Source organism: Variovorax sp. J2L1-78 (genome assembly GCF_030317205.1).
Taxonomy (GTDB): domain Bacteria; phylum Pseudomonadota; class Gammaproteobacteria; order Burkholderiales; family Burkholderiaceae_C; genus Variovorax; species Variovorax arabinosiphilus.
The window spans coordinates 1622694-1852043 of the sequence record NZ_JASZYB010000001.1 but is presented as its reverse complement, the minus strand read 5'-3'; the positions used below and the strand labels follow the sequence as shown (position 1 = coordinate 1852043).

Below are 229350 nucleotides of genomic sequence, written 5' to 3'. Positions count from 1 at the left end.
GCGCATGTTCTGGGCGTGCAGCCAGGCGTTGGTGGCAGCCAGTACGCGCTGCGCGGCGCGCCGGACCGACCACGCATCGGAGGTCGCGTAGTAGTCCTCCAGGAAGGCGCGCACGGCGGTCTGGGCCGCCACCTGGCTCACCGGGCTGGAGCTGATGCCGTCGGCGAGTGCCAGCGCGATGCCCTTGCTCGCGAGGACATGCCCCGACGGCAGGCAGGCGCCGTGGAAATCCTGGTTGGCGTGCTGCGTACTGGCCAGCGAATGCTGGCCCAGCGTGACCCGCAGGCCCCGGCTCATGCGATCTTGCGCTTGGGCCCGGTCTTGTAGTGCGTGGCGTACAGCGTCGCGCCGACGAAGGTCAGGCCGCCCACGAGGTTGCCCAGCACGGTCGGGATCTCGTTCCAGATCAGGTAGTCCATCAGCGTGAACTTGCCGCCGAGCATCAACCCGGTGGGGAACAGGAACATGTTGACGATCGAATGCTCGAAGCCCATGTAGAAGAAGATCATGACCGGCATCCACATGCCGATGGCCTTGCCCGACACCGTGGTCGACATCATGGCCGCGACCACGCCGGTGGAGACCATCCAGTTGCACATCACGCCGCGGATGAACAGCGTCAGCATGCCGGCGGCGCCGTGCGCGGCATAGCCCACGGTGCGGCCTTCGCCGATGTGGCCAAGCTTCTCGCCGACGGCGTTGGGCGCTTCGCTGAAGCCGAAGGTGAAGATGATCGCCATGAAGACGGCCACCGTCAGCGCGCCGGCGAAGTTGCCGCAGAACACCAGGCTCCAGTTGCGCATCACGCCGCCCCAGGTGGCGCCTGGGCGCTTGTCGAACACGGCCAGCGGCGCGAGGGTGAACACGCCGGTCAGCAGGTCGAAGCCCATGAGGTACAGCATGATGAAGCCGACCGGGAACAGCATCGCGCCGACCAGCGCGTTGCCCGTGTTGACCGTCACGGTGACGGCGAAGGCGGCCGCCAGCGCGAGGATGGCGCCGGCCATGTAGGAGCGGATCAGCGTGTCGCGCGTCGACATCAGCAGCTTGGATTCGCCGGCGTCGACCATCTTGGTCACGAATTCGGCAGGTGCGAGATAGGCCATGTGAATACCTAAAGAGAGAAATAAGAAAGGGAAGGGCGTTCAGCCGTGGGCGACCAGCACGCGGCCGCCGTCCACACGCACGGCGTGGGGGCGCACCGAGTTCTGTGGCGCCTCGAGGCATTCGCCGGTGCGCAGGTCGAAGTGGTTCTTGTAGAGCGGCGAGGCGACCACGACACGGTCGCCCAGGCTGCCGACCAGCCCGCGCGAGAGCACGCTGGCGCCGGATTGCGGGTCGATGTTGTCGATGGCGTGGAACTGGTCGTCGCCGATGCGGAAGACCGCGACATGGCGCCCCTGCACCAGCGCGCAGACGCCGGTGTTCGGGAGGATGTCGTCGGCCGCGCAGACGGCGGTCCATTGCAGGGTATCGGTGGGCATGTGCATGGTTCTCGTGGGGTCAGGCTGGCGTGGCCTCGGGCGGCGCCGCAGCGGTTTCGTCAGGCCGGGCCGGACGGATCTGCCCGCGCTCCTGGATGAAGACGATGCGTTCGTCTGCCTTGTCGCTGTTGACGAAGGTGCGGAAACGCTGGCGCACCGTCGGGTCGGTCACGGCGGTCTTCCATTCGCACTGGTAGGTGTCGACCACGTGCTGCATCTGGGCTTCCAGCTCGGCGCCGAGGCCCAGGCTGTCGGCGATCAGCACGTCCTTGAGGTAGTCGAGGCCGCCTTCGAGGTTGTCGCGCCAGGTGCTGGTGCGCTGCAGGCGGTCGGCCGTGCGCACGTAGAACATCAGGAAGCGGTCGATCAGCGCGATGAGCGCGTCCTTGCTCAGGTCGCTGGCGATGAGTTCGGCGTGGCGCGGCTTCATGCCGCCGTTGCCGCAGACGTAGAGGTTCCAGCCCTTCTCGGTGGCGATGATGCCCACGTCCTTGCCCTGCGCTTCGGCGCATTCGCGGGTGCAGCCCGAGACGCCGAACTTGATCTTGTGCGGTGCGCGCAGGCCCTTGTAGCGGTTCTCCAGCTGCACGGCCAGGCCGACCGAGTCGTCCACGCCGTAGCGGCACCAGGTCGAGCCCACGCAGCTCTTCACGGTGCGCAGCGACTTGCCGTACGCATGGCCGCTCTCGAAGCCGGCCGCGATCAGCTCTTCCCAGATCAGCGGCAACTGGTCGACGCGCGCGCCGAACATGTCCACGCGCGCACCGCCCGTGACCTTGGTGTACAGGCCGTACTTCTTGGCCACCTGGCCCACGGCGATCAGGCCGTCGGGCGTGACCTCGCCGCCGGGCATGCGCGGCACGACGGAGTAGGTGCCGTCCTTCTGGATGTTGCCCAGAAAGTAGTCGTTGCTGTCCTGCAGGCTGGCCAGCTGGGGCTTGAGCACGAACTCGTTCCAGACCGAGGCCAGCACGCTCGCGGCCACCGGCTTGCAGATGTCGCAGCCCAGGCCCTTGCCGTGCTTGTGCAGCAGGTCGTCGAAGGTCTTGATCTGCCCGACGCGCACCAGGTGGTAGAGCTCCTGGCGCGAATAGGCGAAGTGCTCGCACAGGTGGTTGTTGACCGCCATGCCGCGCTTGGCCATCTCGAACTTCATGACCTGCGTGACCAGCGGCACGCAACCGCCGCAGGTGGCGCCGGCCTTGGTGCAGGCCTTGATCTCGGCGACGGTGCAGGCGCCGTCGCCGACGGCCGCGCCGATCTGCGCCTTGCTCACGTTGTTGCATGAGCAGATCTGCGCGGTCTCGGGCAGCGCCTCCACGCCCAGGCCCGGCTTGGCCTTGCCGTCGCTCGACGGCAGGATCAGGAACTCCGGTTCCGCCGGCAGCGCGATGCCGTTGAGCGCCATCTGCAGCAGCGTGCCGTACTCGTCGGCGTTGCCCACCAGCACGGCACCGAGCAAGGTCTTGCCGTCCTCGCTGACCACGATCTTCTTGTAGACCTGCTTGCGCTCGTCGATGTACTGGTAGTTGCGGCTGTGGGGCGTCTTGCCGTGCGCGTCACCGATGCTCGCCACGTCGACGCCCATCAGCTTGAGCTTGGTGCTCATGTCGGCCCCGGCGAAGGCCGCCTCGGCATCGCCGGCCACGTGCCGGGCCGCCACGCGCGCCATCTCGTAGCCCGGTGCCACCAGGCCGAAGGTCTGGTCGTTCCACGACGCGCATTCGCCGATCGCGTAGACGTCGCGGTCGCTGGTGCGGCAGTGGCTGTCGATGGCGATGCCGCCGCGCGCGCCGACGACCAGCGCGCTCTGCCGCGCCAGTTCGTCGCGCGGGCGGATGCCGGCGGAGAACACGATCATGTCGGTCTCCAACCAGGTGCCGTCGGCGAACACCATGCGGTGGCGGGCCGTGGCGCCGTCGGTGATGTCCACCGTGTTGCGACCGGTGTGCACCCGCACGCCCAGCTCCTCGATCTTGGTGCGCAGCACGCGCCCGCCGCCGTCGTCGACCTGCACGGCCATCAGGCGCGGCGCGAACTCGACGACGTGGGTCTCCAGGCCCAGGTCGCGCAGCGCCTTGGCGCATTCGAGCCCGAGCAGGCCGCCGCCGATCACGACGCCGGTCTTGGAGTGGGCGCCGCTGGCCTTCATGCCCTCCAGGTCTTCGATGGTGCGGTAGACGAAGGTGTGCGGCCTGTCGCGGCCCGGCACCGGCGGCACGAAGGGGACCGACCCCGTGGCCAGCACCAGCTTGTCGTAGTGAAGCACCTCGCCGTCGACGGTCGTCACGGTGTTGTCGCGGCGCTCGATGGCGGCGGCCCGTGCCGCCAGACGCAGCGAGAAGCCGCTGCGCGCGAAGAAGTCCGGCGCGACCAGCGACAGGTCGTCGGCCGTCTTGCCGGCGAAGAATTCGGAGAGGTGCACCCGGTCGTAGGCGGCGCGAGGTTCCTCGCAGAGCACCGTGACCTCGGCATGCGAGAGGCCCTGCTGGTGAAGTTCTTCGAGGAACTTGTGGCCCACCATGCCATGACCGACGACGATGATTTTCATGTTGAATCCTGCACGTCCGGCCCCGTGGGTGCCGTGCAGTGGCGGCGTCACAGAGGGTGCGACACAGCCAGGGGCCCCCGCGAGATGCGGAACGAAATCGGGTTGGAACGACCGAGTGCCGGGCGGATGAACGCGTCGGGAGGCTCGGGTTCCGCCGTCGTTGGCGGAGGCGAAGACCATCGCAGCGGCACTGCGGCGGTGGTCACTGCAGTTCATGCACGATTCGTGCCTGGTGAATCGGGCCGATTGGCGGGGGAATCGGTGAAATGCGGGCATGCCGCGCACCATGTCGGCCCCAGGTCGGGCGCCCAGCCCCAATAATGGGGCAGAACGGCGCAGCGCTCAGGCCGCCGCTTCGAGTCCGTTGCGGAAGTGCTCGCGCATCCGGGCCATGGCGGCGGCAGGGTCCCGGGCCACGATCGCGGCCATCAGCGCGCGGTGCTCCCGCAGCGACTCGTCGATGCGCCCCGACTTGAGCAGCGAGTTGTGACGGTTGAGCTTCATCACCTTGCGCAGGTCGGCCACCATCTGGTCGCGCCAGCGGTTGTTGGCGATGGCGAGCAACTGCATGTGAAAGCGCTCGTTGAGGGCGAAGAAATGCTCGCGGTCGACCTGGCCCGGGATGGCAGCGGCTTCCAGTTCGGCATGCAGCACCTGCAGGGTGTGCAGCTGTGCCTCGGTCGCGCGCTCGGCCGCCACGCCGGCGGCGTCGGACTCCAGCAGCGAGAGCAGGTGGTACACGTCCGCCAGGTCCTGCTGCGACACCTCGGTCACATAGGCGCCGCGGCGCACCTTCATCGTCACCAGGCCTTCGGCGGCCAGCACCTTCAACGCCTCGCGCAGGGGGGTGCGGCTGATGCCGTATTCCTCCGCGATCTTCAGCTCGTCGATCCAGCTGCCCGGCTCGAGCTCGCGACTGAAGATGCGCTGGCGCAGCAGTTCGGCCACCTCTTCATAGAGGGCGCGGGGCGTGAGGGTGGCGGCGGACATGCCGCGAATGTACCGCAGAAATTTCGTTTGAATTAATAATTACGGATGGTTAGACTTGGCTAAACCAACACCGAGACGAGCGCGAACCACCGCGTCCGCCAAGCCATGAGCACTCCCGAACCCACCTTCAAGCCCGCCGATCTGGCGGCATGGACGAAGGCCGCGGCCAAGTCCGCACCCGGCGGCAACCTCGAGGCGCTGAACTGGCGCACGCCCGACGGCATCACGGTCAAGCCGCTCTACACCGCGGCCGACCTCGAAGGCCTGAAGTACACCGACACGCTGCCCGGCTTCGAGCCCTACCTGCGCGGCCCGCAGGCCACCATGTACGCGGTGCGGCCGTGGACCATCCGCCAGTACGCCGGCTTCTCGACCGCCGAGGAGTCCAACGCCTTCTATCGCAAGGCGCTGGCTGCGGGCGGGCAGGGCGTGAGCGTGGCCTTCGACCTGGCCACCCACCGCGGCTACGACAGCGACCATCCGCGCGTGACCGGCGACGTCGGCAAGGCCGGCGTGGCGATCGATTCGGTGGAGGACATGAAGATCCTGTTCGACCAGATCCCGCTCGACAAGGTCTCGGTGTCGATGACGATGAACGGCGCCGTGCTGCCGGTGTTGGCCGGCTACGTGGTGGCCGCCGAAGAGCAGGGCGTGGCGCAGGACCAGCTGAGCGGAACCATCCAGAACGACATCCTCAAGGAGTTCATGGTCCGCAACACCTACATCTTTCCGCCCGCGCCGAGCATGCGGATCATCGGCGACATCATCGAGTACACGGCAGAGAAGATGCCGAAGTTCAACTCGATCAGCATCAGCGGCTACCACATGCAGGAAGCCGGCGCCAACCAGGCGCTGGAGCTGGCCTTCACGCTGGCCGACGGCAAGGAATACGTGAAGACCGCGCTGGCCAAGGGCCTCGACGTGGACGTGTTCGCCGGGCGCCTCTCCTTCTTCTGGGCCATCGGCATGAACTTCTACCTGGAAGTCGCCAAGATGCGCGCCGCGCGCCTGCTGTGGTGCCGGATCATGAAGGAGTTCGAGCCGAAGAACCCCAAGAGCCTGATGCTGCGCACGCACTGCCAGACCTCGGGCTGGTCGCTGACCGAGCAGGACCCGTACAACAACGTGGTGCGCACCACCATCGAGGCGATGGCCGCGGTGTTTGGTGGCACGCAGTCGCTGCACACCAACGCGCTCGACGAGGCCATCGCGCTGCCGACCGAGTTCAGCGCGCGCATTGCGCGCAACACACAGCTCATCATTCAGGAAGAGACCCACATCACCAGCGTGATCGACCCCTGGGCAGGCAGCTACATGATGGAGAAGCTCACGCAGGACATGGCCGATGCGGCGTGGACGATCATCGAAGAGGTCGAGGCGATGGGCGGCATGACCAAGGCCGTCGACAGCGGCTGGGCCAAGCTCAAGATCGAGGCCGCGGCGGCCGACAAGCAGGCGCGCATCGACTCGGGCCGCGACGTGATCGTCGGCGTCAACAAGTACAAGCTCAAGACGGAGGACGCGATCGAGAGTCTGTCGATCGACAACGTGAAGGTGCGTGACGGACAGATTGCCAAGCTCAAGGCGATCCGCGCCAGCCGCGACAGTGCGAAGACGCAAGCCGCACTCGATGCACTGACCGCCGCCGCGGAGAGCGGCGAAGGCAACCTGCTGGCGCTGAGCATCGACGCGGTGCGTCTGCGCGCGACGGTCGGCGAAATCAGCGACGCCCTGGAGAAGGTGTACGGCCGCCACCGCGCCGACACGCAGAAGGTGACCGGCGTCTACGCCGCCGCCTACGACTCGGCCGAGGGTTGGGAGGCGCTGCAGCACGAGATCGCCGTATTCGCCGAAGAACAGGGCCGCCGTCCGCGCGTGATGATCTCCAAGCTGGGCCAGGACGGGCACGACCGCGGCGCCAAGGTCGTGGCCACGGCGTTCGCCGACCTAGGCTTCGACGTCGACATGGGGCCGCTGTTCCAGACGCCGGAGGAATGCGCCCGCCAGGCCATCGAGAACGACGTGCATGCGGTCGGCGTCTCGACGCTCGCCGCCGGCCACAAGACGCTGGTGCCCGCGATCATCGAAGAGCTCAAGAAGCAGGGCGCCGATGACATCATCGTGTTCGTCGGCGGCGTGATCCCACGCGGCGACTACGAGATGCTGTACGAGGCTGGCGTGAAGGGCATCTACGGCCCCGGCACGCCGATCCCGGCGAGCGCCAAGGACGTGCTCGAACAGATCCGCGCATCGGTCGCAGCCAAAGACGCAGCGTGAGCGATCTCCTGTCGCGGCTGTCGCTGCAGCCGGTGGATTCCGGCGATTTCGAGGACATGCTGGCGGTGCGCATCGACGCGATGCGCCCGAGCCTGGAGCGCGTCGGTCGTTTCGACCTGGTGCGTTCGCGCGAGCGCCTCAGTGCCGGCTTCGTGGTGCCCTTCATGCATCACATCGTCATCGATGGGGAACAGCGCGTCGGCTTCGTCACGCTCAAGCCCGAAGGCCCGGATGCCCTGCGTCTCGATCACCTGTACCTGCGCACCGGCTTCCAGGGCCGCGGCATCGGCGAGTGGGTCATGCGCTGGGCGAAGGCGCAAGCGCGCGAGCAGAAACGCGACATCACGCTCACCGCCCTCGTGCAGAGCGATGCCAACCGCTTCTACCTGCGGCACGGCTTCGTGCTCGAAGGCGAGGAGGGCGTGGACCTGCACTACCGCTGGCACGTCCCGACGGAGGCGACGTGCTGAATTCGGCGAACGCGATCGAAGCGGCGATCGTCGGCTCGAGCGGCATGGCCCAGCGCCGCGCGATCGCCAAGGCGATCACGCTGCTCGAATCGACGCGCACCGACCATCGCACGCAGGCCGATGCCTTGCTGACGGCGCTGCTGCCGCACACGGGCCGGTCCTTCCGCCTTGGAATTTCCGGCGTGCCCGGTGTCGGCAAGTCCACCTTCATCGAGGCGCTCGGCCTGTACCTGATCGCGCAGGGGCACCGCGTGGCGGTACTCACCATCGACCCGTCATCGACCGTCTCCGGCGGCTCCATCCTCGGCGACAAGACCCGCATGGAGCGGCTGTCGGTACACGAGAAGGCGTACATCCGCCCCAGCCCGTCGAGCGGCACGCTGGGCGGCGTGGCGGAGAAGACGCGCGAGGCGATGCTGGTGTGCGAGGCGGCCGGCTACGACGTCGTCATCGTCGAGACGGTGGGCGTCGGCCAGAGCGAAACCGCGGTGGCCGGCATGACCGACATGTTCGTGCTGATGCAGCTGCCGAATGCCGGCGACGACCTGCAGGCCATCAAGAAGGGCGTGATGGAAATCGCCGACCTGGTGGTCATCAACAAGGCCGACCTGGACCGCGATGCCGCCACGCGCGCGCAGGCGCAGATCACGTCGGCGCTGCGCCTCTTCGGCCACCACGGCAACCCGGCACATGCCGAGATGCTGAGGGCCGCGCATGCCGAACCCGGCTCGCCCGAGGCCGAAGTGCGCTTCTGGCAGCCGCAGGTGATGCAACTGAGTGCGCTGCTCGGCACGGGCGTCGATGCCTTCTGGGCCTCCGTCCTGCGCTTCAAGCAGCTGCAGGACGCCAACGGCAAGCGCGCCACCCGCCGCGAGAAGCAGGCGCTGTCGTGGATGTGGGAGCGCATCGACGCCGGCCTGAAGCAGGCCTTCCGCCAGCACCCGGCGGTGCGCGAGCTGCTGCCCGACACGATCGCGCAGGTGGCAGCGGGCCGCTTGCCTGCATCGACCGCCGCACGCCAACTACTCGCCGCGCAAGCATCGCAGGCTTCCTGATCACACTCTCTTCCGATTCATCTTCCAGACTGAATGCCATGAAAGAAATCCTCGAACAACTCGAACAACGACGCGCCCAGGCGCGCCTCGGCGGTGGACAGAAGCGCATCGACGCGCAGCACAAGAAGGGCAAGCTGACGGCGCGCGAGCGCATCGAGCTGCTGCTGGACGACGGCACCTTCGAGGAATGGGACATGTTCGTCGAGCACCGCTCGGTCGACTTCGGCATGGCCGACAACAAGATTCCGGGCGACGGCGTGGTCACCGGCTACGGGATGATCAACGGCCGCCTGGTCTTCATCTTCAGCCAGGACTTCACCGTGTTCGGCGGTGCGCTGAGCGAAGCGCATGCCGAGAAGATCTGCAAGGTGATGGACCAGGCCATGAAGGTCGGCGCGCCGGTCATCGGCCTCAACGACTCGGGCGGCGCCCGCATCCAGGAAGGCGTGGCCTCGCTTGGCGGCTATGCCGACGTGTTCCAGCGCAACGTGATGGCCTCGGGCGTCGTGCCGCAGATCAGCATGATCATGGGCCCGTGCGCTGGCGGCGCGGTGTATTCGCCGGCCATGACCGACTTCATCTTCATGGTGCGCGATTCGAGCTACATGTTCGTCACCGGCCCCGAGGTCGTGAAGACCGTGACGCACGAGGACGTGACGGCCGAGGAACTGGGCGGCGCGATCACGCACACGACCAAGAGCGGCGTGGCGGACATGGCCTTCGAGAACGACGTGGAGGCGCTGATGATGCTGCGCCGCCTCTACAACTACCTGCCGCTCAACAACCGCGAGAAGCCGCCCGTGCGCCCGAGCGGCGACCCGGCCGACCGCGCCGACCTGTCGCTCGACACGCTGGTGCCCGAGAACGCCAACAAGCCCTACGACATGAAGGAGCTGATCACCAAGGTGGTCGACGACGGCGACTTCTTCGAGCTGCAGCCCGACTATGCGAAGAACATCGTGATCGGCTTCGCGCGCATGGAGGGCCAGAGCGTGGGCATCGTGGCCAACCAGCCGCTGGTGCTGGCCGGTTGCCTGGACATCAAGAGCTCGATCAAGGCCGCGCGCTTCGTGCGTTTCTGCGACGCGTTCAACATCCCCGTCGTCACCTTCGTCGACGTGCCCGGCTTCATGCCCGGCACGTCTCAGGAATACGGCGGCATCATCAAGCACGGCGCCAAGCTGCTCTATGCCTACGCCGAGTGCACCGTGCCGAAGATCACCGTCATCACGCGCAAGGCCTACGGCGGTGCCTACGACGTGATGGCGTCCAAGCACCTGCGCGGCGACGTCAACCTGGCCTGGCCCCGCGCCGAGATCGCGGTGATGGGCGCCAAGGGCGCGGTCGAGATCATCTTTCGCGAAGACAAGAACGACCCCGAGAAGCTGGCGGCCCGCGAGGCCGAATACAAGGCCCGCTTCGCGAACCCGTACGTGGCCAGCACGCGCGGCTACATCGACGACGTGATCCTGCCGAGCGAGACGCGCAAGCGCATCTGCCGCTCGCTCGTCATGCTGCGCGAGAAGAAGCTCGAGAACCCGTGGCGCAAGCACGGGAACATTCCGCTGTGAAAATTCGCAAGTTAAACCAATTCTTTAGCTTTGGTTACTCGGTCGCTGTTTTGCATCGTGCGCGCCGAGGCGATTCCAAGGAATTTCTAATTGAGTCGGCTGAATCGTGTCGTGAAGGCTTAGTCGAAGAAGGGTTCAGGGTATCTCTTCGTGTGTTCGAGAAAACTGTAGGAGTTTCTATCGAATCAATTAAGAAGGGAAAGGAAAAAGAAATTACTGAGCATCAGGCGAGAGACTTAAGCGACAACGTAGAAAAAGTTGTGCTAACAATCAACGCCGAGTTGGAGGATATTCCCGCATTTAGCGTGGCCGAGAAGCGGTACGATTTCAGGAAGCTCTTTGAAGAAATTCCGAAACTTTTTAAGTCCAATGCCTTTAAGAAGCTCCCGGAGCTTGCGAGATTTGACTTCTCGGAGGCAGGAAAATGCATTCTTTTTGAGCGAAGTACTGCGTCTGCTTTTCATGCGCTTCGTGCAACTGAGGCAGTCCTTGGCGCCTTTCACGTCAAATTGATAGGTCCAGTTCCGGATAAGTCTACTTGGGGTAGTCTAGAAACGGCATTGAAGAATCACACCCCGGCTGTCGATCTCGCGATCACTGGTCAGATTGAACACATCCGGAAGAGATTTCGCAATAAGACTCAGCACCCTGATCTCCGTTTCGATATTGACGAAGCGCAAGATCTTTTGAACGTTTGTATTGATCTTTGTAACCGGCTCTCAGACGAACTATGACCATGTTCAAGAAAATCGTGATCGCTAACCGCGGCGAGATCGCCTGCCGCGTCATCAAGACCGCCAAGAAAATGGGCATCCTCACGGTCGCCGTCTACTCCGACGCCGACAAGGACGCGCGCCATGTCGAGCTGGCCGACGAGGCCGTGCACATCGGCGGCTCGGCCAGCCGCGACAGCTACCTGCAGGCCGACCGCATCATCGCCGCGTGCAAGAAAACCGGCGCCGAAGCGGTGCACCCGGGCTATGGCTTCCTGTCGGAGAACGAGGCCTTCGCGCGCAAGGTCGAGGAAGAGGGCATCGTCTTCATCGGCCCGAAGCACTACTCGATCGCGGCGATGGGCGACAAGATCGCGTCCAAGAAGCTCGCGAACGACGCCAAGGTCAACACCATCCCCGGCTGGAACGAGGCCATCGAATCGGCCGAGCGAGCGGTGCAGATCGCCAAGGACATCGGCTACCCGGTGATGATCAAAGCCTCGGCCGGCGGCGGCGGTAAGGGCCTGCGTGTGGCCTTCAACGACAAGGAGGCGCTCGAAGGGTTCACGGCCTGCCAGAACGAAGCGCGCAACTCCTTCGGAGACGACCGCATCTTCATCGAGAAGTTCGTCGAGCAGCCCCGCCACATCGAGATCCAGGTGCTGGGCGACTCGCAGGGCAACGTGATCTACCTGAACGAGCGCGAGTGCTCTATCCAGCGCCGGCACCAGAAGGTCATCGAGGAGGCGCCGTCCCCCTTCATCAGCGACGCGACGCGCAAGGCGATGGGCGAGCAGGCCGTGGCGCTGGCGAAGGCCGTGCAATACCAGTCGGCCGGCACCGTCGAGTTCGTCGTGGGCAAGGACCAGGACTTCTATTTCCTGGAGATGAACACGCGGCTGCAGGTGGAACACCCGGTCACCGAGTGCATCACCGGCCTCGATCTCGTCGAGCTGATGATCCGCGTGGCGGCCGGCGAGCCGTTGCCGCTCAAGCAGGCGGACGTGAAGCGCAACGGCTGGGCCATCGAGTGCCGCATCAATGCCGAAGACCCGTTCCGCAACTTCCTGCCGTCGACCGGCCGCCTGGTGAAGTTCCAGCCGCCCAAGGAGACGATGTTCTCGGCCGACACCGAGCACCTGTATGGCGTTCGCGTCGACACCGGCGTGTACGACGGCGGCGAGATCCCGATGTTCTACGACTCGATGATCGCCAAGCTGATCGTGCACGGCAAGGACCGCGCCCATGCGATCGCGCTGATGCGCGAGGCGCTCAACGGCTTCGTGATCCGCGGCATCAGCAGCAACATCCCGTTCCAGGCCGCGCTGCTCGCGCACCCGAAGTTCGTCAGCGGCGACTTCAACACGGGCTTCATCGCCGAGCACTACAGCCAGGGCTTCCACGCCGAAGACGTGCCGCACGACGACCCGCGCTTCCTGGTCGCGCTCGCGGCCTTCATGCACCGCCGCTACCGCGCACGTGCCTCGGGCATCAGCGGCCAGCTCGAAGGGCATGGCGTGAAGATCGCCGAGCAGTTCGTCGTGGTCACGCTCGATGCCAAGGGCGAGCATGTGCACACACCGGTGTCGGTGACGGATTTCAAGGGGGCCAACGGGTCGAGCGCGGTGCAGGTCGGCGACAGGATCTACCAGATCGGCAGCAGCGTCTCGCTCGGCGCGGTGCGGGTCGAGGGCGTGGTCAACGACAAGCCCTTCGTCGCGCAGGTCGAACGTGGCGCCGGCAAGAACCCGCTGGCGCTGCGCGTGTCGCACAACGGCACGCAGATCGAGGCGATGGTGCTGTCGCCGCTGGGCGCGCGCCTGCAGAAGCTGATGCCCTACAAGGCGCCGCCGGACCTGAGCAAGTTCCTCATGTCACCGATGCCGGGCCTGCTGGTCGAGGTGTCGGTGCAGCCGGGGCAGCAGGTGCAGGCCGGCGAGAAGCTCGCGGTGATCGAGGCGATGAAAATGGAGAACGTGCTGTTTGCCACGCAGGACGGCGTGGTCGGCACCATTTCGGCGACCAAGGGCGAGTCGCTCGCCGTCGATCAAATCATTCTGGAGTTCAACTGATGGGTGCCAACGACTTGCAGGCCGTGACGGTTCACCGGCCGACCAAGGTAGCCGCGCCGCAAGGCGACTGGACGGTCGAGGCGATCCAGGCGCTGCTCGACAAGCCGCTGATGGACCTGCTCTTCGAGGCGCAGACCGTGCATCGCCAGCACTGGCCCGAGGGCACGATCGAACTGGCCACGCTGCTGTCGGTCAAGACCGGTGGCTGCCCCGAGAACTGCGGCTACTGCCCGCAGGCGGCGGAGTTCGATACCGGTGTGAAGGCCGAGAAGCTGATGGCGGTCGACGAGGTGGTGCGCGCCGCGCAAGCCGCCAAGGACGCGGGCGCGACGCGCTTCTGCATGGGCGCGGCATGGCGCGCCCCCAAGGACCGCGACATCGAGAAAGTGGCCGAGCTGATCGGCGCCGTGAAGGGCCTGGGCCTGCAGACCTGCGCCACGCTGGGCATGCTCGAAGCGCACCAGGCCACGGCGCTCAAGGATGCCGGGCTCGACTACTACAACCACAACCTCGACACCGCGCCCGAGTACTACACCGACGTGGTGAGCACGCGCGCCTACCAGGACCGGCTCGACACCCTGCAACACGTGCGCAGCGCCGGCATCAGCGTGTGCTGCGGCGGCATCGTGGGCATGGGCGAAGCGCCGGTGCACCGTGCCGGGCTCATCGCGCAACTGGCCAACCTGCAGCCGTACCCCGAGTCGGTGCCGATCAACAGCCTGGTGCGGGTGCCCGGCACGCCGCTGGCCGACAGCGACCCCATCGATCCCTTCGACTTCGTGCGCGTGATCGCGGTGGCGCGCATCACGATGCCCAAGGCGCGGGTGCGGCTGTCGGCCGGCCGCCAGCAGATGGGCGACGCGGTGCAGGCCCTGTGCTTCATGGCCGGCGCCAACTCGATCTTCTACGGCGACAAGCTGCTGGTCACGGGCAATCCCGATGTGGAGGCCGACGTGCAACTGCTCGCCAAGCTGGGGCTCCATGGCCACCGCACCGCCAGCACCGAGCCCCACGACCTGCATGATCACGCGGCCACGGGAGCATGCGCGTGAACGCCGTCCCGCAACGCCCGTTCAAGGTCCTGGGCATCCAGCAGATCGCCATCGGCGGCCCGGACAAGCTGCGCCTGCAGAAGCTCTGGGTCGACATGTTGGGACTCGAGGTCACGGGCACCTTCAAGAGCGAGCGCGAGAACGTCGACGAGGACATCTGCGCGATGGGCGTCGGGCCGTTCAAGGTCGAGGTCGACCTGATGCAGCCGCTCGACCCGGACAAGAAGCCCGCGGTGCACACCACGCCACTCAATCACGTGGGCCTGTGGATCGACGACCTGCCGAAGGCGGTCGAATGGCTCACCGCGCAGGGGGTGCGCTTTGCGCCGGGCGGCATCCGACAGGGGGCGGCCGGCTTCGACATCTGCTTCCTGCACCCGAAAGCGAACGACGAATTTCCGATCGCGGGCGAGGGCGTGCTGATCGAGATGGTGCAGGCACCGGCCGAGGTCGTGAAGGCCTTCGCCGCGCTGGCGGCAGCGCCCGCCTGATCGGGAACGCTCGCGCGGCTTAGGCGCCGGGGCGGCGCCACAACGCGAGCGTGGCGGCCAGCGCCCACATGCCGAGCGCGCAGCCACGGTCGAGCATGCGCAGGCTGCGTCGCGAGAGCCACCGCACCGCCTGCGTGCCGGCTGCGGCATAGGCCAGCATCACCAGCGTGTCGAGCCCTACGAAGATCGCGCCGAGCACGACGTACTGCCCCCCTTGCGGCCGCGTCGTGTCGATGAACTGTGGCAGGAAGGCGGCGAAGAACAACAGCGTCTTCGGGTTCGACAGTGCCACGGCCAGGCTGCGCGCCAGGGCCAGGCGACCTGGCAATGTCGAGGCGGCCGGCGGGGCCAGCGCCTCGCGCAGGTCGGCCGGTTCGCTGCGCCACAGCTTGATGCCGAGCCAGACCAGGTAGATGACGCCGGCGGCACGCAGGGCGTTGAAGAGCCATTCGGACGCCGCCAGCAGCGACCCCAAACCGACAGCGACCGCGGCGATCATCAGGATGCTGCCCAGCGACGCCCCGGCGATGCCCCAGGCCGCGCGGCGCATGCCACCGGCAATGCCGTTCGACAGTGCCAGCAGCATGGTCGGCCCCGGTGTCACGGCCAGCAGGAGCGATGCCAGCACGTAGAGGAGCAGGGTTTGCATCGTCATGGCGGGTTGTCGGCGTTGGATCTTGTCAGCGCTTGGCGTTGCGGGCGCGGGCCAGCGCCGCGTCGACGATCGAGCGCTTGCGCGCGTCGGCGTCAGGTTCGATGGCTGCGGTCGCTGCCGCTTGTGCCGATTCGGACCGGCGTTGCCGGTGCACGGTGTAGCGCGCCAGGGCCGCATCGGCCTGCGCCTTCGACCAGGCCTGCCAGCCGCTGTGGCCGGGTGTTTCGTTCTCGAGCGAGATGCAGTCCACCGGGCAGACCGGGATGCACAGCTCGCAGCCGGTGCAATGCGCCTCGATGACGGTGTGCATGCGCTTGTGGATGCCGACGATGGCGTCGGTCGGGCAGGCATCGAGGCACAGCGTGCAGCCGATGCACCAAGCCTCGTCGATCACGGCCATGGCGCGCGGGCCTTCGTCGCCGCACCCGGCATCGAGCGGCAGCACCGGCATCCCGGTCAACGCGGCCAGGCGTGCCACACCTTCGGCACCGCCTGGCGGGCAGCGGTTGATCGCGGCCCCCTCGTGCGCGATGGCCTCGGCGTAGGCCTGGCAATCGGGATAGCCGCAGCGCGTGCACTGCGTCTGCGGCAGCGCGTCGTGCAGGCGCTGGGCGAGCACGACGGGCGGTGTCATGGCAGGACTAGCGTGCACTCCGGCGGGCCGGGGCGGCGGCCTTGCGTGCGGGGGGCTTGGCCGCGGCTTTTTTCGCAGGGGCTTTAGCGGCTGCCCGAACCACTTTTGGGGCCGGTGCGGCACTGGCGCGACGGGCCGGCTTGGCGGTCACGGTGTCCTCGGCCGTCACGGCGGTCGGTGCCGAGGCAACGGCACGCTTCTGTGGCGCGTCGTGTGCGGCAATGAAGGCCTTGAGCTGCGGATACACGAGTTCACGCCAGCGACGTCCGCTGAAGATGCCGTAGTGGCCGGCACCCTGGACCTCATAGTGCTGGCGCTGTGTCTTCGGGATGCCGGTGCAGAGATCGTGCGCGGCCTGCGTCTGGCCCGAGCCGGAGATGTCGTCGAGTTCGCCTTCGACCGTGAGCAGCGCGCTGCCGGTGATGTCCTGCGGCTTGACCCGTTCGATCGATCCGTCGGCATTGCGCACGTCCCAGGTGCCGTTGACCAGCATGAATTCCTGGAATACGGCGCGAATGGTCTCCAGGTAGTAGTCGGCGTCCATGTCGAGCACGGCGTTGTACTCGTCGTAGAACTTGCGGTGCGCCTCGACGCTGGCGTCGTCGCCCTTGATCAGGTCCTTGAAGTAGTCGTAGTGGCTGGTCGCATGGCGGTCGGGGTTCATCGCGACGAAACCCGTGTGCTGCAGGAAGCCGGGGTACACGCGCCGGCCGGCGCCCGGAAAGTTCTCGGGCACGCGGTAGATCACGTTGTTCTCGAACCACTCGAAGCTCTTGTTCATCGCGAGGTTGTTGACCGCCGTGGGCGACTTGCGCGCGTCGATCGGGCCGCCCATCATCGTCATCGACAGTGGCGTCTGTTCGCCACGGCTCGCCATGAGCGACACGGCGGCCAGCACCGGCACCGTGGGCTGACACACGCTGATCACGTGGCAATTGCCGTATTCGGCCTGGAGGTGGCGGATGAACTCCTCGACGTAGTGGATGTAGTCGTCGAGATGGAAAGCGCCTTCCGACATCGGCACCGTGCGCGCGTTCTTCCAGTCGGTGATGTAGACCTTGTGGTCCTTCAACAAGGTGCGCACCGTGTCGCGCAGCAGCGTGGCGTAGTGGCCCGACAGCGGTGCCACGACCAGCACCACGGGCTGCTTCTTGAGCAGCTGCAGCGTGGCCGGGTCGTCGGTGAAGCGTTTGAAGCGCCGCAACTGGCAGAAAGGCTTGTCGAGTTCGACGACCTCCTGGATGACCACGTTGTTGCCATCCACGTCGACCGAGCTGAGGCCGAATTCCGGCTTCTCGTAGTCCTTGCCCAGCCGATAGAGCAGGTCGTAGCCGGCCGCCATGCGCTGTGCCATCGGCGTGCTCGACAGCGGCGAGGTCCCGTTGCTGAAGAGCTTGGCGGCGGCCTGGGCGAAGTCCGTCAGCGGTTCCATCAGGGACCGCTGGGCTTCATAGAGGTGATAGAGCATCGTGATCCCTGGAGGGCTGGTTGTTGCAGTGCAATATATCGGCAGAACCAGGGTTCGGGCGTAGGGTCCGAACCCTAAGCCCTGTCACTCAAATGACTTTTGCGATGCTCTGGCAGACGTAATCGATGTTCTTGCTGTTGAGCGCGGCGACGCACATCCGGCCGGTATCGGTGCCGTATACGCCGAACTCGTTGCGCAGGCGCACCATCTGGTCCTTGGTGAGGCCCGAGTAGCTGAACATGCCGATCTGCGTGGTGATGAAGCTCATGTCCTGCTTCACGCCGGCCGCCTGCAGACCGTCGACCAGCTTCTGGCGCATCGCCTTGATGCGCACGCGCATCTCGGCCAGTTCCTTTTCCCAAACGGCGCGGCGGGCCGGGTCGTTCAGCACGGCGGCCACCACGGCGCCGCCGTGGATCGGCGGGTTGCTGTAGTTGGTGCGGATCGCGATCTTGAGCTGCGACAGCACGCGGGCGGCTTCTTCCTTGCTTTCGCACAGCACCGACAGGGCGCCGACGCGTTCGCCGTACAGGCTGAAGCTCTTGGAGAACGAGGTCGAGACGAAGAAGCTCAGGCCGGCGTCGACGAACTTGCCGACGACCGCGCCGTCTTCGGCGATGCCGTGGCCGAAGCCCTGGTAGGCCATGTCGAGGAAGGGGGTCAGGTTCTTGGCCTTGACGGCGGCGATGACCTGGTCCCACTGCGCGGCCGTAATGTCGTAGCCGGTCGGGTTGTGGCAGCAGGCGTGCAGCACGACGATGGTGCCGGCCGGTGCGGCGTTCAGCGCGGCCAGCATGCCGTCGAAGTTCACGCCGCGCTTGGCGGCGTCGTAGTAGGGGTAGCTGTCGACCACGAAGCCGGCGTTGGTGAACAGCGCGCGGTGGTTTTCCCAGCTGGGGTCGCTGATCAGCACCTTGGCGTTCGGGCTGAGCTTCTTCAGGAAGTCGGCGCCGACCTTCAGGCCACCGGTGCCGCCGATGGCCTGGATCGTGGCCACGCGGCCCGATCGGACCGGCTCGCTGTCGGCGCCGAAGACCAGGCCCTTGACGGCGTTGTCGTAGGCGACGATGCCGTCGATCGGCAGGTAGCCGCGGGCCGTCGGCGTCTTCATCATGTCTTCTTCGGCCGCCTTCACGCACGCCAGCAGCGGCAGCTTGCCGTTGTCGTCGTAGTACACGCCGACGCCGAGGTTGACCTTGTTGGGGTTGCTGTCGGCGGCGTATTGCTCGTTGAGACCAAGAATCGGGTCGCGCGGCGCCATCTCGACGGCGGTGAACATAGACATGAAGAAGTCCTCAGGATGAATCGGAGTGCCGATGGCCGGGGCGGGACGTCCGCCGCCGGGTTTCTGGCAGGGGGCCCGAAGCTGTATTACGCTTTCAGGTTGCCTTGAATTTTACCGACCGCCCGCCAACTGGTACGGACCGCCCATGCCTGATACGTCTGAAGTCATTCCCGAAGCCACCCTTTCAGACCCCGCCGGGCCTGCCAAGGAGGGCACCTTTCTCACCTTTCCGGGCTCGCCGTTCGAGCTGTTCCAACCGTATCCGCCGGCCGGCGACCAACCGACGGCCATCGAGGCCCTGGTGGAGGGCGTCGAGAACGGGGAAGTGTTCCAGACCCTGCTGGGCGTGACCGGCTCCGGCAAGACCTTCACGATGGCGAACGTCATCGCCCGGCTGGGGCGGCCGGCGATCGTGTTCGCCCCCAACAAGACGCTGGCGGCCCAGCTCTACAGCGAGTTTCGCGAGTTCTTCCCGAAGAACGCGGTCGAGTACTTCGTCAGCTACTACGACTACTACCAGCCCGAGGCCTACGTGCCGCAGCGCGATCTGTTCATCGAGAAGGACAGTTCGATCAACGAGCACATCGAGCAGATGCGTCTGTCGGCCACCAAGAGCGTGCTGGAGCGGCGCGACACGGTGATCGTCGCCACGGTGAGCGCCATCTACGGCATCGGCACGCCCGAGGACTACACGCAGATGCGCTTCATCATGCGGGTTGGCGACAAGATCGGTCAGCGCGACGTGATCGGGCGGTTGATCCGCATGCAGTACACGCGCAACGAGCAGGATTTCTCGCGCGGCACCTTTCGCGTGCGGGGCGACACCATCGACGTGTTTCCGGCCGAGCACAGCGAACTGGCCATCCGCATCGAGCTGTTCGACGACGAGATCGAGACGCTGCAGCTGTTCGACCCGCTCACCGGCCGCATCCGGCAGAAGATCCCGCGATTCACGATCTATCCGTCGAGCCACTACGTCACGCCGCGCGACAAGGTCATGACCGCGGTCGAGACCATCAAGCTGGAACTGGTCGACCGGGTGAAGGAATTCGTGGGCCAGGGCAAGCTGGTGGAGGCGCAGCGGCTGGAGCAGCGCACCCGCTTCGACCTGGAAATGCTGGCCGAGATCGGCCACTGCAAGGGCATCGAGAACTACTCGCGGCATCTCTCCGGCGCCGCGCCGGGCGATCCGCCCGCCACGCTGACCGACTACCTGCCGAAGGACGCGCTGATGTTCCTCGACGAGAGCCATCAGATGATCGGCCAGCTCAACGCCATGTACAGCGGCGACCGGGCGCGAAAGACCACGCTGGTCGAATATGGCTTCCGGCTGCCGTCGGCGATGGACAACCGGCCGCTCAAGTTCGAAGAGTTCGAGCGGCGCATGCGCCAGTGCATCTTCGTGTCGGCCACGCCGGCGCAGTACGAGATCGAGCACGCCGGCAACGTCGTCGAACAGCTGGTGCGGCCGACCGGACTGATCGACCCGATCGTCGAGGTGCGGCCGGCCACCCACCAGGTCGACGATGTGCTGGGCGAGATCCGCCTGCGGGTCGACAAGAACGAACGCGTGCTCATCACCACGCTCACCAAGCGCATGGCCGAGCAGTTGACCGACTACCTGGGCGACAACGGCGTCAAGGTGCGCTACCTGCACAGCGACGTCGACACGGTGGAGCGGGTCGAGATCCTGCGCGACCTGCGCCTGGGCACCTTCGACGTGCTGGTGGGCATCAACCTGCTGCGGGAAGGCCTGGACATTCCCGAGGTGTCACTGGTGGCCATCCTCGACGCCGACAAGGAGGGTTTCCTGCGCGCCGAGCGCAGCCTGATCCAGACCATCGGCCGGGCGGCGCGGAACATGAACGGCAAGGCGATCCTCTACGCCGACCGGATGACCGAGTCGATGAAGAAGGCGATCGGCGAGACCGAGCGGCGACGTACCAAGCAGATCGCCCACAACGAGGCCCACGGCATCACGCCGCGCAGCATTGTGAAGAAGGTGCGCGACCTGATCGACGGCGTCTACAGCGAAAAGACCGGCAAGGAAATGGCCAAGCTCGAGCTGGAGCGCGCCAAGGTCGAGGACATGAGCGAGAAGGACATCGCGCGCGAGATCAAGCGGCTCGAGAAGCAGATGCTGGAACACGCCCGCAACCTGGAATTCGAGAAGGCGGCCCGGGTGCGCGACCAGCTGGCGCACCTGCGGGAACAGGCCTTCGGCGCCGCCGGCGGCGACAACATCCCCGCGCTCTGAGGCCTCGGGCGCCGGCGCGGGTTTACCCGAGCGCGCCGAGGGGCTTTCTGTTATACTTGAGCGAAACAGTCAACAACAAAGAAACTTCGCGATGAAGGGCCGGCTCTGACCTCTGTGGTCGCGAGCCGGGCAGGGCGGAGACCACGCCACTGGAGCCATCCTGCTGCAGTGTCTATGTAACGAAGCACAAGGAGCTTGCGATGCGTCTCACTACCAAAGGTCGTTTTGCCGTGACCGCCATGATCGACCTGGCGCTTCGCCAGAACACCGGTCCGGTCACGCTGGCGGCGATCAGCCAGCGGCAGCAGATCTCGCTGTCGTACCTCGAACAGCTGTTCGGCAAGCTGCGGCGCCATGAGTTGGTGGAGTCGACGCGTGGGCCCGGCGGCGGTTACAGCCTCGGTCGCAAGGCAGCCGAGATCACGGTCGCCGACATCATCGTGTCGGTGGACGAACCCATCGATGCCACGCACTGCGGCGGCAAGGAAAACTGCCTCGGCGAAGCCGGTCGCTGCATGACGCACGAGTTGTGGGCGTCGCTGAACCAGCGCATGGTCGAGTTTCTCGATTCCGTGACGCTGCAGAAGCTGGTCGACGACCAGATCGCCAAGGGCGTGCAGATCGAGAACAAGCCGGCCGTCAAGCGCGCCATTTCGGCCCAGCCGGTGGTCAAGCCGATCCGCGTGAATGCGCCGAATTCGGTGTTTGCACTGGGCAACGCCTTCGCCAAGTCGTGATCGAGGGCGGCGCTGCGGCGCCGCGCGCTGAACATCCGACCGAAAACCACAAAACCCCACGAGTCTGAGTGAGCCATGGACGTCACCCCGCATTTCCCCATCTACCTTGATTACGGTGCGACCACGCCGGTCGATCCCCGCGTCGTCGACGCCATGATCCCGTGGTTGCGCGAGCACTTCGGCAACCCGGCGTCGCGCAGCCATGCGTGGGGCTGGGAGGCCGAGGAAGCCGTTGAGAAGGCGCGCGGCCAGGTGGCCGAGCTGATCAATGCCGACCCGCGCGAAATCGTATGGACGTCGGGTGCCACCGAGTCGATCAACCTCGCGCTCAAGGGCGCGGCGCAGTTCTACAAGGGCAAGGGCAAGCATCTGATCACCCTGAAGACCGAGCACAAGGCCGTGCTCGACACCATGCGCGAACTCGAGCGCCAGGGCTTCGAAGTGACCTACCTCGATGTCGAGGAAAACGGCCTCGTCGATCTGGAAAAGTTCAAGGCCGCGATTCGCCCCGACACCATCCTGGCCAGTGTGCTGTTCGTGAACAACGAGATCGGCGTCATTCAAGACGTGGTCGCGCTGGGCAATGTCTGCCGCGAAAAGGGCGTGATCTTCCATGTCGATTCAGCCCAAGCCACCGGCAAGGTCGAGATCGACATCACGGCGCTGCCCATCGACCTGATGAGCCTTGCCTCGCACAAGACCTACGGACCCAAGGGCATCGGCGCGCTGTACGTGCGCCGCAAGCCGCGCGTGCGACTCGAAGCCCAGATGCACGGTGGCGGTCATGAGCGCGGCATGCGCTCGGGTACCTTGCCCACGCACCAGATCGTCGGCATGGGTGAGGCGTTCCGCATCGCCAAGCTCGAGATGAAGGACGACATCGCGCATGCGCGCCGCCTGCAGCAGCGTCTGCTCAACGGTCTGAAGGATGTGGAGCAGGTGTTCATCAACGGCGACCTCGAACGCCGCGTGCCGCACAACCTGAACATGAGCTTCAACTACGTTGAAGGCGAGTCGCTGATCATGGGCATCAAGGGTCTGGCGGTGTCCAGCGGCTCGGCCTGCACGTCGGCCAGCCTGGAGCCCAGCTATGTGCTGCGTGCCCTGGGCCGCAGCGACGAACTGGCCCACAGCAGCCTGCGCATGACCATCGGCCGCTTCACGACCGAGGAAGAGATCGACTACGCGATCTCCACCATCAAGCACAACGTCGCCAAGCTGCGTGAACTGAGCCCCTTGTGGGAGATGTTCAAGGATGGCATCGACATCAGCACGATCCAGTGGTCGGCCCACTGAGCCCCGCCCGAACGCGCAACCGACACGATTGAAGAGGTAAACACCATGGCATATTCACCCAAGGTCATCGACCACTACGAAAACCCCCGCAACGTCGGCTCCTTCGAAAAGGGCGACGACTCGGTCGGCACCGGCATGGTGGGCGCGCCCGCCTGCGGCGACGTCATGAAGCTGCAGATCAAGGTCAACCCGGAAACCGGCGTGATCGAAGACGCACGCTTCAAGACCTACGGCTGCGGCTCGGCCATCGCGTCATCGTCGCTCGTGACCGAATGGGTCAAGGGCAAGACGCTGGACGAAGCGGCCGCCCTGAAGAACGCGCAGATCGCCGAAGAGCTGGCGCTGCCGCCGGTCAAGATCCATTGCTCGATCCTGGCCGAAGACGCCATCAAGGCGGCGGTCAACGACTACAAGCAGAAGCACGGCGCGGCCGTGGCATCGGCTGAAACGGCGGTCCACTGACATGGCTGTGACGCTCACCGAAGCGGCTGCGCGCCACGTCAACCGTTACCTCGGGAAGCGGGGCAAGGGCGTGGGCGTGCGGCTGGGCGTCAAGACCACCGGCTGCTCGGGCCTGGCCTACAAGCTGGAGTACGTCGACGAACTGACGCCCGAGGACGTGGTCTTCGAGGATCAGGGCGTGAAGGTGCTGGTCGACCCGAAGAGCCTGGCCTACATCGACGGCACGCAGCTCGACTTCGTGCGAGAAGGCCTCAACGAGGGCTTCAAGTTCAACAACCCGAACGAGCGCGACCGTTGCGGTTGCGGTGAGAGCTTCAGGATCTGATCGCGCGCTGACCCGCGCCACTGCCGCCACCATGTCATGTGCTGGCGGTTTTTTATTGCCATGAATCTCCAAGACACCGATTTCGAACTGTTCGGCGTGCCGGCCACGTTTGCGCAGGACCGCGTCGCGCTCGACGCGCGCTGGAAGGAACTGCAGCGCGAGGTGCACCCGGACCGCTTCGCGTCGCAGGGCACGGCGGCGCAGCGCGTTGCCATGCAGTGGTCGGTGCGCATCAACGAGGCGTACCAGCGGCTCAAGGACCCGGTGCGCCGCGCGAGCTACCTGTGCGAGCTGAAGGGTGCACCGATCGAGGCGGAGAACAACACCGCCATGCCCGGGGAGTTCCTGATGCAGCAGATGGAATGGCGGGAGTCGCTGGACGATGCGTCCGCCATTGCGGCGGTCGACGCCCTGCAGGCCGAAGTCGATGCCGCCCGTGCCCGTGCGCTGTCGTCGCTCGACTGGCTGATCGACGAGAAGGGCGACTTCCCTGCGGCGTCGCAGCAGGTGAGAGCCCTCATGTTCATCGAGCGCTTTGCGCAGGACGTCGAGGCGAAAGCCGACGCCTTGGGACAATAGCGGCATGGCACTTCTCCAGATTTCCGAACCGGGCCAGGCGCCCGATCCGCACCAGCGCCGCATCGCGGTGGGCATCGACCTGGGCACCACCCATTCCCTGGTCGCGGCCGTGCGCAACGGCGTGGCCGAGTGCCTGCCGGACGGCCAGGGCCGCGTGATCCTGCCGTCGGCCGTGCGCTACCTCGACGGCGACCGCCGCCAGATCGGCTTCGACGCGGTGGCTGCGCGCGCGCAAGACCCGGCCAACACCATCACCTCGGTCAAGCGCCTCATGGGCCGCGGGCTGGCCGACATCGCGCACCGCGATGCCATGTCCTACGGCCTGGTCGACGAGGGCGGCATGGTGAAGGTGCGCACCGTGGCCGGCATCAAGTCGCCGGTCGAGATCAGCGCCGAGATCCTGGCCACGCTGCGCTACCGCGCCGAAGACACCTTCGACGACGAGCTCCACGGCGCCGTCATCACCGTGCCGGCGTACTTCGACGAAGGCCAGCGCCAGGCCACCAAGGACGCGGCGCAACTGGCAGGGCTGAACGTGCTGCGCCTCATCAGCGAACCGACGGCCGCGGCGATTGCCTATGGCCTCGACAACGCCAGCGAAGGCGTCTACGCCGTGTACGACCTGGGCGGCGGCACCTTCGACATCTCGATCCTGCGGCTCACGCAGGGCGTCTTCGAGGTCATCGCGACCGGTGGCGACTCGGCCCTGGGCGGCGACGATTACGACCACGCACTGGCCGACGCTGTGCTGGCGCAGGCCGGTCGCCAGGCCGGCAATGACAGCGACCGCGCAGCCCTGCTGGTCGCCGCGCGTGCGGTCAAGGAAGCGCTGACCGAAGCGGATGCGGCGCCTTTCGTCGCCATGCTCGGTGGCGACGAGTTGCGCGTCGACGTGACGCGTGCGCAGTTCGATGCGGCGACGCAGCCACTGACGACCCGCACCATCGCCGCGGTGCGCAAGGCGCTGCGTGACGCCAAGCTCAAGCCCGACGACCTGCAGGGCATCGTGCTGGTCGGCGGCTCCACGCGCATGCCGCAGATCCGCGAGGCGGTGGCCGCGTTCTTCGGCCGCGCGCCGCTGACCAACCTGAACCCGGACGAGGTGGTCGCGCTCGGTGCGGCCATCCAGGCCAACCAGTTGGCCGGCAACAACGGCGCCGGCGATCTGCTGCTGCTCGACGTGATTCCGCTGTCGCTCGGCATCGAGACGATGGGTGGGCTGGTCGAGCGCATCGTGCCGCGCAACCAGACCATCCCGACGGCGATGGCGCAGGACTTCACCACCTACCAGGACGGTCAGACCGCGCTGGCGCTGCACGTGGTGCAGGGCGAGCGTGACCTGGTGGCCGACTGCCGCAGCCTCGCGCGCTTCACGCTGCGCGGCATCCCGCCGATGGCGGCCGGCGCGGCGCGCATCCGCGTGACCTTTACCGTCGATGCCGACGGCTTGCTCAGCGTCAGCGCGAAGGAGCAAGGCAGCGGCGTGGAGGCGAGCGTCACCGTGAAGCCGTCGTACGGCCTGTCGGACGACCAGATCGCGACCATGCTGCAGGAGAGCTTTTCGACCGCCCAGCAGGACATGCAGGCGCGTGCGCTGGTCGAGGCGCGCGTCGATGCAGAGCGCATGCTGATCGCCACGCAGAGCGCGCTCGATGCCGACGGCGACCTGCTGTCGGGTGACGAACGTGCCGCCATCGATGCGCTGATGGCCGGGCTGCGAAGCGCGTTGCCAGCCACCGACGCGGCCGTGGTCGAAGCGGCCACCAAGGCGCTGGCCGACGGCACCGAGGCCTTCGCCGCGCAGCGCATGAACCACGGCATTGCGCGGGCCTTGTCGGGCCGCACCGTCGAATCCTTGTAGAACACCCCCCCGATGCCCACGATCAAGATCCTTCCTCACCCGGAATACTGTCCGCAAGGTGCCGAGGTGAAAGCACCGGCCGGCACCTCCATCTGCGAGGCGCTGCTGGACAACCACATCAACATCGAACACGCCTGCGAGATGAGCGCCGCCTGCACGACCTGCCATGTGGTGGTGCGCCAGGGCTTCAATTCGCTCAACCCCTCGGACGACGTCGAGGACGACCTGCTGGACCGCGCCTGGGGTCTGGAGCCGCAGTCGCGCCTGAGTTGCCAGGCCATCCTCGCGCAGGACGATGTGACGATCGAGATCCCCAAGTACTCGATCAACCACGCCAAGGAGAACCACTGATGTCGCGATTGATCGTTCTTGACACGGAAACCACCGGCCTGTCCGCCGAGAACGGCGACCGCGTCATCGAACTGGGCTGCGTGGAACTGTTCAACCGCAAGCTGACCGGCAACGACCTGCACTTCTACTTCAACCCCGAGCGCGAAAGCCATGAGGACGCGCTGAAGGTGCACGGGCTGACCACCGATTTCCTGCGCGACAAACCGAAGTTCGCGGCGCTCGCGAACGATGTGGTGGAGTACCTGCGCGGTGCCGAACTGATCATCCACAACGCAGCGTTCGACGTCGGTTTCCTGAACAAGGAACTCGAGCTGGCGGGCCTGCCGCCGCTGCGCGAGTTCGTCGCCGAAGTCACCGACACGCTGGCCATGGCGAAGGCGGTGTACCCCGGCAAGCGCAACTCGCTCGATGCGCTGTGCGACCGTTTCGGCGTGGACCGCTCCAACCGTACCTTCCACGGCGCCAAGCTCGACGCGCAGCTGCTTGCCGACGTCTACATCAACCTGACCCGCGGCCAGGACGCGCTGCTGATCGATGTCTCCACCAACGAGCCGACCATCGGCGCCGTGGAGGCGGTCGACCTGCGCAGCTTCGTGTTGCCGGTGCTGATGGCGACGGAGCATGAACTCGCGGCCCACAGCGACCTGCTGGGGCAACTCGACAAGTCGAGCAAAGGCCAGACGCTCTTTCGCCAAATCGACGTGCAGGGCCAAAACGCTGTGGCATAATCTGAGGCTTCGCACTTCGCTGCGAAATTCTCGAAGTCTCCCGCGAAGCGGAGCAGGCATCGCAGAAACAACGATCGGCATGTTCATGCCGGCCGGGCGGTTAGCTCAGGGGTAGAGCACAGCATTCACACTGCTGGGGTCGGAGGTTCGAAACCTCCACCGCCCACCAATTTCTCCTACCGGATTTATTGCAGCCAGCGCATGCTGTCGGCTCGCACCGACGCCGATTGCGGCTGTTCACTGGCGCTTGTTGCGTTCGATGCGCGTAGAACAGCGTCGAAAGGAGTGTGTCATGGCCACCAGTCCCGATCTGCCTCCTCCCATCACCCCGGATCTGCCGGATCCTCCCGAGCCGGCCGATCTGCCGGTCGAGCCCGACGAGGGGGCATCTTCCTAAAGTCTAAAACCATTGCCGCTAAGCTTGCGGCATGGATGAATTCGATTGCGTTGTCATCGGCGCGGGTGTCGTTGGTCTGGCTGTTGCACGCGCCCTCGCGCTTCAGGGTCGGGAGGTCTTGGTGCTCGAGTCAGAGGGCGCCATCGGCACCGGCACCAGTTCTCGCAACAGCGAGGTGATTCACGCGGGTATCTACTATGCGGCGGGATCGCTGAAGGCCCGGTTGTGTGTCGAGGGCAAGGAGGCGCTGTACGCCTATGCGCAGGAGCGTGGCTTGCCGCATCGCCGTTGCGGCAAGTTGATCGTGGCGACGACCGAGGCGCAGGTCGCCCAGTTGGACGCGATTCTGGCCAAGGCGCGCGCCAATGGCGTCGACGACTTGGTGCTGGTCACGGGCGACCAAGCCCGGTCCCTCGAGCCGCAGCTGGCGTGCCTGGCCGCCCTTCACTCACCGAGTACCGGCATCGTGGACAGCCATGCGCTCATGCTGAGCCTGCAGGGCGACCTGGAGAACGCGGGCGGGATGCTCGCGCTGAAGTCGCCGGTGGCTCGTGCGGTCTGCACCGCCAACGGGATCGAACTGACGGGCGAGGACGGCACGACACTGCGCTGCGCCACCGTCGTCAATGCGGCTGGACTGGCCGCGCCGCTGCTGGCAAGGCGTTTCGAGGGACTGCCGCAGTCGTCGGTGCCGACAGCGTATTTCGCCAAAGGCAACTACTTCACCCTGGCCGGCCGGGCGCCGTTTCAGCGGCTTATCTATCCGGTGCCCGAGGCCGCCGGCCTGGGGGTGCATCTCACACTCGATCTCGGGGGGCAGGCCAAGTTCGGTCCGGACGTGCAATGGGTCGACTCGCCTGACGATCTGGTGGTCGACCCGCGTCGTGGCGATGGGTTCTACGCCGAAGTCCGGCGCTACTGGCCGGCGTTGCCGGACGGCGCGCTGATCCCCGGTTACGCCGGTATTCGTCCGAAGATCTCCGGCCCCCACGAGCCGGCCCGCGACTTCGTGATCGCCGGGCCGCAGACGCATGGCGTACCGGGGCTGGTGAACCTGTTCGGCATCGAATCTCCAGGGCTGACGAGCAGTCTGGCCATCGGACGACATGTGGCGGATTTGCTCGCGCGATGATCATCAGCCTGTAACATGGAACTGCACGCCGCGCGCCGGCGTCAGGCCGCCGGCGCGGTGCCGGTACCCATCACGGAGGAACGTTTACCCATGAGTGCATCCAACAACCTCGAAGCCGCCGCCAACGCGGTGGTCGAAGACATCGCCAGCGACGTGAAGGGGGTGCTCGGCGGCAAGGATCTCGAGTCCAATCCCCAGATCAAGGCCCTGCGCCAGCGCGTCGAAGCCAAGCTCGCCATTGCGCGCGAGCTGGCCGCGGAAAAGAGCAAGATCGCCGCCAAGAAGGCCAAGGACGCCGCCAGCACCGCGAATGCGTACGCGCACGACGAGCCCTGGCAGATCGCTGCCGGCGCGCTGGCAGCGGGCGTGCTGATCGGTCTCTTGCTGGGTCGCCGCTGAGCGCGTCCTGCTGACGAACTGACGCGCCGGCCACGACGCGCACGATCGGGAGGATCGGATGAAGAAGATTTTGTCCTTGCTGGGACTGGAGGCGCGCATACGCCGCTTGAAGATCGCCGCTGGCGAGGGAGCGATGGCGGCGGAAGACCGCGCGCAGCTGATCCGCATGGCATGGGACGCCGAGAAGCAGCGGCTGCAATCCGTGATCGTCCTCACGGTCGCCGTGCTCGCATTGACCACGGTCACCGTGGCGCTTTTGTCGGTCGCCATCGTCGTGCACTTCTGGGACAGCCCGTACCGCGCCACGGCCGCGTGGTGTGTCGCGCTGGTCTGGGTGCTGCTCTGGCTCGGCGCGGTCATCGCGTTGCTGTCGAATCTGCGCCAGGCAAATGCGGCCATCGAACCGGCGAAGCTCGAACTGGCGCGTGACTGGGCCTGGGTGCAGGACCGCCTCGGGATCGGCAACGAAGGTCAGCCGCCCGGTACGCCGCGCCCGGCGCGCCCTGAGACGCAGGAGCAGCTGTTGGCGCGCATCGCGCGTCAGCGCCAGCGCATGGCGGTGTTGCAGGCGGCCAGCGACGACGAAGCCGCGCGTGAGACCGTGCCGCCCCCTGCGAACGAAACCCCGAGCGAGGCCGCGCTCCGTCTGGCGCGCGAACATCCCGTGGTCACGGCCGCAGCGGCCGCCGTGCTGGTCGCCGTCGTCAAGCCGCGCCGCCTGCTGCGCTGGGCCGCCTTCGTCGCGCCGGTGCTCTGGCGCATGCGCTGAGCGTCGACGGCGGGGCGCTCAGGCGCTCCGCTGGCGCAGCGCCTCGGCGACTTCGCGGACCAGCGACGGGCCGCGGTAGATGATGCCGGTGTACATCTGCACCACGTCTGCACCGGCGGCGAGCTTGGCCTTGGCGTCCTCGCCGCTCATGATCCCGCCGACCCCGATGATCGGAAAGCCGGGCCCCAGGGCGGCCCGAAACTGCGCGATGACCCGGTTGCTGGCCTCCCGCACCGGCACGCCCGACAGGCCGCCCATTTCCTCCGCGTGCGGCAGCCCCGCCACGGCCTGGCGCGAGAGTGTGGTGTTGGACGCGATCACGCCGTCCATGCCGTGCCGCTGCAGGGTGGCTGCGATGACCTGGACCTGGGCCTCGTCGAGGTCGGGCGCGATCTTCAGGAACAGCGGCACGCGTCGGCCGTGCTGCGCGGCCAGCACCTCCCGGCGTTCGACGATCGTCGCCAGCAGCGCATCGAGCGCCTCGTCGCTCTGCAGCGAGCGCAGGTTGGCCGTGTTCGGGCTCGAGACATTCACCACCACGTAGTCGGCGTGCGGGTACACACCGTCCAGGCACAGCAGGTAGTCGTCGATCGCGCGCTCGATCGGCGTGCTGGCGTTCTTGCCGATGTTCAGGCCCAGCAGCATCGGCGCGCGGTTGCCCTGGCCCGTCCGGAAACGGGCGCGCTGCACGTTGGCGACGAAGGCGTCGAGCCCGTCGTTGTTGAAGCCCAGCCGGTTGATGAGCGCCTGGCGCGCCGGCAGTCGGAAGATGCGTGGCCGGGCATTGCCGGGCTGCGGCTTCGGCGTGACGGTGCCGACCTCCACGAAGCCGAAGCCCATGGCGGCGAAGGCGTCGATGCAACGGGCGTTCTTGTCCAGCCCGGCGGCCAGGCCGACGCGATTGGGGAAGCGCAGGCCGGCGAGCGTGACCGGGTCGTCGACGCGCGCGCTGGCGTAGGCGCAGGCCAGCGGTGTGTTCTGGGTACGCGCCAGCAGGCCGAGCGTCACCTCGTGCGCGTGCTCGGCATCGAGGCCGAAAAGGAAAGGGCGGGCAAGCCCGTAGAGGGACGAAAGGGACATCGGATAATTCTCGGCTTCTAAGCCCCAGGATTCTCCCCGATGACCGCTTCCTCCCCCGCTCCGCTCACCCAGGACGAACTCAAGGCCCAGGTCGGGCGCGCCGCGCTGGCCTACGTGGTGGAGGGCGAGATCGTCGGCGTGGGCACCGGCTCCACCGTCAACAAGTTCATCGAGGCGCTGGCCACCATGAAGGACCGAATCCGCGGTGCGGTGTCGAGCTCGGTGGCGTCCACCGAGCGTCTGCAGGCGCTCGGTATCGAGGTCTTCGACAGCAATGCGGTCGACGAACTGGCCGTCTACATCGACGGAGCGGACGAGATCGACGGGCACGGCTTCATGATCAAGGGCGGCGGTGCCGCACTCACGCGCGAGAAGATCGTCGCTGCGCAGTCACGGTCCTTCGTGTGCATCGCCGATGCGTCCAAGCGGGTCGACGTGCTCGGGGCCTTCCCCTTGCCGGTCGAGGTCGTTCCCATGGCCGCGCGCCGCATCATGCGGCAGTTCGAGCGGATGGGCGGTATCGCCCAGGTGCGCGAGAAAGAAGGGCTGCCGCTGGTCACCGACAACGGGCAGCACATCGTCGACGTGAGCGGCCTGCGCATCGTCGACCCGCTGGGCTTCGAGTCGGAGGTCAACCAGTGGCCGGGCGTGGTGACCGTCGGCGTGTTCGCGCACCAGCGTGCGACGGTCTGCCTGCTCGGGACGCCCGACGGCGTGCAGACGCTGCGCTACGCCTGAGCGCGCGCAGGAACGCCGGCCGTCAGAACTGGATGCCGGCCGGGTTGCTCGGCGAGCGCGGCGCCGGCGGCGGGATCGCCGGTGTCGGGCTCGTCGTCGCGGTGGCCGCAGGCGCCGTGGGGGCGGCCTGTTGCGCGACCATTGGCTGCGCCGGCGGGTTGCGGTAGCCCGCTGGGAGCCGAATGCTCTTGGGATAACCCGCCGCGTCGAGATACTGCGACCAGGTGCTGTCCGAGAAGCCCTTGAGCTGCTGTGCCCCGATGGTGAGGACCGGCAGAGAACTTTCCCCGCTCAGCCGCTGCAGCGCTTCGGCGTCTGCCGGCGTCTTCACCTGCCGCTCGTTGAAGGGCACGCCGCGCGTGCTCAGCAGCGCACGGCCGGTGTCGCAGGGCGCGCAATCGTCGCGGCTGTAGAGCGTGACGGGGTAGCGTTGCGCCACCTGCTGCAGTTCGTACGGCAGCCCGCCGATCGCACCGCCATCGCCGGTCGTCGGCACCGTGCCCCGGGACGCGGCGGGCGTGGCATTGGCCGCCGGCGGCTGGTCTGAAAAAATCACCTTGCCGTTCTTGTCGACCTGGCGATAGACCTGCTGCGCCGAGGCGGTGCTCGCGGCGAGTGCGATGCCGAGCAACAGAAGAGAAAGTCGGACGGGACGTGTCATCGGGGCTCCGTGCGTCGCGCCGGGCGACGATTCGCCCGAGTATCTCTCAGGCCGGCTGGGCTTCCGCCATGCCCTGGTGGCGCAGCAGCGCGTCCAGTTGCGGCTCGCGGCCGCGGAAGGCCTTGAACGACTCCATCGCCGTGCGGCTGCCACCGGCCTCGAGAATGGCCTGGCGGTACTTGCGGCCGGTTTCGATGCTCGGCTCACCGTTCGGTTGCGCGGTCTCCTCGAAGGCCGCATAGGCATCGGCGCTCAGCACCTCGGCCCACTTGTAGCTGTAGTAGCCGGCCGCGTAGCCGCCCGAGAAGATGTGGCTGAAGGTGTTGGGCGTGCGGCTGAAGGCGGGCGAGGGCATCACTGCCACTTCCGAGCGCACCTGCCCCAGCAGCGCCATCACGCCGCCCGGCTGCGCCTTGGCGGCATCGAACTCGGTGTGCAGCAGCATGTCGAACAGCGAGAACTCGATCTGGCGCAGCGTCTGCAGGCCGCTCTGGAAGTTCTTGGCCGCCGTCATCTTGTCGAACAGCTCGCGCGGCAGCGGCAGCCCGGTGTCGACGTGCGCGGTCATGTGCTGCAGCACGTCCCATTCCCAGCAGAAGTTCTCCATGAACTGGCTGGGCAGTTCGACCGCATCCCATTCGACGCCGCTGATGCCGGACACGTCGCGCTCGTTGATCTGCGTGAGCATGTGGTGCAGGCCGTGGCCGAACTCGTGGAAGAGGGTGGTCACGTCGTCGTGCGTGAGCAGCGGCGGCTTGCCGTCGACGCCCTCGGCGAAGTTGCAGACCAGCTGCGCGACCGGCGTTTGCAGCGTGCCGGTGTCGGGCCGCAGCCAGCGGGCACGCACGTCGTCCATCCAGGCGCCGCCGCGCTTGGCGGCGCGGGCGGAGGGGTCGAGGTAGAACTGGCCCACGCGCTGGTCGCCGCGTTCGATGCGATAGAACTCGACCGTCGGGTGCCACACCGGTGCGAAGTCGCGGCGGATGGTCACTTCGAACAGCGTCTCCACGATCTTGAAGAGGCCGGCCATCACCTTGGGCGCCGGGAAGTACTGCTTCACGTCCTGCTCACTGAAGGCGTAGCGCGCTTCCTTGAGCTTCTCGCCGACGAAGGTCCAGTCCCACGGTTGCGGGTCGGCGAGGCCGAGTTGCTCGGTGGCGAAGGCGCGCAGGTCGGCCAGGTCGCGCTCGCCGAAAGGCTTGGCGCGGGTGCCCAGGTCGCGCAGGAACTTCACGACCTGCTCGGGGGAATCGGCCATCTTCGGCACGACCGACAGTTCACCGAAGTTGCGGTAGCCCAGCAGCTTCGCCTCTTCCTGGCGCAGCGCCAGGATCTCGGTGATGAGCGCGGTGTTGTCGAAGGCCGGGTCGCCGAACTCGCTGGCGCGGGTGGCGTAGGCGCGGTAGAGCGTCTCGCGCAGCGCGCTGCTTTTGGCGAACTGCATCACCGGCAGGTAGCAGGGCATCTTCAGGGTGAGCTTGTAGCCGGGCTTGCCATCCGCCTCGGCCCCGGCGCGCGCGGCGCCGATCACGTCTTCCGGCAGGCCTTCGAGCTCACTCGCTTCGGCGTAGTAGGCGAAGGCATCGGTGGCGTCCAGGGCGTTCTCGCTGAACTTCTGGCTCAGCTCGGCCTGGCGTTCCTGGATGACCGCGAAACGCGCCTTGGCATCGCCCTGCAGCTCGGCGCCGCCCAGCACGAAGTTGCGGATCGCGTTGCGGTGCGCCTGCTTCTGCTCGGCGTTCAGCGTGGCGGGGTCGATGGCCTTGTACTTGGCATACAGCCGCTCGTCGGAACCGAGGCGGGTCCAGAAGGCGGTGACGCGCGGCATGGCGTCGTTGTAGGCCGCGCGCAGCTCGGGCGTGTCGGCCACGGCATTCAGATGGCCAACCGCGCCCCAGGCCCGGCTGAAGCGCTCGGAGGACACGTCCAGCACCTTCGAGATCGCGATCCAGTCCGCCGGGAAGTCCGGTGCGGTGACGGTCTGCAGCGCCGCCTCGGCGTCGGCCAGCAGGGTGTCGACGGCCGGCGCGACGTGCTCCGGCTTGATCTGGTCGAACAGCGGGAGATCGGTGAAGTCGAGGAGCGGATTGGTCATGGTTTCCATCTGGCGCCGTGGGGCGTAAGTTCAAGTCAGTGGGCGATGCGTTCGGCGGCTTCGAGCGTGTTGACGAGCAGCATGGTGATGGTCATCGGGCCGACGCCGCCGGGCACCGGCGTGATCCACCCGGCGACTTCCTTCACGCCGTCGAAGTCGACGTCGCCGCAGAGCTTGCCTTCGTCGTTCCGGTTCATGCCGACGTCGATGACCACCGCGCCGGGCTTGACCATGTCGGCGGTCAACACGTTGCGCTTGCCGACGGCCGCGACGATCACGTCGGCTTGCCGCGTCATGGCGCCCAGATCGGCCGTGGCGCTGTGGCAGATGGTGACGGTCGCGCTCTGGGCCAGCAGCATCAGCGCCATCGGCTTGCCGACGATGTTGCTGCGGCCGATGACCACGGCGTGCTTGCCGCGCAGCTCGTAGCCGATCGATTCGAGCATCTTCATGCAGCCGTACGGCGTGCAGGGCCAGAAGCCGGGCGCGCCGGTCATCAGCGCGCCTGCGCTCGCAACATGGAAGCCGTCGACGTCCTTCTCGGGGGAGATCGCCTCGATGACCTTCTGTGCATCGATGTGCGGCGGCAGCGGCAGCTGCACCAGGATGCCGTGGATGGCGGGGTCCTCGTTGAGGGCGTCGACGCGGGCCAGCAGCTCCGCTTCGCTCAGGTCGGCCGGGTATTTCTCGAGCAGCGAGTGCAGGCCGTTGTCTTCGCAGGCCTTGACCTTGTTGCGCACGTAGACCTGGCTGGCGGGGTTCTCGCCGACCAGCACCACGGCCAGGCCGGGCGTCACACCGCGCGCCTTGAGTGCGGCGGCACGCGCGGCGACGTCGGCGCGCAGGGTGCGGGAGAGGGCGTTGCCGTCGATCAGTTGGGCTGTCATCGTGTTTTCGATTTTCCAAGTAGAAACGCCCGCTTGCGCAGGCGTCGGGGGACTTTCTGGCTATCTGGCCGATAGCGATTCAGGAGGCCTTCGCCGTCGGCTGGGCCTGGCCGAGCGCGATCTTCAGCAGATCGGCCACGGTGTTGGCGTTGAGCTTTTCCATGATGTTGGCGCGGTGCGCCTCGACCGTCTTGATGCTGATGCCCAGGTCGTCGGCGATCTGCTTGTTGAGCCGGCCGGCGACGATGCGCTCGAGCACCTGCGCCTCGCGGCCGGTGAGCTTGGACAGCAGCGCGTCGCGGCTGGCCGACTGCTGGTGCTGCGCGAAGGCGCCACGCGCGTGCTCGAGCATGCGCTCGACCAGGGTGACGAGCTCGTCCTCGTTGAACGGCTTCTGGATGAAATCCATCGCACCCTTCTTCATCGAGTCGACCGCCATCGGCACGTCGCCGTGGCCGGTGATGACCACGATCGGCAGCGGCGAGCGGCGCTCGATCAGCCGGTCCTGCAGCTCGATGCCCGACATGCCGCCCATGCGGATGTCGACGATCAGGCAGGCGACCTCGCGGGGGTCGTAGCGGGAGAGAAAGGATTCGGCGGAATCGAAGCAGCGGACCCGGTAGTCCTTGCCTTCGAGCAGCCACTGCAGGGAGTCGCGCACGGCCTCGTCATCGTCGACGACATAGACCGTGCCCTTCTTTGGAATCAAGCTCATGCGGGTACCTTTGCCTCGTCGTTTGCTACGGAACTGCTAGCGTCCAGCACCGGAATCCAGAAGGAAAAACGGCATCCGACCACATCCGAACCATTGTAGATGTTCTCGGCCTGCATGCGGCCACGGTGCGACTCCACGATGGTGCGGCAGAGGTTCAGCCCGATGCCCATGCCTTCGGCCTTGGTGGAGAAGAAGGCTTCGTAGAGGCGGTCCATCACTTCCGGTGCCAGGCCCATGCCGGTGTCCTGCACGGAAAACTCGATGGCGTTCTGGCTTTCGATGACCTTGGGCAGCACGCGCAACTCCACGCTGCGCCGCGCCAGCGGGCGTTCGGCCAGGTCGATCGATTCGGCCGCGTTCTTCAGCAGGTTCACCAGCACCTGCTCGATGAGGATGGGGTCGACCAGCACGATGGGCAGCCGTGCCGCCACGTAGTGGTTCAGGCGCACGTTGCGTCGGCGCAGTTCGATGCCGGCCAGCTCGACCGCCTCGCCGACCATGGTCGCCACGTCGGCCGGGGTGCGGTTCGGCTCGCTGCGCTTCACGAAGGAGCGGATGCGCTGGATGATCTGGCCGGCCCGCTGCGCCTGCTTGGCAGTCTTCTCCAGGGCGGCGAGCAGGGCGTCGGAGTCGATCTGCTGGCCCTTGATGCGGGACATCATGCCGTTGCAGTAGTTGCTGATGGCGGTGAGCGGCTGGTTGAGCTCGTGCGCGACGCTCGAGGCCATCTCGCCCATCGTGATCAGCCGGCTCGCGGCCTGCGCCCGGTCGGCCTGCGCGGCGGCCTGTTCTTCGGCGTCGCGGCGCGGCGTGATGTCGGTGGCGATCACCAGCTGGGCCAGCCGACCGTCGACCCAGGTGAGGTAGCGCGAACGCACCTCCAGCCACTTGCCCAGCTCGGGCACGAAGATCTCGTTGTTGGCCGGTTGCGCCGTGGTGAGCGTGTCGATCGGCAGGCCGGCGAAGGGGTCGACGTCGTCGAGCGCATCGTCGTGTGCGGCCGAGGCCGGCACGCCGGCCTGCGCCACCATGGCCAGGTGGCCGACCGTGTCGGAGCCGAACCACAGCCGGTACAGCTTGTTGGCGAACAGCAGCTCCTCGCTGCCGATGGGCGCCACCGACACCGCGGCGTCGAGCGCCTCCAGCACGGTCGTGAAGCGCTCGTACGACGCCGACAGCTGCTCGCGGATGCGCGTGGGCTCGGTGATGTCGGTCATCGAGGTCATCCAGCCGGTCTGGTGGCCGCGCGCATCGATCAACGGCGACACATACAGCCGGGCGTTGAAGACGCTGGTGTTCTTGCGCTTGACCCGCACCTGGAAGCCGCCGGGCAGCGCACGGCCATGCAGTTCCTCTTCGAGCCGCTCGTTCATCACCTCCCGGTCGGATTCGAGCCAGTACGGGAAGGGCGGCTTCTGCCCCACGAGTTCGGATTCGCTCCAGCCGGTCATGGCGCAGAAGGCGGCGTTCACGTAGGTGATGCGTCCGTCCAGGTCGAGCACCCGCATGCCGGTGAGCATCGAGTTTTCCATCGCGCGCCGGAAGTTGGTCTCGGCGATCAGCGCCTGCTGCGCCTGCAGGCGGCGGCGGGTGTGGCGCCAGGTGCCGATCAGCATCCAGGCGGTCAAGACGCTCAGCGCGCCGACCAGCCAGAACAGGCCGTTGCCCACCAGCCCGGGCGAGGTGCGGTAGGCCTGTGCGCGCAGGATCACGGCATTGCCGATCGGCGACACCGGCACCTCGTACTCGTTCGTGTGCTCGACCCAGGGCAGCAGCCGGGTGCCGTCGGCCCGGGGGTTGACGGTGTTGCCGGCCAGCACGCCGCCCTTCGCATCCAACAGGGCGACGGCGTAGCGCGCGCTGACCTCCGGTGGCACGCCGTAGCGCAGGAGGCTGTCGATCGAGAATTCACCCAGCACTACGCCCGCGAACAGCCCCTGGTCGAAGAGGGGGATGTGCAGCTGCAGCATCGCGACCGGGTCGCCGCCCGTCACCGGCTGCGAGAAGACCGGCTGGCGCAATTCACGGGCAAGCGCGTAGTTGCTCTCGATGTCGCCCGGGCGCAGCACGTCGTCCAGCACATGCTGCTGCGCGGGGTGCACGCTGGGCGCGGCGTAGTTGGCCTTGAAGCGCCGGCGGTCGTCGATCCAGCTGATCGCCTGCAGCTCGGGGTACTGGCTCACCAGGGACTCGGCGCGGCTGCCGAATTCCGCGGCGTCGATCTCGCGGTTGGAGGCGTCGCGGGCCAGGCGCATGAGTTGCTCCTGCCGCTCGAGCAGCCGCAGCCGCAGCCGCTGCTGCGCGTATTCGACGTCGCGCTTGACGGACTCCTGCTCGCGCTCGATCTCTTCGGCCCGCAGGTACCAGAAGGCGCACACGATCGCCGCCAGGAAGAGGATGACGGCGGCCAGCGGCACCAGCATGGCCACCGAGTCCTGCAGCACCGGCGTCTGGCGGCGCCACCAGCGACGCCACCACGCCAGCGGCGAGGCTTTCACGGCGCTGCGGGCGGCAGCAAGCGGGCTGAAGAAGGGCATCGGCCGAGTGTAGGGGAACCCCTAGTTGGCCTGACGCGAAGCGGTCTCCAAAACGGTTCAGACTGCGATGGCTCCGTGTCCCTGAAGAATCTATCGATCGACGTTTTCACATTAAGAAAACGTCAGACACCATTTGAAATTTGACCTGTTCTGTGCGACATTTCCGCCCAGTCAAATCCACAGCCACGCCCTCAAGGAGACAAGCATGTCGGCAAATCCCGAGAACCATTTCGGCTCGGCCGCGAACGACGCGGATGCGCAGGAAACCCGCGAATGGATGGACGCGCTGTCCGCCGTCATCCAGAGCGAGGGCCCCGAACGGGCGCACTTTCTTCTCGAACAGCTGCTCGAGCACGCGCGCCAGAACAGCGTCGACCTGCCGTTCTCGGCGAACACCGGCTACGTGAACACGCTCGAGCCCGAACTCGAAGCGCGCAGCCCCGGCAACCTCGAGATCGAACAGCGCCTGCGCGCCTACATGCGCTGGAACGCGATGGCCATGGTGGTCAAGGCCAACCGCCTGCACCCGGCCGACGGCGGCGACCTGGGCGGCCACATCGGCTCCTTCGCGTCGCTGGCCAGCATGTTCGGCGCCGGCTTCAACCATTTCTGGCACGCCGAGAGCGAAGGCCACGGCGGCGACTGCCTGTACATCCAGGGCCACGTGTCGCCCGGCATCTACGCGCGTGCCTACCTCGAAGGCCGCTTGAGCGAAGACCAACTGCTCCACTTCCGCCAGGAAGTCGACGGCAAGGGCCTGTCGAGCTACCCGCACCCGAAGCTGATGCCCGAGTTCTGGCAGTTCCCCACGGTGTCGATGGGCCTCGGCCCGCTGATGGCGATCTACCAGGCGCGCTTCCTCAAGTACCTGCACGCCCGCGGCATCGCGAACACCGAGAACCGCAAGGTGTGGGTGTTCTGCGGCGACGGCGAAATGGACGAGGTCGAGTCGCTCGGTGCCATCGGCTTGGCCGCGCGCGAGAAGCTCGACAACCTGATCTTCGTGATCAACTGCAACCTGCAGCGCCTCGACGGGCCGGTGCGCGGCAACGGCAAGATCATCCAGGAGCTCGAGGGCGAGTTCCGCGGCGCCAACTGGAACGTGATCAAGCTGATCTGGGGCAAGGGCTGGGACGCCCTGCTCGCCGCCGACAAGGACGGCGCGCTGCGCAAGATCATGATGGAGTGCAACGACGGCGATTACCAGTCGTTCAAGGCCAACGACGGCGCCTACGTCCGCAAGAACTTCTTCGGCCGCGATCCGCGCACGCTCAAGATGGTCGAGCACCTGAGCGACGACGAGATCTGGAACCTGCAGCGCGGCGGTCATGATTCGCAGAAGGTGTACGCCGCCTTCCATGCGGCGCAGAACCACCAGGGCCAGCCCACCGTGCTGCTCGTGAAGACCGTCAAGGGCTTCGGCATGGGCAAGATCGGCGAAGGCAAGAACAACGTCCACCAGACCAAGAAGCTGGGCGACGAAGACATCAAGGCCTTCCGCGACCGCTTCAACATCCCGATCCCGGACAGCCAGCTTGCCGACATCCCGTTCTACAAGCCGGCCGACGACACGCCGGAGATGAAGTACCTGCACGAACGCCGCAAGGCGCTGGGCGGCTACCTGCCGCACCGCCGCGTGAAGGCCGACGAGAGCTTCACCGTGCCGGCACTGGAGACCTTCAAGGCCGTGCTCGAGCCGACGGCCGAGGGCCGCGAGATCTCGACCACGCAGGCCTATGTGCGTTTCCTCACGCAGCTGCTGCGCGACCAGGCGCTGGGCCCGCGCGTCGTGCCGATCCTGGTCGACGAAGCGCGCACCTTCGGCATGGAAGGGCTGTTCCGCCAGATCGGCATCTACAACCCCGCAGGGCAGCAGTACACGCCGGTCGACAAGGACCAGGTCATGTACTACAAGGAAGACAAGGCCGGCCAGATCCTGCAGGAAGGCATCAACGAGGCCGGCGGCATGTCCAGCTGGATCGCGGCGGCCACGTCGTACAGCACGAACAACCGCATCATGGTGCCGTTCTACGTGTACTACTCGATGTTCGGCTTCCAGCGCATCGGCGACCTGGCCTGGGCCGCCGGCGACATGCAGGCACGCGGCTTCCTGCTGGGTGGCACGTCGGGGCGCACCACGCTCAACGGTGAAGGCTTGCAGCACGAAGACGGCCACAGCCACATCCTGGCCAACACCATCCCGAACTGCGTGAGCTACGACCCGACCTTCGCGCATGAAGTGGGCGTGATCCTGCACCATGGCCTGAAGCGCATGGTGGAAAAGCAGGACAACGTCTACTACTACCTCACGCTGCTCAACGAGAACTACCCGATGCCCGGCCTGCAGCCCGGCACCGAAGAGCAGATCCTCAAGGGCATGTACCTGTGCAAGCAGGGTCCGGTGGTCAAGCCGGCCAAGGGCGCCAAGGACGCGCCGACCGTGCAACTGCTCGGCAGCGGCACGATCCTGCGCGAGAGCATCGCCGCGCAGGAGCTGCTCGAGAAGGAGTGGGGCGTCAGCGCGAGCGTCTGGAGCTGCCCGAGCTTCAACGAACTCACGCGCGACGGCCAGGACGCCGACCGCTGGAACCTGCTGCACCCGACCGAGACGCCGCGCGTGTCCTTCGTGGCGCAGCAGCTGTCGGCCAGCACCGGCCCGGTGGTGGCCTCGACCGACTACATGAAGGCCTACGCCGAGCAGATCCGCCCGTTCATCCCGAAGGGCCGGACCTACAAGGTGCTGGGCACCGACGGCTTCGGTCGCAGCGACTTCCGCAGCAAGCTGCGCGAGCACTTCGAGATCAACCGCCACTTCATCGTGGTGGCCACGCTCAAGGCGCTGGCCGAGGATGGCACGCTGCCGGCCTCGAAGGTCGCCGAAGCCATCAAGAAGTACGGTATCGACGCCGACAAGGTCAACCCGCTCTACGCGTAACCCACCCCGAACAACCGATGCGCCCGACGGGCGGGAGACAGAGATATGGCAGCAGTGGAAGTGAAGGTGCCGGACATCGGCGATTTCGACGAAGTCGCGGTGATCGAGGTGCTGGTGAAGGTGGGCGACACGGTGAAGGCCGAGCAGTCGCTGATCACCGTGGAGTCGGACAAGGCGTCGATGGAGATCCCGTCGTCGACCGCCGGCGTGGTGAAGGAACTCAAGGTCGCGGTGGGCGACAAGGTGAAAGAGGGTTCGGTCGTGATTGTGGTGGAGGCCGAAGGCGCCACTGCAGCGCCACCGGCCGCCGCGCCTGCCGCTGCCGCGCCTGCGCCCCAGGCCGCGCCCGCCCCGGCGCCCGTGGCGGCCGCACCGGCCGCCGCGCCGGCCGGCCCGGTCGAGGTGAAGGTGCCGGACATCGGCGATTTCAAGGACGTGTCCGTCATCGAGGTGCTGGTGAAGCCGGGCGACGCGATCAAGGCCGAGCAGTCGCTGATCACCGTGGAATCGGACAAGGCGTCGATGGAGATCCCGTCGTCGGCCGCCGGTACGCTCAAGGAAATGAAGGTCAAGGTCGGCGATGTCGTGAACATCGGTGACCTGATCGCGGTGCTCGAAGGCGCGGCGGGTGCGGCACCGGCCCCCGCAACTGCTCCGGAGCCCGCTTCGGTGCCTGCCGCTGCAGCGCCCACGGTGGCCACGGCCAGCGCACCGGCACCGGCCCCCGCCGCTGCACCGGCCGCGCACGACACCACGACCCCGCCGAGCGGCAGCCTGCCGCACGCGTCGCCGTCGGTGCGCAAGTTCGCGCGCGAACTCGGCGTGCCACTGGAAGAGGTCAAGGGTTCCGGCCTCAAGGGCCGCATCACGCAGGAAGACGTCCAGGCCTTCACCAAGGCCGTGATGAGCGGCGCCGCCAGCACCAAGGCCGCGGGTGCCAAGGCGCCGGCCGGTGGCGGCGGCGATGGCGCGGCGCTGGGCCTGATCCCCTGGCCGAAGGTCGACTTCGCAAAGTTCGGCACGGTCGAGCGCAAGGAGCTGTCGCGCATCAAGAAGCTCAGTGGCGCGAACCTGCACCGCAACTGGGTGATGATCCCGCACGTCACCAACAACGACGAGGCCGACATCACGGCGCTGGAAGCCTTCCGCGTGGCGACCAACAAGGAGAACGAGAAGTCGGGCGTCAAGGTGACGATGCTGGCCTTCGTCATCAAGGCGGTGGTCGCGGCGCTGAAGAAATTCCCCGAGTTCAACGCCAGCCTCGACGGCGACACGCTGGTCTACAAGCAGTACTACAACATCGGCTTCGCGGCGGACACGCCCAACGGGCTGGTGGTGCCGGTGCTCAAGGACGCCGACAAGAAAGGCATCCTGCAGATCAGCCAGGAGATGGGCGAACTCGCCAAGAAGGCGCGCGACGGCAAGCTCGGCGGGGCCGACATGCAGGGCGGCTGCTTCTCGATCAGCTCGCTCGGCGGCATCGGCGGCACGCACTTCACGCCCATCATCAACGCGCCCGAAGTCGCGATCCTCGGCCTGTCGAAGAGTGCGATGAAGCCGGTGTGGGACGGCAAGCAGTTCGTGCCGCAACTCACGCTGCCGCTGTCGCTGTCGTACGACCACCGCGTGATCGACGGTGCGTCGGCGGCGCGCTTCAACGCGTACCTGGGCCAGGTGCTGGCCGACTTCCGCCGCGTGCTGCTCTGAAAAGGAACCCGAGATGAGTGAACAACAGATCAAGGTTCCGGACATCGGCGATTTCGACGAAGTCGCGGTGATCGAGGTGCTGGTGAAGGTGGGTGACACGGTGAAGGCCGAGCAGTCGCTGATCACCGTGGAGTCGGACAAGGCGTCGATGGAGATCCCGTCGTCGGCTGCCGGCACGGTGAAGGCCGTGGCCGTGAAGGTCGGCGACAAGGTCAAGCAAGGCTCGGTGGTGCTGACGCTGGATGTGACTGAAGGGGCTGCTGCATCTGCGCCCGCGTCCGCGCCGGCGCCCGCTGCGGCACCGGCGGCCAAGGCGGCCCCGGCTGCGGCCGCACCGGCACCGGCACCCGTCGCATCGAGCTACAGCGGTTCCGTCGACGTCGAGTGCGACCTGCTCGTGCTCGGTGCCGGTCCCGGCGGCTATTCCGCCGCCTTCCGCGCGGCCGACCTCGGCCTGAAGGTCGTGCTGGTCGAACGCTATGCCACGCTGGGCGGCGTCTGCCTCAACGTGGGCTGCATCCCGTCGAAGGCGCTGCTGCACGTCGCGGCCGTGATGGACGAGGTCAAGCACTTCGCCGACATGGGCGTGACCTTCGGCGAGCCGAGCATCGACCGCAGCAAGCTGCTGGCGCGCAAGAACAAGGTGGTGAGCAAGCTCACCGGTGGCCTGTCCGCGATGGCCAAGATGCGCAAGGTGACGACGGTGCGCGGCGTCGGCGAATTCGTCGACCCGTACCACGTCAAGGTGCAGGAAACCTCGGGCGACGGCCGCGACACCACGGGCAAGGCGCAAACCATCAAGTTCCGCCACTGCGTGATCGCCGCCGGTTCGCAGGCGGTGCACCTGCCCTTCATGCCCAAGGACGATCCGCGCGTGGTCGACTCGACCGGCGCACTGGAACTGGGCGTCGAACCCAAGCGCATGCTCATCCTGGGCGGCGGCATCATCGGCCTGGAAATGGGCTCGGTGTATTCCTCGCTCGGCGCGCGCCTCGACGTGGTCGAGATGCTCGACGGCCTGATGCAGGGGGCCGACCGCGACCTGGTCAAGGTCTGGCAGAAGATGAACGCGCCGCGCTTCGACAACATCATGCTCAAGACCAAGACGGTCGGCGCCGAAGCGACGAAGGAAGGCATCCGCGTCACCTTCGAAGGCGAAGCCGCCCCGAAGGAGCCCCAGCTGTACGACCTGGTGCTGCAGGCCGTCGGCCGCACGCCGAACGGCAAGAAGATCGCGGCCGAGAAGGCCGGCGTGACGGTGACCGACCGCGGCTTCATCCCGGTCGACATCCAGATGCGCACCAACGTGCCGCACATCTTCGCGGTGGGCGACATCGTCGGCCAGCCGATGCTGGAGCACAAGGCGGTGCACGAGGCGCATGTGGCCGCCGAAGTCATCGCCGGCGAGCAGAAGGGCGACAAGGAACTGCTGAGCTCGGCCTTCAATGCCCGCGTGATCCCGAGCGTGGCCTACACCGACCCGGAAGTGGCGTGGGTCGGCTTGACCGAAGACCAGGCCAAGGCCACGGGCGTGAAGATCACCAAGGGCATGTTCCCATGGAACGCCTCGGGCCGCGCCATCGCCAACGGGCGGGACGAAGGCTTCACCAAGCTGCTGTTCGACGCCGAGAGCCATCGCATCGTGGGCGGCGGCATCGTCGGCACGCACGCGGGCGACATGATCGGCGAGATCGCGCTGGCCATCGAGATGGGTGCGGACGCCATCGACATCGGCAAGACGATCCACCCGCATCCGACGCTGGGCGAGAGCATCGGCCTGGCGGCCGAGGCGGCGCACGGCAGTTGCACCGACCTGCCGCCGGTCAAGCGTTGAGAATGTGCGAATGAACCTGCTGCGCGCCCCGATCTCGCCTCTGCGGTCCTTACCGCACGCGAGTGCGGCTCCGGTCCTCGCCGCAAGCTCGAGGCGCTCGCGACGGTTCCTTCACACGTTCTGAGTCCGGCACGCCGACCCCAAGAAAAAACCCGCCGTCGGCGGGTTTTTTCTTGGGTGCGACAGCTTCGATTATTTGACCGCGGCGCGCGACGCTTCGTCGTCGTCGGTGGACAGCACGCGGCGGGCGCCGTCGAAGCGACGCTTCCAGTAGCTGCCGTTCATGTCTTCCACGCGCACCTGAGCGCCGGTGCGCGGCGAGTGGATGAACTTGCCTTCGCCCACGTAGATGCCGACATGGCTGAATGCCCGGCGCATCGTGTTGAAGAACACCAGGTCGCCCGGCTTGAGGTCGCTGCGGTCGATTTTCTCGGTGGCCGCGGCCTGTTCTTCGGCGCGGCGCGGCAGGAGGTGGCCGACCGTCTGGTTGTACATGGCGCGGACAAAGCCGCTGCAGTCGAAGCCGCTTTCAGCCGTGTTGCCACCGCGACGGTAGGGAACGCCCAGGAAACCGATGGCGGTCACCACCAGATCGGACGTCCGTTCGACCACGCTTTGGCGAACTTGCTGCAACTGGCCGATCAAACCCTTGTCCACCAGCACCCGGTCTATCTCTTCCGAACGGTCCGCGACGGGGGCGGCATGCGCGGCACCGGCGACGAGAAGGGAGGCAAGGATCAGGGGAAAACGCATGGGTTCGTAGGATAGGGATGACAGCCACGAGTGTCAATTTGAAGCGAATTCTCGATTCTGCCTGCAAACACTTGTCGCAACTCATGTTTTCACTTTTTTCAATGATGTGACATGTAAAGTTGCAAAGGTGATGAAATATTTTGTGACAGCTGTGTAGCGCAAAGGTTTACTACTTGTGACCATATTTGCGCGTTCTGACCGCGCAATTGTCAAATCGGCCATTGGAAGTAGAAATGAATGTGAAATTAAAGCGGCTTCTCGGCCTGGGTTTGACGATGGGGTGCCTGGCCAGCGGGGGCGCTGCGATGGCGCAGGCTTCCGTCGAACGCGTGGCGACGGGGTTGGAGAACCCCTGGGCCGTCGCGTTCGTGCCGGATCAGCGCTTTCTGGTGACCGAGCGGGCCGGGCGGCTCCGTGTCGTCGGCCCCGATGGGCGCATCGGTGGGCCTGTGTCCGGTCTGCCGCCGATCGCGGCGGGCGGGCAGGGCGGTTTGCTGGATGTGGTGACCGACAGCGCCTTCGCCAGCAACCGCACCGTCTATGTCTGCTTCTCGGAGCCCGAGGCCGGGGGCTCGGGCAACAGCACCGCGGTGCTGCGGGCCACCTTGTCAGGCGACGCCACACGCCTCGAGAACGTTCGGGTGATCTTCAGCCAGCGGCCCAAGGTGGCCAGCCGGGCGCATTTCGGCTGCCGCATCGTCGAGGCGCGTGACGGCACGCTGTTCATCACGCTGGGGGACCGCTTCAGCCGCAAGGAAGACGCGCAGAAGCTCGACAACCACCTGGGCAAGGTCGTGCGCATCCAGAAGGACGGTGCCGTGCCGGCCGACAACCCCTTCGTGGGCCGGGCCGGCGCGCTGCCGGAAATCTGGAGCTACGGCCACCGCAACGGCCAGGGCGCGACGCTCGGCCTCGACGGCCGTGTCTGGATGCACGAGCACGGCGCCCAGGGGGGCGACGAGATCAACGTGCCTCAGCCGGGCAGGAACTACGGCTGGCCGGTCATCACCTATGGCGAGAACTACGGCGGCGGGAAGATCGGCGACGGCCTCACGGCCAAGGACGGCATGGAGCAGCCGCTGCACTACTGGGCGCCGTCGATCGCGCCGTCGGGCATGGCGTTCCTGACCAGCGACCGTTATGGCCCGGCCTGGAAGGGCAACCTCTTCGTCGGCTCGTTGAAGTTCGGGTATCTGGACCGCATCGTGCTCAAGGACGGCAAGGTCGTCGCCGAGCACAAGCTGCTCGAAGACGGCCGCGCCCGCATTCGCGACGTGCGCCAGGGACCGGACGGCCTGCTCTATGTGCTGACGGACGAGTCGGACGGCAAGCTGCTGCGGTTGCGGCCGCAGTGACTTTGCTCAGGTGGGGCAGCGGGGCAGCGGCAGGGTCGGCAGCATGGCCTTCCAGAGCCGCAGCCAGGGTGCCCAGTCGTGGCCGCCGTCGGCGGTGAAGACCCGCGATGGGGGCAGCTTTGCCGCCAGCAAGCCGTTGCTGGTCGCGAAGCGGTCGGCCTTGCCGTAGCCCAAATACAGCGGCGGATGTCCGGGCGCTGCATCGGCGTAGCCGTCCAGCCAGGGCCAGATCGCCGCTTCGCCGAGATACGGCGCCAGCGCCACGAGGCCGGCGACATCCGAGGGATGCTCCTTCGCGTAGATCAGCCCGCCCAAGCCGCCGAGCGAGATGCCTGCGATCCAGATCGCGCGATAGCCGCGCGCCTGGGCCGGCCCGATCACATCCTGGTTCAGGCGCGCGACGAAGGTCTTGCGCTCGTAGTAGTTCAGGTGCGCATCGACGCGCACTAGGTCGACAGCCAGGCGTGCGTCGTGCACGGCCTGAACGAAGCCCTCGCGCACGAACTCGTCGGGGTGCGAGTAGACGCCCGGCAGCAGCACCAGCAGCGTGTCGGCGTGCAGGGTGCAGCGGCTGGCGTCGGTCTGCGTGTACATCGGGGCATCGGCAGAGCGCCAGGAGGCGCAGCCTGCGGCCCCGAAGGCCAGCAGGCCGAGCATGACGGCCCGCAGCAAGGGCGGCCACGCGATACGGTCTAATTCCGCATCGCGCCGGGCGGCTGTGTGCCCCGACGTTTTCTCGAAGGAATTCCTCATGCTGCTCGACGTCTCCGTGTCCCAATTGGTCCTGATCGACTACCAGCCTCGCCTCATGCCTGCCATCTTCGAAGGCGAGGCTGTGCTGGCCAACGCCGTGCGTCTCGGCCAGATCGCGAAGATGCTCGACGTCCCGGCATGGGGCACCGAACAGAACCCGTCCAAGCTGGGCGAGAACGTGCCGGAGATTCGTGCACTGTGCCAGCGTTCGCTTGCCAAGATGCATTTCAGCGGCGTGGAGGAGGGGCTTGGCGAATGGTTGCGGCCACCGGCCAAGGCGCCGCAAGGCAATGCGCGCAGCCTGCCCAAGCACCTGCAGAAGCCGAGCACCGGCGGGCAGGACGAGCGCAACACGATCGTGGTGGCTGGCTGTGAAGCGCATGTCTGCCTGTTGCAGACCGCGCTCGACCTGCTGGAAGACGAGTTCGAGGTCTGGGTCGTGACCGACGCCTGCAGCTCGCGCACCGAGCGCAACCGCGACGCCGCCTTCGACCGCCTGGCCGGTGCCGGCGCTGAATTGGTGACCACCGAGATGGTCGGCTTCGAATGGCTGCGCACGGCGGAGCATCCGGCCTTTCGTGAGTACCAGTCGCTGATTCGTTGACGCAGATCAAGGCCGCGCCGCATCGCGGGGCGATCGCCCGCGTCGGGGTGGCATCGGTGTCAGCGTCCTGCAAGCGCGGGCACCAATCATGAATTCAGATCCCGCATCCGAGCGGGACGATGCCGGAGACAAGTTTCATGACCCACCCATCCGCCGCCCCTGGCGCTTCCTACGGCGACTTCTATCGCCGTTCCATTGACGACAGCGAAGCCTTCTGGGCCGAGCAGGCCGGGTTCATCGACTGGGCAACGCCGCCGCAGCAGATCCTGGACGCGAGCCATCCCCCCTTCGCGCGCTGGTTCGTCGGCGGCACCACCAACCTCTGCCACAACGCCGTCGACCGGCATCTCGCATCGCGCGGCGACCAGCCGGCGCTGATCTGCGTGTCGACCGAGACCGGCAGCGAGCGCAGCTACAGCTTCCGTGAACTGCACGCCGAGGTGCAGCGCACCGCGGCGTGCCTGCTGGCGCTGGGCGTGAAGCGCAGCGACCGCGTGCTGATCTACATGCCGATGATCGCGGAGGCCGCCTTCGCGATGCTGGCCTGCGCCCGCATCGGTGCGGTGCATTGCGTGGTGTTTGGCGGCTTCGCGAGCGGCTCGCTCGCCTCGCGCATCGAGGACGCCGAGCCGACGGTGGTGTTCAGCGCCGACGCCGGCTCGCGCGCGGGCAAGGTGATCGCGTACAAGCCCTTGCTCGACGAGGCGATCCGGCTGTCCAGGCACAAGCCGGCCGCGGTGCTGCTGGCCGATCGCGGACTGGCGCCGATGGACCTCGTCGCGGGCCGGGACCATCTCCTGCGCGACCTCGCCGCGCAGCACGCCGAGGCGGTGGTGCCCTGCACCTGGCTCGAATCCACCGAGATCAGCTACACCATCTACACCAGCGGCACCACCGGCAAGCCCAAGGGCGTGCAGCGTGACACGGGCGGCTACGCGGTCGCACTCGCCGCGAGCATGAAGCACATCTTCGACGGCCGCGCCGGCGAGACCTATTTCTCGACCAGCGACATCGGCTGGGTGGTGGGCCACAGCTACATCGTCTACGGGCCGCTGATCGCCGGCATGGCGACGATCATGTACGAAGGCCTGCCGACGCAGGGCCTGGACGGCCAGCCCGACGGCGGCATCTGGTGGCAACTGGTCGAGAAGTACCAGGTGACCGTCATGTTCAGCGCGCCCACGGCGGTGCGCGTGCTCAAGAAGCAGGATCCGGCGCTGCTCAAGAAATACGACCTGTCGAGTCTGCGGGCGCTGTTCCTGGCCGGCGAGCCGCTGGACGAGCCGACGGCCCGCTGGATCAGCGACGGGCTGGGCGTGCCCATCATCGACAACTACTGGCAGACCGAGTCGGGCTGGCCGATCATCACCATCGCCAACGGCGTGGAGAAGAAGCCCAGCAAGTTCGGCAGCCCGGGTGTGCCGATGTACGGCTGGCGCGTGAAGATCGTCCACGAGTCCACCGGCGAGGAACTGACCACGCCCGGCGAGAAGGGCGTGGTGGTGGTCGAAGGCCCGACGCCGCCGGGCTTCATGCAGACGATCTGGCGCGACGACGCGCGCTTCGTCAATACCTACTGGAAGAGCATCCCCGACCGCACGGTCTACTCGACCTTCGACTGGGGCATCCGCGACGCCGACGGCTATTTCTACATCCTTGGCCGGACCGACGATGTCATCAACGTGGCGGGCCACCGGCTCGGCACGCGCGAAATCGAGGAGAGCATTTCGGGCCACGATAACGTGGCCGAAGTCGCCGTGGTTGGCGTGGCCGATCAACTCAAAGGGCAGGTAGCAATGGCGTTCGTGGTGCCCAGAGCCGGCAACGCAGTTACCGACGGCGACGCCGCGTTGAAACTGGAAGGTGAAATCATGAAGCGGGTGGCCGACCAGTTGGGCGCGTTGGCGCGTCCTGCGCGCGTGCGCTTCGTGACGGCACTGCCCAAGACCCGGAGCGGAAAATTGCTGCGGCGTGCCATCCAGGCGGTGTGCGAGCAGCGCGACCCGGGCGATCTGACGACCATCGATGATCCCGCTTGCTTGCAGCAGATCCAGCGTCTGGTCGGCGCCTGAGCCGGCGGACTTGCCTCAGCGCTCCGTCTGCGACATGAACTGCCGCACCCGCCGCATGAAAGTGGCGCGCTGGTCCTGCATCGAGGGTGGGAAGCGCGAAGCCAGCGCGGTGGCGTATTCGGTCGCCGTGCTGGTTCTGCGGGCCACCTGTGTGATGTCGTCGAGCATGAAATAGCTCGCCGGGCCCATCGTGAGGCGCAGCGCGGCTTCGACGCCGTCCGCGGAATCCTGCTGCGCGTGCCGCGCGAGCAGTTGCTCGATCCGGGGTAGCAAGACGGCGAGCCCGAAGGCGAGGCCGGAAGCGAGCACCAGGGCGTAGAGCGCCATGAACGCACCGTAGCTCATGGTCGGAGCGATGATCCGGGCTACGCCCACGAATGCGGCGTAGACCCAGGTCACCGTACTGATCGAGCCAAGCGTGACACAGACGAGCGCCGCGCGGCGGAAATCCTGCACTGGGCGGGTGAGCATCGGGAACGCGAAGTGGTGCAGCAGCAGCCCGTTGATCGTCAACAGTGAGACGACGCTTAGTTTGGCAAGGAGTTTGGGCCGGCCAGCGAGGGCGGCGAGGTTGCTGCCGACATCCAGCAAGATGAGCGCGCCGCCGGTCAACCAGAGCAATCCCAGGAGGATCACGAGTTGGCGGCCTGTGGATTGGATCCGGGCGGCGTCGACGTAGTCGGCCGAGAGCAGCGCCAGGTCTTCCCGCGCCACGGTCACGACGGCGAAAGCGAAGGCCAAGGTATGGCAGAACACCAGCGCCTGGCTGACCCCGATGACGAGCATGTTCATGTGTAGTCCTCCCTGACCGGTGACGTCCCGGCATGCGCACGGGGTTCAAATATTAGTACTTATTGATTCATCGTCGGTGTATCGCAGACCATCTGGCGCAACTTCAGTCGCCAAACAGGCATTAGTGCAAATCTCCATGCCGCTCCAGCAGCCTCTGATGCACGTGGCACAATGCACGCGTACTCAGGCCCTTCCCTAGCCACAGTCGCATCCGCCAACCGGTCCAGCCGTGTCGCGGAAGGTTTCTTAAACCAGCTAATGCTTCCTTCAGGGAAGCGAAAGTCAGCGGAACATGAGCGATTCCTCGCCCGTCTATCAAGCCTACCAAGGCAACACCTACCTCTTCGGCGGCAACGCGCCCTATGTCGAAGAGATGTACGAGAACTACCTCGAAAACCCCGGCAGCGTGCCCGACAACTGGCGCTCGTACTTCGATGCGCTGCAGCATGTGCCGGCCGCCGACGGCAGCAATGCCCGCGACGTGGCGCACCTGCCGGTCATCAATGCCTTCGCCGAGCGCGCGAAGCAGGGCACGACCAAGGTGGTGCAGGCCAGCGGGGCCGACTCCGAACTCGGCCGCCAGCGCACGGCCGTCCAGCAACTGATCGCCGCCTACCGCAACGTCGGCGCGCGCTGGGCCGACCTCGATCCGCTCAAGCGCACCGAGCGCCCGGCGATCCCCGAACTCGAACCTTCGTTCTATGGTCTGCGCGACGCGGACCTCGAAACGGTGTTCAACACGAGCAACACCTTCTTCGGCAAGGACACGATGTCCCTGCGCGACCTGCTCAACGCCTTGCGCGAAACGTACTGCGGCACCATCGGTGTCGAGTACATGTACACGACCGACCAGAACCACAAGCGCTGGTGGCAGCAGAAGCTCGAGACGACCCGCACCAACCCGCAGCTCAATGCCGACCAGAAGAAGCATGTGCTCGAACGCCTGACGGCTGCCGAAGGCCTGGAACGCTTCCTGCACACCAAGTACGTCGGCCAGAAGCGCTTTTCGCTCGAAGGTGGCGAGAGCTTCATCGTCTCGATGGACGAGTTGATCAACGAGGCTGGCGCCAAGGGCGTGCAGGAGATCGTGATTGGCATGGCCCACCGCGGCCGCCTCAACGTGCTGGTCAATTCGCTCGGCAAGATGCCGGCCGACCTGTTCGCCGAGTTCGACCATACCGCTCCCGAAGACCTGCCCAGCGGCGACGTGAAGTACCACCAGGGCTTCAGCTCCGACGTGAGCACGCGCGGTGGCCCGGTGCACCTGAGCCTCGCGTTCAACCCGTCCCACCTCGAGATCGTGAACCCGGTGGTCGAGGGGTCGGTGCGTGCCCGCATGGACCGTCGCGGCGACCCGCTCGGCAAGCAGGTGCTGCCGATCATCGTGCACGGCGACGCCGCCTTCGCCGGGCAGGGCGTCGTGATGGAAACGCTGGCGCTGGCCGAGACGCGTGGCTATTCCACCGGCGGCACGGTGCACATCGTCATCAACAACCAGATCGGCTTCACCACCAGCGATCCGCGCGACAGCCGCTCGACGCTGTACTGCTCGGACATCGTCAAGATGATCGAAGCACCCGTGCTGCACGTGAACGGCGACGACCCTGAAGCCGTGGTGCTGGCCACCCAGCTCGCGCTGGACTTCCGCATGGAGTTCCAGAAGGACGTGGTCGTCGACATCATCTGTTTCCGCAAGCTGGGCCACAACGAGCAGGACACGCCGTCGCTCACCCAGCCGCTGATGTACAAGAAGATCGCCCAGCACCCGGGCACGCGCAAGCTGTACGCCGACAAGCTGGCCGCGCAGGGCCTGGGCGCGACGCTGGGCGACGACATGGTCAAGGCGCAACGCGCCGCCTTCGACGCCGGCAAGAACACGTCCGACCCGGTGCTCACCAACTTCAAGAGCAAGTACGCCGTCGACTGGAGCCCCTTCCTCAACAAGAAGTGGACCGATGCCGGCGACACGGCCATCCCCACGGCCGAGTGGAAGCGTCTGGCCGAGAAGATCACCATGGTGCCGGCCGGCTTCACCGTGCATCCGCTGGTCAAGAAGGTGCTGGACGACCGCGCCGCCATGGGCCGCGGCGACGTCAATGTCGACTGGGGCATGGGCGAACACATGGCCTTCGCCTCGCTGGTGGCCAGCGGCTATCCGGTGCGCCTCTCGGGTGAAGACTCGGGCCGCGGCACCTTCACGCACCGCCATGCGGTGCTGCACGACCAGAACCGCGAGAAGTTCGATGAAGGCACCTATGTGCCGCTGCAGAACGTGGCCGAGAACCAGGCCCCGTTCGTCGTGATCGACTCGATCCTGTCCGAAGAGGCCGTGCTGGCCTTCGAATACGGCTACGCTTCGAACGACCCGAACACGCTCGTGATCTGGGAAGCGCAGTTCGGCGACTTCGTCAACGGTGCGCAGGTCGTGATCGACCAGTTCATCGCGTCGGGCGAAGTCAAGTGGGGCCGCGTCAACGGCCTGACGATGATGCTGCCGCATGGCTACGAAGGCCAGGGCCCCGAGCACAGCTCGGCGCGCCTGGAGCGCTTCATGCAGCTGAGCGCCGACACCAACATGCAGGTGGTGCAGCCGACCACGGCCAGCCAGATCTTCCACATCCTGCGTCGGCAGATGGTGCGCAACCTGCGCAAGCCGCTGGTCATCCTCACGCCCAAGTCGCTGCTGCGCAACAAGGACGCGACCTCGCCGCTGTCCGAGTTCACCAAGGGTTCGTTCCAGACCGTCATCCCCGACGCGAAGGACCTCAAGGCCGACAAGGTCAAGCGCGTGATCGCCTGCTCGGGCAAGGTCTACTATGACCTGGCCAAGAAGCGCGAAGAGAGGGGCAGCGACGACGTGGCCATCATCCGCGTCGAGCAGCTCTATCCGTTCCCGCACAAGGCCTTCTCCACCGAGCTGAAGAAGTACCCGAACCTGGTCGACGTGGTGTGGTGCCAGGACGAACCGCAGAACCAGGGCGCCTGGTTCTTCGTGCAGCACTACATCCACGAGAACATGGCCGAAGGCCAGAAGCTGGGCTACTCCGGTCGCGCCGCCTCGGCATCGCCGGCGGTCGGCTATTCGCATCTGCACCAGGAGCAGCAGAAGGCGCTGGTCGACGGCGCGTTCGGCAAGCTCAAGGGTTTCGTCCTCACGAAGTGAGCCGGCTCCTACCATCCATCCCACCTATAAGTAAAAGTCGGAGCACTCTCCAAAATGTCTATCGTTGAAGTCAAAGTCCCTGAGTTGTCGGAATCGGTGGCCGAAGCCACCATGCTCACCTGGAAGAAGAAAGCCGGCGAAGCCGTCGCCGTCGATGAGATCCTGATCGAGATCGAGACCGACAAGGTCGTGCTCGAAGTGCCGGCGCCGTCGGCCGGCGTGCTGGCCGAGATCGTGCAAGGTGACGGTGCTACCGTGACGGCCGGGCAGGTCATCGCCAAGATCGACACCGAAGGCAAGGCCGGCGCCGCAGCGCCTGCGGCCGCACCGGCTGCAGCACCCGCTGCCGCCGCACCTGCACCCGCTCAGGCCGCAGCGGCCGCCACCGGCGGTTCCAAGTCCGACGTGGCAATGCCCGCTGCCGCCAAGCTGCTGGCGGACAACAACCTGTCGACCGGCGACGTGGCCGGCTCCGGCAAGGACGGCCGCGTGACCAAGGGCGACGTGCTTGGCGCCGTGGCGTCGGGCACCACCGCCAAGGCCCCGGCCGCCGCGCCGGCGCCGGCCGCCAAGCCCGCGCTGCAGCAGGTCGCTGCACCGTCGAGCCCGAAGGACCTGGGCGAGCGCCCCGAGCAGCGCGTGCCGATGAGCCGCCTGCGCGCCCGCATCGCCGAGCGCCTGCTGCAATCGCAGTCGACCAACGCCATCCTGACCACCTTCAACGAAGTCAACATGGCCCCGGTCATGGAGATGCGCAAGAAGTTCCAGGACCAGTTCACCAAGGAACACGGCGTGAAGATCGGCTTCATGAGCTTCTTCGTGAAGGCCGCGGTGCATGCGCTGAAAAAGTTCCCGGTCATCAACGCCTCGGTCGACGGCAACGACATCGTCTACCACGGCTACTTCGACATCGGCATCGCCGTCGGTTCGCCGCGCGGCCTGGTGGTGCCCATCCTGCGCAATGCCGACCAGATGAGCTTCGCCGAGATCGAAAAGAAGATCGCCGAATTCGGCAAGAAGGCGCAAGACGGGAAGCTGGGCATCGAAGACATGACCGGCGGCACCTTCTCCATCTCCAACGGCGGCACCTTCGGCTCGATGCTGTCGACGCCCATCATCAACCCGCCGCAGTCGGCCATCCTGGGCGTGCACGCGACCAAGGACCGCGCCGTGGTCGAGAACGGCCAGATCGTCATCCGCCCGATGAACTACCTGGCGATGTCGTACGACCACCGCATCATCGACGGCCGCGAAGCCGTGCTGGGCCTGGTCGCCATGAAGGAAGCGCTGGAAGACCCGTCGCGCCTGCTGTTCGACATCTGAGAACGCGATGCGCCGCTCGGCCGTCTGGTTGTCTTGCGTGATGGGTCTGGCGCCTCTGGGCGCCGGGGCCGCTGCACCGACCAGCGACCCGTGGAGCGGCGTCTACCGTCTCGAATGGGTGAAGGGCGGCGCCACGGCCGAGCGGTCCGGTGCAGCTTCGCAGACGCTGGTCGTCGCCAAGGCAGCCGATGCGGATCCTGCAAAACTGGTAGAGCGCGACTGGGCGGAACTGTCGCGCTGGACCCTGCGCGAAGCCACTGGCTCCGAGCAAGGCCGGTTGCTGCGGCGTTTCGTCGAGCGTGACTATGAGGGCCTCGGCTGGAGCGCGCTTCATGCGGCGGGCAGCATCGAGTGCCTCGACGGCGGACATCTTTTCTTCTGCCTCACGCAGCCCGGTACCACGGTCGCGTTGGGGCCCGAAGGGCCAAAGCGCGAGACGCTGATCGCACAGACAGGTGTATTTGGAATCGTCCTCCACGCGGGGGCGTTCGAACTCAAGAAACTGGATTGAAATCATGAGCAAGCAATTCGACGTCATCGTCATCGGTGGTGGCCCCGGTGGCTACATCGCCGCCATCCGCGCCGCACAACTCGGCTTCAACACCGCCTGCGTGGACGAGTGGAAGAACGACAAGGGCGGCCCTGCGCTCGGGGGCACCTGCACCAACATCGGATGCATTCCGTCGAAGGCGTTGCTGCAGTCGTCCGAGCACTACGAGCACGCGGGCAAGCACTTCGCCGAGCACGGCATCAACGTGAAGGGCCTGGAGCTCGACGTCGGCAAGATGCTGGCCCGCAAGGACCAGGTCGTGAAGCAGAACAACGACGGTGTCGCGTACCTGTTCAAGAAGAACAAGATCACGTTCTTCCACGGTCGCGCCTCGTTCGTGAAGGCGGCAGAGGGCGGCTACGAACTCAAGGTGGCGGGCGCTGCCGAGGAGTCGATCGTCGGCAAGCACATCATCGTGGCCACGGGCTCCAACGCCCGCGCACTGCCGGGTGCGCCCTTCGACGAGGAGAACATCCTCTCGAACGACGGCGCGTTGCGCGTCGGCGCGGTGCCCAAGAAGCTGGCGCTGATCGGCTCCGGTGTGATCGGCCTGGAAATGGGCTCGGTCTGGCGCCGCCTCGGTGCCGAAGTCACCGTGCTCGAAGGCCTGCCCACGTTCCTGGGGGCGGTCGACGAACAGATCGCCAAGGAAGCCAAGAAGGCCTTCGACAAGCAGGGCCTGAAGATCGAGCTGGGCGTGAAGGTCGGCGAGGTCAAGACCGGCAAGAAGGGTGTCAATGTCGCCTACACCAACGCCAAGGGCGAGGCCGTGTCGCTCGACGTCGACAAGCTGATCGTGTCGATCGGCCGTGTGCCCAACACCATCGGCCTGAACGCCGAAGCCGTGGGCCTGGCGCTTGACGAGCGTGGTGCCATCACGGTGGACGACAACTGCAAGACCAACCTGCCCAACGTCTGGGCGATCGGCGACGTGGTGCGCGGCCCGATGCTGGCGCACAAGGCCGAAGAAGAAGGCGTTGCCGTGGCCGAGCGCATCGCCGGCCAGCATGGCCACGTCAACTTCAACACGATCCCGTGGGTGATCTACACCTCGCCGGAGATCGCATGGGTCGGCCAGACCGAGCAGCAGCTCAAGGCCAGCGGCCGCGCCTACAAGGCCGGTACCTTCCCGTTCCTGGCGAACGGCCGCGCACGCGCGCTGGGCGACACGACCGGCATGGTCAAGTTCCTGGCCGATGCGACGACCGACGAGATCCTGGGCGTGCACATGGTGGGCCCGCAGGTCAGCGAGCTGATCTCCGAAGCCGTCGTGGCGATGGAGTTCAAGGCCAGCGCCGAAGACATCGCCCGCATCTGCCATGCGCACCCGTCGCTGTCCGAAGCGACGAAGGAAGCCGCGCTCGCCATCGACAAGCGCACGCTCAACTTCTGATCCTTTGAGCGTCCAACAAGCGTACGAGGCCGAACTCGCCTCGCGTGGCTTCCAGAGCGACCCCGCGCAACTGCGCGCGGTGGCCGCGCTGGATCGTTGCGCCAACGAGTGGGCGGCCTACAAGGCGCAGCGGTCCAATGCGCTGAAGAAGCTCATCAACCGCCCGGACGTGCCGCGTGGCGTCTACATGTACGGCGGTGTCGGCCGCGGCAAGAGCTTCCTGATGGACTGCTTCTTCAATGCCGTGCCGATCAAGCGCAAGACGCGCCTGCATTTCCACGAGTTCATGCGCGAAGTGCACCGCGAACTGGCGGAGCTGCAGGGCATCGTCAATCCGCTGGACGAACTCGGCAAGCGCATCTCCAAGCGCTACAAGCTGATCTGCTTCGACGAATTCCACGTCGCCGACATCACCGACGCGATGATCCTGCACCGGCTGCTGGTCGCGCTGTTCGAGAACGGCGTGGGCTTCGTCACCACCTCCAATTTCAAGCCGGACGACCTCTACCCGGACGGCCTGCACCGCGACCGCATCCTGCCGGCCATCGCGCTGCTGAACGAGAAGCTCGAAGTCCTGAGCGTCGACAACGGCACCGACTACCGGCGCCGCACGCTTGAACAGGTGCGGCTCTACCTCACGCCCAACGGGCCCGAAGCCGACCGGGAGATGACCGTGGCCTTCGACAAGCTCGCCGAGAGCGCCGACGAAGACCCGGTGCTGCACATCGAGGCACGCGAGATTCTGGCCCGTCGCAAAGCGGGCGGGCTGGTCTGGTTCGACTTCAAGACGCTCTGCGGCGGCCCGCGTTCGCAGAACGACTACCTTGAAATCGCGACCCAGTTCCATACGGTGCTGCTGTCGGACGTGCCGCAGATGACGGTGGCGCGCGCGTCGGAAGCGCGTCGATTCACCTGGCTGGTCGACGTGTTCTACGACCGCCGGGTCAAGCTCATCGTGTCGGCGGCGGTGCCGCCGGAGGCGTTGTACACCGAGGGCCCGCTGGCCCACGAGTTCCCGCGCACGGTGTCCCGCCTGACCGAAATGCAGTCGGCCGAGTTCCTGGCGTTGGAACGAAGAACGGTCGACACGCGTCTGACGTGAGATGAACCCACCCCCGGAGCGCCTGCGGCGCCTCCCCCTCGAGGGGGCGCACCCGGCGGCCTGGCAAAGCCAGTTCCGCGGGTGCCCTGGCCTCGGCCGTGCCGGTTTCGTGCGGGTGGCGCGTTGTGCAACGGATAACTGATATGAAGCAACTTCTTCTTTGCCTCGCGCTGCTTGCCGGCGGCGCATCGGCGTGGGCGCAGACCAATGCGGTGGCTGGCAACGTCGATCCGGACGCGGAGCGCGCGCGCCTGACCAGGGAGCGGGCAGAGATCGACGCGCGCGCCAAGACCGAGCAGACTGCCTGTTACCAGCGTTTTGCGGTCGAGGACTGTCTGCAGGAGAGCCGCCGCAAGCGGCGCACGGCGGAAGACAGCATCAAGCGCCAGGAAGCCGACCTGAACGACATCGAACGCAAGCGCCGGGCCGCCGCGCAACTGGAGCGCCTGGACAAGGCACCGCCGCGCGCGCAGGACGATCCGGCCGCGCAAGAGAAAGCGCGCCAGTCCCAGCAGGGGCGCGAGCAGCGCGCGGCCGACCATGCCGAGAGCCGTGCCGAGGCTGCTGCGAAGGCGGAGAGCAACCGTCGTGCCCTGGAGGACAAGCAGCGCAACCATGCCGAGCAGCAGGCCAAGGCCGCGCGCCTGCAGGCCGATGCACCGACCGAGCGGGCGCGCTTCGAGCGCAAGCAGGAACAGGCCGCGAAACACCGCGCCGATCGCGAGCGGCAAAACGCCGAGCGCACCAAGCCGCGGTCGGCACCGCTGCCCACTCCCCCTTGAGGAACCCCTGACGAGGTCCCGTCAGGCTCTGTCCTCGTCCTTCGGTAGCGGCTCGACCTTCAGCACAGCCAGCGAGAGGTTGTCGCCGGTGCCCCGCGCACGGCGACGTGCTTCGTCCACCAGAATCTGCACGGCCATCCGCGGCGGCTGCGTGGCCAGGACGCCCCCCATTTCCTGCGGGCTGAAGTAGTGCCACAGGCCATCGCTGCAGGCCATCAGCACGTCGCCCGGCTCGAGCTGCGGGATGAAATGCAGGTCAACCGGTGGCGGTGTGCTCGTCATGCCCAGGCAGCCGAGCAGGATGTTGCCCTGCGGATGGATGTTCGCCTCGTGCTCGGTGATCTCGCCGCGGTCGATCAGCACCTGCACGTACGAGTGGTCGCGGGTGCGTTCGAGCATCTGGTCCTTGCGGAAAAGATAGATGCGAGAATCTCCGGCGTGGATCCAGGCGCAGGCGCCATTCGGATTCACCAGGAAGGCGGCGATGGTGCTGTGCGGCTCCTGTTCGCTCGACACGGCAGTCAGCTTGATCACCGTATGGGCATCCTCGAGCACCTGCCGCAGCAACGCGCCGGCGTCATCGCGGTCCGGGCGGTAGCGGGCAAAGAGCTGGTTGGCGGTCATCAGCACCTGGTCGGACGCCTTGCGGCCGCCGCTGCGGCCCCCCATCCCGTCGGCGACGATGCCGAGCACGCAGCCCACCGTGCGGGGATGGCTGATCACCGCGACCTGGTCCTGCTGGTAGGCGCGGTCGCCCTTGTGCAGGCCGGTGGCGGCGGAAAGTCGGAAACCTCGTGTCATGGCGCGGATGCGCCAGGGGCGCGGTTGAGATGCATCGCAGAACAATCGTGTCGCGACGTATTATCGAACGAAGCCGTCCCGGCATCGGCTGCACCGGGCGCCGGTGCCGCCGTCGAACCCACCACCGCCTTGGACTTCAATCTTCACTCCCCGTCGCGTCAATTGATCGAGCTGCGCATGGCACACGCCGATCTGGACGCGACCATCGATCGGCTCGGCGAGGTCGTCCCGCAGGACGAGCTTCTGATGCGCCGCCTCAAGAAGCGGCGCCTGGCGTTGCGCGACCAGATCGCGCGCGTCGAGCGCTCCGTCGAGCCGCAAGAGCCCGCTTGATGGTCGTGGACTCCGGCGCCTTCGACGGCGATGACGACGAGGACGATCTGGACGCGCTGCTGGGCGCCGCACCACCGCTTCGAACGGCCACCCGCAAGCCTTCCTCGCTCACGCAGGACGTGCGCGAGGCCTTCGCGCCCCATGGCGTGCTGTCGCACGCGGCCGACCAGTTTCGCGAACGCGGCGGGCAAACGGAGATGGCACTGGCCGTGGCCCGCACGATCGAATCCGGCGGCGAGCTGGTGGTCGAAGCCGGCACCGGTGTCGGCAAGACCTTCTCGTACCTGGTGCCGGCGCTGCTGAGCGGCGAGCGCGTGCTGCTGTCGACCGCCACCAAGACCCTGCAGGACCAGCTCTTCGGCCGCGACCTGCCGCGCCTGGTCGATGCCTTGAAGCTGCCCGTGCGCACCGCGCTGCTCAAGGGCCGGGCCAGCTACCTGTGCCTGCACCGGCTGGACCTCGCGCGGCACGACACCTCGCCCGAGCGCGGCAGCCTGCGCACGCTGGCCAAGATCGAGCAGTGGTCCAAGGCCACCCGCACCGGTGACCTGGCCGAGTTGCCCGGGCTGGACGAGCGCTCGCCGTTGATCCCGCTCATCACCTCCACCCGCGACAATTGCCTGGGCGCGCAATGCCCGCAGTTCAAGCCCTGCCACGTCAACCTCGCGCGGCGCGAAGCCTTGGCGGCTGACGTGGTGGTCATCAACCACCACCTGTTCTTCGCCGACCTGGCGGTGCGCGAATCCGGCATGGCCGAACTGTTGCCGTCGGTGCGTGTCGTGGTCTTCGACGAAGCGCACCAGCTCAACGAGACCGGCGTGCAGTTCCTCGGCGTGCAGTTCGGCACCGGGCAGGCGCTCGACTTCGCGCGCGATGTGCTGGCCGCCGGCCTGCAGCATGCACGCGGCCTGGCCGACTGGACGCAGCGCGTGGCGGCGGTCGAGCGCGCCGCACGCGAGCTGCGCCTTGCGGCCGGCCAGCAATGGCCGGGCGCCAAGCTGCGCTGGGCCGGCGAGGCGCCGGAAGGCCTGGCCGCCGCGCCGTGGCAGGGTGCGCTGAACGAGCTGCAGCAGGCCTTCGAGGACGCGGGCGAGGCGCTGGCCACCGTCAGTGAAATCTCGCCCGATTTCATCCGCCTGCACGAGCGGGCCGAGCAGCTGGCCGAGCGGGCCGGGCGCTTCGCGCAGCCCTGCGCGCTGGGGTCCGTGCGCTGGGTCGACGTGGGCACGCAGTTGCGGCTGATCGAGTCGCCGCTGGACATCGCGGAGGCGGTGCGCACGCGGGTGCTCAAGAAAGGCGCGAGCGACGTGGACAGCAGCGGCCGCGCCTGGATCTTCACCTCGGCCACGCTGGGCGACGACCCGCAGTTGCGCTGGTTCACCGAGCCCTGCGGCCTCACCGATGCCGAGGTGCTGCGGGTGCAGAGCCCCTTCGACTACGCCCAGCAGGCGTCGCTCTACGTGCCGCGCGCGTTTCCCAGGCCGAACGATCCGTCGCACGGCGCGCAGGTCGCACGCCTGGCCGCGCGCGGGGCAGCGCTGCTCGGAGGGAAGACGCTGGTGCTGACCACCACGCTGCGCGCCTTGCGGACCATCGGCGATGCGCTCCGGCAGCAGCTGGACCACCTCGACGGCGCACGGCGGCCCGAGGTGCTGGTGCAGGGCGAGCTGCCCAAGCGCGTGCTGATGGACCGCTTCCGTGCCGGCGACGGGCAGGGCGAGGCCGGGTGCGTGCTCGTGGCCTCGGCGTCGTTCTGGGAAGGTTTCGATGCGCCCGGCGATGCGCTGCAGTTCGTCGTGATCGACAAGCTGCCCTTTCCGCCGCCGAACGATCCGCTGGTCGAGGCGCGTTCGCAGCGGCTGGAAGCCGAAGGTCGGAACGCCTTCGGCGATTACTCGCTGCCCGAGGCCGCCGTCGCGCTGAAGCAGGGCGCGGGCCGGCTGATCCGGCGTGAAACCGATGTGGGCGTGCTCGCGATCTGCGACACGCGGCTGGTGACCATGGGCTACGGCCGCCGGCTGATCTCGGCCTTGCCGCCGATGCGGCGACTGGAGAGCGAGGCCGACTTCGACGCCGCGCTCGAAGCGCTGATGCCCTAGCGCGTTACCAGACCTTCCACCACGGGTCGTCCTTGCCGCGGAAGCCGCGGGTGAGGTACTCGCTCTGGGGGTAGTTGGTGGTCAGCACGCGTTTGGCGTCGTCGCGCAGGTCGTTCAGGCCCAGCTTGTCGTAGGACTGGACCATGATGTACAGCGCCTCTTCGAGGGCCGGCACTTCGCGGTAGTCGGCCAGGGCCAGCTGGGCGCGGTTGATGGCCGCTAGGTAGGCGCCGCGCTGGTAGTAGTAGCGCGCCACGTGCACCTCGTACTGGGCCAGCGAATTGACCACGTAGTTCATGCGCTGGCGCGCATCGGGCGTGTAGCGCGAATCGGGAAAGCGCGTGACCAGCTCCTTGAAGGCCTGGAACGATTCCTTGGCCGCCTTCTGGTCGCGCTCGGACAGGTCCTGGCGCGTGAGGAACGCGAACATGCCCAGATCGTCGTTGAAGTTGACGATGCCCTTGAGGTACAGCGCGTAGTCCAGCGCGGGGCTGGCCGGGTGCAGCTTCATGAAGCGGTCGATGGTGGCGATGGCGGCGGGCTTCTCGCCGGCCTTGTACTGCGCGTAGGCCTTCTCCAGCTGGGCCTGCTGGGCCAGCGGGGTGCCGGCGGCGCGGCCTTCGAGCTTCTCGTACAGCGGGATGGCCTTGTCGTAGGCGCCGGAGCCGGCCTCGTCCTTGGCTTCGCTGTAGATCTTGTTGGGGCTCCAGTTGGCCGTCTCGTCGACCTTGGTGGTCGAGCAGCCGGCAACCAGCCACGCGGCTGCAGCGAGCGCCATCCACGCAGGGACAACCGATAATTTGGCGCGAAACATCACATGAAGCTTTCTTGAAACAAGTACCTTCGATTATATCGACCGACCCTTTGGACGAAGCCCTGGGCGGCCCTGACGCGAACGAGGCCGATGAAAGTGCCGATCTCGGCGAGACCAGCGAGGTGCGGGCCTTTGCCATCGGCACGGCGCAGCACGGGCAACGGCTGGACCGCGCGCTGGCCGTTCTGGTTCCCGAGTTCTCGCGCAGCTACCTGCAGCAATTGATCGATGCGGGGGCGGTCGGGCTCCAGGGACGGGTGGTGACCAAGCCCTCGCTCACGGTGCGCGTGGGGGAGGCCGGGCAGATCGAACTGCGCCCCACGCCGCAGAGCCAAGCCTTCAAGGCCGAGCCGATGGCGCTGCGGGTGGTGTACGAGGACGCGCACCTGCGGATCATCGACAAGCCGGCCGGGCTGGTGGTGCACCCGGCGCCCGGCCACTGGAGCGGCACGCTGCTCAACGGCCTGCTGGCGCTCGACCCGCAGGCGGCGCTGCTGCCGCGCGCCGGCATCGTCCACCGGCTGGACCGCGACACCAGCGGGCTGATGGTCGTGGCGCGCACGCGGGCCACGATGGATGCGCTGGTGCAGCTCATCGCTGCGCGCGAGGTGTCGCGCCAGTACCTCGCCATGGCGCACCGGCCGTGGCAGGGCGCGGCGGCCCGGCAGGTCGATGCGCCGATCGGCCGCGACCCGCGCAATCGGCTGCGCATGGCGGTCGTCGATCTGCAGCGGCATCCGGGCAAGACGGCGCGCACGCTGATCGAGCGGCTCGACGGCACGGCCGAGGGCTGCGCGGTGCGCTGCACGCTGGAGACCGGCCGGACCCACCAGATCCGCGTGCACATGGCGTCCATCGGCCATCCGCTGGTGGGTGACGCGCTGTACGGCGGGGCGCCGGCGGCCGGCATGGCGCGCCAGGCGCTGCACGCTTTTCGCCTGGCCTTCGTGCATCCGCAGACACAGGCCCCGCTGGTTTTCCTGGCGCCGCCGCCCGACGATCTGGCCCAGGGCTTCGCGGCCTGGGGCCTGGACTACAATCGCGCCTGACGGCCCGAGGGCCGCGCCGGCCTGTCGAGCCGGCCTCGCGTTCTGCCCGCCCCGTGCCGGCGACGCCGCTTCTCCATCACGAGACTCTCCATCCACCTGAACGTGCGCCGCTGGCGCCTTTTCCCGGATAACGCGAACCATGAATACGGCGGATGCCAAGCGCATTCTTGAAACCGCCTTGATCTGTTCGACGCAGCCCCTGCCGGTGCGCGAACTGCGCGTGCTGTTCGACGACGAACTGGGCGCCGACACGATCAAGTCGCTGCTGATCGAATTGCAGGAAGACTGGACCCAGCGCGGCCTCGAACTGGTGAGCGTGGGCAGCGGCTGGCGCTTTCAGAGCCGCCCGGAGATGCGCGACCACCTCGATCGCCTGCACCCCGAGAAGCCGCCGCGCTACACGCGCGCCGCGCTCGAGACGCTGGCCATCATCGCGTACCGCCAGCCGGTGACGCGTGGCGACATGGAAGACATCCGCGGCGTCACGATCAACTCGCAGATCCTGAAGCAGCTCGAGGACCGCAACTGGGTCGAGGTCATCGGCCACCGCGAAACCGTCGGCCGCCCTGCGCTCTACGCGACCACGCGCCAATTCCTCGACGACCTGGGGCTCGCCTCGCTCGATCAGTTGCCGGTGATCGAATCGCCGGCGCAGCAGAATGCGCTGCTCGACGCGATGGCCGAGGCCGTCAGCCCCGACCAGTCGGCGCTGCCCATGGATGGCCCTCCGCCGGACGAGGCTCCGGATGGCGCCCAGGACGACGGCGCCGAAGTCCCTGCCGCCGACCCAACGACAACGACCGATACCCCGATCGAGCCGACCGGCCTCGACGACCCCGACGCACTTGCCGTGCCTTCCGGAACCACACCTCCATGAGCTCCTCCGAACCCGATGACGCGGTGATCCCGCCTGCCGACAGCCCCGCCGCCGAGGCTGCGCCGGCGCCTGCCAAGCGCCGGCCCCGCAAGCCCAAGGCCGTGGTGGAACTGCCGTTGCAAGTCGAAGGTTCCGGCGAGCCCGCCGAGGCTGCCGAAGCCGCCGTCGAACCCCCCGCCGCGCCCGCGGTGGCGGCGCCCGTCGTCGAAGCGGCCGCGCCGCAGCCTGCACCTGCGGTCGCCCAAGCGCGGCCGCGTGCCGAGGATGAAGACGAAGACGATGCCGGCGACGAGGAGGAAGAAGACGAGGACGACGACGAGGACGAACTCGACCGAGCCCGCCGTGCCGCCGACCGCGAGCGCCGCAACGCGCCGGAGCCGGAGCCGATCCGCTTCGCCGACGTCATCTCCGGCCAGTTCGATGCCGACGAGGAAAGTCCGGAAGTGCCACCGCTCAAGCGCGTGCTGCTGCCCGAGGCCGACTCGCCCAAGCTGCACAAGGTGCTGGCCCAGGCCGGCCTGGGCTCGCGCCTCGAGATGGAGGCGCTCATCCTGCAAGGCCGCATCTCGGTCAACAGCGAGCCGGCCCACATCGGCCAGCGCATCCAGTACGGCGACCAGGTCAAGATCAACGGCAAGCCGATCCGCTACCGGATCGCGCCGCCGCCGGCCCGCGTCATCGCGTACCACAAGCCCGTCGGCGAGGTCGTCACGCACGACGACCCGCAGAACCGGCCGACCGTGTTCCGCAAGCTGCCGCGCCTGGTGCAGGGCAAGTGGCAATCCGTCGGTCGCCTCGACCTGAACACCGAAGGCCTGCTGCTCTTCACGAGCTCGGGCGAACTCGCCAACCAGTTGATGCACCCGCGCTTCGGCCTGGAGCGCGAGTACGCGGTGCGCGTGCTGGGCGCGCTCAACGCCGAAGAGAAGAAGAAGCTGCTCGAAGGCGTGCGTCTGGACGACGGCATGGCCCAGTTCGGCACGATCGAGGAGGGCGGCGGCGAGGGCTCCAACCATTGGTACCGCGTCACGATCTCCGAAGGCCGCAACCGCGAGGTGCGCCGGCTGTTCGAGTCGGTCGGCCATGCGGTCAGCCGACTCATTCGCATCCGCTACGGCGCCATGGTGCTGCCACGCGGCCTCAAGCGCGGCGCCTGGATGGAGCTGGACGAACGCGACATCCGCTCCCTGTTCCAGGCGGCGGGCGGCGGTGCGCCGCGGCCGGCCCCGGGTCCGCGCGAGCAGGGCGCCGACGGCGGCGGCCGCAACGGGCGCGGCAACAACAAGCGCCGCGGTGGCCGCAACGGCGGCAATGCCGGCGGCCCGCCGATGCCCAATCCGGGCGGTGGGCAGGCGGCGCGGGGCGACCGGGGCCGCGGCGGCAACGCGGGCGGGCCGCCGCAGGGGCGTCGCAACAACAAGGGCCAGGGCCAACCAGGGCCGGGCCGGGCGGGCGGTGAAGACCGGCTGCCGGGTGGCGCGCAGCCCGATCCGATGAAGACCTCGCTGGGCTACATCGGCGCCGACAGCTTCTCGCGCCAGCGCAAGGAGCAGCGCCAGGGGCCGCGCCGGGGCGGGCCGGGCGGTGGCGGCTTCGGCGGCGGCGGGCCGGGTGGTTCCGGTGGCGGCCGTCGTCGCGGTCGCTAAAACTTTCGTGGGCCGCGGTTTTCGCGGCCTTTCGGCCGGGCGCTCGCGGCGCGCCGGTTAAAATCAGAGGCTTTGTCAAGGTCGCGGGCTGCGCTGGCGGCGCCGCGGCGGACCTCATTTCGACATCAACTGCTCAGGAAGCAACTTCTCCATGGCCATCGAACGCACCCTCTCCATCATCAAGCCCGACGCCGTCGCCAAGAACGTCATCGGCAAGATCGTTTCCCGCTTTGAAGCCGCCGGCCTCAAGATCGCTGCCGCCAAGCTGGTGCACCTGTCGCGCGCCGAAGCCGAGCAGTTCTACGCCGTGCACAGCGCCCGCCCGTTCTTCAAGGACCTGGTCGAGTTCATGATCTCCGGTCCGGTGTTCGTGCAAGTGCTCGAAGGCGACAACGCCATCGCCAAGAACCGCGACCTGATGGGCGCCACCGACCCGAAGAAGGCCGCTGCCGGCACCATCCGCGCCGACTTCGCCGACAGCATCGACGCGAACGCCGTGCACGGTTCGGACGCCCCCGAAACCGCTGCCGCCGAAATCGCCTTCTTCTTCGCCGGCCTCAACGTCTACGCACGCTGAGTCCGCAGCCCGGCCGATCTCATGACGACCGTCAACCTGCTCGAGTTCGATCTGGAGGGGTTGGCCGCGTTCTGCGAAAAGCTGGGCGAAAAACGTTTTCGCGCGACGCAGCTCTTCCGCTGGATCCACCAGCGAGGTGCGAGCGATTTCGCGCAGATGACCGACCTGGCCAAGTCGCTGCGCGAGAAGCTGGCGACCACGGCGCGCATCGAGGCGTTGCCGGTCATCACCCAACACGAGTCGGCCGACGGCACCATCAAGTGGCTGTTCGACGTGGGCGACGGCAATGCCGTCGAAGCCGTTTTTATTCCCGAGGACGACAGAGGCACCTTGTGCGTGTCGTCCCAGGCCGGTTGTGCCGTCGGCTGCCGTTTCTGCTCCACGGGGCACCAGGGCTTTAGCCGCAACCTGCGCACCGGCGAGATCACGGCGCAGCTCTGGTTCGCCGAGCACTTCCTGCGCCAGCATTTGAAGCGTGACGAACGCGTCATCTCGAACGTCGTGATGATGGGCATGGGCGAGCCGCTGCAGAACTATGCGGCGCTGGTGCCCGCACTGCGCACCATGCTCGACGACAACGCCTACGGCCTGTCGCGCCGTCGCGTGACGGTGTCGACTTCGGGCGTGGTCCCGATGATCGACCGGCTCGGCGCCGATTGCCCGGTGGCCATGGCGGTGTCGCTGCATGCGCCCAACGATGCGCTGCGCGACGACCTGGTGCCGCTCAACCGCAAGTACCCGATCGCCGAGTTGCTGGAGGCGTGCAAGCGCTACCTGGCGCATGCGCCGCGCGACTTCATCACCTTCGAGTACTGCATGCTCGACGGCGTGAACGACCAGCCCGAACATGCGAAGCAATTGGTGGAGTTGGTGCGCAGCACCGGCATTTCCTGCAAGTTCAACCTGATTCCTTTCAACCCGTTCCCGGCGTCGGGTTTGCTGCGTTCGCCGCAGCCGCGGGTGGTGGCCTTCGCGCGCACCCTGAGCGAGGCCGGCATCGTGACCACCGTGCGCAAGACGCGCGGCGACGACATCGATGCCGCCTGCGGCCAGCTGGCCGGCGACGTCAAGGACCGCACGCACGCGGCCGAGCGCATGGCGCAGCGTCGCATCGTCACGCTGCATCCCGTCCGTGCGGCGGCTTCCGAGGAGCACTGAAGCGATGAGCATGGTTTTCTCGACGCCGCACGCCGGCTTGCTGCGCGGTCTGATGGGCGCGGCGCTGGTGACGTTGCTCGCCGGCTGCGTCAATACCACGACCCAGACCACCCGGCCCGTGGGAAGCGCCGACGGCAACCGTACCGAGACGGTGACCGCGTCGGACGAGCCTTCCGGCCGTCGTCGTGCCCGCATCCGCCTGGAGCTGGCCATCGGGTATTTCGAAGCGGGCCAGACCACCGTGGCGCTCGACGAGATCAAGCAGGCGCTCGCGGCCGACCCGAACTTCGCCGATGCGTACAACCTGCGCGGCCTGGCCTACATGCGGCTGGACGATGCCGGCCTGGCCGAAGACAGCTTCCGTCGGGCCATCGCGCTGAACCCGCGCGAGCCCAACACGCTGCACAACTATGGCTGGCTGCTGTGCCAGCAGAAGCGCTACGGCGATGCAGCCCAGCAGTTCAGCGCGGCGCTCGCCGCGCCGAACTACATGGATCGGGCCAAGACGCTGATGACGCAGGGCGTCTGCCAGATGCAGGCCGGCCAGCGTCCGGAGGCCGAGCGCAGCCTGACGCAGGCCTACGAGATCGATGCCGGCAACCCGGTCATCGGTTACAACCTGGCGGCCTTGCTGGCGCAGCGCGAAGACTGGTCGCGCGCGCAGTTCTACATCCGCCGGGTCAACAACAGTCCGTCGGCCAACGCGGAAACGCTGTGGCTCGGCATCAAGATCGAACGCAAGCTCAGCAACCGAGAGGCCATGGCCCAACTCGGCGGTCAATTGCAGCGCCGCTTCCCCCAGTCCCGGGAGGCAACAGCGTACGAACGCGGGAATTTCGATGATTGAACGCGCCAGCGAATTCGGCAGCTCACAGACGGCTCCTCTGAGCCATGGCGACAGCACCCACAAGACGGCCGGCGACCTGCTGCGCGAAGCCCGCGAGGGGCATGGCCTGCACATCGACGTGGTGGCCGCGGCCCTCAAGGTGCCGACACAGAAGCTTCAGGCCCTGGAAGACGACAACATCGAGGCCTTGCCCGACCCGGTCTTTGCACGTGCATTGGCCGCGAGCGTCTGCCGCGCGCTGCGCGTCGACCCGGCGCCGGTGCTGGCCAAGCTGCCGGGGGCCGTGCGCCCCAGCTTGGCGGAGGCCGATCGTCCGTTGAGCGGCAGCTTCCGCTCAGGGGCGCCGCGCACGCACGGCGGCGCGGGCGGCACGCCGTCGCGGGCGTTGCTGGTGGTCGTGGCGCTGCTGCTGGCAGGCGCCGCGGCGCTGGTGTGGCTGCCCTCGGGCGCCTTCGAGCAGCTGAGCCAGTGGGTGTCGGGCCTGACAGCGGAGCGTTCGGGGTCGAGCGCCGATACCGCGGTGCCGCCGCAGAGCGCCGATGCGCCCGCCGGCACGGTGGTCGAGTCGGTGCCGACGCTGCCGCCGCCGAACGAAGCGCCGGCGGCACCGCCCGTTCCGACCATTCCCCCAGCCCCCGGCACGGTGGCCACGAGCCCATCGGTGCCGGTGGCCTCGGCCACGCCGGCCTCCAGCGGCAGCGACGCGCTGGTGTTCGTGGCGAGTGCCGATTCGTGGATCACCGTGACCGACGCGACGGGCAAGGCGCTGCTGCGCCGCATCGTGACGCCCGGCGAAACCGTCGGCCTGAGCGGCACGCTGCCGCTGTCGGTGGTCGTCGGCCACGCTGCCGGGGTCACCGTGCAGGTCAAGGGCAAGCCCTTCGACCTGACGCCGCTGGCGCGTTCCGGCGGTGTGGCCCGTTTCGAGGTGAAGCCATGATCGATCAGCCATTGTCTGGTTGCCTGCCGATCGAGCCCGCCGCGCCGCTGGCGCGCCGCTCACGCCAGGCCAGCGTCGTCTGGGGCCCGCGCACCGTGACGGTAGGCGGCGACGCACCCGTGCGCGTGCAGTCGATGACCAACACCGACACGGTCGACGCCATCGGCACCGCGATCCAGGTGAAGGAGCTGGCCATCGCCGGCTCCGAGATGGTCCGCATCACGGTCAACACGCCCGAGGCCGCAGCCCAGGTGCCCTACATCCGCGAGCAGCTCGATCGCATGGGCATCGACGTGCCGTTGATCGGCGACTTCCATTACAACGGCCACCGGCTGCTGACCGACTATCCGGCCTGCGCCGAGGCGCTCAGCAAGTACCGCATCAACCCCGGCAACGTGGGCAAGGGCGACAAGAAGGACAAGCAGTTCGGCCAGATGATCGAGGCCGCGATGCGCTGGAACAAGCCGGTGCGCATCGGCGTCAACTGGGGCAGCCTCGACCAGGAGCTGCTGGCGCACCTGATGGACGTCAACAGCCAGCGCGCCACGCCCTGGCAAGCCAAGTCGGTGATGTACGAGGCGCTGATCACTTCCGCGATCGACTCCGCCAGGCTCGCCGAATCGATGGGCATGAACGGCGACCAGATCATCCTCAGCTGCAAGGTGAGCGGCGTGCAGGACCTGATCTCCGTCTACCGCGAACTTGCCAAGCGTTGCAGCTACCCGCTGCACCTGGGCCTGACCGAGGCCGGCATGGGCACCAAGGGCACGGTGGCCTCGGCCACCGCGCTGTCGGTCCTGCTGCAGGAAGGCATCGGCGACACCATCCGCGTGTCGCTCACGCCGCAGCCGGGCGAGGCGCGCACGCAGGAGGTGGTGATCGCCAACGAGATCCTGCAGGCGCTGGGCCTGCGCATGTTCGTGCCGAGCGTCACCGCCTGCCCGGGCTGCGGCCGCACCACCAGCACGACCTTCCAGGAGCTGGCCAAGCAGATCGACGACTACCTGCGCCTGCAGATGCCGGTCTGGCGCAAGAAGTACCCTGGCGTGGAGACGCTCAAGGTGGCCGTGATGGGCTGCATCGTCAACGGGCCGGGCGAGAGCAAGCATGCCGACATCGGCATCAGCCTGCCGGGCACCGGCGAGGCGCCGGCCGCACCGGTCTTCATCGACGGCGAGAAGGCGCTCACGCTGCGCGGCGACAACATCGCCAACGAGTTCCACCAGCTCGTCGAAACCTACATCGAGAAGCGCTTCGGCAGCGAGCACGCTGCCTCCGCCGCCTGATTTTTTCTCCCTGGATCCCATGGCCGACAAATTGAATGCCGTCAAAGGCATGAACGACATCCTGCCGCCGGAATCGGCGCGCTGGGAATGGCTCGAAGCCATCGTGCGCGACCTGATGGGCCGCTACGCCTACCGCAACGTGCGCACGCCCATCGTCGAGCACACGGCGCTGTTCGTGCGCGGCATCGGCGAGGTCACCGACATCGTCGAGAAGGAGATGTACTCCTTCGAGGACAAGCTCAACGGCGAGCAGCTCACGCTGCGCCCTGAGGGCACCGCCAGCCTGGTGCGCGCGGTCATCGAACATTCGATGCTGTACGACGGCGGCAAGCGCCTCTGGTACACCGGCCCGATGTTCCGCCACGAGCGTCCGCAGCGTGGCCGCTACCGGCAGTTCCACCAGGTCGGCGCCGAGGTGCTGGGCTTTGCCGGCCCCGAGGTGGATGCCGAGCTGATCCTGCTGGCAACGGCGCTCTGGAAGGCGATCGACCTCGTCGACGTGCGCCTCGAACTCAACAGCCTGGGCCAGCCGCCGGAGCGCGCGGCGCACCGTGCCGAGCTCATCAAGCATTTCGAAGCTCACGCCGACACGCTCGACGAAGAAGCCAAACGACGTCTGCACAGCAACCCGCTGCGCATCCTCGACACCAAGAACCCGGCCATGAAGGACGTGGTCGAGTCGGCGCCGAAGCTGATCGACTTCCTCGGTGCCGAGTCGCTCGCGCACTTCGACGGCCTGCGTGCCATCCTCGACGCCAACGGCATTGGCTACACGATCAATCCGCGCCTGGTGCGCGGCCTGGACTACTACAACCTCACGGTCTTCGAGTTCGTGACCGACCGTCTCGGCGCGCAGGGCACCGTGTGCGCCGGCGGTCGCTACGACGACCTGATCGCGCAGATCGGAGGCAAGCCGGCGCCGGCCGTCGGCTGGGCGATGGGCATCGAACGCGTGCTCGAGCTGGTGAAGGAACAGGGCACGGCGGTGCCGCTGCCGGTGGCCGACGCCTACGCCGTGATTCCCGACGCCGCCGCCATGCCGGTGGCGCTGCGCACCCTGCAGCAGCTGCGCGACGCGGGCGTGCGGGTGCAGATGCATGCCAGCACGGTCGACGGGCTGGGCAGCTTCAAGTCGCAGTTCAAGAAGGCCGACGCCAGCGGTGCGGCCTTCGCACTGGTGTTCGGTGCCGACGAGATGGCCCGCGGCGAAGTCACCGTGAAGGCGCTGCGCGACGGCAGCGGCGCCCAGACGGTGCGTTCGCTCTCCGACGTGGGCGCCTGGGCGGCCACTCTACAATCGCCGACCCTTCTCACCTGACAGCGCATGGCCACCCATCTCGACCTCGAAGAGCAGGAACAGCTCGACCAGCTGAAGCATTTCTGGAACACCTACGGCACGCTCATCACCTGGGTCGTGCTGCTGGCGGCCGGCGCCTTCATGGCGTGGAATGGCTGGCAGTACTTCCAGCGGACCAAGGCCGCGCAGGCATCGGCGCTCTACGACGAAGTCGAGCGCAGCGCCCAGGCCAATGACGCCGCACGCATCGAGCGTGCGCTCGGCGAGATGAAGAACCGCTTCGCCGGCACCGTCTACGCGCAGCAGGCCGGCCTGCTGGCGGCCAAGACGCTGAACGAGCAGGGCAAGGCCGAGGGCTCGCGCGCCGCACTCGAATGGGTCGCGCAGAACGCGGTCGACCCTGGCTACCAGGCGATCGCCCGGCTGCGCCTGTCGGCCGAACTGCTGCAGCAGAAGTCCTACGACGACGCGCTCAAGCAACTCGCGTCGCCGGTTCCCAAGGAATTCGACGCGCTGATCGCCGACCGCAAGGGCGACATCTATCTGGCACAAGGCAAGCGCGACGAGGCCAAGACCGAGTACCAGAAGGCGTGGACCGCCTTCGAGCCCGGCAACGAGTACCGTCGCCTGGTCGAGATCAAGCTCAACGCCGTCGGCGTCGACCCCAAGACACTGACCTCCGCCGCTGCGGCGCCGGCCAAGAACCCCTGATCGCTATCATGAATCTGTCTCGTCTCGTGTCCCACACGCCCGCGCTGCGCGCCGTCGCGATGACCGTGCTGGTCGCTGCGCTGGCCGCCTGTTCCGGCACGCCCAAACCCAAGCCCGTCGACCTGCCGGCCAACCCGGCGCTGTTCGGTGTGCGGCAGGCCTGGAAGGTCGCCATCCCCAAGACCGAGTTCTCGCTGCAGATCGACGTCAGCGGCGACACGGTGACGGTCGCCAGCGTCGACGGCACGGTGGTCGCCATCGATTCGCGTTCGGGTCAGGAGAACTGGCGCGCCAATGCCGGCGCACCGCTGATCGCGGGCGTGGGCAGCGACGGGGCCATCGCCGCCGTCGTCACGAAGGACAACGAGCTCGTCGCCCTGCAGGCCGGCAAGGTGCTGTGGAAGCAGCGCCTCCCGGCCCAGGCGTTCACCGCGCCGCTGGTGGCCGGCCGGCGCGTGTTCGTGCAGACCGCCGATCGCACCATGACGGCGTGGGACGGCCAGACCGGCCGCCGTCTGTGGGCGCAGCAGCGCACCGCCGAGAACCTGGTGCTGCGCAAGCCGGGCGTGCTGCTGGCCGTGGGCGACACGCTGGTCACCGGCGTCGGCGGCCGTCTGGCCGGGCTCAACCCGGCCAACGGCTCCTCGCGCTGGGAATCGCCCATCGCGGCGCCGCGCGGCACGAACGACGTCGAACGCCTGGTCGACCTGACCGGCAGCGTGAGCCGTGTGGGCGACACCGTCTGCGCACGGGCGTACTATGCCAGCGTGGGCTGCGTCGACACCAACCGCGGCGTGCTGCTCTGGAGCAAGCCGGCGTCGGGCGCCGAAGGCGTGGCCGGGGACGACCGCTTCGTCTACGGCACCGAATCGAACGGCGCCGTGGTGGCCTGGCGTCGCGCCGATGGCGAGCGCGCCTGGTCGGTGGAGCACTTCAAGTACCACACGCTGACCGCGCCCCTGGCCGTCGGCCGCTCGCTGATCATCGGCGACGAACTTGGCATGCTGCACTTGGTGTCGCGCGACGACGGCAAGCTGCTCGGCCGCGCCACGCCGGATGGTTCGCCGATCGTCGTCACGCCGGTGCTCGCCGGCAACACGGTCGTGGTCGTCACCCGCAATGGCGGTGTGTTCGGCTATCGCCCTGAATAACGCAACCAAGGGGCGCTGCTCATGAAACCGGTCATCGCGCTGGTCGGTCGCCCCAATGTTGGCAAATCGACCCTGTTCAACCGCCTCACGCAGACGCGTGACGCCATCGTGGCGGACTATGCGGGCCTGACCCGCGACCGCCACTACGGCAATGGTCGGCTGGGCCGCCACGAGTTCATCGTGATCGACACCGGCGGCTTCGAGCCCGACGCGGGCAGCGGCATCTTCAAGGAGATGGCCAAGCAGACGCGCCAGGCCGTCGCCGAGGCCGACGTGGTCGTGTTCGTGGTCGATGCGCGCGAGGGCCTGTCGGCGCAGGATCACGAGATCGGCAAGGAGCTGCGCCGGCTCGGCAAGCCTTGCGTGCTGGTGGCCAACAAGGCCGAGGGCATGCACGACGGCACCAAGCTGGTCGAGTTCTACGAGCTGGGCCTGGGCGACGTGCACGGCGTGTCCGCAGCGCACGGGCAGGGCATCCGCGACCTGGTCGAACTCGCACTGGAGCCGCTGAACCTGCCGGAGCCCGAAGACGAGCAGGACAACGGCGAGGCCAAGCCGATCAAGCTGGCCGTGGCCGGGCGGCCGAACGTCGGCAAGTCGACGCTGATCAACACCTGGCTGGGCGAAGAGCGCCTGGTCGCCTTCGACATGCCGGGCACCACGCGCGATGCGATCACCGTGCCCTTCGAGCGCAACGGCCAGCGTTTCGAGCTCATCGACACGGCCGGCCTGCGCCGCAAGGGCAAGGTGTTCGAGGCGATCGAGAAGTTCTCGGTGGTCAAGACGCTGCAGGCCATCGAGTCGGCCAATGTCGTGCTGCTGCTGCTGGACGCCACGCAGGGCGTGACCGACCAGGACGCCCACATTGCCGGTTACATCCTCGAATCCGGCCGGGCTGTGGTGATCGCGGTCAACAAGTGGGACGCGGTCGACAGCTACCAGCGCGAGCAGGTCCAGCGCCAGATCGAGACGCGGCTTCCCTTTCTGAAGTTCGCGGCCCTGCATCTGATCTCGGCGATCAAGCGGCAGGGCCTCGGCCCGGTCTGGCAGGCCATTGCCCAGGCGCACAAGTCGGCCACCCGCAAGATGTCGACGCCGGTGCTCACGCGCCTGCTGCTCGAAGCGGTGCAATTCCAGTCGCCGCAGCGCGCCGGCATGTTCCGTCCGAAGCTGCGCTATGCGCACCAGGGCGGCATGAACCCGCCGGTGATCGTGATCCACGGCAATTCGCTGGAACACGTGACCGAGGCGTACAAGCGTTTTCTCGAAGGACGCTTTCGCAAGGAATTCGATCTGGTTGGCACGCCGCTTCGCATCGAATTCAAGTCGTCGCACAATCCTTACGCGGACAAGTAAAAAGCGGTGTGGCCCTATCAAGAGGCCGCCGGCGAGCTTGGTGGAAACCCAAAGTTCCCTTAGCGGAGAGACGTTATTTTTTCAAGGCCATTGGGTCCCGTGCTGCAGCGGGGAAACCCTGTGTTAAGGTTCTCGGTCCTCTAACTCTTCCTTGAACACGGAGAATATCGTGAGCAACAAAGGGCAACTTTTGCAAGACCCGTTCCTGAACACTTTGCGTCGGGAGCATGTGCCGGTTTCCATTTATCTGGTGAACGGCATCAAGCTTCAGGGTCAGATCGAGTCTTTCGATCAATATGTCGTGCTGCTGCGGAACACTGTGACGCAAATGGTCTACAAGCACGCCATCTCCACCATCGTGCCTGGCCGCGCGGTCAACTTCTCGGCTGCCGAGAGCGACGACGCCGCTGCCTGACCGGCACAACGCGCGGCAGGCCTGCCTGCCGCGCTTTTTTCCGCCAACCCCCATTCCGCTTGTCTGAAGACATCCCCCGCCAGGATGGCGCCGTCGTTCTCGTCGGTGTCGATTTCGGGCTGCCTCATTTCGACAGCGCCCTCGAAGAACTCGGCCTGCTCGCGCAGACCGCCGGCCTCACGCCGGTCGAGCGCTTGATCTGCAAACGCAAGGCGCCCGACGCGGCGCTGTTCGTCGGCAGCGGCAAGGCCGACGAGATCCGCGAACTGGCCGAGCTGCACCGTGCCAGCGAAGTCATCTTCGACCAGGCCCTGAGCCCGGCGCAGCAACGCAACCTCGAGCGTACGCTGGGTTGCGCCGTCTACGACCGCACCTTCCTCATCCTGGAGATCTTCGCCCAGCGTGCACGCTCGCACGAAGGCAAGCTGCAGGTCGAGCTGGCGCGGCTGCAATACCTCAGCACCCGCCTCGTTCGCCGCTGGTCCCACCTGGAGCGCCAGACCGGCGGTGCCGGTGTGCGCGGCGGCCCTGGCGAAAAGCAGATCGAGCTGGATCGCCGGATGATCGACGAGTCGATCAAGCGCACCCGCGAGCGCCTGGCCAAGGTCCAGAAGCAGCGCAGCACGCAGCGGCGCCAGCGCGAGCGGCGCGACACCTTCAACATCTCGCTGGTCGGCTACACCAACGCCGGCAAGTCGTCGATCTTCAATGCGATGGTCAAGGCCCGCGCCTATGCGGCCGACCAGTTGTTCGCCACCCTCGACACGACGACGCGGAACCTCTACCTGGGCGATGCCCGGCGCCAGGTGTCGATCTCCGACACCGTCGGTTTCATCCGCGACCTGCCACACGGCTTGGTCGACGCCTTCAAGGCGACGCTGCAGGAGGCGGTCGACGCCGACCTGCTGCTGCATGTGGTCGATGCGTCCAACCCGCACCACCCCGAGCAATTGGCCGAAGTGCAGCGGGTGCTGCGAGAGATCGGCGCCGACGAAATTCCGCAGTTGCTCGTCTTCAACAAGCTCGACGCCCTTGAAAGCGCGCAGCAACCCCTGCAGATGCAGGACGAGATGGACGTCGATGGCGTGCAGGTTCCCCGCCTGTTCGTGAGCGCGCACAGCGGCGCCGGGTTGCCGGCGCTGCGCAGCGAGCTGGCGCGCCGCTCCGGTTCGGTCCCTGCGGGCATGTCCTTGGAGGCCGGGGCTGAATTGCACGATGCACCCGGCTGATTGGGCACAATCCCTCCACTGACGAGAGAACCGAACAGAATGAATGCAAAGCCAGTGTGGAGACGTTTTCAGGGCATGTTCAACCTGAACGACGGTCGATGGGGACGGGGTGACGAGCCCGCGTCGAACAGCGACCGCCCGACAGCCAACCGCCCCGACGCCGATCCGCCGCCTTCGGGCAACAACCAGCGTCCGCGAGGCCAGGGACCCAACCAGGGTCCGCCGGACCTCGACGAACTCTGGCGTGACTTCAACCGCAAGCTCGGTGGGCTCTTCGGCGGCGGCAAGGGTGGCGGCAACCGTCCGCCCAGCGGCAACGGCGGCGGCTTCAAGCCCGACATGAAGAACGCCGGCTACGGCCTGGGCCTGATCGTCGGCGTGGCGGTGCTGATCTGGCTGGGCACCGGTTTCTTCATCGTGAACGAAGGCCAGCAGGCCGTCATCACCCAGTTCGGCCGCTACAAGACCACTGTTGGCGCGGGCTTCAACTGGCGCCTGCCGTACCCGATCCAGCGCCACGAGGTGGTGGTGGTCACGCAGATCCGTTCGACCGACGTGGGCCGCGACAGCATCGTGCGCTCCACCGGTCTGCGCGAATCGGCCATGCTCACCGAAGACGAGAACATCGTCGAGATCAAGTTCGCCGTGCAGTACCGCCTGAGCGACGCTCGTGCCTACCTCTACGAGAGCAAGGCACCGGCCGACACCGTGGTGCAGGTCGCCGAAACGGCGGTGCGCGAAGTGGTCGGCAAGATGAAGATGGACGCGGCGCTGGCTGAGGAGCGCGACCAGATCGCCCCGCGCGTGCGCACGCTGATGCAGACCATCCTCGACCGCTACAAGGTCGGTGTCGAAGTCGTCAACATCAACCTGCAGCAGGGTGGCGTGCGTCCGCCCGAGCAGGTGCAGGCGGCTTTCGACGACGTGCTCAAGGCCGGCCAGGAACGCGAGCGAGCCAAGAACGAGGCGCAGGCCTATGCCAACGACGTGGTGCCGCGCGCCACGGGTACGGCGTCGCGCCTGAAGGAAGAATCCGAAGCCTACAAGGCCCGCATCGTGGCGCAGGCCCAGGGTGATGCCGGTCGCTTCGCTGCCGTGCTGGCCGAGTACCAGAAGGCGCCGCAGGTGACGCGCGACCGCATGTACACCGACGCCATGCAGCAGATCTACACCAACACCACCAAGGTGCTGGTCGATTCGAAGCAGGGCTCGAACCTGCTGTACCTGCCGCTCGACAAGCTGATGCAGGGCACCGGTGCCGGCACGGCCGGCGCGCCGGTCGATGGCGCCAGCCCGAACGTGGCCGGCACCGCACCGTCGCAGTCCTCGGTGATCCCGGTGGCGCCGACGAGCAACGATGCGCGCCTGCGCGACGGCCGCACCCGCGACCGTGACGCACGTTGAGGCGGAGAACAAGAACATGAACAGAATCGGATTCATCGCATCGACGATCCTGGTGGCGCTCGCGCTGCTGAGCTCGACGCTCTTCGTGGTCGACCAGCGCCAGTTCGGCGTGGTCTACCAGCTCGGCCAGATCAAGGACGTGATCACCGAGCCCGGCCTCAACTTCAAGATGCCGCCGCCGTTCCAGAACGTGTCGTACATCGACAAGCGCCTGCTGACGCTGTCGAGCCTCGAGACCGAGCCCATGCTCACGGCCGAGAAGCAGCGCGTGGTGATCGACTGGTACGTGCGCTGGCGCGTGACCAACCCCTCGGAATACATCCGCAACGTCGGCCTCGACGAGAACGCTGGCGCGGTGCAGCTCAACCGCGTGGTGCGCAACGCGTTCCAGGAGAACGTCAACAAGCGCACCGTGCGCGACCTGATCTCCGTGCGGCGCGAGCAGCTCATGGCCGACGTGCAGCGCGAAGTGCTGTCGGTGGTGAAGGGCGCCAAGCCCTGGGGTGTGGACATCGTCGACGTGCGCATCACCCGCGTCGACTACGTGGAAGCGATCACCGAGTCGGTCTACCGACGCATGGAGGCCGAACGCAAGCGCGTGGCCAACGAGCTGCGTTCCACCGGCTTCGCCGAAGGCGAGAAGATCCGCGCCGATGCCGATCGCCAGCGCGAAGTGACGGTCGCCAACGCCTACCGCGATGCCCAGAAGATCAAGGGCGAGGGCGACGCCCAGGCCGCCTCGGCGTACAGCGAAGCCTTCGGCCGCGACCCGCAGTTCGCCCAGTTCTACCGGAGCCTCGACGCCTACAAGCAGAGCTTCAACAAGAAGAGCGACGTGCTGGTGGTCGACCCGGCATCGTCCGATTTCTTCCGCGCGCTGCGCGGGCCCGGCAGCCCGAACGCGCCGCGCTGACCGCCTGCCGTGAGCGCCGACACGCTATGGAGCGCGTTGGCGCTCGTGCTGGTGATCGAAGGGCTGCTGCCCTTCGTATCGCCGGGCGGCTGGCGCCGCGGCTTCGGCCAGCTGATGCAGCTGCGTGACGGTCAGCTGCGCTTCTTCGGCCTGTGCAGCATCCTTGTCGGCCTGCTGCTGCTCTGGATCCTGTACTGAGCTTCCATCTGCGGGCTCGCCCTTCGTTGGGCCACACGTCCGCGCCCGGTAGAATCCCGGTTTAACCACGCCCCCGATCCCCATGTCCGCCTGGGTCCTCCCGGATCACATTGCCGATGTGCTGCCTTCCGAGGCGCGCCACATCGAAGAACTTCGACGCGAACTGCTCGACACCGCCCGTGGCTATGGCTACGAGCTGGTGATGCCGCCGCTGCTCGAACACCTCGAGTCCCTGTTGTCCGGTACGGGCGAGGCCCTCGACCTTCAAACCTTCAAGCTGGTCGATCAGCTCTCGGGCCGCACGATGGGGTTGCGCGCCGACACCACGCCGCAGGTCGCGCGCATCGATGCCCATCTGCTGAACCGCCGAGGCGTCACGCGGCTTTGCTACTGCGGCCCGGTGGTCCACACCCGGCCTGATCGTCCGCACGCCACGCGCGAGCCGCTGCAGTTCGGTGCCGAGATCTACGGTCACGTCGGGCTCGAAGCCGACACCGAGGTGCTGCTGCTGGCGCTCGATTGCCTGCGCGCGGCCGGCTTGCCCGCCGGCGTGATCGTCGACATGGCCGACGCCCGCATCGTGCGTTCGCTCTTTGCCGGCGTCATGGTGGATGCGGCCGTCATCGCCCGCGTGCATGCCGCGCTGGCTGCGAAGGACGCGAGCGAGCTGCGCACGCTGACACGCGACTTTCCTGCGGCCTCGCGCGAAGGCCTGCTGGCGCTCGTGCAGCTCTACGGCGACGCCAGCGTGCTGGACGAGGCGGCCACGGCGCTGCCCGACACGGCCGCCGTGCGCGCCGCGCTGGACGACCTGAAGCAACTGGCCGCCCGCCTCGACGGCGCGACCGTGAGCTTCGACCTGTCCGACCTGCGCGGCTACGCCTACTACAGCGGCATGCGCTTCGGCATCTACGTGAACGGCGCCGCCGACGCCTTGGTGCGCGGCGGCCGCTACGACGAGGTGGGCGCGGTGTTCGGCCGCAACCGACCGGCGGTCGGCTTCAGCGTCGACCTGCGCGAGCTGGTCGGCGTGGTGCCGAGCCGGCCACTGCGGGCGGCCATCCGCGCCCCGTGGAGCGACGCGGCCGGCCTGCGTGCCGCCATTGCCGCGTTGCGTGCGCAGGGCGAAACCGTGGTCTGCGTGCTGCCTGGCCACGACAGCGAAATCGACGAGTTCCAGTGCGACCGGGAGCTCGTCCAGAGCGCCGGCCAGTGGAACGTCCAAGCCATCTGAATCTTGAGAAGCGAACCATCATGAGCGTTACCACCGGAAGAAACGTGGTCGTCGTCGGCACCCAATGGGGCGACGAGGGCAAGGGCAAGCTGGTCGACTGGCTGACGGAGAGCGCGCAAGGCGTGGTCCGCTTCCAGGGCGGCCACAACGCGGGCCACACGCTGGTCATCAACGGCGTGAAGACCGCGCTGCACCTGATCCCCAGCGGCATCATGCGGCCGGGCGTGAAGTGCTACATCGGCAATGGCGTCGTGCTGTCGCCGGCCAAGCTCTTCGAGGAGATCGAAGGCCTGGAGAAGGCCGGCGTGGAGGTGCGTTCGCGCCTGCGCATCAGCGAGGCCTGCCCGCTGATCCTGCCTTTCCATGCCGCACTCGACATCGCCCGCGAGCTCTACCGCGAGAAGGGCGGCAGCGAGAAGATCGGCACCACCGGCCGCGGCATCGGCCCGGCCTACGAGGACAAGATCGCACGCCGCGCGCTGCGCGTGCAGGACCTGAAGCACCCGCAGCGATTCGCCGACAAGCTGCGCGTGCTGCTCGACCTGCACAACCATGTGCTCACGCAGGTGTTGGGCGCCGCCGCGATCGATTACGACATGGTCTACGACGAGGCCATGGTCCACGCCGAGCTGCTCAAGCCGATGATGGCCGACGTGTCGCGCGAGCTCAACGACGCCCACAAAGCCGGTGCCAACCTGCTGTTCGAAGGCGCGCAAGGCACGCTGCTCGACGTCGACCACGGCACCTATCCGTACGTGACCTCCAGCAACTGCGTGGCCGGCAATGCGGCCGCCGGTTCGGGCGTCGGCCCGGGCATGCTGCACTACATCCTGGGGATCACCAAGGCCTACTGCACGCGCGTCGGCGGTGGCCCGTTTCCGACCGAACTCGACTGGGAAACGCCGGGCACGCCGGGCTATCACATGAGCACCGTGGGCGCCGAGAAGGGCGTGACCACCGGCCGCAGCCGCCGGTGCGGCTGGTTCGATGCCGCATTGCTCAAGCGCTCGGCGCAGGTCAACGGCCTGTCGGGCCTGTGCATCACCAAGCTCGACGTGCTCGACGGCCTCGAGAAGCTGGAGCTGTGCACCGGCTACGAACTCGACGGCGAGCACACCGACATCCTGCCGATGGGTGCCGACGAGATCTCGCGCTGCACGCCGGTCTACGAAACGCTCGAAGGCTGGAGCGAAAGCACCGTGGGCGTCACGCAGTACGACAAGCTGCCGGTCAACGCGCGGCTCTACCTGCAGCGCATCGAGCAGGTCACCGGCGTGCCGATCCACATGGTGTCGACCAGCCCCGACCGCGACCACACCATCATGATGCGCCACCCCTATCTGGCCGACTGAACAGGAACCACGACCCATGTTGACCGAAGACGGCAAGCATCTCTACGTCAGCTACGACGAGTACCACAACCTGATCGAGAAGCTCGCGATCAAGGTGCACCAGTCGGGCTGGGAGTTCGACACGATCCTGTGCCTCGCGCGCGGCGGCATGCGTCCGGGCGACGTGCTCTCGCGCATCTTCGACAAGCCGCTGGCGATCATGTCGACCAGCTCCTACCGCGCCGACGCCGGCACGGTGCAGGGCCACCTCGACATCGCGCGCTTCATCACCACGCCCAAGGGCGAGATCGCCGGCAAGGTGCTGCTGGTCGACGACCTGGCCGATTCGGGCCACACGCTGCATGCCGTGGTCGACATGCTGCGCACGCAGTATTCGCCCATCACCGAACTGCGCAGCGCCGTGCTCTGGACCAAGGCGCTGTCGACCTTCACGCCCGACTACTCGGTCGAGTTCCTGGCGACGAATCCGTGGATCCACCAGCCCTTCGAGGGCTACGACAGCATGCGACCGGACAAGCTGATCCAGAAGTGGTCGGTCTGATCGGGGTCTTGCCGTCGATGCTCTAGCATTGGCGGCATGTCCGACCCCATCACCGACCTGATCCACCACCCCTACCAACCGCCGGCGAAATTCGCCGCACCGCAGCCCGGGGTCTTCAAGGCCTCCACGGTCTTCTTCGCCGACGTGGCTGCCATGCGCGCGCGCGACTGGAAGACCAAGGCCGGCTACACCTACGGCCTGCACGGCACGCCCACCACCTTCACGCTCGAGGAACGGCTGGCCACGCTCGAGGGTGGCACCGATTGCCTGCTGGTGCCCAGTGGCCTGGCCGCCATCTCGCTCGTGGCCTTCGCGCTGCTCAAGACCGGCGGCGAGGTGCTGATCCCCGACAACGCCTATGGCCCCAACAAGGCGCTGGCCGCCGGCGAGCTGGCGAACTTCGGTGTGAGCTACCGGCTCTACGACGCGATGGACCCGGACGATCTGGCGGCCAAGCTGTCGGATCGCACCCAGCTCGTGTGGCTGGAAGCCGCAGGCTCCGTCACCATGGAATTCCCCGACCTGCCGGCGCTGGTGGCTGTCTGCCGCGAACATGGCGTGGTCACCGCGCTCGACAACACCTGGGGCGCCGGGCTGGCCTTCCCGCCCTTCGACCTCGACGGCAGCGGGCAGGGCGTGGACATCTCGGTGCATGCGCTCACCAAGTACCCCAGCGGCGGCGGCGATGTGCTGATGGGCAGCGTGATCACGCGCGAGCCGCGGCTGCACCAGGCGCTCAAGCTCACGCACATGCGCATGGGTTGGGGCGTGGGCGTCGGGGATGTCGAGACGCTGCTGCGCGCGCTGCCGAGCATCGCGTTGCGCTATGAGGCACATGATCGCAGCGCACGCGAGATCGCGCACTGGCTGCGGGGCCGCGACGAGATCGCGCAGGTGCTGCATCCGGCGCTGGAGGGCTCGCCCGGCCATGCGAACTGGCAGCGCCTGTGCGGGTCGACCGACCGCGCTGCGGGGCTCTTTTCGGTGGTGTTCGACGAGCGCTTCAGCGCCGAGGAGGTCGACCGCTTCTGCGACGGGCTGCGCCTGTTCAAGCTGGGCTATTCGTGGGGCGGCCCCATCAGCCTCGTGGTGCCCTACGACATCGGCCTGATGCGCGACGCGAGCGTGGCGCGCTGGCCGCACCGCGGCACGCTGGTGCGCTTTTCGGTCGGGCTCGAGGCCGTGGAAGACCTTCTGGCCGACCTGGCGCAGGCGCTGGCTGCGCTCTGAATCGCGGCGGTTATCGCTTACAGTCAACCTACACGCAGTCACCCGGACTGCCTCGCTCAAGGAGAAGCAGTGGCAACACCCAACTACGGCTACGAGAAGCGCCAGAAAGAGCTGGCCAAGAAGAAAAAGAAGGAAGAGAAGCTGCGGGAAAAAGCCGACCGCAAGCTCCATCCGAGCAGCGAGGGGCTGGCCCCCGGAGACCCTGAGACGGACGTCGCGTCGCTGGAACGCGATCCGCCCACGGTGCCCGACACGCCCACCAAGAACGGCTGATCGCCGGTGCTTCCAAGGACTTGAAAAAGCCGCCCCTGCAGGAATGCAGCGGCGGCTTTTTTCTAGGGCAGTGCGCTATGGCCGTGCGGCCGTCAGCGCCCGAGCAGCTTCTTCAGCTCGGGCCAGACGTTGTCCAGCATGCGCGGCTGCGCGGCGGCTACCGGGTGGATGCGATCGGGCTGGAAGAGATTCGCCGCGTCCGGCCCATCGGCCACGCCGCGCAGCAGGAAGGGCACCACGGCCGCCTTGGTCGTCGTCGCCACCTTCTGGAAGATCGCCTCGAAGCGCTTGAGGTAGTCACCCCCGTAGTTCGGCGGCACCTGCATGCCGACGATCAGCACCTTGGCACCGGCGGCCTGCGCCGCCCTCGTCATCTGGGTCAGGTTGTCCTCGGTGTTCTGGATCGGCAGGCCGCGCAGCGCGTCGTTGCCGCCAAGTTCGAGCACCACATGGGTCGGCTGGTGCTGCTTGAGCAACGAAGCCAGCCGCGCACGGCCGCCCGAGGTGGTGTCGCCGCTGATGCTGGCGTTGACCACCGTCGCGGCGATCTTCTGGTCGGCCAGCCGCTTCTCGAGCAGCGGCACCCAGCCTTCGCCGCGCTTGAGCCCGTACTCGGCCGAGAGCGAATCGCCGACCACGAGGATGACGGGCTTCGCGCCAGGCGCCTGCGCGAAGGCCCCAGTGGAAAGCCCCGTACTGCCGAGCACGGCGCCCATCACGATAAAGTCACGTCGATTCACCACGCAAAGCCTTTCAATGTCCCCAACCCCCTCCGAAGCAATTGTTGCCGTCGATCATGTTTTCAAGTCGGTCACCGATTCGGCAGGCACGCTGGACATTCTGCAGGACATCCATTTCACCCTGGGCGCGCGGGAGACCGCAGCCATCGTCGGGGCTTCGGGCTCGGGCAAGAGCACGCTGCTGTCGATCGTCGCCGGCCTGGACACGCCGACGCGCGGCACGGTGAAGCTTGGCGGTGATGACCTCTTCGCGATCGACGAGGACGACCGCGCGGCGCTGCGCGCGCAGAAGGTCGGCTTCGTGTTCCAGAGCTTCCAGTTGCTGGCCAACCTCACGGCGCTGGAGAACGTGATGCTTCCGCTCGAACTGGCCGACCGCAAGGACGCGCGCAAGGCCGCCACCGAAATGCTGGGCCGCGTCGGCCTCGGCCAGCGCCTGAACCACTACCCGAAGGTGATGTCGGGCGGCGAGCAGCAGCGCGTGGCGCTGGCGCGTGCCTTCGTCGTGCAGCCGCAATTGCTGCTGGCCGACGAGCCGACCGGCAGCCTCGACTTCGCGACCGGCGAGCAGGTGATGAAGTTGATGTTCGACCTCAACCGGGAGCTCGGCACCACGCTCGTGCTGGTCACGCACGACCGCGCCATCGCCGCGCAGTGCGAGCGGCGCATCACGATCGAGGCCGGCCGCGTCGGCGCCGACGAAAAGAGGACCTGAGCGCGCAGGGATAATCCCCGCATGTCTTCTCCCAAAGTGATCTTCGGCTTCCATGCCGTGGGCGTGCGTCTCAAGACCGCGCCGAAGTCGGTGATCGAGGTGCTCTTCGACGCGAGCCGCCGCGACGCGCGCATGCAGCAGTTCAAGGCCCGCGCGCAGGACGCTGGCGTGCGCCTGGTCGAGGCCGATGCATTGCGCATCGCCAAGCTCGCCGGCAGCCACGGCCACCAGGGCGTCGCCGCCCGCGTGGAGCCGATCCCGCAGACCCACTCCCTCGACGAACTGCTCGAAGGCCTGGAGGCCGCAGGCACCATGCCGCTGCTGCTGGTGCTCGACGGCGTGACCGACCCGCACAACCTCGGCGCCTGCCTGCGCGTGGCCGACGGCGCCGGCGCCCACGCGGTCATCGCGCCGAAGGATCACGCGGCCGGCATCAACGCCACGGTCGCCAAGGTGGCGAGCGGCGCGGCCGAGACGGTGCCGTACTTCATGGTGACGAACCTGGCCCGCACCCTGGGCGAGCTCAAGGAACGCAGCATCTGGTGCGTCGGCACCAGCGACGACGCGCCGGGCACGCTCTACCAGAGCGACCTGAAGCGCCCGCTCGCGCTGGTGCTCGGCGCCGAGGGCGACGGCATGCGCCAGCTCACGCGCAAGAGCTGCGACGAGCTGATCAGCATCCCGATGCGGGGCGCGGTCGAGAGCCTGAACGTCTCGGTGGCCAGCGGCATCTGCCTGTACGAGGCGATGCGCCAACGCGCCCTCTGAGAGGGCGACGCCTCAGGCGTCCAGCCAGGGCGAGCCGTCGGCCGCCGTGGCGGTGAGCATGTCCTGCTCGCTGGCGCCCAGTGCGCCGGCCAGCACCTGGCGCACGATCTCCGGGCGGTTGTTCTGCTCGCTCAGGTGCGCCGCCAGCACGTGGCGCAGGCCGCCGTGGTGGACTGCACGCGCGATGTCGGCGGCGGCGGTGTTCGACAGGTGGCCGTAGTTGCCGCCGACGCGCAGCTTCAGGAAGGCCGGGTAGGCCGAGGCGGCGAGCAGGTCGCTGTCGTGGTTGCACTCCAGCAGCAGGGCGTCGAGGCCGGCCAGCTGCGCGAGCACATAGGGCGTGACGTGGCCGAGATCGGTCAGCACGCCGAGGCTGCGGGCGCCGTCGGTGCAGCGCAGCTGCAAGGGCTCGCGCGCGTCGTGCGGCACGGTGAAAGGGTGGACGGACAGGTCGCCGACCGAAAAGTCGACGCTGTCGCGGGCCAGGTTCAACCGGCCCTCGAAGTCGCGGCCGCCGGTCGCGAGCCAGGTGCCTTCGCTCATCCAGACCGGCAGGCGCTCGCGGCGCGACAGCGCATGGGCGCAGCCGATGTGGTCGCCGTGCTCGTGCGTGATGAAGACCGCGTCGATGTCGCTCGCCGCCAGCCCGACGCGGGCCAGGCGGGCATCCAGGTGACGCAGGGTGAAGCCGCAATCGACCAGCAGCCGCGAGGTGCGGCCGCCGCTGGTCGCTTCGACCAGCGTGGCGTTGCCCGTGCTGCCGCTGCCCAGACTGCGAAAGCGCAGCACGCGGGCAGCCCTTACTTCAGGTCGTCGGCGATGACCTTGACGATACGCTGTGCGTTGTCCGTGGTATCGGGCACGCCGGCTTCGTTGAGCACCGAGACCGTGCTGGCCTCGCCCTGGCTCTTGACCAAGATGCGGTACTTCAGCGGGCTCTCGTCCTTGGCAGCCTTGCCGAAGCTCAGCATCTTGGCGAACAGGCCCGGTTCCTTCTTGTCGGGATTGGGCGTCACGTAGCGCACGAAGTAGGTGCCGGCGCTGCGGTCGCGGTCTTCCACGGTGAAACCGGTGCGGTCGAGCGCGAGGCCGACCCGGCGCCAGGCGCGGTCGAAGCCTTCGGGGATCTGCACCACCGGGCGGCCGTCGACGGTGGCGACCTTGCTCACGGTGCTCACGTTGGCCGCGCTGGCGGTCAGCGCCTTCGACTGCTCCTGCGAGACGCCCAGCTTGACCATCAGGCGACGCAGGAACTCGGTCTCGAGTTCGGGGTTGCTCGCGCGCGGCTGCCAGACCGTCTGGTCCTTGGTCGCGTTGTTGGTGTAAACCTCTTCCATGCCGCGGTGGCTGACGTAGATCTCGGTGCCGTTGGGCGTGCGCTCGATGCGGGTGCGGAAGCGGTCGAGCTCGCTGGTGGAGTAGACCGAGTCGATCAGCTTGCCCAGCGTGCCGCGGATGATGTCCTGCGGCAGCTTGGCGCGGTTCTCGGCCCAGTCGGTCTCCATGATGCCCAGGTTGCGCTGCTCAGTGGTCAGCAGGAAGCCGTTCTCCTGCCAGAAGTCGCGCACGGGCTCCCACAGCTGCTCGGCCGGGCGGTTGACCACGATCCAGCGGGTGTTGCCGGCGCGTTCCATGCGCACGTCGCCCAGCGTCGCGACGGCCGTCGGGATGCTCGGCGCATCGGCCTTGCCGGCCTGGTAGCTGTTGGCCGACACGGCACCGCCGGGCACGGCGTAGCGGTTTTCACGCGACAGCTGGCTCAGGTCCGGCGGGACCTCCAACGTCGGGGCCTTGCCGGCGCTCTTGTAGTCGATCTTGTCGCCCTCGAGGACCGAGCAGGCAGTCAGGCTGGCGACCAGGGCCAGCAGTGCGAATCGCGAAAAATTCTTCAACGTCGTCTTCCTTGGTGGAATGGTTCGATCAATCGAGGCCGCATCGGCCGCCCTGTCGGAGTCGGCCGTGCGCAAAAGGTTGCGTGTGAGATGCGGTGGGCTCGGCGGACCGCTCAGTCCTTGAGCAGTCCGGTGGCGCGCAGGGCGGCTTCGACGGCCGGCCGGCTGGCTTCGCCGAGTTCGGTCAGGGGCAGGCGCAGCGCGCCGCCGCACAGGCCCATGCGCGCCATCGCCCACTTCAGCGGAATGGGGTTGGGTTCGATGAACAGGTTGCGGTGCAGCGGCATCAGTTCGAACTGGATGCGCATGGCCGTAGCGACGTCGCCTGCCAGGGCCGCCACGCACAGCTCGTGCATCTTGCGCGGCGCCACGTTGGCCGTGACGCTGATGTTGCCCTGGCCGCCGCACAGCATGAGCGCGACGGCGGTGGGGTCGTCCCCGGAATACACAGCGAAGTGCTTGGGCAGGTCGCGGATCAGCCACTGGGCCCGCTCGATGTTGCCGGTCGCTTCCTTGATGCCGATGATGCCCGGCACCTGCGCCAGGCGCAGCACGGTGTCGTGCGCCATATCGGCCACGGTGCGGCCGGGCACGTTGTACAGCACGACGGGCAGGTCGCCCACCGCTTCGGCGATGGCCTTGAAGTGCTGGTACTGGCCTTCCTGCGTGGGCTTGTTGTAGTAGGGCACGACCTGCAGTTGCGAGTCGGCACCGACGCCCTTGGCGAACTTGGCCAGCTCGATCGCTTCCTTGGTCGAATTAGCGCCGCAGCCGGCCATGACGGGCACACGGCCCTTGGCCTGCTCGACCGACACGCGGATGATTTCGCAGTGCTCCTCGACGTCGACCGTGGGGGATTCGCCGGTGGTACCGACCACGCCCAGGCAGTCGGTGCCCTCGTCGATGTGCCAGTCGATCAGCCGGCGCAGCGCGGGGTAGTCGACGCTGCCGTCTTCATGCATCGGCGTTGCGAGCGCGACGATGCTGCCTGTGAGTTGCTCCAAGGGGGGTCTCTTTGTCGGTTGGGACGAAAGGACGCATTCTACTGACCCGGCGCGGGGTCGCCGAGGGGGTGCCGTTCCGGGAAAGCACCGAGCGTCGTGGGCGGTCGAACCGCGGCGATGCGCTGCACGAAGCGGTCCGGCGACGGCAGGAAGCCGTCTTCGTAGGCCACCACCCGCAGCCCGGTGCAGGCGGCCAGCAGTTCGCCGGGCTGCAGCAGGAAGTCGGCGCGCGAAGGCTTGCCGACCGTCTCGTTGCCGGCGGCGAAGGTTTCGTAGAGCAGCACCCCGCCCGGTGCCACCGCCGCCACGGTGTCGGGCAGGCGAGGGCGCCAGAGGTAGTTCGTGACGACGACGGCCGCGAAGCGCCGCCCGTCGAAGGGCCAGGGGCCGCTTTCGATGTCGGCCTGCAGCACGCGCCCATGGCGCGAGGCGGCCTGCACCGCGTCTTCCGAACGGTCGACGCCGGTGGTCGGATGGCCGCGGTCGGCAAACCAGCGCATGTGCCGTCCCGCGCCGCAGGCCACGTCGAGCACCGCGCCGGCGGGCGGCACCAGGTGAGACCAGCGCACGATCCAGGGCGAGGGCGCCTGCAGCGCGCCGTGCGGTTCGGGGCTCAGAAGCAGCTCCAGAGCTGGTCGATCAGCGTGACCATGAAGGCCGGCTGGGTGTAGAGCATGAACACGCCCGCGAGCACTGCCAGCCCGGCGGCGACGGCAGCGGCCTGCATCCAGCGGTGGCGGGTGGGGGCGTGCATGTGTCAGGCGGTCAGGCCGATTGAGGTTGAGGCGCCGGCCGGGCGATCGCGCCCTCCTTCACCGGCAGGTTGACCAGCGCCGCCATCACGCCCAGCGCGATGGCGATGTACCAGACGATGTCGTAGCTGCCGGTGCGGTCGTACAGGAAGCCCCCGAGCCACACGCCCAGGAACGAGCCGACCTGGTGGCCCAGGAAGACGAAGCCGCTGAGCATCGACAGGTGGGCCACGCCGAAGATCTGCGCGATCAGCGCATTGGTCGCCGGCACGGTCGACAGCCAGAGGAAGCCGATCACCGCCGCGAAGACGTAGACCGACAGCGGCGAGAGCGGCACGATCAGGAACAGCGAGATGGCGATGGCGCGCCCGAAGTAGATGGACGCCAGGATCTTCCGCTTGGACAGCCGTTGCCCGAGCGTGCCGGCCGCGTACGAGCCGAACACGTTGAACAGGCCGATCAGCGCCAGCGCGTAGCTGGCCACTTCGGGCGACAGGCCCTTGTCCTTGAGGTAGCTGGGCATGTGCACGCCGATGAAGACCACCTGGAAGCCGCAGACGAAATAGCCGGCCATCAGCAGGCCGAAGCTGGGGTACCTGAAGGCCTCGATCACCGCCTGGACGATGCTCTGCTCGCGCCGGGCGCCGAGCATGGCCACGCGCGCTGGCTCGCGCAGCCCGAAGGCCAGCGGCACGATCAGCAGCACCACCGCGGCGAGCGCCAGCAGCGCGGTGTGCCAGCCCAGGCGGGCGATCAGCTGGCCCTCGATCGGCACCATCAGGAACTGGCCGAAGGAGCCGGCGGCCGCCGCCACGCCCATCGCCCACGAGCGCCGCTCCACGGGGATCTGCCGCCCGATCACGCCGTAGATCACGGCATAGGTTGTGCCCGCCTGCGCCGCGCCGATCAGCACGCCGGCCGTGAGGGCGAAGAGCAGCGGCGTCGGCGACAGCGCCATGCCGGCCAGCCCCAGCGCATAGCAGGCCGCGCCGATCAGCAGCACGCGGAAGGCGCCGAGCTTGTCGGCCAGCATGCCGGCGAACACGCCCATCACGCCCCAGGAGAGGTTCTGGATGGCGATGGCCAGCGAGAAGGTCTGGCGCGTCCAGCCCTGCTCCTGGGTGATCGGCTGCAGCCACAGGCCGAAACCGTGCCGGATGCCCATGGACAGGGTGACGATCATGGCGCCGCAGATCAGGACCTGCTTGAGCGACAGCGGTTGGGCCGGGGTGGTCGAGGACATCTGCCGACTGTAGCCAATCGGCCTTGACAGCGCCGTTACCCGGGCGACTGGCATTCTTGATATTTCGTCCGGTTCGCGATGCGGTGGGCGCATCGATCGGCAGGGTACTGTATGAGCATCCAGTCCCCCGGCGCGTTGCTCACTACAATCCGCCCCCATGGCGACTTCCCCCAAGACTCTCCCCGAATACTCCGAAGGCTCGATCCGCGTCCTCAAGGGCCTCGAGCCGGTCAAGCAGCGTCCGGGCATGTACACCCGGACCGACAACCCCCTGCACATCATCCAGGAAGTGCTCGACAACGCGGCCGACGAAGCGTTGGCGGGCTATGGCAAGAAGATCAAGGTCACGCTGCACACCGACGGTTCGGTCGGCATCGAGGACGACGGCCGCGGCATTCCCTTTGGCCTGCACCCCGAAGAAAAGGCGCCCGTCGTCGAACTCGTGTTCACCCGGCTGCATGCCGGCGGCAAGTTCGACAAGGGCTCGGGCGGCGCCTACAGCTTCTCGGGCGGCCTGCACGGCGTGGGCGTGTCGGTGACCAATGCGCTGTCGAAGCGGCTGGAGGTCGTGTCGCACCGTGAGGGTTCGGTGGCCCAGCTGGCCTTCTCGGCCGGCGACGTGATCGAGCCGCTGCAGATCCGACCGCAGACCGGCGGCGACCGCAAGCAGGGCACCACGGTGCGCGCCTGGCCCGACGCCAAGTACTTCGAGGTGGCGACGCTGCCGATGCACGAGTTGACGCACCTCTTGCGCAGCAAGGCCGTGCTGATGCCGGGCGTGAGCGTCACGCTGGTCAACGAGAAGAGCGGCGACACCCAGACCTGGCTCTACAAGGGCGGCCTGCGCGACTACCTGATGCAGACGCTCAACGGCGAGCCGGTCATCCCGCTGTTCGAAGGCGCCGGCCATGCCGACAAGAACGCCGACAACTTCGCCGAAGGCGAGGGCGCCGACTGGTGCGTGGCCTTCACCGAAGACGGCCAGCCGGTGCGCGAGAGCTACGTCAACCTGATCCCGACCAGCGCCGGCGGCACGCACGAGAGCGGTCTGCGCGACGGCCTGTTCACGGCGGTCAAGAGCTTCATCGAGTTCCACTCGCTGCTGCCCAAGGGCGTGAAGCTGCTGCCCGAAGACGTGTTTGCGCGTGCCTCGTACGTGCTGAGCGCCAAGGTGCTCGACCCGCAGTTCCAGGGCCAGATCAAGGAACGCCTGAATTCGCGCGACGCGGTGCGCCTGGTGTCGAGCTTCGTGCGCCCGGCGCTGGAGCTGTGGCTCAACCAGCACGTCGACTACGGCAAGAAGCTGGCCGAACTCGCGATCAAGGCCGCGCAGACCCGGCAGAAGGCCGGCCAGAAGGTCGAGAAGCGCAAGGGCTCGGGCGTGGCCGTGCTGCCGGGCAAGCTGACCGACTGCGAAAGCAAGGACATCAGCCACAACGAGGTCTTCCTGGTCGAGGGCGATTCCGCCGGCGGCAGCGCCAAGATGGGCCGCGACAAGGAGTCGCAGGCGGTGCTGCCGCTGCGCGGCAAGGTGCTCAACACCTGGGAGGTGGAGCGCGACCGGCTCTTCGCCAACACCGAGATCCACGACATCTCGGTGGCCATCGGCGTCGACCCGCACGGCCCCAACGACACGCCCGACATGAGCGGGTTGCGCTACGGCAAGGTCTGCATCCTGTCCGATGCCGACGTCGATGGCTCGCACATCCAGGTCCTGCTGCTCACGCTGTTCTTCCGCCACTTCCCGAAGCTGATTGAGACCGGCCACGTCTACGTCGCCAAGCCGCCGCTGTTCCGCATCGACGCACCGGCGCGCGGCAAGAAGCCAGCGTCCAAGGTGTATGCGCTGGACGAGGGCGAACTGGTCGCCACGCTCGACAAGCTGCGCAAGGATGGCGTCAAGGAAGGCGCCTGGAGCATCAGCCGCTTCAAGGGCCTGGGCGAAATGAGTGCGGAACAATTGTGGGAAACCACGCTCAATCCGGACACGCGCCGTCTGCTGCAGGTCGGCCTCGGCCGGCTGGCCTTCGGCGAAACCGAAGGCGAGATCACCAAGCTGATGGGCAAGGGCGAGGCCGCCGCGCGACGCGAACTCATGGAAATCCGGGCCGATGACATCGAGATCGATGTCTGACGGCGCTCATCGACGAATCCACCGACCGAACGAATCCTTGATGTCCGCATCCCGCTTCCGAACCCTGCTGGCGAGCCTCGTGCTGATCGCCGCGCCGGTGTTCGCGCATGCCGCCGACATCTACGGCTATGTCGACGCGCAGGGCGTGGCGCACTTCGCTGCTGAGAAGCTCGATGCGCGTTACCAGCTCTTCTTCAAGGGCGGGCAGCAGTTCGACACGGCCGACGGCATCGCGCCGCTGGGCATCGCGCGGGCACCGAAAGGCGCCGACGGCGGCAGCGTGACGCCGGCCGCCCAGACGCTGCTGGCGCTGTTCGAGGCCTCGCCCAATTACAAGGTTGCCAAGGCCGCGCTGCGCGACGCAGCGCGCACGCATTCGATCGACTACGAGCTGTTGCAGGCGCTGGTCGCCACCGAGTCGGGCTTCGACGCGCAGGCCGTGTCGCCCAAGGGCGCGCTCGGCCTGATGCAGCTGATGCCCGGCACGGCCGAGCGCTACGGCGTGCGCGGCGACAAGCGCAAGACGCAAGAGGCCAAGCTGTTCGACCCGCGCATCAACATCACCGCGGGCGCCCGCTACCTGGACCACCTGATCGAGCTGTTCGAAGGCCAGATCGAGCTGGCGCTGGCCGCTTACAACGCTGGCGAGGGGGCGGTGCAGCGCGCCGGCAACAAGATCCCGAACTACCGCGAGACGCAGAACTACGTGAAGACCGTGCTGCAGCTCTACGCGTATCTCAAGCCTGGCATGACCACCGGCCACGGCCAGGCGCCGGGCCGGGTGCGCATGGAAATCGCCGCGCCGCGCGCCGCGGCCGAAGGCATCGACACGGCCCCGCCGGCCACCGAATAGACACGACAGACAGAGTCAGAAAAGCCAACAAGACATGGACGACCAACCCACGCTCGACCTCCCGAACCCCGAAGACCCCAACGCGCTGACGCTGGCCGACTACGCGCAGACCGCCTACCTCGAATACGCGCTCAGCGTGGTCAAGGGCCGCGCGCTGCCCGACGTGAGCGACGGCCAGAAGCCGGTGCAGCGCCGCATCCTCTATTCGATGTCGCGCATGGGCCTGGGCTTCGGCGGCACCAACGGCACGGTCGGTGCCAAGCCGGTGAAGAGCGCGCGCGTGGTCGGCGATGTGCTCGGCCGCTTCCACCCGCACAGCGACCAGGCCGCGTACGACGCACTGGTGCGCATGGCGCAGGATTTCTCGCAGCGCTACCCGCTGGTCGACGGCCAGGGCAACTTCGGCAGCCGCGACGGCGACGGCGCTGCGGCCATGCGGTACACGGAAGCACGCCTCGCACGCATCACGAGCCTGCTGCTCGACGAGATCGACGAAGGCACGGTCGACTTCATTCCCAACTACGACGGCAGCACCGAGGAGCCGCGCCTCTTGCCCGCGCGCCTGCCCTTCGTGCTGCTCAACGGCGCGAGCGGCATCGCGGTCGGCCTGGCCACGGAAATCCCGAGCCACAACCTGCGCGAGATCGCCGACGCCTGCGTCGCGCTCATCAAGTCGAACGGCAAGCTGAGCGACGAAGAGCTGCTGCAGATCGTGCCCGGCCCCGACTACCCCGGCGGCGCGCAGATCATCAGCAGTGCGAGCGACATCGCCGACGCCTACCGCACCGGCCGCGGCTCGCTCAAGGTGCGCGCGCGCTGGAAGATCGAGGACCTGGCGCGAGGCCAGTGGCAGCTGGTGGTCAACGAGCTGCCGCCGGGCGTCAGCACGCAGAAGGTGCTCGAAGAGATCGAAGAGCTGACCAACCCGAAGATCAAGGCCGGCAAGAAGGCGCTGTCGACCGAGCAGGTGCAGGTCAAGGCCGCCATCCTGTCGGTGCTCGACGTGGTGCGCGACGAGTCGAGCAAGGACGCCGCGGTGCGCCTGGTGTTCGAGCCCAAGACCTCGCGCATCAGCCAGGAAGAATTCATCACCACGCTGCTGGCGCAGACCTCGCTGGAGAGCTCGTCGTCGATCAACCTCACGATGGTCGGCATCGACGGCAAGCCGGTGCAGAAGTCGATGCGGCAGATGCTCAACGAGTGGATCGCCTTCCGCGAGGTCACCGTCGAGAAGCGCTCGAAGCACCGCCTGGGCAAGGTGCTCGACCGCATCCACATCCTCGAAGGCCGGCAGCTGGTGCTGCTGAACATCGACGAGGTGATCGCGATCATCCGCGCGGCCGACGACCCGAAGGCCGCGCTCATCGCGCGCTTCAACCTGAGCGAACGCCAGGCCGAAGACATCCTCGAGATCCGCCTGCGCCAACTGGCGCGGCTGGAAGCCATCAAGATCGAGCAGGAACTCAAGGGCCTGCGCGAAGAGCAGAAGAAGCTGGAAGACATCCTCGGCAGCCCGGCCGCGCTGCGCCGCCTGCTGGTCAAGGAAATCGAGGCCGATGCCAAGACCTTCGAAGACGCACGCCGCACGCTGATCCAGGCCGAGAAGCGCGCCGTGGCCGAAGTGAAGGTGGTCGACGAACCGGTGACCGTCATCGTGTCGCAGAAGGGCTGGGTCCGCACGCAGAAGGGCTGGGCCAGCGAGAAGGCGGCGAACGGCGCGCCGGCCGAGTACAGCTTCAAGTCCGGCGACACACTCTACGGCGCCTTCGAATGCCGCAGCGTCGACACGCTGCTGGTCTTCGGCACCGCCAAGGACAAGACGGTGCGCGTCTACACCGTGCCGGTCGCGTCGCTGCCAGGCGGCCGCGGCGACGGCCAGCCGGTCACCACGCTCATCGAGCTCGACAGCGGCACGCAGCTGGCGCACTACTTTGCGGGCCCGGTGGGCGCGCAGCTGCTGCTGTCGAACAGCGGCGGCTATGGATTCATCGCTTCGGTCGAGAACATGATGTCGCGCCAGCGCGGCGGCAAGGCCTTCATCGACGTGGGCGAGGGCGAGCAGCTCTGCCGTCCGTCGCTGGTCGGCGGCGCGAGCGGCGCCGAGCCGATGCCGGCCGCGACGCACGTGGCCTGCGCATCGACCGGCGGCCGCATCCTGACCTTCGACATCACCGAACTCAAGGCGCTGCCCAAGGGCGGCCGCGGGCTCACGCTGATCGACCTGGAAGCCAAGGACACGCTGGCGGGTGCCGCGGCCTATACGCGCAGCGTGAAGATCGAAGGCATCGGCCGTGGCGGCAAGGAACGCGACGAGACGCTCGAGATCCGTTCGCTCAACAATGCCAAGGCGGCGCGCGGCCGCAAGGGCAAGGCCGCCGACCTGGGCTTCAAGCCGGCGCAGATCACGCGGGTGCAGTGACGGAGCGACACACACCATGGGCAACATCGACTTCAGCACCATCGGCCTGGTGATCGCCGTGGCCACCGGCATCGGCAGCTACTTTCTCGGTCGCCACCTGCGCAAGGGGCGCGCCGAGAAGAAGCAGATCAAGCAACGTGCGGCCGAGTTCGCCACCCAGAGCCGGCAGGTGCGGCGGGCGCGCGAACGCAGCGCGCGCAAATGAGCGGATGCGCTGCAGGTGTCGCAACTTTCTGACGCATCGCTCGGCGGGCCTTGGCAATAATGGGTGTCAGCAGGAGCACCCATGAACAACGATGACGACAACCTCGACGTGACCGCCAAGCTGGCTTTCGACCTCAACCTGGCGCTGTACCTGGACCTGGTGGCGGTGCTCGAGAAAGCGGGCGTCGTGACCTATCGCCAGATGGCCGCACGCGTGCTGAACATCGCCATGGATGCCGCGGACGACGGCGACCTGCCGCTGTCGACCGCGCTCGAGGGCATCGCGAAGGGCTTTGCGGGGCACGGCGACGGTCTGTCGATCGGGCTCATGAAGGCGGCGCGCGACGTGCGCAACGACGAGGCGCTCGGCGACATCCCGATGCGGCCCGACGAGGGCTGAACAACGCCTGCGGGCCCGGCCGCTGTGAGACACGGCCGACGCCCGAATACGCATCGCACCGGCAGGGTCGGCAGCGGCCGGAACCCCCGGCGCCGGTCTTTCATCGGCACCATGGACCATCGGACGACGCCGCCGCGCGATTCGTTCTCACCCACCCGGTCCACGGCACGCCATGAAACGACTCTGGGAACTCGACGCCGCGCGCGGTCTGATGCTGGTGCTGATGACGATCACGCATGTGCCGTCGCGCCTGACCGACCCGGTCGGCCAGCCCTTCGGCTTCGTGTCGGCCGCCGAGGGCTTCGTGTTGATGTCGGCCTTCGTGTCGGGCCTGGTCTATGGCCGCATCGGCTACACGCGCGGCGTCGACACCATGCGCAGCGGCTTCTGGCAACGCGCGCTCAAGATCTACTTCAGCCAGGCGGCGCTGCTGCTCTTCGTCTTCACCGTCATCGTGGCGCTCGGGCTGAAGCTCGACCAGCCCGCGGTCAAGGAGATGATCAAGTACTACCTCGCCAACCCCCACGAGGGCCTGCTGTTCTCGCTGTTGCTGGTCTACCAGCCGGCCTTCCTCGACATCCTGCCGATGTACATCCTTTTCATGCTGATGAGCCCGTGGGTGATCGCCTTCGCGATGCGTCACGGCTGGTCGTGGCCGATCGCCGTCAGCGCGACGCTGTGGGCGATGTCGCAGTTCGGCACCACGCACTGGATGTACGAGGTGACCAGCACGGCCCTGCACATCCCGGTGCCCTACGACGAGACCGGCTCCTTCGACACCTTCTCGTGGCAGTTCCTCTGGTTCTTCGGCATGTGGATGGGGGCGAGCCGCAGCGCACCGGACGCGCAACCCTTCGTCTTCCCGCGGTGGGTCCTCGGCGCGGCCGTGGCGATCGCTGTGGCCTGTTTCGCGTGGCGGCACTTCGGCCCGACCGGGCAGGCCCCGTTCGGCGATGATGCGGGGCTCAACCTGCTGTTCGACAAGTGGCACCTCGGGCCCTTGCGCTTGCTCAACCTCGCGGCCCTGGGCATCGTCGCGATCCGCTTCGGCCCGCCGCTGCTCGCGCGACTGCCGCGTCCGCGCTGGCTGGAGGACATGGGCTCGGCCTCGTTGCCGGTCTTCTGCGCGCATCTGGTGGCCGTGTTCGTCGTGGTGTCGCTCACGGGCGGCGGCTACGCCGCGCTGCCCTACGGCGCAGACCTGCTCATCCTCGGCGCCGTGTTCGTGGTGCTCTATGCGGTCGCGCGTGCGGTGCTGCGTTGGGAGGCCGGACGCGGCGTGGCGGGCAAGAGGCCGATTGCACGGGCAGGCGGAGCGCAGGCGCATTAGACGCGTGGCCCGCCCGGCCCGTTTCACACCACGCGAAGGCCGGCTGCGCTCTGGACCAGGCTCTGGATCAGGCGAAGGCGCGGCGACGCGCGCTGCCACAGGATGCCGAACCGCCTGGGCTCGGAGGGCAGGGGCAGCGGAATCTTCGCGACGTGCTGACGGTCGAGCAGGGGTGACGCGATGTCCGGGACCACCGACACGCCCAGGCCGCGGTCGACCATCATGGCGATCGCCAGCAACGAGCTGAGTTCGAAACGTTCCTGCGGCACGATGCCCGCGGCGCGCAGGTAGCGATCGGCCTGCTTGCCACCGCCCAGACTGCGGTCGTAGCGGATCAGCGGCGATGTGCGCAGGAGCTCGTGCGGGTCGCGCCGCGCCAGCCGGCTCGACGCCAGCAGGACCAGCGGCTCCTCGCGCAGCGGCATCCAGTCGAAGGTCTTGGCCAGGGCGAACGGTGGATAGAGGCACACCGCCGCATCGAGCTCGCCTTGCTGGACGGCCTTGTAGAGCAGGGCGGTCGTGCCCGACTGCAGGAACACCTTGACGCCGGGATTCGTCTTCACGAAGGCCGCGAGGATGTCCGGCAGCATGCCGTGCAAGGCGGTGTTGATCGTGCCGACGAGCAGTTCGCCGCCGGCTGCCTCGCTGCCCAGCACCGCCTTGAGGTCGCTGACCTCGCGCAGCAGGTTGCGCGCCCGCTGCACGAGCTGGTGCCCCGCCTCGGTCGGCTGCACCGTCCGGCCGGCGCGGGCCAGCAGCGGTACGTGCAGTTCACGCTCCAGCGCGCGGATCTGCTGCGCCACGGCGGCGGGGGTCAGGTCGAGCCGCCGGGCGGCCTCCGACATGGAGCCGGAGTCCACCACCAGAAGAAAGCTGTGCAGGTAGGCGGTTTCCATGAAGATACATTTTCTATCCTCTGATCATAGAAGGCATGTGTTTTTCTTTTCTCATGAACGGCAGAGACTGCCTGCATGAGAAGCAAGCTGTTCGTTCCGGGCACACGGCCCGAGTTGTTCGCCAAGGCCCTGGGCAGTGCCGCCGATGGCATCTGCATCGACCTCGAGGACGCCGTGTCCGAGCCGCGCAAGGACGAAGCCCGCGACATCGTCCGGCAGCTGTTGCAGGGCGGTGAAGCGGCCGCCAGCGGCAAGACGCTGATCGTTCGCGTCAACGCGATGGACACGCCGCACTTCGAGCGGGACATGGCGGCGGTGGCCCAGCCCGGCGTGCACCTGATCAATCTGCCGAAGCCGGCGAGCGCGGCGCACGTGTGCGCGGCGATCGACGCCCTGGAGCGCGCGGAGCTGGCCAACGGCGTGCGCTCGCCCATCGGCATGCTGCTGAACATCGAGACACCCTCGGCGCTGCGCCTGGCGTCGGAACTCGCGCTGGCCCATCCGCGCGTCAAGGGCCTGCAACTGGGCCTGGGGGACCTGTTCGAGCCCCTGGGCATCGCCCGACGCGAACCGGCCGCGATCCAGCAGGCGATGTTCGCCGTGCGCATCGCCGCCGGCGAGGCCGGGGTGTACGCCTACGACAGTGCCTTCGCCGACATTGCCGACGCCGCGGGCTACCGCGCCGAGGCGATGCTGGCGCGCCATCTCGGCTTTCTCGGCAAGACCTGCATCCATCCCAGCCAGGTCGCCGTCGCCAACGAGGTCTTCCGACCGACCGACGAAGAGATCGCCCATGCCCGCAAGGTGGTCGAGGCGACCCGCGAGGCCGATGCGCGGGGCCTGGGCGCCTACGTGGTGGACGGCCGAATGATCGATGTCCCCTTCGTGATCCGGGCGCGCGCCATTGTCGAGAGCGCGCGAAGCCTCGGGCTGCTGAACGACTGAAGAGGCCGGGCTCGCCGCGTACGAGCGCAGATGCCATGACTACCAAAACCAGGAGACAACACCGATGCACACACCCTTTCGCCTTCCACGCCACGCCTTGATGGCGGCTGCCGTCGTGAGCACCTGCCTGTTCGGCAGCGCCGCCCTGGCGCAGGACGCCTACCCCTCGAAGCCCGTCACGATCGTCGTGCCGTACCCGGCCGGCGGATCGAACGACACCTTTGCGCGCCAGGTCGCCAAGGAACTGGGCGAGAGCCTGAAACAGCCGGTGATCATCGACAACCGTCCGGGCGCGAGCGGCAACACCGGCACGGCGCAGGTGGCGCGCGCGGCCGCCGATGGCTACACGCTGGTGGCCGTGTCGTCGAGCATGACGACCAACGCGGCGGTGCAGTCCAAGTTGCCCTTCGACCCGGTGAAGGGCCTCGCGCCGGTGGCCATGTTCGCGAAGGGCCCGTTCATCGTCGCCGTCAACAACGACTTTCCCGCGAAGACACCCGCCGAATTGATCGCGGCCATCAAGGCCAAGCCGGGCCAGTACAACTACGCGTCGTCCGGGTCGGGCAGCGTCAACCAGTTCGGCACCGAACTGCTCAAGGCCAAGGTGGGCGACCTGCAGATCGCGCATATCCCGTACAAGGGCATGGGCCCGGCGGTGACCGACCTGGTCGGCAACCAGACGCAGTTGCTCATCTCCAGCGGGCCGTCGCTGCTCCCGATGGTGCGTGCGGGCAAGCTGCGCGCCATCGGCATCACGAGCCTGAAGCCCAGCCCGATCGCACCCGACCTCACGCCGATGGCTGTCGCCGTGCCGGGCTACGAATTCGAACTCTGGTGGGGCCTGCTGGCGCCGGCCGGCACGCCGCCCGACGTGGTCGCCAAGCTCAATGCCGCGGTCAACCAGATCCTCGCCAAGCCCGCTGTCGCCGGCAACTTCCTGCGCGAAGGCGCCATTGCCACGCCGATGTCGCCCGCACAGTTCGGCACCGTCATCGCCGAGGACGTCGAGCGCTGGAAGCGGCTGGCCAAGCAGCAGAACATCACCGCCGACTGAGAAAGAGAATCGCCATGAGCACCGACGCGAACCACGAGGGCGTGGGCCTGCCACCACGCAGCGGGCCCACCGGCCCGCTGAGCGGCCTGCGGGTGCTCGACCTGAGCGCCTACATCGCCGGCCCCTACGGTTGTTCGTTGCTTGCGGACCAGGGCGCGGAGGTCATCAAGATCGAGCCCCCGACCGGCGACAACCTGCGCAAGTACCCCTCGACGCTCGAAGCGGAGAGCCGCGCTTTCGTCGGCGTGAACCGCAGCAAGCTGGGCGTGGTGCTCGACCTGAAGAAGGCGGACGACCTCGCCGCGTTGCGGGACCTGGTGCGTACGGCCGACGTGCTGGTGCACAACTTCCGCCCCAGCGTGCCGCCGCGGCTGGGCATCGCCTACGAGCAACTGAGGCCGGTCAACCCGCGCCTCATCTACTGCGCCGTCACCGGCTACGGCGAGACCGGACCGCTGCGCGAGAAGGCGGGCTACGACCAGGTTCTGCAGACCATGACCGGCATGTGCGCGTTACAGGGCAAGCGCGGCGGGCCACCGGAGATCCTCTATGGTTCGGTGGTCGACTACTACGCCGCCGCGCTGGTGGCGGCCGGCGTGGCATCCGCGCTGTACGAGCGCGAAAAGAGCGGCGAAGGCCAGTATGTCGGCGTGTCCCTGCTGCGCTCGGCCCTGACGATGCAGTCGGCCCGCATGGTGTGGGCCGAAGGCGAGCCGAAGGAGGTGGGGCGCGACATGCGCTCCGGCGGCATCACCGGCCTGCATCCGACGCGCGAGGGCTACCTCTACATCTCGGCCAACACGCCGCACTTCTGGCAGGCGCTGTGCACGAAGGTCGGGTTGCCCGAACTCGCTGCGAACGAGCGCTATGACTCGGTGCGCAAGCGTGCGCAGCACTTCACCGAGATCGTCCCGAAGCTCCATGCCGCGCTGGCGGGGCGCAGCGCCCTGGAGTGGGAAGCGATCTTCGGGGAAGAGGTGCCCTGCGCCGCTGCGCGGACGGTCGAGGACATGTTCGACAACGAGCAGGTGCTGGCCGAGGACATGGTGGCGGAGTTCGCGCACCCCACGCTCGGCTCCTACCGCGGCTTCACCCGGCCAGTGCAGTTCGGCCGGACACCGGGCCCGACGCCTTTTGCCGCGCCGACCCTGGGCCAGCACACACACACCGTGCTGGCCGCGCGCAACGGTGCAGCCGAGACCGACGACTGAGCCATGCACCTCGCGCAGGTCGTTCCGCACAGTGCGGGCACGCACAAGCCCACTCGGGTCGCACCCGAATTCGCATGCGATTCGCACATGCATGTCTATGACCGGCGTTTCGGGGTCCAGGGCGCACCCGACACCCTGATCGACGACGCGACCGCCGACGACTACCGGTTGCTCCAGCGACGCACAGGCACCCAGCGCACGGTGGTGGTGCAGCCGCGCGTGCACGGCACCGACAACAGCGTGACACTGGCGGCCATCCGTGCGCTCGGCGCTGCGCACACACGCGGCGTGGCCGTCGTGCGGCCCGACGTGAGCGACGCCGAACTCGAGCGTCTGCATGCCGGCGGGATCCGCGGCATCCGTTTCACGCTCTACACGCCCACCCATGCGACGACGGATTTCGCCATGGTCGAGCCGCTGGCGCACCGTGTGCACGCCCTGGGCTGGCATGTGCAATTGCACTGGAGTGCGGCGCAGCTGGTCGAGCACGCCGCCTTGCTGGAACGGCTGCCGGGCACCGTCGTGCTCGACCATCTCGCACGCTTGCCGCAACCGGCTCCGCAAGCGCATCCCGCCTTCGGCCTCGTGTGCCGGCTGCTCGACAGGGGCCGCACCTGGATCAAGCTGTCCGGTGCCTACCTCGATTCGACGCTCGGCGCCGAAGGCCGCTATGCCGACACCACGGCCCTCGCGCAGACGTGGGTGCGACGGGCCCCCGAGCGCCTGGTCTGGGGCAGCGACTGGCCGCACCCCACCGAACGCCACCAGGTGCCCGACGACGCGCAGCTCTTCGACCTGCTAGGTGACTGGGTGCCCGACGACGCGACACGGCATCGCGTGCTCGTCGAGAACCCGGCCCGGCTCTATGACTTTCTTTGACCATCCACCAAGAGACATCCGAATGAAGCAACGCATCCTGAAATCGATCGCCGTCCTGGCCGCCTGCGCGCCGCTGCTCGGCTGGGCCGCCTGGCCCGAGAAGCCGATCCGCATGGTCGTGCCCTATGCGGCCGGCGGCGGGGCCGACAACACGGCGCGCATCGTGGCGCAGCAGATGAGCACCGCGCTCGGCCAGCAGATCGTCATCGACAACCGGCCCGGTGCCGGCGGCGTGATCGGTGCCGACAACGTCGCGAAGGCGGCGGCCGACGGCTATACCGTGCTCTACGACGCGTCGGCCTTCTCGGTGAACCCGTCGCTGCGCAAGCTGCCCTTCGATGCGACCAAGGACTTCATCCCGGTCTCGCTGGTGGCCACGGCGCCGCAGATCCTCGTCGTGCCGGTCACCGCGCCCTACAAGACCGTCGCGGAGTTCATTGACTATGCCCGCAAGAACCCCGGCAAGCTGACTTTCGCTTCGGCCGGCGGCGGCACCGGTTCGCACCTGGCGGGCGAGGCCCTGAACGAGCAGGCCAAGCTCAACCTCCTGCACGTGCCGTATAAGGGCGGCGCACCGGCGCTGACCGACGTGATGGGCGAGCAGGTGTCGGCCTACTTCGGCAACGTCGCCTCGACGATCGGCTATGTCAAGGGCGGCAAGCTGCGTGCGCTCGCCGTGAGCTCGCGCCAGCGCGTGCCCAGCCTGCCCGAGACGCCCACGCTCGACGAGTCCGGCTTGCCGGGCTACAACGTGGTCGAGTGGAACGGCGTCTTCCTGCCCAAGGGCACGCCGGCCGACATCGTGCAGCGCTTCGGCAAGGCCGTGCAGGACGCCGTCGCGGACGCCGAGGTCCGCAAGAAGCTGCTGCAGCTCGGGTTGAACCCTGCGGGCACGACGCCGGAGGCCTTCGGCAAATTCGTGCGTGAAGAAATGGGGCGTGTGAACACCCTCGTGCGTGCGCGGAACATCAGGATCGATTGATCCTCAGCGCAACCCCTTCCACCACAGCGCATTCGCACGCGCTTGGCCGATCGTCAGCACCTCGCCGATCTCCGGCGTGGCCAGCGGGATTTTCTCGCGCTCGGTGATCGCGGCGACGCGGTCGAGCGGGTCTTGCCAGGTGTGGAAGGCGAGGTCGAAGGTGCTGTTGTGCACCAGGTACAGCAGCTTGCCGCGCAGGTCCTGGAAGGCCTTCACCGTTTCTTCCGGCGTCATGTGCACCGACGGCCAGTAGGTGTCGTAGGCACCGTTCTCCATCAGCGCGAGGTCGAAGCCGCCGAAGCGTTGGCCGATCTGCGCGAAGCCGGGGAAGTAGCCGGAGTCGCCACTGTAGAAGATGCGCTCGCCGCCGCTCTCGATCACCCACGACGCCCACAGCGTGCTGTCGCGGTCCCACAGCGTGCGGCCCGAGAAATGCTGCGACGGCGTGGCCGTGACCTGCACGTCGCCTTGCCGGCCCTGCTGCCACCAGTCGAACTCCTGGATGCGCCCCGGCGCGACCTTGGCATCGCGCAGCCGCGCACCGACGCCCAGCGGCACGAAGTAGCGCTGCACCCGCTCCCGCAGCGCGTCGATGGCGGCGAGGTCGAGGTGGTCGTAGTGGTCGTGCGACAGGATCAGGCCTTCGATCGGTGGCAGGTCGGCCAGCGTGAGCGGCGGTGCATGGAAGCGCTTCGGCCCGGCCCATTGCACGGGTGACGCGCGCTCGCTGAACACCGGGTCGATCAGCCAGTACTTGCCACGCAGCTTGAGCAGGTGCGACGAGTGGCCCAGCCGCACCACGTGGTTGGCGCCGTTGTCGAGCGCATCGAGCGCTGCGCGGTCGAGCTGTCGCACGGGGATCGGGTCGACCGGCACCGTGCCGGTCTTGTCGGCCGTGAAGAAACGCGACCAGATCTTCCAGCCGCTCTGCGATGGTTGGGCCTGCGGGTTGGGCGGGTTGCGGAAGCGGCAATCGGTGCCGAACTGCGGGGATGCGGCCAGGCTCGCGTCGCAACTGTCGCTGGTGGCGCAACCCGCCGCGAAGAGACCGGCCAGCCCGGCGAGGAGCCAGGCGGCGAGGCGTCGGTGACGCAGTGGCATGAAGGACGTCCGCGATGGTGTGAAGGTGCGCGCGAGCTTAGCGAGCCCGCCTGCCCGGCCTATCCCGTTCGCCACATTGCCCCCTGTCGGCCCCCGTGAAATATTGCGCCCTTCACCGAGAGGAGCCGGATGGACGACACCATCAAGGAACTCGTCAACGAGCGGCGCCGCGCGCTCCATGGCGCGGATGCGGCGGACAGCGGGCGGCGGCCCTGGGGCCTGGCCCTGTCGGGCGGTGGCATCCGCAGCGCGACCTTCTGCCTGGGCCTGCTGAAGTCGCTGGCGCAGCACCGGCAACTGCTGGCCTTCGACCTGCTGTCGACCGTCTCGGGCGGCGGCTACATCGGTTCGACGCTGGGCCGGCTGTGCAGCCGCGCGACCACGCCCGACGACGTGCGCGCGGTGGAGGGCGCCTTCGCCGAGGTTGACAAGGTGCGCTTCGGCTGGTGGCTGCGCGGCAACGGCCGCTACCTGATCCCCGGCGGGATGCGCGACACCTTCTTCGCGGTCGCGCTGTTCCTGCGCAACCTGCTGGGCACGCACATCGAGATCGCCATCGCGGCCACGCTGATCGGGCTGGTGCTGGCTGCGGTCAACCTGGGTGCGTGGGGCGCGGCCGTGGCCTGGGTCGACCTGGGCAACGCAGAGGCGGCACCGCGTGCGCTGCAGATCGCCACCGGCCTGCCGACGCTCTGGCTGCTGGCGCTGGTGCCCTGGGCGCTGTCGATCGTCGCGGCCTGCGCCTACTGGTCGGTGCGCGACCGGCGCGCCTGGCGCCACCTGCTCGGCAACCTGGCGATGTGGTGTGCGCTGGGCGTGGCGGCACGGTGGTTTCAGCCGGTCTTCGAGGACCGCTTCGGCGGCCCGCTCTGGCTGGCGCCGGCCTTCATCGCGTTCTGCGCGGCCTGGGTCGTCGGCCTGGGCTGGGTGATGTGGCGCGGCCGCGACCGCGATGCCGCCACGCTGCGCAACGAGCTCACCGATGCGCTGGCCCGCATGCTGCGCGCCGTGCTGGTGATCGCGCTGCTCGGCGCGCTCGACCGCCTGGCCTGGTGGCTGGCGGCCGAGACGCGCGAGAACCGTGCGTCCTACGGCGCCGTGCTGCTCGTGGCGGCCGCGGCGTTGCGCGGCGTGCTGCCCACCTTCTTCGGCAGCAAGCGCGAGATGCCCGGTCTCGGCAAGCAGTTCCTCATGACGCTGGCCAGCGTGCTCGGCCTGCTCGTCGCCTTCTGCCTGGCCGCCTGGTGGATCGGCGTGCTCTATGCCGGCGTGCTGCTGCCGGTGTTCCGGCCCGACGTCGGGCTGGACTTCGTGCGGGGTTGGGTGTGGCTCGGCACCATCGGTGTGATCGTGGGCACCTATGCGCTGGTCACCGGGCCGCACTTCGCCTTCCTCAACCTGTCGTCGCTGCACATGTTCTACAAGGCGCGCATCGTGCGCGGCTACCTGGGCGCGGCCAACGCGCATCGGCTGGGTGGCGACCCGTTGGGCGACGTGTCGGGCTTGACGCCGCCCGAGGTGCCGGTGGGCCAGGTCGATGCCGGCGACGACCTGCCGCAGCGCGACTACGCGCCGCACCACCAGGGCGGGCCGGTGCACCTCATCAACGTGTGCATCAACCAGACGCACGACCCCAAGCAGAAGCTCTTCAACCGCGATCGCCGCAGCCTGCCGCTGACCATCGGCCCGCGCGGCTGGATGCAGGCCGTGGGCGGGCCGTGGACGCGCGCCCAGGGCGACGACGCGCTCACGCTCGGCGCGTGGGCCGCCATCTCGGGCGCGGCCTTTGCGCCGGGCCTCGGGCGGCTCACCAAGCGCGGCATCGCGGCGCTGTCGGTGTTCGCCGGTCTGCGCCTGGGCTACTGGTGGAACAGCGAGCGCGCCGGCCTGCTGCAGCCGGGCGCGGCCGCGCGCGTGAGCAAGCTGCTGATGAAGACGCGCTTCCTGCTCTACGAATGCTTCGGCGCCTTTCCCGGCAGCGGCTCGGCCAACTGGTACCTGAGCGACGGCGGCCACTTCGAGAACACCGCCGCCTATGCGCTGCTGCGGCAGGAGGCGGAACTGATCGTGGTGGCCGACTGCGGCGCCGACCCCGACTACCGCTTCACCGATCTCGAGATATTGATCCGCCGCGCACGCATCGACCTCAACGCCGACATCCTCTTCCTCAAGCCCTGCTGCGACGCCGACTGGCCCTACAGCGGGCTCTTCGGTTCGCTCAACGACCTGGCCTCGCCGACGAGCCAGGCCTGCCTGGCGCTGGCGCGTGTCGACTACGCGAGCGGGCTGCGCGGGCACATCGTGCTGGTCAAGCCGAACGTCTCGGCCACCCTGCCGGTCGACCTGGTCAACTTCAAGGCGGCCAACCCGCTGTTCCCGCAGCAGCCGACCACCGACCAGTTCTTCGACGAGGCGCAGTGGGAAAGCTATTTCCGCCTGGGCAGCGAGATCGGCCAGCGCATCGACGGCGGTCTGCTCGCGCGCATCGTGCAGGGCACGCAGGGCCTGTTCGAGGCCGACGACGGCCAGCCCATGCAGCCGCCGGCCGCTCCAGGCACGGCCAGCGCCGCCGTGACCATGAGCCGCCTGCAGGCCCGAGTGCTGAAGGCGGGCGCCGTCACCGCGTCCATCGGCCTCGGCACCGCAGTCACGTTCGGCGTCGCGGCCTGGCAGGGCATCGACAGCTGGCGCACACAGGCGGCGGAGAAGCGCGCCGCCGAAGGGCTGGCCTTCAAGGACCTGAGCGAGCGCTGGTCGCGGCTGCGCGTCGACGCACCGCCCGGCGAGGCGCCGGCCTCGCTCGCGGCCGAACTGCTGCGCACAGGCGAGCTGCTGTGCCGCCAGGGCGCCGACAACTTCATGGCCAACTTCAAGCTGTCGGTGAGCATCGTCGACGACGCCAAGGCCGCCTGCCGCCTGGCGCTGGCCAGGGCGCCCGCGACCGGTGACGCCCCGGCCCTGAGCCCGAACCCGGCGTGCACCCGACTGCTCGACGCCAACAACGGCATCGAATGCCTGCAGCCCGCCAGCGCCCCTGCCTGCACGCCGCGCTACTGGGCCCGCGACTACACCGGCACCGTGCCCTCGCTGGAGAACTGCATGGGGTCGCCGTCCGCCACCGGCACCGCGGTCGCTGCATCGACGCCGGCGCCGACCCCGCCCTACAACGCGCCCGTGCCGCCACCGCCCATGACCGGCGCTGCGCCGGGCGCATCGTCGATTGCGCCACCCACCAGCGGTGCCGCGGCACCGGCGCGGCCGACCGCCGCGAGCCGCACCGCCTGCGCCAACGCCACGGTCTACATCCAGGTCTTCGGCCCCGAATCGCTGGATGTGGCCAACGGCTTTCGCGCCCCTTGGCAAGGGCTCGGTGCCAACGTGCCGGCCGTCGAGGATGTGCTGGCGAGTTCGCGCAAGGCCGGTCGTTCGCCACCGACCGGTCACGCCACGCCGACCTTGATCTACCACGGTGAGGCCATGCGCCCCTGTGCCGAGGCGCTCGCTGCCACGGCGGCGGCACCGACCGGACCCTGGCGCCTGACACCGCTGCCGCCGCGACTGAAGGCACAGCCGGGCACGGTCGAGGTCTGGCTGCCGCGGCCGGCACCTCTTGCTGCGGCGATTAATTGAGAACGAATCGCATTCGTATAATGGCCCTGCCATCGTTCCAAGGCGCCGCCGTTTGGGCCGCCGATTCTCATCACGCCTTCAGCGACCCATGCCCAGCGCCGAATTCCTTCAGCACCGCCAGATCGGCGCGCTCTACAGCGAACACCATGGGTGGCTGAACAGCTGGTTGCGCCGGAAACTGGGCAATGCCTTCGACGCCGCGGACCTGGCGCAAGACACCTTTGTGCGCCTCCTCGCCGCACCGGACCACACGCCCGAGAAGCAGGGCGACTGGCAACTGAGCGAGCCGCGCGCCTACCTCACCGTCATCGCGAAGCGGCTGATGGCCAACCTGTACCGGCGGCGTTCGCTGGAGCAGGCCTACCTCGACGCACTGGCCGCCATGCCCGAGCCGGTTGCACCGTCGCCGGAGCAGCAGGCGATCATTCTGGAGACGCTGCAGGGCATCGACGCGATGCTCGACGGCCTGCCGGCGCCGGTGCGCACCGCCTTCCTGATGGCGCAGCTCGAGGGTCTGGGCTATGCCGAGATCGCGACGAAGCTTGCCGTCAGCGAGCGCACCGTCAAGCGCTACATGGTGCAGGCGCTGGCGCAATGCATCCTGCTGGCCGAATGACCCGGCCCCCGTCCGAGGGCCTCGACCCGCCTGTGGCGCTGCAGGCGGCGCAGGGTTTCCTGCTGCTGCAGTCGGGCAACGCGACGGAGGCCGAGCGCGCGCGATGGTCGCACTGGCGCGCTGCGCATCCGATGCACGAAGTCGCCTGGCAGCGCGCGGAGCGCGTGGCGAGCCAGTTCGATCTGTTGCCGCGCGAACTGGCGTTGACGGCACTCGGTCGTCCGTTGCGCGCCGACCGGCGGGCGGCCTTCAAGGCGCTGGCGGTTCTCCTGGGCGCCGCGCCAGCCGGATGGCTGGCATGGCGCATGACGCCCGCGGCCGAGTGGCTGGCCGACCACCGCACCGCCACCGGCGAGCGGCTGGCCCTGTCTCTGCCCGATGGCACACGGCTGCAGCTGAACACCGCGACCGCCATCGATGTCGCCTACGACGCGCACCAACGCGGGGTGCGCTTGCGCGCCGGCGAGATCGTCATCGACACGGCGCCGGATGCCGTGGCGACCGGCGCGCCCGGCTATCGGCCCTTCGTGGTCGAGACCGCGCACGGGCGCCTGCGCGCGCTTGGCACCCGTTTCGTGGTGCGGCAGCTCGACGGCGAGCGCAGCCGCATCGCCGTGCTGCATGGCGCGGTGGAGATCCGGCCGCGCGATGCTGCGGCACGCACCGTGGTGCTCGACGCCGGCACGCAGGCGTCGTTCGATGCGCGCAGCGTCGGCGACGTCGCGGCGGCGGGCGCCGATGCCGACGATTGGGCGCGCGGCATCCTGCATGCGCGCAACATGCGGCTGCAGGACTTCGCGGCCGAACTCGCGCGCTATCGGCCCGGCGTGCTGCGTTGCGACCCCGCCGTGGCGGACCTGCGCGTCTCCGGCGTGTTCCAGCTGAAAGACACCGGCCCGGTGCTCGACAGCCTGCCGCAGGCGCTGCCGGTGGACGTGCTCTACCGCACGCGCTACTGGGTGACCATCGTCGCGCCGGGCGCCTGAACGGCGGCGCGTCCGCAGGGCGCAGACACCGCACCGAAAAATCGGCTGCAGGGCCTGTCCCTTTTTCGTCTCTCGTGTGTGAAGCCTTGAGGAACAACAACTTCACCATCTTCCGGAGAGAGAACTTCATGGCCCGCTGCCGACCTTCCGCTTTCGTCCCGAGTCCTTCGCGCCTGCCGTCGCATCGCGTGCTCACGTTGTCCGTGCACGCGGCCGTGCTGGCCATGGGTTTCGCCGCCAGCGGCGCGATGGCCCAGCCGGCCTCCAGCGCCACCCCCGCGGTGTCCACGCCCGAGGCGCAGAAGGCCTACCGCATCGCAGCCGGCCCGCTGGACGAGGCGCTGGGCGGCTTCGCGGCCGCAGCCGGCGTGAGCATCACCGTGCCGCCGGCCCTGGTGCAGGGCAAGACCACGCGTGGCCTGGAAGGCGGCTACACCGTGCGCGAGGGCTTCGCCCGGCTGCTGGCCGGCTCGGGTCTCGAAGTGACGGGCGGTGCGGGTGGCGCCTTCGCGCTGCGCCGGGCCGTGGGCGGCGACACCGAGGCGACCGGCGCCACGCTCGCATCGGTCACGGTCACCGCGCAGGCCGAGCGCTCGGCGACCACCGAAGGCTCGCGTTCCTATGCAGCGCGCGCCACGACCATCGGCAAGGGCGAACAGGCGCTCAAGGACATTCCGCAGTCCGTCAGCGTGGTGACGCGCCAGCAGCTCGACGACCAGGGCATCACCGACCTGCGCGACGCTGCCAACATCGCGACCGGCATGGTCGGTGTCAAGGGCATCGGGCCGGGCATGGTGCTCTCGGCACGCGGCTTCCAGATCGATGACTGGCAGTACGACGGCGTGGCCATTCCGCGCAACGCCTACGCGCTGGGCAACTGGGGCACCGAAAGCATGGTGTTCTTCGATCGGCTGGAGGTGCTGCGCGGTGCTTCCGGCCTGCTGCAGGGCACGGGCAGCCCCGGCGGCGCGGTCAACCTGGTGCGCAAGCGGGGCCAGGCGGAGAAGACGCTCACGCTCACGACCAAGGCCGGTTCCTGGGACCGCTATGGTGTGCAGCTCGATGCCGGCGGCCCCCTCAACGCCGAAGGCACGCTGCGCGGGCGCGTCGTGCTGGACGAGGCGCGCGGCCATTCCTTCATCGACCAGGTGAACAGCCGAACGCATTCTCTCTACGGTGCGCTGGACTACGACATCAGCCCCGACACCACCGTCGGCGTGGGCATGGGCCGCTCGGACAACAAGGGGCGTCCGATGATCCGGGGCTTGCCCCGCTACCCCGACGGCAGCGACATCGGCCTGCCGCGCTCGACCTACGTCGGTGCCTGGTGGAACCGCATGGCGATCGAGCAGACCACGCTCTTCGCCGATGTGTCGCATCGCTTCAATCCGGATTGGAGGCTCAAGGTCGCGGCCGTGCGCATGAGCGAGAAGAACACCTCGCTGCACCAGCGCATGCACGGCAACGTCGCGGCTGACGGCAGCGGGCTGACGTACGCCAACTGGGTGACCGACTTCGATTCCGTCAAGACGGGGCTCGATGCGCACGTCAACGGGCGCTTCCGTGCGCTGGGCCTGGAGAACGACATCACCTTCGGCGCCAACGTCTCGAAGTACACCTCCGACGACCTGACGGCGCGCACCTTCCAGTCCGGCGGCAACATCTTCGCGATCGACAACAACCGGCCGCGGCAGAGCCTGGCGCTGATCATGGCGCAGGGCGGCTTGCGCAGCGACTCCACCTACGACGTGGAGCAGAAGGGCGTCTACGGCACATGGCGCATGAAGCTGGCCGATCCGTTGACCGCCATCGTCGGCGCCCGCGTGAGCTGGTACGACTACCGCTACACCACCACCGAGGCCTCGCGCAACTCGGCGCATGGCGAAGTCACGCCGTATTTCGGCCTGGTCTATGCGCTGAACCACCGGTGGTCGGCCTATGGCAGCGTGACGAGCGTGTTCGTGCCGCAGTCGGAGCGCACCGTCGCCGGCCAGGTGCTGGACCCGATCACGGGCACCAACTACGAACTCGGCATCAAGGGCGAGCTGGCGGACGGGCGCGTGAACACCTCGCTCGCGGTCTTCCGCTACGACCACAAGAACCGCGCCGTGAACGACATCGCATCGGGCTACGCCTGCGATGGCTGGTACTGTTCCACGCCGTCGGGCAAGGTGCGCAGCCAGGGCGTCGAGGCCGAGGTGACTGGCGAGGTGCTGCCGGGCCTGCAGGCGATGCTTGGCTACACCTACAACACGACCGAGTTCCTGCGCGACCCGACGAACCAGGGCCAGGTCTTCAGCCAATGGACGCCCAAGCACATGCTGCGCGTATGGACCGACTACCGTCTGCCAGGCGACTGGCACCGCCTCAGTGTCGGCGGCGGCGTCACGATGCAGAGCCACACGCTCGGCTACGACCGCACGTTCACCGTGCCGGGCTTCAGCGTGTGGGGCATGCGCCTGGCCTATCAGGCCACGCCGGAGATCAGCTTGGCGGTCAACTTCAACAACGTGTTCGACAAGCGCTACTGGATCCCCGGCTATGCCGAGAAGAACGGCGCCAACGAGTATGGCGACCCGCGCAACGTGATGTTCACGGTGAAGTACACGCCGAAGCTGTGAGGGGCCGTCGACGCCCGTCACCGGGCGTCGATTCGGTCCCTAGAACTTGCCGCGCAGGGTCACCACGGCGCTGCGTGGCTCGCCGTACACGTTGCCCCAGGCCGGTGCGCCGATGGTCTGGTAGTAGGTTTTGTCGAACAGGTTGGCCACGTTCAGCGCAGCCGACCAGTTGCGGTTGATCTGGTAGCCGATGCGCGCGCCCCATACCGCGTACGAGGCCTGTTCCAGCTTGATCGAGCCGGTGGTGCGTGAGCTTGCGGTCTGGAAGTTCACGCCGCCGCCCAAGGTCCATGCGTTCAGCGCCCCCGGCAGGCGGTAGTCGGTCCATACGCGCAGCATGTGCTTGGGTGAATAGGTGCTGGCGAAATCGATGCCGGCATTGGCGGTATCGTTCAAGTACTTGAAGTGGTTGAGCGTGTAGCCCGCGAACACCTGCCAGCCGCGCGCCACCTCGCCACTGATCTCCGCATCGAGCCCCTGGCTGCGCACCTTGCCGGTGGACACGGCGCAGTAGGTGCTCATCGTGCAGACGTTGACCAGATCGTCCTGTGCCCGGTTGTTCTGGTCGACGCGGAACAGCGCCAGCGAGGTGTTGACCTTGCCGTCGAACAACTCGCCCTTCACGCCTGCTTCGTAGTTGCGGCCCTTGATCGGTGGCAGCACGTCGCCGGCGGCCGTCATCGCGTTTTGCGGCTGGAAGATGTCGGCATAGCTCACGTAGGCGGACCATTGCGAGTTCAGTGCATAGACCAGACCGCCGTAGGGCGTCAGAACGCCGCTTTCACGATACGGATCGCTCGCTGCGGCACCGCTGACACGGTCGCGGTCGCTGCTCTGGTAGCGTGTGATACGGGCGCCGACGACCAGGGTCAACGGGTCGCTCAGGCTCAGTCGCGCGACGCCGTAGGCCCCCGATTGCGTCATGCGCGTTTCGGTGTCGCCGCCGCGGTAGCGGTTGGCCACGAAGGTGGCATCCGTGGGTTCGGCGATGGTCGATTCCGGGTCGAAGACGTTGTTGCGCACGCCCGCGAGCTGCATCAACGAGAAGTCGCTGTGGTTGACCATGCGCCCGGTGTTGGCGCCGAAGCTCACCGCATGCCGTCTGCCGAAGGCCTCGAACTTGCCATCGACCGCGATGTCCAGGGTCTTGTTGTCGGTCTCGAAGTCGAACAGGCCGCCGTACATCACGTTGCCGGCCAGGGTTACCGGGTTGACGGCGCCGAGGGCGAATGCGTACTTGATGTCGTGTTGTTCGCGCACGTAGGCGGCCGTGACCTTGAGCGACCAGTCGGCATCGAAGCGGTGGGCGATTTCGGCGAAGGCCGAACTCTGTTCGCTGTGCCAGCGATTCCAGTCCGCCATCAGCGAGGTCGATCGGCGCAGATGGAGGTCCGCGCCCGTGCTGTAGCGCGGCAGCCCCTGGAAGAAGGGCGTGGATTTCAGCTTCTCGTAACTCGCACCGATGGTGAGCAGGGTCTGTGGCCCGATGTCGGCCTCGAGCACGCCGTACAGCACGCCGCTGCGGCTCTTCGCGGTGTCGTAGAAATAGTCGCGGTCGTTGGCGCTCGCCACCACGCGGCCACGCAGCGTACCGGTCTCGTTCAACGGGCCGCTGGCATCGACCTCGGTGCGCAGGTTGTTCCACGAACCCGCGCTGGTCGATAGCTGCAGGTGCTTGTCCGCCGTCGGCCGCTTGCGCACCATGTTGATCGTGGCGCTGGGGGCACCGGCGCCCTGCAGCAGGCCGGTCGCGCCGCGCACGATTTCCACGCGGTCCAGCGTGGCGGCATTGCTGGTGAAGTTGTTGGCTTGCGGGTAGTAGAAGGCGCGGTTCACGCCGTCGAACTGATAGGTGTCGACGCGGAAGCCACGCGAGTACACATAGCGCCCGCCCATCGGGCTGTCGTACATCGTGATGCCAGTCGTCTGGGCCAGCACCTCGTCGATGGTGTTCAGGTTCTGGTCGTCCATCTTCTGACGCGTGACGACCGTGATCGACTGCGGGATCTCCTTCAGCGTCTGCTCGCCCTTGCCCACGGTCACGACGCGGCTGGCGTACGAGCCCGAGCCTTCGGTGATCGCGCTGCGCTCGGCCTGCGCCGTGACGCGCACCTCACTGAGCGTGTTGCCTGCGCCGCTCACCGCCGCCGCGACGCCGACGCCGGGCGTGGGCTGGCGCAGCGTGTAGCCGCCACCGGCACGCGGCACCGCTTCGAGCCCGGTGCCCGCGAGCAGCCGGGAGAACCCGTCGCCCACCGCATGGCTGCCGCGCAGTCCGGCGGTCTGGCGGCCCTCGGTCAGCGAAGGCTCGAAGGACAAGGTGACGCCCGCCTGCGCCGCAAAGCGCGAGAGCGCCGGGCCCAGTGCACCGGCCGGGATGTCGTAGCTCGCGCGGGCCGCCGCGGGTTGCGGCGCCTGTGCCATCGCGCCGCCAGCACCCGCGAGTGCGAGGGCCAGGCACACGTGGCGCGCGCCTTGGGCCACGCCGCTCAGCGGCGTGGACAGGGAGAGGGAGCTGGGCCGCATCGGCGCGGCGCGGGAGGAAAGCAATGCCATGGTTCTCTGGTCCTGTTGTTGCCGTACTCACAGCACGGCTCCATGGCTTGCCCGACGAGCGCTGAAAAAAGGACAGGGTGGCCGCGAAAAATTGTCAGGCGGGCAGCACCGTCACCCACCAGCGCGTGCGCGTGACGACCTGCACCGGCAGCGTGCTGGCCACCATCGACAGCACGTAGTCGGTGTCGCGCAGCTGGAACGCGCCCGAGATGCGCAAGCCAGCCACGTCGGGGCTGCAGTGCAGCAGGCCCAGGCGATAGCGCGACAGCTCGGCACAGAAGTCGGCCAGGCGCAAGTTATCGGCGTAGAGAACGCCTTGCGTCCAGGCCTGGCTTTCGGGCGAGACGGTGATCGGGGCCGCGGCGCCTTCGCTGCCGAGCACGGTCTGCTGGCCGGCGGGAACGACCAGCGCGGGTGACGAGGCGTCGCGCAAGGTGACTTCGACCGCGCCCTCGGTGACGGCGAGCCGGATCTTCTGTTGCGCGTCTTCGCCATCCTGCCGCACCGTGAAGCGCGTGCCCAGTGCGCGCAGCCGGCCCTGTGTCGTCTCGACGATGAAGGGCCGCGCATCGGCCGCGGTGGCGATCGAGATGGCGCCCGCGCGCAGCCGCACCGTGCGCTGCGTGCCGTCGATGCACACGTCGATCGCACTGTTCGTATCGAGCAACACGCGGGTGCCGTCGGCCAGGTGCAACTCCTTGCGTTCACCGGTCGCGCTGCGATGGTCGGAGGTCCAGTTGTCCCAGGGCGCGAGCCGCCAGCCCAGCCACGCGGCCGGCGCCGCGGTCGCCAGCAATGCCAGTGTGCGCAGCGCGGCGCGGCGGTTGCTGCGCACCTGCCGCGCCAGCACCGGCACGCCGACCTTGGCGGGCACGGCGCCGAACTTCTGCGACAGGCGCTCGGCGCGTTGCCAGGCGTGCTCGTGGGCCGGGTCCGCCTGGCGCCAGGCCTCGCAGGCTGCACGGTCGCCGGCGTCGGCATGGCCCGAGTGCAGGCGCACCAACCACTGCGCGGCTTCCCGCAGCACGGCGGTATCTGGCGCGGGTGCGACCGTACCGCTCATTCCATCAGCGCCAGGCAGCGCTCGAACCCTTGCGCCATGTAGCGCTTCACCGTGCGTTCGCTGATGTCCAGGCGCTGTGCGATGGCCGCGTAGGTCAGGCCTTCGAGTTGCGACAGCACGAACGCTTCGCGCGCCTTGGGCGCCAGGCCGTCGAGCATCACGTCGATCTCGTCCAGGGTCTGCAGCAGTTCCAGCCGGTCTTCCGGCGACAGGGCCAGCGCCTCGGGCATCTGCGCGAGCGCGTCGAGGTAGGCACGTTCCAGCGCCTGGCGGCGCCAGTGCTCGCTGACCACGCCCTTGGCCAGCGTGGTGAGGTAGGCGCGCGGCTCGCGCAGCGTCGGCAGGACTTGCGGCCGCAGCAGCACGCGCACGAAGGTGTCCTGTGCCAGGTCGGCTGCGCTGTGCGCGCAGCCCAGGCGCCGACGCAGCCAGGTGCTGAGCCAGCCATGGTGTTCCGCGTAAAGGGACTGCACGTTGCTGCTGAGGTCGGCGGAAGACATGGACAAAGCGGTGTCGAAGCGGCTTCGATGCAATTGAGAATTACTCGCATTTTATAGAATCGTGCGGCCAGGGTGGCGATTCAAGCCAAGGGGCGCCGACGGCATGACCCTTTTTTCGTTCTCGTTGGTCATAGGAAGGTGGGGCACCCATCGCGCTCCTGTTCCCTCACCTCGATGCCATCTCTGCCCGCCGTTCGTTCCCGCTTGCCTCCGCTGCCCCGTCGTGTCGAAGGTGGCGCTGGCCAGGGCCGCTTCCGCCAGACCCAGGCCTGGCTGCACACCTGGTGCGGCCTGTGGTTCTCGTGGCTGCTCTTCGCCGTGTTCCTCACCGGCACGCTGGCGGTGTTCGACGAGCCCATCACGCACTGGATGACGCCGGAGCATCACGCCGAGGAGGCCGCTGCGGCCGCGGCGCCGAAGCCTGCCACCGCCGACCGCGCCCAGCGCCTGGCCTGGGGCAAGGCCTACATGGCGGCGCATCACGCCGGCGCGCCGATGTGGGAGCTGTGGCCGTCCGACGCCGACGGCGGCGGTTCGCTCACCGCATACTGGTTCGACGAGAAGCGGCAGTACGTGTCGGCGCAGCTCAACCCGTCGACCGGCCAGCCGATGGCCGCCATCCCCGGCCGCGGGGCGCGTGCCACGTTGGGCGGCCATCACTTCGTCGACTTCCACTACGAGCTGCATGCCGGCGCGGTCGGCCTGTGGATCGTGGGCATCGCGGCCATGGCGATGCTGGTGGCGCTGGTGTCGGGTGTGATCACGCACAAGCGCATCTTCCAGGACTTCTTCACCTTCCGGCCCGGGAAGGGACAGCGCAGCTGGCTCGACGCCCACAACGTGGTGGCGGTGCTGACGCTGCCCTTCCTGTTCATGATTGCCTACACCGGCATCGCGATCTCGGGCGCGACCTTCATGCCCGCGCCCCGGCTGGTGCACTACGGCACGGGTGACGCCGCGCAGCAGCGGTTCATCGCCGACCTGAACGGCGGTCTGCCCGAGCGCAGCGGGCGCGCGATGCAGGTGCCCGATCTCGAACCCTTCGCCGCGCGCGGCCAGGCGCTCATGGGCCAGCCGGTACGCGCGGTCGTCATCGACCATCCCGGCGACGCGGCAGCGCGCATCGGTGTCTACGGCTGGAACGGCGAGGCCGATGCGTTGCGCCGGCTCAGCCCGACCTCCGGCATGGTGGCGTTCTCGGCCGCGACCGGCGAGGTGCTGCAGGTGCGCCAGCCGGGCGGGGCCGAGGGCGGCACCGCATCGCTCGCGCAATCTGCGATGGGCGGCCTGCACATGGCGAGCTTCGGCGGCTGGGCCGTGAAGTGGCTCTATTTCGTCTGCGGCCTGGCCGGTGCCGCGACGATGGCGACTGGCGCGATCCTGTTCATGGTCAAGCGCCGCGGCAAGCACCTCGGTGAATTCGGCGGCGCCACGGCGCGCGTTTATCGACTGATCGAGGCCCTCAACGTGGCGGCCATCGCCGGCCTGGCAATTGCCTGCATCGGCTACCTGTGGGCCAACCGGCTGCTGCCTGTGCTGCTGGAGCAGCGCGCCGCCTGGGAACTGCGCAGCTTTTTCGCGCTGTGGCTGCTGGCGTTGCTGCACGCCTTCGCCCGGCCGCCGGCGCGTGCTTGGCGCGAGCAACTGGGCGCATTCGCGCTCCTGTGCCTGTTGCTGCCGGTGTTGAACTTCTCGACCACCGGCGACCATCTGCCGGCGCAGCTGCGGCATGGCGATTGGGAAAGCGCGGGCGTCGAGCTTGGCGCGCTCGCCTTCGCGGCGTTCGCCTTTCACGCGTTGCGCGTGATGCGCCGACGGGACCGCGCCGCATCGGTTTCCACGCTGGCGTCCGTCGCATGAGCACGCTGCAGGCCTCCCTGATGGCGCTCACGCTGGCCTTCGGCGGCATGGCCGGGCTGGCCTTCGCGATGGACCGGCACTACGCACAACTCACGCAGCGCCGCGAGGCGCCGGCGCGCCATCGGCATGCGCTGCGTTGGGGCGGCGCCGCGCTGCTGGTGCTCGCGGCCTTGCCCTGCGTGGCGGCGTGGGGCAGCAGCGTCGGTGCGGTCGCGTGGCTGGGTTTTCTTTCTGCCGGCGCCTTGCACGTCGCCTGGGGGCTGCCTTACCGCCCCCGCTTCGTGGCGTGGGCCGCGGCGCTCGGCGGCGTGGTGGGGCTCGTCGCGCTTTTCGTTTCGTTCGCAGCGGCGATCGGGCCGCGCTGATCGCGCCTGACCGACCGTGGCGCTCATTCCTTCGGAGGTTTCTGCACATGCTTTCTTTGCTCTTCTCCAGCCGTCTCCGGTCGCTGTCGCTGGCGGCTTCTCTCGTCGCTTCGGCCGGTGCCGTCCACGCCGACTACCTCTGGCTGCAGCGCGACGGCGCCACGGCCGAGGCACGCTTCGGTGAGGTGGGCCGTCCGGACCAACCGGTGGCGACGCTGGCTGCGCCGCGTGCGTTCCTGGCCGATGGCAAGGATCTCCCGCTCACGGCGGAGGCCGAGCGCGTCGTGGTCGCCGCGAGCGCTGTTCCCGCCGGCACCGACCTGCGCGCAGCCGCACGACGCGTCGGCGACGACGGTGCGCTGTACCTCTACCAGGCGCGCTGGGGCCGCGCGGAAACCAAGGCGGTGAACGACCTGGAGCTCGTGCCCACCGCGCCGAACGGCAACACCTTCAAGCTGGTGTGGAAGGGCAACACGGTCGCGGCGACGCAGGTCAACGTCGACACCTCCGAAGGCTGGCGGCGTGTGCTGCGCCCGGCCGCCGACGGCACCATCACGCTCCCCACACCGTTCCCCGGTCTCTACGTGCTGGAGGTGATGGCGAAGGTGAACGGCGCCGCCACCATCGACGGCAAGAAGTACGACGACGTGCGCCACACCGCCACGCTGAGCTTCGAGGTGCCGCGCTGATGGCGCTGCGTCACGACGGGGCGGCGGGCCGCGGCCGATGGGTCGTCGCAGCGTTGCTGATCGCCGCGGCGGCGGCCGGCGCGGTCGGTTGGGCGGCGCGGCCGGCCACCGTCTACACGACGCAGACGGTCGCCCTCGGCGATGTCGAGAGCACCGTGACCGCCATCGGCGTGCTGCAGCCACGCCGCTACGTCGATGTCGGCGCGCAGGTGTCCGGGCTGATCCTGCGCCTGCCGGTGCAGCCGGGCAGCGTGGTGAAGAAGGGTGACCTGCTGGTGGAGATCGACCCGAGCGTGCAGCAGGCGACGGTCGATGCCGGCCGCGCCGCGCTTGCCGGGCTGCGTGCCCAGGTGGCCGACCAACAGGCGCAGCACCGGCTGGCGGCGCAGCAGCTGGCGCGGCAGAAGCAGATGGCCGCCGATGGCGCGACCCGCGACGAAGACCTGCAGACGGCCGAGGCCACGCTCGCCTCCACCGCGGCCAAGGTCGCGCACCTGCAGGCGCAGATCGCGCAGACCCAGGCCACGCAACGCGCCGAAGAGGCGCGGCTGGGCTATACGCGCATCGATGCGCCGATGGCCGGCACCGTGGTGTCGGTCGTCGCGCGCGAGGGGCAGACGCTCAACGCCACCTACCAGACGCCCGACATCCTGCGCATCGCCGACCTTTCGACGATGACGGTGTGGACCGAGGTGTCCGAGGCCGACGTGCGCCGCGTCAAGGCGGGCATGCCGGTGTACTTCACCACGCTGGGCGGCGTCGACAGCGCCACGCCGCGCCGCTGGACCAGCCGCGTGCGCCAGGTGCTCCCGGCGCCGCCCGTGCCGGAAGGGCAGGGCAGCACGAAGGCCGGCAGCACGGCCGCGGCCGGGGCCACCAAGGCCGTGGTCTACACCGTGCTCTTCGACGTCGACAACGCCGACGGCGAACTGATGCCGCAGATGACGGCGCAGGTCGGCTTCCTTGCGGCGCAGGCACAGCGCGTGGTCGCGGTGCCCTTGGCGGCGCTGACGCCGGTCGCAGGCGCACCGGGCGCCTACACCGCCCGGGTGCTGGGTGCGGACGGCCGGCCCGAGACGCGTGCGGTGCGCGTCGGCGTCCGCAGCCGTCATCTGGCCGAGGTGCAGGACGGGCTGCGCGAGGGCGACCGGCTCGTGATCGGCGAGACGCCCACCGGAGGCCTCCCGTGGATCCAGTGGTGAACGCCGCGCACGCCGATGCAGAACGCCCACCGTTGATCGCGCTGCGCGGCATCCGCAAGCGCTACGGCGGCACCAAGGGGCGGCCCGAGGTCGAGGTGCTGCACGGCATCGACCTGGACATCCGCCAGGGCGAGTTCGTCGCGATCGTCGGCACCTCGGGCTCCGGCAAGTCGACGCTGATGAACCTGCTGGGCTGCCTCGACCGGCCGAGCGACGGCACCTACCGGTTCGACGGGCGCGACGTGGCCGGCTTCGACGCCGACGAGCTGGCCTGGTTGCGGCGCGAGGCCTTCGGCTTCGTGTTCCAGGGCTACCACCTGATCGCCACCGAGTCGGCGCGCGAGAACGTCGAGGTGCCGGCCATCTACGCCGGTGCGACGGAGGCCGAGCGCGCCGAACGCGCGGCCGCGCTGCTCACGCGGCTGGGCCTGCCCGACAAGCTCGACCACCGGCCGAACCAGCTCTCCGGCGGGCAGCAGCAGCGGGTGTCGATCGCGCGGGCGCTGATGAACGGCGGCCGCATCATCCTGGCCGACGAACCCACCGGCGCGCTCGACTCGAAGAGCGGCGCTGAGGTGATGGCGCTGCTGCGCGAACTGGCCGATGCAGGCCACACCGTGATCGTCATCACGCACGACCGCGAGGTCGCGGCGCAGGCCCGGCGCGTGATCGAACTGCGCGACGGTGCCATCGTCGGCGACAGCGCGCCGGGCGGCGCGGACCGCTCGTCCGGCACGACGCTTCCGCCGCTCGACATGGCGGCGGCCGACCGTGCCGGCGGTGCGTCCTTCGGCGCCGACCTGCGCGAGGCGGCGCGCACCGCATGGCGCGGCATGCGGCTCAACCGCGCGCGCACCGGCCTCACGCTGCTGGGCATCGTCATCGGCGTGGCGTCGGTCATCGTGATGCTGGCCATCGGCGAAGGCGCGCGCCAGCGCGTGGTGGCGCAGATGGGCACCATGGGCACGGCCATCCTCTACCTCGGCAGCAGCCCGCCGAAGAGCGGAGGCCCGGCGGGGCAGCTCACCGCCGAAGACCTCGACGCGGTGGCCGAGCTGCCCGCGATCCGGCGCGTGATGCCCGTCATCGGCGATCCGATCACGGTGCGCCACGGCCGGGTCGACCGGCAGGTCTACGTGTTCGCCGCCAGCGAGCAGATGCCGCTGGTGCATCAATGGCGCGTGGCGCTGGGCCGCTACTACACCGACGCCGAGGACCGCGACCTGGCACCGCTGGTGGTGCTCGGCCACAAGGCGCACCAGCACTTCTTCCCGGACCATCCGAACCCGCTCGGTCAGCAACTGCTCATCGGCAACTCACCCTTCGAGGTGATCGGCGTGATGGCCGAACGCGGCACCGAATCGGGCGCGCAGAGCTACGACGACATGGTGTTCATTCCCTACCGTGCCGGCCGCGCCCGCGTCTACCTCGTGCAGACGCAGCCGGACTACGTGGTGGTCGAGGCGGCATCGTCGGGGCAGGTCGATGCGGCCGAGACCGCGATGAAGACCGTGCTGACTGCTCGCCACGGGCGCGAGGACTTCGCCATCAGCAACGCCGGTGCGCGCCTGCAGGCCGAGGCCGCCACGCGCCAGAGCATGACGGTGATGCTCGGCCTGATCGCCGCAGTGTCGCTGGTGGTCGGCGGCATCGGCGTGATGAACGTGATGCTGATGACGGTGCGCGAGCGCACGCGCGAGATCGGCATCCGCATGGCGACCGGCGCACGGCAGCGCGACATCCAGCGCCAGTTCATGACCGAGGCGGTGCTGCTCACCGTCACGGGCGGCGGCGTGGGCGTGACGCTCGGCATCGCGATCGGCGCGGCGCTCATCGTCGCGCAGGTGCCGGTGGTGCTGTCGGTCGGTGCGATGCTCGGCGCGTTCCTGTGTGCCGTCGCGACCGGCCTGGTCTTCGGCTACATGCCCGCGAAGACGGCGGCGCGGCTCGACCCGGTCGTGGCGCTGTCGGGCGAAGGATGAGCATGCGCAAGAACATCCTTACCTTGGCCGCCTGCCTGCTGCTCGCCGGCTGCGCGGCCCCCGGTGCCGACACGGCGCGTGCAGCCCCGGTGCTGCCGGCGACTTGGCGCGACCAACCGGCAGCGCTCGACGATGCGATCTCGGCCGATTGGTGGCGCGCCTTCGGCAGCCCCGAGCTCGACGTGCTGGTGGCGCGGGCCCGCGTGCAGAGCTTCGACGTCGAGGCCGCCGTGGCGCGCGTCGCCAGGGCCGAGGCGGCCGCAACCGCTGCCGGCGCTGCGCTGTGGCCGCGTGTCGACGCCCGGGTCGACGCGCAGCGAGAGGGCCGGCTGGGCGGCGCGGCGGATGCAGCCCGCAGCGTCGAGGCCGGGTTCGGCCTGCGCTACGACGTCGATGCCTGGGGCCGCCTGCGTTCGACGCGCGATGGCGCACAGCGCACTGCACAGGCCAGCGCCTTCGAGCGCGACGCGGTGCAGCTCGGCGTCACCGCCGCCGCGGCGGAACTCTGGCTGCAGGCCGTGGCGCTGACCGAACGCGTGGGCATCGCCGCGCTCAACCTGCAGAACGCGGAGCGCCTGCTGGCCCTGGTCGAGGCGCGCGCACGGGCGGGCGCCGCCACGCCGCTCGAGCAGGCGCAGCAGCGCGGCCTGGCGGCGGCGCAGCGCCGCAGCCTGGCGACCTTGCAGCAGCAGGCCGGCGACGCGCGCACCGCGTTGAGCCTGCTGCTGGGCGAAGCGGCGGGTGTCGACATCCGCACCGCGTCGCTCGACGGGATGTCGGTGCCGAGGGTCGGGTCGGGCCTGCCCGCGGTCCTGCTTGCGCGCCGCCCCGACATCGCCGCCGCGGAGGCGCGGCTCGCCGCGGCCGATGCCGACGTGGCCGCCGCGCGCGCCGCGATGCTGCCCGCCATCACGCTCGGCGGCGGCATCGGCCTTGCGAGCGACCGGCTCCGGACGCTGTTCGACAACCCGCTGTACACCCTGACGGCCGGCCTGGCCGCACCGATCTTCGACGCCAGCCGGCTCGCCGCCGAGGCGGACCAGGCCAGCGCGCGGCGCCGCGAACTGCTGAGCGACTACCGCAAGGCGATCGTCACCGCCTTCGGCGATGTGGAGATCGCGCTCAACGCACAGCTCGGCACCGACGCGCAAGCCGCGGCGCAGGCAGAGGAACTGCGCCAGGCCCGCAGCGCGGCGCGGCTGGCAGAGTCGCGCTACCGGGCCGGTGCCGACACGCTGCTCACGCTGCTCGACGCGCAGCGCACGCTCTATGCCGCGCAGGACGCGGCGGTGCAGGCGCAGCTGGCCCGGTTGCGGGCCCGCGTCGCGCTGTTCAAGGCGCTGGGCGGTGGGTGGCAACCGGCGGGATAGCGGCCTTACCTGTCGCCCCTGCGTCCGGCATCGGCGGCCTGGCGACCAGCGCATCCAGCGCCGCGCGAAGCCGCCGCACGGCCTGCTCATGGCCCACCGTCTGCGGCCCGCGGCCATAGGTCGCGGCCTTGCGGATCAGGCGCAGCTGCTCGCGCTGCAATTGCGTCTTCAGGCGGCGCGCGCGCCGGCCGAAGGCCTGGCCCATGGCCCGGCGGACCTGGTAGCGCAGCACCGGCGCGCCCAGGCGCAGCCACTCGTCATCGGCGATCAGGTCGCGCTCGGGAAAGAAGTAGGCCGCGAGCTCATGGAGGTAGGCGCCGTTCTCGCGCGCGGCCACGCGCCACAGGAGCCAGGCCGCCGCCATCGCCGGGATGCCCTTGACGACCAGCAGCGCCGCCAGGTCACCATAGCCGTTGCCGAAGCGGTCTTCCAGCAGCGGCGAGTTCCACACGAAATGCATGGCCCACGCCAGCGCGAAGCAGCCGACGACGGCCGCGAGCCGCACCGCCATCGGCCGCTGCGGATGCAGCAGGAACCACGCGACGCCGAAGGACGCGATGGTCGTGTAGGCCGCATGCGTCCACAGCCCGCTGAGGATGCCGCGCGTCAGCAGGTTCAGCAGCACCGGCGCGACCTGGCTCTCGCGCGGAAAGTTCAGCGAGGTGCTGACGGTGTCACTGAGGTTCTCGACCACCTGGAAGCCCAGGCCGGTCATGGCGCCGACGATCAGCACCGACAGCGTGGTCTGGAACTGGGTGCGCGCCACCAGCACCAGCAGCACCACGCCCGCGAGCTTGAGAAACTCCTCCGTGATCGGCCCCGCGATGGCCGGCCCCCAGACCGCCGCGAATTCAGGCGACACCAGCTTGGCGCACAGGTTCTGGATGGCGACGTTGGCCGGTGCCGCGAAGTACACCGCGCCGAAGCCGCCCCAGGCGAAGGCCAGAAGAAAGGCTTCCGGCGAATGCTGCTCGAGCAGGTCGAGCGCGCGGAAGGCCAGGATGAAGGCGAGCGCGTACAGCCCCCACACAGCCAGCCCGAGGAAGGCGGTGACGGGCACGACGCGAAAGCCCGTGGAGAACACCTGGACCGTGTAGAAGAGGCCGTTGACGATCAGCACCGCGAGCAGCCAGAAGGCGGCGCGCCGCGGCTGGAAGAACGAGTCGGTGCCGACGGGCCACGCGGCCTGTGCGGGGTCGAAGGCAAGCGGGGTCATGGCGGCGCTCCCAGGTCCATCGAGTCGAGCATGCGGCGCGCGTCGTCCATCGAATCGCTCAGGCCATCGTTGGCGCCGTAGAAGTCGATCCGCACGACCGACTTGCGCCGCAGGTCGACCACCTGCCACAGCCGGCCCGCCAGCTTCGGCCCGTAATAGGCGAAGGTCACGCCCTGCATGCCCCAGCCATTGATGAAGTCGGACACGTCGCCTTCGATGCGAAGACCCTGGCCGCGCTCCATCAGCCGCAGCTGCCGCGCCATCGGCCCGTTCGGCCCGCCTTCCCACGACGCCGTGGTCACCTGGAATCTCTGGCTGCCCTTGAAGAGGGTCAGCATGTTGCCCGACTTCGACCGGGCCAGGTCCATCTGCCACCCGGACTCGGGAACGAAGCGCGCCGGCCCGACCGTCAGGGTCTCGCCCGGCGCCAGCGGCCGTCCGCCGGGCGTGTGGCGATCCCACAGGACGAGGCCGCCGACATAGCCGCCGATGGCCAGGACCACCGCGAGTGCGCCAGGCCAGGTGCGGTACGGTATGCGGCGTGACGGCTCATGCATGCGCCGATCGTGCCATACGCGCCACGCACGGCAGTCCCTAGGTCACGTCGGCCGGCGTGGCCGTGCAGGCCAGTGCGTAGAGTCCGCGCACCGGGCCCGCTGCCGCGCCGTGTCGCAGGAGGGCAGCGTCGGCCAGGTCGGTGTCGCTCGCGGCTTCCAGCGCGCTGCGGTCGTAGCCACAGACGACCAGCACCCAGTCGGCCCACCGGTCGGCGTTGCCGCGGATCTTCTGCTCCGTCGTCGCCTGCATCGCGGGAGTCTCGTGCTGGAGCAGGTGCGCGCCCGTGAGGCCGGGGCGCATCGCCAGCGTGTCGATCGTCGTCCGGCAGAAGGCGCGCAAGGCCTCGTCGCCATCCGGTGCCGGCGACAGCCGCACGGTGAGCGCATGCCGCGCCACGCCGCCACCGCACGAGGCGAGGACGCGGCATTGGCTGCGGACCATGTCGCGATGGTGCGGCATCAGCCGCGTCGACCACGGTGTCGGTGCGTTCAGCCGTGCGACATAGGCGGGTGACGAGAGAACGTCGAACGCGCGCATCTCGTACATCACGAACATGCCTTCACCCTCGACGGCACTCCAGCGCGTGCCGCGGTGGAAGCCCGGGATGCCCAGCCGTTCGGGGAAGTGCTCGTGCGCATGCCAGTCCTCGAAATCGGCCCGCACCTCGGGCGCCATGTTCCACCACATCGCCAACGCGGCCTGTCCCATCAGAGCCATGCGATACCTACTTGGCAGCGCGCAGGCGCGCGAGTTCGTCGGCGACCTGCTTCGACACCGCTTCGCCGGCTTCGCGCGCGAACTTGTCGACCACCGGCTGCACCTTCTGCCGCAGGCGGGCGAGTTCGGCCGGGCTCACGTCGTTGACCTGCATCGTCTTGCGCAGGCCGTCGATGGCCTGGCCCTCCTTGGCGAGACTGACCTTGCGCTCTTCCTGCTTGGCTTCGTCCGCCGCCTCGCGGATGATCTTGCGCTCGGCCTCCGACATGCCGTCCCACGTCTTCTTGCTCATCATGAAAGGCATGCCGGTGTAGACGTGCCGGGTGAGCGAGAGGTACTTTTGCACCTCGGCGAACTTGGCCGACTCGATGACGCCCACGGGGTTGTCCTGCCCGTCAATGGCGCGGGATTCGAGCGCGCCGTACACCTCGCCGAAGGTCATCGGCACCGGGTTGGCGCCGAGTGTGCTGAACAGGTCGATGTAGACCGGCGAGGCGATCACGCGGATCTTCAGGCCCGCCACATCCTCGGCCTTGGCAATGGGCCGCTTGCTGTTGGTCATGTTGCGAAAGCCGAGGTCCCAGATGCCCAGGCCGATCACGCCGTGCTTCGACAGGTCGTCGAGCATGCGCGTGCCGACCGGCCCGTCGACGATGGCGAAGGCTTCCTGCGCGCTGTTGAACAGGAAGGGCAGGTCGAACACCCCGAACTGCTTGTCGATGGAAGCCACCAGGCCGGTCGCCATCGACGTGAAGTCAAGCGTGCCGCCGCGGATGGCCGACAGGTTCTGGGGGTCGCTGCCGAGCACGGCGTTCGGGAACAGCGTGACCTTCATCCTGCCGCCGCTCTTCTGCGCGACCGCATCGGCGAATGTCTGCGCGCCGGTGCCGAGCGGGTGGTCCTTCGCCAGGCTGAAAGCGAAGCGGAGCGTCCGCTCCTTGATGTCTTGCGCCTGTGCGTGTGCCTGCCATGCGCCGCCGAGCAGCGCGATGCCGGTGAGTGCCGCGAGCAACGTGCGTCGCCCTGTGGTGTGAAGTGCCGTTGCCATGTCTTTTGTCTCCATCGATGCTGCGTCTCCGGCTCAATCGGGAGCGTCAGCGGCCGCATGGTGACAGAAATGTGAATGCCGTTCAACTTTCTGATATCGTTCAAAAAATGAACGATCGAGACGGAGGCAGACCATGAGTGGCGCATTGGAAAAGTCCCTGGCCATCCTCGAATACCTCGCGGCCTATCCGGACGGCGTCGGGCTCGCGCAGTTGTCGACCGACCTCGGGCAATTGCGCAGCGGCTGCCACCGCACGCTGCAGGAGCTGATGCGCCACGGCTACGTGCGTCAGATGCCGCAGCGCGCCGATTACGCGCTCACCACCAAGCTCGCGTCGATGGGGTTGAGCTTCCTGAGCAAGTCCGGCGTGGTCGACATCGCGCAGCCGGTCATCAACCGCCTCGCGCAGGCCACCGAGGAACTGGTGCGGCTGGCCATCGTCGACGGCGAGCGCCTCACGCTGGTGGCCAAGGCGCAGGGTGCGAAGTCGGGTCTGCTCTACGACCCCGACATGGGCATCGACCTGCAACTGTCGTGCAGCGCGGCCGGCCAAGCCTGGCTCATGACCTTGCCCGAAGACGTGGCGATCGCGCATGTCGCGCGCCAGGGCATCGGCGACCGAACGCATTTCGGCCCCAACGCGCCGACCGGCATCAAGGGCCTGCTCAAGGTGCTCGACGAGCATCGCAAGCGCCGCTTCAGCCTGATCCAGGAGGCCTATGCGCCGGGCATGAGTTCGATGGCTGCACCGATCCAGCGCGGTGACGAGCCTGCAACGGGCGTGCTCGTCGTGGCGGGGCCGTCGGCACGGCTCACGCAGAAACGGATGCTTCAGTTCGGCCCGGCGCTGCTGGCAGCGGCCGAAGAACTGGCACTGACGGGCAGTGCATCGCCGTTGCTCAAGTCGGCAAACGTCGGCACCTGGGGCAATCGCGTGGACGGGCCTGCGGGGCCTGCGATAGGCAAGGCCGAGCGTTCCAGCGCCCGCCGCTGAGCGGGATGCGCGCGGCTGCTAGGTGGCGATGCACACCGCCTCGTCCAGCAGATGCTCTTCGAGGTTCACGCCCGCGCCGCCGCGGTCGACCACGATGAAGTCGCGCACCGCCCCGAGCGCGAGCAGCGGGTGGTGCCACACGTTCTTGGCGTAGTTCACGCCCTGCCAGCCGTTGGTGACGAAAGCGCGCAGCGCGCCGGGCCGGCCATGGTCGTCTTCGGCGACGACGACGTAGTAGGGCGCGTCGACCAACGGCAAAAAGGCCTGCGAACCCAGCGGGTGCCGTTCCATCAGGCTCAGGCGCACCGGCACGTCGCGCGGCTGCGCGCGGAACAGGTTGATCAGCGTGCGGCCGCCTTCGGCCAGCACGTCGACCTGCGCCAGGTCGTGAAAGCGGATGGTCGTGCCGGCGTTGATCGGCATCTGCCGCGCGCCGGCCAGTTCGATGACATCGCCGAAGGGCGCGAAGGCCGCGGCGGTCAGGGGCTCGGGGTGGAGGGTTCGCATGCCCTCAATTCTCGGACGTCTCGGACTTTTCGGCCGTCTCGGGGTGATCGAAAGGCGCGAAGCGCTGGCGCATGAAGTGGCTCACGTGCGGCGTGAACTCCATGAAGCCCTTCACCGCGTGGAATTCCGGCGTGTCGTACACCCAGTCGCCCGCCACCTCGTAGATGGCGGCGTACTTCGGCCCGCCTTCGAGCGAGACGAAGCGCTTGGCCGACAGCCAGCCGGGGCAGGCGAGCAGGGCGGGCACGTGCACGGCGTCGTACCAGGCGTTGAAGGCATCCTCGTGCGCGGGGTCGATGTCGACGCGCACCATGTGCAGCTGCGGCGCGGCGCTCATGCGGCCACTTTCGGCTTGACCCGCGGGAACTTGAGCGTGGCTTCGGCCTTGAGCACTTCCTTGCCGTCCGCGTTGGTGGCGCTGGCCTGCCAGATCACGCTGCGCGTCTCGGCATTCATCTGCGCGATCCACACCTTGAATTCGATCGTGTCGCCGTAGAACACCGGGCCGGTGAACCAGAAGCGGTCTTCGATCGAGATGCCCAGCGTGCCCGCGAGTTCGGCGGTCAGCACGCTGGTGCAGATGCCCGCGACCAGGATGCCGGGCGCGAGGCGCTGGCCGAAGCGCGTGGTCTGCGCGTAGCTGTCGTCCACGTGTACCGGGCCGAAGTCGCCGGTGGCCGCGATGTAGAGCGCGCCGTCGGCCTCGGTGATGGTCTTGCGCACCGACACCGTCTGGCCGAGGTGCAGGCTGTCGAAGGGCTTGAGTTCGTACATGGCGGGCTGCCTCGTCGCGTCAGCCGCGCGGATGCACGGGCACCAGCTTGGCCGTGCCCTGCGCCATCACCTCGCCGGTGGCCTTGGTGCAGCGCACGCTGCACGACACCGCGCCGTCCGCCACGTCGAGCACCTCGATGCGCGATTCCACCGTCTCGCCCACCAGCACCGGCAGCGCGAAGTCGATCTGCAGCCCGCCCAGCCGCCAGGCCGTGCCGGCGACGCGGTTGAGCGCCGTCGTTGCCAGCGCCACCGCGTTGAGCTCGAAGGCCAGCATGTGGTCGAAGCCGGCCGCCTCGGCGGCACGCTTGTCGACATAGAGCGGCGCCATGTTGCCGCTGATGCCGGTGAACATCGCCTGTTCGGCGACGGTGAGGGTCTTGCGGAACGACATGGCGTCGCCGACGTTGAGAGCGGTCATCGAGAAACTCCAGGGAAGATGGGGACGCCGTGGCTCACAGCACGAGGCCGTTCTTGATCACGGCCTTGGCGATCAGCATGCGGTGGATTTCGGAGGTGCCGTCGTACAGGCGCGTCACGCGGCTGTCGCGGTAGATGCGTTCCAGCGGCAGGTCCTTGCAGAAGCCCATGCCGCCGAAGACCTGGATGCCGCGGTCGGCCACGCGGCCGATCATCTCGGAGGCGTACAGCTTGACCATCGACACCTTGTCGCGCGGCTCGCGGCCCTGGTCGAGTTCCCAGGCGGTGTTGAGCACCATCATCCGCGTCGCGAAGATCTCGGTGGCCGAGTCCGCGATCATCTGCTGCACCATCTGGAAGTCGCCGATCGGCTGGCCGAACTGCTTCCGCTCCGATGCGTAGGTGCGCATCATCTCGAGCACGCGCGACGCCATGCCCACGGCGCGTGCGCCGATGTGCGCCAGCCGGATGCCGGCCACGCTGTTCATGATCAGCTTGAAGCCGCCGCCGACCTCGCCAAGTACCGAGTCGGCCGGGATGCTGCATTCGTCGAAGGACAGTTCGGCATGGCCGTAGCCGCGGTGGCCCATCATGGGCTGCACGCGGTTCACCGTGAAGCCCGGCGTGCCCTTGTCGACCAGGAAGAGGGTGATGCCGCCACGCGCGCGCTTCTCCTTGTCGGTGAGCGCCATCACGATCACGTAGTCGGCGATGTCGCCGTCGCTGATGAAGTGCTTGCCGCCGTTGAGCACCCAGCGGTCGCCTTCGAGCCGCGCCGTGGTCGAGATCGATGCCGCGTCGGAGCCCGCACCGGGCTCGGTGATGGCCATGGCGCAGATCTTGTCGCCCTTCACCGTGGGCAGCAGGTACTTCTCGCGCTGCGCCGCATTGCAGGGCAGCAGCATCGGGTAGACCTGGCCGAACACGCGGCGGATCAGCGCGTCGGAGGTCTTGCCGAACTCTTCCTCCACCAGGCACATGGTCACGTTGTCGAGCCCGCCGCCGCCGCAGTCCTCGGGCATGTTCATCGCGAACAGACCCAGCTCCTGCGCCTTGCCGCGCACGCGCTTCAAGGCCTCGGGCGGCACGTGGCCGAGCGCTTCGGTTTCGTTTTCGAGCGGCTGCACTTCCTGCGTGACGAAGCGGCGCACGGTGTCGACGAGCAGTTGCGCGTCGGAGGGGACGGAGAAGTCGAACATGGGTGAGCGATGGGGATCAGTTGGAGGAGGGCGCCGGCGGTGCGCCGACGGCCTTGGCGGCGAGCAGTGCATCGATCTCGTCGGCGCCGTAGCCGAGTTCACCGAGCACCTCGCGCGTCTGCATGCCGAGCTTCTGCGGCGCGAAGCGCACGGGCGGCGCCGCGCCGTCGTAGCGCAGCGGGTGGTTGAGCATCGTGATCGGCGCGCCCTCGACGCTCTCTGCATCGATGAACACGCCGAGGTGCGCGAGCTGGGCGTCGTCGCGCAGCTCGTCGTAGTCCTTCACCGGCATGTGCCAGATGCCGCGCGCCGCGAGCAGCGGCAGCCATTCGGCCGTGGTGCGCGCGGGCATGCGCTGCGCGACGATGCGGGTGATCTCCGCGCTGTTCGAGAAGCTGTCCGCGGTGTCGAAGCCGGCCAGCTCGGGCAGATCGAGCGCCACCGCCAGGTCGGCCGGTGCCGCCATCGAGATGGCGAGATGGCCGTCGGCCGTCGCGTGGATGCCCGAAGGCCCCGAGCCGCACCAGCTCGCCAGGCCGTGCGCGCCGCGCGACGTCGCCGAGCGCGCGCCGTTCATCCACGCCGTCATCGATTCGGCCTGCAGGTCGATAGCCGACTGCAGCAGGCTGCCTTCGACCAGGCGGCCCTGGCCGGTGCGCTCGCGCGACAGCAGCGCCGCGAGGATGCCCATCGCCAGCAGCGACGCGGCATGCTGGTCGACGATGACCGGGCCCGCCGGCGTCGGCGGCCCGTCGGCGCGGCCGGTGCGCGCGGCAAAGCCGGAGCGCGCCTGCAGCAGCAAGTCCTGCCCCGGCAGATCGCGGTCAGGGCCGCTGGCGCCGTAGCCGCTGACCGATGCGTAGACGATGCGCGGGTTGAAGGCCTTCACCTGCTCGTAGCCCAGGCCGAGCCGCGCCATGGCGCCGGGGCGGAAGTTCTCCATCACCACGTCGGCCCCCTCGACCAGCTTGCGGGCGACCGCCTTGCCGGCCTCGGACTTCATGTCCAGCGCTAGGCTGCGCTTGTTGCGCCCGGTGGTCAGCAGGTTCACGCTCTGCCCCGCGACGAAGTGGTTGGCCACCGCCCAGTTGCGGTGGAAGGCGCCGTCGAGCGGCTCCACCGCGATCACGTCGGCCCCCATGTCGGCCAGTAGCTGCGCGGCCATCGGCCCGGCGTGGAAGTGGTTGAAGCTGATGACCTTGAAGCCGGAGAGCATGGGGGTTCCTGAAAAACGTGAGCGTTTCAGGATATTCGCGGGGCGCCGCGCGGAGGGCGTCGCGACCTATTCAATATCTGCGCGGGACTATCAGCGTGCTGGATAGCTTTCGAAGCGACACTGCTTCGCAATGGCCGGTGGCTTTGTCCTACGCGCCGTTGGTGAGGTTGGCGGCGATGCTGTGCGCAAGGCCAAGATGTCGCATATGCATATTCGTCATCTCAAGCCACAAAGCTTGGTCGAGCCCGAACTGACCATCACGTTGGCCGATGCTGCCCTCTGGCGGCGATACTTGGATGTTTGGCACGGCGCGAGACGCCCTTTCCTGCAAGAGCGATGTTCCTCAAACCTCAGCCCGACTCTCAATTTTCCAGGGCTTCGACAGCGCCCGTGCGTGGCCCCGAAAATCTGGCGATGCTGTTCGAGCGCCAGTGCGAGGCGCATGCTGAAGCGCTGGCCTATTGTTTTCTCGCCGACTCGTCCCAGCCCTCGAAGACACTCAGCTACGGCCAGCTCCGCCAGGAGGCATGGCGAATCGCGGCGTGGCTCGCGGATCAGACCCAAGTCGGAGACCGGGTGTTGCTGGCTTTCGCACCAGGTCTGGACTTCGCCTGCGCCTTCTGGGCGTGCCTGCTGGCCGGCCGGGTGGCGGTGCCTGTGCCCGCGCCGGACCGTATGCGGCTTCATCGTTCAGGTCCGCGGCTGCGCAGCCTGATTGCCGACTCCCGGGCGACGCTGGTCTTGACCAGCGCCACGATGCTCGACGGCGCGGCCGCCGTGCTGGATCCGGAGCTGTTCGCGATGACCCGCTGGACGGCGCTGCCCGAACCAGCGGCGCCGGCCGTTTCGGCAACCGGCTTCGTGCCGCCGGCCATCGATGCAGGATCGGTGGCTTATCTTCAATACACCTCGGGCTCGACCTCCTCGCCCCGAGGCGTGAAGCTGAGCCACGCCAACGTGATCGCCAACGCACGGGCCTGGATTGACGTCAGCACCGCCGGCCCGGGCAGCAGGATCCTCTGTTGGCTGCCCCATTTCCATGACTACGGCCTGGTACTCGGCGTGTTGTCGCCGTTGCTCGCGGGCGCTTCTAGCTACCTGATGTCGCCGTTGAGCTTTCTGCGTCGACCGCTGGGATGGCTGGAGGCCGTCGAGACGTATCGCATCACCCATACCGGCGGCCCCGATTCGGCCTATGCCACCTGCCTGCAGGCGATGGCGGGCAAGCCCCAGGCCTTTCGGCTCGACAGCCTGATTTCGCTGACCTGTGGCGGCGAGCCGATCCGGGCCGAGACCGTGGAGCGCGTCCTGACTGTGTTCTGTACAGCCGGGATGGACGCGCGCGCTTTGGCGCCCGCCTACGGACTGGCCGAGGCGGTGCTGGGCGTGAGCTCGCGCGCCGCGGACGCGCCGTTGCGCGTCCTGGCGGCTGACCCGGCCGCCCTGCGTGCCGATCGCTTCGTGCCTGACACCGGCCCGGGGGCGGCCCGTCTGGTCGGTTGCGGCCGCGCGCTGGCGCAGACCGAGATCCTGATCGTCGCCGATGGGCAGGCCTCGCCCGAAGGCGGGATCGGCGAAATCTGGGTGCGTTCGCCGAGCGTGGGCCAGGGCTACTGGATGCAGCCCGAGGCCAGCGCAGCGGTGTTTGAAGGCTATCTTGCTGATGGCCGCGGACCGTTTTTGCGAACCGGGGACCTGGGTTTCCTGGACGATGGGGAGCTTTTCGTCACTGGACGTTCAAAAGACCTGGTCATCATCCACGGCGAGAACCACTATCCGCAGGATCTGGAATGGACCGCCGAGCAGGCGCATCCCGGACTGCGACGCGGTCACGGCGCGGCCTTCTCGGTTCAGACGCCGAGCGGGGAGGCGCTGGTTCTGGCGCTGGAATGCGACCGGCGCGTCGATGCCGCCGAGGCCGAGACCATCCATGCAGCGGTACGCCGCGCCATTGCGCAGGAACAGGGCCTGCCGTTGCATGCGCTCGCGCTGGTACGTGCGGGCAAGCTGCCGCGGACCTCAAGCGGCAAAGTGCAGCGGCAGCGCGCCCGCGACCTGTTCCTCTCCGGCGAGCTGCCGGCGCTGAAGCCGCCTGCCGAGCTCGCCCACAATGTCGACGACGCGGTGCCTGCGCCGAGCGGCGCCGGGCGGAGCGACTCGCCAATGCCGCGCGATCCGATTGAGCAGACGGTCTGGGACATCTGGAGCGAGGTGCTCGACACCCGGGCCTTCGGCATCCACCAGAGCTTCTTCGAGCTCGGCGGCAATTCGCTGCGACTGACGCAGGTGCTATCGCGCATCGAGGCCCGCTTCGGGATGATGCCGCCCCTGGCCGAGTTGTTCGAGCACGCCAGCGTCGCCCGGATGGCTTCCTGGCTGGCCTCGCGGCCGAATGAAGCCTCGCCGCGCCCGGTTGCCGGCATCGAGCCCGTGGCGCGCGACCGGCCGCTGCCCACCTCACTGTCGCAACGCCGGATGTGGCTGATCCAGCACTTCGATCCGGCTTCGACGGCCTACAACGTGCCGATTGCGCTGCGCCTGCACGGGGTGTTCGAGCAGGGGCTATGCCAGCAGGCACTCGACCTGATGGTGCAGCGCCATGAGGGATTGCGCACCCGCTTCGTGATGGGCGTGGACGAGCCGATGCAGTCGATCGTGCCGCAGCTGTCGGTGCCCCTCGAGTTCATCGACCTGCGCGAGTTGCCGGCTGCGCAGCGCAGCGCAGCCGCGCGCACGCTGCTGCTGGAACGCCTCGCGCAGCCTTTCGACCTGGAGCGTGCGCCGCTTCACAGGCTGACCTTGCTGCGCCTGGGCGAGCGCGAGCATGTGCTGCTATGGGTGCTGCATCATGCCATCATCGACAACTGGGGCGCGGCGTTGCTGATGCGCGAGGCCTTGTCGGCTTACGGGGCGCTGGCCAACGGCCGCGCGGTGGTGGCGACGCCGCCGGCCATCGGCTACGCCGACTATGCCGCCTGGCAGCGCCGGCCCGATTCTTTCGAGGCCCGCAAGGTGCACCTGGTGTATTGGGTCGAGCGGCTGAGGGGCCTTCCGGAGCTCGATCTTCCCGCTGACTTTCCCCGCCCCGCCCATGCCAGTCACAAGGGTGCCCGGGTTTCCGCCGTACTGCCGTTCCGCCTGCGCGAGGCGATGCAGAAGTTCAGCCAGAGCCGGGCGGTCACGCCGTTCGTGGTCTACCTGTCGGCCTTCGCGCTGATGCTGGGGCGGCAGGCGAACAGCGAGGACTTGGCGGTCGGCGTACCGATCGCGAATCGGCACCGGCTGGCCGCTGAGCATTTGGTCGGCACGCTGGTCAACACACTGGTGATGCGTACCGACCTGTCGGGAGATCCCAGCTTCACGCAGCTCGTACAGCGGGTGGGCCGGAACGCGCAGGAGGCCTATGCGCACCAGGACGCGCCCTTCGACGAACTGATCGAGGCGCTCGGCCACGACCGGACGCTGCATCCGCAGGGGCCGGTGCGGGTGCTGTTCAATGTGCTGAATGCGCCGATCGGCACGGTGGAGCTGTTCGGCCTGGATATCGAGGAGTTCGATTTCGAGCGCTGCGCGGCTCAGTTCGACCTGTCGCTGCACATCGACACCGAGTTCGGCCACCGCGTTCACTTGGAGTACGCCACCGAGCTCTACGCCGCCGCCACCGCCGAGCGCATGCTCGAGAACTATTTAGTCCTGATCGAGCGCTTGATGGACCGGCCCGAGCAAGCGCTGTCGAGGTTCGAGCTGCTGGCGGATACCCAGCTGAACCTGCTGCGCAACCAGTGGAACGGCGAGCAGGTGCCGCCGCCGGCGCTGCAGCGGGTGCATGACTACCTGGACCTGGGCGCGCCCGAGATCGCGGAACGGGTCGCGGTCATCGATGCCGAGGGCCGGACGCTGAGCTACGGGCGCATCGAGGCCCTGTCCAACCAGCTGGCCCATCTGCTGAGAAGGCATGGGATCAGCCGCGGTCGTCGGGTCGGCCTGTGCATCGAGCGTAGTCCCTGGATGCTCATCGCCCAGCTGGCGGTGCTGAAGGCCGGCGCGGCCTACGTGCCGCTGGACCCGGACTACCCGGTCGACCGGCTGCGCTTCATGGCCAGCGATGCGGACCTGTCGATGGTCCTGGCCCAAACCGCCTCGGTGCCCATTCTCGAAGGGCTTGCGTTGCCGACGTTGCTGCTCGACGACGAGCAACTGCTCGCCGACAGCCCGAGCCATGCGCCGGCGGCCCAACCCGAACTGGATGCGACACCCGCCGACGAGGCCTATCTGATCTACACCTCGGGTTCGACCGGCAGGCCCAAGGGGGTGCGCATCGCGCATCGCGGCGTGGTCAATTTCCTCGCCGGCATGGTCACAAGGCCCGGATTGGCGGCGGAGGATTGCGTGCTGGCCATCACCAGCCCCTCCTTCGACCCTTCGGTGCTCGACCTGATGCTGCCGCTGGTGGTGCGTGCGAAAGTGGTCATCGCCTCGGCGCGACAGGTGCGCGATACCCAGGCTGTGCGCGCGCTGCTTGAGCAGCATCAGGTCAGTCTGCTGCAGGCGACGCCGTCGGTCTGGCGCGCGCTCATCGACAGCGGCTGGATGGGCGGACCGGGCTTCCGGGCACTGATCGGCGGCGAGCCGCTGCCGCCGGTGCTGGCCGAACGCCTCTTGGAGCGCACGCTTGAGCTATGGAACATCTACGGCCCGACCGAGACGACCGTCTGGACCACGGCCTGGAAGGTCGAGTCCCCCCGCAAGGGAATCGCCATCGGCCGGCCGATCGCCAACACAAGCGTCTGGGTGCTGGATAGCCACGGCCACGTCTGCCCGATCGGCGTGCCTGGCGAACTCTACGTCGGCGGCGCCGGCGTTGGCCTGGGCTACCACCACCGCGACGACCTGACCGCGAAGCATTTCGCGCGAGACCCTTTCAACAGCGGGCCCGAGTCCCTGCTCTATCGCACCGGAGACCTCGGTCGCTGGCGCCATGACGGTCTGCTGGAGCATCTGGGCCGGGCCGACCACCAGGTCAAACTGCGCGGCCACCGCATCGAGCTGGGCGAGATCGAATCGGTTCTGCTCGACCATCCGGGCGTCTCCAACTGCGTGGCATTGACGCGGGCGCTGAGCGAGGAAGACGTGCGCCTGGTCATGTATTTCGTGGGCCACGAGGGTGCCGTGCCAACGGCGGAAACGCTGCGAAATCACTTGCGCGCACGCCTGCCGTTGCACATGATCCCGCAGCATTTCGTGGCGCTGGAGGCGATGCCAAGGTTGCCCAACGGCAAGATCGACCGCTCGGCGCTACCGGCGCCGGTGCTGGAGCCCCAAGCCCGCAAGGCGGCAGTCCACATCGCGCCGGAGACGCCCAACGAGCGGATGATCGCCGGCATCTGGTCGGAACTGCTGGGCGTGCAGGAGATCTACTGTGCCGACAACTTCTTCGACCTGGGTGGGCATTCCCTGTTAGCGATGCGCGCCGTGAAGGCGATCCGGGACGCCTCGGGCCTGAAGATCGAGCCCATCCGCCTGATCTACGAGTCGCTTCGCCAGTTGGCCGGGGCCGAGGACGGGGGCTGAGCCGCTCGGCCGCTGCTGCTGAGCGTCGCTCTCCCACAAGCGTCCACCCCACCGCGGCCTATTCGCCGCCCTTATAGTCCCGCCCCCAAACCGCATTGGCCGCCGCCCCGACGCGCCGCTAAGGTGGCCGCAGTCCTTCATCGCGTGCCGCCATGCCTTCCGAGTCCTTCGATCATTTCCGCGGCATCCACGCCGCCACCGTGTGCCCGCTGCTGGACGATGGCGGCATCGACGAGGACACGCTGGCCGCGCACCTGTCGGCCGTGTCGCGCGCCGACGGCATCACCGGCCTGCTGATCAACGGGCATGCGGGCGAGAACTTCATGCTGGGCCGCGAGGAGAAGCGCCGCGTGACGGAGATCGCGCGGCAGGCCTGCCCGCCGCACACGCTGTTGGTGTGCGGCATCAACGCCGAAGACAGCCTGGAGGCGCAGCGCCATGTCGATGACGCCGAGGCCGCGGGCGCCGATGCGGTGTTGGTGTTTCCGCCGTTCTCCTGGGCGCTCTCGCAAGACGCCGACATGGCGGTGCGGCACCACCGCATCGCGACGTCGAACAGCTCGCTGCCGCTCTTCCTGTACCAGGCCGGCGTGCGCGCCGGTGCGCTGGCCTACACGGCGGACGTGCTGGAGCGCCTCGCGCAGCTGCCCAACGTCATCGGCATCAAGGAAGGCAGCTGGGAAGCCGCCGCCTACGAAGCCAACCGGCGCCTCGTGGCGCGCGTGGCGCCGGAGGTGATGGTGATGGCCTCGGGCGACGAGCACCTGCTGACCTGCTTCGCGGTCGGCACCGCGGGCAGCCTGGTGAGCCTGGCCTGCGTCACGCCGGAGCTGGTCGTCGGCCTGTACCGGGCGATGCAGGCGGGCGACCTCGCCACGGCGCGCGCCTTCAACCACCGCATCTACCCGCTGGCCAAGGCCATCTACGGCACCGTGCCGGGCGGCCACGCCAATGCGCGGCTCAAGACCTGCCTGAAGCTGCTGGGCCGCATCCCGAGCGACGCGATGCGCCCGCCGATGGGGCCGCTGCCCGACAGCGAGGTCGCGATGCTGGCGCAGGCGCTGAAGGCCGCGGGCCTGACAACCACAGAGGAACCCGCCGTATGACCCAAACCCTGATCCGCAACGGCCGCATCGTCACGGCCGTCGACGACTACCGCGCCGACATCCTGCTGGACGACGGCCAGATCGCCGCCATCGGCAAGCAGCTCGACGTCGGCCCCGACACGCGCGTCATCGATGCAGTCGGCCTGCTGGTGCTGCCGGGTGGCGTCGATGTGCACACGCACCTCGACAACACCTTCGGCGACTCGACCACCGCGGACGACTACGAGTCGGGCACGCGCGCCGCGGCCTTCGGCGGCACGACCACCATCATCGACTTCGCCTTCCAAGGCAAGGAAGACAGCCCGCTCGACGCCATCGCGCGCACGCAGGCCAAGGCGTCGGTCGGCGCGAGCATCGACTACGGCTTCCACGTGATCCTCACGCACGTCGACGAGACCGTGCTGGGCGACATGAAGCACGCGATCCGCCACGAGGGCGTGAGCAGCTTCAAAATGTTCATGGCCTACCCGGGCACGGTGATGGTCGACGACGCGGCGATCTTCCAGGCGATGCGGCTGGTCGGCGAGCACGGCGGCATGGTCGCGCTGCACGCCGAGAACGGCAACGTGATCGAGCTCTTGATCCGCGAGGCGCTGGCGCAGGGCCACACCTCGCCGCGCTACCACGCGCTCACGCGGCCGGCCATCCTCGAAGGCGAGGCGACGCACCGCGGCATCAAGCTGGCCGAGCTGGCCAACGCGCCGGTGTACTTCGTGCACCTCTCGGCCAAGGAGGCGCTCAAGCACGTGATCGAGGCGCGCGACCTCGGCATTCCGGTGTTCGCCGAGACCTGCCCGCACTACCTCTTCTTCGACGAATCGGTGTACGACAGCGACGACTTCTCGGTCGCCAAGCATGTGATGACGCCGCCGCTGCGCGACAAGCAATCGCAGGACGCGCTGTGGACCGCGCTCAAGACCGACGACCTGCAGCTCATCTCGACCGACCACTGCCCCTTCTGCATGAAGGAAGGCCACATGGGCCGCGTGCATCAGAAGGAACACGGCCGGCACGACTTCTCGAAGATTCCCAACGGCGCGCCCGGCATCGAGACGCGCATGACGGTGATCTACGACGGCGGCGTGCGCAGCAAGCGCATCACGCTCAACCGCTTCGTCGAGCTCACGGCCACCGCGCCGGCCAAGCTCTTCGGCCTGTTCCCGCGCAAGGGCACGATCGCGGTCGGCAGCGACGCCGACATCGTGCTGTTCGACCCCGAGGGCACGCAGACCATTTCCGCGCACTCGCACCACAGCAACGTCGACTACAGCCTGTTCGAAGGCAAGCACGTGCACGGTGTCGTGAAGAAGGTGTTCTCGCGCGGCGAGCTCATCGTCGACGGCGAACAGTGGCTCGGCCGGCCAGGGCGCGGCCAGTTCCAGGTGCGCGGCGAAGTCGGGGGCTTCTGACCATGGTGGTTCGACCGAACGTGGCGCGCCGCCGACTGGAAGCCGGCGAGACCGTGCTGGGCATGGGTGTGCAGCAGGTCACGGGCGCAGCCGTGGCGGGCCTGGCGCTGCGCTGCGGCTTCGACTTTCTCTTCATCGACATCGAGCATTCGCCGGTCGACGCGGCGGCGGCGGCCAACATCGCCGCGGCCGCGTTGCCGCTGGGCATCGCACCGCTGGTGCGCGTGCCGGGCAAGAACTCGCCCGACATCTCGCGCCTGCTCGACGGCGGCGCGCAGGGCATCGTGGTGCCGCACGTCGACGATGCGGTCGAGGCCGCTGCCGCGGTGCGCGCCTGCAAGTACCCGCCCTTGGGCATGCGCTCCTTCTTCGGGCTGCAGCCGCATTTCGACTACGCGCGGCATCCGGCGCCGCAGGCCATGGCGGCAGCGAACGACGAGCTGCTCTGCATCGTGATGCTCGAGTCGCCGCGCGCCATCGCCAATGCCGACAGCATCGCGGCGGTGCCGGGTGTGGATGTGCTGCTGATCGGCAGCAACGACCTCTCGCTCGAACTCGGCATCCCGGGTCAGCTGCAGGACCCGGCGGTCGAGTCGGCTTTCGCGGCCGTCATCGCGGCCTGCAAGGCGCACGGCAAGCACGCGGGGCTGGCCGGCATCGTCGACCCAGCGCTGCTGCGCCGTCACATCGAAGCCGGCATGCGCTTCGTGCTGACCAGCAACGACATCGACCTGCTGCTGGCCGCCGGCGAGGCGCGGGTGGCGGCGCTGAGGGCCTAGGCCAGAAACCCGTCCAGCTCGATCTCGATGAAGGCGCTGCCTTGTCTGCGGAGGTTAGGCATCGCCGAACGGTTCCCGGTCCAACATGCAGTCGATGAACGAGCTCAGCACCGCAGGGCGATGCTGCCGGTTGGAGTAGTACAGGAACAAGCCCGGACGAGAAATCGTCCAGTCAGACAGGATCTGTACAAGACGCCCCTGCTGGAGCAGCTCTCCGACCTGATCCACCTCGAAGTGGTAGGCAATACCCAGACCGTTGACCGCTGCCGCCACGCCGATGTCGGCATGGTTGGTGACGACAGGGCCATCGACGGCTATCTCGTGCCGTTTGCCGCGCTTCTCGAACTCCCACCGGTAGAACCTCCCATCCATCTGGAGTCGCCAGTTGATGCACGCGTGGTCGTGCAAATCGATGGGCGTCTTGGGCGTTCCATGGCGGGCCAGGTAGTCCGGAGAAGCAACGGCCATCATCTTCATGTCTGGTGACAGACGGACGGCAATCATGTCCTTCTTGAGCTGACCACCCACCCGTATCCCGGCGTCGAAGCGGCCTGCCACGATGTCCGCCAGTGCGTCGTCCACCACGATATCCAGCACCACGTCAGGGTGCGCCCGATGGAAGCGCTGCAGTCTTGGCGCAATGAGCGTTCTTGCGGCTATCCCGAGGGTGTTGATCCGCAAAGTTCCATTGAGCTGTCCGGTGGCGTCGCTGGCCTCGGCAACCGCGTTGGCCATTTCACGGAACAGCGGCGCCACGCGCGAATAGAGCTGCTCACCGCTTGCGGACGGGGCGACGCTTCTTGTCGTGCGATTCAACAGGCGTGCACCGATGCGGCTTTCCAGTTGGCGGATGGTCTGGCTCAACGCCGACGGTGACAAGCCCAGATGCTCGGCCGCGCGGGCAAAGCTTTGCCTTTCGACGACGGCGATGAAAGCTTTGAGCTCGGCAAAGTCGGATCCCCGCATTGTGTATCGTTTTCTACAGAGGTCATTCGGATTCTAGGAGATTCTCTAAATGGAAGTGCGGGCGCATCCTTCGATCCGTCCCAACCAAGGAGCACACCATGTCCTCTCTGACTCTCCCTGACCCGATTGCCGCGTACTTCGTGGCGGACACGCAAGGTCCTGACCAGGTCGCGCAATGCTTCACCCCGAAGGCCGTTGTGAAGGACGACGACCACCTCTTCACCGGTCGCGACGCGATCCGGGCGTGGAAGAAGGCGGCCGACGCCAAGTACTCCTGCACCACCGAGCCCTTCTCCCTGGATCTGATGGAAGGCGTTCACGCAGTGAAGGCCCACGTGGCCGGCAACTTCAAGGGCAGCCCGCTCGATATGACGTTCTTCTTCCGCCTCGAGCGCGGTCTGATTGCGAGCATGGAGGTGACGGTATGAGCTTCGATCTTCAACTGAACGGCCTGCGGGCCGTTGTCACTGGCGGAACCTTGGGCCTCGGTGCCGCGGTTGTCTGTGCTCTGGTGGATGCAGGCGCCCGCGTGGCGACTTCCGCTCGCAAAGCGCCGCAAGCGCCGGTCGAAGGCGTGTCGTACATCCTTGCCGACTTGACGACGGCTGGCGGCGTGAAAGCCCTGTCCGATTTCGTTCTCAAAGAGTGGGGTGGTGTCGACCTCCTGATCAACGTGCTTGGCGGCTCCCATGCCCCCACTGGCGGCTTCGCTGCTCTCACCGACGACCACTGGCTCTCCGAGCTGAGTTTGAACCTCCTACCGGCCGTTCGCCTGGACCGTGAACTTGTGCCGTCGATGCTCGCGCAAGGCTCCGGTGTGGTCATTCATGTCAGCTCGATTCAGCGTGTTCTGCCGCTGCCCGATGCAACCACTGCCTATGCTGCTTCCAAGGGGGCGCTGACGACATACAGCAAGGCGTTGTCACGTGAAATCACGCCCAAGGGTGTTCGCGTGCTGAGCGTCGCGCCGGGCTGGATCATGACCGAGGCTTCCGAGGTATTCGCGAAGCGGCTTGGCGCCGATGCCGGCACCGACTACGAGGGTGGCAAGAAGATCATCATGGATGCCCTGGGTGGCATCCCGGTAGGCAGGGCGGCCACGCCGCAGGAAGTTGCTGATTTGATCGTGTTCCTGGCGTCGCCCCGCTCGGCATCCTCCGCAGGCTTCGAGTACCGCATTGATGGAGGCACTGTCTCGACGCTATAGGCGCTACTCGAGGCATTCCCACCTGCGGCCACAGCAGCATGGCGCAGTCGTGCATGTGTCAGTCGAACTGGTAGCGAGGTTGCCGGTTCTGCCTCCGTGGCCGCCCGCCTGAACCCTCAGACCGGCCCGGTGCCGCGGATCGCGATGACCTTCTCGGGCAGCTTGGTCATGCCGTACTGGTCGAGGATGCGGTCGTAGGTGCCGTCCTTGATCATGTCGTTGAAGGCCTTGACCACGGCGTCGGCCACCGGCTTCGAGCGGAAGCTCATCATGGTCGGCGAGCCGCCCTGTGCCGGCAGCAGCATCGTGGCCTGGCCGGCCTTCACGAAGGCGCCGCCCGCGTAGTTGGGGAAGGCGGCCATGTCGAACTGGCCAGCGCGCAGGCCGGCCATGACTTCGCTCGCGGTCGGGAACGACAGGATCTTGATCGACTTGCGGCCCTTGGCGACGTTGTCCTTCTCGCGCTCCTTCAGCCAGCGCTCCTGGTACGAATCGGCCTCGACGCCGATGCTCAGGTCGGTCAGCGCTTCGGCCGAGGCCAGCGTGCGCTTGCTGCCCGGCACGGCGACGATGTCGATCGCGGCCATGGCATAGGGCACGGCCCACATCACCTTCGAGCGCTCTTCGGTGAAGAACATGCCGGTGTTGATGCCATCGAAGCGCGCGGCCTTGAGCGCGGGGATCATCGCCGGGAAGTCCATGCGGATCGTCTCGGCCTTCAGGCACAGGCGCTTGCCGAGTTCGGCCGCGAGGTCGAGGTTCATGCCCTTGAGTTCGCCGCTGACGTCGACGAACTGCAGCGGCGGCAGTGTCGGGTTGGTCGACAGCTGGAGCTTGCCCTCAGTGATCAACTCGCTCTTCGGGATGGTCGGGGTGCAGGTCTGCGCGGAAGCGACCATGCCGGAGAGCGAACCGGCGAGCGCCACGATGGCGAGCGTGCTGCGCAGAAGGGCGAATTTCATGATGGTTCCTGGAAGAAGAAATGAAGCCTGCAAGGCCGGTGCTGGATGCTCGAAAAGAAAAGAATAGCCATCGCTGCGCAGCGTGCTCAATTCAGTTGAGGGGCCGGACTATAGGCCGCCGATATACGTCGCGATGGTGCGTTCGGCGCACCGGAATCGACCGCTATCATCGACCGACCCGACGCGTTTTCGGGCATGAATCACGCCGCCATGTCCGACCCGCAATTCCGCTCCCTCATCAACCTGCGCCAGCTCGAGGTGTTGCGTGCGGTGATGCGCTGTCGCACCACCATCGGCGCGGCCGAAGAGCTGGGCATGTCGCAGCCGGCGGTGAGCAACGCGATCAAGCTGGCCGAGACCAAGCTGGGCATCGCGCTGTTCGACCGCGTGAGCAACCGCCTGGTGCCCACGGCCGACGCGCAGATCCTCATGGCCGATGCCGAGCCGCTCTTCGTGGTGCACGAAGCCGTGCAGCGCAAGGCCTGGGACCTGCGCACCGGCCGCGCGGGCGTGCTGCGCATCCACGCGACGGCCGAGCTGTCGCAGTACCTCGTGCCATCGGTGCTGGCGCTGTTCATGGCCGAACACCCCGACGTGCAGGTCACCATCGAATCGGTGCGCATGGACGCGCTGCTCGAAGGCGTGGAAAGCGGCAGCGCCGACGTCGGCATCGCCATGAAGCCACCGGCGCGGCCCAACCTCGCGCGCGAGGTGCTGGTCGAAGCCGAGATGATGTGCATCACGCCCAAGGGCCACGAACTTGCGAACCTGCCGGTGCTCACGCCCTTCGACCTGCGCGGGCGGCGCATCGTGGGGCCGGGGCCGGCGAGCCCGCTGGGCGCGATGATCGCGCAGGCCTTCGAGCGATCGTCCGACCACTATCACCCCGACATCGAGGCGCGCTTCGCCAACGTCGTGAGCCCGGTGGTGGCGCGCGGGCTGGGCATCGGCTTCGTGGACGAGCTCACCGCGCGCTATGCGAAGGAGCCGGGCTTCGACGTGCACCGCTTCCGGCCGCGCGTGGCGGTGCCGGTGTGCGGCCTGTTCCTGCGCGACAAGCCCCGCGCCCGGCTGGCGCAGGCCTTCATGACGCATGCGCTGCAGTACATGCAGGCGCAGATCGGGCGACCCGACGACCAAGAAGACGATTTGGTCGCGGGCTGATCACTCGTACAACATCTGCGACCGGATGTTGCGCTGTGCGGCTTCGATCAAGGGCTGCCAGCGCCGCTGGTCGTCAGGTGTGCAGATTACCTTCAGGCGATCGGCGGTGAATTCCCGTGTCACGACGATGCGCGTGCCTTCCTGCCGGGCCGAGGCGCGGTAGCGCAGGCGCGCACCCTCGCTTTCCGACTCCAGTTCCAGCGGCGCGAAGTTGCTCAGGACCTTGAGCGTGGGCGGAAAGTCCAGCTCGAACTCCTCTCGCAGCGACGTGGTGGGGCAGACGAAAGGAAAGCGGCGCGGCGTTTGGTAAACCGCGATGGGCAATGGCACGAGCATGAACGGAGAGGTCGGCAGACGGGCGGCGCCCGGCCCTGGCAGTTCCATCGGACCGACGCCCCAGTAGTCGAACACCAGCGAGAGCGGCCCGCGGGCATCGGTGTTGGTGCGCTGCAGTCTGCCTTCGCCCCTCACCTGCATCTGGCTGAGCAACGGCGCCATCAGCGTCGCATCCGGGAGCGACTGCATGGCAGCCAGTGCCTGGCCCAAGCCCGTTTGCTGCGCTCCAGTGCCGGTCAACTCGAGATGGCCAGTCACGCGGGAATCGGCGGCTGTACTCACGCGATGGCGCAGCGTTGCAGTGAATGTCGGGCTCGGTGTTTCGTTCCAGCTCCCGTCGGCCAGATGCAGCACGCGCTTGTTCACATCACCCAGGGAAAGAATGCCGAAAGGTGCCCAGCGATCGGTGGCGTCGAGGTACAGATTCAGTGACGGCACGTAGGTGATCATGTGGTTGAACGCCTGCGGCACAGTCACCTCGGGCATCCAGTAGCTGCTGCCGGCATTGATGAGCACGGGTGTGCTGGCGATCCCCTTGGCTTCGAGCAGGGCACTGAGTAAGGTCGCCTTGTCCTTGCAATCGCCGTAGCCGGCCGACAGGATGTCGTCCACCGCATGCGGCTGCCAGCCGCCGCGTTCCAGGAAGATGGCGACATAGCGTATGTTGATACGTACCCAGTCGTACAAGGCGCGGGTCTGTTCTTCGGGGTCGTTGATGCCCTGCGTCAGCGACTGGGCCAGTGCCTTCACCTGGGGGGTCGGCTGACTCCGCTCGCCGGCGAGGCTGCGGTAGGCCTGGGCCAGCGCCTCGCCTGAGGGGACGCTGGTCGCAACGAAGCGCTGACTGTAGTCGCCAGTGGCGACGCTGCCCACGTCGTGCGGCACCGCCACAGTGTTGGTCGTGTGCGCGCGCCACTGGATGCGGCCGTCCGGCAACGTGGTCTTGACGATGGGGAAGTCGATACCCGTCACCTGCATCGGCATGTCCGCCGGCGCGATGACGGTGTAGGTGACGTCTCTGCGGACGTCGTGCACCGACGCGTATTCGATGGCGCTGAAATGGCCCTGCAGCAGCGGCTTCTTCTGGGTAATTCGGTAGTGGACCGAGGTGCGGGCTCCCGGGCTGACCTGGGGGAAGACAATCGCCTTGGAAACAACGTCGCTGAAGGCAGGCGCGCCTTGCGAGAGGTAGGGCTGTTGATCGAGGATGGACGCAGCAGGGACCTCGATGGTTTCACCCTTGGCCGTGATGACGCGCGCATGTACGATCTCGAGCGCTTGCAGGCTCGCGCTGTAGGGCACGGTCTGCTGGCCCTCGGAGCGCACGCCGGCGTCGTTCTCGACCAGGCGAATCAGCTCGACGTCCTTGACATAGGTGCCGTCGCGCTCGACCGTGTAGGTGATATAGCGCTTGTCGTGGCTGACGCCCGTCGTGAAGGCGATGGCCGCCGGGGTCGTCTGGGCCTGGGGTGCGGTCGCTGAGGCGAGGGCCAGTGCTGCCAGGGTAGAAAAAGAAGTGCGTCTGCCGAAGGTCATCCCGATTGCCTCGCTTGTGCTGAAACGTGGCTATTCGGCGATGCTGCCTTTGGCTCGACGCGGAGTGTAAGGGCTGTCCCGCAGTGAAGGATAGATGGGTCGTCGGTGGACCCTCAGGCCGCAGCCGGCGTGCGCACCACGTTCGTCTTCTTTTCCGTCGGCGCATAACCCTTGCCATAGTGCTTCTCCAGGCGGCGTTGCACCACGTCCCACAGCGAGGTCAGTACCAGGTAGAAGACGGCGGCCACGCAGTAAAGCTCGAGCACTTCGAATTTGGCCTGCATCAGCACCTGGCTGCGGCGCATCAGCTCTTCCATCGAGATGACGGACGCCAGCGACGTGGCCTTCAGCAGGCCGTTCACCGAGTTGCCGAGCGGCGGGATGATGATGCGGATCACCTGCGGCAGCGTGACCAGCCGCAGCGTCGCCATCTTCGACAGGCTCAGCGCCTTGGCGGCCTCGATCTGCCCCTTGGCGACGGCCGAGAAGCCGGCACGGATGGTCTCCGACAGGTAGGCCGCTTCGTTGAGACTCAGCGCCAGGATGGCGGAGGTCAGCACGTCGAAGCGCACGCCCAGCTGCGGCAGGCCGGTGTAGATGATCACGATCTGCACCAGCAGCGGCGTACCGCGGAAGATCCAGATGTAGAACTTGGCCGGCGCGCGCAGCAGATTGTTGGTGGACATGCTCGCGAGCGCCAGCGGCAGCGCGAGGACCAGGCCGATGAGGATGGTGGTGATCGTCAACCCGATCGTGATCCCGACCCCACCCAGGAGGTAGGGGTTGACCAGGTAGGACAGGAAGGCATCGACGTTGAACACGGCCCGGTTTTCCTTCTGGCTGCTTCTGCGCTGCGCTTACTTCGGCGCCGGGCCGGGGCCGCGGATGGCGAAGGTCGTGTCCTTCAGCCGCGTCATCTTGAACTTGTCGAAGAGCTTGTCGTAGGTGCCGTCGGCCTTCAGTTCGTTGAGTGCGGCGGCGGCGGCCAGGGCCGTCGTCTTGTCGCGGTAGGTCACGGTGATGTCGGTGCCGTTGATGCCGCTCAGCCACACCTTGGCGATGCCGCGCTCGACGAAGTTCGCTGCGGTCTCGTCGATGTTGATGCCGGCTTCGAGCTGGCCGGCGCGCAGGGCGGCCGTGGTTTCGGAGGCCGTCATGAAGGTGCGGAAGTCGATCGGCTTCAGGCCGCGCGCGACCATGTCGGCGTTGTACTCGCGCGACTTGCGTTCCTGGTAGGTGCCCGTCTCGATGCCGACGACGTGGCCTGCGAGGTCGTCGAACTTGGTGATCTTGAAGGTGCTGCTGGGCACGGTGTAGATGCTCATCGCCTGCTGGCCGTAGGGGATCATGAACATCAGCTTGGAACGCTCTTCCGTCCAGAACATGCCGGTGTTGATCATGTCGAAGCGGCCGGCCTGCAGCGCCGGGATCATCGGGGGCATGTCCATGCGGATGAAGACGGGCTCGAGGCACAGCTTCTTCGCGATGGCCTTGCCGAGTTCGACGTTCAGCCCCTGCAGTTCACCCTTCTCGTCGACGAACTGCTGCGGCGGCAGCGTGGGGTTGATCGACATCTGCAGCTTGCCGGCAGACACCAGGTGTTCGGCACCGACCTTGGGCGTGCAGGTCTGGGCCAGGGCCGAAGCCGAGAACGCGGCGCCGAGGAAGAGCGCAAGAGCCAGTTTGGAGCATTGCATGATGTGCTTTCGTGAGACGGAGGTGGGTGGAACTGAAGGAAGGGGAAACCGGTGGAACACTCAGGACGCCGCGTCGACGCGGCACGCCAGCAGCGCGCTGTGCTGTGCCTCGATGACGATCTCGTCGCGCTGGTTGAGCAGCCGCAACGTCTCGATCACGATGCCGCGGCCGGGCCGCGATGACGTGCGCTTCTCGGTGAATTCGAAGCCCACGCGCACCACGTCGCCTGCGATCACCGGTCGCAAGAACCGCACCCGATCCCAGCCGAGCGAGGCGATCGAGCTGTTCTGGTAAAGCTCGAGTTCGGTCTTCAGGCCTTCCATGAGCGCGAGGCCGTACAAGCCATGTGCGATGACGCCGCCGAAGCCGCGCGAGCCGGCGTAGTCGGCATCGGTGTGCAGCGGATGGTGGTCGCGCGTGAGGTCGCAGAAGCGTGCGATGTCGGCGGCGGTGATGGCGTGCGTCGGCGTCTCGAACGTGGCGCCGACGACCACGTCGTCGAAGTAGATGTCGCTCATGACGCGGGCACCTCGATGTGGCGCGGCGCCTGCGCCATGAAGGCGTCGCGCATGCCCATCGGCCCGGGCCGGAAGATGCGCGCGTCCATGGTCTTCAAGGTCTCGCTGATGCGGATGGGGAAGCCGATCTGGTCGAGCACGTCTTCCTGCAGCCGCACGCCCGGGGCGATCTCGGTCAGCACGATGCCGTCGGCTTCCATCTCGAACACGGCGCGGTCCGTGACGAAGGTGACGCGCTGGCCGCGCTCGCGCGCCAGGTGGCCGGAGAAGCTGATCTGGTCGACCTCGAGCACGAACTTCTTGAACTTGCCGTCGCGCCGGATGGCCAGCCCGCCATCGGCCACGCCGATGTCGAAATCGCCGCCGGTCAGCGAGCCGTTGAACACCAGCCGCTTGGTGTTCTGCGTGATGTTGATGAAGCCGCCCGCGCCGTCGTAGCGCTTGCCGAAGCGGGTGACGTTGACGTTGCCGTGCCGGTCGACCTGCGCGAAGGACAGGAAGGCGCAGGAGAGGCCGCCGCCGTCGTAGAAGTCGAACTGGTACGACTGGTCGAGGATGACCCGCGGGTTGACCGACGTGCCGAACTCGCGCGCATGGCCCGGCACGCCGCCGACCGCGCCCGACTCGACGGTGAGCGTGATCATCTCGTCGATGCCTTCCTCGGCCGCGACGTTGGGGATCATGGCCGAGATGCCGACGCCGAGGTTGACCACGTCGCGCGGGCGCAGCTCGAAGGCGGCGCGGCGCGCCACCACGCGGCGGGCGTCCATCGGGTCGGGCGGAATGCTCGAACTCGGCACGATCGTCTCGCCGCAGCGCGCCGGGTCGTACTGCGTCGTGTACGTCTGCATCTGGTCGGGCTGCACCACGAAGTGGTCGATCAGGAAGCCGGGGATCTTCACCATGTGCGGATGCAGCGTGCCGCGCTTGACGAGGCGCTTGACCTGGCAGATCACGGTGCCGCCGGCGTTGTGCACGGCCTGCGCCATCGACAGGTCTTCGCGCGCGGTGGCTTCGTGTTCCATGCTGACGTAGCCGTCTTCGTCGGCCGAGGTGCCGCGGATGAGGGCCACCGACGGCACGCCGGGCGCGCGGTAGAAGAGGTAGTCCTTGCCGCCGATGTTGACCAGCTCCACCAGCTTCTCGGTGGTGCGCGCGTTCATGCGGCCGCCGTCCTGGCGCGGGTCCATGTAGGTTTCCAGGCCCACGTGCGTCAGCACGCCGGGTTGCCGGCCGGCCATGGCGCGGCACAGGTGCGTCATCACGCCCTGCGGGAAGTTGTAGGCCTCCAGCGCCTGGTCGAGCACCAGCTTCATGAAGGGCAACTGCATGCCGAAGTTGCCGCCGATCACGCGCTGCACCAGGCCCTTGTGCGCGAAGTGGCACAGGCCCTTTTCGGTGAGCGCACCCACGCCGGTGATGTGGAAGAGGGTGATGCCGTGCGGGCCGTCGCCGGCGAGCCAGCGGCGTTCGATCGCCTCGAACACCGCCTCGGGCACGCCCGAGCCGCCGTTGCCGCCGGCCAGCACCATGTCGCCGTCCTTGAGCAGGGCGGCGGCTTCGTCGGGGGTGATGCAGTGGATCATGGTGGCAGCCCCTTCAGGCCAGTTCCTTCTCGACCTGCTTCGCGATGATGATGCGCTGGATCTGGTTGGTGCCTTCGTAGATCTGCGCCAGGCGCACGTCGCGGAAGATGCGCTCGATGCGGTAATCGCGCGAGTAGCCGTTGCCGCCGTGCACCTGCAGCGCGTTCGACACGTGCTTCATCGCCATGTCGGTGGTGAAGAGCTTGGCGTGCGCCGCTTCCTTGGCGTAGGGCAGGCCGGCGTCGAACACGCGCGACGCGTGATGGATGAGCAGCCGCGCGGCGGCGATGTCGGTCGACATGTCGGCCACCATGAACTGGATGGCCTGGAAGTTCATGATCGACTCGCCGAACTGGCGGCGCGTGGTGGCGTAGGCCACCGCGTCTTCCATCGCGGCCTGCGCCATGCCCAGCGCCATCGACGACATCAAGAGGCGGCTGAAGTTGAAGTTGCCCATGGCCGTCTTGAAGGCCATGTTCTCGGCGCCTATCAGGGCGTCTTTGGGCACGTGCACGTCCTGCAGCACGATCTGGCAGTCCTCCAGGCCGTGCATGCCCAGCAGCTCTTCGTTCTTGCCGCGGGCGACGCCGGGCGACGACGTGTCGACCAGGAAGCAGCTCATCGACTTGTGGCCGGCTTCCTTGCCGGTGCGCGCGAAGACCATGATGCGGTCGGCCACGCCGCCCAGCGTGACCCAGGCCTTGGTGCCGTTGAGCACCCAGCCGTCGTCGGTCGCGCGGGCCGTGGTCTGGATGCTGGCGGCGTCGGAGCCGAAATCGGGCTCGGTCATGGCGGTGGCGAACACGATCGATCCGTCGAGGATGCCGGGGATCAGCGCCTTCTGCGACGCGTTGCCGTGGTGGTGCAGGAACAGCGCGGCCTCCACGGGGATCGCGAAGGCGTTGCCGATGGCGGCCGAGCAGCGCGCCAGCTCTTCCATCACGAGGCAGAGGCTGACCGTGTCCAGGCCCGAGCCGCCCGACGGCTCGGGCAGACTGACGCCGAACAGGCCGAGTTCGGCCATGCCGCGGTAGAGCGTGCGGTCGAAGGCGTCTTCGCGGTCGATCGCGGCGGCGCGCGGCAGGATCTCGTTTTCGGCGAAGCGGCGCGCGGTGTCGCGCACCGAGGTCTGGTCTTCGGTATAGAACTGGGTCATGGCGTGGTCGATGTGTCGAGGGCTTCGTCGCTGGCCAGGTGGCCTTCGTGCGCGACCTCGTCGCGCGCGCGGTCGAGGAAGTAGATGGCAACGTTGTGGGCGGGCGTGTCGAAGCAGGCGGCGAGCGCCGGCGTCATCGCCTCCGCGACGGCGCGGCGCTGGTCGGGGTTGCGGCGGTAGGCGTGCACCTTGACGAAGACGCGGGCACCGGCGGGCGGCAGGCCGAATTCGCCGGCGTGCGCGTAGTCGTCGGTGCCTAGGGCCAAGAAATAGATCGTCACGGTCGATGGCTCGACCTCGAAACCGCGCACGATGCCGTCGGTCACGGCGTCGGTCAGTTGGCGCTTTGCGGCGGCGGCGGCGCGTGGCGCCAGGACTTCGACATAGGGCATGGGAACCTTCAGGACGTGGGCAGGGCCCGGCAGGAGGCGCGCTCGACGAGCCGCGAGCCGATGCGGTATTCGCGCCCGCTGTTGGCGACGCCGCCGAGGCGGGACATGAGGCGGTCGACCGCGAGGTTGGCTATGTCGGCCGCGCCGCTGTCGACCACGCTGATGGCGGGGCGCTGCCACTCGAACCAGGGCGAGTCTTCGTAGAAGAGCAGCGACAGGTCGGCGGGAATCGACAGGCCGCGTTCGGAGATCACGCGCAGCACGCCGACCGACGATTCGTGGTTCGCCACGAAGAGCGCGGTGGGTGGCTCGGCGAGCGACAGCAGGGCGTTGCCGCCGGCCACGCCGGTTTCGGGGAGGTAGCGGCCGCGGTGGATGAGGGCGGGGTCCACGGGCAGGCCCGCTTCCTGCATGGCCCGGGTGTAGCCCGCCAGACGTTCCTTGCCCGAGGTCGTGTCCGAAGGACCCACGATCAGGCCGATGCGCCGGTGCCCCAGGCCCAGCAGGTGCTGCGTGCCGGTGTAGGCGCCTTCCATGTCGGCCGCGAGGATCGATTCGAGCGAGGCGCCCGCCACGCGGCGCACCGCGCAGATGACCGGGATGTCGGCGTGTTCCATGGCCAGCAGCGGCGCGCTGTTGCTGCCGGTGGGCACGGCGATCAGGCCGTCGACGCTGTGGTCGACGAGCGTCTTGAGGATTTCGCGTTCCTGCTCGGCATCGTCGTTGCTGATGCTGAGGATGACCTGGTAGCCGAGTGCCTGCATGCGCGCCTGCACCACCGAGGCGAGCACGCGGAAGGAGGCGTTTTCGAGGTTGTGGACGGTCAGGCCGATGAGGCGCGACTTGCGCGTCTTCAGTGCGCGGGCCACCGTGTTGGTGCGGTAGCCGATGGCCGCAGCGACCTGCACCACGTGCTTCTGCGTGGCGTGGTTGATCAGGCTGGAGCCCGCCAGGGCGCGCGAGGCGGTGGCGATGGAGACGTCGGCGGCACGCGCCACGTCGCGCAGGGTGACGGTCACGGAAACGCCTTTGCGATGGAATTGATTGCAAACGATTGCATCGCTGCAATGTAGGGCATCGCTCAATGTCACGTCAACGCCGAAGATTCATTAATCGACAAGAGCGAGTGGATATTTGCAATCGATTGCATTGGTATTGCATACTGGCCGGCACTTCTCCGATCGAGTCCCATGACCTTCCCTGTGACCGGCGTCGGCGGCATCTGGCCCGCCACCCTGACCCCCTTCGCCCCTGGTGGCGCCATCGACGACGCCGCGCTCACCGCCCATGTCGGCGAGGTCGCTTCCACGCCCGGCGTGCGTGCCGTGGTGGTCAACGGCCATGCCGGCGAAACCTCGTCGCTGAACCGCGCGGAGCGGGCGCATGTCGTGCGGCTGGCCGTGCAGGCGGCGGGCCCCGTGCCGGTGGTGGCCGGCGTCGTCGCCGAAGACCCGCGCGACGCCTGCGCGCTGGCGGTCGATGCGGCTGAGGCCGGCGCCTCGGCGCTCTTGCTCTTCCCGCCGGCGATGTTCGGTAGCGGTGCCGCGCTGCGGCCCGAGATGATCCTGCGCTACGTGCAGGACGTGGCCAGCGCGTCGTCGCTGCCCATCGTGCTGTTCCAGCTGTCGCGCGCGTCGAACCAGGCGTTTTCGGTGGAGATGCTGGTGCGGCTGTGCACCGAAGTGCCGCAGATCGTCGCGATCAAGGACGGCAGCGACGTGCCTGAGCTGTACGAAGACAGCCTGCGCGCCCTGCGCACGCTCGACCGCCCGGTGAGCATGCTGTCCAGCAACAACGGCTGGCTCTTTGCGTCGCTCACCTACGGTGCCGACGGTATCCTGTCGGGCATCGGCAGCGTGGTCGCGCCGCTGCTGGTCGAGATGCACGAGGCCGTCGCGGCCGGCCAGCTCGATGCCGCACGGGCCGTGAACGACCGGCTGGTGCCGCTGTGCCGCGTGTTCTATCGCGCGCCGTACCTCGACATCCACAACCGCATGAAGACCGCGCTACACCTGCTCGGCCGCCTGCCGCATCCGGCGCCGCGGCTGCCGCTGCTGCCGATCGGCGACGACGAGGCGCAGCGCATCCGCGCCGCGCTGGTCGCGGCCGGCCTGCTCGACGGCACCCGCTGACCCTCAACGAACACCCGACATCACCGACATGACAGATTTCCGCGGCACCTACACCATCATGGTCACGCCCTTCGACGCCGAAGGCGCCGTCGACGTGCCCGCGCTCGAACGCTACGTCGACTGGCAGATCGCATCGGGCATCCATGGGTTGATCCCGCTGGGCTCGACCGGCGAGTTCCTGTCGATGAGCGACGACGAGATCGAGCTGGTCGCCAAGACCGTGATCGACCGCGCCGCCGGCCGCGTGCCGGTGATCATCGGCACCACCGCCGAAGACACCCGCGTGGCCGCGCGCAAGAGCCGCATGGCCGAGTCGCTGGGGGCCGACGGCGTGATGGTGCTGCCGCCGTTCTACTGCACGCCGACCGAGGACGAGCTCTACCAGCACTACAAGACCATCTCGGACGCCATCGGCATCCCGATCATGGTCTACAACAACCCGGCGGTGACCAACGTCGACCTCAAGCCCCAGCTGGTGGTGCGGCTCTCGCAGATCGACAACTGCCGCTACATCAAGGAGTCGACGCTCGAAGTGACCCGCGTGCGCGACATCATGCGGCTGTCGGACGGCCGCATGAAGGTGTTCGGCGGGATCATGGGTTTTGAGTCGTACGTCGAAGGCGCGGTGGGCTGGGCGGCGGTGCCATCGAACGGCGCGCCGGCCGAGATGGCGCGGCTCTACGACCTGGTGATGGCCGGCGAGCTGGCGCAGGCGCGCGATCTCTCGTTCAAGTATTTCCCGATGATCGATTTCGTGGCCGGCCAGCAGTACGTGGCCGGCACCAAGGCGATGCTCGCGGCCATGGGCCTGCCGGTCGGTGGGCCCCGCCCGCCGCGGTTGCCGATGGGCCCCGAAGGCATCGCCGCCGCCCGCCGCCTGGTCGACGAGCTTGGCCTGAAGATCGCCCAACCCGCTTGAGGACTGCCATGACTGCTGTGCAAACGACGCCGCTCACCGACACCGCCGCACCGGGCGCCGAACTGGTCATCCGCATGGTGAACGTGCAGAAGTGGTACGGCGACTTCCAGGTGCTGCGCGACATCAACCTGGAAGTGCGACGCGGCGAACGCATCGTGATCTGCGGGCCGTCGGGCTCGGGCAAGTCGACGCTGCTGCGTTGCATCAACCGGTTGGAAGAGCACCAGCAGGGCAACATCGTCGTCAACCGCATCGAGCTCACCAACGACACCCGCCGCATCGACGCGGTGCGCCGCGACGTGGGCATGGTGTTCCAGCACTTCAACCTGTTTCCGCATCTCACCATCCTCGAGAACTGCACGCTGGCGCCGATCTGGAGCAAGAAGTACACGCCCAAGGAAGCGAAGGAGGTCGCGATGTCGTACCTCACCAAGGTGAAGATCCCCGACCAGGCGAACAAGTACCCGTCGCAACTCTCCGGTGGCCAGCAGCAGCGCGTGGCCATCGCCCGCGCGCTGTGCATGAGCCCGAAGGTCATGCTGTTCGACGAACCGACCTCGGCGCTCGACCCCGAGATGGTGAAGGAGGTGCTCGACACCATGGTGTCGCTCGCCGAAGACGGCACGACCATGCTGTCGGTCACGCACGAGATGGGCTTCGCGCGGCAGGTGGCCAACCGCGTGATCTTCATGGACCAGGGCTCGATCGTCGAGGAGGCCGCGCCGGCCGAATTCTTCAGCCACCCGAAGCACGAGCGCACGAAGCTGTTCCTGAGCCAGCTGCTGCACTGAGGGTGGAGGAGGAGGCGCGGATGGCGCCTCATGGGTTCAGTCGGCGTATTCGCCGGCGTCCTTGATCACCTTCGCCCAACGGTTCTTCTCTGCTTCGACGAATTTCCGGTGACTCGCCGGATCGAGCCGGTCGTCGGTCACGACGGTCAGGCCCAGTGCTTCTTCGCGCTTGATCAACTCAGGGTCATTCAAGGCGGCACGCAACGCGCTGTTCAGCCTGGCCAGCACCGGCGCGGGGGTGCCTTTCGGGGCGTACAGCCCATGCCACACCTGGACATTGAAGTCCTTGAGGCCCACCTCGGACAAGGTGGGGGTGTCCTTGAGCACCGGCAGCGGCAGGCGCTGCAGGCTGGTGACGCCATAGGTCTTGACCTTCTTGCCTTCGATCTGCGGCACCGCGTTGACCGCCTGCTCGCACATGAGGTCCACCTGTCCGCCAATGAGGTCCGTCATCGCGGGCGCCGTCCCCTTGTACGGGACCGTCGTCATGGTCGTCTTGAGCGCGTTCTGGAACATCAGGCCGCACAGATGGGACGCCGAGCCGAGCCCTGCATTCGCGATGTTCACCTTGCTGCCGTTGGCGGCGATCCACTGGCGCAGTTCTGCAAAGCTGTTCGCCGTGAGCGAAGGTTTCCCAATCACGACCGAGGGCGCTTCGTTGATGAGGCCCAGGGTCTCGAAATCATCGGGCACCTTGTAGCTGAGTTTTCGGTAGAGCGCCGGGGCCGTGGCCATGCCGATGTGATGGACGAGCAGGGTGTAGCCGTCGGGCGTGGCGCGCGCCACCTTGGCCGATCCGATCGTGCCCCCTGCGCCGATGGCGTTGTCGACGACGATGGTCTGCCCCAGCGGCTTGCGAAGCGCCTCGGCAAGGTCGCGGGCGATCTTGTCGGTCGGCCCGCCTGCAGCGAAGGGCACCACCAGCGTGATCGGCCTGTCCGGGAATTCGGCCAATGCCGCCGACGCGGCGCTGGCCAGGACCAGGCTCGCGACGCAGCGCAATGTGTTGGTCATGTCTTGTCTCCTGTTCTTCTGGTGGGTTCGTCAGGCCGAGAGCGCCTGCATCTCGCGGTACAGGTCCGCCTTGCCTTCGAAGCCGATCCCGGGGAGGTCGGGCAGCGTGACGAAACTGTTGTCGACCTTCACGCCGTCCGGAAAGCCACCGAACGGCTGGAACAGGTCGGGGTATGACTCGTTGCCGCCCAGGCCGAGGCCGGCCGCGATGTTGAGCGACATCTGGTGGCCCCCGTGCGGGATGCAACGGCTGGCCGACCAGCCGTGTTCCTTGAGCATGTCGAGCGTGCGCAGGTACTCCACCAGGCCATAGCTGAGCGCACAGTCGAACTGCAGCCAGTCGCGGTCGGGGCGCATGCCGCCGTAGCGGATCAGGTTGCGCGCGTCCTGCATCGAGAACAGGTCCTCGCCGGTGGCCATCGGGTTCTTGTAGAAGTTGCGCAGGGCCGCTTGCAGTTCGAAGTCGAGCGGGTCGCCCGGCTCCTCGTACCAGAACAGGTCGTACTGCGACAGTGCCTTGGCATAGGCGATCGCCGTTTCGAGGTCGAAGCGGCCGTTGGCGTCGACGCACAACTTCTGGCCGTCCTGCAGCACATCCATGATGGCGTCGATGCGGCGCAGGTCTTCGTCGAGCGAGGCCCCGCCGATCTTCTTCTTCACCACGGTGTAGCCGCGATCGATGTAGCTGCGCATCTCGTCTTGCAGCTTCTTGTGATCCTGGCCCGGGTAGTAGTAGCCGCCGGCTGCGTAGACGAAGATCTTGCGGTTGGGCTTGCCGTCGCCGTAGCGGTCCGCGAGAAGCTGGAACAGCGGCTTGCCTTCGATCTTGGCGACCGCGTCCCAGACCGCCATGTCGATCGTGCCGATCGCCACCGAGCGCTCGCCGTGGCCGCCCGGCTTCTCGTTGGTGAACATGGCGTTCCAGATCTTGTGCGGGTCGAGGTTGTCGCCGGTGGCATCGACGAGCGACGAAGGGTCGGCTTCCAGGATGCGAGGGATGAAACGCTCGCGCATCAGCTTGCCTTGGCCGTACCGGCCGTTCGAATTGAACCCGTAGCCGACGACCGGCTTGCCGTCGCGGATCACGTCGGTGATCACGGCGACCAGGCTCAGCGTCATCTTGCTGAAGTCGATGTACGCGTTGCGGATGGGTGAGCTGATGGGGAGTGTCTTCTCCCGGATTTCCACGATCTTCATGGTTGGCTTCTGCGGGTTGATTCGGTGGCGCTATGCTCGCGCCCTCCGCACTGGCTGACCAATGCTCTTTTTCTAGACTTCCATGCTTTGAAGGAACCGGCCATGACGATGAACCTGCTATGGCTGGACGACTTCCTGGTGCTCGCGGAAACAGGCAACTTCTCCCGCGCCGCGGATGAGCGCCACCTCACCCAGCCAGCGTTCAGCCGCCGAATCCGCGCCTTGGAAGAGTGGCTGGGGACGGACCTCTTCGACCGCAGCGTTCAACCTGCGAAGCTGACGGAAGCGGGCCTCTGGCTCCGGGGCGTGGCGCAGGACCTGCTCGCACAGGTCGCGCGGCTGCCGGGCGAGGCGCGCACCGTGGCGGAAGCCAACGCGAGCACGTTGCGCCTGGCCTCCACCCACGCGCTTTCGTTGACCTTTCTGCCGGGTTGGCTCAGCGGCCTCGAGGCGAGAGCCGACGTCGGGCGTATCCAGCTCGATTCGGATGTCCTGCAGCGCTGTGAATCGCTCTTGCAGCAGAGCAAGGTCCACATGGTGCTGTGCCATGCGCATGCCAAGGCGCCGGGTTTGCTGGAGGCCAGCGGCTATGCGTTCGCGACGGTCGGGAGCGACGAGATGATCCCGGTCTCTGCGGGCGATGCACAAGGGAAGGCAAGAAGCCGGCTTCCGGAGCCCCGCGCCAGCCAGGTGCCTTTGCTGAGCTACAGCGAAGCGTCAGGCCTGGGGCGCATCATGCGCGCCGTGATCGGGCACGACCTGGAGAAATTGCCGGTCCAGACCGTGTTCAGTGCGCACCTGGCGTCCGTGCTTCGGACGATGGCCCTGGAGGGGCGCGGGATTGCATGGCTGCCTCGGACGCTGATCGCCGACGACCTCGCCGCGCACCGGTTGGTGGAGGCGGCCCCGCCGCGATGGCGCATCCCGCTGGAGATTCGCCTCTACCGCGACGCCATCCGGTTGGGCAGAGCAGCCGAGGCGCTGTGGGAAGAGGCACGTCAAAAAGCAGAGACCGACCGCATGCCCGCCATAGGCTGAAAACGGCCGGGCGGAGGAGGCCACGGCGGCCTTGCGCCATCAGTCCATCCGAGCGCCCGAGGCCTTCACGGCCTGCTCCCACCGCGGCGTTTCGGTCGCCAGGAAGCGCGCGAACTCCTCGCTGCCGAGAAAGGCGGGGTCGGCCCCCTGGCTCACCATGCGCTCGCGCACGTCGGCGCTGGTCAGCACCTGCCGGAAGGCGTCGCTGAGCTTGGCGACCACGTCCTTGGGCGTGTCCTTCGGTGCGAGGAAACCGTAGAAGCCGACCACCTCGAAGCCCTTGATGCCCGACTCGATGACGGTCGGCACGTCGGGCAGGGCGGGGTTGCGTTCGCGGCTGGTCACGGCCAGCGCGCGCACCTTGCCCTGCTTGTGGTAGTTGGCCGCCTGCGGAATCGACTCGGCCATGAACTGCACCTGGCCGCCCATCAGGTCGGTGAACGCCGGCGCGCTGCCGCGGTAGGGGATGTGGACCATGAAGAGCCCGGTGGCGGTCTTGAACATCTCGGGCACCAGGTGGCTGATGCCGCCGTTGCCGGCCGAGCCGTAGTTGACCTGGCCCGGGCGCGCCTTGGCGTAGTCGACGAACTGGCGCAGGTTCTGCACCGGTAGCTTGGGCGTGACGAGCAGCGCCAGCGGCTGCATCGCCGTGCGTGCGATCGGCACGAAGTCGCGCTGCGTGTTGTAGGGCAGCTTGCTGTAGAGCGCGCCGTTGATGACGGCCACACCGGTGTTGGCCAGCATGAGCGTGTAGCCGTCGGCGGGGCTCTTGGCGACCGCGTCGGCCCCGACCGAGCCGCCCGCGCCCGGCTTGTAATCGACGATCAGCGGCTGGCCGAGCACCGCCTGCAGCTTGTCGGTCAGAAGGCGCGCGTGCTGGTCGAGCGGGCCGCCGGCCGGGAAGCCGATCACGACCTTGATCGGCTTGTCGGGGTAGGCCGCCGCGGCGGGCAGCGATGCGGCGGCGAGGCCGAGGGACAGCGTCGCGCAGATCGCGGCGCGAACGGGAAGGTGGCGCATGGTCGTCTCCATTGTTGTGGAGGCGATCATAAGGAGCGCTTGGCCGCGCCGCGGCGAAGGCGCCTAGGCCTGGCCCATCACTCCGCCGCGATGCCGGCCTCCTTGACGACCTTACCCCACTTGGCGAGGTCGGACTTGATCAGGGCCGCGTACTGCTGCGGCGTGCCGCCCTGGATCTCGATGCCGGCGGCTTCCAGCTTGGTCCGCACGTCGGGCAGCTTCAGGGCCGCGTTGATCTCGGCATTGAGCTTGGCGATGATCGCCTTGGGCGTGCCGGCCGGCGCCAGGAAGCCGCCGTTCGTGTTGGCGTCGTAGCCCTTCAAGCCCTGTTCGTCCGCGGTCGGCACGTCCGGCATCGACGATGCCCGCTTGCGCGTCGACACGGCGATGGCGCGCACGTTGCCGGCCTTGGCCTGCGACTGAATGGCACTGATCGTGTCGATGTAGAGCGCGGTGCGCCCGGCCAGCAGGTCGGGGTGCGCGGCGGAGGAGCCTTTGTAGGGCACCAGCAGCATCGGGGCGCCGCTCGCCATGCGGAACATCTCGGCCGCCATTTCCTGGGCACTGCCGCGGCCCGAGGTGGCGACCTTGGCCTGGTCCGGATTGGCCTTCATCCAGGCCACGAATTCGGGCAGCGTCTTGGCGGGAATCTGCGGATAGATGGCGAACACCAGCGGGACCTCGTGGGTGTAGACGATGGGCTCGAAGCTCGTCTCCGGGTCCCAGCCCAGGTTCTTGAACAGGTACTTGTTGATGTTGTGGCTGCCGCCCACGATGCCGATCGTGTAGCCATCGGGCACCGATTTGGCGAGGATGTCGGTGCCCAGGTTGTTGGAGGCGCCGGGGCGGTTGTCGACGACCACCGGCTGGCCCATCGCGATGGCGAGCTTGTCGCCGACCACGCGGGCCAGCGTGTCGATGGCGCCGCCCGGCGGCGCGGGCACGATGATCTTGATGGCGCGCGTCGGGTAGGCCTGGGCCGACGCCGCGTGCGGCAGCAGGGCCAGGGAGGCCGAGATGGCGAGGGCCTTGAACAGGGTGGTGAGTTTCATGTCTGTCTCCTTTGGTTGTGGGTTTCTCAGCCGCGACCGACGTAGGGCATGGCACTGGCCATCACCGTCATGGTCAGCACGTTGGCGCTGAGGGGCATCGCGGCGATGTGGCGCACCGCGTCGGCCACGTGGCGCGCGTCCATCATGGGTTCGGGCGCGGTCGTGCCGTTGGCTTGCAGCACGCCGCGCGTCATGCGTTCGGACAGCTCGGTCAGCGCATTGCCGATGTCGATCTGGCTGGCCACGATGTTGAAGGCGCGGCCGTCCAGCGCCAGCGCCTTGGTCAGGCCCAGGACGGCGTGCTTGCTGGCGGTGTAGGGCGCGGTGAAGGGGCGCGGCGTGTGTGCCGACACCGAGCCGTTGTTGATGATGCGTCCGCCCTGCGGGGACTGGCGGCGCATCAGCCCGAAGGCCGCGCGTGCGCAGAGGAACACGCCGGTCACGTTGGTGTCGATCACGCGGAACCAGGTGTCCAGCGGCAGCTCGTCCATCGGCACCGCGGGGGCATTGACGCCCGCGTTGTTGAACAGCAGGTCGAGCCGGCCGAAGGTGCGTTCGATGGCGGTGAACAGCGCCTGCACGCTGTCGGGGTCGGTCACGTCGGTGGGCACGGCCATGGCGGTCTGGCCGCGTGTTTCGGCCTCGGCCGCGAGCGCCTGCAGGGGCTCGGCGCGGCGTCCGGCCAGCACGACGGCCCAGCCGTCGTCCAGCAGGCCGAGCGCCGCGGTGCGGCCGATGCCGCTGCCTGCGCCGGTGACCAGCGCGATCTTCGGGGGGGTACTTGCGTTCAAAGGGTGTCTCCTTCTTGAAATGGTTGGCCGGGTGCCCGGCCGACGGTCATCGTGAACGCGCCGATGCCTGCGACGCCGCCGCTGACGACGTCGCCCGGCTGCAGCGCACCCACGCCAGCGGGCGTGCCGGTGAAAATCAGGTCGCCCGGTGCCAGCGCGACGGAGCGCGACAGCATCGCCACCAGCTCGGGCACCGACCACAGCAGGTCGTCCACGTCGGCGCGTTGCCGTTCGACGCCGTTCACCGCGAGCCACACGGCGCCGTGCCGCGGGTGACCGCACAGTGGCGCCGGCATCAGGGGCGTGCAGGGCGCCGAATGGTCGAAGGCCTTCGCCGGCTCCCAGGGGCCGCCGGCGCGCTTGGCCTGCTGCTGCAGGTCGCGCCGCGTGAGGTCCAGCCCCGCGGCGTAGCCCCAGAGGTGATGCGATTCCACCAGCGCCGGGTCGATGTCCCGACCGCCACGGCCGATGGCCACGACCAGTTCGATCTCGTGGCAGAAGTCGGCGGTGCCCGGCGGGTAGGGCAGCAAGCCCTGCGCAGGCACCACGGCGTCCGCGGGTTTCATGAACCAGGCCGGCATGTCCTGCGGTGGCGCTTCGTCGGCGCGCCACCGGTAGTTGCGGCCGATGCAGAACACGCGGCCCACGGGAAAGCGCGCCGTGCTGCCGGCCACGGCCAGGGTGGTCGGTGCGCGCGGAGGAAAGACGAAGTCCGTCATGGGTCGGTCGTCGGCTCAGGTCGTCAGGCTCATCGCCGGGCGCTCGCCGGCCAGCGCCTGGGCGATGCTCTCGAGCACCATCCGGCCCATCGCGGTGCGGGTCTCCCAGGTGGCGCTGGCGCGGTGGGCCTGGAGCGTCGCGTGCTCGGACCGGCGCAGCGCCAACGGAACGTGGGGCTCGTCGACGAACACGTCGAGCCCCGCCCCGGCGATGCGGCGGGCGACGAGGGCGTCGGTCAGATCGGCCTCGTTGACCAGGCGGCCGCGGGCCACGTTGACCAGGAAGCCGCGCGGGCCGAGCGCCTCGAGCACGGCCGCGTCGACGATGCCTTCGGCCTTGTCGGCGGCGGCGCACAGCACCAGTGCGTCGGATTCGCGCGCCAGATCGACGAGGGTTGGCACGAAGCCGTGCGGGACGTCGTCCATCCGGCGCAGGTCGGTGTAGCGGATCGGGCAGCCGAAGGCGGCGGCGCGCGTCGCGACGGCGCGCCCCACGCGGCCCATGCCGACGATGCCCACGCGCATGCCGCTGAAGCGGCGCGCCAGCGGGATGGCGTTGGGCTGCGGATGAAGCGGCCACTGGCCGTCGCGCACGAAGCGGTCGCCGGCGCACAGGTTGCGGCAGGCCGCGATCAGCAGGCCGATGGCCAGGTCGGCCACGTCTTCGGTCAGCGCGCCCAGCGTGGCGGTCACGGGCAGGCCGCGTTCGCGGCAGTACGCCAGGTCGACCGCGTCGGTGCCGACGCCGTTGACGGCCACGACCTTGAGCGCCGGCAGTTGCGCCAGCATCGCCTGCGAGATGCCGGTGTGGCCGCCGGTGATGACCGCATCGATGGACGCGCCGTGTTCGCGCAGCCAGGCGTCGCGCTCGGCCATCTCGAAGTACTTGTGGACGGTATAGAGCGAAGCGAGCGTGTCGTTGATCGCCGGGATCAGGATCGGGTTGAGTTGCAGGACGCGGGGCTTCATGTCGATGGTGCGAAGGGTGGCCCGCGGGTGCGGGCGGGTTGTCTCCAGGATGGGTGCATGTTAGAAATGGATTGATGAAATGGTCAATATTGACGTATAAAATCAATATATAACTCTTTACATCCGACCCATGGCTTCCTGGATTTCGATGGACGAGGTGTGCCGCCTTCTCGATGTGCGGCCCCAGACGGTGTATGCCTATGTGAGCCGCGGCAAGCTGGAGGTCATGCCCGACCCGGCCGACACGCGGCGCAGCCTGTACCGTGCCGACGACGTCGCCGGCCTCACCAGGCGCAAGAAGGCGGGCCGCAAGCACGAGACCCTGGCGGCCAACACGCTGTTCGGCTCGGAGCCGAGCATCCCCACGGCCCTGTGTTCGTTCTATCGCGGGCGCCCGTACTACCGTGGGCAGGACGCCGTGAGCCTCGCCCGCACGGCGACGCTGGAAGAGGCCGCACAGCTGCTGTGGGGCGCCGCGCAGCCGGTCGACTTTTCATCGGCCGGGGCGGCCACCTCGGCGCGCGCGGGCACGTCCGGCCGCAGTGCGGCCTTCACGGCGCTGGCCAGGCTGTCGGCCGACGGGCACTCGACCCGCGGACGTCTCACGCGCGTGCTGCACCAGGAGGGCCAGGCGCTGGTCGGCCAGTTGGCCACGGCCTTCGGCGCCCAGCCGGGTCGCCAGCCCTTGCACCTGCGCTTCGCCCAAGGCTGGAAGCAGCCGCCCGCGGTGGCCGAGTTGCTGCGCATGGCGATGGTGCTGCTGGCCGATCACGAGCTGACGAGTTCGGCCTTCGTCGCGCGCATCGCGGCGTCGACCGGCGCCTCGTTGCCGGCGTGCCTCCTGGCGGGGTTGACCACGCTCTCGGGCCCCTTGCATGGCGATGCCTCGGGCCGCGTGCAGGCCTTGTTCAGCGAAGTGGAGCGCCTGGGGGACGACAAGGTGGTGGCGCACTACCTGTCGACCGGTTCGCCCTTGGCGGGTTTCGGCCATCACCTCTATCCCGACGGCGACCCGCGCGCCGCCGCGCTGCTGGCGCTGTTCGAGCCGCCCAAGGTCATCGCGCGCTTCATCGCCAAGGTGACGGCGCTGACCGGCTTGCAGCCCAACATCGACGTGGCGCTGGCGGCCCTGGTGGCGCACCATCGCCTGCCCGTGGACGCGGCCTTCGGCCTGTTCGCCACCGCGCGCAGCGTGGGTCTGCTGGCGCACAGCCTGGAGCAACTGGGCGTGGCCCAGGTGATTCGTCCCCGCGGGCGCTACGTGGGGCCGATGCCCGATGTGCACGGCGCGGCCTCTGCCGAAGCGAGCGCCCGGTCCCCTGTCAGCGATAGAGCCAGCCGGCCACGTGCCGCGTGATGCGAGGCATCAGCACATAGGTCATCAACGCCACGACGATGGCCGAGGTGGCGAAGTGGGAGAGGTAGGTGTCGTGCAGCGCCGGCACCCAGCCGGCGAGCCATTGCACGCCCCGCGGCACGAACAGCGTGAGCGGAAAGATGACGCAGAGCGTGAGCAGGAACTGCTTGTAGCGCCGTGCCGGTTTCTGGCCCGGCCCGGGGTGGAACCAGAACTCGAGGCCGGTCACCGTCTTGACTTCTTCGTCGCTGTCGAGCATCGGCAGCACCTCGTCGAGCAGCGCATGCCGCGCGGCCGACTGGAACCAGTCGTCGGCGTGCAGCAGCGAGTCGAAGCGGATCGTGACGGTGTAGAGCGTGGAGCCCGCCGGCGGATGGATGACGTGCACGCCACGGTGACCCGGGAAGCGCTCGGCGATCGGCACGATGCGCTGGAGCCATTGCTCGTAGGCCGCGGCCGCGTCGGGCCGCACGTGGTGCCGGATCACGGCGGTGATGCTCTCGGGGCGCGGCAGGCGGCGGGCCGTCACGTCGGACAGCGTGGCGTTGCGCAGCGAGGGCTCGCGATCATCGGTGGTGGGCGTGGGGGTGTCGGCGGTCATGGTGTCTCGAGCATCGGGGGGCGACCTGACAGCGGCGCTGCAGGCGTGTTGCATCTGTAAGCGGCGCGGTCGCACCGGCACATCGCATTGAAATGCCCGCCACGCACATTGGCAAGGTCGCGGTCCCTCGTTGCCGTGCCCCAGGAGTCTGACATGCCATCGCTTCGCCAACCCTTCGCCAGGTCGAGCGCACCATGACGCGTTCGTCCTCACCCCACGCCGTCGTTGTCGGCGGTTCGCTCGGCGGCTTGCTGGCCGCCACCACGCTGCGTGCCGCCGACTGGTCGGTCGACGTCTTCGAGCGTTCGCCGAGCACGCTGGACAGCCGCGGCGGCGGCATCGTGCTGCAGCCCGATGTGCTGGCGGCGTTCCGCTTCGCCGGCGTCGCGCAGGGCGAGGCGCTGGGCGTGCGCTCGGGGGACCGCGTCTACCTGGATGCGAGTGACCGCGTGGTGCACCGGACCTTCATCCCGCAGACGCAGACCTCGTGGAACCTGCTCCACGGTGCGATGCATGCGGCGCTGCCGCCCGGCACCGTGCATGCCGGCGAGCGGCTGGTGAGCTTCCGTGAAACGGGGGGGCGCGTGACCGCGCTGTTCGACAGCGGCCGCGTGGAAAGCGCCGACCTGCTGGTGGGGGCCGACGGGTCGCGCTCGACGGTGCGCGGGCAGCTGCTGCCGGGCCACGATCCGCGCTACGCAGGCTATGTCGCATGGCGCGGCCTCGTGCCTGAATCGAAGGTATCGGCCTCGGTGGCCGCGCGGCTCGGCAACGCCTTCGTCTTCCAGCAGGGGCCCGATCACCTGCTGCTCGAGTACCTGGTGCCGGGCGAGGACGGGTCGCTGGCCGAGGGCCAGCGGCGCCGCAACTGGGTCTGGTACCGGCGGCTCGACCGCGAAGGGCTCGCGCGCCTGCTCACGGCGCGCGACGGCAGCACGCATGCACTGGCCTTGCCCCCAGGCATGGCCAAGGAGGGCGACGTGGCCGCACTGCGTCGCGATGCGCAGGCGCTGCTGGCGCCGAGCCTTCAGGCGCTGGTCCTCGCCACGGAGGCGCCTTTCGTCCAGGCCATCGTCGACCTCGGCGTGCCGCGCATGCGCTTCGGCGCCACGGTGCTGATCGGCGATGCGGCCTTCGTGCCGCGCCCGCACACGGCCGGCAGCACGGCCAAGGCGGCGGCCAATGCGCTGTCGCTGGCGCAGGCGCTGCGCCAGGGGGTGCGGCCGACCGATGACAGCTTGGCACCGTGGGAAGAGGGCCAACTGGCGCTCGGCCGCGCCATGGGTGCGGCGGGCATCGGCATGGGCAACCGCATCATGGGGCTGCGGCCCTGAGCCGCGCCTCGATCAAAAGACCCAATTCAGTCCCACCCGGAGGCCGTGGTCGCGCAGGCCGTTCCCCACCTGTCCCGCGTAGGAGGCGCTGAGCGCGAGGTTCGGGCGCAGCTGCGTTTCCACGCCGGCTTCGAGCACCGCCACGTTCCTGGCCAGCGGCACGCCCGTCAGCGTGAAGGGAACGCTGCCGCTGAAGCTGTGCGTGCTCGTGGGCGTCGTGTCGCCGAACGCATGGCGCCACCCCAGCATGCCGCGCAGGCGGGTGCTCGCGCCGGCTTGCAGGCTGCTGCGCACGCCGAGGGTCGAGAAGGTCGCCTCGGTGCTGTCGCCCTCGGCGTACAGCGCGGCCGGCCCGCCACGCTCGGAAAACGCGTCGCTCTTGAGCCGCACATGGGCCAGCCCCGCGAAGGGCTCGACGACGGCAGCTGCCAGCTGCAGCTGGTGGCCGACCTCGCCGAACACCTGCGTGATCGTGCTGTCGTCGCTGGCCTTGAGCCCGCCGACGTAGCCGGGGAAGGCCACCGAGCGGCGGGTGTCCGTGTTGTTCCAGCTCTGGCTCGCGCCCAGGCGCAGCGCCGTCGCGCCCCACTGCGTGCCGCCATAGGCGCCCAGGTGGTAGCTGTCGGTCTTGCTGCTGCTGTTGCGGGCGCTGGTGTCCGCGCTGGCGTGGCTGTAGCCACCGAGTGCACCCACACGCCAGCCGCCGGCCAGGCCGGTGTCCGCACCGACCAGGAAGCCGCCGATGTCGCGCTCGAGCTTGGCGGCATTGCCGTCGCTCGCGATGCTGCCCCAGGAGCCGAACACCTGGCCCCAGGTCGCGTGCTGCTGGCGGTCTTCCGGGACGCAGTCGGCGCCCAGCTGCGGCGGCTGGGTCGGTGCGGTGCGGGCGGTCGCGCTGCCCGGTGCGCAGCCCGCGTTGCGCAGCCGGTCGATCGCGGCTTCGCGAACGAAGCGGCTGTCCTGCAGCAGGGCCGTCTTGGTCGAGGCGTGGATGTCGGCCGACAGCTGGTTGAGCGCATCGCGTGCGGCGGCGTCGTTGGGCGACCAGATCACCGCATTGGCCACCGTGTTGCTGGCAGGCAGGCTGTCCACTGCGGCACCGACGGCCGCTTGGTTGGGCGTGCTGCCCGCATCGGCGATGCTGCGCACCTTCTCGGCGGTCAGGTAGACGTTGTTGGCGTCGTAGCTGTCCACCAGCTGCACGAAGGCGGAGGCGGACGTCGTGTCGCCGGTCAGGCTGTAGGTGCCGGCCACGCCGCCGCCAGCAGTGAGCACGGTGTAGCGGTTGCCCACGATGTAGTTGGTCGTGCCGATGCGCACGACCTGCAGCCGCGAACCGGCCCCGAGGGTAGCGCTGCCGCTCACGCGCAGCAGGTCGGAGGCCGTGGAGGCCGGGTCGACGTCGACCAGGTAGGTCGAGCCCGCCAGCTGGGTGTAGTTGCCGTTGACGCTGAGGGTGCCGATGGAGTTGCCCGGCGCGATGGTGCCGGCGATCGTCGTGCTGCCCACCGCGCCGGTGCCCTGCAGGCGCCCTGCGGCGAGCACACCCACGACGCCGTTGAGCGTGCCGTTGACCGCGAGCGTGCCGCCTTCGATGGCGGTGGGGCCGCTGAAGGTGGCGGTGTTGCCGATCACGAGCGTGCCGCCCTTGACGGTGAGCGTGTTGGCCGAGACGGTGCTGTCGAGCCGTGCGGTGCCTGAGTTCATCACGACGCCATCGATGCCGCTGATGGCATACGCCGCGCCATGCGTGAAGCTGTTCGTGCCGAGGTTGAGGTTGAGCGCGTCGGCCCCATCGCCCGTGATGTTGCCGTTGATCGAGCCGCCGGTGACGTTGACAGTGTCGGTGCCGCCGCCGAGCACGATCGCACCATTGAGCGTGCCCGCGGTGGTGATGGTGGCGTTGCCGCCGATCTCGTCGGTGCCGTCCTTGTTGAGGTCGCCGTCGCGGATCGCCACGCCGGAGGCGCCCGCATTCACGACGGCACCCGAGCCGATGTGGATCGTGCCGCCCGCGGCGGCCGAGGTGTGGAGCGCGGCACCATTGCCGCTGCCACCGGTGACGGTGCCACCGGTGATGTCCAGCGTGTAGGTGCCGTTGGTGCTCGAGGTGAGGATGCCGTCGCCATTGGCGCCGGTGGCACTGGCCGTGCCGCCGCTGATCTGCACCTGGGCCAGGCCCCCACCAGTGTGCCTCGCCGACAAGCTGTCCCCTGCCGTGGAAAGGACGGAACCGTCGCTCATGGCGATGCTGGCCGTGCCCGTGTTGTTGAGCCCCGAGATGGTCGATTGCACAGCCGTGCTGGCCGCCTGGACGGTGCCACCGGTGATCACGACGGATGCGTTGCCGGTCCCGGCGGCGCCGGATGTAGCCGCCACGATGCCCACCCCCGTGCCGGTGTTCAAGACCTGGCCGCCGCTCACCGTCACCTGGGCGTTGGAGCCCGAAGCGCCGCCGTTCACCGTCACGGTGGGGCTGGTGCCGGTCGAGGTGATGATTCCAGCGTTGATGTTGACGGCAGCGAGCCCGCCGACGGCTAGGGTGCTCACCCTCAGGGCCGAGCCCGTCGCGGTAATGCCTTGGACGCCGGTCGCGTTGATCGTCAAATTGGCGCCCGCTGGAGGTGACGCCGAACTTTGTAAGGCAACCCCTTGCGGTCCCGGGGTCACCATGCTGGGGTTGGCGAGGTTGAGCGTCAATCCGTTGGAGCCGAGGTATGTGATCCCGCCGGGATAGCTCGCGGCCGAACAGGTGACGCTGTCGTTTCCGGCGCCGTCCGCACCGCACTCGTTGGCCGCGCGCGCGGCCTGCGGCGAGGCCGCGAAAAGCGCCACCGCGAGCGCGGTGGCTGACAAGGCCACGGGCACGCGCCCTGAAGAAGATCCACCGTCCCGGTCAGCGGCGGCGTGGGCCTGTTGTCGGCCATTCCACCGCGTTGCATTGGATGATTTCATCGTGTTCCAGACTCCTCGATAGCAAGTTCTTCTGTCCGATCGCCGCAGGGCGCTCGGGACGGTTGCCGAACGCGTGACAGCACGGCGGCAACGGAATGTAACTTCTTCCCATGACACAGGCCCTGCGGTGAATGTCAAGCATTGAAAAGCGGCCGGCGCATCGCCTCGGGCTCAGACGGGGTGCGACGGCTCCGCCTGCAGGCATCTTGCCTAGCAGGGTAAACACCGATGTCGGCCTGAAACCGGTTTCATACACTGCCCAGCCCATGCATCGATCCCTGTCCGCAAGGCTTGCCCCGTGAATTACCAATTCCAGTTCGACGCGGTCTTCGCGGCCTGGCCGCTGCTGCTCAAAGGCACCTGGATCACCATCCAGCTGTCGCTCATCGCCACGCTGCTCGGCCTTGTCGTGGCCGTCTTCTGCGCCTGGGGGAAGACCTCCGGGCCGGGCTGGCTGCGCTTCATCGTCAACGCCTACATCGAGGTGATCCGCAACACGCCGTTCCTGGTGCAGTTGTTCTTTTTCTTCTTCGCGCTGCCGGCCATCGGCCTGCGCTGGTCGCCCTACACGGCGGCGCTGACGGCGATGGTGGTGAACCTCGGTGCGTACGCCACGGAGATCATCCGTGCCGGCATCGAGTCGATCCCGCGCGGCCAGATCGAGGCGGGCAGGGCGCTCAACCTCAAGCCCTGGGAAATTTTCCGCTTCATCATCATCAAGCCGGCGCTCAAGGCGATCTACCCGGCGCTCACCAGCCAGTTCATTTTGCTGATGCTGAGCTCGGCGGTGGTGTCGGTCATCTCGGCGGACGACCTGACCTCGGTCGCGGCCAACCTGCAGTCGCAGACCTTCCGCAGCTTCGAGATCTACATCGTGGTCGCCGCCATCTACCTGGTGCTGGCGATGGCCTTCTCGGGGCTGTTCAAGCTGATCTATCAGCGCACGCTCAACTACCCCGATCGTCGATAAGTCCGGAGAACACCCATGCGTACCTTCGGCTATCCCGAATTTCTCTTCATCCTCGAAGCCGCCAAGTGGACCCTGGCGCTGTCGGCCATCGCCTTCATCGGCGGCGCGATCCTCGGCCTGGTCATCGCGCTGGCCCGCACGTCGGAAAGCAAGACCGCGCGCGGCCTCGCGATGGGCTTCATCCAGATCTTCCAGGGCACGCCGCTGCTGCTGCAGCTGTTCCTGATCTTCTTCGGCGCGCCGGTGCTGGGGCTGGACATCAACCCGTGGATCGCCGCGGGCGTGGCGCTCATCCTCAACAGCGCGGCCTTCCTGGGCGAGATCTGGCGCGGCTGCATCGAGGCGATCCCGCGCGGGCAGATCGAGGCGGCGCATGCGCTCAACCTCAAGTACACCTCGCGCATGCGCGACGTGGTGCTGCCGCAGGCCTTCAAGATCGCGCTGGCGCCGACGGTCGGCTACGTGGTGCAGATCATCAAGGGCACCTCGCTGGCCGCCATCATCGGCTTCACCGAGATCACCCGCGCCGGCCAGATCATCAACAACGCGACCTTCCAGCCGCTGTACGTCTTCACGACCGTGGCCGCCATCTACTTCGCGATCTGCTGGCCGCTCTCTTTGCTGGCGGCGCGCATGGAACGCAAGCGCAACCTGGCGCTCGCACGCTGACCCCGTTTTTCATCTTTCCTGTTTCGATCCCAACCCAAGGAGACTTCGACATGACTTCGTTCAACACCACCCGCCGCAGCACCACCGCCGCCCTGGCCGCCCTCGGCCTGGGCGCCGCGCTCACCGTGTTCGCTCCCTTCGCCGCCGCCCAATCGGTGGCCGACATCAAGAAGAAGGGCGAGATCACCATCGGCATGCTGGTCGACTTCCCGCCCTACGGCACCACCAACGCCAAGAACGAACCCGACGGCTACGACGCCGACGTGGCCAAGCTGCTGGCCAAGGACTGGGGCGTCAAGGCCAACATCGTGCCGGTCACCGGCCCGAACCGCATTCCCTTCCTGCTGACCAACAAGGTCGACCTCCTGGTCGCGTCGCTGGCGGTCACGCCCGAGCGCGCGAAGCAGGTGCAGTTCTCCACGCCGTACGCGGCCGCGACCATCGTGCTGTACGGCAAGACCAGCGCCAACATCAAGTCCGGCGCCGACCTGAAGGGCCAGCGCATCGGCGTCGCCCGTGCGTCGACGCAAGACGTCGCCGTGACCAAGGCTGCACCGGAAGGCACCGAGATCCGCCGCTTCGACGATGACGCATCGGCCATGCAGGCGCTGATGTCGGGCCAGGTCGACGCCATCGGCTGCTCGCTCACCGTCGCCGCGCAGATCGCCAAGCGCGTGCCGCCGAACACCTTCGAGAACAAGTTCAACCTGGTGCAGCAGGCCATGGGCATCGCCATGCGTCCGGGCCAGGACGAGCTGACCAAGGCCGTGAACGACTTCGTGGCGAAGAACACCGCCAACGGCGAACTCAACAAGCTCTATCAAAAGTGGCTGGGCGCCGACCTGCCCAAGCTGCAGTAAGCACCTGATGGAACACCCATGACCGACGCAGTGACGACGAACGGCGCCGAGCCCATCATCCGCCTCGAGGCGGTGAACAAGTGGTACGGCGAATTCCAGGTGCTGACCGGCATCGACCTCGCGGTGCGCGCGGGCGAGCGCATCGTGATCTGCGGCCCGTCGGGCTCCGGCAAGTCGACGCTCATCCGCTGCATCAACCGGCTCGAGACGGTGCAGAAGGGCCGCATCGTGGTCGACGGCATCGACCTCACCGCGGGCGGCAAGAACGTCGACGCGGTGCGTGCCGAGGTCGGCATGGTGTTCCAGCAGTTCAACCTGTTCCCGCACCTCACGATCCTGGAGAACTGCACGCTGGCGCCAATGCGTTCGCGCGGCATGACGAAGGCAGAGGCCGAAGAGGTGGCGATGAAGTACCTCACGCGCGTGCGCATTCCGGAGCAGGCGAAGAAGTACCCGAGCCAGTTGTCCGGCGGCCAGCAGCAGCGCGTGGCGATCGCGCGCGCGCTGTGCATGACGCCCAAGATCATGCTGTTCGACGAGCCCACGTCGGCGCTCGACCCCGAAATGGTCAAGGAAGTGCTCGACACCATGATCTCGCTGGCCGAAGACGGCATGACCATGCTGTGCGTGACGCACGAGATGGGCTTCGCCCGCAGCGTGGCCGACCGCGTGATCTTCATGGCCGACGGCAAGATCGTCGAGCAGGCGCCGCCGACCGAGTTCTTCGGCAACCCGAAGAACGAGAAGACCCGGCAGTTCCTCGGCCAGATCCTGTCGTCGCACCAGGCGCACTGATGGCTTCGATTCCCGTATTGATCTCGCTGTCGTCCTTCGGCGCGGCCGAGGTGGGCCGGCACGGCCAACTCTGGTGCGCCGAACTGGCGCGGGCCGCCGGTGCCGATTCGGTCGAGGTGCGCGGCGAGCTGCTGCGTGACCCGGTGGCCGAACTGCCTGCACTCGCTGGCCACGCCTCGGTCTACAGCAGCCCCGAGGGCCTGTGGGCCGAAGGCGGCTGGCTCGACAACGCGGCCCTGCAGCGCGGCATCGCCGCAGCGACGACGCTCGGCGCCAAACGGCTGAAGATGGCGATCGGCGACTTCCGCGCGTCCTCGCACGGCTCGCTGTGGGGCCTGAAGGTGGCGCTGGCCGAAACCCGCATCGAGCTGCTGATCGAGAACGACCAGACCGTTTCCGCCGGCACCCTGCCTGCGCTGCAGACCTTCTTCGACGTGGCCGACCGCGCCGGCGTGAACCTGGGCATGACCTTCGACATGGGCAACTGGCATTGGTTGGGCGAGTGCCCGCTCGAAGCGGCCAAGGCGCTGGGCCACCGCGTGCGCTATGTGCACTGCAAGGGCGTGCAGCGGCTGCCCGCCAAGTGGGTGGCCGTGCCGCTCGCCGAGTCGGCGGCGCCCTGGCGCGCCGTGCTGCGCGCGCTGCCGGCCGATGTGCCGCACGCCATCGAGTACCCGCTGATCGGCGACGACCTGCTGGCCGTCACGCGGCAGCAGATCGACATCATCCGCGCCGCTCGATGACCACCCCCGAAACTCCCCCACTGCGTGTGGGTCGTCTCCCCCTCAAGGGGGCACACCCAGACGCCCGGCGGAGCCGGTTCGTCGGGTGTCCGCGAACAAGACAGGCCCTCCTATGACGAATATCACTTTTGACGTCGCCCTGTTCGGCGAAGCCATGCTGCTGCTGGTGGCCGACCGGCCCGGCCCGCTGGAGGACGCGCAGTCCTTCCACAAGCGCACCGCCGGTGCCGAGACCAACGTGGCCATCGGCCTGTCGCGTCTCGGCCTCAAGGTGGGTTGGGCCAGCCGGCTGGGCACCGACTCGATGGGCCGCTGCCTGCTTGCCACGATGAAGGCCGAGGGCATCGACTGCTCGCACGTCATCTGCGACGCGACGCAGAAGACCGGCTTCCAGTTCAAGGGCCGCGTCACCGACGGCAGCGACCCGCCGGTCGAATACCACCGCAAGGGCTCGGCCGCGAGCCAGATGACGGTCGACGACGTCGACGTGGGGTGGCTCACGTCCGCGCGCCACCTGCACGCCACCGGCGTGTTCGCGGCCATCTCGGCGACCACGTTGCCGGCCGCGATCAAGACCATGGACGTGATGCGCGCCGCCGGCCGCACCATCTCCTTCGACCCCAACCTGCGCCCGACGCTGTGGGCATCCACCGACGCCATGCGCACCGCCATCAACGACCTCGCCTCGCGTGCCGACTGGGTGCTGCCGGGCATGGAAGAGGGCCTGCTGCTCACCGGTGAGACCACGCCCGAAGGCGTCGCGCAGTTCTACCGAAAGCTCGGCGCCAAGCTGGTCGTCGTCAAGCTCGGTGCCGAGGGCGCGTACTACGACAGCGACACGGCCGGCACCGGCCGCGTGCCGGGCTTTCCGGTGAAGGAAGTCATCGACACCGTGGGCGCCGGCGACGGTTTCGCAGCCGGCGTGGTCAGCGCCCTGCTGGAGGGCCGCAGCGTGCCCGACGCGGTGCGCCGCGGCAGCTGGATCGGCGCGCGCGCCGTTCAGGTGCTGGGGGACACCGAAGGCCTGCCGACGCGGGCGCAACTGGAGGAGGCCGGGCTGTGACCGCATCGAGCAAGAAGAACGTCGTCGTCTTTCGCGAACTTCCGCCCGACCAGCTGGCGCGCCTGCAGGCCGCGCACCATGTGGTCGTGGCCGACCCGAAGCGCGACCTCGCGGCCTTCCAGGCGGCGCTGCCGACCGCGCACGGGCTCATCGGTTCGAGCTACCCGGTCGATGCCGCGCTGCTCGACCGCGCGCCGCAGTTGGAAGTGATCTCCAGCGTGTCGGTCGGCGTCGACAACTACGCGCTGGCCGAGCTTCACACGCGTGGCATCGTGCTGTGCCACACGCCCGGCGTGCTCGACGAGACGGTGGCCGACACGGTGTTCGCGTTGCTGATGGCGACCAGCCGCCGCGTCGTCGAGCTCGCCAACCTCGTGCGCGAAGGCCGCTGGGACAAGAACATCGGCGAAGACCTGTTCGGCTTCGACGTGCATGGCAAGACCATCGGCCTGCTGGGCTTCGGCCGCATCGGGCAGGCAATTGCCCGCCGTGCGGCGCTCGGCTTCGGCATGCCGGTGCTGTACCACGCGCGCCGGCCGGTCGACCTGGCCGCGCAAGCGCCGGAACTGCAGGGCCACGCAACCCACACCCCGCTGAACGACCTGCTGGCACGCGCCGACTTCGTGGTCGCGATGCTGCCCTTGTCCGATGCGACGCGCGGGATGATCGATGCCCAACTCTTCGCCGCGATGAAGCCCGGCGCCGTCTTCATCAACGGCGGCCGCGGCGCCACGGTGAACGAAGCCGCGCTGCTCGCCGCGCTCGACAGCGGCCACCTGCGCGCCGCCGGCCTCGACGTGTTCGCCAAGGAGCCGCTGCCGATGGACTCGGCGTTGCGCACGCACCCGCGCGTCACGCCGTTGCCGCACATCGGCTCCGCGACGCACGAGACGCGCCATGCGATGGCCGAGCTGGCCACCACCAACCTGCTGCAGGCGCTGGCCGGCGAAAGGCCGGCCGCCGTCTACGACACGGCGGCCGTGTGAGCACCCGCGCGCCGCGCCCCAAGCCCGCCGGCCAGCGGGCCACCATCGCCGACGTGGCGGCGGCCGCGGGCGTGTCGAAGGCGACGGTGTCGCGTTTCTTCAACCACCGCGAGCGCCTGCTGAGCCCCGACATCGCGGCGCGCGTCGAAGCGGCCATCGCCATGCTGGGCTACTCGCCGAGCCCCATGGCGCAGGCGCTCAGCCGCGGCAAGTCGCGCCTCATCGGCCTCATCGTCGCGGACATCACCAACCCCTATTCGGTGGCCGTGCTGCGCGGTGCCGAGAAGGCCTGCCAGGACGCTGGCTACCTCGTGATGCTGTTCAACCTCGGCAACGAGAGCGGGCGCGAGCGCGAGGCCATCGATGCGCTGGCCGGCTACCAGGTCGACGGCTTCATCCTCAACACGCTGGGCCGCGGTGCCGGCGTGGTCGATGCGGTGGCGCTGCACGGCAAGCCCGCGGTGCTGGTCGACCGGCGCCATGCCGGCATGCATGCGGACTTCGTCTCGCTCGACAACGCCGGCGCGATGGCGCAGGTCTGCGAGCATCTTCTCGACGGCGGCTGGCACGAGCTGCTCTACATCACCGAACCGCAGAAGGGCGTGAGCACCCGCCGCGAGCGGACTGCCGCCTTCCACGACTGCGTGGCCGCCCACGCACCGCAGGTCAAGGGCGACGTCTTCGAGAGCGAAGAGGGCGACACCGCGGGCCTGGAAGCAGCGCTGCGGGCCCTGCACCAGCGCGCCAGGCGCGGGCGGCGCCAGGCGGCGGTGATCGCGGGCAATGCGGTGGTGACCTTGCGCGTGGCGGCAGCGATGACGCAACTGGGCTGGCACTTCGGCCGCGAGCTGGGCTTCGTCGGCTTCGACGATCCCGAATGGGCACCGCTCATCGGCCCCGGCCTCACGACGCTGGCGCAGCCGACCGACGAGATCGGGCGCGCTGCGGCCGGCTGCCTGATCGAGCGCCTCCGCGGGCTCGAAGGCGCAGCGCGCCAGCGGCTGTTGCCCGGCGAACTCGTGGTGCGTGGGTCGTCTTCCTTGCACGCGACATAGCGTCGCGCCATCGCGCCGCCGGCATCAGAAACTCGGCGCAGGGGCGGACGCTTCGCCGGTATTCTTGAGCCGCTGCTCCGCCTCGGCGAACACGTCCCCGATGTAGGCGGCGCTCGCCACCAGCACGGCTTCGGTGCTGGCGATCGGCGGCGGGACATCCCAGAACAGCGAGGTCGGCGGCTTGTTCTGCGGGCCGCAGGCGGCGAGTGCGGCGCCGAACGCGAGGATGGACAGGGCCATGGGGAAAGAGCGATTGGACATGAGGGCTACCAGGTTTGCGTGGCCCTGCGAGACAAGTTGGATACGGTGCGGGGCCGGGCGCCGATGGTCCGCGAAGCACGTGGCCTCCACCAGACCACGGAAGGCCTATGGCCGCTGAGGTACGGCGCTTGTCGTACGGCCGATCGACGTGAGCGTGGTGCATGGAACCGTGCGCGCTACACCGTCAGTTGCGTGGTCGACAGCACCTCCTTGAGCACCATGAAGCTGCGCACCTGCCGCACGCCCGGCAGGTAGAGCAACTGCTCGGCATGCAGCCGGTTGAAGCTCTCGTGGTCGCGCGTGCGCAGCATCATGAAGTAGTCGAACTCGCCGGTCACCACATGGCATTCGAGGCAGCCGGAGACCTTCTGCACGGCCTTCTCGAAGTCGGCGAAGGACTCGGGCGTGGAGCGGTCGAGCACCACGCCGATCATCACCAGCATGCCGGCGTCGAGCGCGCGCGGCTCCAGCAGCGCGACGATGCCGCGGATCATGCCCATGGCCTTGAGGCGCTCCACGCGGCGCAGGCAGGCCGGCGCACTCAGGTTGACCTTGGCCGCCAGCGCGACGTTGGAGACCGATGCGTCGCGCTGCAGCGCACGCAGGATGGCCCGGTCGGTGCGGTCCAGCGTGTCTTTCAGGGACGCCGCGGTGGTGGCGCTTTGGGTTTGGCGTTTTGTTGCGCGCATCGTCGAAACCTTGAAATTAAAAGACGAGAGATGGATTCTGACGGCAGATCCGTTCGGTGAAGGCGACTCATTTTGCAACCCTGTGGCGCGGCCTATTTCCTAAGATCGATTCACACATTTGCTGTTGAACGCACCGAGGACCACACGCCATGAATCTGCAGAAATTCCCCCGCTATCCGTTGACCTTCGGCCCGACGCCCATCCAGCCGCTCAAGCGGCTGAGCGCCCACCTCGGCGGCAAGGTCGATCTCTATGCCAAGCGCGAGGACTGCAACAGCGGCCTGGCCTTCGGCGGCAACAAGACGCGCAAGCTCGAGTACCTCATCCCCGAGGCGCTCGAAGGCGGCTACGACACGCTGGTGTCGATCGGCGGCATCCAGTCGAACCAGACGCGCCAGGTCGCGGCGGTGGCGGCGCACCTGGGCCTCAAGTGCGTGCTGGTGCAGGAGAACTGGGTGAACTATTCCGATGCGGTGTACGACCGGGTCGGCAACATCGAGATGTCCCGCATCATGGGCGCCGACGTGCGCCTGGACGCCGCGGGCTTCGACATCGGCATCCGCAAGAGCTGGGAGGACGCGATGGAAAGCGTGCGCCAGGCCGGCGGCAAGCCCTTCCCGATTCCGGCGGGCTGCTCCGAGCATCCGAGGGGCGGCCTGGGCTTCGTGGCCTTCGCCGAAGAGGTGCGCCAGCAGGAGGCCGAGCTCGGTTTCAAGTTCGACTACATCGTGGTCTGTGCCGTCACCGGCAGCACGCAGGCCGGCATGGTGGTTGGCTTCGCCGCCGACGGCCGCGCCGACCGCGTGATCGGCATCGATGCCTCGGCCAAGCCGGAGAAGACCTACGAGCAGGTGCTGCGCATCGCGAAGAACACGGCCGAGCTGGTCGAGCTCGGGCGCGACATCACCGAGAAGGACGTGGTGCTCGACACCCGCTTCGGCGGCCCGGAGTACGGCCTGCCCAGCGAGGGCACCTTGGAGGCGATCCGCCTGAGTGCGCGCTTCGAAGCCATGCTGACCGATCCCGTTTACGAGGGCAAGTCGATGCACGGGATGATCGAGAAGGTGCGCCTCGGCGAGTTCCCGCCGGGCTCGAAGGTGCTGTATGCGCACCTGGGCGGCGTGCCGGCACTGAGCGCCTACAGCTTCATCTTCCGCAACGGCTGAGAACGTGCGAATGAACCTGCTGCAGCACGCCCCCATCGCGTCGGGTCGGCGCATGCAGTGGGTCTGTGGCACCGAGGTCGTCGACGAGGCCTTGGCCGTTGCGGCCGAGCTGGCGCGCTCGTACGGCATCGGCGTCGATCTCTGGCGCATCGACGACTGGGCGGGCATGGCGCAGGACGGCATCGCCTGCGAGCGGCGCTGGCGGGAAGGCGACGGCGCCGCGGTCGTCAGCCGCTTCGAGCAACTGATGGCGCCGACGCAGGGCCCGATCCTCGCCATCACGCGCGGTCCGCGTGACCTGCCCGAAATGCTGCGCGCCTTCGCACCCGCGGGGCGGCGCTATCTCAGCCTGACCGGGTCGGACGTCGACGCACTGCGCGCGACCGCGCTGCGCCTGGACGTCGAGACCGACATCGAGTGGGCGAAGCTCGCCTCCATCTAGGGCCTGTTGTCGCTATCCCGCGAGCTGTGTTCGGAGGTAATCCAGAAAGGCCTGCGCCGTGCGTGACAGCGTGCGGCCCACGAGCGTCTGTACCTCGATGTTGCGCAGGTCCAGGCCACGGTCCTTCAGCGGCATGGCCACCAGTTCGCCGCGCTCGATCGGTTCGCGCACCGATATCTCGCCACAGATCGTGATGCCCAGGGGCGCATGGCGCAGGAAGCCCAGCAGGCTGGCGATGTAGCTGCTGGTGAGCACCGGCTCGACGGGCAGCCGCTGCCGATGACAGGCGATGTCGAACAGCTGGCGCACCGTCGTGTCCGGCTCCGGCAGGGCGAGCGGGTAGGGCACCAGCTGCCGCAGGCTGATCTGCTTGAAGCGCACCAGCGGGTGCGTGGGCTGCATCACCGCCATCACGGGCGAAGGCTGCAGGTGTTCGACCTTGATGTCCTTCTCCGCGCCGCGGCTCATGACGAAGCCGATGTCGGCATCGCCCATCAGGATGCGCCGGGTGCAGTCGGCCGGCGGGTGCACGCCCAGGTGGAACTGGATGCCGGGATGCTGCGCCACGAAGTCGCTGATCACGCGCGGCAGGAACTCCATCGAAAAGCCTTCCGTGGCCACGAGGCGCACGCGGCCGCGCTGCATGCCCTGCAAGGCCTGCACGTCGCCCACCACCCGCTCTGCGTCGTGCGCCGAGCGGATCGCATGCACCGCGAGCAGTTCGCCCGCCGCGCTCGGCACCATGCCGCGCGCATGGCGGTCGAACAGGCTCACCTCCAGCAGCGCTTCCAGCTGCGCGATGTGCCGGCTGATGGCCGAGCTGGCGACGTTGAGCCGCGTCGAGGCCTCGCTGATCGAACCGCAGCGGACGACTTCCAGGAAGTAGCGCAGGGCGGTGTCCTGCAGTTGGCGGGCGACGAGTTGGGAGGTGGCCATGGGAGAAGGAAGTGTGTCGGTGCCTGGTCTTCGGAGCGATGGTCGAGCGTTGCCTTTTCTGGATCGCTCACGTCGAAATTCTGTAAGGCCTGAAACGCTGTCGAGGCGCCATTCTTGCAATTGTTCGAGCGATCCGGTTCAACTTTTCGTCAACGTATTGCAAGGAGCTTGTCATGGGGCATCTATCCACCACGCTGGTGCGACGCGCACTTCTGTCGATCGCGCTGGCCGCCACAGCGGCCGCGCACGCCGGCAAGGCCAACGACACCCTCACCTACGCGTCCGACAGTGAGGTCGACAACGTGAGCCCGTACCACAACAACATGCGCGAAGGCGTGATCCTGGCCGCGATGGCCTGGGACACGCTGATCTACCGCGACACGAAGACCGGCGAATTCAAGCCGCAGCTCGCCACCGCGTGGAAGTGGGATTCGCCCACTGCGCTGAACGTCACGCTGCGCCAGGGCGTGACCTTCCAGAACGGCGACAAGTTCACGGCGGACGATGTGGCCTATACCTTTAATGAAGTCACCGGTCCCGACGCGAAGATCGCCACACGGCAGAACACCGACTGGATCAAGAACGTCGAGAAACTGGGCGACTACCAGGTGCGCATCCACCTCAAGACACCGTTCCCGGCCGCGCTCGAATACCTCTCGGGCCCGACGCCGATCTACCCTGCGGCGTACTTCAAGAAGGTGGGGCTCGAGGGCTACAGCAAGGCGCCGATTGGCACCGGCCCGTACAAGATCACGGCCGTCACGCCGGGCCAGGGCGTGACGATGGTCAAGAACACCGCCTACTTCAAGGACAGCCCGATCGGCCAGCCGAAGATCGGTAACGTGAAGTTCGTCGTCATCCGCGACCCCGAGGCGCGCATGGCCCAGCTGATGACCGGTGCGGTCGACTGGATCTGGCGCGTACCGGCCGACCAGGCCGAGTCGCTCAAGGCCGCGCCCAACCTCTCCGTGCTCAGCGGCGAGACCATGCGCGTCGGCTTCGTCAGCATGAACAACAACGGCACCACGCCCGAGTCCACGCCCTTCAAGGACGTGCGCGTTCGCCAGGCGGTGAACATGGCGATCAACCGCAAGGGCCTGGCCGACAGCCTGGTGCGCGGCGGCAGCCAGCCGGTGTATGCGACCTGTTTCCGTACGCAGTACGGCTGCGAAACCGGCAAGGTGGTGAAGTACCCGTACGACCCGGCCAAGGCGAAGGCGCTGCTGGCCGAAGCCGGCTTCCCCAACGGCTTCGACACCGACCTCTGGGCCTACCGCGAGCGCGACTATGCGGAAGCCATGATCGGCGACCTGCGCAAGATCGGCATCCGCGCACGGCTGCATTTCGTGCAGTACCCGGCGCTGCGCAACGAGGTCCGCTCCGGCCGGGCACCGCTGACCTTCCAGGCCTGGGGTTCGTTCTCGATCAACGACGCCTCGGCCTTCGCCGGCAACTTCTTCAAGGGCGGCCCGGACGACACCGCCAAGGACCCGCAGACCATCGCGCTCTTGCAGACGGCGGACGCCACCGTCGACAAGGCCGAACGCACCGCCAAGTACGCGCAGGCGCTGCAGCGCATCTCGGAGCAGGCCATGTGGGCGCCGCTCTTCTCGTACTCGACCAACTACGCGTTCACGTCGGACCTGAAATTCGACGCCCAGCCCGACGAGTTGCCGCGCTTCTTCGCGGCCAGCTGGAAGTAAGGCACCCGCATAGCGAGGCCCGTTGCCATGCTGATCTACATCTTCCGCCGGCTGCTGGTGGCGCTCTCGGTCATGCTGACCGTGGCCGTCGTCAGCTTCATGCTGCTGCACCTGTCGGGTGACCTGGCCACGGCCATCGCCGGGCCCGAATCGACCGCGGCCGACGTGGAGAAGATCCGCGTGCAGTACGGCCTCGACCGGCCGATCACCGCACAGTTCTTCGACTGGCTCGGCGCGGCGGCGCGGCTGGACTTCGGGCGCTCGTTCTACTTCCAGAACACGGTGGTCGAACTCATCGGCGAACGCCTGCCGATCACGCTGAAGCTCGGTGGCGTGGCGCTGCTGCTGGCGGTGGTGGTGGCGATCCCGCTGGGGGTGCTGGCCGCCATCTACCGCGACACCTGGATCGATCGGCTGTCGCTGGCGGTGGCGGTGATCGGCCAGGCCATGCCGACCTTCTGGTTCGCGCTGACGCTGATCATCGTGTTCTCGGTCGGGCTCAAGTGGCTGCCGGTGTCGGGCAACACGAGCTGGCAACACTTCGTGCTGCCGGCCGTGGCGCTGGGCTACTACGCGATGCCCGCCATGATGCGGCTCACGCGCGCCGGCATGCTCGACGTGCTCGGCTCCGACTACATCCGCACTGCCCGCGCCAAGGGCCTGAGCCCGGCGCGCGTGGTCTTCAAGCATGCGCTGCGCAACGCGATCATCCCGGTGGTGGCGCTGGCCGCGGTGGAACTGGGCTTCATGCTCGGCGGCTCGGTGGTCATCGAATCGGTGTATTCGATGCAGGGGTTGGGCCAGCTGGCATGGGACTCGATCTCGCGCAACGACTACCCGGTGGTGCAGGCGGTGGTGCTGATCATCGCGGTGTTCTATATCGGCCTGACCTTCGTGGCCGACGTGCTCAACGCCGCGCTCGACCCGCGCATGCGCACCCGCTGAGGAGATGACATGAACGCATCCGCACTGTCATCTCCCGCGATGGCAGCACCCACGCTGACGTTGCCGCCCACACCCGCCTGGCGACGCCTGCTGCGCCGCGTGCTCGGACAGCACGGGCTCACCCTCGGCGTGGTCATCCTCGGCCTGATCGCGCTCGCGGCGCTGTTCGCCCCCTGGCTTGCGCCGCACGACCCGTATGCGCAGGACGTCACGCGCCGCCTCATCCCGCCGATCTGGCACGACAAGGGCTCGTGGGAGCACCTGCTCGGCACCGACAAGCTCGGCCGCGACTACCTCAGCCGGCTGCTGTTCGGCGCCCGCGTGTCGCTGATCATCGGCCTCGTCACGGCGGTGATCGCCGGCGTCATCGGCACCACGCTGGGCGTGTTGGCCGGCTACTACGGCGGCCGGGTCGATGCGGTCATCAGCTACATCATCACCACGCGCCTGGCCATGCCGGTGGTGCTGGTGGCGCTGGCCATGGCCTCGCTCGTCGGCGGTTCGCTGCAGGTGGTGATCCTGCTGCTCGGCCTGCTGCTGTGGGACCGCTTCGCCATCGTCACGCGCTCGGCCACGCAGCAGTTGCGCGACGCCGAGTTCATCGCCGCGGCGAAGGCGCTGGGCGCGTCCACGCCGTACATCCTGCTGCGCGAACTGCTGCCCAACCTGATGAGCGCGCTCACGGTGGTCGCCACGCTGGAGATGGCGCATGCCATCCTGCTCGAATCCACGCTGTCCTTCCTCGGCCTGGGCGTGCAGCCGCCCACGCCGTCGTGGGGGCTGATGGTGGCCGAAGGCAAGGCCTACATGTTCTTCCAGCCCTGGGTGATCCTGATCCCCGGCGTGGTGCTGGCGCTGCTCGTGCTGGCCATCAACCTCGTGGGCGACGGCATCCGCGACCTGACCGCGCCCGACGGCCGCAACTGAAAGGCATCGCCATGAACACTCCCTTGCTGGACGTGAAGAACCTGCGCGTCGACCTGCCGACCGAACGCGGCCTGCTGCATGCGGTGCGCGGCATCGACTTCCACGTGAACCGCGGCGAGATGCTGTGCCTGGTCGGCGAATCCGGCTGCGGCAAGTCGATGACCTCGCTGGCGCTGATGGGCCTGCTGCCGCGCAAGGCGGTGCGCACGGCCGACCACATCCGCTTCGACGGCGTCGACCTGCAGACCCTGCCGGAGAAGGGCATGACCGCCTTGCGCGGCGCGCGCATGGCCATGATCTTCCAGGAGCCGATGACCTCGCTCAACCCGTCGTACACGCTGGGCGACCAGCTCTGCGAGGCACTGCGTGCGCATCGCCAGGTGACGGCGGCCGAGGCACGCGACCGCGCGGTGCACCTGCTCGAACGTGCCGGCGTACCGCAGGCCGCCGACCGCATGCGCCAGTACCCGCACCAGCTCTCGGGCGGCCTGCGCCAGCGCGTGATGATCGCGATGGCGCTGATGTGCGGGCCCGACCTGATCATTGCCGACGAGCCCACGACCGCGCTCGACGTGACCATCCAGGCGCAGATCCTGCGGTTGATCCGCGAGCTGCAGCAGGAATTCGGCACCGCCGTGGTCTTCATCACCCACGACCTCGGCGTGGTGGCGCGCATCGCCGACCGCGTGGCCGTGATGTACGCCGGCGAGGTGATCGAGACCGCGCCGGTCGGCGAACTCTTCGCGCAACCGACGCACCCGTACACCCGCGGCCTGCTCGGCTGCATCCCGGTGCGCGGCAAGACGCTGCCGGGCAGCCACCTGCAGGCGATTCCCGGCGTGGTGCCGAGCCTGGTGGGCGAGGTGCGGGGCTGCGCCTTCGCCAACCGCTGTGAGATGGTGCAGCCCGCCTGTGCGGAGACGCCGCCGTACGTGGCCTTGAACGCGCGGCATGCGGTGCGTTGCGTGCACGCGCAGGCCGAGCTGGCGGAGGCGGCATGAGCGCGGTGATCAATCCCACTCAGACATCGCCCGGCGACGACATCGCGCTGGAGTTGTGCGCGCTGACCCGCGTCTACCAACTCAAGCGCGGCCTGTTCCGCGCGCCCGGCCAGATCAAAGCGGTCGACGATGTGTCGCTGCGCATCCGCAAGGGCGAGACGCTGGGCCTGGTCGGCGAGTCCGGCTGTGGCAAGAGCACGCTGGCCAAGATGCTGCTGGGCCTGCTGGCCCCGACCTCGGGTAACGTGCTGATCAACGGCCGCGAGATCGACCCGACCCGGCGCAAGGCGCTGGCGCGCTCGGTGCAGCCGATCTTCCAGGACCCGTATTCGTCGCTGAACCCGCGCCGCACCGTGGCCGACATCGTGGGCGTGCCGCTGCGGCTGCACCAGGTCGGCACGCATGCGGAGCAGAAGAAGCGCGTCAAGGACATGCTCGACCTGGTCGGCATGCCCGAGCGCACGCACAGCCAGTACCCGAACCAGCTCTCGGGCGGGCAGCGCCAGCGCGTGGCCATCGCGCGTGCGTTGGTGCTGCGGCCCGAGATCCTGATCTGCGACGAACCGACCTCGGCGCTGGACGTGTCGGTGCAGGCGCAGATCCTGAACCTGCTGCTCGACCTGAAGGCGGAGTTCGGCCTGACCTATCTCTTCATCAGCCACGACCTCGGCGTGGTCGAGCACCTGGTCGACCGCGTGGCGGTGATGCACCGCGGCCGGATCGTCGAGCACGGCGCCCGCGAGCAGATCTTCGCGCGGCCCGAACATGCCTACACCCGCATGCTGCTGGCCTCGGCGCTCACGCCCGAGCCGGGCCTGGGCATTCCCGACATCGAGCGCGAGCTTCCGCTCGCCGTCGCATGATCTTTCCCTCCACCTCTACCTTCGAGACATCGCCATGAGCCGCCAACAAGCCATCGACCAGACACTGGCCCGCTTCGACGACGGGCGCTTCCAGCAGACGCTGGCGCGCCGGGTCGCCTTCCGCACCGAAAGCCAGGACGCTGCCAGCGGGCCCATCCTGCGGTCCTACCTGGACGACGAGATCGCGCCGCAGCTCGAAGCGCTGGGCTTCAGCTGCCGCGTGGTCGACAACCCCATCGCCGGCAAGAGCCCGTTCCTGCTGGCCGAGCGCATCGAGCCCGGTGCGGCCTTCACGCTGCTCACCTATGGCCACGGCGACGTGGTGCGCGGCTACGACGCCCAGTGGCGCGACGGGCTGAAGCCGTGGGAGATCGTGGTCGAAGGCAACCGCTGGTACGGCCGCGGCACCGCCGACAACAAGGGCCAGCACACCATCAACCTCACGGCGCTGGAGCAGGTGCTCGCGGTGCGCAGCGGCAAGCTCGGCTACAACGTGAAGATCATCCTGGAGATGGGCGAAGAGGACGGTTCGCCGGGCCTCAACGAGGTCTGCGCGGCGAACAGCGAGCTGCTCGCGGCCGACCTGTTCATCGCGTCCGACGGCCCGCGCGTCTCCGCGTCCCGCGCCACCATGTTCCTCGGCTCGCGCGGCGTCTTCAACTTCGACCTGCACCTGAAACTGCGCGAGGGCGGCCACCATTCGGGCAACTGGGGCGGGCTGCTCCGCAACCCCGGCATCCGCCTGGCGCATGCCATTGCCAGCCTGGTCGATGCCAAGGGCCGCATCCTCGTGCCCGGCCTGCTGCCCAAGGAACTGCCCGAGAGCGTGCGCGCCGCGCTGAAGGACATCGCGGTCGGCGGCGACGTGAACGACCCCGAGATCGATCCGGACTGGGGCGAGCCCGGCCTGTCGGCCGCCGAGCGGGTGCTCGGCTGGAACAGCTTCGAGGTGCTGGCCTTCACCACCGGCAACCCGGCCATGCCGGTGCATGCGATCCCGTCGGAGGCGCGTGCGCACTGCCACATGCGCTACGTCGTCGGCAGCGACCATACCCACTTCCTCGACCACATCCGCGCGCACCTGGATGCACACGGCTTCGACGATGTCGAGCTGCGCAAGACCGACGTGCGCATGGCCGCGACGCGCCTCGACCCCGACGATGCCTGGGTGCGCTGGGGCCTCGCCTCCATCGAGCGCAGCACCGGCCAGCGCCCCGCGCTGTTGCCCAACCTGGGCGGCTCGCTGCCCAACGAGGTCTTCTCCGAAACGCTGGGCCTGCCGACGCTGTGGGTGCCGCATTCCTACCCGGCGTGTTCGCAGCATGCGCCCAACGAACACATCCTGGCCGACGTGACGCGCGAGTCGCTGCACATCATGGCGGGCCTGTTCTGGGACCTGGCCGAAGAAGGGCCCGGCGTCTTCAAGGAACGCCGATGAGCGCGCATAACCTCGAATCGGCCATCGCCTGGCTTGCCGAGCAGCGTGGCGCGATGCAGACCGCGCTGGCCGACCTGGTCGACATCGACTCCAACAGCCACGACAAGGCCGGCACCGACCGCGTCGCCGACGCCATGCGCGGCTGGCTGCTGGCCGACGACATCGAGGCGACGCACCACGCCGACCCGGCCGAGGGCGACGTGCTGCTCGCGCGACTGCCGGGCATCGACGCGTCGCAGGCACCCGTGGTGCTGATGGGCCACCGCGACACGGTGTTCCCGACGGGCACGGTGCTGCAGCGCCCGTGGCGCGTCGAGGGTGATCGCGGCTACGGCCCCGGTGTGTCGGACATGAAGTCCGGCCTGGTGCTGCAGTGTTTCGTGCTGATGGCGCTGCGCCGCATGGCGCCCTTGCCGTTCCCGGTGCTCGGGCTGTTCACCGCCGACGAGGAGATCGGCTCGCAGCGCGGCCGCGTCGCCATCGAGGCGCATGCGCGCGGCGCGCGGGCCGCCTTCAACGCCGAGCCGGGACGGGTCAGCGGCAACCTCGTGACTTCGCGCAAGGGCGGCGCCAACTTCGTCGTCGATGTCACCGGCCGCGCGGCGCATGCCGGCATGAACCACGCCGACGGCGCCAGCGCCATCGAGACCCTGGCGCGCAAGATCCAGGCGCTGCATGCGCTGACCGACTACGACGCGGGCATCACCGCCAACGTCGGCCTCGTCAGCGGGGGCATGTCGAGCAACACCGTGGCGCCGTCGGCGCAGGGCAAGCTCGACGTGCGCTTCTGCACGCTGGAACAGCGCGAGACGCTCTTCGCGCGCATCCGCGAGATCGTCGCCGAGCCGGGTGTGCCGGGGACCGAGGCCACGGTCACGCAGACCTCGGAGTTCCTGCCGCTCGAGCCGAAGTGGAGTGAAGAGCTCCTGACGCGCTACCAGGCAAGCGCCGCGCAGATCGGCTTCGCGGTGGAGGGCGAGTTCACCGGCGGCTGCTCCGACGCCGGCTTCACCGCCTCGCTCGGCATCCCGACGCTGTGCGGCGTCGGCCCGGTTGGCGCCAAGGCGCACACCGACCAGGAATACTGCTGCCTCGATACGCTGGTGCCGCGTGCGCAGGCGCTGCTGGGGACGATTGCGGGGTTGGCTTAGGCGCCTGTTCCCGACAGGCTGTCAGGGCCAGGCGGAGAAGCTCGACCGTAATGCAAGACCCCGAGCTTCGACAGCCGGTCGGGGTACTCCCAGAAGGCTTCGTCGAGCGCTTCAAGCGCGTCCTGCTCGGCAGGCGTCAGTCGCTGATAGAGATCCATCAACGCCTGGATCTGTGGTGATCCATCGAGACGGTCGAGCACGGCGCGCATTCGTTGCACGAGGGAATGCATCTGCAGCGCGCCGATGTCGGCCAGCGCGGCGATGGCCGTGCGGCAAGTGGCTTCGCCCCAGTTGCAGAAGAATTGAAGGAAGCCGCCGTTGTTGACGTCGGCCTCGAGGCGCCACAGTGCCGAAAGCTGCTGCTCGCGCAACGGCAAGGCGTCGAGTTGCCAATCGGCGGCTTTCAGCGCCGCAATGCCTTCGTCCTGCAGTTGCTCCCAGCACAGGGTGAAAACGTTCACCATGCCCTCGTCGGAGGAGGGCCACAGCGCGGGCCAATCGAGCCCGTGGCCATCGTCGACCAACACCCACTGCAGTCGCTGTGCGGGTGTGGCTTTCTCGAGGCGGACGTGCCGTTTCAATGGCTCGCGCAGCACGCGCCCGTCGCTCAGTGCGAGCGTCAGCGCGTCAGCATCGATGTCGATCGTGCGGATGGCATGGGCCGACTCGCTCATGGCCGACGGTAGCGCACGCGTCAGGCCACTTCGGCGATCAACTCGATCTCGACGCAGCACCCCATCGGGATCTGCGCCACGCCGAAGGCGCTGCGCGCGTGCGCACCCTTGTCGGTGCCGAACACTTCGGCCAGCAGCTCGCTCGCGCCGTTGGTCACCAGGTGCTGTTCGGTGAAGGCGAGGGTCGAGTTGACCAGGCTCATTACCTTGACGATGCGGGTGATCTTGTTCAGGTCGCCGGTGGCCGCGTGCAGCGTGCCGAGCAGGTCGACGGCGACGGCGCGGGCGGCCAGCTTGCCTTCTTCGGTCGTGATGTTCTCGCCCAGCTTGCCGACCCAGGGCTTGCCGTCCTTCTTCGCGACGTGGCCCGACAGGAAGACCAGGTTGCCGGTCTTGGCGAAGGGCACATAGGCCGCGGCGGGCACCGAGACGGGTGGCAGTTCGATGCCGAGTTGGGTGAGTTTGTCGTAAACGCTCATGGAAATCGCTCCGGATGAAAAGTGTCCGAGGTTAACGGACGCGCGGCGGCCCCGCGCAGAATCAGGATGACGATTGCGACTGGCTTTGCGACTGCGCTTGAGTTTGCGAGCTGCCGGCGGCGAGTGCCGCAGCGGCCGCCTCAGCCCGCAGTTCCTCGAGCGGCCGCACGGTGACGCCGACGTCCAGCGTGTGGCGCGCGCCGCCATGCAGCACGCCGCGCATCGGCGACACGTCGGCGTAGTCGCGCCCGATGGCGAGGGTCACGTAGTCCTCGCCGGGCTGGCGGCCGTTGGTCGGGTCGAAGTCGGCCCAGTCGCCGGGGCCGTCGGCGCCGGGCAGGTAGACCGACACCCATGCATGCGAGGCATCGGCGCCCACCAGCCGTGGCTGGCCGGGGGGCGGCTGCGTCAGCAGGTAGCCGCTGACGTAGCGCGCCGGCAGGCCCATGGTGCGGAAGCAGGCGATGAGGATGTGCGCGAAGTCCTGGCACACGCCCTTGCGCTGCGCCAGCGCCTCGACGGCCGGGGTGCTGATCTCGGTGCTGCCCGCGTCGTAGTCGAAGTCGCGGTACATGCGTTGCATGAGGTCGGTGGCGACGTCGAAGGTCGGCCGGCCGGGCGCGAAGCTGGGCCGCGCATAGGTGGCGAAGTCGTCGTGGCGCGGCACGTAGCGCGACGGGAAGACGAAGTCGGACGCGGCATCGAAGCGCGAGCCCTTGCGGTAGCGGAAGCGCTCGCGCACCTCTTCCCAGGGCAGCTCGCGCGCGATGCTGGCGGCCAGCACGGGCGTGGAGGTCTCGACCACGCTCTCGGCCGTGACCACCAGTTCCTCGTGCGTCGATTCGAGCGCGAAGAAGGCGCGGGTGTTGCCGTACAGGTCGGGCGATTCGTTCTGCTGCGCCGGCGCGGGCGTGATCGACAGCGCATGGCTCACCAGCCGCTGCGACGGCGTCTCGCGCGGCTTGAGGTGCGCCAGGTGCTGCGCCGTCTCGACCGGCGGCGCGTAGTCGTAGCGTGTTTCGTGGGTGACGTGCAGCAGCATGGTCAGACGCCTACCGAGCGCAGCGACTCGGAGGTGAGCGTGAAGTAGCGGATGCCGATCGCGTCGGACACGTGGTAGGCGGCGGTCTCGCAGAATTCGAAGAGCTGGACCAGCGCCGGGTACTGGCCGTCGGCGTCGACCTCGCAGAGGTTCTCCAGCGTCCACATCGCCGGGTCGGGCAGTTCGTACGACAGCGCGGTGAGCTTGCCCGGGGCGCTGCCCGCGAGCCGGGCGATGCGCCCGCGCAGGGTCTGCGTGACCCAGGCCAGGGAGCGCGGGTTGTCGCCGTCGAGCACCAGCAGGTCGACCAGCGTGGCAACGTCGCGGCGCTGCTGGTAGCGCGCATGGAAGGTGATGGTGCTGTCGAACAGCGCGACCATCGCCTCGAAGCCGTTGACCTCGTGCACCGCGCCGCCCTTGAATCCCGCGGCCAGCGCGCTCGAGAGGAAGGCCAGGCGCTCGATGTGGCGGCCGATGGACAGCAGCCGCCACGCGTCGTCGCGCGTCATGCGATCGGTCTGGGCGCCGGTCATGGCCGACAGTGCGGCGCTGGCGGCTTCGAGCGAGTGCAGCGCGGCGCCGGCCGCGAAGCTGCCATCGCGCTCCTCGCCCTCCTGCTCGGCCGTGCGGCGCAGGAATTCCTCCTCGGCGCGCACGATCTGGTTCCAGTGGTCCTGCGACAGGCGCTCGCGCACCGCGGCGGCGGCCTGCCGCACGCAGCGCAGGTTGTAGCCGACGCTGCCCCCGGTCTCGACGTTGCCGAGGTCGGCGATCAGTGCGCGCTCGAACACACGACGGGCCTTGGTGCCGATCGGCACCTCGGGCGCGATCAGCGTGTTGCGCGTGGACAGCCCGTGCAGCCACTCGAGCAGCGGGCGCGACGAGGGCTCCTCGCCTCCGAGCCGGTCGAGCACCAGGCGCGCCAGGCGCACGGCGTTCTCGGCGCGCTCGGTGTAGCGGCCCAGCCAGAACATGTTCTCGGCCGCACGGCTGGTCACCGGGGCCCGGTGCCGTGCCAGCGAGGCCGGTGTGGCATGCGGCTGCAGCAGGGTGGTGCGGTCGACCTCGCCGTGCGTCTGCACCCAGACGTCGGCGCTGCTGCCGCCGCGCTGCATCGAGGCGATCTGCGCGTCGGCACCGGCCAGCCGCGCCAGCCCGCCGGGCAGCACGCGCCACGACTGCGGGCCGTCGCTCACCGCGAACACGCGCAGCATCACGGCGCGCGGTGCGATGTGGCCGCGGCCGAAGTTCGGCGCCCAGGTCGGCATCTGCGACAGCGGCAGGTAGCTCTGCACCGTGTGCTCGTCGCCCTGCCGCACGATGCGGCCGGCCCATTCGTCGAGTTCGCGGCGGCTCATGCGGCTGCCCAGCACGGCCTCGAAGCTGGTGTGCGAGTCGTAGCCGGGGTAGGTCGCCTTGATGGCGCAGTCGCCCAGTTGTGGCAGGGCCGACTCGAGTGCCGCGCGCTCGCCGCACCACCAGGTCGGCAGCGCGGGCAACTGCAGCTTCTCGCCGATCAGGCGCCGCGCCAGCGCGGGCAGGAAGCCCAGCAGCGCCGGCGATTCGAGGAAGGCCGAGCCCGGCATGTTGGCGACCAGCAGGTTGCCGGCGCGAATGGCCTGCAGCAGGCCGGGCACGCCCAGCGTGGAATCGGGCCGCAGCTCGAGCGGGTCGAGGAACTGGTCGTCCAGGCGCTTGATGAGCCCGTGCACCGGCCGCAGGCCCTGCAGCGTCTTGAGGTAGACGCGCTGGTCGCGCACCGTGAGGTCGTTGCCCTCGACCAGCGTGATGCCCAGGTAGCGCGCCAGGTAGGCGTGCTCGAAGTAGGTCTCGTTGTAGGGGCCGGGGGTGAGCAGGGCGATGTGCGGTGGCGAACCGGCCGGGCACATGCGCTGCAGGCCTTCCATCATGGCGCTGTAGGTGGCGGCCAGGCGCTGCACCTGCAACTCCTCGAAGGCCTGCGGGAACTGGCGCGACACCGCCAGCCGGTTTTCCAGCAGGTAGCCCAGGCCCGAGGGAGCCTGCGTGCGCTGCGACACCACCCACCAGTTGCCGTCGGGGCCGCGCGCCAGGTCGAAGGCGGCGATGTGCAGCCAGGTGTCGCCGGGCGGCTTCACGCCATGCATCGGGCGCAGGTAGCCGGGATGCCCGCGCACCAGCGCGTCGGGCAGCAGGCCTTCGGCCAGCAGCTGCTGCGGGCCGTAGACGTCGGCCATCACCCGGTCGAGCACGCGCACGCGCTGGAGCACGCCGGCCTCGATCTGCGTCCAGCTCTCGGGCGAGACGATCAGGGGGAACAGGTCGAGCGACCACGGCCGCTGCGGACCATCGGCATCGGCATAGACGTTGTAGGTGACGCCGTTGTCGCGGATCTGCCGCTCCAGGTTGATGGCGCGCCGCGGGAGGTCGGTGAAGCCGCCGCTGCCCAGGTGTTCGAAGAAGCGCGCCCAGGGCGGCGTCAGTTCGGGGGTGGCCGTTGCCGGGCCGGGCGATTCGGGGGCGGCGGGTGGCGGCAGCGCGGCGTCGTGCAGGGGCGTACCGGCCGGCGCGGGCTGCTGGCGGGGCGCAGCCGCCGGGGTGGCGGCCCCCCGGAGTTCGTCGAAATGGCCGGGCGCAGCCGGCGGCGCCAGCGCCGAGGCCAGCGCGGCGGGAGATTCGAGCGATTGCGCGCCGAAAAGGGAGTCGTTCAACGGTTCCACGGTGCGCCGATTGTCACACCGTGGTCATGCGCGCGCGGCAGCCGCCCCACGATAAAACGCCGGCACCTGCGCCATACGGCCGCGTGGGCAGCCTCATCGTCGCAGGTCGAGCGTGAACGGGAACTCGCGGCTGCCGGCCAGCTCGATCGTCGCTGGCGGCACCTTCATCAGCCCCGGCGTGTGGCCCATGCGGGTGAAGCGCGCCATGCGCCGGCTCTCGGCCTCGTAGGCGTTGACTGGGAAGGTGTCGTAGTTGCGCCCGCCCGGGTGGGCGACGAAGTACTGGCAGCCGCCCAGCGAGCGCTTCATCCACGTGTCGACGATGTCGAAGGTCAGCGGCGCGTGCGCGCCGATGCTCGGGTGCAGCGCCGACGGCGGGTTCCAGGCCTTGTAGCGCACGCCGGCGACGAATTCGCCGACGGTGCCGGTGGGCTGCAGCGGCAGCACCTTGCCGTTGACCGTGATGACGTGGCGGCTTTCGTTGAGGCCGGTCACGCGCACCTCGATGCGTTCGAGCGACGAATCGACATAGCGCACCGTGCCGCCGGCCGAGCCTTCCTCGCCCATCACGTGCCACGGTTCGAGCGCATTGCGCAGCGAGAGCTCCACGCCCATCGCCTGCACCTGGCCGACCAGCGGGAAGCGGAATTCGAGGTGCGGCGCGAACCAGTTCGGGTCGAAGGGGAAGCCGGCCTGGCGCATCTCGCTGATGACGTCCTCGAAGTCCATCTTGACGAAGGTCGGCAGGAGGAAGCGGTCGTGCAGCTCGGTGCCCCAGCGGGTGGCCGGCGCCTGGTAGGGCTCGTCCCAGAAGCGCGCGATGAAGGCGCGCAGCAGCAGTTGCTGCGCGATGCTCATGCGCGCATGCGGCGGCATCTCGAAGGCGCGCAGTTCCAGCAGGCCGAGGCGGCCGGTGGAGGAGTCGGGCGAGTACAGCTTGTCGATGCAGAACTCGCTGCGGTGCGTGTTGCCGGTCACGTCGACCAGGATGTTGCGCAGCGTGCGGTCGACCAGCCAGGCGGGCATGTTCTGGCCGTAGATCTCGCGGTTCTTCGCGATCTCCTTGAGCGCGATCTCCAACTCGTAGACCTGGTCGTTACGGGCCTCGTCGACGCGCGGCGCCTGGCTCGTCGGGCCGATGAACATGCCCGAAAACAGGTAGCTGAGCGACGGGTGGTTGTGCCAGTACAGCAGCAGGCTGGCCAGCAGCTCGGGCCGGCGCAGAAAGGGGCTGTCGGCGGGCGTGGCGCCGCCCATCACGAAGTGGTTGCCGCCGCCGGTGCCGGTGTGGCGGCCGTCGGTCATGAACTTCTCGGCCGACAGGCGGGTTTCGAAGGCCGCGTCGTACAGGAACTCGGTGTGCGCGACCAGTTCCTTCCAGTTGTTGGCCGGGTGGATGTTGACCTCGATCACGCCCGGGTCGGGCGTGACGGCCAGCATCTTCAGGCGCGGATCGCGCGGCGGCGGGTAGCCCTCGATCACGATCTGCAGGCCGAGCTGCTGCGACGTGGCCTCGATGGCGGCGACCAGGTCGAGGTAGTCCTCCAGGCGACGCAGCGGCGGCATGAAGACGTAGAGCACGCCCGACGAGCTGCCGACCTTCTCGGCCGCCGGCCCGTTGGCGCGGCGCGGGTCGCGCACCTCGACGCACAGCGCGGTGCGGGTGATCCAGTGGGCCGACTCGCCGCGGCGCGGCTGGCGCGGGGTGGTGGGGTCGGTGCCGTCCGCTGAAGCCGCGCCCGGGCCTGTCGCGGCGCTGGTCGCCGTCGCGGTACCCGGGCCTTGCATGCGCAGGGCGGCCGGCGTCTGCGGCGGCGTGCCGAAGGCGTAGGGCACGGCACCCAGGTCGTCCTTCGGGCCGGTCGGCAGGCCGGCGTAGCGCGTGCGGTAGTCGGCGTAGTTCGGCAGGTCGGCCAGCGGCGCGGTCGGGTCGCGGTCGACCAGGTAGGGGTAGTCGCCCTTGCTGGCCCAGGGCTGCGAGTCGAGCGGCAGGCGGTAGCCCATGGGCGAGTCGCCGGGGATCAGGTACATGCGGTCGTCGCGCAGGAACCAGGGCCCGGTCTTCCAGCCGGGGCCTTCGAGCGCCGGTGCGTCCCGGTCGGCGTTGCCCGGCTCGATCGGCAGCATGTAGCCGATGACGGCGTCGAGCTTCTGCGTGAACACGCGGCGCAGGCGCACGCGTTCCATCTCGTCGTCGAGCTTCGAGTCGAAGGGGTCGACGTTGACCGGCAGGCGGCGCTCACGCCAGAGGTAGTAGTAGGTGTCTTCGTAGCCGGGCTGGATGTAGCGCTCGGTCAGGCCGAGGCGGTGCGCCAGCACGGTGGTGAAGCGGCGCGCGTCTTCGCTGGTGTAGTGCGTCGGCACGCGCTCGTCGGCGAAGAGTTCCGGGTTGTGCCAGATGGTCTGGCCGTCGGCGCGCCAGAAGATCGACAGCGCCCAGCGCGGCAATTGCTCGCCCGGGTACCACTTGCCCTGGCCGAAGTGCAGGAAGCCGCCGTTGCCGTATTCGGCGCGCAGCTTCTGCACCAGCTCGGTGGCGTAGCCGCGCTTGGTCGGGCCGAGCGCGTCGGTGTTCCATTCGGCGGCGTCGCGGTCGCTGGTGGCCACGTAGGTCGGCTCGCCGCCCATCGTCAGGCGCACGTCGCCGGCGGCCAGGCGCTTGTCGACGGCGTCGCCCAGGGCCAGCACTTCGGCCCACTGCTCGTCGGTATAGGGCTTGGTGACGCGGGGCGATTCATGGATGCGCGTGACGACCATCTCGTGGCCGAACTCGACCTCGGCCTCGTCGACCACGCCTTCGATCGGCGCGGCGCTCGAGGGCGTGGGCGTGCAGGCCAGCGGGATGTGGCCTTCGCCGGCGAGCAGGCCGGAGGTGGCATCGAGGCCGATCCAGCCGGCGCCGGGCAGGTAGACCTCGCACCAGGCGTGCAGGTCGGTGAAGTCGACCGTCGTGCCGCTCGGGCCGTCGAGCGCCTTCACGTCGGGCGTCAGCTGGATCAGGTAGCCCGAGACGAAGCGCGCGGCCAGGCCCATGTGGCGCAGCAGCTGCACCAGCAGCCAGCCCGAGTCGCGGCAGGAGCCGCTGCCGTTGGTGAGCGTTTCTTCCGGCGTCTGCACGCCGGGCTCCATGCGGATCAGGTAGTCGACGTCGCCCTGCACCTGCTGGTTGATGCCGACCAGGAAGTCGATGGTGCGCTTCTCGGTGCGGTCGATCTTGTCGAGGTAGGCCTGGACCAGTGGCGTGGCCGGTTCCACGACCAGGTAGGGCGCGAGCTCGTCGGCCTGCTCGGCCGTGTACTTGAAGGGGAAGTTCTCGGCCTGCGGCTCGAGGAAGAAGTCGAAGGGGTTGTAGACCGCCATCTCGACCACGAGGTCGACCGTGACCTTGAATTCGCGCGTCTTCTCGGGGAAGACCAGGCGGGCCTGGTAGTTCGCGAACGGGTCCTGCTGCCAGTTGATGAAGTGCTGTTCGGGCTCGATGCGCAGCGAATAGGAGATGACGTTGCTGCGGCAGTGCGGTGCCGGACGCAGGCGGACCACCTGCGGGCCGAGCTGCACCGGACGGTCGTACTTGTAGTGGGTGACGTGGTGGAGTGCGGCGTGAATGGACATCGGTTTTTCTCGGAGCGGCGACGGGCCTCGGGTGAGACGCATACTAGCCCACCGGCAAAGCAATTAACGCGCCACGAAAAGCGTGTAGAGGGAGGGCCTGCCGCATGGATCAGGAAGCGATTTCGTGAGGGCGCAGCACGACCTGCGCGGCTGGGCGCCCTTTGTGGCCATGGCCGGCGCGATCGTGGGCGCCGCCCTGCAACTGCAGCAGGCGGCCTTGTGGCCAGCCTGGCGCTATGGGGTGATGGCCGGTGCAGCGAGCCTGGTGCTGTACGCCATGGGGCGCGCCCGCCGCCACGGCCGAGGCGCGCTGGCCGCGTTGCTGGTGGTCGCGGCGCTCGCCAGTGCCGGCCTCACGGGATGGCGCGCGGCGGTCCATGCCGACGACGCGCTGGACCCGTCGCTCGAGGGTCACGACCTTCAGGTGACGGGCGTGATCGCCCAGATGCCGCAACACGACGACGGCGGCACGCGCTTCCGGCTCGATGTCGAGTCGGCGCAGTGGGCCGGGTCGGCCGGCGAGCCACCGCCGCCGCGCGTGCCGCGCCGCATCGCGCTGGGCTGGTATGCCGAAGGCACCGGCCTCTGGGGCCGCGGGGCGGAAGAGGCGTCGGTCGCGCCGCCGCCGCTTCGGCGCCCCGATGCACTGCACGCCGGCGAGCGCTGGCGGCTGACCGTCCGCCTCAAGGCGCCGCACGGCAACCTGAACCCGCATGGCTTTGATCAAGAACTGCAGATGTGGGAGCAGGGCGTGCAGGCGACCGGCTACGTGCGCACCGGCGCCCGCGATGCGCCGCCGGAACGCCTCGCCGCCACCTGGCAACGCCCGGTCGAGCGCGCCCGCGAAGCCGTGCGCGACGCGGTCTTCGAGCGCGTGACCGACCGGCGCCTGGCCGGTGTGATCGCCGCGCTGGTGACCGGCGACCAGGGCGCCATCGACCGCGCCGACTGGGACGTCTACCGCGCGACGGGCGTGGCCCACCTGATGGCGATCTCGGGTCTGCACATCACCATGTTCGCGTGGCTCGCGGCCTTGCTCGTCGGGGCGCTGTGGCGGCGCAGCACGCGCCTGATGCTGCGCTGGCCGGCGCAGCAGGCCGCCCTCGTCGTCGGCGTCGCACTGGCCGGGCTGTACGCGCTCTTCAGCGGTTGGGGCGTGCCCTCGCAGCGCACGGTGTGGATGCTGGCGACCATCGCCCTGCTGCGCATCGCCGGTCGGCGCTGGCCGTGGCCCTGCGTGTGGCTGCTGGCCTGCGCAGTGGTGGTGACGGTCGACCCGTGGGCCTTGATGCAGGCCGGCTTCTGGCTCAGCTTCGTGGCCGTGGCGGCGCTGTTCGCAACCGATGCCATGGCCGAGGCCGGCCAGGCGATGACCTGGCGACATCGCCTCGGCCGGCTGGCGCGCGAGCAGGCCGTCGTCACGCTGGCGCTCACGCCGCTCACGCTCCTGCTGTTCCAGCAGGTGTCGGTGGTCGGGCTGATCGCCAATGCGCTGGCCATCCCCTGGGTCACGCTGGTCGTCACGCCGCTGGCCATGCTCGGCGTGTTGCTGCCGTGGGCCTGGGATGCGGCGGCGTGGGCCGTGCAGGGCCTGTCGTGGTGGCTCCAGTGGCTCGCGGCGTGGCCGTTCGCGACCGTGTCGATGGCGGCGCCGCCGCTGTGGGCCGCCGTCGGCGGGGTGGCGGGCGGCGTGCTGCTGGTGATGCGACTGCCCTGGTCGATGCGCGTGCTGGGCCTGCCCCTGTTGTTGCCCGTGTTGCTGTGGCAGGCGCCACGCCCGCCCGTCGGCGAGTTCGAGCTGTTGGCCGCCGACATCGGCCAGGGCAATGCGGTGCTGGTGCGCACCGCCAGCCACAGCCTGCTGTACGACGCCGGCCCGCGCTACAGCCTGGAGAGTGATGCCGGCCACCGCGTGCTGGTGCCGCTGCTGCGCGCGCTGGGCGAGCGGCTCGACACCGTCGTGCTGAGCCACCGCGACAGCGACCACACCGGCGGCGCGCCGGCCGTGCTCGCCATGCAGCCGCAGGCCGCGCTGCTGAGTTCGATCGAGGCAAGTCATCCGCTGCAAGCGCTGCGGCCGGCGCAACGTTGCATCGCCGGCCAGCGCTGGACCTGGGACGGCGTCGACTTCGAAGTGCTGCACCCGGTCGCCGCCGACTACGCCGTTCCGTCGGCCAAGCCCAACACCGTCTCCTGCGTGCTGCGCATCGGCAACGGACGCGCCACCGCGCTGCTGGCCGGTGACATCGAGCGCGCGCAGGAGGTCGCACTGGTCACCCGAAGCGCCGACGGCGCCCTGCGCGCCGACGTGCTGCTGGTGCCGCACCACGGCAGCAAGACCTCGTCGAGCCCGCCGTTGCTCGAGGCGGTCCAGCCGCGGCTGGCGCTGGTGCAGGCGGGCTACCGCAACCGCTTCGGCCACCCGGCGCTGCCGGTGCGCGAGGCCTATGCCGCGCGCGGCACGACGCTCGTCGACAGCCCGCATTGCGGCGCGGCGCAGTGGTCGAGCCGCGCGCCTGGCGCGGTGCGCTGCGCGCGCGAGACCCAGGCGCGCTACTGGCACCACCGCGTGCCTTGAGTGGAACGACCGCCCGAACGTCTGTGGCATCCCCAGCGCTACCGCCAGAATCAGCGTCTCTCTCTTCGCTCCGAATCACGCCTATGCAGCCCTTGTTGGACGCCATCGCTTCGACCCACCTGCCTGTGGATGCGCAGCGCATCTTCCACGGCCGCGGCGGGCTTCACTCCGACTGCGCGCACCTGTCGCTCGACTTCTTCCCGCCGGTCTGGGTGTTGACCAGCTTCCAGCCGGTGACCGACGAAGAACTGGCTGCGATCGGTTCCGCGCTGGCGCGTCGCTGGGAGCAGTTGGCGCCAAGTGAGACGTTCAACTGGGTGGTTCAGTGCCGGCATGAAGGCCAGAGCAGCACCCAGGTGATGGCCGGTTCCGTGCCGGACCCGCACTGGGTGAGCGAGGAGGGGGCTCGCTATCGGGTCAATGTGGGTCGGGGCCAGAATCATGGGCTGTTCCTGGACATGGCCGAAGGCCGGCGCTGGGTCCAGGCATTTGTGAAAGCGCGCACGACGCCCCGGTCACGGGTCAGGGTGCTCAATCTGTTTGCGTACACCTGCGCGTTCTCGGTCGTCGCATTGCAGGCGGGGGCGCGGCACGTCACCAACCTCGACATGAGCAAGGGTGCGCTGGCGATCGGGCAGCAGAACCACCGCGCGAACGGCGTGCTCGACAACGCCAGTTTTCTTCCCCACGACATCTTCAGTTCGTGGGGGAAGATCACACGCGGCGGTCCCTACTCGCTGATCGTCGTGGACCCGCCCAGCTATCAGAAGGGCAGCTTCGTCGCCACCAAGGACTACGCCCGGCTGATCAAACGCATACCGGACCTGCTCGAGCCCAATGGCCATGTCCTGCTGTGCCTGAACGCGCCGGAACTGGGCCCAGACTTTTTGCGGCAGCACGTGAGCGACATGGCGCCAGAGCTGGTTTTCGTCGAGCGGCTGGCGAACCCGAGCAGCTTCTCGGACGTGTCCAACGAACGGTCATTGAAGGTATTGGTGTACAGGTCCTTGCCCGTTCCAGCCTGAATGCGTGCTGCACGCCGCGCTGCGCTTGGGCTCCAGCGTCACGCGACTGCGACCGAACCGCTCCGGGTTTTCCCTTGAAAAGTTTCGCCTGCAGCAACTTTCGCGGCTTTGCTTGACGCCGGAAAGTCGCGCCGCGTTCAATGCGGAACGCCTTCGCGGTGTTCCGCTGAACGAAACAAGAGACAACATGCCCGGAAGAACGCGCACCCCTGCCTCCCTGCTGGCCCAGCGGGCCGTGGAGCCCACGTCGTCGGTCGAACGCGCCTGCCGCATCCTGCGTGCGCTGTCCGACCCCGGCGTCACACGCCTGACCGACATCGCGATCGCCACCGGCCTGGACAAGACCACGGTGCTGCGCCTGCTCGAGGTGCTGATGCACGACGGCTTCGTCGTGCGCGACCCGCACAGCAAGCACTACAGCCTGGGCGCCGAGCTGCTGGTGCTGGGCGCCGCCGCGTTGGCCCGCTTCGACCCGCGCCCGCTGGTGCGGCCGGCGCTGCTGCGGCTCACCGGTCAGTTCGAGGACAGCGTGATCCTGTCGATCCCGAGTGGCATCGAGTCGCTCTGCGTCGACGTGGAAGAGGGCCGCTACCCGATCCGCGCCAACTACCTGTCCATCGGCAGCCGCCGTCCATTAGGCGTGGGTGCCGGCAGCCTGGCGCTGCTGGCCTGGATGCCCGAGGCCGAACGGCAAGCCGCGCTGGCGGTGATCGCACCACAGCTGCAGCGCTACCCACGCATCACGGCGCAGCTGCTGGAGGACCACGCCCGGGTGGCGCGCGAGCGCGGCTACGCGGTGCTGCTCGACGTGGTGGTCGAGCGCATGGGCGGCATCGCGGTGCCGATCCTCGGGGCCGACGGCCGGCCGGTCGCGGCCATCAGCATCGCGGCGCTCAACGACCGCATCACCTCGCGCGAAGCCGAGTTGGCGCAGGCGCTGCGGCGCGAGGCCGCCACCTGCGAGGTGCTGTGGAGCCGCGCCGCCCACACCGGCGCGACGGCCACCGGCGCACGTCGCGGGAGGATGCACTGATGGCGACGAACCCCACGACGGCATGGATCACCGGCGTCGGCGGCACCGCCTTCGGCCGCCATGAAGGGCAGGGCGCGCTCGACCTGATGGCGCAGGCCGCGCAGCAGGCGCTGCAGGGCGCCGGCCTGCAGCGCGCGGACATCGACGGCGTGCTGTGCGGCTACGCCACCACGCTGCCGCACCTGATGCTCTCGACGCTGTTCTGCGAGCGCTTCTCGCTCGACCCGGCCTACGCGCACAGCCTGCAGCTGGGCGGCGCAACGGGCGCCGCGATGCTCATGCTGGCGTGCGAGCTGGTGCGCAGCGGTCGCTGCCGCCACGTGCTGGTGGTGGCCGGCGAGAACCGCCTGAGCGGCCAGTCGCGCGACAGCGCCATCCAGACGCTGGCGCAGGTCGGCGACCCCGACTACGAAGTGCCCAACGGTGCGTCCGTGCCGGCGTACTACGGCCTGATGGCCTCGCGCTACCTGCACGAGACCGGCACCACCGAAGCCGACCTCGCCGAGTTCGCGGTGCTGATGCGCGCCAATGCGCGACGCCACCCCGGCGCGCATCTCACCGCGCCGATCACGGTGGCCGACGTGCTGGCCTCCAAGCCCATCGCCGCGCCGCTCAAGCTGATGGACTGCTGTCCGATCTCCGACGGTGCGATGGCGCTGGTGGTGTCGTCCGTGCCCGGTGACGGTCCGCGCGTCGCGATGGCGGGCGCCGGCCAGGCGCATCGGCATCAGCACCTGAGCGCGATGGCCGACGTGATGCAGTGCGGCGCGGCCATCGCGGCGCAGCGCGCCTTCACCGACGCCGGCTTGGGTGTGGCCGACATCGACCATCTCGGCATCTACGACTCCTTCACGATCACGCTGACCATGCTGCTGGAGGAGATTGGCTTCGCACCGCGCGGCGGTGCGGCCGACCGCGTGCGCAACGGCGACTTCGCGCCGGGCGGCGCGATGCCGCTGAACACGCACGGCGGCCTGCTGTCCTTCGGCCACTGCGGGGTGGCGGGCGGCATGGCACACGCGGTCGAGGTGTTCCGGCAGATGACCGGCCAGGCCGGCGAGCGCCAGGTCGCCCGGCCGCGCCATGCCTTCGTCCACGCGGATGGCGGCGTGATGTCCTCGCATGTGAGCCTGATTCTTTCGCAGGAACCTTCGCCATGACCGCCACGTCTTCCAGCGCGCTCGCAGCGCCCTTCGTCGACGGCCTGGCGCGGCACGAGCTGCGCTTCCAGCGCTGCACCGCGTGCGGCACCGCGCAGACGCTGGCGCGCTACGCCTGCGCGCACTGCGGCAGCGATGCGCTTGCATGGGAGACGGCACGCGGCACCGCCACGCTGCATGCGGTGACCGTGGTGTCGCGCGCGCCGTCCGATGCCTTCCGTGCGCTCGCGCCGTACACGCTGGTCATCGCGCAACTCGACGAAGGACCGCGCCTGATGGCGCACGCCGACCCGGGCGTGCGCATCGGCGACCGCGTGGCCGCCGGCTTCTTCGCGCACGACGGCCACACGCTGGTCCGCTTTTCGCCCGCCACCGGGTAGCGCGTGGCGCATCGGGGCATCCGTCAACGAGAACAAAACGACTGGAGACAAAGACATGCATGCGATCCGCTTCCCCTCACGCCGCCGCCTGCTCGCCGCGGCCGGTGCCGCGCTGTGCCTCGCCGTGCCCGCCTTCGCGCAGACGCAGGCCTACCCGACCAAGCCGGTCAAGCTGGTGGTGCCGTACCCGCCGGGCGGGCCGACCGACATCGTCGCGCGACTGGTCGCGCAGAAGCTGTCGGACGCGATGGGCCAGCAGTTCATCGTCGACAACCGCCCCGGCGCGGGCGGCAACCCCGGTGCCGAGCTGGTGGCGCGCAGCCCGGCCGACGGCTACACGCTGGTGGTCGCGACCACGGCGCACGCCATCAACCCCTCGCTCTTCAAGAACCTCGGCTACTCGCTGTCGAAGGACTTCGCGCCGGTGTCGCAGCTGACCAGCGGGCCGCTGGTGATCGTGGCCAACCCGCAGCTGCCGGCGAAGAACGTGGCCGAACTCATCGCGCTGGCCAAGGCCAGGCCGGGCGAGCTCAACTTCGCGTCCTCGGGCAACGGGCAGTCGACGCACCTGTCGGCCGAACTCTTCGCGGCGATGGCCGGCGTGAAGATGAACCACATCCCGTACAAGGGCAGTGCCCCCGCGCTCACCGACACCATGGGTGGCCAGACGCAGCTGATGTTCGACACCATGCTGTCGGCCATGCCGCATGTGAAGGCCGGCAAGCTGAAGGCGCTGGCGGTGACGAGCGCCACGCGCTCGCCGGTCGCGCCCGACCTGCCCACGGTGGCCGAGTCCGGCCTGCCGGGCTACGAGGCCATCGCGTGGAACGGGCTGCTCGCACCGGCGGGCACGCCGCCCGAGGTGCTGGCCCGGCTCAGCGCCGAGCTGAAGAAGGTGCTGGCCGCACCCGACGTGAAGGACAAGTTCGAGGCGCAGGGCTTCGCCGCGAGCTGGAATTCGCCGGAGGACTTCGGCCGCTTCATGAGCGCCGAGGTCGATAAGTGGGCGAAGGTCGTGAAGGTTTCGGGCGCGAAGGTGGATTGAGGTGATCGACTTCCATCGGCTCAAGGCCTGGCGCTTCGACGAGATCGTGCAGCGCTACGGCAACGACGACACGATGCGCTACGCCCTCGCGCTCGGCCTGGGCAGCGACCCGACCGACCCCGGGCAGTTGCAGTTCGTCAACGACGTCCCGAATGTGCCGCTGGCGCTGCCGACCATGGCGGTGGTACTGGGCTTCCCCGGCTCGTGGATGCAGGACCCGGCCACCGGCATCGATTTCGCGCAGATCGTGCATGGCGAGGAGCAGGTCGTGTGGCACCGGCCCTTGCCGGCGGCCGGCGCCGTGCGCACGCGCCACCGCGTGACCCGCATCGTCGACAAGGGGCCGGGCCGTGGCGCCACCATCACCTACGACAAGGCGCTGCACGACGCCGACAGCGACGCGCTGCTCGCGACCGTGACCCACACCACCTTCGCACGCGGCAACGGCGGCTTCGCGACAGCCGACGTGCCCGGCGATGCCGCGCCGCCGCCGCCCGTGCCGGTGCCCACGGGCGAGCCGGAGGCCATCGTCGACATCCCGACGCTGCCGCAGCAGGCCTTGCTCTACCGCCTGTGCGGCGACCGCAACCCGCTGCATTCCGACCCCCCAACCGCGCGGGCGGCGGGCTTCGACCGGCCGATCCTGCACGGGCTCTGCACCTGGGGCATCGCGGCGCATGCATTGCTGGCGCAGTGCGCCGGCAGCGACCCGACGCGGCTGCGCAGCCTGTACGCGCGCTTCTCGGCCCCGGTGTTTCCGGGTGAGACGCTGCGGCTCGAGCTGTTCCGCCAGGGCAACGACGTGCGCTTTCGCGTCCGCGTGCCGGCGCGCGACAAGGTGGTGCTCGACCACGGCCATGCCGTGTTCGCGGCTTGAGTTTTCAGACCTACAACGAGGAGACAAGATGACGATGCTGACCACAGATATCCCAGATATCCAGGAACCCGCGATCACCCGCCGCACCCTGCTGGGTGGCGCGGTAGCGGCCGCAGCCATGGGCACGCTCGCCGTGCCTGCCTTCGCGCAGAGCGCGTACCCCAGCCGCCCGGTGAAGTTCGTGGTGCCGTTCCCGGCCGGTGGCCCGGTCGACACCACCGGCCGCGCCGTGGCGCAGAAGCTGTCGGAGATGTGGGGCCAGCAGGCCATCGTCGACAACCGCGCGGGCGCCGGCGGCATCGTCGGGGCCGAGATCGCGGCCAAGCTGCCGGCCGACGGCTACAACGTGTTCGTCTGCAGCATCCACCATTCGGTGTTGCCGAGCCTCAAGCCGCGGCTGACCTACGACATCGAAAAAGACTTCGTGCCGGTGAGCTTCGGCGCGATGTTCCCGGTGGTGCTGGTGGCGCACCCGGACGTGCCCGTGAAGACGGTGGCCGACATCATCGCGCTCGACAAGCGCTCGCCCGGCAAGCTGAGCTTCGGTTCCTCCGGCAGCGGTGGCGGCACGCACCTGGCGGGCGAACTGTTCAACATGCAGGCCGGCACGAAGCTGCTGCATGTGCCGTACAAGGGCAGCGCGCCGGCCATGACCGACCTGCTCGGCGGCCAGGTGCAGTTCATGTTCAGCGATGCGCCGACCGCGCTGCCGCAGATCAAGGCCGGCAAGGTGCGCGCCATCGCGGTGGCCAGCGCCAAGCGCTCGGCCCTGCTGCCCGACGTACCGACCGTGGTCGAGTCGGGCCTGCCCGGCTACGAGGCGTATTCGTGGGCCGGCTTCCTGGCGCCGGCCGGCACGCCGAAGGACGTGGTGCAGCGCCTGAGCGCCGACATCGGCAAGGCGCTGAGCGACCCGCAGGTCAAGCAGCGCCTGTACGACGCCGGCGCCGAGGCGGCACCGACCACGCCCGAGGCCTTCGCCAAGATGCTGCACACCGAGATCGCCAAGTGGACGAAGGTGGTGCGCACGGCGGACATCAAGGTGGACTGATGCAGATGCCCGACCCTGAAACCAGCGCGCGCCTGATCGTCCGGCAGGACGGACCGGTGCTGGTGCTGACCATCAGCAACCCCGCGGTGCGCAACGCGATGCATCCGTCGCTCTACCGGGCCGCGGTCGACACCCTGCGCCGCGCGGCGGACGACCGCACGGTGCGCGCCATCGTGCTGACGGGCGAAGGCGATCACTTCTGCGGCGGCGGCGACCTGAAGCGCCTCGCGGCCCAGCGCGGCTTGCCGCGCGAGACGCAGGCCGCGCACCTCGACGTGCTGCACGACTGGGTGATGGCGATGCACGACGCGCCGCAGCCGGTCATCGCGGCGGTCGAAGGCGCGGCCGCGGGCGGCGGCTTCTCGGTGTGCCTCGGCTGCGACCTGATCGTCGCGGCCGACGACGCCAAGTTCGTCATGTCGTATGTCAAGCTCGCGCTCACGCCCGACGGTGGCGGCTCCGATTCGCTGGCGCGCGCGCTGCCGCCGCAGATGGCGCTGGAACTGCTGCTCGATGGTGGCGTGTGCACGGCAGAGCGCCTGCACGCGCTGGGCGTGGTGAACCGCGTGGTGCCGCACGGCGAGGCCTTCGCCACCGCCATGGCCTGGGCGCAGCGGCTGGCCGCCGGCCCCGCCGACGCGCAGGCGCGCATCAAGCGGCTGGTGCACGCGGCCCGCGGCCGTTCGCGCCGGGCCCAGCTCGATGCCGAGCGCGACGCCTTCGTCGACAGCCTCTACAGCGAGGCCTGCGGCGAGGGCATCGCATCCTTCCTGAACAACGCGCGCCGCGGCTGAGTCCGGCGCTTCCTTTTCTTTTCTGCGAAGCCTCCCATGTCCGACCTGCTCGAATCCGCCCTCAACCCGCAGTCCGTTGCCGTCATCGGTGCCTCCGAGAACATCCACAAGATCGGCGGCCGGCCGATCTACTACATGCGCAAGCACGGGTTCGGCGGGCGCATCTACCCGATCAATCCGTCGCGCGAGGAGGTGCAGGGGCTCAAGAGCTACGCATCGCTCGCGGCGCTGCCGGAGGCGCCCGACCTGGCGATGGTCATCGTCGGCGGCGACAAGGCGGTCGATGCGGTCTCGCAATGCGCGGCGCGCGGCGTGAAGTCGGTGGTGGTGGTGGCGTCGGGCTTCGGTGAGACGGGTGAAGAGGGGCGTGCCGTGCAGCGCGCCATGGTCGACACCGCGCGCGCCGCGGGCATGCGCCTCTATGGCCCCAACACGCAGGGGCTGGCCAACTTCGGCACCGGCGCGCTCGCCGGCTTCTCGACCATGTTCGTGGAGGTGCCGCCGGCCGACGGCCCGGTCGGCATCGTGAGCCAGAGCGGCGGCATGAGCGCCATGGCCTACGGCCTGCTGCGCGGCCGCGGCCTGGGTGTGCGCCATGTGCACGCCACCGGCAACGAGGCCGACATCACCGTGTCCGACCTGGCCTGGGCGGTGGCGCACGACCCCGACGTGAAGCTGCTGCTGCTGTACCTCGAGAACATCGCCAACCCCGAATTGCTGGCGCGTACCGCGGCCTATGCGCGCGAGCGTGACCTGCCGATCGTCGCGGTGAAGGCCGGGCGATCGGAAAGCGGGCAGAAGGCCGCGTCGTCGCACACCGGCTCGCTGGCCAACGAGGACCGTGCGGTCGACGCCTTCTTCCGCCACCACGGCATCTGGCGGGTGCGCGATCCGCATGCGCAGGCGCTCGCGGCCGAGGCCTATCTGAAGGGCTGGCGTCCCGAGGGCCGACGGCTGGTGATCATCAGCAACTCGGGCGCGAGTTGCGTGATGGGCGCCGACGCCTCGGAAGAACTCGGCCTGCCGCTGGCCGAGCTGTCGCCCGCCACGCGCGCCGACGTGGCGAGCCGGCTGCCGGGCTTCGCGACGGCGGTGAACCCGATCGACATCACCGCGGCGCTGCTGTCGAACAGCGGCCTGTTCGGCGATGTGTTGCCCGCGGTGGCCCAGGACCCGGCGGCCGACCTGTTCTTCATCAACATCCCGGTGGCGGGCGCGGGCTACGACGTCGAGGCCTTCGCGCGCGACACCGCCGCCTTCGAGCGCAGCACCGGCAAGCCGGTGGTGGTGGCGGCCTGGCAGGACTCGGTGGCCGCGCCCTTCAAGGCGCAGGGCATCCCGACCTATGCCAACGAGAACGATGCGTTGGGCACGCTGGCGCAGCTGGCCTCGCACACCGCGCTGATGCGCAAGGCGATCGTGCCTTGGCCTGCTGCGGGTGCGGCGCCTGCGCTGCCGCCGGGCACCGGCCGGTTCCTGAACGAGGCACAGAGCCTGGCGGTGCTGGCCGCGGCCGGCGTGCCGGTGGTGGCGCACCGGCTGTGCCGCAGCGCGAAGGAGGCGGCGGACGCGCTGGCCGCCGTGGGCGCACCGGCCGTGGTCAAGGCCTGCTCGGGCGACGTGCCGCACAAGTCGGAGCATGGCCTGGTGGCGCTGAACGTCGGCACGGCCGCAGAGGCCGCCGCGCTGTTCGACCGGCAATGGGCCGAGCTGGCCGCACTGGGCGCCGCGCAAGAAGGCGTGATCGTCGCGGCCATGCGCCGTGGGCAGCACGAATTCATGGTCGGCGCGCGCATCGATCCGGTCTTCGGCCCGGTGGTGCTGGTGGGCGACGGCGGCAAGTACGTCGAGGCGCTGCAGGACGTCGCGGTCCTTGTGCCGCCCTTCGCTGCGGCCGACGTGACGGCCGCCCTGCGCACCCTGCGCATCGCGCCGCTGCTCGAGGGCGTGCGGGGCGATCCGCCGCTGGACATCGATGCGCTGGCGGCCGTGGTGGTCGCCGTCGGCCAGCTCATCGTGGGGGCGGGCGGGGCCATCGCCTCGATCGACGTCAACCCGGTGCTGGTCGCGGCCCGGGGACAGGGCGCGGTCGTCTTGGACGCCCTGGTCGAGCGGGGAGACTGAGCGGCCGAGCCGCGCTTGTGCAAAGATCGCCCGAAGCTTGGCCTTGAACTTGCTAAGCTATGTCGAAGGAGATTGGTCGTTCCATGCACAAATTCGATGAGATGTACGAGCAGTTGCCCTATGCGGGTGCTGCGATCCGGGGTCACTACAAGCGCTACGACCAATGGCTGTCCAAACAGCCCGGCGAGTTGATGAAATCCCGGCGGGAAGAAGCCGAGATGATCTTCCGCCGTGTCGGCATCACCTTTGCGGTGTACGGCGCCAAGGACGAGGACGGTTCGGGCACCGAGCGCCTGATCCCCTTCGACCTGTTGCCGCGCATCATTCCCGCGCACGAGTGGGAGTCGATGGAAAAGGGCCTGGTGCAACGGGTGAATGCGCTCAACCGCTTCATCCACGACGTCTACCACGACCAGGAGATCGTCAAGGCCGGCATCATCCCGATCGAGCAGATCCGTGACAACGCGCAGTTCCGCCCCGAGATGATGGGCGTGACGGTGCCGAACAATGTCTACTCGAACATCTCGGGCATCGACATCGTCCGCGCGCCCGATGCCGACGGCAACGGCGAGTACTACGTGCTCGAAGACAATCTGCGGGTGCCCAGCGGCGTGAGCTACATGCTGGAAAACCGCAAGATGATGATGCGGCTCTTCCCGGACCTGTTCGCGCAGAACCGCATCGCGCCGGTCGCCCATTACCCCGACTTGCTGCTGGAAACTCTGCGCGCCAGCGCGCCGCCGGCCACCGCCGAGCCGACGGTCGTGGTGCTCACGCCCGGCATGTACAACAGCGCCTATTTCGAGCACGCCTTCCTGGCGCAGCAGATGGGCGTCGAATTGGTCGAGGGGCAGGACCTGTTCGTCAAGGACGACTTCGTCTACATGCGCACCACGCGCGGCCCGAAGCGGGTCGACGTGATCTACCGCCGCGTCGACGACGACTTCCTCGACCCCGAGGTGTTCCGCCCGACCTCGACGCTGGGTTGCGCCGGCCTGATGCGCGCCTACCGCGCCGGCAACGTCGCCATCAGCAATGCGGTGGGCACCGGCGTGGCCGACGACAAGTCGATCTACCCCTACGTGCCGAAGATGATCGAGTTCTACCTTGGCGAGAAACCGATCCTGAAGAACGTACCGACCTACATGTGCCGCAACAAGGACGAGCTGCAGTACACGCTCGACAACATGAAGGACCTGGTCGTGAAGGAAGTGCACGGCGCCGGCGGCTACGGCATGCTCATCGGCCCGGCCGCGACGCAGGCCGAGATCGAGGAATTCAAGCAGGCCGTGATCGCCAAGCCCGACGGCTACATCGCGCAGCCCACGCTCAGCCTGTCGACCTCGCCGACCTTCGTCGACGCCGGCATCGCGCCGCGCCACATCGACCTGCGACCCTTCGTGCTGTCGGCCAAGGAGGTGCAGATGGTGCCGGGCGGCCTGACCCGCGTGGCGCTCAAGGAAGGGTCGCTGGTTGTCAACTCGTCGCAGGGCGGTGGCACCAAGGACACCTGGATCCTCGAGGCTGACCGGCGCCCCAAGGCAGCCGCCCCGGCCGCCGCCCCGTCGCAAACCCAAACACAAACCCAGTCGGCCTGAAGCGAGGAGAACGACCACATGCTGTCACGCACCGCCGACCACCTCTACTGGATGTCGCGCTACACCGAGCGGGCGGAAAACACCGCTCGCATGCTCGACGTCAACTACCAGACCTCGCTGCTGCCGCAGTCGGCCGAAGTCGCCAAGTACGGCTGGCAAGGCCTCTTGTCCATCAGCGAACTGCTGCCGGCCTACAACGAGAAGCACGACCAGATCGTGCCCGACGAGGTGATGGAATTCATGGTCAAGGACGAGTCGAACCCGTCCTCGATCATCTCCTGCCTGAAGGCCGCGCGCGAGAACGCCCGCGCCGTGCGCGGCGCGCTCACCACCGAGGCCTGGGAGACGCAGAACACCACCTGGCTCGACGTCAACCGCATGCTGCGCGCTGGCGAGTTCGAGCGCGACCCGGCGCAGTTCTTCGAGTGGGTGAAGTTCCGCTCGCACCTGTCGCGCGGCGTCACGCTGGGCACCATGCTGCAGGACGAGGCCTTCTACTTCTCGCGCCTGGGCACCTTCCTCGAACGCGCCGACAACACGGCGCGCCTGGTCGACGTCAAGTTCCACGCGCTCAACAGCGAGTTCTTCGGCGCCGCCACCGAGGAGGACCAGGAGTACGACTTCTATCACTGGAGCGCGATCCTGCGCAGCGTCTCGGCCTTCGAGGTGTACCGCAAGGTCTACCGCGACGTGATCAAGCCCGAGCGCGTCGCCGAACTGCTCATCCTGCGCCCCGACATGCCGCGTTCGCTGCATGCCAGCCTGGCCGAGGTCGTGGCCAACCTCGCCAAGGTGCAGAACGACCAGAGCGCCGAAACGCAACGCCGCGCCGGCAAGCTGCTGGCCGACCTGCAGTACGCGCGCGTCGACGAGATCCTCGCGACCGGGCTGCATGCGTACCTGACGCAGTTTCTCGATCGGGTGAACGAGCTCGGGTGGCGGATCAGCCAGGACTTTTTGGTGCCGGCGCACTGAGCGCGTCGCGGCCCCTCAGAGGGCCGTGGCCTGGCGAACGGCGCGCTCCCACCGGGCCATCGCCTCGCCCGCCTGCGGGCGCCCCATCGTCGGCATGAAGCGCCGCTCCACGCGCCAAAGCGTCGACAGCTGTTCGATGTCCTTGAAGAAACCGGTCGACAGGCCCGCGAGGTAGGCGGCGCCCAGCGCCGTGGTCTCCGTGACCTCCGGCCGCAGCACCGGGATGCCGAGCAGGTCGGCCTGGAACTGCATCAGCAGGTCGTTCACGCAGGCGCCGCCGTCCACGCGCAGCTCGGCGACGGGTGCGCCGCCGGCGGCAACGGCATCGCGGCTCATCGCCTGGAGCAGGGCGGCGCTTTGGTAGGCGATGCTTTCCAATGCGGCGCGGGCGATGTGCGCGACGGTCGTGCCGCGGGTCAGTCCGGTGATCGTGCCGCGCGCCTCGGCGTTCCAGTAGGGCGCGCCCAGGCCCGTGAAGGCCGGCACCATCATCACGCCGCCCGAGTCGGGCACGCTCTCGGCCAGCCCCTGTACCTCGGCACTTCCCTTGATGGCCTGCAGGCCGTCGCGCAGCCATTGCACGACGGCGCCGCCGACGAACACGCTGCCTTCCATCGCGTACTGCGGCTGCGCGCTGGTCTGCGCGGCGCTGGTCACGAGCAGGCCGTTGGACGAGGGCTGGAACGCGTCGCCGGTGTGCATCAACAGGAAGCAGCCGGTGCCGTAGGTGTTCTTGGCCATGCCGGGGCCGAAGCAGGCCTGGCCGAATAGGGCCGCCTGCTGGTCGCCGGCCACGCCGCCGACGGGCAGCGAGCGGCCGAGCAAGGCAGCGTCGGTGTCGCAGAAGTGCGCGCTCGACGGCTTCACCTCCGGCATGAGCGCGGCGGGGATGTCGAGCGCCTTCAGCAGGTCGGCGTCCCAGGTGTTGTCGTGCACGTTGAAGAGCATCGTGCGCGACGCGTTGCTCACGTCGGTGACATGCACCTTGCCGCCGGTGAGCTGCCACATGAGCCAGCTGTCGACCGTGCCGAAGGCCAGCTCGCCGCGCTCGGCCTGTTCGCGCGCGCCGGGCACGTTGTCGAGCAGCCAGCGCAGCTTGGTGCCGGAGAAATACGCGTCGATGACCAGGCCGGTCTTGTCGCGGATGGTGTCGGTCAGGCCTTCGTCGCGCAGTTTCGCGCACAGAGGCTCGGCGCGGCGGTCCTGCCAGACGATGGCGTGGTGCACCGGTTGGCCGGTCCGGCGGTTCCACAGCAGCGTGGTCTCGCGCTGGTTGGTGATGCCGATGGCGTGGATGTCCATCGGCTGCAGCTTCGCCTTGGCGAGCACCTCGCGCGCGGTGGCCAACTGGCCGCGCCAGATTTCCATCGGGTCGTGCTCGACCCAGCCGGGCTGGGGGTAGATCTGCGGCAGTTCGCGCTGCGCGACCGCGACGATGCGGCCCTCGCCGTTGAACACGATGCTGCGCGAGCTGGAGGTGCCCTGGTCGAGGGCGAGGATGTGGGTCATGGGCGCGCCTTCGTCGTCAATGGTCGCTTGCGATCTCGCAGCGCACCTGGGCGCTGTCGAGCAGGGCGGGAAAGGGGGCCGGCGGTTCGGCGTCGGTGAAGAGCCGGTCGATGTCCGACAGCGTCCCGAGCTGGATCATGGCCGGCCGGTTGAACTTGCTGGCATCGGCGGCGAGCCACACCTCGCGCGCCTGCGCGATGATGGTCTGCGCGACCTTGACCTCCCGCAGGTCGAAGTCGCGGAGCGACCCGTCGGCCTCGATGCTGGACACGCCGATCAGCGCGATGTCGACCTTGAACTGGCGGATGAAATCGATGGTCGCCTCACCCACGATGGCGCGGTCGCGCGCGCGCACCGAGCCGCCCGCGACGATCACTTCGCACGCCGGGTTGCCGCTGAGGATCGTCGCCACGTTGAGGTTGTTGGTGATCACGCGCAGGCCGGTGTGCCGCATCAATGCCTGCGCGATGGCTTCGGTGGTGGTGCCGACGTTGAGGATCAGCGAGCAGTCGTTGGGCACGCGCGCCGCCACGGCACGGGCGATGCGCGCCTTGCCTTCGGCGTGCAGCGACGCCCGTTGCGGGTAGCCGATGTTCTCGGTCGTCGAACTGGGCACCCGCACGCCGCCGTGGAAGCGCGTGAGCAGCCCTTCGTCGGCCAGCCGCTGAACGTCGCGCCGCACCGTCTGCAGGGTGACGCCGAGCATCTCGGCCAGCTCTTCCACCATCACCGTGCCGCGGGCCCGCACCGTGTCGAGCAGGCGCAGCTGGCGGGGGTTGGGGTTCAAGCGTGGCATGGGGTGGGAGGGATGCAACACTCTAAATCGAACAAAAACGAACTGTCTAGGGGAAAACTACAATCTTATGCGCGTCATAAGGAACCAAAATGAACCAAGGCGAAAGTCCTTCGCTCCCCTCCGGCAACCCAGCAGTTACTTCAGAGCGGTCCTCCCTCGTGAACGATTTGTTCTCTCCCGTTGTGGCCACGGCGACCGAATGCGACGTGCTCGTCGTCGGTGGCGGCATCAACGGCTGCGGCATCGCGCGTGACCTGGCGGGGCGTGGTTTCCAGGTGGTGCTGTGCGAGAAGGACGACCTGGCCGCCCACACCTCGTCGTCGTCGACCAAGCTGATCCACGGGGGCCTGCGCTACCTGGAGTACTACGAGTTCTCGCTGGTGCGCAAGGCGCTGCAGGAGCGCGAGGTGCTGCTCAAGAGCGCGCCGCACATCATGTGGCCGCTGCGCTTCGTGATGCCGCACGACCCGTCGATGCGACCGGCCTGGATGGTGCGCATGGGCCTGTTCCTGTACGACCACCTCGCCAAGCGCGAGGTGCTGCCGGGTTCGCGCACCGTCGATCTGCGCAAGCACAAGGCCGGCCAGCCGCTCAAGCCGCAGTACAAGCGCGGCTTCGTGTATTCCGACGGCTGGGTCGACGACGCGCGTCTGGTGGTGCTCAACGCGGTCGACGCCCGCGCGCGCGGCGCACAGATCCTCACGCGCACCCGCTGCACGGCGGTGCAGCGCGACGCCGACGGCTGGACCGCCGCGCTCGATGGCCCGGACGGCATCCGCACTGTGCGGGCTCGCGCGGTGGTCAATGCGGCCGGCCCCTGGGCCGAGTCCTTCCTGCGCAACACGGCGAAGGCGGCCAACGGCGAGTCGCTCGCGACCAAGAGCCTGCGCCTGGTCAAGGGCAGCCACATCGTGGTCAAGCGCATCTTCGAACACGACCATGCCTACATCTTCCAGAACCCGGACAAGCGGATCATCTTCGCGATCCCCTACCAGGACGACTACACGCTGATCGGCACCACCGACGTCGAGATCGGTTCCGACGACCCGGGCGCGGCGCGCATCTCGCCCGAAGAGATCGACTACCTCTGCGCCCAGGCCAGCCGCTACTTCGAGAAGCCGGTCGTCCCCGCCGATGTCGTGTGGACCTACTCCGGCGTGCGCCCGCTGCTGGACGATGCGTCGGGCGACCCGTCGGCCGTCACGCGTGACTACCTGCTCGAAGCCAACACCACCGCCGCACCGCTGCTGTCGGTGTGGGGCGGCAAGATCACCACCTTCCGCAAGCTGGCGGAAGACGCAGCGGACGAGGTCGGCCGCATGCTCGGCGACAAGCGTCCGGCCTGGACGGAGGGCGCCTTCCTCGCGGGCGGCGACTTGTCGGGCTGGATCGGTGCGCCGAAGCGCCCCGACGAGGACTTCGAGCGCTTCGTCGCTGCCGTGCAGAAGCGACATGCCTGGCTGCCCGCGCCGCTCGCGCGCCGACTGGCCCACGCCTACGGCGCGCGCATCGCCGAGGTGCTGGGCAATGCGACCGCGCTGGCCGACCTGGGCGTCGAAGTGGCCCCCGGCCTGCACGATGCCGAACTGCGTTACCTGCATGCGCAGGAATGGGTGCGCACGGCGGACGACGCCTTGTGGCGCCGCTCGAAGCTCGGCCTGCGCTACACGCCACAAGAGCGTGCCGCGGTCGCGCGATGGTTCGACGACAACAACGACGAGAGACACACCGATGCAACTGACCCTCGAGCGCATCACCAAGAAGGTGGGCGCGCAGACGTGGCTCCATGAGCAGAGCCTGACACCGCGCAGCGGCGCCGTCACGGTGCTGCTGGGCGCGACACAGGCCGGCAAGACCAGCCTGATGCGCATCATGGCGGGCCTCGACGTGCCGAGCAGCGGCCGCGTCCTGGTGGACGCCGAGGACGTCACCGGCCGGCCGGTGCGCGAGCGCAACGTCGCGATGGTGTACCAGCAGTTCATCAACTATCCGTCGCTCACGGTGGCGGACAACATCGCGTCGCCGCTCAAGCTGCGCGGCGAGAAGGGCATCGACGCCCGCGTCCGCGAACTCGCGGACAAGCTGCACATCGGCATGTTCCTCGACCGCCTGCCGGCCGAGCTGTCCGGGGGCCAGCAGCAGCGCGTGGCGCTGGCGCGTGCGCTGGCCAAGAACGCGCCGCTGATGCTGCTCGACGAGCCCCTGGTCAACCTCGACTACAAACTCCGCGAAGGGCTGCGCGAAGAGCTGGCGCAGCTGTTCGCCAGCGGCGACTCCACCGTCATCTACGCCACCACCGAACCGGGCGAGGCCTTGCTGCTGGGCGGCTACACCGCGGTGCTGGATGCGGGTGAACTGCTCCAGTACGGGCCGACGGCCGAAGTCTTCCACGCGCCGCAGTCGCTGCGGGTGGCGCGCGCCTTCAGCGACCCGCCGATGAACCTACTGCCCGGCACGGCCACGCCCGAGGGCGTGCAACTGGCCGGCGGTCCCTTGCTGCCGATGGCGTTGCCGGCGGGCAGCGGCGGTGCCGTCACCATCGGCCTGCGCGCCAGCGCGCTCGACGTGCAGGCCGGGCCAGGCGGCATCGCCTTGCCCGGCAAGGTCGAACTGGCCGAGATCTCCGGATCCGACACCTTCGTGCATGTGCACACCACCGTCGGCGAACTGGTGGCGCAGCTGACCGGCGTGCATCGCTTTGAGCTGGGCACCCCGATCACGCTGCACTTCAACGCGGCTCGCGCCTATGTCTTCGACGCCAGTGAGAAGCTGGTGGTGGCGCCGGCCTGGCGCAAGGGGAACTGACCATGGCCCGCATCGACCTCGACCTGGCGCACGCCTACCGCGCCAACCCCACGCAGGACAGCGACTACGCGCTGCTGCCGTTGAAGATGAGCTTCCGCGACGGCGGCGCCTATGCGTTGCTCGGCCCCTCCGGCTGCGGCAAGACCACCATGCTCAACATCATCTCGGGCCTGCTGGTGCCGTCGCAGGGCACGGTGACCTTCGACGGCCGCGACATGACGCGTGCCACGCCGCAGGAACGCAACATCGCGCAGGTGTTCCAGTTCCCGGTCATCTACGACACCATGACGGTGGCCGAGAACCTCGCTTTTCCGCTGCGCAACCGCAAGGTGCCGGCCGAACAGATCAGGAAGCGCGTCGGCGAGATCGCGGAGATGCTCGACATGAGCGGGCAGCTCAACCAGCGCGCCGCCGGGCTGGCGGCCGACGCCAAGCAGAAGATCTCGCTGGGCCGTGGCCTGGTGCGCTCGGACGTGTCGGCGGTGCTGTTCGACGAACCGCTCACCGTGATCGACCCGCACCTCAAGTGGCAGCTGCGGCGCAAGCTCAAGCAGATCCACCGCGAACTCAAGCTCACGCTGATCTATGTCACGCACGACCAGGTCGAGGCCCTGACCTTCGCCGAAGAGGTGGTGGTGATGACGCGCGGCAAGGCGGTGCAGGTCGGCAGTGCAGAGGCGCTGTTCGAACGGCCGGCCCACACCTTCGTCGGGCACTTCATCGGCTCGCCGGGCATGAACTTCGTCCCTGCGCAGAGCCAGGGCGGGGCGCTCGAGGTCGCGGGTGTCCGGCTGGCCGGCTTGCGCGAACTGCCCGACGGGGCGCTCAAGCTCGGCATCCGCCCCGAGTACCTTCGCATCGCCGACCCCCAGGCGCCTGGCGCGATTCCTGCGACCGTGACGCAGGTGCAAGACGTCGGCACCCACGCCATGCTCAGCGCCGATGCCGGTGGCACGAAGCTGAAGGCCCGGCTGTCGTCCGACGCGCTGATGCCGACCGCCGGCGACATCGTGTGGCTCAAGGTGCTGGACCCGCACACCTGCTACTACCGCGACGAGGAGCTCGTGGCATGAACGCTACCAACAAACCCATCAACCAGAAGGCCTGGTTCCTGATCCTGCCGGTGCTGATCTGCGTGGCCTTCTCGGCCATCGTGCCGCTGATGACGGTGGTCAACTACTCGGTGCAGGACATCATCTCGCCCGAGCGGCGCGTGTTCGTCGGCACCGAATGGTTCGCGGCGGTGATGCGCGACGACGAACTGCATGCGGCGCTCTACCGGCAGCTCGGTTTCTCGCTGTCGGTGCTGTTGGTCGAGATCCCGCTGGGCATCTGCCTGGCGCTCTCGATGCCGGCCACGGGCTGGAAGGCGTCGGCGGTGCTGGTGATCGTCGCGCTGTCGTTGCTGATTCCGTGGAACGTGGTCGGCACCATCTGGCAGATCTACGGCCGCGCGGACATCGGCCTGCTCGGCTTCATGCTGCAGAAGATCGGCGTCGACTACAGCTACACCGGCAACGCGACCGATGCCTGGCTCACGGTGCTGGTGATGGACGTGTGGCACTGGACGCCGCTGGTCGCCTTGCTCGGCTACGCCGGGCTGCGCTCGATTCCCGATGCCTACTACCAGGCCGCACGCATCGACGGCGCCAGCAAGTTCGCGGTGTTCCGCTACATCCAGCTGCCCAAGATGCGCGGCGTGCTGATGATCGCGGTGCTGCTGCGCTTCATGGACAGCTTCATGATCTACACCGAGCCCTTCGTGCTGACGGGCGGCGGGCCGGGCAATGCGACCACCTTCCTGAGCCAGTACCTCACGCAGAAGGCGGTAGGGCAGTTCGACCTCGGGCCGGCCGCGGCCTTCTCGCTGATCTACTTTCTGATCATCCTGCTGTTCTGCTTCATCCTCTACAACTGGATGCAGCGCGTGGGCACGCAGGACATGGAGGAAACCCGATGAACGACCGACGTTTTCACAAGCGCAGCATCTTCCTGGTGCTGTACATCGTCTTCGCGCTGTTGCCCATCTACTGGATGATCAACATGAGCTTCAAGACGAACGAGGAGATCCTCTCGAGCTTCTCGTTCTTTCCGCAGCAGCTCACCTGGGCCAACTACGCGCGCATCTTCACCGACGAGTCGTGGTACTCGGGCTACATCAACAGCCTGATCTACGTGGGCATCAACACGGTGATCTCGCTCACCGTGGCCCTGCCGGCGGCCTATGCCTTCTCGCGCTACTCCTTCCTCGGCGACAAGCACGTGTTCTTCTGGCTGCTGACCAACCGCATGACGCCGCCGGCGGTCTTCCTGCTGCCTTTCTTCCAGCTCTACAGCACGGTGGGGCTGATGGACACGCACCTGGGCGTGGCGCTGGCGCACCTGCTGTTCAACGTGCCGCTGGCGGTGTGGATCCTCGAAGGCTTCATGAGCGGCATCCCGCGCGAGATCGACGAGACGGCCTACATCGACGGCTACTCGTTCCCGCGCTTCTTCCTCACGATCTTCCTGCCACTCATCAAGGCGGGCGTCGGCGTGGCGGCGTTCTTCTGCTTCATGTTCAGCTGGGTCGAGCTGCTGCTGGCCCGCACGCTCACCAGCGTGAATGCGAAGCCGATCGTGGCGACGATGACGCGCACCGTGAGCGCCTCGGGCATGGACTGGGCCACGCTGGCCGCGGCCGGCGTGCTGACCATCGTGCCCGGCGCGATCGTGATCTGGTTCGTCCGCCACTACATCGCAAAAGGCTTTGCGATGGGCCGCGTCTGAGGAGACAAGCATGTTCGACTGGATGGTCTGGACCACCCCGGTGGCCGTGTTCTTCACCTGCATCGCGCTCATGCTCGTGGGCATGACGGTGTGGGAATACAAGTCGCCCACCACGCTGCGGCGCGGCTGGCTGCCGATGGAAACCACCCGCGGCGACCGGCTCTTCATCGGCCTGCTGTCCGCGGCGTACCTCAACCTGGTCTTCATCGGCCTCGCCGGGAAGTTCCAGGAGTGGATGTCGCTCGAGGCCGAGCCGTCGATCTGGATCAGCTTCGTGCTGTCGATGGGCTTGCTCGCATTGGTGATGCGAAAGGGCTGAGCACGCACGCCTTCAGGAATCCGGCTCTCCGTTTCCCCGGAGCCGCGATCAGACAACACCGGGGAAGCAACCACTGAGGAGACAAACTCATGAAGATGCGCTACACGACATTGGCACTGGCAGCGGCGATGTGCGCCGCGCACGGTGCCTCGGCCGGCGAGGCCGAAGCCAAGAAATGGATCGACAGCGAATTCCAGCCGTCGACCCTGAGCAAGGACCAGCAGACGGCCGAGATGAAGTGGTTCATCGATGCCGCCAAGAAACTGCAGGCGAAGGGCGTGCGGGAAATCTCCGTGGTCTCGGAGACCATCACGACGCACGAGTACGAATCGAAGACGCTGGCCAAGGCCTTCGAGGAGGTCACCGGCATCAAGGTCAAGCACGACCTGATCCAGGAGGGCGACGTGGTCGAGAAGCTGCAGACCTCGATGCAGTCGGGCAAGTCGATCTACGACGGCTGGATCTCCGACTCCGACCTCATCGGCACGCACTACCGCTACGGCAAGATGATGAACCTCACCGACTACATGGCCGGCGCGGGCAAGGAGTTCACGAACCCCGGCCTCGACGTGAAGGACTTCATCGGCACCAAGTTCACCACCGCGCCCGACGGCAAGCTCTACCAGTTGCCCGACCAGCAGTTCGCCAACCTCTACTGGTTCCGGGCGGACCTGTTCGCGCGGCCCGACCTGAAGGACAAGTTCAAGGCCAAGTACGGCTACGACCTGGGCGTGCCGCTCAACTGGAGCGCCTACGAGGACATCGCCGAGTTCTTCAGCGTCGACGTGAAGACCATCGACGGCAAGCCGATCTACGGCCACATGGACTACGGCAAGAAGGACCCGTCGCTCGGCTGGCGCTTCACCGACGCCTGGCTGTCCATGGCCGGCACCGCCGACATCGGCAACCCCAACGGCATGCCGATCGACGAATGGGGCATCCGCGTGGCCGACGACAAGTGCACGCCGGTGGGCGCGTCGGTGTCGCGCGGCGGCGCCACCAACTCGCCGGCAGCCGTCTATGCGCTGACCAAGTACATCGACTGGATGAAGAAGTACGCGCCCAAGGAAGCGATGGGCATGACCTTCGGCGAAGCCGGGCCCGTGCCGGCGCAGGGGCAGATCGCGCAGCAGATCTTCTGGTACACGGCCTTCACCGCCGACATGACCAAGAAGGGCCTGCCGGTGGTGAACGACGACGGCACACCGAAGTGGCGCATGGCACCCGGCCCGAACGGCCCGTACTGGAAGCAGGGCATGCAGAACGGCTACCAGGACGTGGGCTCGTGGTCCTTCTTCAACGGGCACGACGCCAACAAGACGGCGGCGGCCTGGCTCTACGCTCAGTTCGTCACGTCCAAGAGCGTGTCGCTCAAGAAGACCATCGTCGGCCTGACGCCGATCCGTGAGTCCGACATCCAGAGCAAGGCGATGACCGACATGGCGCCCAAGCTGGGCGGGCTGGTCGAGTTCTATCGCAGCCCGGCGCGCGTGGCCTGGACGCCCACGGGCACCAACGTGCCCGACTACCCGAAGCTCGCGCAGCTGTGGTGGAAGAACGTGGCCGAAGCGGTGACGGGCGAGAAGACGCCGCAGAAGGCGATGGACAACCTGGCCGATGAGATGGACAACGTGATGGCCCGCCTGCAGCGCGCCGGCATGGCCCATTGCGCGCCCAAGCTCAACGCCAAGGGCGACCCGGACAAGTGGCTGAGCGACAAGCAGGCCCCCTGGAAGAAGCTGGCCAACGAGAAGCCGAAGGGTGAAACCATCGACTACAACAAGCTGCTGAGCGCCTGGAAGGACGGCAAGGTGCGCTGATCGCCAGCCACGGGCGGCCACGGTGGCGTGGTCCTTGCATGGGGAGGGCAGTCCGTCTCTCGCTCCATGCCTGCCAAGCTCCCGACCCCGCCCGTGCCGCTGAACCTGCGGCAGATCGAAGTCTTCCACGCCATCATGATCGCCGGCTCGCTCAGCGGGGCGGCGCGCATGCTGTCGGTGTCGCAGCCTGCCGTCAGCCGCGTGCTGGCGACGGTCGAAAGCCGGCTGCGCATGCTGATGTTCGAGCGTGTGCGGGGCCGCCTGCAGCCCACGCCCGAGGCGCGTCGGCTGTTCTCGGAGGTGGAAAGCATCCTGGAGGGCGTGCGCCGCTTCAATGCGCTGGCCGCCGACCTGGCCGGTGGCGCCCACGGCGAACTGTCCCTGGTGTCGAGCCCGAGTTACAGCGAGTGGCTGATTCCCGTGGCCATCCGGCGCTTCCGGGCCCGCTTCCCCGACGTGCGCATCAAGTACCGGCCGTTGCCCTTTGATTCACTGCTGCCGCACGTGCTGCTGGGGCATGCCGACCTGGCGATCTCGTCGATGCCGCCGCCACCGAGCGCCAACGCGGCGGCGCGCGCGATCGGCCACAGCTTCATCGAATGCGCGGTGCCCGAGTCGCACCCGCTGGCGCAGGCCGACGCCGTCGGCGCCGCCGACCTGGTGGGCCAGACCTTCATCAGCTACGGGCGCGAGACGCCCTTCGGCCGGCTGTCGGCCGATTTCTTCGCGGCGGCGGGCCTGCCGCTGCGCGCCGACATCGAGATCCGCTCCACGCCCGAGGCGATGGGCCTGGTGCGAGAAGGCGTCGGCGTGGCGCTGATCGAGGCCTTCGGCGCGCGGCGCTCGGCGCACGACGGCGTGGTGCTTAAGCCGCTGTCGCCGCCGCTGTCGCACCGCATCTACCTGATCCACACCAACGTCAGCCCGCTGTCGGCCATGGCGAAGGAATTCCTGGCCGTGGTCAAGCGCGTGCTCAAGGAAGAGGGCCGCGACACCGCGATCGCCCCGACGCTGACCGAGCACCCGGGCGAGCATGCGCCCGCGCGTGCGTTGTCTTCCTGAGCTGAGACGTCGGCGCTGCCGTCACTGCCTGGGATTTGCGGGGCGCGTGTCTCGGTCACGAGCCGTTGGCAACCATGCGGCGAACGGCCGTTTACGCAAATACGAACCGGCTTTGGGCCAAAAATTGGCGCCCACAGGAAACGCGATGAGGTCAGCGAGGCAATCATGATCCTCATGTGAACTGGCTAAGTCACAGCAGCCGTATTCCATTGTTGAGGCCTTCATCGCCGTTCGCTGCCGAGGCTGCCGGAACGCGGATCATGGACGTGGGGCTCGGGGGATCAGTCGTTGCCTCTTGATAACTCCTGAAGGAGCGCAGAGCAACTCTGCCCCAGGCGGCCAGTCCGCTGCAGCCCCCGAAGCATCTCGATCGCGTTCTGTCGGCGACCTGCACCGATAAGGGCATGGGCGTATCCGGCGGAAAAGCGGTCGCGCAGCGGCGGACGTTCATCCAGTTCGTTTGTGTCACGAGTAAGCTCATAGACGAATACGGCGTCGTCGAACTTATTCTGTCCAAGCAGATCCTCGGCCAATGGGCCGCAATGGTGGGCGGATAGAAAGCTGGACTGAATGTCATATCCCAATGACTTGGTCTGGAGTGACCAATGGGCAGGCGTCGGTGCAACAACGAGACGCGCCCACCTCATGCCGGAATCGTCCTCCTCGAATACGCCGCCGAAGCCACCCGGAGGGATGTAGAACGCTAGTAGGCTGGGATCACTGGCCGCTGGCCAGACTTCAAGCGCGTATCCACCGCCTTCCGCGGTGCCAAAGTCGATTCGTTGAGGTACTTCTGTAAAACGTTCTAGGCTCAACCGATCTGAGACGGCGGCCGCATAGTTCATGTACGTGAACACCCCGCGGTCCGTGCACAGGGACGTTGCAAGACCACCGACTGTTGGGAACGCCCTCGATTCGATCACGTCAACCAAACTGTCGAACATGCGCAAGTACTCATCTCGCCCGTTCAGAGGCTCCGGCAAGCGACGCATGGTGAGCGATACGCGTTGCTCCAGCATCGCACCAGTGTTGGAGTGTGCATGGAAGGACTGCTGAAAATGCCCATATGCTGGTGCATCTCCCACAAAACCAGCACCACTAACTTCGCGTTTCCCGTTCTTGAGGAGTTGAATTTCTCCTGCTCCCGCTTGGGCCACTAGAACATCGAATCGAGAGCCGGCCTCAAAGGCTGCCTCCGCTCTGGCGAGTATTTCTTCGGCGTCGGTGAGTCCTCTGACCATCGGAAGGAAAGCCGCGAAATCGGCGACATCGCCCGCGAAGCCAAGGGCGACGCTTGGAGTAATCCGGTAAAGCTTTAGGCAGCCACTGGTAACGGGTCGACGTGCAACATTCGAATAGGTAATCTCGGTATCGGCGAACAGAAATACTTGCTCGCCAACGACGCGGCCAACGATCAAGCTCATGAGGTCCCGGACTACGTGCGTGTAAGTTTTGGAGTCTAAAGCGGACGAGCCCCTGTTGCGCTTGGAAACCATGTCAGCCGAAGCAGGGTCAAGTTCCTGGGTTGACGCTGGTCTGCTTAGTCACTGTGTCGAATGGCTCGGCTTGCTGTCGGTTGCGTGGCACGTTCGCTCCGGCGACGCTGAGAGTGGCTGCCTGCTGCTGTGTACCCAAAGAATGCTGCTTGGTCACGCGGAAGGTAGTCTGAGTCGCCCGCCCTTTGTCCTCGTGTGGTGGCCGCCGGCCGCATTCTGTCTGCCTTTTACTGCGCTCCGCCTCTTTCATCGTAAGCAGCGGGGGGGTAGCCGGAGACTCTGACGGACGCCCGGGTGTGTGACCACTGACCCCGGCTCTCCAAGCGGCTGAGGCGCGAATGCAAACCAAGCTGCAAGACTTTCACGGTGTTGGGAGTACCGGCACCTGTCGTTGTGACCGGTCGACATCGGCGCGCACATGCCCATCACCTTTTGTCCCGCAGCCATAACGCGCGGTTATTGATTAGGGTGCGTCGGTCGGTCGGTGACGGTAATGTTTTCTTTGTGAATCAACCACTTGTGCGCATCCTGCGGGTATCCGCACGGCCTGCCAGGGTGGTTCCAGCGCGATTGGCCGTGGCTGCTACAGGCCGGATCATCCGGCCCAGACCCACTCCACGCCCCGCCCTCATGACCCGCCTCATCACCGTCGCCGCCGCCCAGCTCGGGCCCATCCAGAGGGCCGAGGGCCGCGATGCCGTCGTCGCCCGCATGGTGCGCCTGCTCGAGCGCGCGCATCAACGCGGCGCGAACGTCGTGGTGTTTCCCGAACTGGCGCTCACCACCTTCTTCCCGCGCTGGTACGTCGAGAACCTGGACGAAGCGGACGCCTGGTACGAAGAGGCGTTGCCGTCGCCCGCCACGCAGCCGATCTTCGACGCCATCCGCCGCTACGGCATCACCTGCTACCTGGGCTATGCCGAGATCGCGCACGAGGCCGATGAGACCGGCGTGGTGCGCAAGCGCCGCTTCAACACCTCGGTGGTGATCGCGCCGTCGGGCGAGATCGTGCTCAAGTACCGCAAGGTCCACCTGCCAGGGCACAAGGAGTTCTCGACCATCCGCAAGGTGCAGCACCTGGAGAAGCGCTATTTCGAGGTGGGCAACCTCGGTTTTCCGGTCGTGCGCGCACCGGTCGGCCCGGTCGATGGCGTGAACCTCGGCATGCTGATCTGCAACGACCGCCGCTGGCCCGAAGCCTGGCGCGAGCTGGGCCTGCAGCAGGTCGAGCTGGTCATGCTGGGCTACAACACGCCGGCCGTGAACCAGGAGAACCGCGGCTTCGAGGCGCCGTACCAGCGCCAGTTCCATTCGCAGCTGTCCATCCAGGCCGGCTGCTACCAGAACGCCACCTTCGGCGTGGGCGTGGCCAAGGCCGGCAACGAAGACGGCTTCGAACTGATGGGCCACTCGGTCATCGTCAACCCGCAGGGCGAAGTGATGGCCATGGCCTCCA

General features: G+C 68.1%; 204 protein-coding genes and 1 tRNA gene (2 of these 205 running past the window's edge). 133 read left to right on the top strand and 72 right to left on the bottom strand.

What is annotated here, in order from left to right; translation table 11 throughout:
• The 5 genes from QTH86_RS08785 to QTH86_RS08765 all read right to left on the bottom strand — a co-directional run.
• Positions 1-297, bottom strand: the 5' portion of a protein-coding gene (locus tag QTH86_RS08785) for a bifunctional protein-serine/threonine kinase/phosphatase (RefSeq protein ID WP_286645059.1). 1440 nt of this gene lie to the left of the window's left edge; only the first 297 of its 1737 coding nucleotides appear in the window; the start codon lies at positions 295-297; the stop codon falls past the left edge of the window.
• Positions 294-1106 (bottom strand): formate/nitrite transporter family protein, encoded by an 813-nt coding sequence (locus tag QTH86_RS08780; RefSeq protein WP_262074332.1) that lies wholly within the window; start codon positions 1104-1106, stop codon positions 294-296. Before QTH86_RS08780 ends, QTH86_RS08785 begins: the two co-directional genes overlap by 4 nt.
• A 39-nt stretch (positions 1107-1145) precedes the next feature.
• Complete coding sequence (nirD, locus tag QTH86_RS08775) at positions 1146-1484, bottom strand: nitrite reductase small subunit NirD (RefSeq protein WP_286645060.1); 339 nt, start codon at positions 1482-1484, stop codon at positions 1146-1148.
• 19 nt (positions 1485-1503) lie between these two features.
• Positions 1504-4035, bottom strand: a complete 2532-nt coding sequence (nirB, locus tag QTH86_RS08770; protein WP_286645061.1) for a nitrite reductase large subunit NirB — start codon at positions 4033-4035, stop codon at positions 1504-1506.
• 342 nt (positions 4036-4377) lie between these two features.
• Positions 4378-5025 (bottom strand): GntR family transcriptional regulator, encoded by a 648-nt coding sequence (locus tag QTH86_RS08765; RefSeq protein ID WP_286645062.1) that lies wholly within the window; start codon positions 5023-5025, stop codon positions 4378-4380.
• A gap of 105 nt (positions 5026-5130) precedes the next feature.
• Between QTH86_RS08765 and scpA the strand changes: the two genes are divergently transcribed.
• The 8 genes from scpA to QTH86_RS08725 are packed head-to-tail and all read left to right on the top strand — an operon-like array spanning position 5131 to position 14726.
• On the top strand, positions 5131-7302 hold the full coding sequence (gene scpA / locus QTH86_RS08760; RefSeq protein ID WP_286645063.1) for a methylmalonyl-CoA mutase: 2172 nt from the start codon (positions 5131-5133) through the stop codon (positions 7300-7302).
• Positions 7299-7772, top strand: a complete 474-nt coding sequence (locus QTH86_RS08755) for a GNAT family N-acetyltransferase (protein WP_286645064.1) — start codon at positions 7299-7301, stop codon at positions 7770-7772. The genes scpA and QTH86_RS08755 overlap by 4 nt, the downstream gene beginning before the upstream one ends.
• A gap of 44 nt (positions 7773-7816) precedes the next feature.
• Complete coding sequence (gene meaB / locus QTH86_RS08750; protein WP_444813799.1) at positions 7817-8827, top strand: methylmalonyl Co-A mutase-associated GTPase MeaB; 1011 nt, start codon at positions 7817-7819, stop codon at positions 8825-8827.
• A 38-nt stretch (positions 8828-8865) separates the two neighbouring features.
• Positions 8866-10398 carry an acyl-CoA carboxylase subunit beta gene (locus QTH86_RS08745; protein ID WP_286645066.1) on the top strand — a complete coding sequence of 511 codons (1533 nt, stop codon included), beginning with the start codon at positions 8866-8868 and terminating at the stop codon, positions 10396-10398.
• A complete protein-coding gene (locus tag QTH86_RS08740) occupies positions 10395-11132 on the top strand; it encodes a hypothetical protein (protein WP_286645067.1) in 738 nt (245 codons plus the stop codon). Before QTH86_RS08745 ends, QTH86_RS08740 begins: the two co-directional genes overlap by 4 nt.
• 2 nt (positions 11133-11134) lie before the next feature.
• A complete protein-coding gene (locus QTH86_RS08735) occupies positions 11135-13183 on the top strand; it encodes an acetyl-CoA carboxylase biotin carboxylase subunit (protein WP_286645068.1) in 2049 nt (682 codons plus the stop codon).
• Complete coding sequence (gene bioB, locus QTH86_RS08730; RefSeq protein WP_286645069.1) at positions 13183-14235, top strand: biotin synthase BioB; 1053 nt, start codon at positions 13183-13185, stop codon at positions 14233-14235. Before QTH86_RS08735 ends, bioB begins: the two co-directional genes overlap by 1 nt.
• Positions 14232-14726 (top strand): VOC family protein, encoded by a 495-nt coding sequence (locus QTH86_RS08725; RefSeq protein WP_444813647.1) that lies wholly within the window; start codon positions 14232-14234, stop codon positions 14724-14726. The genes bioB and QTH86_RS08725 overlap by 4 nt, the downstream gene beginning before the upstream one ends.
• A gap of 19 nt (positions 14727-14745) precedes the next feature.
• Here QTH86_RS08725 and QTH86_RS08720 read toward each other — a convergent pair whose 3' ends face one another.
• From QTH86_RS08720 to QTH86_RS08705, 4 genes are all read right to left on the bottom strand, one after another.
• A complete protein-coding gene (locus QTH86_RS08720; protein WP_286645071.1) occupies positions 14746-15381 on the bottom strand; it encodes a LysE family translocator in 636 nt (211 codons plus the stop codon).
• A gap of 25 nt (positions 15382-15406) precedes the next feature.
• Positions 15407-16015, bottom strand: a complete 609-nt coding sequence (locus QTH86_RS08715; RefSeq protein ID WP_286645072.1) for an RnfABCDGE type electron transport complex subunit B — start codon at positions 16013-16015, stop codon at positions 15407-15409.
• 7 nt (positions 16016-16022) lie between these two features.
• Positions 16023-17483, bottom strand: a complete 1461-nt coding sequence (locus tag QTH86_RS08710; protein WP_286645073.1) for a polyhydroxyalkanoate depolymerase — start codon at positions 17481-17483, stop codon at positions 16023-16025.
• A gap of 88 nt (positions 17484-17571) precedes the next feature.
• Entirely contained in the window at positions 17572-18768 is a 1197-nt protein-coding gene (locus QTH86_RS08705) for an amino acid aminotransferase (RefSeq protein ID WP_286645074.1), read from the bottom strand.
• A gap of 145 nt (positions 18769-18913) precedes the next feature.
• On the opposite strand from QTH86_RS08705, the gene uvrB reads away from it, so the two are divergent.
• The 13 genes from uvrB (at position 18914) to QTH86_RS08640 (ending at position 30061) form a co-directional block, all read left to right on the top strand.
• Complete coding sequence (gene uvrB / locus QTH86_RS08700) at positions 18914-21025, top strand: excinuclease ABC subunit UvrB (protein ID WP_286645075.1); 2112 nt, start codon at positions 18914-18916, stop codon at positions 21023-21025.
• A gap of 200 nt (positions 21026-21225) precedes the next feature.
• On the top strand, positions 21226-21762 hold the full coding sequence (gene iscR / locus QTH86_RS08695; RefSeq protein WP_286645076.1) for a Fe-S cluster assembly transcriptional regulator IscR: 537 nt from the start codon (positions 21226-21228) through the stop codon (positions 21760-21762).
• A 75-nt stretch (positions 21763-21837) separates the two neighbouring features.
• Entirely contained in the window at positions 21838-23058 is a 1221-nt protein-coding gene (locus QTH86_RS08690) for an IscS subfamily cysteine desulfurase (RefSeq protein WP_286645077.1), read from the top strand.
• A 45-nt stretch (positions 23059-23103) separates the two neighbouring features.
• Complete coding sequence (iscU, locus tag QTH86_RS08685; RefSeq protein ID WP_286645078.1) at positions 23104-23520, top strand: Fe-S cluster assembly scaffold IscU; 417 nt, start codon at positions 23104-23106, stop codon at positions 23518-23520.
• 1 nt (position 23521) lies between these two features.
• A complete protein-coding gene (gene iscA / locus QTH86_RS08680) occupies positions 23522-23845 on the top strand; it encodes an iron-sulfur cluster assembly protein IscA (RefSeq protein ID WP_203205516.1) in 324 nt (107 codons plus the stop codon).
• Positions 23846-23905: 60 nt separating this feature from the next.
• Positions 23906-24424 carry a Fe-S protein assembly co-chaperone HscB gene (hscB, locus tag QTH86_RS08675; RefSeq protein ID WP_286645079.1) on the top strand — a complete coding sequence of 173 codons (519 nt, stop codon included), beginning with the start codon at positions 23906-23908 and terminating at the stop codon, positions 24422-24424.
• 4 nt (positions 24425-24428) lie between these two features.
• On the top strand, positions 24429-26285 hold the full coding sequence (gene hscA / locus QTH86_RS08670) for a Fe-S protein assembly chaperone HscA (RefSeq protein ID WP_286645080.1): 1857 nt from the start codon (positions 24429-24431) through the stop codon (positions 26283-26285).
• Between the two features lie 12 nt (positions 26286-26297).
• A complete protein-coding gene (gene fdx / locus QTH86_RS08665) occupies positions 26298-26636 on the top strand; it encodes an ISC system 2Fe-2S type ferredoxin (RefSeq protein ID WP_286645081.1) in 339 nt (112 codons plus the stop codon).
• Complete coding sequence (gene dnaQ, locus QTH86_RS08660; RefSeq protein ID WP_286645082.1) at positions 26636-27364, top strand: DNA polymerase III subunit epsilon; 729 nt, start codon at positions 26636-26638, stop codon at positions 27362-27364. The genes fdx and dnaQ overlap by 1 nt, the downstream gene beginning before the upstream one ends.
• A gap of 94 nt (positions 27365-27458) precedes the next feature.
• Positions 27459-27533 (top strand) — tRNA-Val (locus tag QTH86_RS08655).
• A gap of 259 nt (positions 27534-27792) precedes the next feature.
• Positions 27793-28893 carry an NAD(P)/FAD-dependent oxidoreductase gene (locus tag QTH86_RS08650; protein ID WP_286645083.1) on the top strand — a complete coding sequence of 367 codons (1101 nt, stop codon included), beginning with the start codon at positions 27793-27795 and terminating at the stop codon, positions 28891-28893.
• A 15-nt stretch (positions 28894-28908) separates the two neighbouring features.
• Positions 28909-29292 carry a glycine zipper domain-containing protein gene (locus tag QTH86_RS08645; RefSeq protein WP_286645084.1) on the top strand — a complete coding sequence of 128 codons (384 nt, stop codon included), beginning with the start codon at positions 28909-28911 and terminating at the stop codon, positions 29290-29292.
• Positions 29293-29350: 58 nt separating this feature from the next.
• Positions 29351-30061: a phage holin family protein gene (locus tag QTH86_RS08640; protein WP_286645085.1), complete on the top strand. Its 711-nt coding sequence runs from the start codon at positions 29351-29353 to the stop codon at positions 30059-30061.
• 18 nt (positions 30062-30079) lie between these two features.
• Here QTH86_RS08640 and QTH86_RS08635 read toward each other — a convergent pair whose 3' ends face one another.
• A complete protein-coding gene (locus tag QTH86_RS08635; RefSeq protein WP_286645086.1) occupies positions 30080-31141 on the bottom strand; it encodes a quinone-dependent dihydroorotate dehydrogenase in 1062 nt (353 codons plus the stop codon).
• Positions 31142-31180: 39 nt separating this feature from the next.
• On the opposite strand from QTH86_RS08635, the gene rpiA reads away from it, so the two are divergent.
• A complete protein-coding gene (rpiA, locus tag QTH86_RS08630; RefSeq protein ID WP_286645087.1) occupies positions 31181-31879 on the top strand; it encodes a ribose-5-phosphate isomerase RpiA in 699 nt (232 codons plus the stop codon).
• Between the two features lie 22 nt (positions 31880-31901).
• Here the strand turns inward: rpiA and QTH86_RS08625 are convergent, their stop codons facing one another.
• The 5 genes from QTH86_RS08625 to QTH86_RS08605 all read right to left on the bottom strand — a co-directional run bounded on the left by QTH86_RS08625 (position 31902) and on the right by QTH86_RS08605 (position 38774).
• A complete protein-coding gene (locus QTH86_RS08625) occupies positions 31902-32540 on the bottom strand; it encodes a glutaredoxin family protein (protein ID WP_286645088.1) in 639 nt (212 codons plus the stop codon).
• A 46-nt stretch (positions 32541-32586) separates the two neighbouring features.
• Positions 32587-34644: a M3 family metallopeptidase gene (locus QTH86_RS08620; protein ID WP_444813642.1), complete on the bottom strand. Its 2058-nt coding sequence runs from the start codon at positions 34642-34644 to the stop codon at positions 32587-32589.
• Positions 34645-34670: 26 nt separating this feature from the next.
• Complete coding sequence (folD, locus tag QTH86_RS08615; RefSeq protein WP_286645090.1) at positions 34671-35522, bottom strand: bifunctional methylenetetrahydrofolate dehydrogenase/methenyltetrahydrofolate cyclohydrolase FolD; 852 nt, start codon at positions 35520-35522, stop codon at positions 34671-34673.
• A 79-nt stretch (positions 35523-35601) separates the two neighbouring features.
• Positions 35602-36237 carry a response regulator transcription factor gene (locus QTH86_RS08610; protein ID WP_286645091.1) on the bottom strand — a complete coding sequence of 212 codons (636 nt, stop codon included), beginning with the start codon at positions 36235-36237 and terminating at the stop codon, positions 35602-35604.
• The gene (locus QTH86_RS08605; RefSeq protein ID WP_286645092.1) at positions 36234-38774 is read right to left on the bottom strand and encodes a PAS domain S-box protein; all 2541 of its coding nucleotides are present in this window, start codon (positions 38772-38774) and stop codon (positions 36234-36236) included. Before QTH86_RS08605 ends, QTH86_RS08610 begins: the two co-directional genes overlap by 4 nt.
• A 205-nt stretch (positions 38775-38979) precedes the next feature.
• Here QTH86_RS08605 and aceE point away from each other — a divergent pair, with 205 nt between their 5' ends.
• The 3 genes from aceE to lpdA (QTH86_RS08590) are packed head-to-tail and all read left to right on the top strand — an operon-like array spanning position 38980 to position 45250.
• On the top strand, positions 38980-41709 hold the full coding sequence (gene aceE, locus QTH86_RS08600) for a pyruvate dehydrogenase (acetyl-transferring), homodimeric type (RefSeq protein WP_286645093.1): 2730 nt from the start codon (positions 38980-38982) through the stop codon (positions 41707-41709).
• 45 nt (positions 41710-41754) lie between these two features.
• Positions 41755-43416: a dihydrolipoyllysine-residue acetyltransferase gene (gene aceF / locus QTH86_RS08595; RefSeq protein WP_286645094.1), complete on the top strand. Its 1662-nt coding sequence runs from the start codon at positions 41755-41757 to the stop codon at positions 43414-43416.
• A gap of 13 nt (positions 43417-43429) precedes the next feature.
• Positions 43430-45250 carry a dihydrolipoyl dehydrogenase gene (gene lpdA / locus QTH86_RS08590; RefSeq protein ID WP_286645095.1) on the top strand — a complete coding sequence of 607 codons (1821 nt, stop codon included), beginning with the start codon at positions 43430-43432 and terminating at the stop codon, positions 45248-45250.
• Between the two features lie 192 nt (positions 45251-45442).
• Here lpdA (QTH86_RS08590) and QTH86_RS08585 read toward each other — a convergent pair whose 3' ends face one another.
• Entirely contained in the window at positions 45443-46003 is a 561-nt protein-coding gene (locus tag QTH86_RS08585; protein WP_286645096.1) for a C40 family peptidase, read from the bottom strand.
• A gap of 275 nt (positions 46004-46278) precedes the next feature.
• Between QTH86_RS08585 and QTH86_RS08580 the strand changes: the two genes are divergently transcribed.
• Entirely contained in the window at positions 46279-47358 is a 1080-nt protein-coding gene (locus tag QTH86_RS08580) for a PQQ-dependent sugar dehydrogenase (RefSeq protein WP_286646733.1), read from the top strand.
• 6 nt (positions 47359-47364) lie between these two features.
• Here the strand turns inward: QTH86_RS08580 and QTH86_RS08575 are convergent, their stop codons facing one another.
• Entirely contained in the window at positions 47365-48030 is a 666-nt protein-coding gene (locus tag QTH86_RS08575; RefSeq protein WP_286645097.1) for an alpha/beta hydrolase, read from the bottom strand.
• 79 nt (positions 48031-48109) lie between these two features.
• Here QTH86_RS08575 and QTH86_RS08570 point away from each other — a divergent pair, with 79 nt between their 5' ends.
• Together QTH86_RS08570 and QTH86_RS08565 are read left to right on the top strand one after the other, a co-directional pair.
• The gene (locus QTH86_RS08570; protein WP_286645098.1) at positions 48110-48715 is read left to right on the top strand and encodes an isochorismatase family protein; all 606 of its coding nucleotides are present in this window, start codon (positions 48110-48112) and stop codon (positions 48713-48715) included.
• Between the two features lie 137 nt (positions 48716-48852).
• On the top strand, positions 48853-50787 hold the full coding sequence (locus QTH86_RS08565; RefSeq protein ID WP_286645099.1) for a propionate--CoA ligase: 1935 nt from the start codon (positions 48853-48855) through the stop codon (positions 50785-50787).
• A 15-nt stretch (positions 50788-50802) separates the two neighbouring features.
• Here the strand turns inward: QTH86_RS08565 and QTH86_RS08560 are convergent, their stop codons facing one another.
• Positions 50803-51579: a hypothetical protein gene (locus QTH86_RS08560; protein ID WP_286645100.1), complete on the bottom strand. Its 777-nt coding sequence runs from the start codon at positions 51577-51579 to the stop codon at positions 50803-50805.
• A 292-nt stretch (positions 51580-51871) separates the two neighbouring features.
• On the opposite strand from QTH86_RS08560, the gene QTH86_RS08555 reads away from it, so the two are divergent.
• From QTH86_RS08555 to QTH86_RS08530, 6 genes are all read left to right on the top strand, one after another.
• Positions 51872-54742, top strand: a complete 2871-nt coding sequence (locus QTH86_RS08555; RefSeq protein ID WP_286645101.1) for a 2-oxoglutarate dehydrogenase E1 component — start codon at positions 51872-51874, stop codon at positions 54740-54742.
• A gap of 54 nt (positions 54743-54796) precedes the next feature.
• Positions 54797-56065: a 2-oxoglutarate dehydrogenase complex dihydrolipoyllysine-residue succinyltransferase gene (gene odhB, locus QTH86_RS08550; RefSeq protein ID WP_286645102.1), complete on the top strand. Its 1269-nt coding sequence runs from the start codon at positions 54797-54799 to the stop codon at positions 56063-56065.
• A gap of 7 nt (positions 56066-56072) precedes the next feature.
• Positions 56073-56576, top strand: a complete 504-nt coding sequence (locus tag QTH86_RS08545; RefSeq protein ID WP_286645103.1) for a hypothetical protein — start codon at positions 56073-56075, stop codon at positions 56574-56576.
• A gap of 4 nt (positions 56577-56580) precedes the next feature.
• Positions 56581-58008 carry a dihydrolipoyl dehydrogenase gene (gene lpdA, locus QTH86_RS08540; protein WP_286645104.1) on the top strand — a complete coding sequence of 476 codons (1428 nt, stop codon included), beginning with the start codon at positions 56581-56583 and terminating at the stop codon, positions 58006-58008.
• A gap of 4 nt (positions 58009-58012) precedes the next feature.
• Complete coding sequence (zapE, locus tag QTH86_RS08535; RefSeq protein ID WP_286645105.1) at positions 58013-59110, top strand: cell division protein ZapE; 1098 nt, start codon at positions 58013-58015, stop codon at positions 59108-59110.
• A gap of 143 nt (positions 59111-59253) precedes the next feature.
• The gene (locus QTH86_RS08530) at positions 59254-59892 is read left to right on the top strand and encodes a hypothetical protein (protein WP_286645106.1); all 639 of its coding nucleotides are present in this window, start codon (positions 59254-59256) and stop codon (positions 59890-59892) included.
• Between the two features lie 21 nt (positions 59893-59913).
• Here the strand turns inward: QTH86_RS08530 and QTH86_RS08525 are convergent, their stop codons facing one another.
• Positions 59914-60693 carry a PP2C family protein-serine/threonine phosphatase gene (locus QTH86_RS08525; protein WP_286645107.1) on the bottom strand — a complete coding sequence of 260 codons (780 nt, stop codon included), beginning with the start codon at positions 60691-60693 and terminating at the stop codon, positions 59914-59916.
• Positions 60694-60822: 129 nt separating this feature from the next.
• Here QTH86_RS08525 and QTH86_RS08520 point away from each other — a divergent pair, with 129 nt between their 5' ends.
• Positions 60823-61026 (top strand): YdcH family protein, encoded by a 204-nt coding sequence (locus QTH86_RS08520; protein WP_286645108.1) that lies wholly within the window; start codon positions 60823-60825, stop codon positions 61024-61026.
• A complete protein-coding gene (yoaA, locus tag QTH86_RS08515) occupies positions 61026-63125 on the top strand; it encodes a DNA repair helicase YoaA (RefSeq protein WP_286645109.1) in 2100 nt (699 codons plus the stop codon). Before QTH86_RS08520 ends, yoaA begins: the two co-directional genes overlap by 1 nt.
• Positions 63126-63129: 4 nt before the next feature.
• Here yoaA and QTH86_RS08510 read toward each other — a convergent pair whose 3' ends face one another.
• A complete protein-coding gene (locus QTH86_RS08510) occupies positions 63130-63939 on the bottom strand; it encodes an outer membrane protein assembly factor BamD (RefSeq protein ID WP_286645110.1) in 810 nt (269 codons plus the stop codon).
• A 50-nt stretch (positions 63940-63989) separates the two neighbouring features.
• Here QTH86_RS08510 and QTH86_RS08505 point away from each other — a divergent pair, with 50 nt between their 5' ends.
• The 22 genes from QTH86_RS08505 (at position 63990) to QTH86_RS08400 (ending at position 85623) form a co-directional block, all read left to right on the top strand.
• Entirely contained in the window at positions 63990-64988 is a 999-nt protein-coding gene (locus QTH86_RS08505) for an RluA family pseudouridine synthase (RefSeq protein WP_286645111.1), read from the top strand.
• 139 nt (positions 64989-65127) lie between these two features.
• Positions 65128-65865, top strand: coding sequence for an SMC-Scp complex subunit ScpB (scpB, locus tag QTH86_RS08500; RefSeq protein WP_286645112.1), 738 nt, complete (start codon positions 65128-65130; stop codon positions 65863-65865).
• Positions 65862-67511 carry a pseudouridine synthase gene (locus tag QTH86_RS08495; protein ID WP_286645113.1) on the top strand — a complete coding sequence of 550 codons (1650 nt, stop codon included), beginning with the start codon at positions 65862-65864 and terminating at the stop codon, positions 67509-67511. Before scpB ends, QTH86_RS08495 begins: the two co-directional genes overlap by 4 nt.
• A 151-nt stretch (positions 67512-67662) precedes the next feature.
• Entirely contained in the window at positions 67663-68088 is a 426-nt protein-coding gene (gene ndk / locus QTH86_RS08490; RefSeq protein ID WP_286645114.1) for a nucleoside-diphosphate kinase, read from the top strand.
• A 21-nt stretch (positions 68089-68109) separates the two neighbouring features.
• Complete coding sequence (gene rlmN, locus QTH86_RS08485) at positions 68110-69246, top strand: dual-specificity RNA methyltransferase RlmN (RefSeq protein WP_286645115.1); 1137 nt, start codon at positions 68110-68112, stop codon at positions 69244-69246.
• A gap of 4 nt (positions 69247-69250) precedes the next feature.
• On the top strand, positions 69251-70093 hold the full coding sequence (gene pilW, locus QTH86_RS08480) for a type IV pilus biogenesis/stability protein PilW (RefSeq protein ID WP_286645116.1): 843 nt from the start codon (positions 69251-69253) through the stop codon (positions 70091-70093).
• Positions 70086-71033: a helix-turn-helix domain-containing protein gene (locus tag QTH86_RS08475; protein WP_286645117.1), complete on the top strand. Its 948-nt coding sequence runs from the start codon at positions 70086-70088 to the stop codon at positions 71031-71033. The genes pilW and QTH86_RS08475 overlap by 8 nt, the downstream gene beginning before the upstream one ends.
• Entirely contained in the window at positions 71030-72319 is a 1290-nt protein-coding gene (ispG, locus tag QTH86_RS08470; RefSeq protein WP_286645118.1) for a flavodoxin-dependent (E)-4-hydroxy-3-methylbut-2-enyl-diphosphate synthase, read from the top strand. Before QTH86_RS08475 ends, ispG begins: the two co-directional genes overlap by 4 nt.
• A 19-nt stretch (positions 72320-72338) precedes the next feature.
• Complete coding sequence (gene hisS, locus QTH86_RS08465; protein ID WP_286645119.1) at positions 72339-73637, top strand: histidine--tRNA ligase; 1299 nt, start codon at positions 72339-72341, stop codon at positions 73635-73637.
• Positions 73638-73643: 6 nt separating this feature from the next.
• A complete protein-coding gene (locus QTH86_RS08460) occupies positions 73644-74327 on the top strand; it encodes a YfgM family protein (protein WP_286645120.1) in 684 nt (227 codons plus the stop codon).
• Positions 74328-74335: 8 nt separating this feature from the next.
• Complete coding sequence (bamB, locus tag QTH86_RS08455; protein ID WP_286645121.1) at positions 74336-75478, top strand: outer membrane protein assembly factor BamB; 1143 nt, start codon at positions 74336-74338, stop codon at positions 75476-75478.
• A 21-nt stretch (positions 75479-75499) separates the two neighbouring features.
• Entirely contained in the window at positions 75500-76834 is a 1335-nt protein-coding gene (gene der / locus QTH86_RS08450) for a ribosome biogenesis GTPase Der (RefSeq protein ID WP_286645122.1), read from the top strand.
• Positions 76835-77003: 169 nt separating this feature from the next.
• Positions 77004-77249 carry an RNA chaperone Hfq gene (gene hfq / locus QTH86_RS08445; RefSeq protein ID WP_162566896.1) on the top strand — a complete coding sequence of 82 codons (246 nt, stop codon included), beginning with the start codon at positions 77004-77006 and terminating at the stop codon, positions 77247-77249.
• A 59-nt stretch (positions 77250-77308) separates the two neighbouring features.
• Positions 77309-78478: a GTPase HflX gene (gene hflX, locus QTH86_RS08440; RefSeq protein WP_286645123.1), complete on the top strand. Its 1170-nt coding sequence runs from the start codon at positions 77309-77311 to the stop codon at positions 78476-78478.
• A gap of 75 nt (positions 78479-78553) precedes the next feature.
• Complete coding sequence (hflK, locus tag QTH86_RS08435; protein WP_286645124.1) at positions 78554-79882, top strand: FtsH protease activity modulator HflK; 1329 nt, start codon at positions 78554-78556, stop codon at positions 79880-79882.
• Between the two features lie 16 nt (positions 79883-79898).
• Positions 79899-80795 carry a protease modulator HflC gene (gene hflC / locus QTH86_RS08430; RefSeq protein ID WP_286645125.1) on the top strand — a complete coding sequence of 299 codons (897 nt, stop codon included), beginning with the start codon at positions 79899-79901 and terminating at the stop codon, positions 80793-80795.
• Between the two features lie 9 nt (positions 80796-80804).
• Complete coding sequence (locus tag QTH86_RS08425; RefSeq protein ID WP_286645126.1) at positions 80805-80993, top strand: DUF2065 domain-containing protein; 189 nt, start codon at positions 80805-80807, stop codon at positions 80991-80993.
• A gap of 82 nt (positions 80994-81075) precedes the next feature.
• Positions 81076-82227, top strand: coding sequence for an ATP phosphoribosyltransferase regulatory subunit (locus QTH86_RS08420; RefSeq protein ID WP_286645127.1), 1152 nt, complete (start codon positions 81076-81078; stop codon positions 82225-82227).
• Between the two features lie 20 nt (positions 82228-82247).
• On the top strand, positions 82248-83579 hold the full coding sequence (locus tag QTH86_RS08415; RefSeq protein WP_286645128.1) for an adenylosuccinate synthase: 1332 nt from the start codon (positions 82248-82250) through the stop codon (positions 83577-83579).
• 16 nt (positions 83580-83595) lie between these two features.
• The gene (locus QTH86_RS08410) at positions 83596-84120 is read left to right on the top strand and encodes a phosphoribosyltransferase (protein ID WP_286645129.1); all 525 of its coding nucleotides are present in this window, start codon (positions 83596-83598) and stop codon (positions 84118-84120) included.
• A 36-nt stretch (positions 84121-84156) separates the two neighbouring features.
• The gene (locus QTH86_RS08405; protein WP_286645130.1) at positions 84157-85350 is read left to right on the top strand and encodes a PLP-dependent transferase; all 1194 of its coding nucleotides are present in this window, start codon (positions 84157-84159) and stop codon (positions 85348-85350) included.
• Between the two features lie 69 nt (positions 85351-85419).
• The gene (locus tag QTH86_RS08400; protein WP_286645131.1) at positions 85420-85623 is read left to right on the top strand and encodes a hypothetical protein; all 204 of its coding nucleotides are present in this window, start codon (positions 85420-85422) and stop codon (positions 85621-85623) included.
• Between the two features lie 92 nt (positions 85624-85715).
• Here QTH86_RS08400 and QTH86_RS08395 read toward each other — a convergent pair whose 3' ends face one another.
• The gene (locus tag QTH86_RS08395) at positions 85716-86339 is read right to left on the bottom strand and encodes an arylesterase (protein ID WP_286646734.1); all 624 of its coding nucleotides are present in this window, start codon (positions 86337-86339) and stop codon (positions 85716-85718) included.
• 40 nt (positions 86340-86379) lie between these two features.
• Here QTH86_RS08395 and QTH86_RS08390 point away from each other — a divergent pair, with 40 nt between their 5' ends.
• Together QTH86_RS08390 and rlmB are read left to right on the top strand one after the other, a co-directional pair.
• Entirely contained in the window at positions 86380-87078 is a 699-nt protein-coding gene (locus tag QTH86_RS08390) for an ABC transporter ATP-binding protein (protein ID WP_286645132.1), read from the top strand.
• Between the two features lie 21 nt (positions 87079-87099).
• On the top strand, positions 87100-87846 hold the full coding sequence (rlmB, locus tag QTH86_RS08385) for a 23S rRNA (guanosine(2251)-2'-O)-methyltransferase RlmB (protein ID WP_286645133.1): 747 nt from the start codon (positions 87100-87102) through the stop codon (positions 87844-87846).
• Between the two features lie 12 nt (positions 87847-87858).
• On the opposite strand, the gene QTH86_RS08380 is transcribed toward rlmB, so the two are convergent.
• From QTH86_RS08380 to QTH86_RS08355, 6 genes are all read right to left on the bottom strand, one after another.
• The gene (locus QTH86_RS08380) at positions 87859-88635 is read right to left on the bottom strand and encodes an MBL fold metallo-hydrolase (RefSeq protein WP_286645134.1); all 777 of its coding nucleotides are present in this window, start codon (positions 88633-88635) and stop codon (positions 87859-87861) included.
• Between the two features lie 11 nt (positions 88636-88646).
• Positions 88647-89738, bottom strand: coding sequence for an NlpB/DapX family lipoprotein (gene bamC / locus QTH86_RS08375; RefSeq protein WP_286645135.1), 1092 nt, complete (start codon positions 89736-89738; stop codon positions 88647-88649).
• 113 nt (positions 89739-89851) lie between these two features.
• The gene (gene dapA / locus QTH86_RS08370; RefSeq protein ID WP_286646735.1) at positions 89852-90700 is read right to left on the bottom strand and encodes a 4-hydroxy-tetrahydrodipicolinate synthase; all 849 of its coding nucleotides are present in this window, start codon (positions 90698-90700) and stop codon (positions 89852-89854) included.
• Between the two features lie 80 nt (positions 90701-90780).
• Positions 90781-91311, bottom strand: a complete 531-nt coding sequence (locus QTH86_RS08365) for a class I SAM-dependent methyltransferase (protein WP_286649417.1) — start codon at positions 91309-91311, stop codon at positions 90781-90783.
• 44 nt (positions 91312-91355) lie between these two features.
• Positions 91356-91496, bottom strand: coding sequence for a hypothetical protein (locus tag QTH86_RS08360; protein ID WP_286646796.1), 141 nt, complete (start codon positions 91494-91496; stop codon positions 91356-91358).
• Between the two features lie 11 nt (positions 91497-91507).
• Positions 91508-92737 (bottom strand): MFS transporter, encoded by a 1230-nt coding sequence (locus QTH86_RS08355; RefSeq protein ID WP_286645136.1) that lies wholly within the window; start codon positions 92735-92737, stop codon positions 91508-91510.
• Between the two features lie 157 nt (positions 92738-92894).
• Here QTH86_RS08355 and QTH86_RS08350 point away from each other — a divergent pair, with 157 nt between their 5' ends.
• The 6 genes from QTH86_RS08350 to opgC all read left to right on the top strand — a co-directional run bounded on the left by QTH86_RS08350 (position 92895) and on the right by opgC (position 100077).
• Positions 92895-94871 (top strand): DNA topoisomerase IV subunit B, encoded by a 1977-nt coding sequence (locus QTH86_RS08350; RefSeq protein ID WP_286645137.1) that lies wholly within the window; start codon positions 92895-92897, stop codon positions 94869-94871.
• Between the two features lie 40 nt (positions 94872-94911).
• Complete coding sequence (locus tag QTH86_RS08345) at positions 94912-95724, top strand: lytic transglycosylase domain-containing protein (protein ID WP_286645138.1); 813 nt, start codon at positions 94912-94914, stop codon at positions 95722-95724.
• A 34-nt stretch (positions 95725-95758) separates the two neighbouring features.
• The gene (gene parC / locus QTH86_RS08340) at positions 95759-98143 is read left to right on the top strand and encodes a DNA topoisomerase IV subunit A (RefSeq protein ID WP_286645139.1); all 2385 of its coding nucleotides are present in this window, start codon (positions 95759-95761) and stop codon (positions 98141-98143) included.
• A 16-nt stretch (positions 98144-98159) separates the two neighbouring features.
• Complete coding sequence (locus QTH86_RS08335) at positions 98160-98348, top strand: hypothetical protein (RefSeq protein ID WP_286645140.1); 189 nt, start codon at positions 98160-98162, stop codon at positions 98346-98348.
• 81 nt (positions 98349-98429) lie between these two features.
• Positions 98430-98747, top strand: a complete 318-nt coding sequence (locus QTH86_RS08330) for a hypothetical protein (RefSeq protein WP_286645141.1) — start codon at positions 98430-98432, stop codon at positions 98745-98747.
• A gap of 172 nt (positions 98748-98919) precedes the next feature.
• Positions 98920-100077, top strand: a complete 1158-nt coding sequence (opgC, locus tag QTH86_RS08325; protein ID WP_286645142.1) for an OpgC domain-containing protein — start codon at positions 98920-98922, stop codon at positions 100075-100077.
• Between the two features lie 23 nt (positions 100078-100100).
• Here opgC and QTH86_RS08320 read toward each other — a convergent pair whose 3' ends face one another.
• The gene (locus QTH86_RS08320) at positions 100101-100973 is read right to left on the bottom strand and encodes a LysR family transcriptional regulator (protein WP_286645143.1); all 873 of its coding nucleotides are present in this window, start codon (positions 100971-100973) and stop codon (positions 100101-100103) included.
• Between the two features lie 75 nt (positions 100974-101048).
• Between QTH86_RS08320 and QTH86_RS08315 the strand changes: the two genes are divergently transcribed.
• From QTH86_RS08315 to QTH86_RS08295, 5 genes are all read left to right on the top strand, one after another.
• The gene (locus tag QTH86_RS08315) at positions 101049-101918 is read left to right on the top strand and encodes an HpcH/HpaI aldolase/citrate lyase family protein (RefSeq protein WP_286645144.1); all 870 of its coding nucleotides are present in this window, start codon (positions 101049-101051) and stop codon (positions 101916-101918) included.
• A 100-nt stretch (positions 101919-102018) separates the two neighbouring features.
• Entirely contained in the window at positions 102019-102972 is a 954-nt protein-coding gene (locus tag QTH86_RS08310; protein ID WP_286646737.1) for a tripartite tricarboxylate transporter substrate binding protein, read from the top strand.
• Positions 102973-102986: 14 nt separating this feature from the next.
• A complete protein-coding gene (locus QTH86_RS08305) occupies positions 102987-104183 on the top strand; it encodes a CoA transferase (protein WP_286645145.1) in 1197 nt (398 codons plus the stop codon).
• 3 nt (positions 104184-104186) lie between these two features.
• Positions 104187-105062 (top strand): amidohydrolase family protein, encoded by an 876-nt coding sequence (locus QTH86_RS08300; protein ID WP_444813628.1) that lies wholly within the window; start codon positions 104187-104189, stop codon positions 105060-105062.
• Positions 105063-105084: 22 nt separating this feature from the next.
• On the top strand, positions 105085-106044 hold the full coding sequence (locus tag QTH86_RS08295) for a Bug family tripartite tricarboxylate transporter substrate binding protein (RefSeq protein WP_286645147.1): 960 nt from the start codon (positions 105085-105087) through the stop codon (positions 106042-106044).
• 3 nt (positions 106045-106047) lie between these two features.
• Here the strand turns inward: QTH86_RS08295 and QTH86_RS08290 are convergent, their stop codons facing one another.
• Positions 106048-107145 carry an MBL fold metallo-hydrolase gene (locus tag QTH86_RS08290; RefSeq protein ID WP_286645148.1) on the bottom strand — a complete coding sequence of 366 codons (1098 nt, stop codon included), beginning with the start codon at positions 107143-107145 and terminating at the stop codon, positions 106048-106050.
• 129 nt (positions 107146-107274) lie between these two features.
• Here QTH86_RS08290 and QTH86_RS08285 point away from each other — a divergent pair, with 129 nt between their 5' ends.
• The 4 genes from QTH86_RS08285 (at position 107275) to QTH86_RS08270 (ending at position 114998) form a co-directional block, all read left to right on the top strand.
• Positions 107275-110775, top strand: coding sequence for a patatin-like phospholipase domain-containing protein (locus QTH86_RS08285; RefSeq protein WP_286645149.1), 3501 nt, complete (start codon positions 107275-107277; stop codon positions 110773-110775).
• 88 nt (positions 110776-110863) lie between these two features.
• Positions 110864-111391: a sigma-70 family RNA polymerase sigma factor gene (locus QTH86_RS08280; protein ID WP_286645150.1), complete on the top strand. Its 528-nt coding sequence runs from the start codon at positions 110864-110866 to the stop codon at positions 111389-111391.
• Complete coding sequence (locus QTH86_RS08275) at positions 111388-112377, top strand: FecR domain-containing protein (RefSeq protein ID WP_286645151.1); 990 nt, start codon at positions 111388-111390, stop codon at positions 112375-112377. The genes QTH86_RS08280 and QTH86_RS08275 overlap by 4 nt, the downstream gene beginning before the upstream one ends.
• A 188-nt stretch (positions 112378-112565) precedes the next feature.
• Positions 112566-114998 (top strand): TonB-dependent siderophore receptor, encoded by a 2433-nt coding sequence (locus tag QTH86_RS08270; RefSeq protein ID WP_286645152.1) that lies wholly within the window; start codon positions 112566-112568, stop codon positions 114996-114998.
• 39 nt (positions 114999-115037) lie between these two features.
• On the opposite strand, the gene QTH86_RS08265 is transcribed toward QTH86_RS08270, so the two are convergent.
• From QTH86_RS08265 to QTH86_RS08255, 3 genes are all read right to left on the bottom strand, one after another.
• The gene (locus QTH86_RS08265) at positions 115038-117554 is read right to left on the bottom strand and encodes a TonB-dependent siderophore receptor (RefSeq protein ID WP_286645153.1); all 2517 of its coding nucleotides are present in this window, start codon (positions 117552-117554) and stop codon (positions 115038-115040) included.
• Positions 117555-117648: 94 nt separating this feature from the next.
• On the bottom strand, positions 117649-118617 hold the full coding sequence (locus QTH86_RS08260) for a FecR domain-containing protein (protein WP_286645154.1): 969 nt from the start codon (positions 118615-118617) through the stop codon (positions 117649-117651).
• Positions 118614-119117 carry a sigma-70 family RNA polymerase sigma factor gene (locus QTH86_RS08255; RefSeq protein ID WP_286645155.1) on the bottom strand — a complete coding sequence of 168 codons (504 nt, stop codon included), beginning with the start codon at positions 119115-119117 and terminating at the stop codon, positions 118614-118616. The genes QTH86_RS08260 and QTH86_RS08255 overlap by 4 nt, the downstream gene beginning before the upstream one ends.
• A gap of 174 nt (positions 119118-119291) precedes the next feature.
• On the opposite strand from QTH86_RS08255, the gene QTH86_RS08250 reads away from it, so the two are divergent.
• The 6 genes from QTH86_RS08250 to QTH86_RS08225 are packed head-to-tail and all read left to right on the top strand — an operon-like array spanning position 119292 to position 126585.
• Positions 119292-120977: a PepSY-associated TM helix domain-containing protein gene (locus tag QTH86_RS08250; protein WP_444813623.1), complete on the top strand. Its 1686-nt coding sequence runs from the start codon at positions 119292-119294 to the stop codon at positions 120975-120977.
• Entirely contained in the window at positions 120974-121342 is a 369-nt protein-coding gene (locus QTH86_RS08245) for a DUF3325 domain-containing protein (protein ID WP_286645157.1), read from the top strand. Before QTH86_RS08250 ends, QTH86_RS08245 begins: the two co-directional genes overlap by 4 nt.
• Positions 121343-121389: 47 nt before the next feature.
• On the top strand, positions 121390-122031 hold the full coding sequence (locus QTH86_RS08240) for a hypothetical protein (RefSeq protein WP_353505984.1): 642 nt from the start codon (positions 121390-121392) through the stop codon (positions 122029-122031).
• Complete coding sequence (locus QTH86_RS08235; RefSeq protein WP_286645158.1) at positions 122031-123233, top strand: efflux RND transporter periplasmic adaptor subunit; 1203 nt, start codon at positions 122031-122033, stop codon at positions 123231-123233. Before QTH86_RS08240 ends, QTH86_RS08235 begins: the two co-directional genes overlap by 1 nt.
• Positions 123218-125215: an ABC transporter permease gene (locus QTH86_RS08230; RefSeq protein WP_286645159.1), complete on the top strand. Its 1998-nt coding sequence runs from the start codon at positions 123218-123220 to the stop codon at positions 125213-125215. Before QTH86_RS08235 ends, QTH86_RS08230 begins: the two co-directional genes overlap by 16 nt.
• A 2-nt stretch (positions 125216-125217) precedes the next feature.
• Positions 125218-126585 carry an efflux transporter outer membrane subunit gene (locus tag QTH86_RS08225; RefSeq protein WP_286645160.1) on the top strand — a complete coding sequence of 456 codons (1368 nt, stop codon included), beginning with the start codon at positions 125218-125220 and terminating at the stop codon, positions 126583-126585.
• On the opposite strand, the gene QTH86_RS08220 is transcribed toward QTH86_RS08225, so the two are convergent.
• The 4 genes from QTH86_RS08220 to QTH86_RS08205 are packed head-to-tail and all read right to left on the bottom strand — an operon-like array spanning position 126548 to position 130124.
• Entirely contained in the window at positions 126548-127801 is a 1254-nt protein-coding gene (locus tag QTH86_RS08220; RefSeq protein ID WP_286645161.1) for a PrsW family intramembrane metalloprotease, read from the bottom strand. The two genes, QTH86_RS08225 and QTH86_RS08220, sit on opposite strands and share 38 nt — an antisense overlap.
• Complete coding sequence (locus tag QTH86_RS08215; RefSeq protein ID WP_286645162.1) at positions 127798-128358, bottom strand: hypothetical protein; 561 nt, start codon at positions 128356-128358, stop codon at positions 127798-127800. Before QTH86_RS08215 ends, QTH86_RS08220 begins: the two co-directional genes overlap by 4 nt.
• 37 nt (positions 128359-128395) lie before the next feature.
• Entirely contained in the window at positions 128396-129076 is a 681-nt protein-coding gene (locus QTH86_RS08210; RefSeq protein WP_286645163.1) for a hypothetical protein, read from the bottom strand.
• Positions 129077-129083: 7 nt separating this feature from the next.
• Entirely contained in the window at positions 129084-130124 is a 1041-nt protein-coding gene (locus tag QTH86_RS08205; RefSeq protein ID WP_286645164.1) for a TRAP transporter substrate-binding protein, read from the bottom strand.
• A gap of 133 nt (positions 130125-130257) precedes the next feature.
• Here QTH86_RS08205 and QTH86_RS08200 point away from each other — a divergent pair, with 133 nt between their 5' ends.
• Positions 130258-131118 carry an IclR family transcriptional regulator gene (locus QTH86_RS08200; protein WP_286645165.1) on the top strand — a complete coding sequence of 287 codons (861 nt, stop codon included), beginning with the start codon at positions 130258-130260 and terminating at the stop codon, positions 131116-131118.
• Positions 131119-131136: 18 nt separating this feature from the next.
• Here QTH86_RS08200 and QTH86_RS08195 read toward each other — a convergent pair whose 3' ends face one another.
• Genes QTH86_RS08195 through QTH86_RS08170 form a run of 6 tightly spaced genes read right to left on the bottom strand, consistent with a single transcriptional unit; the run spans position 131137 to position 135234 of the window.
• Positions 131137-131625, bottom strand: a complete 489-nt coding sequence (locus QTH86_RS08195; protein ID WP_286645166.1) for an ureidoglycolate lyase — start codon at positions 131623-131625, stop codon at positions 131137-131139.
• A gap of 4 nt (positions 131626-131629) precedes the next feature.
• Positions 131630-131962, bottom strand: coding sequence for a DUF4286 family protein (locus QTH86_RS08190; RefSeq protein ID WP_286645167.1), 333 nt, complete (start codon positions 131960-131962; stop codon positions 131630-131632).
• A complete protein-coding gene (locus tag QTH86_RS08185) occupies positions 131959-132399 on the bottom strand; it encodes a MaoC family dehydratase (protein WP_286645168.1) in 441 nt (146 codons plus the stop codon). Before QTH86_RS08185 ends, QTH86_RS08190 begins: the two co-directional genes overlap by 4 nt.
• Positions 132400-132418: 19 nt before the next feature.
• Positions 132419-132820, bottom strand: coding sequence for a MaoC family dehydratase (locus QTH86_RS08180; protein WP_286645169.1), 402 nt, complete (start codon positions 132818-132820; stop codon positions 132419-132421).
• Positions 132821-132854: 34 nt separating this feature from the next.
• A complete protein-coding gene (locus tag QTH86_RS08175) occupies positions 132855-134018 on the bottom strand; it encodes an acyl-CoA dehydrogenase family protein (protein ID WP_286645170.1) in 1164 nt (387 codons plus the stop codon).
• Positions 134019-134034: 16 nt separating this feature from the next.
• Positions 134035-135234, bottom strand: coding sequence for a CaiB/BaiF CoA transferase family protein (locus QTH86_RS08170; protein ID WP_286645171.1), 1200 nt, complete (start codon positions 135232-135234; stop codon positions 134035-134037).
• 336 nt (positions 135235-135570) lie between these two features.
• Between QTH86_RS08170 and QTH86_RS08165 the strand changes: the two genes are divergently transcribed.
• The 4 genes from QTH86_RS08165 (at position 135571) to QTH86_RS08150 (ending at position 144099) form a co-directional block, all read left to right on the top strand.
• Positions 135571-140805 (top strand): non-ribosomal peptide synthetase, encoded by a 5235-nt coding sequence (locus QTH86_RS08165; protein ID WP_286645172.1) that lies wholly within the window; start codon positions 135571-135573, stop codon positions 140803-140805.
• A 152-nt stretch (positions 140806-140957) separates the two neighbouring features.
• Positions 140958-141911, top strand: a complete 954-nt coding sequence (locus QTH86_RS08160; protein ID WP_286645173.1) for a dihydrodipicolinate synthase family protein — start codon at positions 140958-140960, stop codon at positions 141909-141911.
• On the top strand, positions 141908-143320 hold the full coding sequence (gene hydA, locus QTH86_RS08155; protein ID WP_286645174.1) for a dihydropyrimidinase: 1413 nt from the start codon (positions 141908-141910) through the stop codon (positions 143318-143320). Before QTH86_RS08160 ends, hydA begins: the two co-directional genes overlap by 4 nt.
• 2 nt (positions 143321-143322) lie before the next feature.
• Positions 143323-144099, top strand: coding sequence for an HpcH/HpaI aldolase family protein (locus QTH86_RS08150; protein ID WP_286645175.1), 777 nt, complete (start codon positions 143323-143325; stop codon positions 144097-144099).
• A gap of 54 nt (positions 144100-144153) precedes the next feature.
• Here the strand turns inward: QTH86_RS08150 and QTH86_RS08145 are convergent, their stop codons facing one another.
• Positions 144154-145065 carry a LysR family transcriptional regulator gene (locus tag QTH86_RS08145; protein WP_286645176.1) on the bottom strand — a complete coding sequence of 304 codons (912 nt, stop codon included), beginning with the start codon at positions 145063-145065 and terminating at the stop codon, positions 144154-144156.
• Between the two features lie 98 nt (positions 145066-145163).
• On the opposite strand from QTH86_RS08145, the gene QTH86_RS08140 reads away from it, so the two are divergent.
• A complete protein-coding gene (locus QTH86_RS08140; protein WP_286645177.1) occupies positions 145164-145493 on the top strand; it encodes a nuclear transport factor 2 family protein in 330 nt (109 codons plus the stop codon).
• A complete protein-coding gene (locus tag QTH86_RS08135) occupies positions 145490-146272 on the top strand; it encodes an SDR family oxidoreductase (RefSeq protein WP_286645178.1) in 783 nt (260 codons plus the stop codon). The genes QTH86_RS08140 and QTH86_RS08135 overlap by 4 nt, the downstream gene beginning before the upstream one ends.
• Positions 146273-146388: 116 nt before the next feature.
• Here QTH86_RS08135 and QTH86_RS08130 read toward each other — a convergent pair whose 3' ends face one another.
• Positions 146389-147234: a transporter substrate-binding domain-containing protein gene (locus tag QTH86_RS08130; protein ID WP_286645179.1), complete on the bottom strand. Its 846-nt coding sequence runs from the start codon at positions 147232-147234 to the stop codon at positions 146389-146391.
• A 210-nt stretch (positions 147235-147444) separates the two neighbouring features.
• On the opposite strand from QTH86_RS08130, the gene QTH86_RS08125 reads away from it, so the two are divergent.
• The gene (locus tag QTH86_RS08125) at positions 147445-148398 is read left to right on the top strand and encodes a LysR family transcriptional regulator (protein WP_286645180.1); all 954 of its coding nucleotides are present in this window, start codon (positions 147445-147447) and stop codon (positions 148396-148398) included.
• On the opposite strand, the gene QTH86_RS08120 is transcribed toward QTH86_RS08125, so the two are convergent.
• The 8 genes from QTH86_RS08120 to QTH86_RS08085 form a co-directional block, all read right to left on the bottom strand.
• Complete coding sequence (locus QTH86_RS08120; RefSeq protein WP_286645181.1) at positions 148399-150270, bottom strand: DUF3857 domain-containing transglutaminase family protein; 1872 nt, start codon at positions 150268-150270, stop codon at positions 148399-148401.
• Positions 150271-150383: 113 nt separating this feature from the next.
• The gene (locus tag QTH86_RS08115) at positions 150384-151091 is read right to left on the bottom strand and encodes an amino acid ABC transporter permease (protein ID WP_286645182.1); all 708 of its coding nucleotides are present in this window, start codon (positions 151089-151091) and stop codon (positions 150384-150386) included.
• A 36-nt stretch (positions 151092-151127) separates the two neighbouring features.
• On the bottom strand, positions 151128-151967 hold the full coding sequence (locus QTH86_RS08110) for an ABC transporter substrate-binding protein (RefSeq protein ID WP_286645183.1): 840 nt from the start codon (positions 151965-151967) through the stop codon (positions 151128-151130).
• 60 nt (positions 151968-152027) lie between these two features.
• Entirely contained in the window at positions 152028-152486 is a 459-nt protein-coding gene (locus QTH86_RS08105; RefSeq protein ID WP_286645184.1) for a MaoC family dehydratase, read from the bottom strand.
• On the bottom strand, positions 152483-154072 hold the full coding sequence (locus QTH86_RS08100; RefSeq protein ID WP_286645185.1) for an acyl CoA:acetate/3-ketoacid CoA transferase: 1590 nt from the start codon (positions 154070-154072) through the stop codon (positions 152483-152485). Before QTH86_RS08100 ends, QTH86_RS08105 begins: the two co-directional genes overlap by 4 nt.
• Before the next feature lie 13 nt (positions 154073-154085).
• Positions 154086-155228, bottom strand: a complete 1143-nt coding sequence (locus QTH86_RS08095; protein ID WP_286645186.1) for an acyl-CoA dehydrogenase family protein — start codon at positions 155226-155228, stop codon at positions 154086-154088.
• Positions 155225-155620, bottom strand: coding sequence for a tautomerase family protein (locus QTH86_RS08090; RefSeq protein ID WP_286645187.1), 396 nt, complete (start codon positions 155618-155620; stop codon positions 155225-155227). The genes QTH86_RS08095 and QTH86_RS08090 overlap by 4 nt, the downstream gene beginning before the upstream one ends.
• Before the next feature lie 8 nt (positions 155621-155628).
• Positions 155629-156639, bottom strand: a complete 1011-nt coding sequence (locus tag QTH86_RS08085; RefSeq protein WP_286645188.1) for a LacI family DNA-binding transcriptional regulator — start codon at positions 156637-156639, stop codon at positions 155629-155631.
• A gap of 171 nt (positions 156640-156810) precedes the next feature.
• Here QTH86_RS08085 and QTH86_RS08080 point away from each other — a divergent pair, with 171 nt between their 5' ends.
• From QTH86_RS08080 to QTH86_RS08070, 3 genes are read left to right on the top strand one after another with little or no spacing between them, the layout of a single operon-like run.
• Positions 156811-157752, top strand: a complete 942-nt coding sequence (locus QTH86_RS08080; RefSeq protein ID WP_286645189.1) for a dihydrodipicolinate synthase family protein — start codon at positions 156811-156813, stop codon at positions 157750-157752.
• 28 nt (positions 157753-157780) lie between these two features.
• Positions 157781-158671 carry a dihydrodipicolinate synthase family protein gene (locus QTH86_RS08075; RefSeq protein ID WP_286645190.1) on the top strand — a complete coding sequence of 297 codons (891 nt, stop codon included), beginning with the start codon at positions 157781-157783 and terminating at the stop codon, positions 158669-158671.
• Between the two features lie 8 nt (positions 158672-158679).
• Positions 158680-159462, top strand: a complete 783-nt coding sequence (locus QTH86_RS08070) for an amino acid ABC transporter ATP-binding protein (protein ID WP_286645191.1) — start codon at positions 158680-158682, stop codon at positions 159460-159462.
• A 36-nt stretch (positions 159463-159498) separates the two neighbouring features.
• Here QTH86_RS08070 and QTH86_RS08065 read toward each other — a convergent pair whose 3' ends face one another.
• Positions 159499-160476, bottom strand: coding sequence for a tripartite tricarboxylate transporter substrate-binding protein (locus QTH86_RS08065; protein WP_286645192.1), 978 nt, complete (start codon positions 160474-160476; stop codon positions 159499-159501).
• Between the two features lie 30 nt (positions 160477-160506).
• Positions 160507-161673: a mandelate racemase/muconate lactonizing enzyme family protein gene (locus tag QTH86_RS08060; protein ID WP_286645193.1), complete on the bottom strand. Its 1167-nt coding sequence runs from the start codon at positions 161671-161673 to the stop codon at positions 160507-160509.
• 102 nt (positions 161674-161775) lie between these two features.
• On the opposite strand from QTH86_RS08060, the gene QTH86_RS08055 reads away from it, so the two are divergent.
• Positions 161776-162711, top strand: a complete 936-nt coding sequence (locus QTH86_RS08055; RefSeq protein WP_353505985.1) for a LysR substrate-binding domain-containing protein — start codon at positions 161776-161778, stop codon at positions 162709-162711.
• A 39-nt stretch (positions 162712-162750) separates the two neighbouring features.
• Here QTH86_RS08055 and QTH86_RS08050 read toward each other — a convergent pair whose 3' ends face one another.
• The 5 genes from QTH86_RS08050 to QTH86_RS08030 all read right to left on the bottom strand — a co-directional run bounded on the left by QTH86_RS08050 (position 162751) and on the right by QTH86_RS08030 (position 167262).
• Positions 162751-163731 carry a Bug family tripartite tricarboxylate transporter substrate binding protein gene (locus QTH86_RS08050; protein ID WP_286645194.1) on the bottom strand — a complete coding sequence of 327 codons (981 nt, stop codon included), beginning with the start codon at positions 163729-163731 and terminating at the stop codon, positions 162751-162753.
• A 77-nt stretch (positions 163732-163808) separates the two neighbouring features.
• Positions 163809-164783 carry a Bug family tripartite tricarboxylate transporter substrate binding protein gene (locus QTH86_RS08045; RefSeq protein WP_286645195.1) on the bottom strand — a complete coding sequence of 325 codons (975 nt, stop codon included), beginning with the start codon at positions 164781-164783 and terminating at the stop codon, positions 163809-163811.
• Positions 164784-164809: 26 nt separating this feature from the next.
• On the bottom strand, positions 164810-165574 hold the full coding sequence (locus QTH86_RS08040; RefSeq protein ID WP_286645196.1) for an SDR family oxidoreductase: 765 nt from the start codon (positions 165572-165574) through the stop codon (positions 164810-164812).
• Complete coding sequence (locus QTH86_RS08035; protein WP_286645197.1) at positions 165571-166293, bottom strand: fumarylacetoacetate hydrolase family protein; 723 nt, start codon at positions 166291-166293, stop codon at positions 165571-165573. Before QTH86_RS08035 ends, QTH86_RS08040 begins: the two co-directional genes overlap by 4 nt.
• 15 nt (positions 166294-166308) lie before the next feature.
• Entirely contained in the window at positions 166309-167262 is a 954-nt protein-coding gene (locus QTH86_RS08030) for a 2-hydroxyacid dehydrogenase (RefSeq protein WP_286645198.1), read from the bottom strand.
• Positions 167263-167392: 130 nt separating this feature from the next.
• Between QTH86_RS08030 and QTH86_RS08025 the strand changes: the two genes are divergently transcribed.
• The gene (locus tag QTH86_RS08025; RefSeq protein ID WP_286645199.1) at positions 167393-168619 is read left to right on the top strand and encodes a citrate synthase family protein; all 1227 of its coding nucleotides are present in this window, start codon (positions 167393-167395) and stop codon (positions 168617-168619) included.
• Here QTH86_RS08025 and QTH86_RS08020 read toward each other — a convergent pair.
• On the bottom strand, positions 168585-169220 hold the full coding sequence (locus tag QTH86_RS08020) for an antibiotic biosynthesis monooxygenase (protein ID WP_286645200.1): 636 nt from the start codon (positions 169218-169220) through the stop codon (positions 168585-168587). The two genes, QTH86_RS08025 and QTH86_RS08020, sit on opposite strands and share 35 nt — an antisense overlap.
• 194 nt (positions 169221-169414) lie before the next feature.
• Between QTH86_RS08020 and QTH86_RS08015 the strand changes: the two genes are divergently transcribed.
• Positions 169415-170554, top strand: coding sequence for an FAD binding domain-containing protein (locus QTH86_RS08015; RefSeq protein ID WP_286645201.1), 1140 nt, complete (start codon positions 169415-169417; stop codon positions 170552-170554).
• A 12-nt stretch (positions 170555-170566) separates the two neighbouring features.
• Here QTH86_RS08015 and QTH86_RS08010 read toward each other — a convergent pair whose 3' ends face one another.
• Positions 170567-173104, bottom strand: coding sequence for an autotransporter outer membrane beta-barrel domain-containing protein (locus tag QTH86_RS08010; RefSeq protein WP_286645202.1), 2538 nt, complete (start codon positions 173102-173104; stop codon positions 170567-170569).
• 703 nt (positions 173105-173807) lie between these two features.
• On the opposite strand from QTH86_RS08010, the gene QTH86_RS08005 reads away from it, so the two are divergent.
• From QTH86_RS08005 to QTH86_RS07970, 8 genes are all read left to right on the top strand, one after another.
• Positions 173808-174479: an amino acid ABC transporter permease gene (locus QTH86_RS08005; protein WP_286645203.1), complete on the top strand. Its 672-nt coding sequence runs from the start codon at positions 173808-173810 to the stop codon at positions 174477-174479.
• Between the two features lie 15 nt (positions 174480-174494).
• Entirely contained in the window at positions 174495-175148 is a 654-nt protein-coding gene (locus QTH86_RS08000) for an amino acid ABC transporter permease (protein ID WP_286645204.1), read from the top strand.
• Positions 175149-175198: 50 nt separating this feature from the next.
• Positions 175199-176008 carry a transporter substrate-binding domain-containing protein gene (locus QTH86_RS07995; protein WP_286645205.1) on the top strand — a complete coding sequence of 270 codons (810 nt, stop codon included), beginning with the start codon at positions 175199-175201 and terminating at the stop codon, positions 176006-176008.
• A gap of 18 nt (positions 176009-176026) precedes the next feature.
• The gene (locus tag QTH86_RS07990) at positions 176027-176803 is read left to right on the top strand and encodes an amino acid ABC transporter ATP-binding protein (RefSeq protein ID WP_444813609.1); all 777 of its coding nucleotides are present in this window, start codon (positions 176027-176029) and stop codon (positions 176801-176803) included.
• A complete protein-coding gene (locus QTH86_RS07985) occupies positions 176803-177546 on the top strand; it encodes a sugar phosphate isomerase/epimerase family protein (protein WP_286645206.1) in 744 nt (247 codons plus the stop codon). The genes QTH86_RS07990 and QTH86_RS07985 overlap by 1 nt, the downstream gene beginning before the upstream one ends.
• A 112-nt stretch (positions 177547-177658) precedes the next feature.
• Complete coding sequence (locus tag QTH86_RS07980) at positions 177659-178609, top strand: sugar kinase (RefSeq protein WP_286645207.1); 951 nt, start codon at positions 177659-177661, stop codon at positions 178607-178609.
• Positions 178606-179595: a 2-hydroxyacid dehydrogenase gene (locus QTH86_RS07975; RefSeq protein ID WP_286645208.1), complete on the top strand. Its 990-nt coding sequence runs from the start codon at positions 178606-178608 to the stop codon at positions 179593-179595. The genes QTH86_RS07980 and QTH86_RS07975 overlap by 4 nt, the downstream gene beginning before the upstream one ends.
• On the top strand, positions 179592-180650 hold the full coding sequence (locus QTH86_RS07970) for a LacI family DNA-binding transcriptional regulator (protein ID WP_286645209.1): 1059 nt from the start codon (positions 179592-179594) through the stop codon (positions 180648-180650). The genes QTH86_RS07975 and QTH86_RS07970 overlap by 4 nt, the downstream gene beginning before the upstream one ends.
• 24 nt (positions 180651-180674) lie before the next feature.
• Here QTH86_RS07970 and QTH86_RS07965 read toward each other — a convergent pair whose 3' ends face one another.
• On the bottom strand, positions 180675-180890 hold the full coding sequence (locus QTH86_RS07965; RefSeq protein ID WP_286645210.1) for a hypothetical protein: 216 nt from the start codon (positions 180888-180890) through the stop codon (positions 180675-180677).
• 197 nt (positions 180891-181087) lie between these two features.
• Entirely contained in the window at positions 181088-181600 is a 513-nt protein-coding gene (locus QTH86_RS07960) for an Lrp/AsnC family transcriptional regulator (RefSeq protein WP_286645211.1), read from the bottom strand.
• A 149-nt stretch (positions 181601-181749) separates the two neighbouring features.
• On the opposite strand from QTH86_RS07960, the gene QTH86_RS07955 reads away from it, so the two are divergent.
• On the top strand, positions 181750-182766 hold the full coding sequence (locus tag QTH86_RS07955; protein ID WP_286645212.1) for a 1-aminocyclopropane-1-carboxylate deaminase: 1017 nt from the start codon (positions 181750-181752) through the stop codon (positions 182764-182766).
• Between the two features lie 10 nt (positions 182767-182776).
• Entirely contained in the window at positions 182777-183208 is a 432-nt protein-coding gene (locus tag QTH86_RS07950; RefSeq protein ID WP_286645213.1) for a hypothetical protein, read from the top strand.
• Between the two features lie 12 nt (positions 183209-183220).
• On the opposite strand, the gene QTH86_RS07945 is transcribed toward QTH86_RS07950, so the two are convergent.
• On the bottom strand, positions 183221-184144 hold the full coding sequence (locus tag QTH86_RS07945) for a LysR family transcriptional regulator (protein ID WP_286645214.1): 924 nt from the start codon (positions 184142-184144) through the stop codon (positions 183221-183223).
• Between the two features lie 173 nt (positions 184145-184317).
• Between QTH86_RS07945 and QTH86_RS07940 the strand changes: the two genes are divergently transcribed.
• Genes QTH86_RS07940 through QTH86_RS07910 form a run of 7 tightly spaced genes read left to right on the top strand, consistent with a single transcriptional unit; the run spans position 184318 to position 192172 of the window.
• Entirely contained in the window at positions 184318-185847 is a 1530-nt protein-coding gene (locus tag QTH86_RS07940; RefSeq protein ID WP_286645215.1) for an ABC transporter substrate-binding protein, read from the top strand.
• 27 nt (positions 185848-185874) lie between these two features.
• A complete protein-coding gene (locus QTH86_RS07935; RefSeq protein WP_286645216.1) occupies positions 185875-186792 on the top strand; it encodes an ABC transporter permease in 918 nt (305 codons plus the stop codon).
• Positions 186793-186801: 9 nt separating this feature from the next.
• On the top strand, positions 186802-187719 hold the full coding sequence (locus QTH86_RS07930) for an ABC transporter permease (RefSeq protein WP_286645217.1): 918 nt from the start codon (positions 186802-186804) through the stop codon (positions 187717-187719).
• An 11-nt stretch (positions 187720-187730) separates the two neighbouring features.
• Entirely contained in the window at positions 187731-188720 is a 990-nt protein-coding gene (locus tag QTH86_RS07925) for an ABC transporter ATP-binding protein (protein ID WP_286645218.1), read from the top strand.
• Entirely contained in the window at positions 188717-189583 is an 867-nt protein-coding gene (locus QTH86_RS07920; RefSeq protein WP_286645219.1) for an ATP-binding cassette domain-containing protein, read from the top strand. The genes QTH86_RS07925 and QTH86_RS07920 overlap by 4 nt, the downstream gene beginning before the upstream one ends.
• Before the next feature lie 34 nt (positions 189584-189617).
• Positions 189618-191021, top strand: coding sequence for a M20 family metallopeptidase (locus tag QTH86_RS07915; RefSeq protein ID WP_286645220.1), 1404 nt, complete (start codon positions 189618-189620; stop codon positions 191019-191021).
• Complete coding sequence (locus QTH86_RS07910) at positions 191018-192172, top strand: M20 family metallopeptidase (protein ID WP_286645221.1); 1155 nt, start codon at positions 191018-191020, stop codon at positions 192170-192172. Before QTH86_RS07915 ends, QTH86_RS07910 begins: the two co-directional genes overlap by 4 nt.
• Here QTH86_RS07910 and QTH86_RS07905 read toward each other — a convergent pair.
• The 5 genes from QTH86_RS07905 to QTH86_RS07885 form a co-directional block, all read right to left on the bottom strand.
• Positions 192169-192846: a DMP19 family protein gene (locus QTH86_RS07905; protein ID WP_286645222.1), complete on the bottom strand. Its 678-nt coding sequence runs from the start codon at positions 192844-192846 to the stop codon at positions 192169-192171. The two genes, QTH86_RS07910 and QTH86_RS07905, sit on opposite strands and share 4 nt — an antisense overlap.
• Positions 192847-192866: 20 nt before the next feature.
• Entirely contained in the window at positions 192867-193325 is a 459-nt protein-coding gene (locus QTH86_RS07900; protein ID WP_286645223.1) for a RidA family protein, read from the bottom strand.
• Between the two features lie 61 nt (positions 193326-193386).
• A complete protein-coding gene (locus QTH86_RS07895) occupies positions 193387-194367 on the bottom strand; it encodes a transglutaminase family protein (RefSeq protein WP_286645224.1) in 981 nt (326 codons plus the stop codon).
• 2 nt (positions 194368-194369) lie between these two features.
• Positions 194370-197066: a circularly permuted type 2 ATP-grasp protein gene (locus QTH86_RS07890; RefSeq protein WP_286645225.1), complete on the bottom strand. Its 2697-nt coding sequence runs from the start codon at positions 197064-197066 to the stop codon at positions 194370-194372.
• Positions 197067-197159: 93 nt separating this feature from the next.
• Positions 197160-200678: a transglutaminase family protein gene (locus QTH86_RS07885; protein ID WP_286645226.1), complete on the bottom strand. Its 3519-nt coding sequence runs from the start codon at positions 200676-200678 to the stop codon at positions 197160-197162.
• Positions 200679-200847: 169 nt separating this feature from the next.
• On the opposite strand from QTH86_RS07885, the gene QTH86_RS07880 reads away from it, so the two are divergent.
• The 12 genes from QTH86_RS07880 (at position 200848) to QTH86_RS07825 (ending at position 215318) form a co-directional block, all read left to right on the top strand.
• Entirely contained in the window at positions 200848-203256 is a 2409-nt protein-coding gene (locus tag QTH86_RS07880; protein ID WP_286646741.1) for a DNA internalization-related competence protein ComEC/Rec2, read from the top strand.
• Between the two features lie 83 nt (positions 203257-203339).
• Positions 203340-204281: a class I SAM-dependent methyltransferase gene (locus QTH86_RS07875; RefSeq protein ID WP_286645227.1), complete on the top strand. Its 942-nt coding sequence runs from the start codon at positions 203340-203342 to the stop codon at positions 204279-204281.
• A 187-nt stretch (positions 204282-204468) separates the two neighbouring features.
• A complete protein-coding gene (locus QTH86_RS07870) occupies positions 204469-205314 on the top strand; it encodes an IclR family transcriptional regulator (protein ID WP_286645228.1) in 846 nt (281 codons plus the stop codon).
• Positions 205314-206474 carry a thiolase family protein gene (locus QTH86_RS07865; protein WP_286645229.1) on the top strand — a complete coding sequence of 387 codons (1161 nt, stop codon included), beginning with the start codon at positions 205314-205316 and terminating at the stop codon, positions 206472-206474. Before QTH86_RS07870 ends, QTH86_RS07865 begins: the two co-directional genes overlap by 1 nt.
• Positions 206471-206854, top strand: a complete 384-nt coding sequence (locus QTH86_RS07860) for a Zn-ribbon domain-containing OB-fold protein (RefSeq protein WP_286645230.1) — start codon at positions 206471-206473, stop codon at positions 206852-206854. The genes QTH86_RS07865 and QTH86_RS07860 overlap by 4 nt, the downstream gene beginning before the upstream one ends.
• Positions 206855-206909: 55 nt before the next feature.
• Positions 206910-207899 carry a tripartite tricarboxylate transporter substrate binding protein gene (locus QTH86_RS07855; protein WP_286645231.1) on the top strand — a complete coding sequence of 330 codons (990 nt, stop codon included), beginning with the start codon at positions 206910-206912 and terminating at the stop codon, positions 207897-207899.
• A gap of 1 nt (position 207900) precedes the next feature.
• Positions 207901-208776, top strand: a complete 876-nt coding sequence (locus tag QTH86_RS07850) for a MaoC family dehydratase (protein ID WP_353505986.1) — start codon at positions 207901-207903, stop codon at positions 208774-208776.
• A 34-nt stretch (positions 208777-208810) separates the two neighbouring features.
• Positions 208811-209827: a tripartite tricarboxylate transporter substrate binding protein gene (locus QTH86_RS07845; protein WP_444813797.1), complete on the top strand. Its 1017-nt coding sequence runs from the start codon at positions 208811-208813 to the stop codon at positions 209825-209827.
• 5 nt (positions 209828-209832) lie between these two features.
• Positions 209833-210621, top strand: coding sequence for an oxepin-CoA hydrolase, alternative type (locus QTH86_RS07840; RefSeq protein WP_286645233.1), 789 nt, complete (start codon positions 209833-209835; stop codon positions 210619-210621).
• 36 nt (positions 210622-210657) lie between these two features.
• Positions 210658-212745 carry an acetate--CoA ligase family protein gene (locus QTH86_RS07835; protein ID WP_286645234.1) on the top strand — a complete coding sequence of 696 codons (2088 nt, stop codon included), beginning with the start codon at positions 210658-210660 and terminating at the stop codon, positions 212743-212745.
• A gap of 83 nt (positions 212746-212828) precedes the next feature.
• The gene (locus QTH86_RS07830) at positions 212829-214343 is read left to right on the top strand and encodes a circularly permuted type 2 ATP-grasp protein (RefSeq protein WP_286645235.1); all 1515 of its coding nucleotides are present in this window, start codon (positions 212829-212831) and stop codon (positions 214341-214343) included.
• A gap of 18 nt (positions 214344-214361) precedes the next feature.
• Positions 214362-215318, top strand: coding sequence for an alpha-E domain-containing protein (locus tag QTH86_RS07825; RefSeq protein ID WP_286645236.1), 957 nt, complete (start codon positions 214362-214364; stop codon positions 215316-215318).
• Positions 215319-215333: 15 nt separating this feature from the next.
• On the opposite strand, the gene glpK is transcribed toward QTH86_RS07825, so the two are convergent.
• Together glpK and QTH86_RS07815 are read right to left on the bottom strand one after the other, a co-directional pair.
• On the bottom strand, positions 215334-216827 hold the full coding sequence (gene glpK / locus QTH86_RS07820; protein WP_286645237.1) for a glycerol kinase GlpK: 1494 nt from the start codon (positions 216825-216827) through the stop codon (positions 215334-215336).
• A gap of 16 nt (positions 216828-216843) precedes the next feature.
• The gene (locus QTH86_RS07815) at positions 216844-217614 is read right to left on the bottom strand and encodes a DeoR/GlpR family DNA-binding transcription regulator (RefSeq protein ID WP_286646743.1); all 771 of its coding nucleotides are present in this window, start codon (positions 217612-217614) and stop codon (positions 216844-216846) included.
• Positions 217615-217712: 98 nt separating this feature from the next.
• Here QTH86_RS07815 and glpD point away from each other — a divergent pair, with 98 nt between their 5' ends.
• The 8 genes from glpD to QTH86_RS07775 all read left to right on the top strand — a co-directional run bounded on the left by glpD (position 217713) and on the right by QTH86_RS07775 (position 226398).
• Entirely contained in the window at positions 217713-219413 is a 1701-nt protein-coding gene (gene glpD / locus QTH86_RS07810) for a glycerol-3-phosphate dehydrogenase (protein WP_444813608.1), read from the top strand.
• Complete coding sequence (locus tag QTH86_RS07805; protein ID WP_286645239.1) at positions 219355-220428, top strand: ABC transporter ATP-binding protein; 1074 nt, start codon at positions 219355-219357, stop codon at positions 220426-220428. The genes glpD and QTH86_RS07805 overlap by 59 nt, the downstream gene beginning before the upstream one ends.
• A gap of 2 nt (positions 220429-220430) precedes the next feature.
• The gene (locus QTH86_RS07800) at positions 220431-221501 is read left to right on the top strand and encodes an ABC transporter ATP-binding protein (RefSeq protein ID WP_286645240.1); all 1071 of its coding nucleotides are present in this window, start codon (positions 220431-220433) and stop codon (positions 221499-221501) included.
• Positions 221498-222388 carry a carbohydrate ABC transporter permease gene (locus QTH86_RS07795; protein WP_286645241.1) on the top strand — a complete coding sequence of 297 codons (891 nt, stop codon included), beginning with the start codon at positions 221498-221500 and terminating at the stop codon, positions 222386-222388. Before QTH86_RS07800 ends, QTH86_RS07795 begins: the two co-directional genes overlap by 4 nt.
• Positions 222385-223197, top strand: coding sequence for a carbohydrate ABC transporter permease (locus QTH86_RS07790; RefSeq protein WP_286645242.1), 813 nt, complete (start codon positions 222385-222387; stop codon positions 223195-223197). The genes QTH86_RS07795 and QTH86_RS07790 overlap by 4 nt, the downstream gene beginning before the upstream one ends.
• A gap of 10 nt (positions 223198-223207) precedes the next feature.
• Positions 223208-223516, top strand: coding sequence for a DUF2160 domain-containing protein (locus QTH86_RS07785; protein ID WP_286645243.1), 309 nt, complete (start codon positions 223208-223210; stop codon positions 223514-223516).
• Positions 223517-223605: 89 nt separating this feature from the next.
• Complete coding sequence (locus QTH86_RS07780) at positions 223606-225336, top strand: ABC transporter substrate-binding protein (RefSeq protein WP_286645244.1); 1731 nt, start codon at positions 223606-223608, stop codon at positions 225334-225336.
• Positions 225337-225402: 66 nt separating this feature from the next.
• Positions 225403-226398 carry a LysR substrate-binding domain-containing protein gene (locus tag QTH86_RS07775; RefSeq protein WP_286645245.1) on the top strand — a complete coding sequence of 332 codons (996 nt, stop codon included), beginning with the start codon at positions 225403-225405 and terminating at the stop codon, positions 226396-226398.
• 281 nt (positions 226399-226679) lie between these two features.
• Here the strand turns inward: QTH86_RS07775 and QTH86_RS07770 are convergent, their stop codons facing one another.
• A complete protein-coding gene (locus tag QTH86_RS07770) occupies positions 226680-227822 on the bottom strand; it encodes a hypothetical protein (RefSeq protein ID WP_286645246.1) in 1143 nt (380 codons plus the stop codon).
• A 702-nt stretch (positions 227823-228524) separates the two neighbouring features.
• On the opposite strand from QTH86_RS07770, the gene QTH86_RS07765 reads away from it, so the two are divergent.
• Positions 228525-229350, top strand: the 5' portion of a protein-coding gene (locus tag QTH86_RS07765; protein WP_286645247.1) for an N-carbamoyl-D-amino-acid hydrolase. It continues 161 nt past the right edge of the window; the window shows 826 of its 987 coding nt (coding positions 1-826); the start codon lies at positions 228525-228527; its stop codon lies off the right edge, out of view.

Coding starts and splice junctions, on each gene's coding strand:
- uvrB (WP_286645075.1), top strand. CDS start 18,914: ATGCCTGATACGTCTGAAGTCATTCCCGAAGCCACCCTTTCAGACCCC.
- QTH86_RS08650 (WP_286645083.1), top strand. CDS start 27,793: ATGGATGAATTCGATTGCGTTGTCATCGGCGCGGGTGTCGTTGGTCTG.
- QTH86_RS07980 (WP_286645207.1), top strand. CDS start 177,659: ATGACGAATATCACTTTTGACGTCGCCCTGTTCGGCGAAGCCATGCTG.
- QTH86_RS07940 (WP_286645215.1), top strand. CDS start 184,318: ATGGGGCATCTATCCACCACGCTGGTGCGACGCGCACTTCTGTCGATC.
- QTH86_RS08110 (WP_286645183.1), bottom strand. CDS start 151,967: ATGCAATGCTCCAAACTGGCTCTTGCGCTCTTCCTCGGCGCCGCGTTC.
- ispG (WP_286645118.1), top strand. CDS start 71,030: ATGATCGATCAGCCATTGTCTGGTTGCCTGCCGATCGAGCCCGCCGCG.
- QTH86_RS08015 (WP_286645201.1), top strand. CDS start 169,415: ATGACGCGTTCGTCCTCACCCCACGCCGTCGTTGTCGGCGGTTCGCTC.
- QTH86_RS08320 (WP_286645143.1), bottom strand. CDS start 100,973: ATGGAAACCGCCTACCTGCACAGCTTTCTTCTGGTGGTGGACTCCGGC.
- QTH86_RS08260 (WP_286645154.1), bottom strand. CDS start 118,617: ATGAGCGGTACGGTCGCACCCGCGCCAGATACCGCCGTGCTGCGGGAA.
- QTH86_RS08160 (WP_286645173.1), top strand. CDS start 140,958: ATGCCTTCCGAGTCCTTCGATCATTTCCGCGGCATCCACGCCGCCACC.
- QTH86_RS08285 (WP_286645149.1), top strand. CDS start 107,275: ATGGACGACACCATCAAGGAACTCGTCAACGAGCGGCGCCGCGCGCTC.
- QTH86_RS08645 (WP_286645084.1), top strand. CDS start 28,909: ATGGAACTGCACGCCGCGCGCCGGCGTCAGGCCGCCGGCGCGGTGCCG.
- hflC (WP_286645125.1), top strand. CDS start 79,899: ATGAACAGAATCGGATTCATCGCATCGACGATCCTGGTGGCGCTCGCG.
- lpdA (WP_286645095.1), top strand. CDS start 43,430: ATGAGTGAACAACAGATCAAGGTTCCGGACATCGGCGATTTCGACGAA.
- QTH86_RS07875 (WP_286645227.1), top strand. CDS start 203,340: ATGCAGCCCTTGTTGGACGCCATCGCTTCGACCCACCTGCCTGTGGAT.
- rpiA (WP_286645087.1), top strand. CDS start 31,181: ATGACCGCTTCCTCCCCCGCTCCGCTCACCCAGGACGAACTCAAGGCC.
- aceE (WP_286645093.1), top strand. CDS start 38,980: ATGTCGGCAAATCCCGAGAACCATTTCGGCTCGGCCGCGAACGACGCG.
- QTH86_RS08305 (WP_286645145.1), top strand. CDS start 102,987: ATGAGCACCGACGCGAACCACGAGGGCGTGGGCCTGCCACCACGCAGC.
- QTH86_RS08710 (WP_286645073.1), bottom strand. CDS start 17,483: ATGCTCTATCACCTCTATGAAGCCCAGCGGTCCCTGATGGAACCGCTG.
- QTH86_RS07935 (WP_286645216.1), top strand. CDS start 185,875: ATGCTGATCTACATCTTCCGCCGGCTGCTGGTGGCGCTCTCGGTCATG.
- QTH86_RS08745 (WP_286645066.1), top strand. CDS start 8,866: ATGAAAGAAATCCTCGAACAACTCGAACAACGACGCGCCCAGGCGCGC.
- QTH86_RS08495 (WP_286645113.1), top strand. CDS start 65,862: ATGAGCTCCTCCGAACCCGATGACGCGGTGATCCCGCCTGCCGACAGC.
- QTH86_RS07800 (WP_286645240.1), top strand. CDS start 220,431: ATGGCCCGCATCGACCTCGACCTGGCGCACGCCTACCGCGCCAACCCC.
- QTH86_RS07865 (WP_286645229.1), top strand. CDS start 205,314: ATGGCGACGAACCCCACGACGGCATGGATCACCGGCGTCGGCGGCACC.
- QTH86_RS08345 (WP_286645138.1), top strand. CDS start 94,912: ATGTCCGCATCCCGCTTCCGAACCCTGCTGGCGAGCCTCGTGCTGATC.
- parC (WP_286645139.1), top strand. CDS start 95,759: ATGGACGACCAACCCACGCTCGACCTCCCGAACCCCGAAGACCCCAAC.
- scpA (WP_286645063.1), top strand. CDS start 5,131: ATGAGCACTCCCGAACCCACCTTCAAGCCCGCCGATCTGGCGGCATGG.
- QTH86_RS08205 (WP_286645164.1), bottom strand. CDS start 130,124: ATGGCAACGGCACTTCACACCACAGGGCGACGCACGTTGCTCGCGGCA.
- QTH86_RS08310 (WP_286646737.1), top strand. CDS start 102,019: ATGGCGGCTGCCGTCGTGAGCACCTGCCTGTTCGGCAGCGCCGCCCTG.
- rlmN (WP_286645115.1), top strand. CDS start 68,110: ATGACGACCGTCAACCTGCTCGAGTTCGATCTGGAGGGGTTGGCCGCG.
- QTH86_RS08395 (WP_286646734.1), bottom strand. CDS start 86,339: ATGGGCGCCGTGCTCGGCAGTACGGGGCTTTCCACTGGGGCCTTCGCG.
- QTH86_RS08080 (WP_286645189.1), top strand. CDS start 156,811: ATGACCTTCCCTGTGACCGGCGTCGGCGGCATCTGGCCCGCCACCCTG.
- QTH86_RS08120 (WP_286645181.1), bottom strand. CDS start 150,270: ATGACCTTCGGCAGACGCACTTCTTTTTCTACCCTGGCAGCACTGGCC.
- QTH86_RS07955 (WP_286645212.1), top strand. CDS start 181,750: ATGAATCTGCAGAAATTCCCCCGCTATCCGTTGACCTTCGGCCCGACG.
- meaB (WP_444813799.1), top strand. CDS start 7,817: ATGGCCCAGCGCCGCGCGATCGCCAAGGCGATCACGCTGCTCGAATCG.
- QTH86_RS08065 (WP_286645192.1), bottom strand. CDS start 160,476: ATGACCAACACATTGCGCTGCGTCGCGAGCCTGGTCCTGGCCAGCGCC.
- QTH86_RS08715 (WP_286645072.1), bottom strand. CDS start 16,015: ATGACACCGCCCGTCGTGCTCGCCCAGCGCCTGCACGACGCGCTGCCG.
- QTH86_RS08720 (WP_286645071.1), bottom strand. CDS start 15,381: ATGACGATGCAAACCCTGCTCCTCTACGTGCTGGCATCGCTCCTGCTG.
- iscR (WP_286645076.1), top strand. CDS start 21,226: ATGCGTCTCACTACCAAAGGTCGTTTTGCCGTGACCGCCATGATCGAC.
- QTH86_RS07845 (WP_444813797.1), top strand. CDS start 208,811: ATGCTGACCACAGATATCCCAGATATCCAGGAACCCGCGATCACCCGC.
- QTH86_RS08020 (WP_286645200.1), bottom strand. CDS start 169,220: ATGACCGCCGACACCCCCACGCCCACCACCGATGATCGCGAGCCCTCG.
- iscA (WP_203205516.1), top strand. CDS start 23,522: ATGGCTGTGACGCTCACCGAAGCGGCTGCGCGCCACGTCAACCGTTAC.
- QTH86_RS08150 (WP_286645175.1), top strand. CDS start 143,323: ATGGTGGTTCGACCGAACGTGGCGCGCCGCCGACTGGAAGCCGGCGAG.
- QTH86_RS08580 (WP_286646733.1), top strand. CDS start 46,279: ATGGGGTGCCTGGCCAGCGGGGGCGCTGCGATGGCGCAGGCTTCCGTC.
- hydA (WP_286645174.1), top strand. CDS start 141,908: ATGACCCAAACCCTGATCCGCAACGGCCGCATCGTCACGGCCGTCGAC.
- bioB (WP_286645069.1), top strand. CDS start 13,183: ATGGGTGCCAACGACTTGCAGGCCGTGACGGTTCACCGGCCGACCAAG.
- QTH86_RS08640 (WP_286645085.1), top strand. CDS start 29,351: ATGAAGAAGATTTTGTCCTTGCTGGGACTGGAGGCGCGCATACGCCGC.
- QTH86_RS08335 (WP_286645140.1), top strand. CDS start 98,160: ATGGGCAACATCGACTTCAGCACCATCGGCCTGGTGATCGCCGTGGCC.
- QTH86_RS08105 (WP_286645184.1), bottom strand. CDS start 152,486: ATGAGCGACATCTACTTCGACGACGTGGTCGTCGGCGCCACGTTCGAG.
- QTH86_RS08530 (WP_286645106.1), top strand. CDS start 59,254: ATGAAGCAACTTCTTCTTTGCCTCGCGCTGCTTGCCGGCGGCGCATCG.
- QTH86_RS07920 (WP_286645219.1), top strand. CDS start 188,717: ATGAGCGCGGTGATCAATCCCACTCAGACATCGCCCGGCGACGACATC.
- QTH86_RS08180 (WP_286645169.1), bottom strand. CDS start 132,820: ATGACCGCTCTCAACGTCGGCGACGCCATGTCGTTCCGCAAGACCCTC.
- QTH86_RS08220 (WP_286645161.1), bottom strand. CDS start 127,801: ATGACCCCGCTTGCCTTCGACCCCGCACAGGCCGCGTGGCCCGTCGGC.
- pilW (WP_286645116.1), top strand. CDS start 69,251: ATGAGCATGGTTTTCTCGACGCCGCACGCCGGCTTGCTGCGCGGTCTG.
- QTH86_RS07930 (WP_286645217.1), top strand. CDS start 186,802: ATGAACGCATCCGCACTGTCATCTCCCGCGATGGCAGCACCCACGCTG.
- iscU (WP_286645078.1), top strand. CDS start 23,104: ATGGCATATTCACCCAAGGTCATCGACCACTACGAAAACCCCCGCAAC.
- QTH86_RS07900 (WP_286645223.1), bottom strand. CDS start 193,325: ATGAGCGTTTACGACAAACTCACCCAACTCGGCATCGAACTGCCACCC.
- QTH86_RS08475 (WP_286645117.1), top strand. CDS start 70,086: ATGATTGAACGCGCCAGCGAATTCGGCAGCTCACAGACGGCTCCTCTG.
- QTH86_RS07830 (WP_286645235.1), top strand. CDS start 212,829: ATGCACAAATTCGATGAGATGTACGAGCAGTTGCCCTATGCGGGTGCT.
- QTH86_RS08410 (WP_286645129.1), top strand. CDS start 83,596: ATGTTGACCGAAGACGGCAAGCATCTCTACGTCAGCTACGACGAGTAC.
- QTH86_RS08070 (WP_286645191.1), top strand. CDS start 158,680: ATGACTGCTGTGCAAACGACGCCGCTCACCGACACCGCCGCACCGGGC.
- dnaQ (WP_286645082.1), top strand. CDS start 26,636: ATGTCGCGATTGATCGTTCTTGACACGGAAACCACCGGCCTGTCCGCC.
- hflK (WP_286645124.1), top strand. CDS start 78,554: ATGTTCAACCTGAACGACGGTCGATGGGGACGGGGTGACGAGCCCGCG.
- QTH86_RS08625 (WP_286645088.1), bottom strand. CDS start 32,540: ATGACACGTCCCGTCCGACTTTCTCTTCTGTTGCTCGGCATCGCACTC.
- hscA (WP_286645080.1), top strand. CDS start 24,429: ATGGCACTTCTCCAGATTTCCGAACCGGGCCAGGCGCCCGATCCGCAC.
- QTH86_RS08240 (WP_353505984.1), top strand. CDS start 121,390: ATGCTTTCTTTGCTCTTCTCCAGCCGTCTCCGGTCGCTGTCGCTGGCG.
- QTH86_RS08195 (WP_286645166.1), bottom strand. CDS start 131,625: ATGCGAACCCTCCACCCCGAGCCCCTGACCGCCGCGGCCTTCGCGCCC.
- QTH86_RS08525 (WP_286645107.1), bottom strand. CDS start 60,693: ATGACACGAGGTTTCCGACTTTCCGCCGCCACCGGCCTGCACAAGGGC.
- ndk (WP_286645114.1), top strand. CDS start 67,663: ATGGCCATCGAACGCACCCTCTCCATCATCAAGCCCGACGCCGTCGCC.
- QTH86_RS07895 (WP_286645224.1), bottom strand. CDS start 194,367: ATGCTGCTGCACGTCACCCACGAAACACGCTACGACTACGCGCCGCCG.
- QTH86_RS08315 (WP_286645144.1), top strand. CDS start 101,049: ATGAGAAGCAAGCTGTTCGTTCCGGGCACACGGCCCGAGTTGTTCGCC.
- QTH86_RS08360 (WP_286646796.1), bottom strand. CDS start 91,496: ATGCACGCCCCCACCCGCCACCGCTGGATGCAGGCCGCTGCCGTCGCC.
- QTH86_RS08145 (WP_286645176.1), bottom strand. CDS start 145,065: ATGCGGGGATCCGACTTTGCCGAGCTCAAAGCTTTCATCGCCGTCGTC.
- QTH86_RS08510 (WP_286645110.1), bottom strand. CDS start 63,939: ATGTTTCGCGCCAAATTATCGGTTGTCCCTGCGTGGATGGCGCTCGCT.
- QTH86_RS08350 (WP_286645137.1), top strand. CDS start 92,895: ATGGCGACTTCCCCCAAGACTCTCCCCGAATACTCCGAAGGCTCGATC.
- QTH86_RS07950 (WP_286645213.1), top strand. CDS start 182,777: ATGAACCTGCTGCAGCACGCCCCCATCGCGTCGGGTCGGCGCATGCAG.
- QTH86_RS08185 (WP_286645168.1), bottom strand. CDS start 132,399: ATGTACGAACTCAAGCCCTTCGACAGCCTGCACCTCGGCCAGACGGTG.
- QTH86_RS08415 (WP_286645128.1), top strand. CDS start 82,248: ATGAGCGTTACCACCGGAAGAAACGTGGTCGTCGTCGGCACCCAATGG.
- QTH86_RS07780 (WP_286645244.1), top strand. CDS start 223,606: ATGAAGATGCGCTACACGACATTGGCACTGGCAGCGGCGATGTGCGCC.
- QTH86_RS08130 (WP_286645179.1), bottom strand. CDS start 147,234: ATGAAATTCGCCCTTCTGCGCAGCACGCTCGCCATCGTGGCGCTCGCC.
- bamB (WP_286645121.1), top strand. CDS start 74,336: ATGAATCTGTCTCGTCTCGTGTCCCACACGCCCGCGCTGCGCGCCGTC.
- QTH86_RS08405 (WP_286645130.1), top strand. CDS start 84,157: ATGTCCGACCCCATCACCGACCTGATCCACCACCCCTACCAACCGCCG.
- QTH86_RS08565 (WP_286645099.1), top strand. CDS start 48,853: ATGACCCACCCATCCGCCGCCCCTGGCGCTTCCTACGGCGACTTCTAT.
- aceF (WP_286645094.1), top strand. CDS start 41,755: ATGGCAGCAGTGGAAGTGAAGGTGCCGGACATCGGCGATTTCGACGAA.
- QTH86_RS08295 (WP_286645147.1), top strand. CDS start 105,085: ATGAAGCAACGCATCCTGAAATCGATCGCCGTCCTGGCCGCCTGCGCG.
- scpB (WP_286645112.1), top strand. CDS start 65,128: ATGAATACGGCGGATGCCAAGCGCATTCTTGAAACCGCCTTGATCTGT.
- QTH86_RS08780 (WP_262074332.1), bottom strand. CDS start 1,106: ATGGCCTATCTCGCACCTGCCGAATTCGTGACCAAGATGGTCGACGCC.
- QTH86_RS08095 (WP_286645186.1), bottom strand. CDS start 155,228: ATGACCCAGTTCTATACCGAAGACCAGACCTCGGTGCGCGACACCGCG.
- QTH86_RS08300 (WP_444813628.1), top strand. CDS start 104,187: ATGCACCTCGCGCAGGTCGTTCCGCACAGTGCGGGCACGCACAAGCCC.
- QTH86_RS07945 (WP_286645214.1), bottom strand. CDS start 184,144: ATGGCCACCTCCCAACTCGTCGCCCGCCAACTGCAGGACACCGCCCTG.
- QTH86_RS08225 (WP_286645160.1), top strand. CDS start 125,218: ATGCGCAAGAACATCCTTACCTTGGCCGCCTGCCTGCTGCTCGCCGGC.
- QTH86_RS07790 (WP_286645242.1), top strand. CDS start 222,385: ATGAACGACCGACGTTTTCACAAGCGCAGCATCTTCCTGGTGCTGTAC.
- QTH86_RS08030 (WP_286645198.1), bottom strand. CDS start 167,262: ATGAAGCCCCGCGTCCTGCAACTCAACCCGATCCTGATCCCGGCGATC.
- QTH86_RS08705 (WP_286645074.1), bottom strand. CDS start 18,768: ATGTCTATGTTCACCGCCGTCGAGATGGCGCCGCGCGACCCGATTCTT.
- QTH86_RS08420 (WP_286645127.1), top strand. CDS start 81,076: ATGTCCGCCTGGGTCCTCCCGGATCACATTGCCGATGTGCTGCCTTCC.
- QTH86_RS08140 (WP_286645177.1), top strand. CDS start 145,164: ATGTCCTCTCTGACTCTCCCTGACCCGATTGCCGCGTACTTCGTGGCG.
- QTH86_RS08025 (WP_286645199.1), top strand. CDS start 167,393: ATGGCTTCCTGGATTTCGATGGACGAGGTGTGCCGCCTTCTCGATGTG.
- yoaA (WP_286645109.1), top strand. CDS start 61,026: ATGGTCGTGGACTCCGGCGCCTTCGACGGCGATGACGACGAGGACGAT.
- QTH86_RS08055 (WP_353505985.1), top strand. CDS start 161,776: ATGACGATGAACCTGCTATGGCTGGACGACTTCCTGGTGCTCGCGGAA.
- QTH86_RS08390 (WP_286645132.1), top strand. CDS start 86,380: ATGTCCCCAACCCCCTCCGAAGCAATTGTTGCCGTCGATCATGTTTTC.
- QTH86_RS08605 (WP_286645092.1), bottom strand. CDS start 38,774: ATGCCCTTCTTCAGCCCGCTTGCTGCCGCCCGCAGCGCCGTGAAAGCC.
- QTH86_RS08250 (WP_444813623.1), top strand. CDS start 119,292: ATGCCATCTCTGCCCGCCGTTCGTTCCCGCTTGCCTCCGCTGCCCCGT.
- glpK (WP_286645237.1), bottom strand. CDS start 216,827: ATGACCCACATCCTCGCCCTCGACCAGGGCACCTCCAGCTCGCGCAGC.
- folD (WP_286645090.1), bottom strand. CDS start 35,522: ATGACAGCCCAACTGATCGACGGCAACGCCCTCTCCCGCACCCTGCGC.
- QTH86_RS07905 (WP_286645222.1), bottom strand. CDS start 192,846: ATGAGCGAGTCGGCCCATGCCATCCGCACGATCGACATCGATGCTGAC.
- QTH86_RS07990 (WP_444813609.1), top strand. CDS start 176,027: ATGACCGACGCAGTGACGACGAACGGCGCCGAGCCCATCATCCGCCTC.
- QTH86_RS07965 (WP_286645210.1), bottom strand. CDS start 180,890: ATGGCCCTGTCCATCCTCGCGTTCGGCGCCGCACTCGCCGCCTGCGGC.
- QTH86_RS07925 (WP_286645218.1), top strand. CDS start 187,731: ATGAACACTCCCTTGCTGGACGTGAAGAACCTGCGCGTCGACCTGCCG.
- QTH86_RS08090 (WP_286645187.1), bottom strand. CDS start 155,620: ATGCCCTATGTCGAAGTCCTGGCGCCACGCGCCGCCGCCGCCGCAAAG.
- QTH86_RS08765 (WP_286645062.1), bottom strand. CDS start 5,025: ATGTCCGCCGCCACCCTCACGCCCCGCGCCCTCTATGAAGAGGTGGCC.
- QTH86_RS07795 (WP_286645241.1), top strand. CDS start 221,498: ATGAACGCTACCAACAAACCCATCAACCAGAAGGCCTGGTTCCTGATC.
- QTH86_RS08555 (WP_286645101.1), top strand. CDS start 51,872: ATGAGCGATTCCTCGCCCGTCTATCAAGCCTACCAAGGCAACACCTAC.
- QTH86_RS08545 (WP_286645103.1), top strand. CDS start 56,073: ATGCGCCGCTCGGCCGTCTGGTTGTCTTGCGTGATGGGTCTGGCGCCT.
- QTH86_RS07910 (WP_286645221.1), top strand. CDS start 191,018: ATGAGCGCGCATAACCTCGAATCGGCCATCGCCTGGCTTGCCGAGCAG.
- QTH86_RS08280 (WP_286645150.1), top strand. CDS start 110,864: ATGCCCAGCGCCGAATTCCTTCAGCACCGCCAGATCGGCGCGCTCTAC.
- QTH86_RS08735 (WP_286645068.1), top strand. CDS start 11,135: ATGTTCAAGAAAATCGTGATCGCTAACCGCGGCGAGATCGCCTGCCGC.
- QTH86_RS08165 (WP_286645172.1), top strand. CDS start 135,571: ATGTTCCTCAAACCTCAGCCCGACTCTCAATTTTCCAGGGCTTCGACA.
- hscB (WP_286645079.1), top strand. CDS start 23,906: ATGAATCTCCAAGACACCGATTTCGAACTGTTCGGCGTGCCGGCCACG.
- QTH86_RS08290 (WP_286645148.1), bottom strand. CDS start 107,145: ATGCCACTGCGTCACCGACGCCTCGCCGCCTGGCTCCTCGCCGGGCTG.
- QTH86_RS07995 (WP_286645205.1), top strand. CDS start 175,199: ATGACTTCGTTCAACACCACCCGCCGCAGCACCACCGCCGCCCTGGCC.
- QTH86_RS08275 (WP_286645151.1), top strand. CDS start 111,388: ATGACCCGGCCCCCGTCCGAGGGCCTCGACCCGCCTGTGGCGCTGCAG.
- QTH86_RS08050 (WP_286645194.1), bottom strand. CDS start 163,731: ATGCGCCACCTTCCCGTTCGCGCCGCGATCTGCGCGACGCTGTCCCTC.
- QTH86_RS07860 (WP_286645230.1), top strand. CDS start 206,471: ATGACCGCCACGTCTTCCAGCGCGCTCGCAGCGCCCTTCGTCGACGGC.
- QTH86_RS08100 (WP_286645185.1), bottom strand. CDS start 154,072: ATGATCCACTGCATCACCCCCGACGAAGCCGCCGCCCTGCTCAAGGAC.
- QTH86_RS08620 (WP_444813642.1), bottom strand. CDS start 34,644: ATGGAAACCATGACCAATCCGCTCCTCGACTTCACCGATCTCCCGCTG.
- QTH86_RS07785 (WP_286645243.1), top strand. CDS start 223,208: ATGTTCGACTGGATGGTCTGGACCACCCCGGTGGCCGTGTTCTTCACC.
- QTH86_RS07985 (WP_286645206.1), top strand. CDS start 176,803: ATGGCTTCGATTCCCGTATTGATCTCGCTGTCGTCCTTCGGCGCGGCC.
- QTH86_RS07835 (WP_286645234.1), top strand. CDS start 210,658: ATGTCCGACCTGCTCGAATCCGCCCTCAACCCGCAGTCCGTTGCCGTC.
- QTH86_RS08135 (WP_286645178.1), top strand. CDS start 145,490: ATGAGCTTCGATCTTCAACTGAACGGCCTGCGGGCCGTTGTCACTGGC.
- fdx (WP_286645081.1), top strand. CDS start 26,298: ATGCCCACGATCAAGATCCTTCCTCACCCGGAATACTGTCCGCAAGGT.
- QTH86_RS08265 (WP_286645153.1), bottom strand. CDS start 117,554: ATGGCATTGCTTTCCTCCCGCGCCGCGCCGATGCGGCCCAGCTCCCTC.
- QTH86_RS08635 (WP_286645086.1), bottom strand. CDS start 31,141: ATGTCCCTTTCGTCCCTCTACGGGCTTGCCCGCCCTTTCCTTTTCGGC.
- QTH86_RS08690 (WP_286645077.1), top strand. CDS start 21,838: ATGGACGTCACCCCGCATTTCCCCATCTACCTTGATTACGGTGCGACC.
- QTH86_RS08585 (WP_286645096.1), bottom strand. CDS start 46,003: ATGCGTTTTCCCCTGATCCTTGCCTCCCTTCTCGTCGCCGGTGCCGCG.
- lpdA (WP_286645104.1), top strand. CDS start 56,581: ATGAGCAAGCAATTCGACGTCATCGTCATCGGTGGTGGCCCCGGTGGC.
- QTH86_RS08000 (WP_286645204.1), top strand. CDS start 174,495: ATGCGTACCTTCGGCTATCCCGAATTTCTCTTCATCCTCGAAGCCGCC.
- rlmB (WP_286645133.1), top strand. CDS start 87,100: ATGTCTTCTCCCAAAGTGATCTTCGGCTTCCATGCCGTGGGCGTGCGT.
- QTH86_RS07870 (WP_286645228.1), top strand. CDS start 204,469: ATGCCCGGAAGAACGCGCACCCCTGCCTCCCTGCTGGCCCAGCGGGCC.
- QTH86_RS08560 (WP_286645100.1), bottom strand. CDS start 51,579: ATGAACATGCTCGTCATCGGGGTCAGCCAGGCGCTGGTGTTCTGCCAT.
- QTH86_RS08210 (WP_286645163.1), bottom strand. CDS start 129,076: ATGGCTCTGATGGGACAGGCCGCGTTGGCGATGTGGTGGAACATGGCG.
- QTH86_RS08035 (WP_286645197.1), bottom strand. CDS start 166,293: ATGACGGACTTCGTCTTTCCTCCGCGCGCACCGACCACCCTGGCCGTG.
- QTH86_RS08610 (WP_286645091.1), bottom strand. CDS start 36,237: ATGAGCTTGATTCCAAAGAAGGGCACGGTCTATGTCGTCGACGATGAC.
- der (WP_286645122.1), top strand. CDS start 75,500: ATGAAACCGGTCATCGCGCTGGTCGGTCGCCCCAATGTTGGCAAATCG.
- QTH86_RS07885 (WP_286645226.1), bottom strand. CDS start 200,678: ATGTCCATTCACGCCGCACTCCACCACGTCACCCACTACAAGTACGAC.
- odhB (WP_286645102.1), top strand. CDS start 54,797: ATGTCTATCGTTGAAGTCAAAGTCCCTGAGTTGTCGGAATCGGTGGCC.
- QTH86_RS08200 (WP_286645165.1), top strand. CDS start 130,258: ATGAGTGGCGCATTGGAAAAGTCCCTGGCCATCCTCGAATACCTCGCG.
- QTH86_RS08125 (WP_286645180.1), top strand. CDS start 147,445: ATGTCCGACCCGCAATTCCGCTCCCTCATCAACCTGCGCCAGCTCGAG.
- QTH86_RS07960 (WP_286645211.1), bottom strand. CDS start 181,600: ATGCGCGCAACAAAACGCCAAACCCAAAGCGCCACCACCGCGGCGTCC.
- glpD (WP_444813608.1), top strand. CDS start 217,713: ATGAACCAAGGCGAAAGTCCTTCGCTCCCCTCCGGCAACCCAGCAGTT.
- hisS (WP_286645119.1), top strand. CDS start 72,339: ATGGCCGACAAATTGAATGCCGTCAAAGGCATGAACGACATCCTGCCG.
- QTH86_RS08330 (WP_286645141.1), top strand. CDS start 98,430: ATGAACAACGATGACGACAACCTCGACGTGACCGCCAAGCTGGCTTTC.
- QTH86_RS08460 (WP_286645120.1), top strand. CDS start 73,644: ATGGCCACCCATCTCGACCTCGAAGAGCAGGAACAGCTCGACCAGCTG.
- QTH86_RS08570 (WP_286645098.1), top strand. CDS start 48,110: ATGCTGCTCGACGTCTCCGTGTCCCAATTGGTCCTGATCGACTACCAG.
- nirB (WP_286645061.1), bottom strand. CDS start 4,035: ATGAAAATCATCGTCGTCGGTCATGGCATGGTGGGCCACAAGTTCCTC.
- QTH86_RS08235 (WP_286645158.1), top strand. CDS start 122,031: ATGGCGCTGCGTCACGACGGGGCGGCGGGCCGCGGCCGATGGGTCGTC.
- nirD (WP_286645060.1), bottom strand. CDS start 1,484: ATGCCCACCGATACCCTGCAATGGACCGCCGTCTGCGCGGCCGACGAC.
- QTH86_RS07880 (WP_286646741.1), top strand. CDS start 200,848: ATGGCCGGCGCGATCGTGGGCGCCGCCCTGCAACTGCAGCAGGCGGCC.
- QTH86_RS08175 (WP_286645170.1), bottom strand. CDS start 134,018: ATGTTCGACTTCTCCGTCCCCTCCGACGCGCAACTGCTCGTCGACACC.
- QTH86_RS08355 (WP_286645136.1), bottom strand. CDS start 92,737: ATGTCCTCGACCACCCCGGCCCAACCGCTGTCGCTCAAGCAGGTCCTG.
- QTH86_RS07775 (WP_286645245.1), top strand. CDS start 225,403: ATGCCTGCCAAGCTCCCGACCCCGCCCGTGCCGCTGAACCTGCGGCAG.
- QTH86_RS08170 (WP_286645171.1), bottom strand. CDS start 135,234: ATGCTCTCCGGCTTCAAGGTCATCAGCTTCAACCACTTCCACGCCGGG.
- QTH86_RS07855 (WP_286645231.1), top strand. CDS start 206,910: ATGCATGCGATCCGCTTCCCCTCACGCCGCCGCCTGCTCGCCGCGGCC.
- QTH86_RS07805 (WP_286645239.1), top strand. CDS start 219,355: ATGCAACTGACCCTCGAGCGCATCACCAAGAAGGTGGGCGCGCAGACG.
- QTH86_RS08075 (WP_286645190.1), top strand. CDS start 157,781: ATGACAGATTTCCGCGGCACCTACACCATCATGGTCACGCCCTTCGAC.
- QTH86_RS07770 (WP_286645246.1), bottom strand. CDS start 227,822: ATGAGCTTGATCGTTGGCCGCGTCGTTGGCGAGCAAGTATTTCTGTTC.
- QTH86_RS08255 (WP_286645155.1), bottom strand. CDS start 119,117: ATGTCTTCCGCCGACCTCAGCAGCAACGTGCAGTCCCTTTACGCGGAA.
- QTH86_RS07915 (WP_286645220.1), top strand. CDS start 189,618: ATGAGCCGCCAACAAGCCATCGACCAGACACTGGCCCGCTTCGACGAC.
- opgC (WP_286645142.1), top strand. CDS start 98,920: ATGAAACGACTCTGGGAACTCGACGCCGCGCGCGGTCTGATGCTGGTG.
- QTH86_RS07840 (WP_286645233.1), top strand. CDS start 209,833: ATGCCCGACCCTGAAACCAGCGCGCGCCTGATCGTCCGGCAGGACGGA.
- QTH86_RS08245 (WP_286645157.1), top strand. CDS start 120,974: ATGAGCACGCTGCAGGCCTCCCTGATGGCGCTCACGCTGGCCTTCGGC.
- QTH86_RS08045 (WP_286645195.1), bottom strand. CDS start 164,783: ATGAAACTCACCACCCTGTTCAAGGCCCTCGCCATCTCGGCCTCCCTG.
- QTH86_RS08060 (WP_286645193.1), bottom strand. CDS start 161,673: ATGAAGATCGTGGAAATCCGGGAGAAGACACTCCCCATCAGCTCACCC.
- QTH86_RS08215 (WP_286645162.1), bottom strand. CDS start 128,358: ATGCATGAGCCGTCACGCCGCATACCGTACCGCACCTGGCCTGGCGCA.
- QTH86_RS07825 (WP_286645236.1), top strand. CDS start 214,362: ATGCTGTCACGCACCGCCGACCACCTCTACTGGATGTCGCGCTACACC.
- QTH86_RS08190 (WP_286645167.1), bottom strand. CDS start 131,962: ATGAGCGCCGCGCCGCAGCTGCACATGGTGCGCGTCGACATCGACCCC.
- dapA (WP_286646735.1), bottom strand. CDS start 90,700: ATGCATGAAGACGGCAGCGTCGACTACCCCGCGCTGCGCCGGCTGATC.